The sequence below is a fragment of the Acidovorax sp. GW823-FHT01C06 genome, from assembly GCF_058798375.1.
Map to the genome: position 1 here is coordinate 113,140 of NZ_JBXAKN010000006.1, position 188,835 is coordinate 301,974.

Consider the following 188,835-nt stretch of genomic DNA (forward strand, 5'->3'; position numbering starts at 1 on the left):
GCCGTGATTGCTGCCTGCGTGCTGGCCACCGGCGGCGCCCTGGTTTTCTCCAGCGCATCGCGCGCCGCCGACGAGCCCAAGGCGGGCCAGCCCCGCCCCGCGCTCACGGTGAGCACGGCCCAGCCCCAGCGGACGTCGGTGCCCTTGCGCCTGGCGGCCAACGGCAACATCGCTGCCTGGCAGGAAGCCAGCATCGGCGCCGAAAGCAATGGACTGCGCCTGACCGATGTGCGGGTGAATGTGGGTGACGTGGTCAAGGCCGGCCAGGTGCTCGCCACCTTCTCGGCCGAAACGGTGCAGGCCGACGTGGCGCAGATGCGCGCCAGCCTGCTCGAAGCCCAGGCCAATGCGGCCGAAGCCGCCGCCAATGCCGACCGGGCCCGCTCGCTGCAGGCCACGGGCGCCCTGAGCCAGCAGCAGATCCAGCAGTACACCACCGCCGAGAAGACGGCGCAGGCCCGGGTGGAGGCCGCCAAGGCCACGCTGAACGCGCAGCAGCTGCGCCTGAAGTACACCCAGGTGGTGGCGCCCGACAGCGGCGTGATCTCGGCCCGCACGGCCACGGTGGGCGCGGTGGTGGGCGCGGGCACGGAGCTGTTCCGCATGGTGCGCAAGGGGCGCCTCGAATGGCGCGCCGAAGTCACGTCCACCGAGCTGCGCCGCATCGCGCCGGGCGCCAAGGTCAGCGTGACCGCGGCCAGCGGCGCGGCGGCCGAAGGCACCGTGCGCATGGTGGCCCCCACGGTGGACCCGCAAACCCGCAATGCGCTGGTGTATGTCGATTTGCCGGCGAACAGCGATTTCCGCGCCGGGATGTTCGCGCGCGGCGAGTTCGCGCTGGGGCAGAGCGATGCGCTCACGGTGCCGCAAGAGGCGCTGGTGGTGCGCGACGGGTTCTCGTACGTGTTCGTGGTGGGCGCCGAGCAGCGCGTGCAGCAGCGCAAGGTGCAGACGGGGCGCCGCGTGGCCGACCGGGTGGAAGTGCTCTCGGGCCTGGACGCGAATGCCTCCGTCGCCGTGCGCGGCGCGGGCTTCCTGAATGACGGGGACCTGGTGCGTGTGGTCGGCGCGCCGCCGGCGAGCGGCAGCACCTCCTCCCTGCAGGAATTCAAACAAAAAGTGCCTGTAGCGCAGGTTGATCAAGCGCTGGTAGCTATCAAATAAGGAGCGTTCTCCATGAATGTATCCACCTGGTCCATCAAGAACCCGATACCGGCGCTGATGCTGTTCGTGCTGCTGACCTTCGGCGGCCTGCTGTCGTTCAACGCGATGAAGGTGCAGAACTTTCCGGACATCGACCTGCCCACGATCTCCGTGACCGTGGCGCTGCCGGGCGCATCGCCCGCGCAGCTGGAAAACGACGTGGCGCGCAAGATCGAGAACAGCATCGCCACGCTGCAGGACTTGAAGCACATCTACACCAAGGTGCAGGACGGCGGCGCCACCATCACGGCCGAGTTCCGGCTGGAAAAGCCCACGCAGGAGGCGCTCGACGATGTGCGCTCGGCCGTGGCGCGGGTGCGCGGCGACCTGCCCGGCGACGTGCGCGACCCCATCGTGACCAAGATGGACCTGGCCGCGCAGCCCGTGCTGGCCTTCACCATCGCCTCGAGCCGCATGGACAGCGAGGCGCTGTCGTGGTTCGTGGACGATGCCGTGGCCAAGAAGCTGCTCACCGTGCGCGGCGTGGGCGCGGTCAACCGCGTGGGCGGTGTTCAGCGCGAGGTGCATGTGGCGCTGGACCCGGTGAAGCTGCAGGCGCTCAACGCCTCGGCGGCCGACGTGTCGCGCCAGCTGCGCCTGGTGCAGACCGAGAGCGCCGGCGGCCGCACCGACCTGGGCGGCAGCGAGCAGCCCGTGCGCACGCTGGCCACGGTGCAGTCGGCCCAGGAGCTTTCCAGCCTCACGCTGTCGCTGTCGGACGGCCGCCACGTGCGGCTCGATCAGGTCGCCACGGTGTCGGACACGATTGCCGAGCCGCGCGCGCTGGCCCTGCTCAACGGCAAGCCCGTGGTGGGCTTCGAGGTGGCGCGCAGCAAGGGCGCGAGCGAGATCGAGGTGGGCGGGGCCGTGCAGGCCGCGCTCAAGGAGATGCGCGCGCAGCACCCCGACCTGGAGATCACCGAGGCCTTCAACTTCGTGCAGCCCGTGCAGGAGGAATACGACGGCTCCATGCACCTGCTGTACGAAGGCGCGCTGCTGGCCGTGCTGGTGGTGTGGCTGTTCCTGCGCGACTGGCGCGCCACGTTCGTCTCGGCCGTGGCGCTGCCGCTGTCGGTGATCCCGGCGTTCATCGGCATGCACCTGCTGGGCTTTTCCATCAACGTGATCACGCTGCTGGCGATGTCGCTGGTGGTGGGCATCCTGGTGGACGATGCCATCGTGGAGGTGGAGAACATCGTGCGCCACCTGCGCATGGGCAAGACGCCCTACCAGGCGGCCATGGAGGCGGCCGACGAGATCGGTTTGGCGGTGGTGGCCACCACCTTCACGCTGATCGCGGTGTTCCTGCCCACGGCCTTCATGAGCGGCATCGCGGGCAAGTTCTTCAAGCAGTTCGGCTGGACCGCGTCGCTGGCCGTGTTCGCCAGCCTGGTGGTGGCCCGCGTGCTCACGCCCATGATGGCGGCCTACATCCTCAAGCCCATCGTGGACAAGCACCAGGACCCGCGCTGGATGACCGTGTACCTGCGCTGGGCGGCCTGGTGCATCAGGCACCGCTGGATCACCTTCATCGCCACGGCGGCGTTCTTCATCGGCTCGCTCGCGCTGATCCCGCTGCTGCCCACCGGCTTCATCCCGCCGGACGACAACTCGCAGACCCAGGTGTACCTGGAGCTGCCGCCCGGCGCCACGCTCGCGCAGACCCGCGCCGTGGCCGAGGATGCGCGCGAGCGCATCGCCAAGGTGGAGCACGTGCAGAGCGTGTACACCACCATCGGCGGTGGCTCCGCGGGAGCGGACCCCTTCATGGGCGGGGCCAATGCCGAGACCCGCAAGGCCACGCTGACCATCCTGCTGGCCGAGCGCGGCGAGCGGCCGCGCAAGCAGGGCATCGAGAACAAGATCCGCACGGCCCTCGAAACCCTGCCCGGCGTGCGCAGCAAGGTGGGCCTGGGCGGATCGGGCGAGAAGTACGTGCTGGTGCTCTCCGGCGACGATCCGCAGGCGCTGACCACGGCCGCGCTGGCGGTCGAGAAGGACCTGCGCACCATCCCGGGCCTGGGCAGCATCTCGTCCACCGCCAGCCTGGTGCGCTCCGAGATCGCGGTGCGTCCAGACTTCGCCCGGGCCGCCGACCTGGGGGTGACCAGCAGCGCCATCGCCGAGACCCTGCGCATCGCCACCGTGGGCGACTACGACGTGTCGCTGCCCAAGCTCAACCTCGCGTCGCGGCAGGTGCCCATCGTCGTGAAGCTGCAGGACGACGCCCGCAAGGACCTGTCGCTGCTGGAGCGCCTGGCGGTGCCGGGCGCCAAGGGCCCGGTGATGCTGGGCCAGGTGGCCACGCTCGAATTCAGCGGCGGCCCGGCCGTGGTGGACCGCTACGACCGCGCGCGCAACGTGAACTTCGAGATCGAGCTGTCGGGCCAGCCGCTGGGTGACGTGACCAAGGCCGTGGAGGCGCTGCCCTCCATCAAGAACCTGCCGCCGGGCGTGCGCCAGATCACCATCGGCGACGCGGAGATGATGGGCGAGCTGTTCGCCAGCTTCGGCCTGGCCATGCTCACGGGCGTGCTGTGCATCTACATCGTGCTGGTGCTGCTGTTCAAGGACTTCCTGCACCCGGTGACCATCCTGGCGGCGCTGCCGCTGTCGCTGGGCGGCGCGTTCGTGGGCCTGTTGATCGCGCAAAAGAGCTTCTCGATGCCCTCGCTCATCGGGCTCATCATGCTCATGGGCATCGCCACCAAGAATTCCATCCTGCTGGTCGAGTACGCCATCCTGGCGCGGCGCGAGCACGGCATGACGCGCTTCGAGGCGCTGATTGACGCGTGCCACAAGCGCGCGCGCCCCATCATCATGACCACGCTGGCCATGGGCGCGGGCATGCTGCCCATTGCCATCGGCATCGGCGCGGCCGACGCGAGCTTCCGCTCGCCGATGGCGGTGGCGGTGATCGGGGGGCTCATCACGTCCACGCTGCTGAGCCTGCTGGTCATCCCCGCCGTCTTCACCGGGGTGGATGATCTGGGCCAGCGGTTCGGGCGCCTGGTGCGCCGGCTGCGGGGTGCGCACCACGCGCCCGCCGCCCCGGCGCTGCCCCCGGTGCCCGCCTCGCCGCCCGCACCGTGATGGCCCGGTGGTGGTTGCCCGAACAACCGGGCAATCACCCGGGTTGACCAGGGTTTGGTGGCGCGCCAGTCGTTAGATAATGTAACGAGCACCATGAACCTCGTCAGCCTGAACATCGAATCCATTCAGCTTGGCCACCCGCTGCCCTTCGTGCTGCGGGGGGCCGATGGCGTGCTGCTGGCGCAAAAGGGCTATGTCATCCGCACCCGGGACGAGCTGGCCAAGATGGTGGCGCGGGGTCGCCAGCTGTGCGTGGACACCGATGAATCCGGCGACAGCCACCGCGCCTACCTGGCGCAGCTGCAGCGCATGCTGATCGCGGACACCAACCTGGGCGAGATCGCCGCCATGCAGATGACGGCGGCCGACGACCCGGCGGGGCGCGGGCGCGGAGGCCGGGCCCTGCCCGACTGGCCCGAGCTGCAGCTGCGCGCCACGCAACTGCTGCGCGCGCCGTCCCCGTCGGACTTTGGCGGGCGCTTCCAGGCGCTGCACGACGAACTCTCGCGCCACTGTGAGCAGACGCCCGATGTCACCCTGCTGGCCCTGATCTACCTGTCGGCCCAGGAAACCCGCATGTACAGCGCCACCCACTCCATGCTGGTGGCCTGCGTGTGCATGGTGGTCGCGCGCGAGATGCTGCGCTGGCCCGAGGGCCGGGTGCAGCAGCTCGGGCATGCGGCCCTGTCCATGAACATCGCCATGACCGAACTGCAGGACCAGCTGGCCCAGCAGACCCACCCCCTGACTGCCCAGCAGATCGCGGCCGTGGAAGACCACGCATCACGGTCCGAGGCGCTGCTGCGCTCGCTGGGCGTGGCCGACACCGCATGGCTGGAGGCCGTGCGCTGCCACCACCACCGCACGCCTGGCCCGCTGGCCAAGAAGACGGAAGCCCAGCAGATGGCCCGGCTGATCCAGCGCGCCGATATCTTTGGCGCCCGCATGGCGCCCCGCGCGGCCCGCTGGCCCATGCCGGTCACGGCCGCCATGCAGGCGAGCTACTACGATGAGGAGCACCAGGTGGACGAGGCCGGTGCAGCGCTCGTCAAGACGCTGGGCGTGTATCCGCCAGGGGCCTTTGTGCGGTTGGCCAGCCAGGAGGTGGGTGTCGTCATCCGCCGGGGTACGACGGCCACCACGCCCAAAGTAGCGGTTGTGACCAACCGGGACGGCATGCCCACGGGCGAGCCGATTCCCCGCGACACCGGCATGCCGCCCTGGAAAGTCACGGGCGTGGTGGCCTTCAAGGACGTGCGGGTCAAGCTCCCGCTCGACCGCCTGCTCAACCTGGGCTGATCTTTTCGGCCCCGCAGCGGGGCCGCACCCGATGCGGGTGAACGCCCCCTCGCCCGGTGTGGCCGCCATGGGCACTCCCTGGCCCGTTTTTCAACGCTCCCACGGGGCTGATGCCCGGCATCCGGCTTGCATCCGATGCCCGTCTGGCCGTGCGCCACGCAATACCCCCTTCCCGCTGCCGGGAATCTGAATCCAGTGGCCATCCATCGACGTATACCAATGAGTACAAATAAAAACTCATGTGGACAAAAAATGATGGAATGGTTAAATTGCCCACACCACTGCGCTATGAGTCCTATGAAAACCTCTTCCAGACGCCTTTTTCCGGCCACGGGCCTTCTTGTCCTCGCGATGGCCGCCGGGCTTGCCCCTCGCGCGTGGGCGGCGGACGCGGAAAGCTGCCCGGCCACCTTGCAGCACACCTTTGCACGGCTGCAGGACGAAAAGCCGCAGTCGCTGTGCCAGTACAGCGGAAAGGTCGTGCTGGTGGTCAATACCGCCAGCTTCTGCGGCTTCACCGGCCAGTACAAGGGGCTCGAGGAGCTGTATGCCCGGTACAAGGACAAGGGCCTCGTCGTGCTGGGCTTTCCGTCCAACGACTTTTCGCAGGAGAGCGGCAGCAACCAGCAGATCGCGGACTTCTGCGAGAACACCTTCGGCGTGAAATTCCCGATGTTCGCCAAGAGCAGCGTGAAGGGCGCGGACGCCTCGCCGCTGTTTCGCCAGCTGGCACAGCTGTCGGGCACCGCGCCGCGCTGGAACTTCCACAAATACCTGCTGGGCCGCGACGGCAAGCTGGTCGACCAGTACTCCAGCCTCACCGCCCCTGACAACAAGGGCCTGGTGCGCGCCATCGAACAGCAACTCGCTGTTGCCGCTCCACGGTGATTGCAATGTTTTCTTTACGTTTCTTTAAAAAAAACCGGCGCGGGGCCTGGAACTTCCGCGCGAGGGCCCCACTCTATTCCCTGCACGCTGCGATTGCGTGGCGTACAGTTTTAGTGTTGCGAAGCCTTTCGGGCCCCCGGGTTCCGACTGACCTCCTGGAGCGCTTCTCCTCCCTCCCTCTCTTATTCGTTTCGGGACGCTTCGCAACCTTTTTATTCCAGGCACCGGCCAGAGGGGGCCGGCCATGAAAATCGCCATCATCGGTTCCGGCATCTCCGGACTGGCAGCCGCGCACCGGCTGCGTGGCCAGGCGCACATCACCCTGTATGAGGCCGGCGACCACTTTGGCGGCCACACCCACACCGTGGATGTCACGCTGCGGGATGCCAGCGGCCGGCTGGTCACGCAGGGCGTGGACACCGGCTTTCTCGTCTTCAACGAACGCACCTATCCGCAGCTGATCCGCCTGCTGACCGAACTGGGCGTGCAGACGTGCCGGTCCGACATGTCGTTCTCGGTGCAGGTGCCCGGGGCCCGGGGCGGCCGGCCGCTGGAGTGGAGCGGCACGAACCTGGGCACCGTCTTCGCGCAGCGCGCCAACCTGGTCAGCCCGCGCTTTCTGGGCATGCTGGCGGACCTGTTGCGGTTCAACCGCCTGTGCACCAGCATCGCCGAGGCCGGGGCCGATGCGGCGCTCATGCAGCCCCTGGGCGACTTCCTGCGCGAGCACCGCTTTGGCGATGCCTTCCGCGACTGGTACTTCCTGCCCATGCTGGGCTGCATCTGGAGCTGCCCGACCGACCAGATGCTGCAGTTTCCGGTGGCCACCCTGATCCGGTTCTGCCACAACCATGGCCTCCTCCAGGTGAGCGACCGCCCGCAGTGGTGGACGGTCGCGGGGGGCGCGCGCCACTATGTGGACAAGATCGTGGCCGGTATCGCGGACACGCGCCTGTCGACCCCCGTGCGCCGCATCGAGCGCGATGCGGCCGGCGTGCGGGTGGTGACCGACGGCGGCACCGGGCATTTCGACCAGGTCGTCGTGGCCACGCATTCCGACCAGGCGCTGGCGCTGCTCGCGCGGCCCACGCCGCAGGAACGCGCCGTGCTGGGCGCCATCCGCTACCAGGCCAACCGCGCGGTGCTGCATACCGACACCGCGGTGCTGCCCGCGCGCCGCGCCGCCTGGGCCGCGTGGAACTATGAGCGCGCCGCGCAGCCCGGCCGCGAATCGGCGCGCGTGTGCCTGCACTACCTCATCAACCAGCTGCAGCCCGTGCCCTTCGCGCAGCCCGTGGTCGTCTCGCTCAACCCCGTGCGCGAGATCGCGCCCGACCAGGTGATCGGCAGCTACGACTACGCCCACCCGGTGTTCGACCTGGCCGCCATTCGCGCGCAGCGGCAGGTGGCCGAGATCCAGGGCCATGGGCACACCTGGTTTTGCGGGGCGTGGACGGGCTACGGGTTCCACGAAGACGGACTGAAGTCCGGGCTCGCCGTGGCCGAACAGGTGCTGGCCCGCCAGCCCGCTCCCCTGGCGGAGGCCGCATGAACATCGGCATGGGCACCGCTCCCGAGGCCCCGCAGCCGCTGATCGGCTTTGGCCAGGTGCGCCATGCGCGGCTGCGGCCCCGGCGGCATGCGTTTGCCTACCCCACGTTCTTTCTCCTGCTGCCCCTGCGCAGCATGGGCGCCGCAGCGCCGGGCCCGCTGGCCGTGAACCGGCGCGGCGCCATCAGCTTTCACGACACGGACCATGGCGACGGCCGCAGCGCCGCGCAGGGCGGGGCGCTGGCCTGGCTGGACGAGCTGCTGCGCGCCGAAGACATTGCCGACGCCACCGGCGAAGTCTGGCTGCACTGCTACCCGCGCGTGCTGGGCTACACCTTCAAACCCGTGAGCTTCTGGTACTGCCACCGCGCCGACGCCAGCCTGCGCGCCATCGTGGTGGAAGTGAACAACACCTTTGGCGAGCGGCACTGCTACCTGCTGGACGCGCCCCGCTACGGCGTGGAACTGCGGGCGCGCAAGGTGTTCCATGTCTCGCCCTTCTGCGAGGTGGGCGGGGGCTACCGCTTTCGCTTCCTGCGCACGGCGGGGGGGCCCGCCGATGCGGGCCGCACCGTGGCGCGCATCGACTACGACGACGACGCCGGACCGCTGATCGAGACCAGCGTGAGCGGCACCCTGCACCCCATCACGGGGCAGACGCTGCGCCGGGCCCTGTGGGGCTATCCGGCCATGACGCTGGCCGTCATCGCCCGCATCCACTGGCAGGCCTTGCGGCTGTGGCTCAAGCGTGTGCGCTTTCACCGCAAGCCCGAGGCCCCTGCCTCCATCGTGACCCGTTGACCCCACAGCCCGACGAGACCGCCATGAACACGACCACGACCACCGGCGCCGCCCTGCACGCCACCCTGCCCGCCGGCACGCCGGCTGCCGCGCGCACGGCCCTTCGGCTCCTGCAGGGGCTGCAGCATGGCAACCTCACGGTGCAACTGCCGGACGGCACGCTGCAGCACTTCGGCCAGGGGGGCGGCCTCTCGGCGGCCATCACGCTCAGGAACTGGAACGTGTGCAGCGCGGCGCTCAGGTCGGGGGACATCGGCTTCGCCGAGAGCTACATCGCGGGGGACTGGACCACGCCGCACCTCACCGACCTGATCAAGCTCTTCATCGCCAACCGCCAGCAGGTGGAAGGCGTGATCTATGGAAGCTGGGCCGGACGCCTGCTGTACCGCATCAAGCACCTGCTCAACCGCAACACGCGCGCCAACAGCCAGAAGAACATCCACGCGCACTACGACCTGGGCAATGCGTTCTACGCGCTGTGGCTGGACGACACGATGAATTACTCGTCCGCCTGGTTCGAAGGCGATGCGGGCGGCGACATGCGCAAGGCCCAGCATGCCAAGGTGCGCCGCGCCCTGAGCCAGGCGGGGGTGCGGCCGGGGCACCGCGTGCTCGAGATCGGCTGCGGCTGGGGGGCGCTCGCCGAGATGGCGGCCACCGAGTTCGGCGCATCGCTGACCGGTGTGACCCTGTCCACCGAGCAGCTGGCCTTCGCGCAAGGGCGCATGGCGGGGCAGGGGGTGGAGCACCAGGCCGATTTGCGGCTGCAGGACTACCGCGACATCCACGATGGCCCCTACGACGCCATCTGCTCCATCGAGATGGTCGAGGCCGTGGGCCGCGAGTACTGGCCCACCTACTTCCAGTCGGTGAACCGCCTGCTCAAGCCCGGTGGCAAGGCCTGCATCCAGAGCATCGTCATCGACGACAGCCTGTTCGAGCGCTACATCAGCTCCACGGACTTCATCCAGCAGTACATCTTCCCGGGCGGCTGCCTGCCGTGCCCGCGCGAGTTCCGCCGCGAGGCCGAGGCCGCGGGCCTGCGCGTGGTGGACGAGTTCGCCTTTGGCCAGGACTATGCCGAAACGCTCAGGCGCTGGCGTGACCGCTTCGTGGCCCAGCGCACGCAGATCCTGCAGCTGGGGTTCGACCAGCGCTTCCTGCACATCTGGGAGTTCTACCTGGCGTATTGCGAAGCGGCGTTTGCGATGAGCAACATCGACCTGGTGCAGTACACGCTGGCCAAGGATTGAGATTGCTATGAAAAATATAGCTGCCACCGCGTGTCTTATCTGCGCTGCAGCCGTTTTTCATTCCAGCATGGCTGTGGCGCAAGGGGCAGGGGCGGCCCAGGCCACGGCGGCGCCGCTGTCCGGCGTGCGCCTGGCGGGCCAGGGCGTTCTCCGGTTCCTGGGTTTCGAGGTCTACCGCGCACGCCTGTGGGTGCAGCCGGGCTTTGACGCCGAGAACTACGGCGCCCAGCCGCTGGCGCTGGAGCTGACCTACCACCGCGACTTCACGGCGGAGGCCATCGCCAGGCGCTCCATCGAGGAAATGCGCCGCGTGGGCAGCTTCACGCCCCAGCAGGCCGCGCGCTGGCAGCAGGCGCTGCAGGCGGCGTTGCCGGACGTGAAGGTGGGCGACCGCCTTCTGGGCATTCACCAGCCGGGCGTGGGGGCGGTGTTCAGGATGGCCGGGCGCGTGGTGGGCGAGGTGCCCGATGCCGAGTTCTCGCGCCTGTTCTTCGGCATCTGGCTCTCGCCCCAGACCTCCGAACCCAGGCTGCGCCAGGAACTGCTGGGCGCGACCCGCGCCATGGGGCAGCCATGACCCGCACCACCCAGCCCCTGCGCGCCCGTCACGGCCTGGCCTATGGGCTGCTGGGCCTGCCCCTGGCGTTTGTGGCGCTGCCGCTGTACGTGCTGCTGCCCAACCACTATGCCCGCGAGTTCGGCATGCCGCTGGCCACGCTGGGCTCGGTGCTGCTGGCGGCGCGGTTGTTCGATGCGGTGTCGGACCCGCTGCTGGGCCGCCTCTGCGACCACCTGTTCGGCCGCTCGGTGCGTGCCGTGCTGGCGGCGGGCGCGGTGTCGGCCATGGTGCTCGCACTGGGGCTGACCGGCCTGTTCTTTCCGCTGGTGCGCGGGGCCGATGGGCTGACCGCCTGGGCCCTGGTGGCGCTGCTCATCACCTACACGGCCTACAGCCAGCTGGGCATTGCGCACCAGGCGTGGGGCGCGCGCCTGGGCGGCGACGAACTGCAGCGCGGCCGCATCGTGGCATGGCGCGAAGGCGCCGCGCTGGCGGGCGTGGTGCTGGCCTCGGTGCTGCCCGCGCTGCTGGGGCTGCCGGTCATGCTCGGCGTGTTTGCCATGGCCTTGCTGCTGGGCTGGTGGGCCTGGACGCGCGCGCCGCGCCCCCCGGCGCATGCGGGTGGCGCCGTGGCGGGCGGGTATCGCCCGTCGCGGCGCGCCAGCCTGTGGCGGCCGTGGGGGCGCCCCGCGTTCCGCCGCCTGCTGGCGGTGTTCATGCTCAACGGCATTGCCAGCGCCATCCCGGCCACGCTGGTGCTGTTCTTCATCCAGGACCGCCTGCAGGCTCCACCCGCCCAGGAGCCCCTGTTCCTCGCGGCCTACTTCGTCTGCGCCGCGCTGTCGATCCCGTTGTGGCTGCGCGCCGTGGCGCGCTGGGGCCTGGCGCGCACCTGGCTGGCGGGCATGCTGCTGGCGGTCGCAGTGTTTGTGTGGGCCGCGTTCGTGGGGGTGGGCGATGTGCTGCCCTTCCTCGCGGTCTGCGCGCTGTCGGGCGTGGCGCTGGGCACCGACCTGGCGCTGCCCGGCGCCCTGCTGGCCGGCGTGATCGCGGCCGAGGGCGACAGCGGCCAGCACGAAGGCGCGTACTTCGGCTGGTGGAACTTCGCCACCAAGCTCAACCTGGCGCTGGCCGCGGGCCTGGCGCTGCCCCTGCTGGGCTGGCTGGGCTACACCCCCGGCACGCGCGGCGACGGCGGCTTGCAGACCCTGGGCATCGCCTATGCGGTGCTGCCCTGCGTGCTCAAGCTGATGGCGGCGGCGGCGCTCTACGCCCTGCTCCTGCGGCGTCCCCGCAGCGCAGCGATTGTTTGAATGAACCTGTCCGAACCGACCCCAGGGCCCACCCCATGATGCAACGACGCCTCCTCCTTTCCGCCATGGCGGCTGCGCCCGTGGCCCTGTCCGGCTGCGCCAGCCCGGGCATCGAAGGCTATGCCAGCGAGAAGCCCGTGCTGGACCTGGCCCGGTATTTCAACGGCAAGATCGACGCCTGGGGCATCTTCCAGGACCGCAGCGGCCAGATCGTCAAACGCTTCACCGTGGTCATGGATTGCCAGTGGCAGGGCAACGAGGGCGTGCTCGACGAGGCCTTCACCTATTCGGACGGCACCACCCAGCGCCGCATCTGGCGCCTGACCCAGCACGCCGACGGCCGTACCACCGGCACCGCCGACGACGTGGTGGGCACGGCCCACGGGCAGGCGCGGGGCAACGTCTTCCGCTGGAACTACACGCTGGCCCTGCCGGTGGATGGCACGGTCTACCACGTCGACCTGGACGACTGGATGGTTCTCATCGACGACCGCGTGATGCTCAACCGCGCCACCATGAGCAAGTTTGGCGTGCGCCTGGGCGAGATCACGCTGTCGTTCACCAGGCGCGCGCCATGAGCCTGAACCCACCGCTGCGCGACTGGCAGGGCCGCAGGGCCTGGGTGATCGGCGCGTCCAGCGGCATCGGGCGCGCCACGGCGTCGGCCCTGCATGCGCGCGGTGCGCAGGTCACGGTGTCGGCCCGCAGCGGCGATGCGCTCGATGCCTTTGCCGCCCAGCACCCCGGCAGCCTGGCCCTGCCCCTGGACATAGCGCAGCCCGAGCAGGTGCAGGCCGCCGCCGCACGGGTGCTGTCCGGGGGCGCGCCCGACCTGGTGTGCTACTGCGCCGGCACCTACCGCGACATGCGCGCCACCGACCTGGATCTGGCCGACATGCTGCGCCACGGGCAGATCAACTACAGCGGTGTGCTGCACGTGCTGGCGGCCGTGCTGCCCGCCATGCTGGCCGCGGCGCACGCGGGGCGCCCCGGGCATGTGAGCGTGGTCAGCAGCGTGGCGGGGTTCCGGGGGCTGCCCAGGAGCCTGGCCTACGGGCCGACCAAGGCTGCGCTCATCAACCTGGCCGAGTCGCTGTACCTGGATCTGCACGGCTTGGGGCTTGGCGTGAGCGTGATCAACCCCGGCTTCGTGGCCACGCCGCTCACGGCGGGCAACGACTTCACGATGCCCGCGCTGATCTCGCCCGAGGCGGCGGCGGCGGCCATCTTGCAGGGCTGGGAGCGGGGGCATTTCGACATCCACTTCCCCAAGCGCTTCACGCGGGTGATGAAACTGCTGCGCGTGTTGCCGTATCGGTGGTACTTTCCTGCGGTCCGCAAGTTCACGGGACTCTGAGCGCCATGCTGCAGCCACCTCGCACCACAACCTCCACCGAAGAAGCCGTCACCCGCGTGGTGGCCTTCTTCGAGACCCTGGCCCCGGCCGACGTGGCGGCACTGGGCCGCCTGTACGCGGCCGATGCGCGCTTCAAGGACCCGTTCAACGAAGTGCGGGGCCTGCCCGCCATCCAGGCCATCTTCGACCACATGTTCGAGGCGCTGGAGCAGCCGCGTTTCGTGGTCACCGGCCGCGTGGTGCAGGGCCCGCAGTGTTTCCTGACCTGGGATTTTCTGTTCGCCTTCAAGGGCTTTGACAAGGGCGTGACGCAGACCGTGCGCGGCGCCTCGCACCTGGTGTTCGATGGCCAGGACCTGGTGGCGCTACACCGCGACTACTGGGACGCCGCCGAAGAACTGTACGAAAAGCTGCCGGTGGTGGGCGCGCTGATGCGCTGGCTCAAGAAACGCGCCAACAGTTGATTGTTGGCCGTTGACGCATTGATCACGCCAGCGTTTTGATGCGCGGGTGCCCCGGCAGCGGCACCGCGCGCTGCAGCACGCCCTCGGCCAGCCACAGCGCACTGTTCCATGCGCGTTGTGCCACATAAGGCAGCGGCAGCTGCTGGTAGTCGTCGTTGAAGACCTCGAAGCTGTAGTCGCCCTGGTAGCCCATGCCATCGAGCGTGCGCACCAGTTCGGCCAGCGCCTGGCTGTGCACGCCCTCGCCCGGGAACACGCGGAAGTGCCGTGCCGTGTCGATGCGCTCCTGCACCGTGCGGGTCTCCTGCCACATGAAGTCCGAGAGCTGCACCAGATAGATCTTGGCGGGGTCCACGTCGGCCAGCGCCGTGAGCGGCGTGCTGGTGGCGAACTGGTGGTACGAGTCGATGGCGAGGCCGAGGTTGGGGCAATCCGCCTGCTCGACCGCGGCCCACGCCTGATGCACCTCGTTGATGTGCCGTCCCCAGGAGAGGCCTTCGAAGGCCACGCGGATGCCGTGCGGCAGCGCCAGCAGGGCGAGCTTGCGCAGGTCGCGGGCAATCGCGTCGGCATCGGCGGTGGCATGCGACGAGGTGGAGCTGCAGGCCAGCAGCACCGGCGCGCCCAGGTCGCGCGCCATCAGGATCATCTGCTTGGCGATGTCCACCTTGTAGCTGTGCAGGTGGCCCGACAGGCCCTCGAAGTCGCGCAGCACCTGGAAGCCCGTCACGCGCAGGCCGCTGCTGCGCACGGCGTGCACGGCCGCCTCGATGCCCTGCGGATGGCCCACGATGTCGCGGGCCGCCAGCATGATCTGGCCGAAACCCGCCGCCTTGACGGCGGCCAGCTTGGCCTCCAGCGGGCCGGCCAGGCTGATGGTGTCCATGCCGAAGTCGGCGACGTTGCGTTGCATGGTCGAAGTGCGCATCGAGGTCTCCGGGCGGTGGTCAGCGGGCGTCGAGAACCAGCTCGAAGCTGGGCGAGCCGGCATCGGCCCGCGTGAGCGCGCCGCGCGTGCCCGTGTGCACCCCCGTGGGGGATTCCACGAAGTCCACGCCCCGGGCGCGCAGCGCGTTCACCGTGGCCAGCACGTCCGGCGTGCCGAACGCCACGCGCTGCAGCAGTTCCTCGGGGTCGGCATCGAGCGCATCCACGAGCGGCTCGATCAGCTGCCAGTGCAGCGTGCCGCAGGGGCTGGCCAGGATGCGGCCATGCGTGAGCACGCCGAACGACTGGTCGGGCGCCAGCTCGGCGAAGCCGAACAGTTCGCCGTAGAAATGGATCCAGTCAGGCGCCCTGCCCAGGCCGATGTATTGCACCACGCCGAACAGATGCAGGCCCTGCAGCGCGGGCGGGCGCGGATTCACGGTGGGGATGGGGATGAAATCCACCTCGTAGATCGAGAATTCCTTCCAGCGGTCCACGAAGTAGATGCGGCTCGCGCCCACGCCGTGGATGGCGGGAATGTTCAGCTCCATTACCTGGACCTCGGTGTGCACGGCCCAGGCGCCCAGCTCCAGCACGCGGCGGTAGGCGGCGGCTGCGTTGCCCACACGGAAGGCGATGGCGGCGAGCACGGGGGTTTCCGCCAGGGCCGACGGCGCGTGCGGCCCGGTGCGCTCTTCGTCCTGGTGCGCGTTCACGATGATGTTCATGTCGCCCTGCCGGTACAGCAGGACCTCGCGCGAGCGGTGGCGCGCCACCGGCTGGAAGCCCATGCGCTCCAGCGCCTGCCCCAGGGCCTGCGGGCGGCTGGTGGCGTATTCGATGAACTCCACCCCCTGCAGTCCCAGGGGGTTGGGCAGGTCTCCGAGCGCCTCGCGGGCGGCCATCATCGGGGTGCTCATGCGTTGGACTCCTTGCGTGTGGTTGCGGTGGTGTCAGCGCGGGCTGACGAGCCGGCGAAAGTGGGCGTCCATCCGGTCCGCGTCGGGCGCCACGCCGGTGAACAGTTCAAAGGCACCCACCGCCTGGCCCACGGCCATGCCGCCCCCGTCCGAGACGCGGCAGCCCAGTGCGCGCGCGGCCTGGACCAGGGCGGTGTCGAGCGGGAAGTACACGACCTCGGACACCCACAGCGCGGGGCGCAGCAGGCCCGTATCGAGGGGCAGGCCGGGCAGCTTGTCCATGCCCGTGGGCGTGGCGTGGATCAGCCCGGTGGCCCGCGCCATGGCCGCGTGGATCTCGCCGGCCTCGGCCCGGGGGCCATAGAGCGCATTCACGTCGGCGGCCAGTTGCGCGGCCCGTTCGGGCTGCGCATCGACGATGGTCAGGTGCCGTGCACCCAGGCGCAGCACGGCATGCGCGATGGCGGCGCCCGCACCGCCCGCGCCCAGCAGCACGACGCGGCCGAGGTCGGCGCCCGGCAGCGCACGGGTGAAGCCCCGGGCCCAGCCTGACCCGTCCGTGTTGTGCCCCACGAGCTTGCCATCGTGGACCACGACCGTGTTCACGGCCCCCATGGCTTGCGCTTCTTCCGACAGGCTGTCGAGGTAGGGGATCACGGCCTGCTTGCACGGGTAGGTCACGTTGCAGCCGGCATAGCCCATGATGCGTGCAGCCGACAGCAGCGTGGGCAGCTGTGCGGGAGAAGACGCCGAGCGGTCCAGGTCGATCAGCTGGTAGTGCAGGCGCATGCCGTGGTGCCGCGCCTCCTCTTCGTGCAGGGCGGGAGACAGCGACTTCTGGATGCCGGCACCGATCAGCCCGATCAGCACCTTGCGGGGGCTTGTGGAAGACATGGCGGATGCGGTGGATGACACCGGGGGATCAAGGAGCTGGGTGCTCATGGGCGGGTTGCGTGGAGGACGCGCTGGCGTGTGGGCGTTGGTGCCCGCACCGCAGCGCGGGGGTGCTGCTGCGTTGCGATGGCCTACTTGCCGCCGCGCAGCTTGGCCAGCGTGGCGTAGACCTCTTGCACGGTCTCGGCGCCCACCTTGTCGCTGTGCTTTTCCACCACGGGCTTGACCTTGGCGCGCAGCTTGTCGACTTCCGCCGGCGAGAACTCGGTGACCTGCATGCCGGCCTTCTTGAGCTCTTCGAGCGCCACGTCGGCCTGCGAGCGCGAGACGCTGCGCTGGAACGCGGTGGCCTCGGCCATGGCTTCGGTCACGGCCTTCTGGTCGGCGGGGTTCAGGCTGTCCCAGAACTTCTTGCTCACGATGACCGCCTGCGGGTTGTACATGTGACGCGTGATGGTCAGGTGCTTTTGCACCTCGGCGAACTTGGACGACAGGATGGTGGAGAACGGGTTCTCCTGGCCGTCCACGGCCTTTTGCTCCATGGCCGTGTACAGCTCGGGGAACGGCATGGGCACGGCGTTGGCGCCCAGCGCGTTGAACATGTCGATGTAGATGGGCGACTGGATCACGCGGATCTTGAGGCCCGCGATGTCCTCGGCCTTGGTGATGGGGCGCTTGCTGTTGGTCAGGTTGCGAAAGCCCAGTTCCCAGTAGCCCAGGCCCACCAGGTTCTTGGCCGCGAGCTTGTCGAGCAGCTTCTTGCCGAAGGGGCCGTCGGTCACGGCATCGGCCTCCTGGGGCGAGGCGAACAGGAACGGGAAGTCGTAGATGCCGAATTCCTTGGCCTGTGCGGACAGGATGCCGGCGTTGAGCACCGTCATCTCCACGGTGCCGCCTTGCAGCGCCGAGACGGTCTGCAGGTCGCCGCCCAGCGTGCCGCCGGGAAAAAGCTTGACCGCGATGCGGCCGCTGGTCTTGGCCGCGACGAGGTCGGCGAATTTCTGCGCGCCCTGGGCCTGCGGGTGCTCCTTCTGGTTCTGGAACGCGAACTTGATGGTGCGTTCCTGAGCATGCGCACCGGGCAGCAGCGAAGCCGCGACGAGGGCGGTGGCGAGCAGGGTCTTCAAGAGTTTCATGGATGTCTCCTTGGGTTTTGGGCGGGGCAGAAACAGGAAGGAACGGAAGACGGGAGGGGCACGGGAATCAGCCGCCGAGCCAGCGCAGGGGCACGGTGACGAGCGAGGGGAACGCGACCAGCAGGAACATCACCACGAACTGCGCCAGCATGAAGGGCATCACGCCGCGCGTGACCTGGCCCATGGAGATGCGCCCGACGCCCGCCACCACGTTGAGCACGGTGCCCACGGGCGGCGTGATGAGGCCGATGGAGTTGTTGATGATGAACAGCACGCCGAAGTAGACGGGGTCGATGCCTGCGGCCTTCACCACCGGCATGAGCACGGGCGTCATGATGAGGATGGTGGGCGTCATGTCCATGGCCGTGCCGACCACCATGACCAGCACCATGATCGCCACCAGCAGCAGGGTGGGGTTGCCCATGAAGGGTTCGAGCATGCCGATGACCTTGGACGGCAGGTCGGCCACGGTGATGAGCCAGGCCGACACCATGGCGGCGGCCACCAGGAACATGATCACGGCGCTGGTTCGCGCGGCCGCCTGGAAGATGCCCACCAGCTGGCGCCACGAGAGCTCGCGGTACACCGCCATGGAGACGACGAGCGCATACATCGCGGCCACCACGGCGGCCTCGGTGGGCGTGAAGACACCCATGCGCAGGCCCACCAGGATGATGATGGGCAGGCCCAGCGCCCAGGCGGCCTCGCGCAGCGCCACCTTCAGTTCGGCGCGGGTGGCGCGCGGTGGAGGCATGACGTTTTCACGGCGGCCGAGCCACCACCACGTGACCGCCAGCGAGACGGCCAGCAGCAGACCGGGGAAGATGCCCGCGAGGAACAGCTTGCTGATGGACACATTGGCCGCCACGCCAAAGATCACGAAGCCGATGGACGGCGGAATGATGGGGCCGATGACGCCCGCCGAGGCGATGAGTCCGGCCGAGCGCTCCTTGCTGTGGCCCGCGACCACCATCATGGGCAGCAGCAGCGAGGTCAGCGCGGCCGCGTCCGCCACTGCAGAACCCGACACCGCCGACAGGATCACCGCCGCCATGATGACCACATAGCCCAGCCCGCCAGGGATGTGGCCGACCAGGGCCAGCGCCAGCTTGACGATGCGCCTGGACAGGCCGCCCACGTTCATGATCTCGCCCGCGAGCATGAAGAAGGGCACGGCCAGCAGCGGAAAGCTGTCCGCGCCGTTGATGACGTTCTGCGCCAGGATCTGCGCGTCGAACAGATCGAGGTGCCACATCAGCGCCACGCCGCTGAGCAGCAGCGCGTAGGCGATGGGAATGCCGATGGCCATGGCCAGCAGCAGGGAGCCGAGGAAGATCGCGACGGTCATGGGAGGTGTTCCGGGCTGGTTGTCTGTCGTCAGGGCCTGTTCGCGCCCGGGGTGTCGGCGGCCGCTTGCGCGTCCCGCTGGATCTGCTCCAGCGCGGCGGCCTCCTCGCTCTCCTGCACCATGATCAGCTCATGGTCGGCCAGGGGGACGAACAGGGTGCGCAGCAGGTCGCGCAGCAGGATGGCGATGGCCGAGGCGCCCATGAGCACGCCGCTGGCGTAGAAGATGCCCACGGAGGCGCCGGTCACGGGGGCTTCGGTTTCCCAGTTGATGACCGTCTGCGACCAGCTGCCCGTGAGCAGCAGCCACGACACATAGAGCATGGCCACCTGCGCCACCAGGAGGCAGATCTTCTTGCCCAGCGTGGGCAGGCGCGAGACCAGGGCGTCCACGCCCAGGTGGCCATGTTCGCGCAGCGCCACCACGGCACCCATGAAGGTCAGCCACACGAACAGCCAGCGCGACAGCTCTTCGGAGATGGTGATGCCGGAGTTGAGGGTGTAGCGCAGCACCACATTGCCAAAAACGAGCACCACCATGATGGCCAGGCACAGGCCCGCCAATGCATCCAGCACGCGGGCGTATCCCCGCAGCACGCGGTCGGCCAGTGCGAACATGGTGTCTCCAGTCGTTGTGGTTGAAAGGCTGGAAGAATTTTGTACGAACTGGTTAGTATTTGATCTAGGTGCAAACCCTGAACGCCGTTTTGCCGTATTGGCCGCAGCCGCGTGGGGACGCAATGCCGCCCGGGCGCGGTGCTGCATCGCGCTGCGGCCTGTTCAGGGAGAGGGCGTGGTGGCGCGCGCCGGCGCCGGTGGTTCAGGGGCGCAGGAAGCGCACGATCATCTCGATGATCGATTCCCGGCGTTGCGCCGTGGCGGCCGGGGTGTCGAGCGAGCGTTTGAAGATCGCGCCGAACGTATGGCGGTTGGCCACATTGAAGAAGCACAGCGCCGAGATCGACATGTGCAGGTCCACCGGGTCCACGTCGGGGCGGAAGACGCCGGCAGCCACGCCGCGCTGGTACACGTTGTGCACCGCGTGGATGACGGGAATGTTGAGTTCCTGGATGGTGGTGGAGCGGCTGATGAACTCGCCCCGGTGCATGTTTTCATTCATCACCAGGCGAATGAAATCGGGGTTGGCGAGCTGGTAGTCCACCGTGAACCCGACCAGCGTGCGCAGCGCCTGCTCGGGCGCCAGGTCTTCCAGGTGCAGTTCCGATTCGATGCGGCGGATGCGCCGGTAGGCATCCTCCAGCACAGCGACATACAAGCCTTCCTTGCTACCGAAGTAGTAGTAGATCATGCGCTTGCTGGTGCTGGTCAGCGCCGCGATCTCATCGATGCGCGCCCCCGCCAGGCCCTTGTCGGCAAACTCCGCCGTGGCCACCTGCAGGATGTTGGCCATGGTGCGGTCGGGGTCGTTGACGCGCACCCGGTCCGCGCCCGGCGTGGCGGCGGCGTCGCGCGCCGCGCGTTGCCGGCTGGCGCGCGCGCCAAGGGCCTTGGGGATGTTTTGAACCATTTCGTTCATAAGCTGCGTAGCATACGGCATGCCCGCCACGCCGTGCCGCAAGCCCGTGCGCGGCGTCCGGCCGTGCCGCCCCGCGCCGCTGGCGGGCGGCTCAGCTGGGCCTGGTGTCCGCGAAGCTCGGGCGCAGCATCAGCTTGTCCAGCAGCTTGCCCAGGTTGGGGTATTCATTGCGCCAGGCGATCTCCGGAAAGCGGAATTCCAGCCAGCCCAGCGCACAGCCCACGGCGATGTCGGACAGGCTCAGGTGGATGCCGCTGCAAAACGGCTTGTCGCCCAGGCCCTGGCTCATGGATTTGAGGCTGTCGTGCACCTTGCGCAGCTGGCGGTCGATCCAGGCCTGGCTGCGTTCGCTGTCCTTGCGGTGGGCCCAGGTGGCTTCCAGCCGCGCGAGGATGGCGGCGTCCACCACGCCATCGGCCAGGGCTTCCCAGGTCTTGACCTCGGCGCGTTCGCGGCCCTGGGTGGGGATGAGCTTGCCCACCGGGGACAGGGTGTCCAGGTATTCCACGATCACGCGCGAATCAAACACGGCTTCGCCGCCCTCCATCACCAGGCAGGGCACCTTGCCCAGCGGGTTGGAGGTGGAGATATGGGTGTCGTCCGCCCAGACGTTTTCCTGTACGAACTGGTAGTCGAGCTTTTTTTCAGCCATCACGATCCGCACCTTGCGGACGTAGGGACTGGCAGAGGCTCCGATCAATTTCATGGTTTGTCTTCCAGTGCGCGGGTAAGCAGAACAATTCGAGTTTGATTCTATCGGCAGCGGCCTGCGCGGGGCTGACTGATGCGCGGCGCCTACAATTGCGCGCCATGAGCCTGTCCACCATCACCGCCCTGTCGCCGCTTGACGGCCGTTACGCCAGCAAACTTGCCGCCCTGCGCCCGATCATGAGCGAACATGGCTACATGCACCGCCGCGTGCAGGTGGAAGTGGCCTGGTTCATCGCCCTCTCGGACGCTGGTTTTGCCGAATTCAAGCCTCTCACGACCGGCGCCCGCGCCTACCTGCTGGGCCTCATCAAGAACTTCTCCGAGGCTGACGCCGCGGCCATCAAGGAGATCGAAAAAACAACAAACCACGACGTGAAGGCCGTGGAGTACTGGATCAAGAGCAAGTTCGAAGCGCGCCCCGAGCTGGAAAAAGCCTCGGAGTTCGTCCACTTTGCCTGCACCAGCGAAGACATCAACAACACCAGCCACGCGCTGCAACTGCGCTCGGGCCGCGACCAGGTCGTGCTGCCGGGCCTGGACCGCATCGTGCTCAAGCTGCGCGAAATGGCGCACGCCTACGCCGACGTGCCCATGCTCAGCCGCACCCACGGCCAGACCGCCAGCCCGACCACCGTGGGCAAGGAGATGGCCAACGTGGTCATGCGCCTGCAGACGGCGTGCGAGCGCGTGGCCGCCGTCAAGATCATGGGCAAGATGAACGGCGCCGTGGGCAACTACAACGCCCACCTGTCCGCCTGGCCCGATTTCGACTGGGAAGCCTTCAGCAAGAAGGTCATCGAAACCCCCGAGCCGCTGGGCCTGGGCCTGACCTTCCAGCCTTACAGCATCCAGATCGAGCCGCACGACTACATGGCCGAGCTGTTCGACGCGGTGGCACGCGCTAACACCATCCTCATCGACCTGTCGCGCGACATCTGGGGCTATGTGAGCCTGGGCTACTTCAAGCAGCGCCTGAAGGCTGGCGAGATCGGTTCCAGCACCATGCCGCACAAGGTCAACCCGATCGACTTTGAAAACGCCGAGGGCAACCTGGGCCTTGCCAATGCGCTGCTCAAGCACCTGTCCGAAAAACTGCCGATCAGCCGCTGGCAGCGCGACCTGACCGACAGCACCGTGCTGCGCAACATGGGCGTGGCCCTGGGCTACGCGGCGCTGGCCTATGCCTCGCTGCTGACCGGCCTGAACAAGCTGGAGCTGAACGAAGAGGCCCTGGCCGAAGACCTGGACGCCTCGTGGGAAGTGCTGGCCGAGCCCATCCAGACGGTGATGCGCCGCTTTGGTGTGCAGGGCGCTTACGAAAAACTGAAGGAAGTCACGCGCGGCAAGACCGTGACGGCCGAGGCGCTGCACGGGCTGATCCATTCGCTGGAAATCCCCCAGGCCGAAAAGGACCGGCTGCTGGCGATGACGCCGGGCAGCTACGTCGGCAAGGCGGCCGAGCTGGCTCGCCGGGTCTGACCTCAGGTTTTTCAGCCTTTTTGGCCTCTGGCGCTTGCCTGTCAAGCGCTGGCAGCTATCTATTTAGTAGTGAGGCTGCATGGCCATCAAATCCACCATCTTCAAGGCGAATCTCCAGATCGCCGACATCGACCACGGCTACTACGCCGACCATGCGCTCACGCTCGCCCGCCATCCCAGCGAGACGGATGAGCGCATGATGGTCCGCTTGGCCGCCCTGGCCATTGCCGCGCACCAGCTCAACGACCTGTGCAATGGCGACGCCACGCTGGCGTTTGGCGCGGGCCTGTCGGACCCCGATGACCCGGATGCGTCGCTGACCGACTTCACGGGCCGCAAGCGCGTCTGGATCGAGGTGGGCCAGCCGGAAGACAAGCCGCTCACCAAGGCCTGCAGCAAGGCCGATTCCGTGATCGTCTACTGCTTCAACCACGCCGCCGAAATCTGGTGGAAGGGCATCGAGACCAAGCTCTCGCGGCTGGAAAAGCTGCAGGTGTGGCGCATTCCCACCGAAGCATCCCAGGCGCTGGCGCAGCTGGCCGAGCGCAGCATGCAGCTGCAGGCCACGGTGCAGGAGGGGGCGATCACCCTGAGCAGCACGCAGGGCAGCGTGCATGTGGAGCCCGTGCGCTGGAAGTGACTGAAATACTGGTAAAAAAAGCCTCTAGCGCCTGATAGGTAAGCGCTAGCAGCTATTAATTTAGTAGTTGCTGATTCAATCCCGTGGCATGAGCGTGCCACATTGCCAGCACTGCTCGAACCCGCCTTCGACCGTCTCCCCACACTGGCATGCCCAGCGGCGCTGCGGCAAATCCTGGAGCTCCTGCAGCAGAGTACGCGCACGGGCAGCGTGTTCGTCATAGTCCAGCCAGATTTCGGGCAGGCACTGGTCGGGCGGCAGGTGCCCCGCTGCAGCGCCCAGATACTGGCGCTGCACGGAGGCCGCCATGCCCGCTTCGCACAACAGGTCCGCCCACAGCGTGGCGATGGCGATGTTCGGGGCTTGTGTGAGGCGCAGCATGGGACCACCATAGCGGTTTGAACGCCTGGCGTACAGTCCCCGCGGGGCGCGGGCCCCAGCCGCTAAGGTGCCTCGGCCGGTGTCCGGGATGCGCCTTCGGCGGCACGCTCCGCATAGCGGTTGAACCGCCACGCGGAATGCTCCAGCGTGATGCGCCGCCACACCGTGCGTTTCTCGACAGGTGTCATCGCCGGCCAGAACTGCACCTCGTCAAAAGTCCGTCCGCAGCCCTTGCACAGGTCATCGCCCTGGCTGGTGGAGCAGATGGCGATACAGGGCGTGTCGGGGGTCGTGTCATACCAGGCCTGCCAGGCGGCCAGCGCATCGAGGGGGAAGCTGTCCTCGTCCACGGCATCCTCGCGCCGGTACACCATCAGCGCATACACCTCCCCCAGGGCGCGGATCTGCGGCGCCAGGGTGACTCCATCGGGCGACGGCGCGCGGCCGCGCCAGTGGTTGATGGCGGCTTCGATGTCGGTGATGTGAATGGCGGCCATGGGCGATTGCGCGAAGGGGGCTGGATCATAGCCGCGCGGGCAAGGCAATCCTGGCAAAGGTGTTATGCCCCGGTCACCCCGCCATCGCGTCGCATACGCAATAACCACAATCGCGCCGCACTTGCGCGTCCGTGCTGGCGATGTTCCAATCGACGCTTCGAAGGGGAGTAGCTCCCGACTTGCATTCCGGCACGGCCAGGCGCTGGCGATTGGGAAGCGAGGCATCGGAACCGTCGTCAATACGAAGCGAAACATCGCTTCCGGCGGTCCGGGTTCAGCGCGCACCACCAGGGCGCCGGACTGAGCAAGACCTTTGATGGGCCCGCCAGGGCTGATCAAGGCCGCCCTTCGCATTCACGCCCCAGCCCCGGGGCCGTCCTGATCCTCCTGCCGCAGGCCCTCTATCCCTTGGGCGGACTCGGCGCTACAGTGGCGGCGAGACCCTCCTTCGCGCACATTGATACTGAGGACTTTATGGACTTTTTGGCTTCGCCCGAATTCTGGCTCGCACTCGGCCAGATCATCATCATCGACATCCTGCTGGGCGGCGACAACGCGGTGGTCATCGCGCTGGCCTGCCGCAAGCTGCCTCCCGCACAGCGGACCAAGGGCATCATCTGGGGCACAGCCGGCGCCATCGTGCTGCGCGTGATCCTGATCGCCTTCGCGATGACCTTGCTGGCGCTGCCGTTCCTCAAGTTCGTGGGCGCGCTGCTGCTGGTGTGGATCGGCGTCAAGCTGCTGGCCCCCGATGAAGAAGGCCACGGCGACGTGCAGGGCAGCGACAAGCTGCTGGCCGCCATCAAGACCATCATCGTCGCCGACCTCGTGATGAGCGTGGACAACGTGATCGCCATCGCGGGCGCGGCACAGAATGCGGGCGACCACTCGTTCCTGCTGGTGGTGCTGGGCCTGCTGATCTCCATCCCGATCATCGTCTGGGGCAGCCAGCTGGTCATCAAGCTCATGGAGCGCTTCCCCATGATCATCACGCTCGGCGGCATGCTGCTGGGCTGGATCGCTGGCGGCATGCTGGTGACGGACCCCGCCTTCTCCAACCCCGACAAATGGCAATGGATGCTGAAGCTGCCGCAGACGGATGTGATCAAGTACGGCGCCAGCGTGGCCGGTGCCCTGCTCGTCTTGCTGGCGGGCAAGATCATCCTTGCACGCCGTGCGGCCGCGGCACCTGCCGAGCAGCAGGGCTGAGGAATAGAGGCAACAATCTGAACCGGCCAGGAGAAAAAGGGGGGGCGTTCAGCCCCCCTTTTGTTCTTGGCACCAACAGGAGAGGCGGTATGGACAGAGTCATCGTGTATGTGGACGACGCGGCATATGCGCAGCAGGTGCTGGCACCCTTGTTCGCCCGTGACGCGGCTGCCCAGACGCAGTGGGTGCTGGTGGCATGCGCGCCGCGAATGACCCACCGCATCAGCAAATGGGTGAGCCACAGCGCGCGGGAGAACTGGCGGCTCAAGTGGGCAGACAAGCTGTTCGCCCAGATTCTTCCCGTGCTGCGGGTGCCTGCGGGCAGGGTGACCACGGTGCTGGCCAAGGGGCCGCTGGCCGAACTCACGGACCAGCTCCAGGCTGCGGGGGCGTCTGTCGCCCAGGTGGTGGATGCCCGCCGGCCGAAGACCGACATGCCCCAGGAGCCCGCCCGTCCCGACAACAACAAGCGCTGGTCGCCGCTGCCCGGAACGCTGGGCAGCCTGCTCACGGGCTTCGGGGCGTTGTGGGTGCTCGCACTCGAGTAGACCGGCGGCGGGCGGCGGGCCTGCATGGGCGCCTTCTTCCCGGCGTCGGGGGGCCTGCTTCGCGCATTTCCTTTTCGCGCCGGGCCGGTGCTATTCTCCGGCCATGAAACTCCTTCTGAAATGGCTGCTCAGCGCCGCGTCGCTGCTGTTCGTGGCCTATGTCTACAGCGGCGTGGAAGTGCAAAGCTTCACGTCCGCGTTGATCGCGGCCTTTGTGATTGGCCTGTTCAACGTGGTGTTGCGGCCGGTGCTGGTGGTGCTGACACTGCCGGTCACGATCGTCACCGTGGGCCTCTTTCTCTTCGTCATCAATGCGCTGATGTTCTGGGCGGCGGCCAGCGTACTGGACGGTTTCCACGTCAATGGCTTCGGCGCCGCGTTGCTGGGATCGCTGATCTACTCCCTGCTCGGCGTGGTGATCGAATCAGCGCTCGGCGGCCTGTTCACGAAGAAGTGACTCCACGGCCCGCAGCCGCGTGTCGATGATGGATGCCTCGATGTGGTCCACCTGCGGCCCGCCACGCCGTGCGAGATCCTGGCCTGCCTTGAAACGGTCCACCGCCGCCGCGTAGTCATAGCGCGCGGCGTGCGCCTCCGCTTCCGCACGCACGGCCCGCAGCGGCTGGCCTTGGGCCTGCCAGGTCGATGCCAGGAGCTGCCACGCCGTGGCGTCCCTGGGGTTTGTGGCAACCCAGCTTTGCAGCGGCCCGCTGCCCTCGGCCGCACGCCCGGCACGCAGGAGGGCCTGTGAACGCAGAACCAGTTCAGGGCGGCGGTTGCCGCCGCCGCCCACATCGCTGGAAAGCATGTTCACAGCGGCGCCTGCCTCGCCAGCCGCCAGTTCAATTTCGGCCTCCAGCAGCCTTGCCAACCGGTGGGCCGGGGCGTCGTTGCGAACCAGATCTTCCAGTTTTTTTGCGGTCGCGCGCGCGCCTGTGGCATCCCGCAGTTGGCTGCTGCCCAGGGCTGCCGCGTACAGCACGGCGGCGCGCCGGGTGGCGGGCTGGGAGGTAAACCCCGTGCCCTGGGGCTCGGCGATCCACTGGCGCAGGGTGTCGACCCCCGGATTGGACAGCACCCTGGCACGCGCCGCGACCATCGCGTGTTCCAGCGTGGAAGGCGCTGCCGCCGTGGTGGTGGCACCCGGGGGAATGCGCGAGTGCATGTCCGCCATGCGCTCGGTGGTCAGCGGGTGGCTGCGCAGATAGGGCCAGGAGCCGTTGTCGTTGAGACGGTTGGCCTGCTGGAGCTTGTCGAACATGCTCACGAATCCTTGCGGCGCGAACCCCGCGGGCGCCATCAGGCCGTAGCCGATGCGGTCTGCCTCCCGCTCCATGTCGCGCGAGAAATTGAGCTGGTTCTGCATCGCCAGCGCCTGGCCACCCACCACCAGCGCCTGTGTGGCACCCGGGTTCTTGCTGGCCGCCAGGGCACCCAGAATCATCGCGCCCAGCAGCAGGGGCGTCTGTTTGCTTTGCTGGGTGACCAGGCGGGAGATATGGCGCTGGGTGACATGGCTGAGTTCATGGGCCAGCACAGAGGCCAGTTCGTCGCGGCTGGTCACGACGCCGACGAGCCCCAGGTGCAGGCCCAGATAGCCTCCAGGCAGCGCGAAGGCATTGACGGTGCGGTCCCGGCCCAGAAGGATTTCCCAGGCAAAGCGCTCATCCAGCTCGGAAGAGAGTTCCCCGCGTGCCTTGGCGGCAGCCATCAGCGGGCGCCATATGCCTTGTACATAGTCCGCGATCACAGGATCGTCGATGTAGTCGGGATCCCGGTAGAGTTCGCGGATGATGCGGTCACCCAGGCGGCGCTCGGCGCTGGTGGTGAGGTCGCCGGAGTCGCCGAGGGTGGGGAGGCCTGCTTGGGCCGTGACCAGGGTTGGAGTCAGAAGGCTTGCTATTGCTGTAAAAAGAGAAATTGACAGCGCTTGCCTTGCAAACGCTAGAGCCCTTTTTTTCCAAAAATTCAACACAGACAGCTCTCCGAAGCAAAGCAAAATCATGGTGTGCATGCCCGTATGATGCCTTGACCCTTCGAATGTTCTGCGCGCTGTTGTAAGCCAGTGTGCCTGCCTGACCTATGAGTACCTCCCCATTGACCCACTTTGATGCCCACGGACAGGCCCATATGGTGGACGTTGGCGGCAAGCCCGCAACGCACCGAGTGGCCATCGCCAGAGGCCGCATTGATATGCAGCCGCAGACACTGTCGCTGATTGAGTCAGGTACTGCCAAGAAAGGCGACGTGCTGGGCGTCGCTCGTCTGGCAGGCATCATGGCCGCAAAGAGGACCAGCGAGCTGATTCCTTTGTGCCACCCGCTGGCACTCACGCGGGTGGCGGTGGACTTTGAACTGCTACCTGCAGAGCATGCTGTTCAGTGCACGGCCACCGTTGAAACTGTGGGGCCGACGGGAGTGGAAATGGAGGCTCTGACGGCGGTGCAGGTGGCGTTGCTCACTGTCTATGACATGTGCAAGGCAGTGGACAGAGGAATGATAGTTACTGGCGTCAGGGTACTGGAAAAACACGGAGGGAAGTCGGGAAGCTTTATGGCTTGAACAGCACATTTCCCCAACGGGGATGGGAAGATGCGGCATGAAGTAGGCGGTCTGCAATGGTACGTTTACCTCGAAGTCGCTTATTCACGAGATTGGAGGATCGTCTCTCTTTGCTAATCTACGCGGAATCAATGCACTGCGAAACCATCTCCTGGGAGAAAACCTAGAATGCGAGCGGACTTGTCCAATACTACCACCCACTCTTGTTTATGAAGCACAGGTAGAAATAACGCATCGTCGACTGCCACATCGCCGTTGCGCAGCAATTTGAGTGCTGCATTCATCGAATCAGGAAAATGCTCAATAAACGCCTTCAGTGGTCTGGCGCGTTTTAGTACCTTATTTTTGTATTCGTCATTGTAAGAAGTATAAAATTCAGGCCGTTGGGAGTAGTCGCGTCCACCGAGAATTGATTCCAGCATGACATTTTTACGTTCTTCTGCATTCAAAGGATCACGAATGCCTACAACGCTTGGCCCACTATGCCAGTTTGGGCGGATTGAAGGGTCTAGCTTAGCTAGCTGTTGGCTTACATTGGCACCATTGAAATCTGGTAGGCCTATGACGCGAAACCGATCTACTTCATGAACCAAAAAAAGTGGCCGCGCTTGGTAGGCTATATGAATACCATAGACCAATGCCGTAAATTGCATTAATAATATCAGAGTCATATCAATAACAAGTTCTCGACTGGACTTTTTTGGTGTGAAGGCTATTAGTGTCAACAAGGGCCCGCAGGTCACGTCCACGCAGAATAAAATAAGAAAAAGGCTGAGCCCCCCCGATAGAAGGCCATATGGGTGCGGATACCAGATAAAAAATACCAATACCGCAGCTATTATGGCTATGCTGACTGAACCTAAGAAATGAAATAAGCTGGCCTTTGCTGCAGACCGGATGCGTGAAGCGAACAACATGAGAGAGTTTGGGGATTCGTCAACGGCACTCTGTCGGAAGATATTTGGCGGGCAGGGTACCCAGCGTGACGTTGGTCATGCCACGGGCTGTTGCCGTCATGGAGGTATTGCCGGCACACGCCCAGTCAATGGAGTGACTGGATGCGGCTGTTGGCGCAACATTGGCCGCATTGGGCGACAAGGTGAATGTCATGCCGTTCAGTCCTGCAGGAATGCCATTGCCCGCATTGGCTGAAATGGTCACGAAAATAGGCCAGGCCCCATCGGGGGAAAAGAGTGCGCAAGCAGTGCCTACCGCCCCCGCAGCACCTACGCAAATATTAGCCACGTATTTTGATTGTTTGTCCGTCACGGGGCTGAGGTTGATTGCCGTTGCGGCCGCATCCAAGCCGGTTGCCCGATTCTGCGTATAACCCTCACTAAGAAGGGTCTTGACAACAGAGGCGGACACGAGTGCCTCAGTGATTTTTGCGCGGATAGCATAGGCCTGATAGGCTGGCATAGCGACAGCCGCCAGAATGCCGATAATGGCTACCACGATCATCAACTCGATCAGGGTAAAGCCTTTGCTGGTGATGGCAACCATGATGGGATCCCCCACTACTGGCGAAAATTCACAAAAGCTTCAACTGAAATAAAGAGGGTGCCCTTTGGCACCCTCTTTGGAGACTCACTAAGTCAAAATCAGCAAAGTATTAAACCTCTACATCGCTGAATTAACGGCACTCAGCAGGGGCATATTTGGCGTCCAAGGCGGTTGCAGGTACCGTTGGTGCGTTGGCGGCGGTGAATCGAGCGGTCGCCGTTACGACCGTCGAACTACCACATGCCCAATCGACGGCACCCGCCGACGTCGCGGTAGGCGTGCCGATAGTACCACCATTGTTGACCAGAGGCCGGAACGAAAGGATACGACCGTTTAGGCCCGTGGGAATGCCATTGGCTGCAGTAGCTGCGATGGCAACGTTGATTTGCCATGGGCCCGTCGCACCACCTGCATGGGCTGTACAGTTGGCGCCACCAGCAGGAACTTGGTCAATGCAGAAGTTGGCCACGTACTTAGATTGCTTTTCTTGGAAGGACGTGGTATTAATACCAGCAGCAGCAGCATCCAAGGCAGTAACGCCGCCAGTCTGGAATGCTTCGCTCAGTACAGCCTTAGCGGAAGAGGCTGCAATTACCCCTTCCGAGACCTTCGCGCGAATGCTGTAATCTTGATACGCAGGCAGCGCTACAGCAGCCAAAATACCAATAATAGCCACCACGATCATCAATTCAATCAGGGTAAAACCCTTTTGCAGAGTGCGCGTCATAAGAAACTCCTTAGAGGTCAATTGCAATTTACAACCTGCAGAAGAATTCTTCAGGTCTGCAAGCTTCCAAGCATTTCCCGTGCCAATCTGCGTCTCAGCGATGAAATTCTCTGTAGAGAGACCGGCGTTCTGTAACGTCGCCACTATTCATTCTTCATCGTTCAGTCTGACAATTTTGTCCGATCAAGAGTGTCACCACCCACCAAAAAACAAATTTTGTAGACTCTATGTGCCACTGTTGTCAGCAAAATTCAAGAACATTTCTTTTAGAAGATAAAAACTGTTGTCATACAGCGAACGTCTGCCCTTCCTGCAGCCATTGGATGTTGACGAAATCGGAGGTAGCGGCATTCGCCAAATTTGCGGCGAACAGGCCACGAATTTCTTCCATGATGATTTCTGTTTCCGCCGGTTTGGTATGAGTGATGTACACCTTGCAATGATGCGTGGCGAAGGACTGCAGTTCAGCGAGCAAAGTGTGTGGTGACAGGTGCAAACTACGGCGAGCCAAAGCGCTTTCACGGTCGCTGAAAGCAGTCTCAATGACGAGCATCACCGCGGGTAGTTTGTTGATCCGCTCCCAGAACAAGGGGTTGCGCTCAGTGTCGCCGCTAAAGACCCACCAACCTTCGTTTCCTTGGATGGCATAGCCGACGGCGGGCACCGTGTGGACTGCGGGAAGTGCCTCCACTAGCCGCCCGGCTACGATGCGCTGTTCTCCTATCTGCAGCGGATAGAAACGCACAAACGGTCGGTCAGCCGTAGGGATTGATTCGAAGTCGGGCCAGATGATTTTGTTAAAAACGTGTTCGCGCAGTGCTTGGATGGTGGCTGGCAAGGCGTGGATCTGCACGGGCGTATCACGTAGGGATGCGACCGAATCTAGCATCAATGGCAACGCCGCGATGTGATCCAGATGGGAATGCGTCAGAAACACATGGTCGATCTGGCGCATCTCGTCCAACGTCAGGTCTCCCACCCCCGTGCCCGCATCGACCAGGATGTTGTTGTCGATGAGAAATGAGGTCGTCCGGCAATCTTTGGCGATGGCCCCGGAGCAGCCCAGCACGCGAACTTTCATGGGGCCACCCTATTCACTATTTGGTGTCGAAGTTTGTAGCGCCGTCCCAGGCGGGGTCGAAGGCCTGCGCTTGCCGGAGTTGTAGACGGGCCGTATACAAGTCATAGAGGGCAGATGGTGGGGCTGTTTGCTTCAAATGTGCGAGCAGTTTGCCGCATTGTGCCCAGTCCTGGTTGCGATAGGCTTCAAGGAAGTGTTGCCAAGTAGATATTTCTTCGATGATCTGGTGCCCTGGGATAGGCAGTGAGGTAACTGGCGAATAAATTGAAACTGTCTGGGCTTTGCCTTTCACGCGCACCAAGTCCAGCTCCCGCCACGCGAATTGGGACGCCTGGGCCTGGGTGGTGGCACTTGCTACAGTGCGCACACCATAGTGTTTGGACAGTCCTTCCAGGCGCGACCCGAGATTGACGGCGTCGCCAATCACGGTATAGCTGCGCCGGATGTCGGAGCCCATGTCTCCAACACACATGGTGCCAGTATTGAGGCCAATGCCCACGCCAATCTCCGGAAGGCCGCGCTCCCGGTGCGCATGGTTGATCTGTTCCACTGCCTGCTCCATGTCCAGCGCTGCCCGCACCGCCAGTTGCGCATGGTCTGGCGTAGCCACCGGCGCTCCCCAGAACGCCATCACGCAGTCCCCCATGTACTTGTCGATGGTGCCGCGATGACTGCGAATGATGTGGGTGAGCCGGCTGAACACCTCGTTGAGCAGGGCTTGGAGTTGCAGCGGTTCCATCTGTTCAGACATGGCCGTAAACCCCCGCATGTCGCAGAACATCACGGTCAGCTCCTGGTTGGTCGCCTGCATGCTGTACTTCTCGGGCTGCTTGACCATCTCGTCCACCAGTTCCGGCGGCACATACGTGCCAAACAGCGCAGCCAGTTCCCGCTTGGAGCGGCTTTCCACAAAGTAGCCGTAGACCATGTTCAGGGCGAATGCGAACACCGCCATCACCACCACGGTAGCCAGTGGCATGGCCAGGCCATGGGCGAGGTAGAGCCAGAGATTGAGCACGGCAAGGACTGAGACGGTCCCAAGGCTGAGCAAGACCGCGGAGGTCGCCGAAAGCGCTGGCAGCGCCACCGCCAGCAAAAGGCCTGCGATGAGCAGCTGCACGGCATCAAAGCCCACGGCGTAGTCTGGCCGCACGATGCTTTTCCCGTCCAGAAAGGCCGAGAGCATGTTGGCGTGCGTCTCCACGCCTGGGTAGGTGCGGCCCACCGGGGTCACGCGCAGGTCCAGCAAGCCGGGCGTGGTCGAGCCCACCAGCACCAGCTGGTTCTGAAGGCTATGGGAAGGGAGCTTGCCCTCCAGGACGTCGGACGCGGAGATGTACCGGAACGACCCACCGCCGACATCCCCGGGGCCGCGGAAGGGGATGAGGGTTGCGAGCTGGGCGTCCACGGGCAATGCCAGCGCGCGGCCATCCTGGCGCAGCACGACGCTCTGCAGCGTGTCGTATCCGCCTTCAGGAAGAGGGCTGGCAAAGCCGGGGTGCACTTCCGGCATGCCAAGCACCGTGCGAAACATCGCCAGCGCGAGGGATTCGTAGTACTTCCCCTGGTGCTCCGCAAGCAGGGGAAGGGAGCGGACGACGCCATCGTCATCGGTGATGGAGTTGAAAAAGCCTGCGGCGGGCACGGCGCTGGCGAGCTCTTCGATGTTGCTGCCATAACCGCCCCAGGAAGTGGCTTTCAGCGGCAGGCCGCGCAGCCGCTCCGGGGAGAGCGCTGGCGCGGGCAACACGCCTTTTGTCCTTCCGTCCCGGTCGCTGGTGAGGTAGTAGCCCAGAACCGCCGGCCGCCCCTGGAGCGACCGGGCGAAGAGCGCGTCATAGTCGAGCGCCGGGGCCAGGCGCGCGAGTTGTTCCTTGAACCCTGCCTGGGCCCGCAAGGGGCCCCGGGCCAGCTGCTCGAGGCTGGAGAGTCCCGAGCTTCCGTCGGCCTCCGCAAAGAGGACGTCGAAACCCACGACCGCCACCTGCTGGCGCTCGAACAATTCACGGCTCAGGGTGGCGAGCTTGTCCCGCCCCCAGGGCCAATGCCCCACCCGCTCCAGGCTTTTCTCGTCGATGTCGACGATGACGATGCGCTCGTCCAGTGTGCGCGGCATGGTGGCGCGCAGCCGGGTGTCGTAGATGATGTTTTCCAGCCGCTCCAGGACCTGGAGATGAAGAACGCCTGCAATGTGCAGCAGCGCAAATACCAGCGGAATCAACGTGACCGCCATGCGCCGCCCATGGCGCCAGAACAGGTGCAAGACGGGATTGCGCACGAATTCCAGGGGCAGTGGGCCGGAATGAGCCGCCTATGGGGCTGCTGCAGTCCGGCGGTGGCGGTCAGCTCTGTTCGAACTGCATTTCCGTGCCGGCCAGTTCGAGCCGGTCACCGTTCTTGAGCGGCACGGGCGATGTTCCGATGGAGGCGCCGTTGAGCAACGGCATGTCGGGACCTTCCACATGGGCCAGCACGAATCCTTGATGGCGCTTGGTGATGGATGCAACCGCCACGCCAGGCTTGCCAATGGTGGTGACCACCTTCTGCAGCGACACTTCACGCCCGGCGGCGGCTCCCGACATGACCCGGATGACCGCGGAAATGGGAACAGGAGCCGGCGCCGGAACTGCGGGGCGCGCGGCTGCGCCGACGGGCGGGACCATGCCGGGCTTGAAGATCATGGTCTTCTCGAAGTTCTGCCCCTCGGCCTCGTGCAGGAAGCGGATCTTGTACTTGCCCACCTCGACCGTGTCGCCGTTGCGCAGTTCCTGCCGCTTGACGGCCTTGGCATTGACGTAGGTGCCGTTGGTGCTGCCCAGGTCTTCAATCTCCACATCCTGGCCCGCCATATGGATGACGGCATGCTCGCCGCTCACCGCGAGGTTGTCGATCACGATGTCGTTGTAGGGGCGCCGGCCCAGCGTGGTCCGCTCCTTGGTCAGTTGCACTTCCTTGATGACAACCCCGTCGATTGAAACGATCATTCTGGGCATGATCCACTCCTGATGTGATGAGTAATTGTTGTGTAGTAGCGGCCACTCACGCGGCCCCTAGCAATCGGGACATAAGGCCGCGCTTCTTGCCTCCCGCGGCCGCTTGCACCAGCAGTACGCTCACGTTATCACGGCCACCATTCGCATTGGCGGTGTCGATGAGCAGTGTGGCTTTTTCCTCCAGGGGAACAGGTGCCCGCACCAGTTCCGCCAGGTCCGCGTCCGCGACCATGTCCGTGAGCCCGTCCGAACACATCAGGAACAGGTCATTCGGCGCGACCTGGAATTCGTTGACTTCCATCATGACGTTGGGCTCCACGCCCAGCGCGCGGGTGACCAGGTTGCGGTTGGACGACAGGGCCGCTTGCTGTGCGGTGAGCAAGCCGGCATCCACCTGTTCCTGAAGCCAGGAGTGGTCGCGCGTGATCTGCTGCAGGACGCCGTCCCGCACGCGGTAGCAGCGGGAGTCGCCGATGTGCCCGAGGATGAGGCGGCTGCCGTGGAAGACCCCCACCACCAGCGTGGTGCCCATCCCTGCGTACTGGGGGTTGGACAACGACGCTCCAAGGATCGCGTGGTTGGCGTTCTCCACGCAGATTTCCAGGGCGCGGCGTACGTCGGTGGATTGCGGCGTGCCGCCTGCCTGCCCCAGCCAGCGGGCCATCTCGGTGCGGATGAAGGTGGTGGCCATGCCGCTTGCCACTTCGCCGGCGTTGTATCCGCCCATGCCATCGGCCAGGATGGCGACCTGCGCATCCCGGTCGACCGCCACCGCGTCTTCATTGTTGGTGCGCACGCGGCCTTTGTCGGTCCGCGCGAAAAATTCGTAGGTCATGGATGTGGAGGCGTGCGTCATCGGGCGCCTGGAATCGGCGGGGATGCCGCACCCCGCCCGGCGGGTGGCTCCATCACGGTTTCCTGAAAATCCGCCATTTCATGCCCTGTTGCATCGCGGTCCGCATCATAGACGACTGCTTCCGGGCCCGGTAACACTTCCGGCGCCGAGGATGCTGCGCCTGCCTGGCGCAGGTCGGAAGCGAATTGCCGCCCCGTCTGGTAGCGCGCCTGCGGGCGCTTCTGGAGGGCCAGGGCCACCACGCGGGCCACCGCGGATGAAAGCTCCGGCCGCAGCTGGCGGATGTCGGGTGCGTCCACGCTGGCGATCTTGTGCATGAGCTCGGTCATCGACTCGCCGCGCAGCGGCAAGGACCCGGTCAGCAGCTGGAACAGCGTGACGCCCAAGGAATACAGGTCCGATCGGCCATCCACCTTCTTGCCCGCGAGCTGCTCGGGCGACATGAAGCTGGGGGTGCCCAGGACCATCCCCGTGCGCGTCTTGCTGGAGTCCGTGATGCGCGCGATGCCAAAGTCCGTCACCTTCACGGCGTCCGTGGCGGCGTCGAACATGATGTTGGCCGGCTTGATATCGCGGTGCACCACGTTGTGCGCATGGGCATAGTCCAGTGCCTCGGCGACGCGGGCCGCAATGGACAGCACGGTGTCCACGGGCAGGAGCTGCCCGGCCCGGCATGCCTGCGTCAGGTCGGAGCCCTTGAGGAATTCCATGGCGATGTAGGCGAGGTCGTGTTCTTCGCCGGCATCGAATATCGTCACGATGTAGGGATGCTGCAGGCGTCCCGCGGTTTCCGCCTCGCGGAAGAAGCGGGCCCTCGCGTCGATCAGCGCGTCCCCTTCGAATTCCTCTCCCAGGGCCAGCGTCTTGATGGCGACCACGCGCCCGATCTTCGGATCCCGTCCCAGGTAGACGACGCCCATCGCGCCTTTGCCGATCTCCTTGTCGATCCGGTAGCGACCGAGCATCGGGATACCGGCTGTGGCATCGCCCGGCAGGCGCGGCGAGGCCGGCGGGACCGACGCGGGCGTGCTGGAGGGCGGGCCATCCGCGTCCTTCTGCAGCTGGGCCCGCACGCGCTTGTAGCGGGCATATGCATCCTTGTAGGCGCGGTTGTGCTGCAGGATGTGCTTGTAGACGGACTTGGCCTTGGCAAAGTTGCGCTTGCGCTCGAAGTCCTGCGCCAGGTGGTACAGGTTGTCCATCAAGGCATCACTGGGAGGTACCTTGCGCAGGCGCTCGAATGCCATGTCGAGCTGCCCCTGCCCTTGCAGGGCCAGCCCCATCATGCGGTCGGTTTCGGCGGCTTCCCCAGACGATTCCTGGGGGCTGCCTCCCCCCATGCGCAGCGCGCTGAATGCCACCACCCCCACGAGCAAGGCCAGGGCGCCGGGTACCAACGATATCCACTGCCCGGCATGGCGCAGCAAGCCCCATTCGGTGCCTGCTAGGAGCAACAGCAGCACTGCGCTCAGCGCCCATCTCGCGGCGCGTGAAAGCCGGGGAAGAACCAAGGCCACGAAGAGCCAGGCCCCCAGCACCGCTCCCCATGCAGCCGCGGGCGCCCAGGAGGGCCTTTGCACACCGAGGCCCTGCCGCATGGCGGAGACGGTGTGCGCGAGCATCTCGACCGGGTACATCGTCCGTGCGCCCGGCTGAACCCAGAGGGCCGCCAGTGCCTCGCTGGTGTCCCCCACCAAGACGACCTTGTCCTTGAAGGTGTGAAGGGGCACCTTGCCGCTGAGCGCCTGGGCAAAGGACACCGTGGGAAACGGTGTCGCGCCATCCTGCGCGGCATGAAAGCGCGGGTGCATGGCGGCGACCTCGTCCGTGGCAATGTGCAGTCCGCCCACACGCACACCGCGCGGCTCGTCCTGGGTGCGGATCTCGTTCGGGCCCAGATGCAGGCTGTGCCGCGTTGCCAGCAATGCCAGCGAGGGCACCGCGACTCCGTCATACCGCAGCAGCAGTGGGATGCGGCGCACGCGGCCGTCGTCATCCGCTTCCATGGACAGGTGGCCGACGCCTGCCGCCACGGAGCCGAGTTCCGCGATGGGGTGCCGGGCCGACGTGGCGGGCGTGGCGAAGGACCCGGAGTCGGGCAGGACGCTGCGGTGCGCATAGGGGGGCAGCGGCGTCGCCTTTCCTCCGGCCAGGGCATAGCTTGAGGCCAGGAACACATTGCCGGCGCGCTGGATGCTGGCCGCGAGGCGGCCATCGGTGTCGAGCGCCTGCTCCGCCTCGGCGGTGGCACGGCCCAACTCGGCGGCCAGCGGAGATGTTTCTCCGGCACGCGCAAGCGTCTCCCGCACCGTGCGGACGTAGGCAAGGCCGCGGTCGGATTCAGGGGTGGCGAAGGAAGGGGTCAAGACAATGGTCTTGGCGCCCGCGGCCGCCAGCTGGTCGACGAGCCGGGCGTAGACATCGCGGGACCAGGGTGCGCTTCCCAGCGCTGCCAGGCTGGCATCGTCCATGCCGACGATAACAATTTCAGGCAAGGGGGGTGGCGTGGCGACACTGCTCGCTGCGTCATACACGCGGTATTCCAGGGACTGGAAGACACCAGCGGCCGCACACAGCGCAATGACCATCGCCGAGGCCACTGCGCCCCGAAACCCATCGGTCCGCCACATGCCCAGCCACCGACCCGAGGTTGTTCGTCCCACTTGCTATTGGTTCCACACTGTATTTGTGTGGGTAAAAGCAATATCTGCGCCCGGGCGGGCGGGGTGCGCGGCCGTCGCCGCTACCGCGGCGCCGCTTGGGCCCTGGAGGCGGGGATGCCCTTCTTGTCGTGGCGGAGCGGTCGCCACGCTGTCGGGGTGCCACTTTTGTCACATGATGCAACAATTTGTTGCATCATGTGATGGGGCGTAATCAGGCCGCCGATTCCCGCCGGGCCCTGTGGGGCCAGAATTTCCCGGCGCCCACCACCAGCAGCGCGCCAAGCGCCGCGGCCACATAGTGCAGCGAAGGATGCGCCACCACATAGCCATGCAGCGCTGCGTCATTGGCAATGGTTTCGCCCCCCACCCATCCGATCAAGGCGGCCCCCAGCAGCACGATGGCGGGGAAGCGCTCCATGAGCTTGATCATCAGCGTGCTGCCAAAGATCACGAGCGGAATGCTGATGGCCAGGCCGAGCACCAGCAGCAGCACGTTGCCGTGCGCCGCAGCGGCAACGGCGATCACGTTGTCCAGGCTCATCACGAGGTCCGCAATGAGAATGGTGCGCACCGCCGCCATGAGGCTGCCATAGGCCTTCGACTCGCCTTCCTCTTCCTCATCGTCACTGAGCAGCTGGAAGCCGATCCACAGCAGCAGGCAGCCGCCGACGATCTGCAGGAACGAGAGCTCCAGCAGCTTGGCTGCCACCACGGTGAGCAGGATGCGCAGCACCACTGCCGCGCCAGACCCCCAGAAAACGGCCTTGCGCTGCTGATGGGGAGGGAGGGACCGGGCCGCCAGGGCGATGACGACGGCGTTGTCGCCCGAAAGAATGATGTTGATCCAGACGATCTTCATCAGGCCGATCCAGAAATCGGCACTTTGAACAAACTCCATACTGAACTCCACTGTTATGAATGCAAGAAGCGCCGGGAACCAGGGTTCCGAGCGCTTCTCTTTTTATTGGAGCGGCCAGTTTATCGGGCCTTGCGGCTGCGGGCGTCCGTAATTGTGCTTACGAATGCCCGTGCCGGTGTAGGGCCGGCAGCTTACTTGAGCTGGGCCTTGAGCAGCTTGCCCAGCTCCGACGGGTTGCGGGTGATGATGAAGCCCGACTCTTCCATGATGGCGAGCTTGGCATCGGCCGTGTCGGCGCCGCCGGAGATCAGCGCGCCGGCATGGCCCATGCGCTTGCCGGGAGGCGCGGTCACGCCAGCGATGAAGCCCACGATAGGCTTCTTCATGTTGGCCTTGCACCACTGGGCGGCTTCGGCTTCGTCAGGGCCGCCGATTTCGCCGATCATGATCACGGCGTCGGTGTCCGGATCGTCGTTGAACGCCTTCATCACGTCGATGTGCTTCAAGCCATTGATGGGGTCGCCACCAATGCCCACGGCGCTCGACTGGCCCAGGCCCACTTCGGTCAACATGGCCACGGCTTCGTACGTCAGCGTGCCGGAGCGGCTCACGACGCCGATGCGGCCCTTGCGGTGGATGTGGCCGGGCATGATGCCGATCTTGATTTCGTCGGGCGTGATGAGGCCGGGGCAGTTCGGGCCCAGCAGCAGGGTCTTCTTGCCCCCGGCGGCTTCCTTGGCCTTCATCTTGTTGCGCACCATCAGCATGTCCTTGACCGGAATGCCCTCGGTGATGCAGATGGCCATGTCCAGGTCGGCTTCCACAGCTTCCCAGATCGCATCAGCAGCGCCTGCGGGCGGCACGTAGATCACCGACACGGTGGCGCCGGTCTGCGATGCGGCTTCCTTGACGGAGGCGTAGATCGGGATGTTGAAGATCGACTCGCCGGCCTTCTTGGGGTTCACGCCTGCCACGAAGCAGTTCTTGCCGTTCGCGTATTCCTGGCACTTTTCGGTGTGGAACTGGCCGGTCTTGCCCGTGATGCCCTGGGTGATGACCTTGGTGTCTTTGTTGATGTAGATCGACATGTGTGTTCTCCGGGCTTACTTGACGGCAGCAACGATCTTGGTCGCAGCTTCGGCCATGGTGTCTGCGGCGATGATGGGCAGGCCGGACTCGGCCAGCATCTTCTTGCCCAGCTCTTCGTTCGTGCCCTTCATGCGCACGACCAGCGGCACGTTCAGGTTCACGGCCTTGCAGGCGGTGATCACGCCGGTGGCGATGGTGTCGCACTTCATGATGCCGCCGAAGATGTTGACCAGGATGCCTTCGACCTTGGGGTTCTTGAGCATGATCTTGAAGGCTTCGGTGACCTTCTCGGGGGTGGCGCCGCCGCCCACGTCCAGGAAGTTGGCCGGCTCGCCGCCGAACAGCTTGATGGTGTCCATGGTCGCCATGGCCAGGCCGGCACCGTTCACCAGGCAGCCGATGTTGCCGTCCAGGCTGATGTAGGCCAGGTCGAACTTGGATGCTTCCACTTCGGCTGGATCTTCTTCGTCCAGATCGCGGAAAGCCACGATGTCAGGGTGGCGGAACAGCGCATTGGCGTCGAAGTTGAACTTCGCGTCCAGGGCCATCAGGTTGCCCTTGGAGTCGCAGTTCAGCGGGTTGATTTCCACCAGCGACGCATCGGTGTCCATGTAGCACTTGTAGATCTTGGCGAAGATGTCCACGGCCTGGTCGACGGAAGCGCCGGTCAGGCCGATGGCGGCTGCGACCTTCTTGCTCTGCTCGGTGGTGATACCGGCAATCGGATCGATCATCTCGGTGATGATCTTCTCGGGCGTGGAGTGCGCCACTTCCTCGATGTCCATGCCGCCTTCGCTCGAAGCGATCAGGGCCACCTTCTGCGTGGCGCGGTCGGTGACCAGCGAGACGTACAGTTCGTTCTTGATGTCGGCGCCGTCTTCGATGTACAGGCGGCGGACCTTCTGGCCTTCGGGGCCGGTCTGGTGCGTCTTGAGCTGCATGCCCAGGATCTCGCCAGCGATGCGCTTGACGTCGTCGATGGTCTTGGCAACCTTCACGCCGCCGCCCTTGCCACGGCCACCGGCGTGGATCTGGGCCTTGACGACCCACACGGGGCCGCCCAGTTTCTGGGCTGCTTCCACGGCTTCTTGCACCGTGAATGCGGGAATGCCGCGCGGAACGGGCACACCAAAATTGCGCAAGATTTCCTTGCCTTGGTATTCGTGAATCTTCATGAGGTCTCTCTCAGGGAAGGATGGTGGTTACCCGTTTGCCATGAACAACAAAATGTCTGGCCGCGGGCTGGGGACATGGCAACCAGCGACTGTATCATGTTGCAATGCACCATCCTTGTGCGTGGCTGACGGCTTCGCCGCGCCTGCCGGGTGGCAGTTTCTTGGCTTTTCTCGTGGTTTCTTGGCAGACTTTGCTGCCCATTTTTTGCAGGAGCACCCTTATGTCCAGAGTCTTTATCGATGGCGAAGCCGGCACCACGGGCCTGCAGATCCGTGAGCGCCTGCAGGCCATGCCGCAGATCGAGCTGGTCAGCATCGCGCCCGAGTTGCGCAAGGACCCTGCCGCGAAACGCGACCTGATTGCCGGCGTGGATCTGGTGATCCTGTGCCTGCACGACGATGCTGCGCGTGACACCGTGGCGATGGTGGACGAGATTGCCCGGAGCACGGGCCGCAAGGTCAAGGTGATCGACGCCAGCACGGCCCACCGCACGGCGCCCGGCTGGGTGTTCGGCTTTCCCGAGCTGGCCGTCGGCCAGCGCGAAGCGGTCGCGCAGGCGGACCGCGTGGCCAATCCCGGCTGCTATGCCACCGGTGCGATTGCGCTGCTGCGCCCGCTGGTGGATGCGGGCCTGGTGCCCCCGGACTTCCCGCTCGCCCTGCCCTCGGTCAGCGGCTACTCGGGCGGCGGCCGGACCATGATCGAGGCCTATGAGGCCGGCACGGCGCCGTTGTTCGAGGCCTATGCGCTCACGCTGCAGCACAAGCACCTGCCCGAAATCATGCGTTACACGGGCATCACCCGCCGGCCCATCTTCGTGCCGTCGGTAGGCAACTTCCGCCAGGGCATGCTGGTGCAGCTGCCGCTGCATCTGGACCTGCTGCCCGGCGCGCCCAAGGCGGCCGATTTGCACGACGCGCTGGCGGCGCATTACGCCAGGAGCAATACACCCGAGCAGTGGGTCAGCGTGCTGCCCGCCACGGCCGACGGCAAGCTGGATGCGACCGCGCTGAACGACACCAACAAGCTGGAGCTGCGCGTGTTCGCCAACGAAGAGTACCGGCACGCGGTGCTGATCGCGCGCCTGGACAACCTGGGCAAGGGCGCCAGCGGCGCGGCCGTGCAGAACCTGCAGCTGATGCTGGGCCTCTGACGGCGGAGATAGGTGTGGGGACAACAGGCGGCTCTGGAGCGTGGCCGCCTGTGCTGTCTTCTGGGTCCCGGGGCCTTGGGGCGCCGCCCCTGCCCGCGTGACCGGCCCTAGATCTCGCCCTGGATTTCCGGCGCTTCGCCACGCACGACGCGCCGGGTGATCTCGCCCGAAAACCCGCGTGCGGTCAGAAAGCGGACTTGCCGCGCACGTTGCTGCGCATCGTCCGCCACGGCGCCAAACTTGCGCAGCCACAGTGCATGGGCGCGTGCCCATTCGCTGCCTTTGAGTTGGTCGAGGGCGTGCTGAACCGCCTCGGGGCCGATGCCCTTGGCGTGCAGCTCCTGCCGTATGCGCTGGGAACCCAGGCGGCCCGCGCGCTGGTGCAGCACGGATTCCACCACCCGGGCCTCGCTGATGAAGTCGCGCGCCTGCAGGTCTTCCAGCAGGGCCTGCAGGTCGTCGCCCTCCTGCACATGCGGCGCGAGCTTGCGCCGCAGTTCAGCGAGCGAGTGCTCGCGCTGGCTCAGCAGCCGCAGCGCCCGCCCCTTGAGCGAGAGCGTGGTGAACCCCATGGCCTCTTCTTTGCTTTCAATTCAATAGCTGCCAGCGCTTGTCAATCAAGCGCTGGAAGGCAATCTGGCTTGAATTGTGGCGGTCATTCGGCCGCGGCGGCAGGGGCCTGCAGCGCGTCGGGCAGCAGCGCAATGCCCAGGCCCTCGCGCACCTTGTTCTCGATCTCGCGGGCAAGGTCGGGGTTCTCGCGCAGGAACTCGCGCGCGTTGTCGCGGCCCTGGCCGATCTTCTCGCCGTTGTAGGCGTACCAGGCGCCCGACTTCTCCACGATCTTGGCGGTCACGCCCATGTCGATGATCTCGCCCTCGCGGCTGATGCCCTCGCCGAACAGGATGTCGAACTCGGCCGTCTTGAACGGCGGCGACACCTTGTTCTTGACCACCTTGACCTTGGTTTCGTTGCCGATGGCCTCGTCGCCCTTCTTGATGGTGCCGGTGCGGCGGATGTCCAGGCGCACCGAGGCGTAGAACTTGAGCGCGTTGCCGCCGGTGGTGGTTTCGGGGCTGCCGAACATCACGCCGATCTTCATGCGGATCTGGTTGATGAAGATGACCATGCAATTGGTCTTCTTGATCGTGGCCGTGAGCTTGCGCAGCGCCTGGCTCATCAGGCGGGCCTGCAGGCCGGGCAGGGCGTCGCCCATCTCGCCTTCGATTTCGGCCTTGGGCGTGAGCGCGGCCACCGAGTCGATGACGATCAGGTCCACGGCGCCCGAGCGCACCAGGCTGTCCACGATCTCCAGCGCCTGCTCGCCGGTGTCGGGCTGGCTGATCAGCAGGTCGGACAGCTGCACCCCGAGCTTCTGGGCGTATTGCACATCCAGGGCATGTTCCGCGTCCACGAACGCGCAGGTGCCGCCCTGCTTTTGCATCTCGGCAATCACCTGCAGCGTGAGCGTGGTCTTGCCCGAGGATTCCGGGCCGTAGATCTCGACCACGCGGCCGCGCGGCAAGCCGCCCACGCCCAGGGCGATGTCCAGGCCCAGCGAGCCGGTGGAGACCACCTGGATGTCCTCGATCACTTCGCCTTCACCCAGGCGCATGATCGTGCCCTTGCCGAATTGCTTCTCGATCTGGGCGAGCGCGGCGGCCAGGGCCTTGGCCTTTTCGGTGTTCACGGGCAATGCGGGGTTGGTGCCTTTGACTGCGACGTCCATGAGAAAACTCCTTGAGAAACAATGGGTTGGGTGCCTGCACCGCTCTGCGGTTAATCACAGGCTGGATGCTTGAACAGTAGTTTATGCGAGTCGTCGCGGGGCATTCAAGCTCAATTTAGTCAGTTTGCCTGACAATGTGCGGATGCCTGATATGCCTCTTCCTTCACCCGCCGAAGAGGGCTGGCGCCAGACCCACCTGGGCCGCCTGTTCGGCCACGCCATGCGGCGCTTCGACGCGCGCGTGCTGCAACTCATGGCGCACAACGTGGAGGTGCCGCTGGCGCTGTCCAACCTCGCGGCGCGCGACCAGGTGAGCGCCGCCCACGTGCACATCACGCGCCACCTGGCGCTGCAGGGCGACCGGCTGACCGACCTGGCCCAGCGCGCGGGCATGACCAAGCAGGCGATGGCCAACCTGGTGGACCAGTGCGAGGCCTGGGGCCTGGTCACGCGCGAGGCCGATCCGCTGGATGCGCGTGCGCGCCGCGTGTGCTTCACGCCCACGGGCCTGGCCTGGCTGCAGGCGTTTCGCGATGCCGTCGCGCAGGCCGAGGCGGAGTTCCGGGCGGAGGTGGGCAACGACGTGGCCACCGTGGTGGCGATCGGGCTGGAGGCCTATGCGGGCGGCTAGGCTGCTGCACGGTCATCCAGGCGCCCCGGGGTGTGGGCCTGGCCTTCAGGCGCGCGGGGCGCTCTCCTGCCGCGCGGCGTGGCTCAGCGCGTGGGGGTCCAGCCGCAGCGCGCGCAATGCCCGCGCCGCCACGCCCTGCGGCGTGGCCGCGATGAGCGCCACCACGTGCGCACCCAGCAAGGGGCCGGGCTGGCCCTTGCGGGCCTCCGCCAGTGCCTGGATGAGGCCCTCGCCGGAGGGCTGCGCGCGGTAGATCCCGGCCTGCGGCGCACAGGGTGCGGCGGGCGGCATTTCGGCATCAATGCCGATCTGCGCCAGCGCATCGCGGTACTGCTGTTCGATCGCGGCGGGCAGGGCGTCCGGGTTCGCGCCAACGCGCGCGAAAGCGCGGCGCGCGGAGCCGTCGGGCAGCTCGATGGCGGCCAGCAGGAAGTGCTCCACGCCCGGTTGCGGCTGGCCCCGGGCGCGGGCGTGGTGCTCGGCGCGCGTGCACAGCCGGTGCAGGGTGCGCATGTCGTTCAGGCGCTGGCGGATGTGTTGCAGCATGGGTAGGAGTCCTTCCATCATCCAGGGTGGGCGGGGCGCGTGGCCTGGGGAGAGAGCCGCTTGTGCGCCGCCTGCTTGCTGACGCCCAGGGCCTGGGCAATCTGCGCCCACGACCACCCCCGCTCCAGGGCGGTGGCCACGGCCGCCGCCTCCAGCCGGTCGGCCATCAGGCGCAAGGCCACCACGGCGGCCAGCGCGGCTTCGGGGTCGTCGTGCGGGGGCAGCAGCAGGGGCGGTGGGCTCGGCATTCGTCAACTGTAGTTGACGGAACTCGTATCGTCAACAAGGGTTGACGACAGGGCCGGGAGCCTGGCCCGGGGGGGGCGGGCCCTCAGGGCGCCGGCCCGGTGCCAGCCGCGGCGCCCGTGGGCGGGGGCGCCGCGCCTGCGGGCTCCGCGCACGCCAGCAACCACTGCCGGAAGCACTGCAGCGCATGCAGCTGCGTGCGGCCTTCGGGGTAGCAGAGCCAGTAGCCCACCTCGCTCTGGTAGCCCCCGCGCTGGACGGCGGCGGCCAGCGGCTCGCGCACCAGGCCGGCGGTGATCTCGTCCTGCACCAGGCAGCGCGGCACCAGGGCCAGGCCCATGCCGGCCATCACCGCGCGGATCATGGTCTGGAACTGGTCGAACTGCGGGCCGGCCAGCGGGTCGAGCTGGCCCTGTACCCCGTGCGTCTCGCTCCAGCGCAGCCAGGCCTCGGGCACGGTCACATGGCGCAGCAGCGCGTAGCGCGCCACGTCGAGCGGGGTGTGGATGGGCCAGTCCGCCACCTTGGCGCGCGGGGCGATCAGGGCCACGTCGTTGCCCGTGATGTAGTGGGCGTGGGCGCCCGGCCAGTGGCCATCGCCGAACAGGATGGCGCAGTCGAGCTCGGGCCGTTCGAAGTTGTAGCTGTGCACGTACGGCACGAAGTGCAGCGTGACCTGCGGGTGCTGCTGCTGGAACTGCGGCAGGCGCGGAATGAGCCACTTGGCGGCGAAGGTGGGCAGGCTCGACAGGTGCAGCGCGCCGCCGCCGTCATCGCTGGTGATCAGCTCCAGGGTGGCGGCCTCCAGCTGCGCCAGCACGGCGCGCACGGCCTTCTCGTAGCGCTCGCCCGCGGGGGTCAGCGCCAGGCGCTTGCGGCTGCGCTCGAACAGCGGCACGCCCACCCAGGCCTCCAGTTCCTTCACCTGCTTGCTCACCGCGCTCTGCGTGAGGTGCAGGGCCTCGGCGGCCCGCGAGACGCTGCCGAAGCGCGTGACGGTGGAAAACGCCCGCAGCAGGTGCAAGGGGGGTGAAAGGCGGCGCAGGGAAGACATCGTAAGTTATCAAATCATTCCATATGGGAATGTTATCAGGCATATCCATTGCTTGGTAGGGCTCGTGGATTCCATTAATCTCAACCTACCCCATAGGAGAAATGTCCCATGCAACGCCGTCATCTGCTCTCAGCCCTGGCCACAGTATCTTTCGTTCCTGGAATAACTCTGGCGCAAGAAGGCAAGCCCCTGCGCATCATCGTGCCCTTTCCGCCCGGAGGCGCCACGGACATGACCGTGCGCAGCCTGCAGGAGTCGCTGGCCCGCATCCTCAAGCAGCCCGTGGTGCTGGAAAACCGCGGCGGCGCGGGGGGCTCCATCGGCATGGCCGAAGCCGCGCGCGCTCCGGCCGACGGCCTCACGCTGGGCGTGGCCACGCTGTCCACGCATGGCGTGAACCCCGCCGTCTACAGCAAGCTGCCCTACGACCCCATCAAGGACTTCGTGGGCGTGACCGAGATGGTGAAGGCCCCCGGCGTCGTGGTGGTGAACCCGGCCGTGCTGCCCGTCAAGGACTTTGCCGACCTCGTGAAGTACCTGAAGGCCCATCCCGGCAAGGTTTCGTATGCCACGCCCGGCAACGGCACCATCGGCCACATGTGGGGCGAGCTGTTCAAGAGCAGCACCGGCACGGCCATGGTGCACATTCCCTACCGCGGTGCGGGCCCGGCCGTCAACGACGTGCTGGCCGGCCAGGTGGCGGTGTACTTCGATCAGGTGGCTTCCTCGCTGCCGCACATCAAGTCCGGCAAGCTCAGGGCGCTGGCGGTGTCCTGGCCCGAGCGGCTTGACGTGCTGCCCGATGTCCCCACCTACGCACAGCTGGGTTTCGCCAACAACAACGACCCGTCCTGGTTCGGCCTGGTGGCTCCCGCGGGCACGCCCGCGGCCGCGGTGGACCGCATCCAGCAGGCCGTGGCCCAGGCGCTCAAGGAGCCCGCCGTGCGCGAGCGCCTGGCGGGGCAGGGGCTGTACCCGTCGGGCACCACGTCCCGGGACTTCACGGCGCAGATCGCCCGCGAGATCGACAAGATGAAACGGGTGGCGGCCTTTGCGAAGGTGGCGCTGGATTGACATGGGCCCCCGCTGAGGCGCCTCGCGCGATCCACCCCACGGGCGGTGGCGGGCCGGCGGCCAGGGGGAGCCCCATTTTCTTCGATACCGGGCCCCTGGGCCCGGCGGCCACAGCTGGAGGAGTCCGTCTCAGGGATAACCATGGTCTCCAACCGGTCCGGGCGGCTAGGCCGGCCGCCCCACTTTGCGCACACTCTGCCTATGCATGCCGCTTTGAAACTGATCAACCGACGATTCCAGCAGGCCCAGCCCGGTGCCACCGGTTCCCCCGGCACCCCGCTGGCGCCTGCGGCCTTCACCTACCTGCCCGGCACCACGGCGCTGGTGCTCGATTCGCCGCACAGCGGCACACAATACCCCGCCGACTTCGGCTCGGCCTGCGACCTGCCCACGCTGCGCCGCGCCGAGGACACGCACGTCGAGAAGATCTACGCCTTTGCCCCCGCGCTGGGCGTGGCCTGGGTCGAAGCCCACTTTCCCCGCATCTACCTCGATGCCAACCGCGACACGACCGAGCTCGACACCTCCCTGCTCGACGGCGAGTGGACCGGCCCCATCTCCACCGACCCCCAGGTGCTCAGCAAGGTGCGCCTGGGCAAGGGCCTGATCTGGAAGTTCACCGACGAGGGCGAGCCCATCTACAGCCGCCAGCTCACCGTGACCGAGGTGCGCGCGCGCATCGACCGCTGCTGGCGCCCCTACCATGCGGCCGTGGCCCAGGCCATCGACGCCGCCCATGCGCGCCACGGCTACAGCATCCACATCAACTGCCACTCCATGCCCGCCGTGGCGGGGCGCTTCGCCACCGAGTTCCCGGGGCTGGAGCACGCGGACTTCGTGGTGGGCGACCGCGACGGCACCACCGCCAGCCCGGCGCTGTCGGCGTTGGTGTGCGAGCACCTGCGCGGCTGTGGCTACAGCGTGGAATACAACCACCCCTACAAGGGCGTGGAGCTGGTGCGCCGCTACGGCAACCCCGCGCAGCACCGCCACAGCATCCAGGTCGAGATCAACCGCAAGCTCTACATGGACGAGGGCACGCTCGCCCAGCACCCCGAGGGCATGGCCCGGCTGCAGGCAGACCTGCAGAAACTGGTGCGCCTGCTGCTCGCACACGATCCGCGCTGACGCGGCGCGCAGGGGCGGGGCCATCCTAGAATCGAGGGCAGGCGCGGCGCCAGACCGCAGCCAACCCTCAAGGAGACACCGCATGCGCATCCTCATTGCCGAAGACGACCAGGTGCTGGCCGATGGCCTGCTGCGCACGCTGCGGGCGTCGGGCGCCGTCGTGGACCACGTGGCCAGCGGCAGCGAGGCCGACGCGGCCCTGCTGACCAACAACGAGTTCGACCTGCTGATCCTGGACCTGGGCCTGCCCCGGATGCACGGGCTGGAGGTGCTCAAGAAGCTGCGCAGCCGGGGCTCGGCGCTGCCCGTGCTCATCCTCACCGCGGCCGACAGCGTGGAAGAGCGCGTCAAGGGCCTGGACTTCGGTGCCGACGACTACATGGCCAAGCCTTTCAGCCTGCAGGAGCTGGAGGCGCGCGTGCGGGCCCTCACGCGCAGGGGCATGGGCGGCACCAGCAGCGCCATCAAGCACGGCCCGCTCGTGTACGACCAGGCCGGCCGCGTGGCCACCATCGACGGCAAGATGATCGAGCTGTCCGCCCGCGAACTGGGCCTGCTGGAAGTGCTGCTGCAGCGCGCGGGCCGCCTGGTGAGCAAGGAGCAGCTGGTGGAGCGCCTGTGCGAATGGGGCGAGGAGGTGAGCAACAACGCCATCGAGGTCTACATCCACCGCCTGCGCAAGAAGATCGAGGGCGGGCCCATCCGCATCGCCACCGTGCGCGGCCTGGGCTATTGCCTCGAAAAGATTCCAGGGTAGCTCCTGAAATGATAGCTGCTTGCGCTTTCTAGACGGGCGCCAGTGGCTCAAAGGGCTTGAAACCTTGAAAATCTTCCAGCGAGAGCAGCGCTCCCTCTTCGGCGAGATCCTTGACTGGATGCTCACGCCGCTGCTGCTGCTGTGGCCCGTGAGCCTGGCGCTCACCTGGCTCGTGGCCCAGGGTCTGGCCAACAAGCCGTTCGACCGGGCGCTGGAGTACAACGCCCATGCGCTGGCCCAGCTCGTGTCCGTGGTGGGCGGCAAGGTGCAGTTCAACCTGCCCCAGCCGGCCAGCGAAATCCTGCGCGCGGACGACTCCGACATCGTCTACTACCAGGTCATCGGCCCGGGGGGCGAATTCCTCTCCGGCGAACGGGAACTGCCCGAGCCCGCCAGCGACGAGGTGCCCCTGTCCGGCGAGGTGCGCCTGCGCGACGCCGAGATGCGCGGCATCGAGATCCGCGTGGCCTACATCTGGGTGCGCTTGCCGCTGGAGGGCACGCCCGTGGCGCTGGTGCAGGTGGCCGAGACGCGCGAAAAGCGCAGCGTGCTGGCCACCGAGATCATCAAGGGCGTGATGCTGCCGCAGTTCGTCATCCTGCCGCTGGCGGTGCTGCTGGTGTGGCTGGCGCTCGCGCGCGGCATCCAGCCGCTGAACCAGCTGGAGCAGCGCATCCGCGCGCGCAACCCCGACGACCTCTCGCCGCTGGACGACCGCACCGTGCCGCTCGAGGTCGCGCCGCTGGTCTCGTCGGTGAACGACCTGCTCACGCGCCTGAACGACTCGCTGGCTACGCAAAAGCGTTTCCTGGCCGACGCGGCGCACCAGCTCAAGACCCCGCTGGCGGGCCTGCGCATGCAGGCCGACCTGGCCCAGCGCGAAGGCACCAGCACCGAAGAGCTCAAGCGCTCGCTGCAGCAGATCGGCCGCTCCAGCATCCGCGCCACGCACACCGTGAACCAGCTGCTCGCATTGGCGCGCGCGGAAGGCAGCGGCGTGGGCATCGCGCGCCAGCCCTGCGACCTGGCGCGCCTCGTGATCGAGGTGGTGCGCGACTCGGTGCCGCGCGCGCTCGAAAAACACATCGACCTGGGCTACGACGGCGCCGAGCCCGGCTCACCCGGCGTGCTGCTGGACGGCAACCCCACGCTGCTCAAGGAACTGGTGCGCAACCTGCTCGACAACGCCATCAACTACACGCCTTCCACCCCCGCCAAGCCCGGCGTGGTCACGGCCCACGTGCTGGCCGATACCTTCGGCCACGTGCTGCTGCTGCAGGTGGAAGACTCCGGCCCCGGCGTGCCCGAGGCCGAGCGCGAGCTGGTGTTCCAGCCCTTTTACCGGGCGCTGGGCAGCGAGGCCGACGGCTCGGGCCTGGGCCTGCCCATCGTGCTGGAGATCGCACGCAAGCACGGGGCCGAGGTCACGCTGGAAGACGCGCGCCCTGGCCACCACCCGCCCGGTGCGCGTTTCAGCGTGCGGTTCGCGGCGCGGGATGTGGTGGCGGGGTCCTGAGCCAGGCCGGGTGCACCCCGCCGCACGGCCTTTCGCGCAGCGGCACATTCCGCGCCGGAATGGGATGAGTTCCAAACGTCGTTAGCCAGCCCGGCCATGCCTCTCCAGAATGGGCCGCACATGCCGCGAGGCGAGGAGAGGACCACGATGACGACGATGAAACGGCGCAAGCTGCTGATCTCCACCGCCGCTGCCTGCCTGGGAGGTGCTGCCCAGGCGCAATCCGCCCCGGTGTCCACGGGCAGCGCACGGCCCCTGCGGCTGCTGGTGCCCTTTGCCGCGGGCGGCGCCACCGACATCACGGCGCGCGCCCTCGCCGGCCCGCTATCGCAGTTGCTGGGTGCACCCGTGGCCGTGGAGAACCGCCCCGGCGCGGCCGGTGCCACCTGCATGGCCGAGGTCGCTGCCGCCGCGCCCGACGGCGCCACGCTGGGCGTGGCCACGCTGTCCACCCATGGCGTGAACCCAGCCGTCTACAAACACCTGCCCTACAACGCGCTGGACGGCTTCACCCCCGTCACCGAGATCGTCAAGGCCCCGGGCGTGCTGGTGGTGCACCCCGGCCTGCCGGTGCGCGATTTCGCGCAGTTCATGCAGCACCTGAAGGCGCGGCCGGGCCAGCTGGCCTATGCCTCGCCGGGCAACGGCACCATCGGCCACATGTGGGGCGAGCTGCTCAAGAGCAGTGCCAATGTGCGCATGGACCACCTGCCCCAGGCGGGCGCCACCGCAGCACTGGCCGAGGTGCTGGCGGGCCGGGTGCCGGTGTACTTCGACCAGGTGGCGTCGTCGCTGCCGCACATCCAGGCCGGCCGTTTGCGGGCCCTGGCCGTGTCGTGGAGCCGGCGCCTGGCCCTGCTGCCCGAGGTGCCCACCTACGCCGAGCTCAGCCTGTTCTCGAACAACGACCCGTCCTGGTTCGGCCTGGTGGCCCCTGCGCACACGCCGGCCGCCACGGCGCGGCGGCTGCGCGACGCGGTGGCCACGGTGTTGCGCGAGCCCGCGGTGCTGGCGCGCCTGGGAGAGCAGGGGCTGTTTGCCTCGGGCAGCCTGCCGGACGAGTTTGCCGCGCAGATCCGCAAGGAGGTCGAGAAGATGCGGCGCGTCAGCCGGTTTGCGCGCATCACGCTCGGCAAGGACGCAGCGTGACGGCTATGCCGCAGGCGCATGCGGCGGACGCAGCGCGCGAAGGGACATCAGCGCCATGAAGAGAAAGCCATTCTGGGTGGGCGCGCGGTACACCCCCAGCGCGCACAGCACCTGCGCCGCCACGCCCGCGAGTTCCCAGCCGTCGGTCTCGTCCGCTTCCCAGCGCGGCACCGTCAGGGGCGCAAAGCCGCGCTCGTCGCCCCACTCCCACACCGCGGGAATGCGGGCCACCACCTGGGGATCGTTGTGGAAATTGGCCCAGGCCCACAGCCAGGTGCCGCTGGTCCGGGAAATCGATCCGATGAATTCAATGTCCGCCACCAGCCGCGGCACGCCGGCGTGCGAGAAGGTGAGCGTGCCCTGCACCTGGTCATAGTCCCAGCGCTCGAAGCGCGAGATGCCGTGGTCCGTCTCCAGGGCATCCTGCTTGCCCACCAGGGCCTGGTGGCTTTCGGTGACCGCGTCCACCCAGGCGTCGTGCGGAGCATCCGCCATGGCGCCGACACTCTGCGCCATGGAGTCCTGGTAGCAGTGGTGGCAGATGATCTGCAGGTCCAGGCAGTCCTCGTTGCGCTCGTTCCACTCGCCGCCCTCCCGCTCCAGGGCTGCCTGGCAACTGGCGCACCAGGCGTCGGGAAAGGGGCAGTCCGGCGCCGGCATGTCGCAGAACCAGCGCTGCGCCGGCTGGCGGCACAGGTGCCCGCAGACGTAGGTGGCGGTGGCTTCGCCGTGGCGGTTGCAGTGGATGGCGGAGAGTTCTTCGGTCATGGCGCGGGGCTCGCGAAAGGAGGGGCGGAATCGAAGGAGGGGCGCGGAACGCCGGGCGCGACCGCCAGCGCGGCCACCACGGTTCAGCCGCAGGCGCGCATCGTCTTGCCGGCCATCGCCGTGCGCAGGGCGTCCAGCTGGGGGCGCAGCGATTCGGTCACGGCGGGCAGTCGCAGCGTGAAACCTGCCGTGTCCGGCCGCTCCTGCACCACGCGGGCCGTGCGCACGCCCTTGCCGCCCAGGGTGGCCAGCTCGCGCTCGGCGGCCTCCTTCGAGGCGAAGCGGCCCAGCGAAAGGCCGAATTCCAGGGTGCCGCCCGCGCGGTCGTGGTCGACCTTGCGGGCACGCAGTTCGGCCCGTTTCCTGTCCAGCGTTTCCAGGTCCTCGAAGCGGCCCATGTAGACCATCCAGCGGCCCGGCACGGGCGTGGGCTCGAGCAGCCAGCTGCCCTGGGGCAGGTTGGCGGCGGCGGCGCGCAGGGCGTCGGCCTGGCGTTCGTCGAACACGCCCGCCTGAAGGCATTCGCCGGTGTCGGGCGGGGTGGGGGCCTCGGCGGAAGCCGCAGCCGCTGCGCTGGGGGCGGCGGGCGACGCGGCGGCGGGAGCCTTGCCGGAGTTCACCCGCAGGATCTGCAGCGTCTCGGGCCGTATCTGCTGGTCCATGCGCTGGGGCTCGGCCTGCTCCTCGGGGGCGAAGCCCCAGTCCCGAAGCAGCCCTTGCGACCACGCGTAGTAGGCCGCGTTGGCCAGCAGCAGCGCGATCACGGCAAGTCGCAGCATGGGGGCCCTTCCTTGTTTTCCCGCCGGTTGTCCATGGGGTTGCGCGTCCTCGTCCCCGCCCGCGTGGCGGGCCCGCCCAGGGCCAGGGCCGCCCTGGAGCGGGCGTCGCCAGGCCACGACGGGCGGCCTCCGCCCCGATGGAGAGGCGCGGCGCGGCTCAGGGGGGGCTCCCCAGCTCTTGCACGGCGCTGGGCCGCACGCTGATCTCGGAACTGGTGATCGCCTGCATGCCGCCGGCCGTGTGCACCAGGAGCGCGCCGTCCTCGCCCACGCCGTGGGCCGTGCCCGCGGTGCCGTCGCTCAAGGCCACGGCACGGCCCTGCAGCACGTCGCGGGCCGCGAAACGTGGCTGCATGGGGCCAAAACCGTAGCCTTCGAACGAGCGCAGCATGCCGATCAGCGGCGGCACGATGCGCAGCAGGGCGGCGGGTGCGTCCAGGCCGGGCTCCACGTCCTGCAGGCTGCCCGGCGGCATGCTCATGCCTTCGCTGCCACGCGGCAGCACGTTGATGCCGATGCCCACGACCACGTAGCGCGCCGTGCCGGCTGGCCCCTGCGGGGACGGCGCGGCCCCCTGGAGCGCCACGAAACTGGCCGTCTCGACCAGGATGCCGCCCAGCTTGCGGTCGCCACCCGCGCCGCCCAGCCACAGGTCGTTGGGCCATTTCAGGCCCACGCGGGCGGCCTGGCCCGCACCCAGCGGCGGCAGCACGGGCTGCAGGCTCTCGGCCACGCTCACGCCCACGGCGAGCGACAGCCCCGACCAGTCGCGCGGCGCGAGCGGCAGGCCCAGGGACATCATCAGCGAAGACCCCACATCGCTCTGCCACGCCCGCCCCATGCGGCCCCGACCGGCGGTCTGCTGCTCGGCCACGAGCAGCGTGGGCTCGCACTGGCCGGCGCGGGCGCGGCGCATGAGTTCGGTGTTGGTCGAGTCGATGCTGGGCAGCACCTCGACGGTAAAACCGGGTAACAGCGGTGACACCGCCTCCCACACGGCCTCGGCGGGCCAGCGGATGGGGGCGGCGGTCACTGGCGGCGGCCTTTCCGGGCGCCGGGCTGGAGGTTCCCTGGGACTGGCTGGGTGGCCTTGGCGGTTTTGGTCGGTTTGGCGGGCAGGGCGGGCTTTGTGGCCGCCTTGGCGGGGCTGCGCGGCACCGGCGGCGCCCAGCCGCGCTTGGGCGCGAGCAGCGTGCCGCGGCAGTTGTCGCTGCCGCACCAGCAGGGGTATTCCGCCTTCAGCTTGGGCGTGTAGCGCTCTTCGATGATCAGCCCGTAGTCGTAGTTCAGCTCTTCGCCCGCCTTGATATTGCGCAGCGCCGTGATGAAAATGCGGCCGTCCCGTTCATCGGCGTAGCAGTTGGGGTTGCAGCTGTGGTTGATCCAGCGCGAGGAATTGCCGCCGAACTTTGCGTCGATCACGCGGTCTTCATCCACGTGGAAGTAGAACGTGTGGTTGGGCTGCAGGGGGTCGTGCGGGTGGCGGTCCTGCGCCTCCTGCCAGGTGATGACCTCGCCGGTGTACTCCACCAGCACCTCGCCCTCGGCGATGTCCTGGGCGGCGAACACGCCGTTGCCATGGACGCCCGAGCGCCGGGTCTGGATGCGGCGTCCCGGTGCGGCGGTGGGGGCGGCGGGCGAGGCAAAGCGGGGCATGGCAAAAACTCTGTTAACTTGATAGTGCACACATGTGTGCGTGCGCGTGTATGCGCGCGAAACCCGAATTGTAGGAGCGACCGGGCCGGAACCGGGCGCTCAGAACGAACGACGACGATGACAGGCAAGAGCCCCAAATGACCAAGACCCTGGTAATTGCAGAGAAACCCTCCGTGGCGCAGGACATCGTGCGCGCGCTCACCCCCGTGGCGGGCAAGTTCGACAAGCACGACGACCACTTCGAGAACGACCGCTACGTGGTCACCAGCGCCGTGGGCCACCTGGTGGAGATCCAGGCGCCCGAGGAATTCGACGTGAAGCGCGGCAAGTGGAGCTTTGCCCACTTGCCCGTGATCCCGCCGTACTTCGACCTGAAGCCCGTGGACAAGACCAAGACGCGCCTGAACGCGGTGGTCAAGCAGGCCAAGCGCAAGGACGTGACGCAACTCATCAACGCCTGTGACGCGGGCCGCGAGGGCGAGCTGATCTTCCGCCTGATCGAGCAGTACGCCGGCGGCGCCAAGCCCCTGGGCAAGCCCGTCAAGCGCCTGTGGCTGCAGTCCATGACGCCCCAGGCCATCCGCGACGGCTTCGACGCACTGCGCACCGAGCAGCAGATGGCGGGCCTGGCCAGCGCCGCCCGCAGCCGCAGCGAGGCCGACTGGCTGGTGGGCATCAACGGCACGCGCGCCATGACGGCGTTCAACTCGCGCGACGGCGGGTTCTTCCTGACCACCGTGGGCCGGGTGCAGACGCCCACGCTGTCGCTGGTGGTGGAGCGCGAGGAAAAGATCCGCAAGTTCGTGAGCCGCGACTACTGGGAAATCCACGCCACCTTCGGCGCGCAGGCCGGCGAGTACCCCGCCAAGTGGTTCGACCCCAAGTGGAAGAAGGGCGAGGACGTGGAGATGCGCGCGGACCGCGTGTGGTCCGCCGCCGAGGCCACGGCCATCGCCAACGCCGTGCGCGGCCAGCAGGCCACCGTCACCGAAGAGAGCAAGCCCACCACGCAGGCGTCGCCCCTGCTGTTCGACCTGACCAGCCTGCAGCGCGAGGCCAACGGCAAGTTCGGTTTCTCGGCCAAGACCACGCTGGCGCTGGCGCAAAGTCTGTACGAGCGCCACAAGGCCCTGACGTACCCGCGTACCGACTCGCGCGCGCTGCCCGAGGACTACCTGCCCGTGGCCAGGCAGACCTTCGAGATGCTGGCCGACAGCGGCATGCGCCACCTCGCGCCGCACGCCGCCACGGCGCTGAGCAACAACTACGTGCGCCCGTCCAAGCGCATCTTCGACAACAGCAAGGTGAGCGATCACTTTGCCATCATCCCCACGCTGCAGGCCCCCAGCGGCCTCTCCGACGCCGAGCAGAAGCTGTACGACCTGGTCGTGCGCCGCTTCATGGCGGTGTTCTTCCCGAGCGCCGAATACACCGTCACCACCCGTATTTCCACGGTGGCGCCCCACAGCTTCAAGACCGAAGGCAAGGTGCTGGTCAGGCCCGGCTGGCTGGCCATCTACGGCAAGGAAGCCGCCGATGAGGTGGAAGGTGGCAAGGACGGCGACAAGGGCCAGAACCTCGTGCCCGTGAAGCCCGGCGAAAGCGTGAGCACCCTGGCAGCCGACCCCAAGGGCCTCAAGACCAAGCCGCCCGCCCGCTACTCCGAAGCCACGCTGCTGGGCGCCATGGAAAGCGCCGGCAAGCAGATCGACGACGACGAGCTGCGCGAAGCCATGCAGGAAAAAGGCCTGGGCACGCCCGCCACGCGCGCGGCCATCATCGAAGGCCTGTTGACCGAAAAGTACATGCTGCGCGAAGGCCGCGAAATCATTCCCACGGCCAAGGCCTTCCAGCTCATGACGCTGCTGCGCGGGCTGGAGGTCGAGGAACTGTGCCGCGCCGACCTGACCGGCGAGTGGGAGTTCAAGCTCTCGCAGATGGAAAAGGGCCAGCTCAGCCGCGAATCCTTCATGGCCGACATCGCCGCCATGACCGAGCGCATGGTCAAGAAGGCCAAGGAATACGACCGCGACACCATCCCCGGCGACTACGCCACGCTCGAATCGCCTTGCCCCAACTGCGGTGGTGTGGTCAAGGAGAACTACCGCCGCTTTGCCTGCGTGGGCAAGCCTGGTGCCGAGGGTTGCGGCTTCAGCTTCGGCAAGTCGCCAGCCGGCCGCACCTTTGAGACAGCCGAGGCCAACGCCTTGCTGCGCGACAAGAAGATCGGGCCGCTGGAAGGTTTCCGCTCCAAGGCCGGCTGGCCCTTCACCTCCGAGATCGTCATCAAGTACGACGACGAGGCGCACAACTACAAGCTCGAATTCGACTTTGGCGACGACAAGAAGGGCGAGGAGTCTGGCGAGCTCGTGGAGTTTGAAGACGCCGCGCTCGGCCCCTGCCCCATCTGCGGATCGGAAGTGCACGAGCACGGCAGCAACTACGTGTGCAGCAAGGCCGTGCCCACCGCCGCGCAGCCCACGCCCAGCTGCACCTTCAAGAGCGGCAAGATCATCCTGCAGCAGCCCGTGGAGCGCGAGCAGATGCACAAGCTGCTGGAAACGGGCAAGACCGACCTGCTCGACAAGTTCGTGAGCATGCGCACGCGCCGCGCCTTCAAGGCCCACCTGGCGTGGGACAAGGAGGCGGGCAAGGTCAACTTCGAGTTTGCGCCCAGCAAGTTCCCGCCGCGCCCAGGTGCTGCTGCAAAAGCAATAGCAGCCAAAGCAGGCAAGCCAAGCGCTGCGGCCAAAAAAGCCGCCAAACCTGCCGCTGCCAAGAAAGCGCCGGCCACCAAGACCGCTGCCGCCAAGGCACCGCGCAAGGCCGCCGCAGGCAAGGCCCCCAGCGCCGCCCTGGCCGCCGTGATCGGCACCGAGCCCGTGGCCCGTCCCGAGGCGGTCAAGAAGATGTGGGAATACATCAAGGCCCACAACCTGCAAGACCCCAAGGACAAGCGCACCATCGTCGCCGACGACAAGCTGCGCGCCGTGTTTGGCAAAGACAGTGCGGGCATGTTCGAGCTGGCGGGCATTCTGGGCAACCACCTGGGTGGCGAAGGATGAAGCCACGCGCAGCATCCGCAGCATCGCCTGTGTGGGGCTTCTGGCGCACCGCGCTGGTGGCTCTCGCGGTCGTTGGCGCGCTGGGCGGCTGCAGCAGCACGACAGGTTCTGCGCGCTCCAGCGACCCCGCGAGCCCGCAGCAACCGCAGGGCGCCAGCGGCGTCACCGTGTTTGGCGATATCGATGTGGGCGTGACGCGGGAGCGCACGCGCTGACGCGTGGTGTGCTGCCTTGCAGGCCGTCCCCGCTGAACCTGCCGAACCTGCGCGGAGCCAGCCTTTCCGCCCCCACGGTCGATGATGGAACCTGAACCGCAGGGGAAAGAATGATGGGCGAACCCGCGCTGTCCTTGCAGATCGCCACCACGGTGCACCACCGCATCCACACCGTCACCGTGCGCATGGATTCGGTGGGCTGGGTGGTGTCGGGCACCAAGCACCTGGTCACGCCCGGCGGCGGGCACCGCTACCCCAGCGGCCGGGTGTTCGTGCTGCCGCGCGGCGCGCAGTGGGAGGTGGTCAACGACCCGGCGCCCCAAGGCCGCTATGTGGCGCGGCTGCTGTGTTTCGCGCCCGAGCTGGTGGCGCAGTTCCACCGCCAGTTCGGCCAGTTCGCGGCCATTCCACCAGTGCAAGGCTGCGCGGGCCTCGCGGCCGACGCCGCCTTTGAAGACAGCTACATGCGCGCCGTGGCCGCGCTGGAGAGCGACGCCAGCTCGCAGGCGCTGCGCGAACACCGCGCGCTCGAAGTGCTGCTGATGCTGGCTGAGGCGGGCATCGTCTTCGCCCCGCCCGGCGAGCTGGGCTGGGCCGAACGCGTGCGCCGCCTGGTGGGCCCCAGCCCGCAGGCCGACTGGACGGTGGAGCGCATCGCCAGCGCCTTTGCCACCAGCGCCAGCACCTTGCAGCGCCGCCTGGCGCAAGAGGGCGAGACCGTGAGCCAGTGCCTGCGCGACGTGCGGCTGGAGACGGCGCTGGTGCTGCTGCAAAGCTCCGCGCTGCAGGTGTCCGAGATCGCTGCGCGCTGCGGCTACGAGTCGCACAGCCGCTTCAGCGCGGCCTTCCGCGAACGCTTTGGCTTTCCGCCCTCGCAGCTGCGGCCCTGATTCCTGCGGCTGACGCGCAGCGCACAGCCATTGACGCCACCGGGCCAATGCGAAGGCGCGGCGCGCAGCACCATCAAGCCCTTGTTTCACACCGCTACTGCAAGGAGCTTTTCAGATGCCCCACCCACTTTCACGCCCCCTTCGCGTTGGCACCGCCATCGCGGCACTCGCCACGATCGGTTTGGCCCCAGCCGCCCACGCCCAGGCCTTCGCGCTCACCAGCCCCGACTTTGCCGAAGGCAGCACACTGCCCCAGCGCTTCGAGTTCAAGGGCTTTGGCTGTGCGGGCGACAACCAATCACCCGCCCTGCGCTGGAGCGGCGCGCCTGCTGGCACCCAGAGCTTCGCCGTCACCGCCTACGACCCCGATGCCCCCACCGGCTCGGGCTGGTGGCACTGGTCGGTGGTCAACATCCCCGCCAGCACCACCGAGCTGCGGTCCGACGCGGGTGCTGCTGGCGGCGCCAAGCTGCCCGCAGGCGCCAGCCATGTGCGCATTGACTATGGCGTGGCCGCCTGGGGCGGGGCCTGCCCGCCCGAAGGCGATGTGCCGCACCGCTACATCTTCACCGTGCACGCGCTCAAGGTGCCGCGCCTGGACCTGCCTGCCGACGCCACCGCTGCGCTGGCCGGCTACATGATCAACGCCCACAGCCTGGGCAAGGCCACGCTCACGGCGCGCTACGGGCGCCCTGCGGCCAAAGGCAAGCAGCAGCCGTGATAGGGCGCGGCCCGGTGGGCGATGCGATGTTTTAAGCTTGGTGGTCGCCCACCACCACGCCACAGGCCCACCCCATGCGCAGCACCCGCGAACGAGCCCTCTGGTCCCTCCTGGCCGCATTGCTGCTGGCCGCCGCGGCCGCCGCATGGTGGACGGCCGACCAGTGGCTGCCCCACGCCGGGCCGTGGACCGAGCAGGCCTGGAAGAAGATCACCCGCCCCGGCCCCGACACCTTGCCGCCCGGCAAGCAGCAGCCCGCCGCACAAGCCCGCGCTGCGCACGGCGGCGCGTCCGAGCCCGCGGCCCCGCAGCCGCGCAAGTGCGTGAAGGACGGCCGCACCACCTACACCGACCAGCCCTGCCCCAAGGGCACGCAGGAGCTGCCGGTGGATGGCGCCGTCACATCACTTCCACCCCCGCGCTGAACCTCAGTTCACCGTGGCGCCGGAGGTGCGAATGATGTCCTGCCACTTGTTGGTCTCGGCCTGCATGAAGCTTTCGAACTCTGCCGGCTTGTTGCCGACCACCTCGCCGCCCAGGTCGATCAGTTTTTTATGCATGTCCGGCTGCGCCACCACCGAGCGGATGTCCTTGCTGATCTGTTCCCGCAGCGGCTTGGGCATTGAGGCCGGGGCCAGCACGCCGAACCATGTGGCCGCTTCGAAGTTCTTCATGCCCGCCTCGGCGAAAGTGGGAATGTCGGGCACCTTCTCGACGCGGCTGCCGTTGGCCAGCGCAAGGGCCGTGAGCTGGCCCGTCGCGATGTGGGGCAGCACCACGGTCAGCGTGGCGAACATGGCGTCCACCGAACCGCCCATCAGGTCGGTGATGGCGGGGGCGTCACCGCGGTACGGCACGTGTGCCATCCGGGTCTGCGCCTTGGTGTTGAACATCTCGCCCGCCAGGTGCTGGGCCGTGCCATTGCCGGGCGAGGCGAACGAGGCCTTGTCCGGGTTGGTCTTGGCGTAGCGGATGAAATCTTCCAGCGTGCGCACGTTCAGGCCCGGTCGCACCACCAGCACCAGCGGCACCTTGGCGATCAGTGTGAGCGGCGCAAAGTCGGTCACGGGGTTGAAGTTCAGCTTTTTGTAGATGCTGCCGCTGATGGTGTGCGCCGACGTCGTCATGTACAGGTTGTAGCCGTCACCGAGCAGGCGGGACACTTGCGCTGCGGCCAGCGTGGTCCCTGCTCCGGGTTTGTTCTCGATGAAGACCGGCTTGCCCCAGAGCGTGGCCATTTTTTCGGACACCGAGCGCGCCACGATGTCGGTGGCGCCGCCGGCGGCGTAGGGAACGATGATCTTCACCGGGTTGGCGGGAAAGGGCGCGGCCTCGCCCTGCGCGTGCGCCAGACCGGCGGCGGCCGGACCCATGCAGACGATGGCAACGGCGCTCAGCAGGCGGCGGCGTGCGGGGGAACGGGGGGCTTGCAGTGGCATGTCTCTGTGTCTCCTTGATTTGTTGGGGTGCGTGCGCGGCAACTCACAGCCGGTAGAAGCCGGCAGCGGTGTCGCGGTAGAGCAGCCGCTTTTCGTCGGCTGACATGTCGGCGGTGATGCGCTTGAATGCGTTCCACAGTACCGGGTAGCTGCTGGTGCCCTTGTCCACCGGGAAGTTGCTCTCGAACATGCATCGGCCGGGGCCGAAGATGTCGATGCAGGTGCGGATGTAGGGCTTCCATGCCTGGGCCAATGCGACGGAGGTGGGCGGGTGCGGCTGCTCGTGGAATGGGAAGCCGAACACGCTCATCCCCATTCCGCCCAGCTTGAGGAACACATTGGGCAGCTCAGCGATGCGTTGCAGTTGCGTCTGCCACTCGGCGAACACGGCCTCGCGATGCCCGGCATAGGGCCCCACGCCCAGGGGCACGCCGATGTGGTCGATCACGATCGGCGTTTCTGGAAACGCACGGGCCAGGTCGGCCAGCTCTTGCAGCTGCGTGTGGTACGCCCACGAGTCAAAGCTCAGACCGAACCGTGCCAGCTGCGCGAAGCCTTCGCGGAACTGAGGGCTCTGGTAGAGGTGTAAGGGGGGCGATTGCATCACCCCGTACTTGAAGGCTTCGTGCGCAGCCGCGTGGCAGCGGATGCCGCGGAACCGGCCGTCACCGGCTTGCACCTGCGCGGCCAGGACCTCCTGGACGCCCGCGCCCAGGGAAAGCTCCGCAAAGCCGACGATGCCCGCACAGATCTGCGTCCCGCTTTGCTGGCAGTTGGCCTCGCGGGCGATGTGCACCACCCGCTCGGTCTCCCCTACGGGCCTCAGATGCTCGGGCCCATGGTCGCGGTAGGCGAAACCCACCTGGATGAACACGGTTGATTCGATGCGGTGGCCACTGTGCAGATCGGCCAGCAGATCGTCGGCAAGATAGCCTCCCCAGTGGTGGTCCGCCAGATGGTGGTGGGGGTCGATGATCGGAAGATCGGGCTCAAGCGCCTCTTCGGTGTCCTGGGCGAGCCAGGCCGGGCGCACTTCGGCGCGCGGGATGATGGGAATGGGATGTTCGTTGCGCATAAGTGGCTGGATGGGTGCGGTTTCAAATGCCGAGGAAGGCCTTTTGCACGAACGCGTCGTTCATCAGTGCCTGGCCCGATCCAGAGCGGGTCACAACCCCTTGCTCGAACACGTAGGCGTCGTCGGAAATCTTGAGCGCCAGACGCGCGTTCTGCTCCACCAGGACGACGGAGATGCCGGTCTCCCTGTTCAGGCGCTGGATGACCTGCGCGATCTCGGACACGATCTTGGGCGCAATGCCCAGCGATGGCTCGTCCAGCATCAGAATCTGCGGGCTGGACATCAATGCGCGGCCAATAGCCACCATCTGCTGCTCGCCGCCCGACAGGGAACCCGCCATTTGCTTGCTGCGCTCCTGAACGCGCGGAAAGAGCGCGTAAACCAGGTCCAGCGACTGTTTGCGCCGTGCAGCCGAGCCCACGGTGTGCGCGCCCACCATCAGGTTCTCCCAGACGGACATGCGGGGAAAGAGGCGACGGCCTTCCGGAGACAGCGCAATCCCCAAGCCCACGCGCTGTGCCGAATGGGTGCCGTCGATGCGTTGGCCGTCCAGCAGCAGCGCCCCGGACGTGAGCTTCTTGAGCCCCATCAGTGCCTTGAGCGTTGTGCTCTTGCCGGCGCCGTTGGAGCCGATCAGCGCCACGATCTTGCCCGCGTCAATCCTGAAGCTCACGCCGTGCAAGGCCTGAACCAGCCCGTAGTGGACAACGATGTCCTTGACCTCAAGCGTGTGCATCTTCATCCACTCCCAAATAGGCTTCGATCACAGCAGGGCTGTTGCGGATTTCCTCTGCGGATCCCTGGGCGATCTTTTGTCCCTGCACGAGGACGATGATCTTTTCGCAGGTGCCCATCACCAGCGCCATGTGGTGCTCGACGAACAGCAGCGAGATGCCATGCGCGTCGCGCAGCGTCTTGAGCAGACGCCCAAATTCGGCGCATTCCTCGGGGTTGAGCCCGGCAGCGGGTTCATCGAGCAGCAACAGGCGAGGGCTGGTGGCCAGTCCGATCGCCACCCCGATGCGCTTTTGGTGGCCATAGGCCAGCTCCCCGGCGATCTCGTGGCGGTAAGGCGCAAGCCCAGTGATCTCCAGCACCTTGTCGACGGTTTCGTGGATGCGGCGGCATGCGGCCTTGTACGCTGCGGTCTGCGCGATCTGTGCCCACACCGCAACGCCCAAATGGCACAGCGCACCACGGTAGACGTTTTCGTACACGGTCGCCTTCGGGTACACCGTGGCCGACTGGAAGGTGCGGGCCAGTCCGTGCCTGACAACCTGGCTCGGCGGGCTTGCGGTGATGTTGTTCCCGGCAAACACGATCTTGCCTGCGCTGGGTGGGAGAGCGCCGCTGATCATGTTGAACGCCGTGCTCTTGCCCGCGCCGTTGGGGCCGATCAGTCCGACGATCTCGCCCTCGTGCAGCTCGAAGCTCAGATCGCGCACGGCCGCCAGGCCGCCGAATGTTTTGGTGAGACCGTCAATTTTGAGCAGCGCAGTCATCGCACGCCTCCTTGGCCACGAAGCTTGGCGCCGACGCCGACCAGCCCCATCGGCAGAAACTTGAGCACCAGGATCAGCGTGATGCCGTACAGGATGTTCTGGGTTTCGATTGCGCTGCGAAACAGCTCCGGCAGCGATGTCATGATGACCGCGCCAAGAATCGGCCCCAACACGGAGCCGCGCCCGCCAATCACCAGCATGATGATGGCCGCCACGGAAACATGCTGGTTGAACGACTCGGGAGACACGAAGCCCACGTAGTGCGCCAGCAGTGCCCCGGCAAAGCCGGCAAAGGCGCTGCCCAGAACAAAAGCGAACATCTGCGAGCCCTGGATGCTGATGCCGCTGGCCTCGGCCAGCTCGGGGTTGTCGCCGACGGCATCCAGCGCATGGCCCTGGGGCGTCTTGAAGAGCGCGATTAGCAGCACGATCGAAGCGCAGGCGCACCCCGCCGCCAGGTAGTAGAACGACAGCTTGCTGTCGAAAGTAACGCCGAGCAGATGGGCTGGCGGAATGTTGGCAATGCCATTGGCGCCACCGGTCACGGCCCCGCCTTCGAGCAGTACGAGGCGGAACAGCTCGCCAAAGCAGAAGGTGACCAGCACGAAGTACACGCCCTGCAGGCGCAGGATGACTGCACCCAGCAGGTAGGCTGCCAACATCGAGGCCGCAACCCCCGCCAGTAGCGACAGGAGGAACGGTGCCTGGAGCCGTGTGGTGCAGATCACCGCAACGAAGGCACCCACGCCCATGAACGCCGCGTGGCAGAACGAAAGCTGCCCCGTGCGGCTGATGAGCGAAAGCCCGTTCACGAAGATGATGTTGATGCAGATGAGCACCGCCAGGTGCACATAGAACGGGTTGCCGGCCAGTAGCAGCGGCGCGGCAAAGAGAAGGAGCAGTGCCGGGGCCCATGCCTTCCAGGCGCCGCCGCCCGGTACGGGCGCGGACGCACGGGGGCGTGTTGTCTTGCTTTGGTGGTTTGTCATCGAGGAAACGTTCATGGGTTAGCGCCCCGCTTTTCCGAGCAGGCCCGAGGGCCGGAAGATCAGCATCAGGATCACGAAGCCGAACAGCAGCATGTCCGAGAAGCTGCTGGACATGAAGGTGTTGGCCACGCTCTCGAAGACCCCGAGCAGCAGCGCCGCGAGTGCGGCACCGGGAATGCTGCCCAGCCCCCCCAGGATCACGACGATGAAGGCCTTGAGCAGCGGCGTTGAGCCGATGTTGGGCGACACCGAGAACACCGGGGCCATCAAGGCGCCAGCGATGGCCGCCAGGGCCACGCCGATGCCAAAGCCGAGCGGGTACATGAACTGGGCGCGGATGCCCTGTGCGCTGGCGATCTCGATGTCTTGCACCACGGCACGCAGCGCACGGCCGCTTTTGCTGTGCATGAGAAACACATACAGCACCACCAGCACCGCGAGCGAGAAGACCACCACGTACAGGCGCGACATCGGCAGCATCACCGGACCGAGCGACACCACACCTTCCGCCACGGCGGGCATGGACTGCGGGTCGGGCCCGAAAACCATGAGCGCGCCGTTCTGCAGGATCATCGCCAGGCCGATGGTGGCGATCATCCCGTTGAGCTCGTCGCCCCGGAAGCCCTTCATCACCACCACCTCGATGATCCAGCCCAGGATCAGCGTGAGGACGAAGGTGGCGAGCACCGCCGCGAGAAAAGGCAGCTGCAGTCGCGTGACGCACACGTAGGCCGAGAAGGCGCCCAACATGTAGAACTCGCCATGCGCGAAGTTGACGACGCGCATCACACCGAACACCAGGGTGAAGCCAATGGCCATCAGCAGGTACAGCAGCCCGATGATGAGACCGTTGGTCAGCGCCTGGCCCATCAGAAAAGTAAAGTCCACGGCGGTATTCCCGAACAGTCAGTGCCGGATCACTTGCACTCGGTGAGCGAGCAGGTGGCCTCGATCACCTCCTGGCCGTCCTGCACGCGGGCGATGTAGAAGGGCGCGCTGATCTGGTGCGCCGTTCCATAGACTTCGGCGCCCGTCCAGTTGAGCGTGCCGAGAATGCCCTTGAAATCCTTGGTGTTCTCCAGCGCCACGCGCACCTTGTCGGTGTCTGCCGTCGTGCCTGCGGTTGTCATCGCCTGCAGCAGCATGTGCGTGCCGTCGTAGAACGCGGGGCTGAAGCCGTTCATGCGCTTCTTGTAGCGCGCGAAGTAGCGGTCCGCATAGGCCTTCACGGCGGCATTGGCCGGGTCGATGGGGGTGTTCACCAGCATGCCGTTGGCGGCACTGGTGCCTGCCACGTTCACGATCTCGGGGGTGGCCGGGCCGCCACTGCGGATGATCAAGCCCTTGAAGCCGAGTTCACGCGCCTGCTTGACGATCAGGCCGGCGGTGCCGGGTGCATTGCCGTCCAGCTCAATCGCATCAACGCCCTTGGCCATCAGCCGGGTGAGCAGCGGCATCATGTCCACGCGCTCGCGCTCGAAGAACTCCTTGGCGTTGAGCTGGGCGCCTGCCTTGGCGTAGGCCTTCTCCAGGTCCTGGGCGATCTGCTGGCCGGTCTCGTCGTTGGGGAACAAGCCGCCCACCTTCTTGATGCCCTTGGCCTTCACGATCCAGTTGATCTGGGGCTGCGATGTTTCCATCGTTGTCAGGTTGGGGCGAAAGTTGAACGGCTTGTCCTTGCCCAGCGCCTTGTCGGTGAAGCCCAACGTGAGCATCACCACCTTGTTCTTGTCCACGATGGGGGTTACCGCCAGGGCGCCCGCGGAGCCCACGGGCCCGATGATGTACTTCACCTTGTCTTCGAAGACCAGCCGGTTGGCGGCGGTCACGGCCTCGCCCGCCTGGTACTTGTCATCGTAGGGAATAACCTTGACCTTGTATTTCTTGCCGGCCACGTTCAGCCCGCCCTTGGCGTTCACATCATCGGCGGCGAGCTCGGTGGCGTGGAGCATCGCCTGCCCCCAGGCGGCCCCGGCACCGGACAGCGTGACGATGGCGCCGATCTTGACTTCTTCCTGGGCCGATGCCGTACCGGCAAGGCAAAGTGCCGTGATGGCGATGATCTTCTTCATGGGATGTCTCCTTGGTGGGTTGTTGTTTGGGCTAAGGGTGGTATGCCTAGCGCTGCGAAATCGCCTGCAAGACCGGTGCGATGTACTTTTTGAACTGATCCGGGTTTTCGCTCATGGGAAAGTGCCCCAGCTCTTTCATCACCACGGCCTGCGCTCCCGGGATGCCGCTGGCCGTGCGCACTGTGTCTTCGGGGCTGCACGAAAAGTCGTACTCACCTGTCAGCAGGAAGAGGGGCGTGCGGGCCGTGTCGATGCCGCCGAGCTTGCCGCGCAGGTCGGAATCGACGCGGTAGAAGTAGAGGTCGCCCCGGAAGATCCCCGGGCCGCTTTGCTTGTACTGCCACAGCGTCTCGTGGCGGTACTGGTCTGGGCTTTGCGGCGCGATCAGGCCTGACACCAGAGCAGCGCACACCTCTCCGCCATGCACGTCCGGGCGGTTCAGCCAACGGGTGTCATACCAGGGCGCTTGGTGGTCGGCCGCTTCCAAGCCGATCAGAGCGCGAAACTCCTCGCCGTGCGCATGCGCGAGTTGCAATACGATGCGCCCGCCTATGGAGCAGCCCATGACAACAGGCCGCTCCAGCCCCAGCGCCGCGACAAATGCGCGGATGGTTGCGACATAGCGCTCGGTGGTGAGCTCGTAGTCGTTGCCCTGGAATCCGAAAGGTGGGTAGGACTTGCCATGCCAGGGCATGTCGAACGCGATCACCCGGAATCGCGAGGTGATGTCTTCATCGCACAGCATGTGGCGAAACTGACGGCCGTCTGATCCGGCCGTGTGCAGGCACAACAGGGGAATCCCCTGGCCGCTTTCTTCAAAATACACGCGGCATGCGTCACCCAGGACGTTCATGTGCACATACCGGCCAACGATGGGCTCTATGAAGGCTGTCATTTGCGATTTTTCCTTTGCAAACGTCACTGGACGTGGGCATGCCGTGGGGTAGTGAGAACGTCCTTCAGGTACTGAAGGTGCGCGAAGAGCACGTGGGAGTCGCCCTCGACGCGCATGGCACCGCGCTTGGTCAGCGCAAAGATGTCGTGCCAACCGGGGCGTGGGTACGTCTCCCACAGCGCTGCCCATGCTTCCTCCGTCGCCTCGATCATGAGGTCGGCCGCCGCGAACAGGGGCGGCTGCTGGCTGATGCTCTGGATTTCGCCGCTGCGGATGTACAGCATGTAGGGCGAGGCTCCGACGAGCACCTTGATGTCGGCCGTCAAATAGCGGCCGCGGTGCACCAATGCGCGATCGCCATTCACCCGCTCGGGGATGGTCTCGAATCGTCGTTGTAATTGCTTATTCATGGAGGGCTCCTCGGTGTGCAGATGCATTGGTGGGTGAGCGGCGCGCGCAGGGGGGATTGGGACGCGGGGGTTACCGGGTCATCCGCCCGTTGCGGGCGCCATCAGGCGGCTGATGACCGGGTGGTACTGCTCGCCCAGGCCGGCGTCGATGGCTGCAGTGAACCACTGGTCCACCACGCGCGCGCCGCGCGCATCCACGCCGGTGTCCTCGGCCAGCTTCAGCGCGTACAGCAGGTCTTTGCGGGCGTAGCGCACCGAGAAGGCGCGCTCGGGGAACGCGCCCGGCAGCACCGCCTTCATGCCGTGGTTGCGCAGCGCGAAGCTATCGGCCGAGCCCTTGGAGAGCGTGTCGAACAGCACCTGCGGGTCCACCCCCGCGCGCTCGCCGATGGCCTTGGCCTCGCTGATGGCGACCACGGTCTCGAACAACACCATGTTGTTGAGGATCTTCAGCACCTGTCCGCAACCCACCGGGCCGCACAGTGCGATGTCGGAGGCGAAGGTGGCGATGAGCGGGCGAACGGCCTCGAACATCTCGGGCGATGCGCCGACCATGACGGCCAGCGTTCCCGCTTCGGCCGCAGCGCGGGTGCGGGCTACTGGCGCGTCGATGAAGTGCGCATGGCGCGCCGCGAACTCCTGCTCCAGCGCGCGCGTGGTGTTGACCGGCGAGGTGCTCAGGTCTACCACGATCTGCCCGGGCCGGGCCTGCGATAGCAGGCCACCGTCTTCTCGGCACAGCTGCGCCACCACCTCGCCCGAGGGTAGGGACAGAAACACCAAGTCGCACTGCGCCATGATGGCTGCGGCGGAGGCGGCGCTTGCCACGCCGTCGAGCGCCAGGCGCTGCAGCGGTGCCGTGTCCAGATCGAATGCGGAGACCTTGGCGTCGGCCTTGCGCGCCAGATTGCGGCAGATGGGCTCGCCCATGACGCCCAGGCCGATGAAGCCGATGTGTTGTAGTTGTTTGCTCATGTTCGTGACGTTGAGGTTGTGTGGTCAGGCCGCCGGGCCCATGCCGAAATAGATGCCTTTGGGCTGTTGGTACAGGCGCATGCCGCCGATGCCTTTTTCGCGCCCGATGCCGCTTTCCTTGAAGCCGCCGAAGGGCGTGGCAATCGACAGCTGCTTATAGGTATTGATCCAGACCGTGCCGGCTTCCAGCGCGCGCGCCACGCGCCAGGCGCGCTGGTAGTCGCCGGTCCAGATGCCGGACGCCAGACCGAAGGCCGAGTCGTTGGCCTGGGCGATCAGGTCGTCTTCGTCATCGAACGGGATCACGCAGAGCACGGGGCCGAAAATCTCTTGCTGCGCGATGGCCGCGCGGTTGTCGATGCCCGCGATGACGGTGGGCTGGTAGTAAGCGCCGCGCTCCAGCCGGGCGTCGCCGGGGCAGGCGCCCCCGGTGAGGATGTCGGCGCCCGCGCCGCGCGCGGCGTCCACCATGGCGGCCACGCGGTCACGGTGGGAAAAAGTGGCCAGCGGGCCCATCTCGGCGCCCGGGGCGTCGGGCAGGTCTACGCGCAATGCGCGGGCCGTGGCCACCAGCTTGTCCACCACCTGGGCGTAGACGCCGCGCTGCACGAACGCACGCGAGCCTGACACGCACGACTGGCCGCTGCCCTCGAAGATGCCGCCTGCCAGTGCCGCCACAGCGGCGTCCACCGAGGCGTCATCGAACACGATGTGTGGCGATTTGCCGCCCAGCTCCAGCGCCACGGGCATGAGCTTGCGCGCCGCCACTTCGGCAATGCGCCGACCGCTTTCCGTGCCCCCGGTGAAAGACACCAGCCGCACCAGGGGGTGGGCCACCAGTGCCGCGCCCACCTGCTGGCCGGTGCCTGGCAGCACGTTCAGGATGCCGGGTGGCAGGCCTGCCTCGTGTGCGATGCGGCCCAGCAGCAGGCCGGTGGACGGCGTGATCTCCGAGGGCTTGAGCACCACCGCGTTGCCCGCTGCCAGCGCGGGCGCCACCTTCTGCGCCTCCATCGTCATGGGCGAGTTCCAGGGGGTGATGGCCACCACCACGCCATAGGGCTCGTACACCGACATCGACAGGTAGTCGCCACGCGCGGGTGTCACCTCCGAGCCCGTGGTCTCGCACACCGCCGCGTAGTAGCGGAAGGTGGCGGCCGCGCTCTTGACCTGGGTCTGGCACTCGCGCCAGACCTTGCCGTTCTCCAGCATCTGCAGGCGTGCCAGTTCTTCGCCACGCGCCTCCATGCCGTCGGCAATGCGCGCCAGGATGCGTGCGCGCTGCGGCGGCTGCATGCCGCGCCAATCGCGCTGGCGCGCCGCGTCGTGCGCGTTGCGCACGGCGGCATCTGCGGCACTGGCGCCTGCGGCGGCCACGGTGTGATTGACTTCGCCCGTGGCCGGGTTCACCGACACCAGCGGCGCCACGCCCGCTTCGCCATCCACGCCTTCGCCGGCGATCCACATCTTTTGGGGGTTGCTGTCCATTGTCATTGTTTGCGCCTTCGTTCTGCTAAACAGAATGATTGTTCTGCCTGATGAAAGTCTAAGATGCGGTAGGACTGAGCGCATTGGGGTTTTCCTGGATAGAACGGTAGTTCTGTTTGGCAGAATATGGGGATGCCTCATGAACCCGACACCCCTTCCCGCACGCCTTCCGACGCCGATGCCGATTCCGACGCCGACCTTTCCGGCGTCTCCGCTGGCTATGCCGCCAACATGAACGGCGTGGCCGCGGTGGACCGCGCCATGGCCATCGCCCAGGCGCTGGAGGAGGCGCGCCGCCCCCTCACGCTGGCCGAGTTGGCCAAGGCCACCGGGCTGTACAAAAGCGCCATCCTGCGGCTGGCCGTGAGCCTGGAGCGCTGCGGCCTGGTCGTGCGACGGCCGGACCAGGCCTATGCCTTTGGCCCTTTCGCATTCCGGCTGGGCAAGGCTTACGACGCCAATGCGCCGCTGGAGGCAACGCTGCGCCCTCTCATGGAGCAACTGGTGCGCGACGGCATGGAAAGCCCGTCCTTCCATGTGCAGCACGACAGCAAAACCCGCCTGTGCCTGCTGCGCATGGATTCGCTGCACTCCACGCTGGACCGTGTGCGCGTCGGCGACCTGCTGCCGATGGCCGCCGGGGCGCCCGGCAAGGTGCTGCGCAATGCGCCACCCGACCCGCTGTTGGCCAGCATGAGCCCGCTGCTGCAGGTGTCCTTTGGTGAGCGCGACGCGCGCTGCGCCGCCGTGGCGGGCCCGGTGTACGGACCGGGCAACTTCCTGCTGGGAGCGCTGTCGCTGTCGGGGCCGCTGGATCGGTTCAACGAAGAATCCGTGCGCGTGCTGGGCCCGGCGCTGCTGGCCGTCTGCCAGCGGGCCACGGCGCAGCTTGGTGGGCAGTGGCCCGCATCGTTGCGCACAGAAACTGCTATTGCTATCAAATAAATAGCTGATTGCGCTTTATACACAAGCGCTACGGGCCATTTTCTTCGTAGATGGCGGCTGGGTGTGCTGGTGCCGGTGTGCCAAGCAGGTCGCACCCACCAACAAGAGGCCGCTGATCCTGCGGGGTGGGGCCACCGCAGCAGCGCACGCTGAAAGAAGTTGCCACGTTCACGCCAGGCGTGGGCGTGCCACCTGCGCACGGCCACCCAGGCCGGTGCACCCCGCTGCACATGTCGCTTTTTTCCTATCCGGCCAGGGGGCTCCACGCGTCCAATCGCTGCATGGATTCACTACAAGCAGCCGCTCCTGCGGGGCGGATCGAACCGATGCAAAAGCACCTGCGCGTCTTCTTCTTGCTGCTGGCCCTTCTGGGCCTGGCCGTCCCTTGGTACTTCAACGCCGTGTACTTTTTGGCGGGTGGCAGTGTGATGCCCGACGTTTTCTGGCGCGATGCCTTTGCCAATGCATTGACCACCGGCATCACCTGCGACGTGTACCTGGCCGCCGTGGTGTTCTCCGCCTGGGTGGCGGCAGACCGCAGCCTGGGCGCGTGGCGCTGGGCTTACATCGCCGCCTGCTTTGGCATTGGCCTCGCGTTTGTGATGCCGCTGTACCTGGCTCAGCGCTTGCGCGTGGGCTCCAAGGGTGAGGCCGGCTGATTCGGCAGGGTCTGTGCCCCAATCTGCAAGGGCCAGTGTGCGGTCAGCGGGCTGCGCGTGCCCTGCACCAGGGCCTGCAGCGGGTGGCCCGCCAGCCTGCGCACATCGCGCCCCATGTGCGACTGGTCGTAGTACCCCTGGCCGGCGGCCAGGTCCACCACCGGGCCGCCGGGCGCGGCGAGGGCGTTGCCCAGCGTGCGGTTCAGCCGCGCAATCACCTGAAACTGCTTGGGCGCCATGCCCCAGTGCGCCGCAAAGCGCCGCTCAAACTGCCGCTGGCCCAGGCCCAGGCCCATGCGCTGGTGGCCTGATTCCGCGCCCGTGGCGTCGGCGCTGGCCGCCTGCAGCAAGGCCAGGGCTTGCCGCCGCCGTGCATCACAAGGCGACGGCGGTGCGGCCAGCTGCCGGACGAACTGGTGCAGCACCGTAAGCCGTGTGGCATCGTCTGCCGCCGCCAGCACGCCATGCTCTACCTCTGCCCATTGCGGGCCCACCAGTTCCGCCAGCGGCCGTAGCGTGTTCACCAGCCCGCGTGCGCTGCCAAACAGCGCCGCGGCGGCCTCAGGCTGCAGCACCAGCCCCACGGCCCGCACCGGTCCGCCGTGTTCGTACACCGTGGCCGTGGTGCTGGCGCTGATCCAGGCCGACGGCGGCACCAGCGCGCCCCGGCACCGCACCTGCCCGGCCAGCCGCACCACCAGCATGCTCGACACCATCGCCGGGAAATGCGACTGCGCCAGTTCCGCAGGGGCATCGATCACCACCGCTGCCATCAACCAGGGCTGTAGATCGGAGGGGAGGGGCACAAGACGCTGCATGCCCGGATTCTGCACACCGGCGATGTGCTGGCAGGCACACCCGTCCAGCCACGCGCGCGACATGCGCCTGCCGCACCGCCCGGCTATCCTTTCCGCTTCACCAGCCCACCACCGCATCCCCCGCCACGCACCATGCAGTCAGCACCCACCCGCTCCCTTCCCCTGGCCGGGGCCACCAACTTCCGCGATCTGGGCGGCTACGCCGGCCATGGCGGGCGCACCGTCAAATGGCGGCGCATCTTCCGCTCGGACCACCTGGCGGGCCTCACCGCGCAGGACCGGGCCCTGCTGGCCGAGCTGGGCGTGGCCCGCGCGGTGGACTTTCGCGGCCAGGCCGAAAGCGCCGCGTATGCCTACGCGCTGCCGGGCATCAGCTACCACCCGCTGGCCATCGAGCCCACGGTGGTGCAGCGCGCGCTGGAACTGCAGCGCACCGGCCGCCAGCTCACCGCGCAAGACGCCGTGGCGCTGATGCAGGACACCTACCGGGGCTTTGTGCACGACAACGCGCATCGATTTGCCGAGCTGTTCCGCCTGCTGCTCGATGAAGGCAGCGCCACCCCGCTGGTGTTCCACTGCACCGCGGGCAAGGACCGCACAGGCTTTGCCGCCGCCCTCATCCTGCTGGCGCTGGGCGTGCCGCGCGAGGTGGTGATGCAGGACTACCTGCTCACCAACACCCTCTACCGCCGCCCCGAGGGGTTGGCCAGCCACGCGCCCGACGAAGTGCTGGCCGTGCTGTGGCGTGTGCAGGAGGAGTTTCTCAATGCAGCCCTGCACATGGTGGACACCGAGTTCCAGGGCGTCGATGCCTACCTGCGCGACGTGCTGGGCGTGAGCGCGGCGGCCCGGCAGGCGCTGGCCGCCCGCTACCTCGAACAGCCCTGACGCCGCCTTTCAGGCGCCCACCAGGGAATCGCCCCCCTTACGCCAGGTGCGCCAGCAGATGGCGCCAGAAGTTCAGGCGCGCCTCCAGGGTCGAGACGAGGATGTGTTCCTGCAGCGTGTGGGCGCCGTCGCCGTCGGCACCCAGCCCGTCGAGTGTGGGCACCCCCAGGGCCGAGGTGAAGTTGGCGTCGCTGCCGCCGCCGGTCATGGGCGCATCTTCGAGCGCGAAGCCCGCATGCCGGGCCGACGCCTTGGCGCGGTCCAGCAGGGCCACCACGGCCTCGCTCTTGACCATGGGCGGGCGGTTCACCTCGACCTCGATGTCGAGTTCCATGTCCGCGCCCACCGGGCGCAGCGCCTGCATCTTGTGCACCAGCTCGTCGGCGGCCTGCAGGTCGGGGAGGCGAAAGTCCACCACGCAGCGGCACTGCGCCGGCACCGTGTTGGTGGCGGTGCCACCTTCGATGGTGCCCACGCTCACCGTCACGCCGCGCGCGTAGTCGGTCATGGCCTCCAGCGCCAGGATCTGGTGCGCCATTTCGCGGATCGCGCTGCGGCCTTTTTCATGCGCCACGCCCGCATGGGCCGCATGGCCCTTCACGCCCAGGCGCAGCATGCCCGTGCCCTTGCGCGCGGTCACGCATCTGCCGCCATTGGCACGGGCAGGCTCGCAGACCAGGGCGTAGCGGGCATTGTGCGCAAAACGCTCGATGTGCACACGCGAAGCGTGGCTGCCGGTTTCTTCGTCGGGCACGACCACGAAGTCGATCGGCATCGCGCTGGCGTCGGCGGCCGCCAGGTCGCGCAGGGCCGTCATGGCCAGGTAGATGCCTGCCTTCATGTCGTAGCCGCCGGGGCCGTAGAAGCGGTCGCCCTCGATGCGGCAGGGGTTGTCGCTCAAGGTACCCACCGGGTGCACGGTGTCCGAGTGGCCCAGGACCAGCAGCCCGGGGCGCGTGTCGCCGGCTGCGCGGTTGGTCACGTGCAGCAGCGGCCCCACGCGCTCGCCCAGTGGCGTCACGGTGGCCTGCAGTCCGCCTTCCAGGGCATAGCGGGCCATGTCGGCCACCATGGCCGCCACGCCCGCGGGCGAGCTGGTGGGTGACTCGCATTGCATCCAGGCGGTGATGCCGTCAATGAGCGTCTGTGTCGTGGCGGAGGTGGTCATGGCGGTGCAAGGTGGGACAGGGTGGTTCGGGGGCTCCGCCTGCTTCCCGCAGGACGGAGGGCTGAGGCCGAGGAGGTGCAGGCGGCGGGCGTCAGGCCGTGTGCTCGCCGGCCAGCCGGGCCAGTTGCGCAGCGTCGGGGAGGTGGCCGTGGAACCACAGGTGCGCGCAGACGGCCGACATGGCCTTGCCATCGTGGCCAATGCCCGCCACGGTGTGCAGCTGCCAAGCCAGCGGCAGGCCGCGGCGCGCGGCCTCGGCCCGGGCGGTGGCGTAGTAGTTCAACGCGCGGGCATAGCGGTGCGGGCCCTGGCGCAGTGCCGCCGGTTCGGACGGCAAGTGCACGTCGGCCGTGGCGATGTCCTGGTCGCCCGCCAGGATGGTCAACGGGTAGGCGAACAGGCGCGCCAGGCTGCCGGTGTCGGCGGGAGTGCCGGCCAGGCCTTCGGGGAACGGCAGCTCCAGCAGCGGCAGCGTGTACCAGCCGGGGTTGCCCGCGGCCACACCGGCAAAGGTGCCGGGCGTGAGCACGCTCATCAGCCGGTGCACGAACTGCCCGCCGGCGGAGTGGCCGAACAGGTACAGCGGCTGCGTGGTCAACACGCCCGATGCCTTGAGCTCATCGACCAGCCGCGTCACGACGGTGTACGACCAGTCCCCGGGTGGGTTCGCCGGAGCCGTGTCGGCGTGGGCTTCGCGGTCGGCTGTGGCCAGCAGGTTGCCGTTGTTGTAGCTCACCACGTCGGGCCACTGCGCGTTCGAGAACGTGGGCGCGATGATGACCAGGCCATGCTCGTCGGCGGCGGGCATCCAGAAGTCGCGGTAGTCGTCGCCGTTGCGCATCACGCCGTGCTGCACCAGCACGATGGGGCTGTGGTCCGTGGCATGTGCGGGCCGGTAGGTGTTCAGCGTGATGGAGCGGCCACCGGGCAGGGGGCTGTTGCTGTAGTCCACCGCGTGGCGGCCCACCCGCTGCACGGCGTCGCGCAGCGATTGCAGATGAAGTTCTTTGGGCATAGGCAAGAAATGGGGCAGGGCAGCAGGCGGGGCGGCATTGCCGTTGTCAGGCCGCTGCGGTGTTCAGGTGGCAGGCCGACCAATGGCCGGGGGCGATGGCTTCGAGCGCCGGTGCTTCCTCGCGGCAGCGGGCCATGGCGTGCGGGCAGCGCGGGTGGAAGGTGCAGCCCGGTGGCGGTTTCAGTGGCGAGGGAATCTCCCCCTGGATCGGCACGAACACGCGCTTGCGCCGCTCCAGGTTCGGCACCTCGGCCATCAGCGCCTGGGTGTATGGATGGTTGGCGCGCGCAAAAATCTCGGCCGTGGTCGAGATCTCGACGATCTTGCCCAGGTACATGATGGCCACGCGGTCCGAGATGTGGCGCACCACACCGAGGTCATGGCTGATGAACAGGGAGGTCAGGCCGTGCTGGGCACGCAGGTCCATGAACAGGTTGATCACCTGCGCCTGGATCGACACGTCCAGCGCCGCGACCGGCTCATCGCAGACCAGGAAGCGGGGCGACACCATCAGCGCCCGGGCAATGCCCACGCGCTGGCGCTGCCCGCCCGAGAGCTGGTGCGGAAGGCGGGTGCGGTACTCGGCGGCCAGGCCCACTTCGGCCAGCGCCCTGTCGACCCGTGCCGGTATTTCGCCGGCGGGCGCGAGTTTGTGCACGTGCAGCGCCTCGCCCAGGATCTGGTGCAGCCGCTGGCGCGGATTGAGCGAGGCCTGGGGGTCCTGAAACACCATCTGCACGCCCAGTGTGTAGGCCAGTCTGGCGGCCCGGTCCAGGCCGTCCACGGCGGCGCCCTGGTACAGCAGTTCGCCTTCGGTCTGGCGGTGCAGGCCGGCGACGATGCGGCCAAGCGTGGACTTGCCGCAGCCGGACTCCCCCACGAGGCCCAGCACCTCGCCCTGCGCAATCGCCAGGCTCACGCCGTTGACGGCATGCACGGTGCGCGGCTCGGGCTTCTTGCCGGCCAGCTCGAACACGCGCCCGATCAGGTCCTGCCTTTTGGCAAAGCGCTTGTACACATTGCGCAATTCGATGACGGGAGGTGGTGCGGTGTGGATCATGCGGCAGGGTCCAGGGCAACGAGGGGGGCAAAGCAGCGGTAGGTACGCCCATTCACCGTGGTGTTCTCCGGTTCGCCCGTGGCGCATTGCGCCAGGGCGTGCGCGCAGCGCGGCGCAAAGGCGCAGCCGGCGGGGCGGTTGCCCAGCATCGGCGCCATGCCGCTGATCTGCCGCAGGCGTCCGCCGGGCAGGGCGGCGCCGGGCAGCGAATCGAGCAGGCCGCGGGTGTACGGGTGCACCGGGGCATCCAGCACCTCATCCACCGGGCCGGACTCGACGATCTTGCCCGCGTACATCACCGCGACCTTGTCGGCCAGCTCGGCGATCACGCCAAGGTCGTGGGTGATCCAGATGAGCGCCGTGCCGTGCGTGCGGCAGATCTCCTGCATGCGGTACAGGATCTGGCCCTGAATCGTCACATCGAGCGCCGTGGTGGGCTCGTCGCAGATGATCAGCTCGGGCTTGTTGAGCATGGCGATGGCGATCGCCACGCGCTGGCGCATGCCGCCCGAGAACTCGTGCGGGTAGTTGCGCAGGCGCGAAGCCGGGGCGGGGATGCCCACCATCTCCAGCGCCTCCACGCAGCGCTGGAGCACCTGGGTGCGCGGCACGCTGGCATGGGTCTGGATGGCCTCGAGCATCTGCTCCTCGATGCGCAGCACCGGGTTCAACGTCATCAGAGGGTCCTGGAAGATCATCGCGATGCGGTCGCCGCGCAGCTGGCGCATCTGCTCCTCGCTCAGGTCGCGCAGGTTCCGGCCCTTGAACAGCACCTCGCCGGCGATCACCTCGCCGGGAGGGTCGATCAGGCCGAAGATGGAAAAGCCGGTGACCGACTTGCCCGAGCCGGATTCGCCGACCAGGCCCAGGATCTCGCCAGGCCCGATGGACAGGTCGATCCCGCTGACGGCGGGCCAGGCGCCTTCCTCGGTGTGAAAAACGGTGTGCAGGCCACGCACTGCAAGCAAAGGGGTTGTCATGGGCTTCTCGGGTCCAGTGCGGCGCGCAGGCGGTCGGCGATCACGTTGATCGCCAGGATGAGGGCCAGCAGGGCCAGGCCGGGGAACATGCTGATCCAGTAGTCGCCAGACAGCAGGTACTGGAAGCCATTCGCGATGAGCAGGCCCAGGGATGGCTCGGTGATGGGCACGCCCACGCCCAGGAACGACAGCGTGGCTTCCAGCACGATGGCGTTGGCGATCTGGATGGTGGCAAACACCATCACCGGACCCAGGCAGTTGGGCAGCAGGTGGCGCAGCATGATGCGCCAGGCCGGAAAGCCCAGGTTCTGTGCCGCCTCGATGTATTCCTTGCGGCGCTCCTGCAGCGCGCGGCTGCGCATGATGCGCGCGTAGTGCGCCCACTGCACCATCACGATGGCGATCACGACCTTGTCCACGCCGCGCCCCAGCATCGCCAGCAGCACCAGCGCCACCAGGATGGTCGGAAAGCCCAGGATGAAGTCCACGATGCGCATCAGCACGGTGTCGACCAGGCCGCCCACGTAGGCCGCGAGCAGGCCGATCAGGCTGCCGATCACGGTGGCCAGCGCCACCGCGGCCAGGCCCACGGTCAGGCTGATGCGCAGGCCATACAGGATGGCGCTGAGCATGTCTCGGCCCTGGCTGTCGGTGCCCAGCCAGTAGTGGAAGCCGTCCATGCTGGCCGAGCCCGGCGGCAGGCGCCCGTCCATCAGGTCCAGGGCGGCCAGGTCATAGGGGTTCTGCGGCGCCAGGAACGGCGCCAGCATCACCACCAGCAGCAGCACGACCAGCGAAATTGCCGAGCCCCTGAGGGACGGGCGGCTGCGCAATTGCTTGAGGATGGCCCGGCGGCGCGGCGTTTCCGTCAACGGGGCGTGGGGAGTGGGGGGGGATTCTGGAGTTTGCATAAATCGCTTGTGCCCGCTTTCCTATTCGGACTCTTGCAGCTGCACGCGCGGGTCCAGCGCCGCATACAGCATGTCCACCAGCATGTTGATCATCACGAAGATGAAGGTCACCAGCATCACGTACGCCACGACCACGGGGCGGTCGAGCTGGTAGATGCTGTCGATCAGCAGCTTGCCCATGCCGGGCCAGGCAAACACGGTCTCGGTGATGGTGGAGTAGGCGATCAGCGAGCCAAACTCCATGCCGATCACCGTGACCACCGGGATCAGGATGTTGCGCAGGATGTGGCGCGTGAGGATGCGGCGCGGCGTCAGGCCCTTGGCGCGGGCGAATTTCACGTACTCCTGTGTCTTGGCGTCCGCCACGCCCGTCGCCGTCAGGCGCAACACCAGCGCGATATTGGCCAGCGCCAGGTTCACGGCCGGCAGCATCACATGCGACCAGCCATCCGCCGTCAGCAACGACAGCGGCACGCCGAACACCGCCACCGTGTCACCACGCCCCGCGGCGGGCAGCCACTGCAGCCACACGGCGAAACACAGGATCAGCACCATGCCCTGCCAGAAGTTGGGCAGCGAAAAACCCAGCACCGAGCCCGCCATCAGCCCCCGCCCCGTGGGCTTGTCATTCTTGAGGCCGGCGACCAGGCCCAGCGGAATGCCGACCACGATGGTCAGCGTGATGGCCACCAGCACCAGCTCCAGCGTGGCCGGAATGCGCTGCACGATCAGTTCGATGGCCGGAATCCCGTGCACGAACGAGGTGCCCAGGTCGCCCTTGAGCGCGCGAAACAGAAAGCTCGTGTACTGCTGCCAGATGGGCAGGTCGAGGCCCAGGCGCTTGATCATCGCCAGGCGGTCGGCCTCGCTGGCCTCGGCGTTGACCAGCAGTTCGATGGGGTCGCCCACGGCATACACCGCAAAGAACACCACCAGCGACACCGCCAGGAGGACAAGAAGGCTCTGCATGAACCTTCGCAGGATGAAGACGAGCACTCAGGCACCCCCTTGCAAAATGGATGGAAGCCGCGCCACGGTGGCGTTGCAAAGGCCAAGGCGTGGGGGCCTGGACATGGCGGGCCTGCGACAACTCGGCGTGGCAAATAAAAAATACGGAGTGCGCAAGCGCACCCCGTATCCGTCCACTGGCCGGCAGTGGCTTACTTGGCCTTGACCGAGGTGGCCAGCGTGTACTGGTCGCGGCGGCCTTCGTAGCTCAGGCCCTTCTTGAAGGCCCAGATGCTGCTCTCGAAGTGCAGCGGGATCAGCGCCACGTTGTCCAGGGCGAACTTGGTGGCGGCTTCCAGGCCGGCCTTGCGCTTGGCGGGGTCCACCGTGTCGGCGGCCGGCAGGTACAGCTTGTCGAACTCGGGGTTGTAGTTGGCGCCGTAGTTGCTGGTGCCCTGGCCCTTGGGCGCATCCAGCGATGCCACCCACAGCTGGAACAGCGCCGACGCCTCGCCCGTTTCCGCGGGCCAGCCGCCCATGGGCAGGCTGAATTCGCGCTTGGCGCGCTTGGGGAAGTAGATCGACGCGGTCATCGCATCCACGTTGGTCTTGATGCCGATGCGCGTGAAGTACTGCGCCACCGACTGGGCCACCTGGGCGTCGTTCACGTAGCGGTCGTTGGTGGATGACAGCGTCAGCTCGAAGCCGTTGGGGTAACCGGCTTCGGCCAGCAGCTTCTTGGCGCCTTCGGGATCGAACTTGATCTCGGGGGCCTGGGGCAGCGCGCCGAACATGCCGTCGGGCATGTACTGGTAGGCGGGCGTGGCCATGCCGTCCATGATGCGCTGCACGATGGCCTTGCGGTCGATGGCCATGTTCATGGCCCGGCGCACGCGCACATCCTGCAGCGGGTTCTTGCCGTCGGCGGCCTTCACCAGGGGGCTGGGGTTGCGGCCGATGTCGGGCTGCAGGAACACGAGGCGCGTCGATGGCGTGGCGACGAAGTCGAACTTGGCGTTGTCCTTCACACGCGTCAGGTCGCGCGCGGCGGGGTTCTCGATCACGTCGTAGTCACCGGACAGCAGTCCCGTCAGGCGCGGGCCGGCGCTGGGCACCGGCACCATCTTCACCGTCTTCCAGTGGGGCTTCTCGCCCCAGTAGGCTTCGTTGCGCTCCAGCTGGATGCCGGTGCCCTTGACGTAGGACTTCATCAGGAACGGGCCGGTGCCGATGGCGGTCTTGCCGGTATTGAAATCGGTCACGGTCGGCCAGGCGCCGGTCACGCCGCAGCCCGTCTTGGGTGCGAACGCGAGCTTGCCGCCCTGGGCAATACCGCTCCACAGAATCGGCAATGAACGCGCCATTTCGGCGGGCAGCAGCGGCAGCGGCGCCACGGTCTTGATGATCACGGTCAGGTCATCGGGCGTCTTCACGTCGGTGATGCGCTTGGTGGTGTCGGTGTACGACTCCGAGACGTTGGTCTCGTTGTTCAGCGTGCGGCAGATGGTGAACAGCACGTCCTTGGACGTGAACGGCTGGCCGTTCGAGAACTTGACGCCGGGGCGCAGCTTGAACTCCCAGGTCAGGTCGTCCAGGTTCTTCCACGACGTGGCCAGCGAAGGGATCAGCTCCATCTTGGCGTTGCGCGCCACCAGCGAGTCATAGACATGGGCCGAAAAAGCATCGTTGGCCGTCATCTTGTGATAGTGCGGATCGGCCGCGGTCGGCTCGGCCGCCAGCGCGATGGTGAGCGACTGCGCCTGCGCAACCCCTGCCCCACCTACCGACACCACCACGCCGCTCGCCACGGCCAGCACGGTCTTTCGAAAACCCATGTTCATTTCAGCTTCCTTGTTTCATCTACAACCGGGGGATACACGCAGCGAAGTCGAAAGGCAGCCGCCGCACGGCGCCGCTGCCGCAGCGCGCCGGGACTGCGGTTGACCGTGGCACGGCAGCGCAGCGGCTTCGCATTCGCTATGCATGCATATTATCTGGTCAAAGAACCGGAGCCACTAGGGTATTCCGCATGGACCGGATTCTCCGGGAGGCGGCGCCCACTGCCCTTCCTGCCGCGCTGTGGTGGCCACAGCGCCTTTCACACCACGACCGACGCCCCCGTCGCATAGAACTGCCCGCCCGCCACGTAGTGCAGCGTGCGCAGCGCCTGGGGGGCGGTGTCGAACTCCCAGTGCCCGTTGCGGAACACGCGCTCATCCGCCCAGGCGGCCACCACTTCGCCGATGAAGAGGTCGTAGGCCTGCTGGTTGTGCGGCTCGGGGATGGCGCGGCACAGCAGCCAGGCGGCGCAGCCGTGCACCAGCGGGGTATTGGCGTGGCCGGGGGCGTGGAACAGCTCCACGCCGTGCTGCCGCAGTTTGTCGGGGTGGGTCTTGGCGCTGTCGGTGCCAATGGCCACGGTCATCGCCGCCATGGGCACGGTGGGCAGCTGCAGCGCGAAGGCGCCGCTGGCCTCCACCAGTTCGCGCGTGCGCGTGGCCTTGTCGAGCACCACCGTCACCTTGGGCGGGGAAAAGTCCAGCGCGCAGGCCCAGGCGGCCGCCATCACGTTGTGCTGGCCGGCGTGCGCGGCCGACACCAGCACGGTGGGGCCGTGGTTGAGCAGGCGGTAGGCCTTGTCGAGGGGGACGGGGGTGAAGTGGGCGGTGGGTGGCATGGCGGGAGGGTGAGTGCTCTCTAATTGATAGCTGATGGCGGTGATTGAACGTGCGCTCCAGGGCATTTTGGCTTGAAAAATGCCAGGCTGCAGCATGTTCGCCGGCAGTGGTGCCCCCGCGCGCCGTGCAGGCCACTCACTCCACGCAGGCGCTGCCCGCGCCACGGTCTGCTGGGCGACAGCGCGCGGGTGCGCAGCCGGTAACATCCCTTCGCCCATCAACCGCCCCACCGGGGCCCAGCGGAGACAAAAAAGTATGTTCAGTCATGTGATGGTCGGTGTGAACGACCTGGAGGTATCCCGAAAGTTCTACGACGCGCTGCTCGGCACCATCGGTGTGCCCCCTGGCGTCGCCAACAAGAACCGCTACTTCTACCGGGGCCCCTCCGGCACCTTCTGCATCAGCACCCCCATCAATGGCGAGGCCGCCACCTTTGCCAACGGCGGCACCATCGGCTTTGCCATGCAGTCGCCCGAGCAGGCCGATGCGTTCCATGCGGCGGGTGTCGCCCACGGGGGCACCACCTGCGAAGACCCGCCCGGCTACCGCGAAGGCCCCGGCGGCAAGCTGTACCTGGCGTACCTGCGCGACCCGGACGGCAACAAGCTCTGCGCGCTGCACCGCCCCCCAAAGGCATAGTCAACGGACTGGGCGGCAGGCGCGGCGCTTGTGGCGCTGCAGCCAGCGTGTGGCCCCCCGCACGCCACGGCATGCGGCGGCGGCCATGGCGGCGCTGGCCGCCAGCATGGCCAGGGTGTGAACGCCCAGTGCGGCCAGCGCCAGCAGCAGGGGGGTGGATGCGGCACCGCCCCCTGCCGCGCCACCGCCCAGGCACAGCGGCGCCAGCGCGGGCACCAGCATCAGCCCCGCGCCGTGGGCGGTGGCCGTCCCAAAGGACCACAGGGCCAGGCCCGCGGGCCCGGCAGGCCCGCGGATGCCGGCCGGCGCAGTATGCCCACGCAGGTGGGCCAGCACCACCACCGCGCACAATCCGCCCGCGACCGCCAGCAGCACGGGCCGGGCCAGCGGCAGGCCCCACACCGCCGTGGCGGCCACCAGCGCCACCGAGGCCAGGTGCCCGGTGGCCAGGGGCAGCACGGCGCGCAGCGGGATGCCGTGGTCGTGCGTCCGCAGGCCCCAGGCCGCCGCCAGTCCCCAGCCCGTGGCAGGGTTCATCCCATGCAGGGCGCCCAGCGCGGCGGTGGCGAGCCAGGGCCAGAGGGTGTCCATGGCCGTGGGGCGGTGTTCAGCCCCGTGCGGCGCAGCACGCGCCCGGTGCCGGGTGGGCCTGGCTTGCCTGCGCAGCCGGAGCGGCCGGGGTGCGGGCGGCGTCGGCGGGCGCGTAGCGGTCGTGGTGGCGCACCCAGTCCATGGGGTAGGCCGGGTTGGTTTCGTGGCGCCCCAGCGGCGTCAGGTCCAGCAGCTGGTAGGTGCCCATCATGGCCTCGACGCCGCGCCCGAAGGTCGAGTAGGTGTGGAACACCTCGCCCGCATCGTTGCGCACAAACACGCTGATGCCCGGTGCCTCCTCGGCGGGGAACGGCTGCATGCCGTAGTTGTAGAAGACCTCGCCGTTCCCCCGTGCGCGCTGCTCGGGCGTGAAGCTCACGGCGAAGTCGTGGTTGAAGTCGCTGCCGTGCGACGACACCCAGCGGAACCGCCAGCCCATGCGCTCGCGAAAGCGCTCGATCTCGGCCAGCGGCGCGCGCGAGATGGCAAGCAACGACACGTCGCGGTGCTGCAGGTGCAGCTCCATGCCACCCAGGTGGTCGGCCATGAACGAGCAGCTGGGGCAGCCTTGCTCCCACCCCGGGCCGAACATGAAATGCTGCACCAGCAGCTGGCTGCGGCCGTCGAAAAGGTCGGCCAGGGCGCGCGGGCCCTGGGGCGTGTCGAAGGTGTAGCGCTTGTCCACGCGGGTCCAGGGCAGCGCGCGGCGCTCCTGGGCGATCTCGTCGCGCAGGCGGGTCAGTGCCTTCTCGCAGGCCAGCAGGGTGTGGCGCTGGGCCAGCCATTGGCGGGCGGAGACCACGGGATGTTGTTGTGTGGGGGCGTTCATGGAGGGCTCCTCGATGGGGTGGCGGGTGGGGTAGAAGAAGGATGGGCTCGCGGGCGGGCCAGGCGCACCTGTCCCCGGCCTGCGGCCCGCGCGGAAGGCGCGGCGCCGGTGCAGGGCCCGTGGGGTGCACGGCGATGGGCGCGGCGCGCGGCCGCCCCGTTCAGGCGCGGGGCGCCTCGGGCCGGCGCACGGCGCGCACCTTGCCGCTGCTGCCGCCGCCGGCGTAGAACAGGCCGGCCCCGTCGGACTCGAGCCCGCTCACGCCCATGCCCTGCGGCAGGTCCAGCTGCTGCAGCACGGCACCGCTGGCGGGGTCGATGTGGCGCAGCGTGCTTTCGTCGCCCTCCCAGGTGCCGTGCCACAGCTCGCCGTCCACCCAGGTCACGCCGGTCACGAAGCGGTCGGACTCGATGGTGCGGCGGATGGCCCCCGTGGCGGGGTCGATCTGGTGGATCTTGCGGTCGCGGTACTGGCCCACCCACAGGCTGCCTTCGGCCCAGGTCAGGCCCGAGTCGTTGCCGCCGCCCGGCGCGGGGATGGTGGCCAGGACGCGGCCGGTGGAAGGGTCGATCTTGTCGATGCGCGCCTCGGCGATCTGGTAGAGGTGCGTGCCGTCGAAGGCCGTGCCCGCGTCGCACGCCACGTCGAGCGTGCGGGCGGTGGTGCCGCTGGCGGGGTCGAAAGCCACCAGGTGCTCGCCCGTGGCGGCCCACACGCGCTGGCCGTCGTGCGTCACGCCATGGACCGCCCCGGCATCGCCGAACGGTCCGTACTCGCGCACCACCTGGGCGGGCTGGCGCGAGGCGATGGGCATCTGCCGGTGCGGCGGCGGGGTGTCGCCCACCTGGCTGCTGCAGGCTGCGTCGCGGGGGGCTTGTGGGGTGCGGGTGATGGCGGTCATGGCTGGGCTCCTTCAACGGTTGGTGATGCCACTTTAGGGAATCGGCTGGGTCGTGGGGAGTAACAAGATCGTCGTGAATCCGACGAGCGGCGCCGCCAGCCAGCGGCGGGCGCGGGCCTGGCCGATGGCGCGCACCTGGCCGCCGGCCTCCAGCTCGGCCAGCGCGCGCTGCACGGTGCGCTGGCTGTCGCCCAGCGCGAGCGCCAGGGCCGATGTGGACCATGCGGCGCCGTCGGACAGCAGCGCCAGCAGCGCGCCCTGCGCGCCATCGACCGGCGGCGCGAGCACGGCCACCCCGCGGCCCCCCTGGGGGCGCAGCACGAAGCCGCGTGCGGTGGCCTCCACGCCCGCCAGCGGTGCCATCAGCGCGCGCAGGCGCCCCATTTCCACGCGGAGGCGGGCGCGGTGGGTCTCGTCGGGGTGGCGCGTGCGGAACACGTCGGCGATCAGCGTATCGCGGTCCGCGTCGCCCGGCCACGCCTGGGCCAGCGCGCGCACGAGAGCGAACAGCACCGGCCGGCGCGCCAGCGGGTGCCACGCGCCGCCCGCCTGCACGCCGTGGCGGCAGGCGTCCACCACCAGCGTGTCGCCCGCTGCGCGCAGCGCCGCCACGTCCCGCAGCTGCAGCAGGTGCTCGGTGCCCGGCCCCAGGCGGCGGGCCGCGGGCTGCTGGAGCAGCGTGCGGGCGTGGGCCACCTCGGCCACCAGGGCGGGCACCCCGGCGTGGCCGGCCGCCTCGGCGGCACGCTGCAGCGCGGCGTCTGCGGCGTCGATGTGCAAGGCGCGCAGGGCCAGCTCTGCGGCCGTGAGCGCGGCCACGGCGGCCAGCGGCGCGGGCAGCTGGGCCGGCATGCCCGCCGCCTGGATAGCTGCGAGTGCGGCGGAGGCCTGCGCCAGCCGCCCCAGCAGAATCAGCCTGCGGGCCGCCACCAGCCGGGCCTGCAGGGCGTTGATCGCGTCGCCATGGGCCTGCAGCGTGTCGGCCGCCGCCAGCAGTGCCTGGCCCTGGCCGCCCAGGTCGCGCAGGGCCAGCGCCACCTCGGCCTCGGCCACCGCGCAGCGCGCGCGGGCCCGGGCCTCGTGGGCGCCAAACGCGCGGCCCGCCTGCCGCAGCAGGTCGCGCGCGCGGGCCAGCTCACCCAGCTGGGCCATGGCGATGCCGCGCAGGGCCAGCGCGGGCGGGTCGTCGCGCAGCGCCACGCGCTTGAGCGCGCCCAGCGGGTCCCCGGCGGCCAGCGCGCGTGCGGCGGCGGTGATCAGCGAATCCATGGCGACAGCCTACACGCAGCCGTGCGCCAGGGCCGTGCGCGGCCGGGTGGGGGATACTCGCCCGCTTCACACCCCCGGCCGCCGCGGGGGGCCCCCACGGCCTAGACACAAGGACCCCCATTGAAATCCGCCAGCGCCACCACCTTCGACGAGGCCTACTACCAGCGCTACTACTTCGACAAGAAGACCAGCGTGGTGGACCCGGACCATGTCGAGCGCCTGGGCACGTTCGTGTGCAGCTACCTCAAGTACCTGCGCGTGCCGGTGCAGCGCGTGCTGGACGTGGGCTGCGGCATCGGACTGTGGAAGGACATCGTGGCGCGGCATTTCCCGCTGGCCACCTACCAGGGCGTGGAGTTCAGCGCCTACCTGTGCGAGCGCTTCGGATGGCAGCAGGGCTCGGTGGTGGACTATGCGGCCGGCGAGCCGTTCGACCTCGTCATCTGCCAGGGCGTGCTGCCCTACCTGAGCCCGCCGGACCTGAAGGCCGCGCTGCACAACCTGGGGCGCCTGAGCCGCGGCGCGCTGTACGTGGAGGCCGTCTCGCGCGAGGACTACGAGCGCGACATCATCGACGAGGACCTGACCGATCCGCGCCTGTTCCGCCACCGCGCCGAGCTGTACCGGCGCGGCCTGCAGGAGGGCGCGATCGAACTGGGCGGCGGCGTGTGGCTGAGCCGCCAGGCCCAGGTACCGCTGTTTGCCCTGGAACAGGCGGGCGGGCAGTGACGCATTCCCCCGCGAACCCCGCCGCGCCGCACGCGGTGGCGCGCCTGCGCGCCGAGCGCCTGGCGCGCAGCGCCAAGCCCTTCCTGGCCCGGGGCGGCCCCAGGGGCGAGCGCTGCGCGGGCTGCCGCCTGGTGCCCAGCCACTGCATCTGCGCGCTGCGGCCCGTGCTGCCCACGCGCGCGGGCATGTGCCTGCTGATGGCCGACATCGAACCGCTCAAGCCCAGCAACACGGGCTGGCTGATCGCCGACGTGGTGCCCGACACATTTGCCTTTGGCTGGGCTCGCACCGAGGTGCACCCCGGCCTGCTGGCGCTGCTGTCCGACCCGCAGTGGCAGCCGTATGTGGTGTTCCCCGGCGAGTTCGTGGCGCCCGGGCGCGTGGTCACGCAGGTGGCCATGCCAGAAGGCAAGCGCCCGCTGTTCGTGCTGCTCGACGCCACTTGGCCCGAGGCCCGCAAGATGTTCCGCAAGAGCCCGTACCTCGACCTCCTGCCCGTGCTCAGCCTGCAGCCCGAGCAGCTCTCGCGCTACCACCTGCGCCGGTCCACCCGCAGGGACCATTTCTGCACGTCCGAGGTCGGCGCCCTGTGCCTGGAGCTGGCGGGCGAGGCGCATGCCGCGCAGGCGCTGGAGGCGTACCTGGACGTGTTCACCACCCACTACCTCGAGGCCAAGCACCAGCGGCCCGTGGATGCGGGCGACGCGGTGCACCAGCGGCTGGCCGCGCTTCGCGCCCGGGACGCGGGGGCGCTGTAGCCGCGCATCGCGTACCACGGGCCTAGCGTGCGGCCGCGTCCGCCGCCATGCGGCCTTGCACGGCCCGCGCGACACCCTCCGGCTCCAGGTACGGGCTGCACGACTGGTACAGCGCAAACTTCTTCTCCGCGGGCGCCCCCACCAGCTCGGCGGACACCTCGGGCGCGGATTGCCTGAGCGCTTCCAGGTGGAAGCCGCCCTCTCCGGGGTGCAGCTCCACGGCGGCCGCGATCATCGCCGCCGCTGCTGCGCGCATGCCTTCCTGCCGGGGTTTCGCCACGCCGAGCGACAGCCCGTTGAACACATGGCCGCAGCGGATGAGGTCCAGGGCCACCGCCTTGCGGGCGCCAGCCTGCGCGGGCGTGCCTTCGCTGCCGTGCATGCCGTCCAGGTAGGCCTCCACGTCCAGGGGCGGATGGCCGGGCGCGCACGCCCCCTGGTACCTGCCGGCAAAGGCCTTCTTCGTCATCATCATCGGCGGGCCCGCGGAAGCCGCCATGCTGCTGTCGATGACGAGCTGGTCGCCGTCGGCGTGCACCGTGAACCGGTAGCGGTGCGGGGCGCTGACGCCCAGGGCCGGGCCCGTGCAGCTGGCCGCCCAGGTTTCGTGGCCGGGCATCGGCCGGGCGGACTCGCTGAGCGTGCAGTCCACGCCGCGCTGCTGCAGGGCGAGTTTCCAGGCGGCGGCCGTGAGGCGGGCCATGTGCTCCGAGGTCACGCACACCACCGCCGGGCCGCCGAGCGCATCGGCGTACGCGCCCGGGCGGAACCCGGCCGCCGCCGCCGGCTGCGCGGCCCCGGCGCACCCACAGGCCAGCAGGCACCCGAGCAAGACGGCGCGCAGGGCAGGGGCTGGGGGCGCAATGGCGAAGGGCATGGGGAAGGTCTCCGGGGAGCTGGGCGCGGCGGGGAAGGGATGGTGTGCCCACGGGGGCGGGCAGCCGCCGGATTGTCGTTCAGCACGTGGCGCCCGCCGCGCCCGCCCCCACCCGCCAAGGCCGTGCACCGGCCATGCGGCGACAATGGTCCGCTTCCCCTCTAGCGCACAGGCCCGATGAAAGCACCCCCCAGACTCCAGTCCCTCATCGAGGAAGGCCTGATCGACACCGTGGTCCGGCAGCTCATGAGCGGCAAGGAGGCCATGGTCTACGTGGTGCGTTGCGGGGACGACACCCGCTGCGCCAAGATATACAAAGAGGCCAACAACCGCAGCTTCCGCCAGGCGGTGGACTACACCGAGAACCGCAAGGTCAAGAACTCGCGCTCGGCCCGCGCCATGGCCAAGGGCAGCAAGTTCGGCCGGCAGGAGCAGGAGGCCGCCTGGCAAAGCGCCGAGGTCGATGCGCTGTACCGCCTGGCCGCCGCGGGCGTGCGCGTGCCGCAGCCCTATAACTTTCACGACGGCGTGCTGCTGATGGAGCTGGTGACCGACGCCCACGGCGACGCGGCCCCGCGCCTGAATGACGTGAGCTTCACGCCCGAGGACGCGCGCACCCACCACGCCACGCTGGTGGCCGAGGTGGTGCGCATGCTGTGCGCAGGCGTCGTGCACGGCGACCTGTCGGAGTTCAACATCCTGCTGGCGCACCTGCCCGGCGCTGATGGCGAAGGCGGCGAAGGCGGCCACGATGGCCCCGTCATCATCGACCTGCCCCAGGCGGTGGACGCCGCCGGCAACAACCATGCCCAGCGCATGCTGCTGCGCGACGTGGCCAACCTGCGCGACTTCTTCGGCCAGTTCGCGCCCGAGCTGCGCAGCACCCAGTACGGCCCCGAGATCTGGAGCCTGTTCCAGAGCGGCCTGCTCGACAACGCCACGCCGCTCACGGGCCGCTACGCGCCGGACCATGCCGACGTGGACATGCAGGCGGTGCTGCGCGAGATCGACGACGCGCGGGCCGAGGACGCGGCGCGCAGGCTGCGCATGGCCGCGGGCTGAGGCGTCCTTTCAGCGGCGGCCGGGCCCGCCAGCGCGCGCCGGAGCGGCAAACGCGCGGCTCAGGTAGCGCGACCCGCGAAGCCCGAAGCGCCACGGCACATCGACCGCCTTGGAAATGCCGATGCGCGGGCCGGCCACCACGCCGACGGGGTGGCAGCCGGGGGCGCCGGCCGCATCGGGCTCCAGCAGCGCGAATGGCGGCAGGTGCAGTGGCCGTCCGTTGAAGCTGGCATCGATGCCCAGCGCCTGGGCCAGGCGCCCGGGGCCCGCGCACAGCAGATGCACGTCCTCCAGCCCGCGCCGCGCCTGCATGGTGCCGATGCCGTGGGTGGGCTCCAGCGCGCGCAGCAGCACGCCGGCGCCGTGCCCGGCCTCGCGGCACACGGTGTTGATGCACCAGTGCAGGCCGTACGAGCGGTACACGTACGCGCAGCCCGGTGGCCCGAACATGGCGGCGTTGCGCGCGGTGGGCCCGCCAAAGGTGTGCGATGCCGGGTCCGACTGGTCGTAGGCCTCGGTCTCCACGATGCGGCCGCCCACGCCGTCCACGAGCAGCGTCACGCCGATCAGGCGCCGCGCCACCTCGTGCGCGGGGGCCGCGAAATCGATGACGGCCCGCACGAGCGGCGGGCCGGGCGGGGGTGTTGCGGGCAGGTGCAGGGCGGGCGAAGGGGCGCGGGGCATGCGGGCAATGCTATCGGGGCGTCGGGGAGGGCGTCGCGGCGGGTGATCCCGGACTTCCGTGCGCCACGGCCTACGTCCCCGCAGCCCGAGGCAGCGCCGGTGCGTCCCGTCGGGCCGCAGCGCCCCCGGCGTGCGGCACAATCGCGCGCTTTTCCTGCCTCTGCCCCCCCGTGCGCGGCCACCCCGCGTGCCGCCCGCCGTCCTGTCCGCCTTCACGCCCATGCCCCTGCCCCTGCCCCTGCCCCTGCCCCTGCCCGAGATCCTCATCCGCGACTTTCGCCCCGGCGATGAAGCCCTGCTGCACGCCGTCTTCCACGCGTCGGTGCACGGCCTGGCCGCGAGGCACTACACCCCCGGGCAGCTCGCGGCCTGGGCACCTCCGCAGCACGACGCCGCGCAGTGGGCCGCGCGCATGCGGGCCAACCAGCCCTTCGTCGCCCAGGCCGCGGACGGCAACGCCATCGCGGGGTTTGCCGACCTGCAGCCCGCGGGGTACATCGACCAGTTCTTCGTCGCGCCCGGCTGGGCCGGCCAGGGCGTGGCCCGCGCGCTCATGGCGCACATCCACGCGCAGGCGGCGCGGCGCGGCATCGCGCGGCTGCATGCCGATGTGAGCCTGGCCGCCGAGTCCTTCTTCGCCGCCAGCGGCTTCGAGGTCCTGGCACGCCAGCACGCCGAGCGGCAGGGCGTGGTGCTGCGCAATGCGCGCATGGCCAAGCTGCTGGGGCCGCATTAAGCTCTTGTTTTGATAGCTTGCTGCGCCGGTCCATCCAGCGCCGGCGCGCTGCCGAGCCTGTGGCGGGGAGTGGTTCGGGCGCCGTGTTTCGCCCGGGCGTGCGCGGGTGGCTTACAGTAGCCGCCCCGCAGCATGCAATCCCACCCCGACACCACGGCCCCCAAGGCTGCCCCCCCATGACCAAAGACCTGGCGCGACAGAACGAACTCAAACCCATGGCGCTGTGCGAGCCCTGCCAGGGCATCCAGCGCAACTGGCGCAAGGCGCCGGGCCATGCCGAACTGGTGCAGCGGGGCAATCGCAAGGAAGACCGCGACCACGGCTCCGTCACCATCACCCGCTACGTGTGCGACCGCTGCGGAACCGCGTGGGAGTACGAGAACGACAAGACCAACCAGCAGGCCGGCTGGTCGGTGGTGGGGCGCTAGGCGCGCAGGGTGGCCCGTTCCCCGCGCGCCGTCGCCCGCTCCGGGGCGCCCCTGGCCGCCAGCACCATGGCCAGCAGCACGCAGGCCAGGCCCGCCCATTGCCAGGGGCGCACGGACTCGCCGAGCAGCAGCACCGACAGCACCAGGGCCGACACGGGCAGCCACACCGTGGCCAGCGAGGCGCGCACGCCGCTGGTGCGCGCGCTGCCGGCGTACCACAGCAGAAAGCCGCCCACCGTGGGCACCCACGCGTAGTACAGCACGCCCGCCAGCGCGGGCGCGCCGAAGGCCAGGGGGGTGGCGGCGCGCCACGCCAGCCAGGCGGCGGGCAGGGCCGACAGCAGCAGGCCGCCCGCCGACATGAGGGTGGACAGCGCCAGCGCGGGCACCGGCCGCGCCAGGCGCTTGTGGGCCAGGATGAAGACCGCCTCGCAGGCCACGGCGGCCAGCACCAGCGCGATGCCTGCCAGCCGCGCGGGGCTGGCCCCGCCGCCGCCGGGCGAGAAAGCCACGGCCATCACGCCCAGCGTGGCCAGCCCGATGGCCAGCACCAGGCGCAGCGCGGGCCGCTCAACCAGCACCACGGCCGAGAGCAGCGCGGCCGCGGCAGGCAGCGTGCCCGCCACGATGCCCGCGTCCGATGCGCTCGACAGCGTGACGCCCAGGATGAGCAGCACCGAGTACCCCACGCTCCCTGCGGCCGCCTGCACCGTGAGCAGCACCGCGTCGCGCCGGCCCACGCGCGGCAGCCGCTGGCCGCGCCAGCGCATCAGCGCAAAGAACACGGGCAGCGCCAGCGCGTGCCGCAGCACGGTGGCGAGAAAAGGTTCGATGTCCTGGCCGATGACCTTGCTGGCCACCACCGTGCTGCCCACGAGCACCATCGCCAGGCTGCACAGCAGCTGGCCCTTGAGTGAATCTGACATGACCGGAAACCCTGCCGAAGTGGTGAATCAGCGGCCAGTCTGCGGCGTCTGGCGCGGCGCGTCTTGAACGTTATTGCGCCGCCGGGCCGCGCCGGGCCTTCTGCCACGCGCCCGGCGTGAAGCCGAACTGCCGCGTGAACATGCGCGTCATGTGGCTCTGGTCGGCGAAGCCGCTGGCCGCCGCCGCATCGGCCAGGCCCACGCCCTGGCCGATCAGGTGGCGGCTGCGCTCGGCGCGCTGCTGCAGCAGCCAGGCGTGCGGCGGCAGCCCGTAGGTGCCGGCGAAACGCCGCAGCAGCTGGTAGCGGCTGAGCCCGGCGAAGGCGGCCATCTGCGCGAGCGTGGGGGGCGCCAGGGGCGCGTCGGCCAGCCAGTCGCGCACCTGCCCGAGCGCGGGCGCGGCGTGGGCGGTGCGCGGGGCAGTTGCCGGGGGCGTGCTGGCGTGGCGCTGCAGCAGCAGGGCGCAGGTCTGGGCCAGCGACTCCTCGCAGGCCAGGCGGTCCACGGCGCCGGCCATCGCTGCGGTGGGCGGCGCCGGCGGCTGCACCACATTCCACAGGGCGATGCGCGCGACCAGGGTGTGGAGCGCGCGGGCCAGGGCGGCGTCCTGGATCACGGGGCGCGTGAGCGCGATGCCGGCCTGCCCCGCCACGGCGCCCTCGTCGTCGGCCAGGGCCTGCAGCACCGCCGGTTCGATGTACACCATGCGCCAGCGGCGCGATGCGCTGCCCAGCGGCTGCCCGTCGTGCACCTCGCCCGGGTTGGTGGTGATGAGGTCGCCCGCATAGGCATCCACCGGCCCGCGCCCGCTGGCCGAGCTTTGCGCGCCGTCGTCCAGCAGGCCCAGCCCGTAGACTGCGTGCCAGTGCTTGCCGTAGCGGCGGGAACTTTCGGCGCGTGTGCAGTACACACCTTGCCAGGGAGAGGCAAAAACCTGGCAATGGTGCACGGGCGGGGGCGTCATGGCGCCGATTATTGCGGGCCCGCGCCGCCCGGGGCCGATCCCACCACCACCATCACCGCAGCAAAGGAGCGCACGCATGGTGCACCGCAGAAGATTCCTGGGCACCGCGCTGCGGGGCCTGGCGGGGGGGGCCTCCGCCCTGGCCGGGCTGCGCGCCGCCCGGGCCCAGCCCAGCTACACCGTGCCGCTCGGGCAGCTGCAGGAGGCCGTAGCGCAGAAGTTTCCGCGCAGCGTGCCGGTGCAGGGGCTGGTGGACCTGGCCGTGCAGGCGCCGCGCCTGCGCCTGCTGCCCGAGGCCAACCGGCTGGGAGCCACCATGGCCGTGGAGGTCGCGGGCCCGGCGCTGCGCCGCAGCCATGCGGGCACGTTCGATGTGGAATTTGCGCTGCGCTACGAGGCCGGTGACCGCACGGTGCGTGCCCACCAGATCCGGCTGGGGCGCCTGGATTTCCCGAGCCTCAAGCCGGCCGTGAACGAGATGCTCAACGCCTACGGCCCGGTGCTCGCCGAGCAGTCGCTGCGCGAGGTGGTGCTGCACCAGTTGCGCCCGCAGGAAACGGCCGTGTTCGACGGCCTGGGCCTGCAGCCGGGGCCCATCACCGTGACGGCCCGGGGACTGGTGGTGGCCTTCGTGAACAAGCCGCAGCCTTGAGCGCTGTCGTCCGCATTTGTCTACATTTGCTATTAAAAATATAGCTATTAGCGCTGAATGGATAGGCGCTGAAGGCCTTTTTTTCTGAAATTCCCTGGACGGCTTTCGCGGGTCAGCGCGGCGCGCCCTGCGCGCGCTGCTGGGCCGCCGCGAACGCCTGCGTGCGGATCCACTGCAGCGCATGGCCGCGCCGGTGGCTGTCCGGCGACACCGTGGAGGTGGTGGCCACCACCAGGTCCAGGGGTGGGTACACCCAGATGAACTGGCCGCCGTAGCCGCTGGCCAGGAAGGTCGGGCGCGGCGCTGGCGACGGCACCACCCACCACAGGTAGCCGTACGACAGGCCCACCGGCGGGCCGCCCGCGTTCTGCGCCTTCACCGAGGCATCGGCGAACGCCTCGGGCACCAGCGGCTGGCCGTTCCACCGTCCATGCCGCAGGTAGAGCTGGCCCAGCTTGGCTATGTCGAGCGTGCGCAGGTGCAGGCCCTGCCGGTAGGACGGCTCGGCGAAGCCCAGGGGGCCCACCAGCTGCTGGCGCGCGTAGTCGGCCAGGGGCATGCCCGTGGCTTTCTCCAGCACGGCGACGAGCAGCGGCACGACCGAGTTGTCGTAGGCGAAGGCCTGGCCTGGGGCGCTGGTCAGCGGGCGTGCCCAGGCATCGCGCGGGCGCAGCGGCGCGGCGGTGCCGATGGCGTCGCGGACCGCGAAGCCCGCCGTCAGCGTGAGCAGGTGCCGCAGCGTGATGGCGGCCGCGCGCGGGTCGCTGTGGGCTCCGGCCCACTCGGGCACCAGGTCCACCACGCGCTGGTCCACGCTGGCGATGCGGCCCTGCGCGAGGGCCGTGCCCAGCAGCACCGACAGCGCGCTTTTGGACGCGGACTGCGTGTCGCGCAGCTTCTCGGCGTCGCCGTCGCGGTAGAACGAGTACACCACGCGCCCGTCCAGCACCACCACGGCGCTCTGCACGTCGGTGAACTCGCGGGCCAGCGCGGCATCGGGCCCCTGGAAGGCGGCGGCATCCAGTGCCTGCTCGCCGGGGGCCGGGGCTTCGCGCCAGGCGCCGGCGGGTGCCGGCTGGGCCAGCGCGGCGCCAGCGGCCAGGCAGGCGGGCAGGGCCAGGGCGATGCAGGTCGAACGGCGGGTCCAGCGGGGGCGCATGCGGGCTCCTTCGGGCGAAGAACGGACGGTGCGCGCAGTGTAGGCGCCGCAACCTTTGCGCCGGCCAAAGAACAAAGGCGGCGCGGCGGGGGACAGTGCCGCGCGCCTGCGCTCAGGCCCTGCCGCCGCTGCCCACGGCCCTGCGCAGCGCCGCGCGCGCGAGCAGCCGCGTGGAGTCGAGCGTGGGCAGCGCGGAATTCGCGTCGCTGATGATGAGCGGAATCTCGGTGCAGCCCAGCACCACGGCATCGCAGCCCTCTTCGCGCTGCATGCGCGCGATCACGCGCTGGAACGTGGCCACCGCCTCGGGCCGCACCACGCCGGGCACCAGCTCGTCCATGATGATGCGGCCGATCTCGGTGCGCTCGGCCTCGGTGGGGCGCACGCAGGCCAGGCCCTGGGCGGCCAGCTTGTCGGGATAGACGCTGCTGTCCACCAGCCAGCGCGTGCCCGTCAGCGCCAGCCGCCGGTGGCCCCGCGCCGCCGCCTCGGCGGCCACCACCTCGGCGATGTGCAGCCAGGGCAGCGGCGAGTGGGGGGCCACGCGGTCGAAGGCCTGGTGGATGGTGTTGTCCGGGCAGACCAGGAAGTCCGCGCCCGCGCGTGCCAGCGTGCGGGCCGATGCCAGCATGAGGTCGGCCACGCCCTGCAGGTCGCCCCGCTCCAGGCAGTCGACATAGGCGGCCAGCGAGGGGGTATGCATCGACACCTCGGGGTGCGCATGGGCCTGGCCCAGGATCGCGGCACCTTCGGTGCAGATGGTGCGGTAGCACAGCGCCGCGCCCTCGGCGGAGCAGCCCACGATGCCGATGTGCAGCGGCGCGGCCCTGGAAGGCATGGAAGGGGCGGGGGTGATGGAAGCGGTCATGCGGTTGGGCGGGTGGCCGGAGGGCGCCGTGTCGGCGGACAGGCGCCATGATGCCAGCAGCGCTTCCCACGCGGCCATGCCCGGTGGGCCACGGCCTCCTGCGCGCGGGCGCTGCGGGTCAGTCTCCGCGCACCCGCTGCGCGAAGCCGCGCTGCGCGAACTGCTCCACCACGAAATCCACGAACACCCGGGTGCGCGCGGGCAGCAGCTTCTTGCTGGGGTAGTAGAGCGAGGTGGGGCCGGCGTCTGCCCACCAGCCGGGCAGCACGCGCACCAGGCCGCCGTTGGCCAGCCAGGGCTGCGCGAACGGCATGGGCAGCACGGCCAGGCCCAGGCCCATCAGCGCGGCCTGGCACATGGCTTCGGGGTCGTCGAACACGGCGCGCGGGCGGAACTCGGCCGCGGCGGCCTCGCCCGCCCTGTTGCGCAGCGTGATGACCGGGATGCGCCCCGTGCGGATGGCGCGGCGCGCGATGCCGTCCCACCGCGCCAGGTCCGCCGGGTGGCGCGGTGCCTTGCAGCCCTTGAGCAGCGCGGGCGAGCCCACCACCACCAGGTGGATCGGGCCCAGCGTGCGCGCCACCATGTCGGGGTTCAGGTTCAGGCCGCCGCCGATGCCCGCGTCAAAGCCCTCGCCGATCAGGTCGACCTGGCGGTTCTCGAAGCGCCAGTCGGGCTGGATGGCGGGGTAGCGCTGCAAGAACTCGGTGAGCAGCGGCACCAGGTAGGCCCGGCCAAAGGCCTGGCCCATGCTCACCTTGAGCGTGCCTGCGGGCTGCTGCTCGGCCTCGGCCGCGTGGTCCACCGCATCGGCCAGCGCCGTCAGCGGCGGGCCGATCTGCGCGAGCAGGCGCTGCCCGCCCTCGGTGAGCGTGAGGCGCCGCGTGCTGCGCTGGAACAGCCGCACGCCCAGGCTGGCCTCCAGGCGCGCCACGTTCTTGCTCACGGCGGCCGGCGTGAGGCCCATCTGCCGCGCGGCGGCCGAGAAGCTGCCGCACTCGGCGGAATGGACGAAGGACTCGAGATGGCTCAGGGGCTGCATGGCCCACATTTTCAACTGCTGGTTGAAATAGATCCAGCCCATTCATGGCTACCGCCCGTGCAATGGTTTTCCGACACTGCAGGTGTTCCCGGTTCTGCCACGAACCGCTTCCTCTTCACCATCACTTTTTCTGGAGAAACACCATGTCTTCCGTGCCCCACACCACACTCCCCGCCCCCGGGCCCGCCGCTGCTTCACGCGTGCTGGCCGGCAAGGCCGCCTTCGTCACCGGTGGCGCGCGCGGCATTGGCGCGGCCATCGTGCGGCGCCTGGCACGCGATGGCGCGGCCGTGGCCTTCACGTACAGCAGCTCCGAAGCCCCCGCCCAGGCGCTGGTGGCCGCCATCGAGGCGGACGGCGGCAAGGCCCTGGCGTTGCGGGCCGACAGCGCGGATGCGCAGGCGCTCGCGCAGGCCATCGACGGCGCGGCGCGCACGCTGGGCCGCCTGGACATCCTCGTCAACAACGCCGGCGTGGCGGTGGCGGGCGAGCTGGACAGCTTCGCGCTGGCGGACTTCGACCACACCCTCGACGTGAACGTGCGCGCCGTGTTCGTGGCCACGCAGGCCGCCGCGCGCCACATGGGCCAAGGCGGCGCCTACGGCCGCGTCATCACCATCGGCAGCACCAATTCCGACCGCGTGCCATGGGCCGGGTTCAGCGTCTATGCGATGAGCAAGGCCGCCATCGTGGGCCTCACGAAAGGGCTGGCGCGCGACCTGGGGCCGCGCGGCATCACCGTGAACAACGTGCAGCCCGGTCCCGTCAACACCGACATGAACCCCGCCGACGGCCCTCTGGCCGGCAGCATGCACGGCCTGATGGCGCTCGGCCGCCACGCGCACCCCGACGAGATCGCGGGCATGGTGGCCTACCTGGCCGGGCCCGAGTCGGGCATGGTGACCGGGGCCAGCCTGCTCATCGACGGCGGCTTCGCGGCCTGAGCCGCGGCGCGGGCGAGCCCGGGGCGGTTTCTCTTTCTCAGCCCTTGGCCCTGCGCGGCCGGGCCTTGCGGCCGGGGGATGCCGCCAGCTCCTGCGGCGTCAGCGCATGGGCGGGGTTGTTCGCCACCATCTCCACCGCCAGGTCGATGAAGGCGCGCGCGCGGGCGGGCAGCGCGGTGCGGCTGCCGTAGTACACGTACAGGCCCAGGTGCTCGGCCACGTGCTGCGTGAGCAGGGGCACCAGCTGCCCGCTGCGCACCAGCGGCGCGGCCGTGGGGCCCACCAGCTGGCCGATGGCGTGCCCGCCCAGCACGGCGCGGGTTTCCACCTCGATGTCGTTGGTGCAGAACGCGGCGGGGATGGCGTGCGAGACGATGTCGTCCCCCACCTTGAATTCCCACGGCATCGGCTTGCCCGTGGACGGGTGCCGAAAGCCGCTGCAGGTGTGGGCTGCCAGCGCGTCGATGCTGGCGGGCGCGCCGTGTCGTGCGATGTAGGACGGCGCGGCGCACACGATGAGCTGCAGCGCCAGCAGCCGCCGCGCCACCACGCCGCCCTCGGGCGGATAGCCCGAGCGAAAGCCCACGTCCACGCGGTCTTCCACCCAGTTGCCGATGCGGTCGTCGAGCTGCACGTCCGGCTCCACCCGGGGGTGGCGGCGGCAGAACGCGTCGAGCACCGGCCAGAGCACCTCCAGCAGGATGGAGCGCGGCGCCACGATGCGCAGCGGCCCCGCCATCTCTTCCCGGCCGCGCCGTGCGCCCTGCACGGCGTGCTGCAGCGTGGCCAGGCCGGGCTGCGCCGACGCGAGGAACTGGCGCCCCTCTTCGGTGAGGCTCAGGCTGCGGGTGGTGCGGTGAAACAGCCGCACGCCCAGGTGCGCCTCGAGCTGCACCAGCAGCTGGCTGGAGGCCTGGGGCGTGATGCCCTGCGTGGCGGCGGCCTGGCGCAGGCTGCCCAGTTCGGCCGCCTTCACGAAGTTGGCGATGGCGCGCAGTTCGTTGATGGCCATGGTGGGGTTGGGGAGTGGATTGGCAAGCGCCGCTTGTGAATGTATCCATGAATTATGGGCTAGTCCTATGTCAATGGGCTCCCTACAGTTCACCCCCGTGGGCCCGCCAAGGCGCCCACCCAGCCCATCCACCACCCCTGAACCCCCGAAGGATTCGCCATGGCTTTTGCCGACACGACCACCCCCACCACCGTTTCACCCTCCCGCGTCTGGATGATCACCGGCGCCTCGCGCGGCCTGGGCGCGCGCATCGCCGAAGCGGCCCTCGCCCAGGGCGATGCCGTGGTCGCCACCGCGCGCGATGTCGCAGCCGTCGGCCAGCGCCTGGGCGGCGGGGGCGCGCTGCTGCCCCTGGCGCTGGACGTGACCGACGAGGCCCAGGCGCAGCACGCCGTCCAGGCCGCGCTCGCGCGTTTCGGCCGCATCGACGTGCTGGTCAACAACGCGGGCTACGGCCTGATGGGGGCGGTGGAGGAGGCCACCGCCGACGAGGTGCGCCGCCTGTACGACACCAACGTGTTCGGCCTGCTGAACGTCACGCGCGCGGTGCTGCCGGCCATGCGGGCGCGCCGCGCGGGGCACGTGATCAACATTTCCTCCCTGGGGGGCGTGCGCTCGAGTGCCGGCTTTGGCCTGTACTGCTCCACCAAGTTCGCGGTGGAGGGCATCACCGAGGCGCTGCACGCCGAGCTCGCGCCGCTGGGCATCCATGCCACGGCGGTGCAGCCGGGGTACTTCCGCACCGAGTTCCTGGATGGCGCGTCGCTGGCGGTCTCGCCCCGCGTGCTGGAGGACTATGCGGCCAGCGCGGGCGTGGTGCGCCAGGCGGTGCCCGGCATCAACCTGCAGCAGCCCGGCGACCCGGCGCGGCTGGCCCGCGCCCTGCTGCAGCTGGTGGCCAGCCCCATGCCGCCGGTGCGCCTGCCCCTGGGCTCCGACACGCTGCGCACCATCGCCGAGCAGCATGCGCGGGTGGCCGCCGAGACCGCGCAGTGGAGCGCCGTGGCCGCGTCGACGGACTTTCCCCAGGCTGCCGGGACGGCCGTGGCGTGAAGGGGCGGCCACCGGCTGCGTTCGCTATTGAATGAATAGCATTGGGGCATTGCGGAGACAGCGCTGGATGCCATGGGGGCTCGGATCCGCCGGCCCGCCCGCCGCGGCCGGTGCTGTCCTGTCCGCAAGGCTTTCTGGCAGCCGTCCTACAGCGCCGGGCCGGCGGACGATCTACAACTGGCACAGGCTTGCCGCATTGCCGCCAGCCCGTGGGCCAGCCATTCCCCAGTCCTCCAGCAAGCGCTTTTCTTCTGCCATGGTGTCTTCCTCCCCCACTTCCCCCGCCGCGCTCCCGGGCGCTCCTTCGGCCGCGCCGGCCGATCCCGTTTCCCCGGCCGATGCCGCCACCGTGCCGCTGCCACCGCCACCGCCCCCGGCGCAGGTGGTGGTCATCACCGGCGCGTCCAGTGGCATCGGCCACGCCACCGCCCTCGCGTTCGCGCGGCGTGGCGCGTGCCTGGTGCTCGCCGCACGCAACCCCGACACGCTGGCCCCGGTGGCCATGGCCTGCCGCAACGCGGGCGCGGCGGCGGCGCTGGGCGTGCCCACCGATGTGACCGACGCCGATGCCGTGGCCCGGCTGGCCGATACGGCGCTGCGCCACCATGGCCACATCGACGTCTGGGTCAACGGCGTGGGCGTGGGCGCGGTGGGGCGGTTCGACCAGACGCCCCTGGCCGCGCACCGCCGCGTGCTGGAGGCCAACCTGCTCGGGCACCTGCATGGCGCGCATGCGGCGCTGCGGCACTTTCGCGAACGCGGGCAGGGCACGCTCATCAACATGATTTCGGTGGGCGGCTGGCTGCCGTCGCCATATGCGGCCGCGTACACGGCCAGCAAGTTCGGACTGCGCGGACTCTCCGAGGCGCTGCGCGCCGAGGTGTCGGACCTGCCGGGGGTCCATGTGTGCGACGTGGCGCCCACCTTCGTCGATTCGCCGGGCCTCTCGCACGGCGCCAACTACACGGGCCGCAGCATCCAGCCCCGCATTCCGCTGCTGGACCCGCGCCGGGTCGCCCAGGCGGTGGCCGCGCTGGCCGACCGGCCCAGGGCCGTGACCTGGCTGGGCGCCGGTGCGGCGCCGGGCCGCGTGGTCCATGCCCTGGCGCCGCAGCGCCTGGGCGCCGCGATGCGCTGGGTGACCGAGCGTGCGCTGCGCGGCGCCCGGCCCGCGCCCCGCAGCGACGGCAACCTGTTCGCACCGTCGCGCGGCACCGCCATCGATGGCGGCCAGCGCGATGCGCGGCGCCACGGCATGGGCCTGGTGGCCGTGCTGGGCGTGGTCGGCCTGGGCCTTGGCGTGTGGGCCGCCCGCCGCCGTTCATCGTGAGGAGCCCGGCATGCCTGTTTCCACCAACACCACCACCGCCTCGCCCTCCCCGGCGCCCGCGGGCGCGCGCTTCGTGCTGTATGCGCTGCAGGGCCGCGTGTACGCCAGCAACGTCAGGCACAAGCTCGTGGACCTGGGGCGCCTGTCGCAGGAGGGAGACGGCGGCACCTACGCCTACCTGCTCGACGGCGACCAGGCCACGGGCAGCGGGTTCGCCGGTGCGCGGGAGGCGCTGGCGCACATCGCGCGCACGACGAGCTTCCTCTTCCTGGACGGCCAGTTCACCGCGCTGGAAGACCTGGGCGGCACGGGCCGGCCCGATCTGGCGGATGCCCCGCGGCTGGCGGTGGCGCTCGATCCGCTGGGGCGGGGCGCGCCGGTGATCCACGCGCCGGCGTAGGTGCCGGGGCCCGCGCGGAGCGCGCCGTCACACCATGCCGCCGTTGGCGCGCAGGGTCTGCCCGTTGATCCACCCGCCGTCCGGCCCGGCCAGGAAGGCCACGGCGCTGGCGATGTCCTCGGGCGTGCCCAGGCGCTCCATGGGGTTGGCCTGGGCCAGGCGCCCGATCAGCTCGGGCGTCTTGCCGTCCAGGAACAGCGCGGTGGCCGTGGGGCCGGGCGCGATGGCGTTCACCGTGATGTTCCGGCCGCGCAGTTCCTTGGCGAGCACGCTGGTCAGGGTCTCCACCGCGCTCTTGGTGGCGGCGTACACGGCATAGCCCGGCAGGGCCGTGCCGACCAGGCTGGTCGAGAAGTTGACGATGCGCCCCCCGGGCTGCAGCCGGTGCGTGGCCTCGCGCAGGGTGTTGAACGTGCCCTTGAGGTTGATGGCGACCACGCGGTCGAAGGTGGCGTCGTCCGTCTGCGCCAGGTGCGGCAGGGTGGATGGCATCACGCCCGCGTTGTTGACCAGCACGTCCACGCGGCCGAAGGCCTGCTCGGCGGCGTCGAAAAGCTGGCGCGCGGCGCCGCTGTCGGCCACGTCGGCCTGCACCGCCATGGCCGCTCCGCCCGCTGCGGTGATCGCCTGCACCACGGCCTGGGCGTCTTCGGTGCGGCCGGCGTAGTTGACCACCACGCGGAAACCGTCGCGCGCGAGCCGGTGGGCAATGGCGGCGCCGATGCCGCGCGATGCGCCCGTGACGATCGCGGTGCGCGGGCCCGTGGGGGCGGACTCAGGGGAAGAGGAGGAGGAAGGGGCGTAGGAGGAAGGGGTGGTGGACAGCGGCTGCATGGCAAGGCTCCTGGTGCGGTGGGGAAGGGACGCCACCCGGTGGCGGCGTGTGGCAGCGGTATTGTTCTGTTGTTGCGAAAATTGATAAATACATAAAATTGACTTCACTGTTCAATACAGCACAACAATCAAGACCCACCGGGAGCCCTTCGCGATGGACCGCTTTCAATCCATGCAGCTTTTCACGCGCATCGTCGAACTGGGCAGCTTCACCCGCGCGGCCGAAGACCGGCAGCTGCCGCGCGCGAGCGTGACCCTGGCGGTGCAGGCGCTGGAAAAGCGCCTGGGCACGCGGCTCCTGCAGCGCACCACGCGCCACGTGAGCACCACGCCCGACGGGCAGGCGTACTACGAGCGCTGTCAGCGTCTGCTGGCCGACCTGGAGGAAACAGAGGCGGCATTCGGCCACGCCGCGAGCGCGCCGCGTGGCAAGCTGCGCGTGGACCTGCAGGGCACGCTGGCCCGGCATTTCGTGCTGCCGCGCATCGGCGAGTTCTGCACGCGCTACCCCGAGGTGGAACTGGAGATCGGCATGAGCGACCGGCTGGTGGACCTGGTGCGCGAGGGCGTGGACTGCGTGCTGCGCGGCGGCGAGCTGCGCGACTCCACCATGGTGGCGCGGCGCGTGGCACTGCTGCAGCAGGTGACCTGCGCGAGCCGCGGGTACCTGGCGCGCCACGGCACGCCCGCCACCGTGGAGGCGCTGCGCGGGCACCGGGCCGTCAACTTCCTCTCGCAGCGCACGGGCAAGCCCCTGCCTTTTGACTTCATCGTGGACGGCGTGGCCACAAGCGTGCAGCTCAAGGGCCCCGTGGCCGTGAGCGATGCCGATGCGTACCACGCCTGCTGCGCCGCGGGCCTGGGGCTGATCCAGGTGCCGCGATACCACATCGCGCCCCGGCTGGCCGATGGCAGCCTGTGCGAGGTGCTGGCGCCGTTTCGCCCCGCGCCCATGCCGGTGTCGGTGCTGTACCCGCACAGCCGCCAGCTGTCGCCGCGCGTGCGCGTCTTCGTGGACTGGCTGGCCGGGGTGATGTCGGCCGCGCGCTGAGAACGGCCGGAGCGCGCCTACACCGGGCGCGTGAACTCCATCACCCAGTTCACCTCCCAGGTGGCGCCGCCGTCCTCGGAAAACGCCTGCTGCCAGCGTGGCGCGCCGGTGTGCATCCGTGACCACTCGAAGCGCACCTGCACCGGGCGGCCCTCGAACAGCTCCTGGCCGTCAAAGATGCCGACACCGTCCTGGAAGCCGCCGACCACCGGGGGCTGCAGCATTCCCGTGGCCGGGTCCAGGCCGCCGGTGGCGTTGTCGAGCCAGTAGATGCTCCAGCGCTGCGTGGCGGGGCTGAACACGCGCAGGGTCATGCCCACGAAGCCCGGCTTCCAGGCCAGGGGCGTGAAGTCGTCGCAGTTGCCGATGCCGGCGGGCAGGGGGCGGGCGGTGCCGGTGGCGTCGAACACCTCCCAGTCGCTGCAGCCGGCCAGGCGCCGCACCAGGCGCGTGTTGCGGATGCGCCAGGGGCCCATGAGGAAGTCGAAGTCGCGCGCGGCGCTGGGCGCCACGGCGGGCGAGGGGATGGTGATGAGGTTCGGGGTGGCCATGGTGGGGTCTTTCATCGGTGAAGCGGGGGCGTCAGGCGTGCAGCGCGGAGCGGGCGGTGGGCTGCAGGCGCAGGGTCTCGGGTTCGCGGGCCAGCCAGGGGGCAAGGCCCGGCGCCACCCCCCGCGCCCAGGGGGTGCTGCCGGTGAACGCCTCCAGCGCGGCCTCGCGGCCGAACAGCGCCAGCCCCAGCAGCACATGTTCGCCCTCGCGCACGGGCAGGCGGGGAAAGGTGTTGGGGCTGGTCTCGGTGCAGTACCAGGCCACCTGGCGCGCCCCCCCGCGTTGCAGCGTGGGCGCCATGCGGTGGCGGCAGAAGTCCAGCAGCGCGGGCGTGGCGGCCTCGCGCAGGTGAAACACCGTGGCCGCCACCACGCCGGGGGCCGCGCCGCTGGCGCCCGGCGCCGCGCGCGGGTGCTGGGGCAGCGCGGCGGCCGCGCCGGGCCAGGCGGGGCGCAGCAGCAGCACGTTGTCGGAGTCGATCATGGTGGCGTTGGCGGCGTCGCGGTGCGCGGCCCAGGTGGGCCCGCCGTAGAAGGCTTCGAGCGCCTGGCGGCGCGCCTGCATGCTGCCGAAGCCGCGCAGCCACACGAACAGGTCGGACCGGTCCAGGTCGCGGAACTGGCCCAGCACGCGCAGGCCCTGCGCCTCCTGGGTCTCCACGAACTCGCGGTCGAACAGCTCGATCAGCACGTCGCGCTGCCCCGGGTGCAGCGTGTACTGGCGCAGCTCGACGATGGCGCATTCGTCGGCGGCGGGCGGGGCGCAGGGGTGGCGCGTGGCCATGGCGGTGTCGTGCATGCGGGCTCCTGCAGGGTGGGGGTCGATGAAAGTCATGCCCGCAGTCTGCGCCCCCATACATGACACCGCATGGCAGGTATTTCAGGTATCTTCGCCGCAGCTGTCTTCTTTTTTCTGGCCAGGGGCCCCGGGCCCGCGCCGCACCCTACCGGACCACTTCCTTTCCGCCATGCGCGCCAGCCGCCTGCTCTCGCTCCAGATGCTGCTCGAAACCCAGGGCCGCATGAGCGCGCCGGCGCTGGCCGAGGCGCTGGAGGTGTCGGTGCGCACGCTGTACCGCGACGTGGACCAGCTCAGCGCCGCGGGCGTGCCCATCTATGCCGAGCGCGGGCGCCATGGCGGGTTTGCGCTGCTGCCGGGCTGGAAGACCACGCTCACGGGCCTCACGCCGTCGGAGGCGCAGGCCGTGTTCCTCAGCGGCCTGCCCGGCCCCGCGCAGGACCTGGGCCTGGGCAGCGACGTGCAGGGCGCACGCCTGAAGCTGCTGGCCGCCCTGCCCGCCGCATGGCGCGAGGACGCGCAGCGCGTGAGCGCCCGCCTGCACCTGGACCCGGTGGACTGGTACCGCGAGAGCGACCCCACGCCGCACCTGTCCACGGTGGCCGCCGCCGTGTGGAGCGGGCACCAGATCGCGATGCGCTATGAAAGCTGGTCCGACACCGTGGAGCGCACCGTGAGCCCGCTGGGCCTGGTGCTCAAGGCGGGTGCCTGGTACCTGGTGGCGCTGCCGGCGGACAAGGCCACGGGCAAGGGCGGCGGTGATGGTGGCGATGGTGGCGACAGCGGGCCACGCACCTACCGCGTCTCGAACATCCTGGCGGCGCAGGCGCTCGCCACGCCGGTGCGCCGCCCCGCGCGGTTCGACCTGCCGGGCTACTGGGCGCGCTCGATCCGGCGCTTTGAATCCGGGCTCTACACCGGCGAGGCGGCGCTGCTGGCCACGCCCGCCGGGCTCAAGGGGCTGCGCGCGCTCAGCAGCGCGGTGGCCCGGGCCGTGGCGGCCGCGCCCACGGCCACCCCCCCGCGCCGGGCGGACGGGCGCGTGGCGGTGACCATTCCCATCGAGTCGGTGGAGCACGCCTGCGGCCAGCTCCTGCGCCTGTCCCCGCAGGTGGAGGTGCTGCGGCCCGCCGCCCTGCGCCGTGCGCTGGTGGCCCGGGTGCGGGCCACGGCGCGGATGTACGGGCTGGACGGTGGCTGAGCAGCAGAATGTGAATTTGCTATCAAATATGTAGCTTAAAGCGCTTGCTCTTCAAGCGCCAGCGCGTGGAATGGCTTCGGACATGCGGCGCTGCGCGCGCCGGGAAAGGGTGCCTAGAGGCCGCGCCGCACCATGTCCAGCAGGCGCAGGCCCAGCAGGTCCAGCATCTGCTGCGGCGTGCCGCGCAGCGGCCCGTCGATGGAGAGCAGCGCCATGCCGTGCACGGTGGACCAGGCCAGGTATTCGGCGCCCGGGCGGCGCTCGGGCGGCAGGGCGCCTGCCGTCACCAGGTCATCGAGTGCCGCGCTCAGGTGCTGGAACGGGTTGAGCCCCGTGGCGCCGCCCATGGCCGGGTCGGGGTCGTGCTGCACGGTGAAGCGCCCGCCGAAGGCGGTGCGGAACAGGCCTGTCTCGGCATGCGCGAAGCGCAGGTAGCCCGCGCCCACGGCGCGCACCTTGGCGTGGGCCTGCTCGGTGGCCGTGCCCGTGGCGGGCACCTGGGCCAGTTCGGCCTCCATGGCCTGGGCCACGGCCGCCACGGCGGCGGCACGCACCGCGTCCAGCAGGTCGTCGCGGTTGGCGAAATGGCGGTAGGCCGCATTGGGCGCGACCCCCGCGCGGCGCGTGGCCTCGCGCAGCACCACGGCGTCGGGGCCGCCCTGGCGCGCCAGCTCGATGCCCGCGTCCAGCAGGGCGCGGCGCAGGTCGCCATGGCGGTAGGTGCTGCGTGCGGCGGGGGTGTTGCGAGTGGTTACGGTCATGGGCGGTGAGATGTGGACACTGTCCATTATCTTTGGTATTGTTTGTGGACGGTGTTCACAATTGTGCGCCGAAATCCATGTTCCGAGACCTTCCCAAGGAGACCCCCATGAAAGTCGAGCCGTATCTGATGTTTGAAGGCCGCTGCGAAGAGGCCCTGGATTTCTACCGCCGCGCCCTGGGCGCGCAGGTCACCATGCTCATGCGCTACAAGGACAACCCCGAGCCCGCCGCCGGCCAGGGCTGCGCCGAGGGCGCCGGCCCCGGCCCCACGCCCGAGATGGTCATGCACGCCGCCTTCAACGTGGGCGAGACCCAGCTCATGGCGTCGGACGGCATGGGTTCGGGCCAGCTGAACTTCCAGGGCATCTCGCTGGCGCTGAGCCCCGCGAACGAGGCGGAGGCCAAGCGCTACTTCGACGCGCTGGCCGAGGGCGGGCAGGTGCAGATGCCGCTGGCCAAGACCTTCTTCTCGAAAGCCTTCGGCATGGTGGCCGACCGCTTTGGCGTGTCGTGGATGGTGGTGGCGCCGGAATGAGCGCGGCGGCCATGAAGTACCAGGGAAGCTGCCACTGCGGCAAGGTCGCCTTCGAAGTGGAAGGCACCGTCGACAGCGGCCTGGCCTGCAATTGCAGCATGTGCCACCGGCGCGGATCGCTGCTGTGGTTCGTGCCGCGCGGCGCGCTGCGGCTGACCACGCCCGAGGCCGACGCGGCCACCTACACCTTCCACAGGCACGTGATCCGGCACCGTTTCTGCCCGGCCTGCGGCATCCATCCTTTTGGCGAAGGCGTGGACCCCAAGGGCCAGCCCGTGGCGGCGGTCAATCTGCGCTGCGTGGAGGGCCTCGACCTGGGCAGCGTGCCCGTCCACCACTACGACGGCCGGGCGGCTTGACCCCCCCAACCCTCACACCCCCTCACATTCCCCTGCAAGGAGACTTCCATGATGAATCCCGAACCCCATGCCATGCACCGCTGGCTGCAGCAATTGCTGGGCCACTGGACCAGCACCTCCGACTGCGACCCGCCGCCGGGCGAACCGGCGCAGCAGTCCGTGGGCGCCGAACACGGCCGCGCCCTGGGCGACCTGTGGGTGATCCTCGAAGGCACCGGCACCATGCCCGGTGGCGGCGAGGCGCGCATGCAGATGACGCTGGGCTACGACCCCGAGAAGAACGTGTTCCTGGGCACCTGGGTGGGCTCGATGATGACCCACATGTGGGTCTATCGCGGCACGCTCGATGCCGACCAGAAGGTGCTCACGCTGGAGACCGAAGGCCCCAGCTTCAAGGGCGACGGCAAGACCGCCCGCTACCGTGACGTGATCACGCTGGTGAGCGCCAACGAGCGCACGCTGACGTCGTTCAGCCAGCAGCCGGACGGCAGCTGGAACCAGATCATGCAAGCAAAATACACGAGAACCCCCTGAGCCGCCGCGGTGCGCCCCCCTGGAGGGGCGCGCGCCGCACTGCGAATCCTTTTTTTCACTCCCGCCGCTCCATGACCCTCCGCATCGAAGGCCGCGCACGCTGGCCCGCCCTCATCCTGCTGTGCCTGGGCGAGCTCATGATCGTGCTCGACACCACCATCGTGAACGTCGCGCTGCCCAGCATCAAGGCCGACCTGGGCTTCACCGAAACGTCCCTGGTGTGGGTGGTCAACGCCTACATGCTCACCTTTGGCGGCTGCCTGCTGCTGGGCGGGCGGCTCGGGGACTTGTATGGCCACCGGCGGCTGTTCCTGGCGGGCATCACGCTGTTCACCCTCGCGTCGCTGGCCTGCGGGCTGGCCCATACGCAGGGGCTGCTGGTGGCGGCGCGCGCGGTGCAGGGCGTGGGCGGGGCCGTGGTGTCGGCCGTGGCGCTGTCGCTCATCATGAACCTGTTCACCGAGCCCGGCGAGCGCGCGCGGGCCATGGGGGTCTATGGTTTTGTCTGCGCCGGAGGCGGCAGCATTGGCGTGCTGCTGGGCGGCGTGCTCACCAGTGCGTTGAGCTGGCACTGGATCTTTCTGGTCAACATCCCCGTGGGCGCGGCCATCTACGCGGCCTGCCTGGTGCTGCTGCCGGGCGGCAAGGGGCATGCCCACGGCCAGCGGCTGGACGTGGCGGGCGCCGTCACCATCACCGCGTCGCTGATGCTGGCGGTGTATGCCATCGTCAATGGCAACGAGGCGGGCTGGGCCTCGCTGCAGTCGGTGGGGCTGCTGGGCGCCTCGGCCGCGCTGCTGGCGTTGTTCCTGTACATCGAATCGCACGTGGCCGCGCCCCTGGTGCCGCTGCCCTTGCTGCGCCAGCGTAACCTGGCCATCTCCAACGTGGTGGGCGTGCTGTGGGCCGCCGGGATGTTCGCGTGGTTCTTCTTGTCGGCGCTGTACATGCAGCTGGTGCTGGGCTACGACGCCATGCAGGTGGGCCTGGCCTTCCTGCCGTCCAATCTCATCATGGCGGGCTGTTCGCTGGGGCTGTCGGCCTGGGTGGTGATGCGCTACGGCATCCGCGGCACGCTGGGCTGGGGCCTGCTGCTGGCCGCCGTGGGCCTGGTGCTGTTCGCGCTGGCGCCCGTGGACGGCCGCTTCGTGCCGCATGTGCTGCCCGGCATGCTGCTGCTGGGCGTGGGGGCGGGCATCGCGCTCAATCCGCTGCTGCTGGCCGCCATGGGCGACGTGAAGCCCGAGGATTCGGGCCTGGCCTCGGGTGTGGTCAACACCGCGTTCATGATGGGCGGCGCGCTGGGCCTGGCGGTGCTGGCCAGCCTGGCCGATGCGCGCACCGGCGCGCTGCGCGAAGCGGGGGCATCGGCCCCGATGGCCCTGAACGGCGGCTACCAGCTGGCGTTCTGGGTGGCGGCCGCGGGCTCGCTGGCGGCGGCGCTGCTGGGTGGCCTGGTGCTGCGGCCCGCGCGGCCCCCGGCCGTGGGCGCGCAGGTGGTGGCTCACTAGGGGACAAAAAACGAACTGCTATCGAATAAATAGCTGTTGGCGCAATATCCATAAGCGCTGGCGCCCATTTCTTTCAAATTGCGAGCAAGGTGGGCCCGCCGGGATCGCCCCCACTGTCCTGCCTGGCGCACCGCACTGTTCCACCGGGCGCACTTCTGCTCAGGCACCATTGGCGCCATATTCCACTGGCATGCCGCCCGATCGTGGTGGTGCACAACACGAGGAGCCTTCGTATGTCGTCGTCCACACCTGCTGCAACCACCGCCCTGGTGCCCATCGTGCGCGCCCAGTTGCTGGGACCGCAGTGGCCCACGCTCGACCCGTTTCTTTTCTGCGCCCACCACGACGATGCCTATCCCGCGGGCAACGCCGCGTTCGGCCCGGCCGTGCCCATCGAAGACCGCCAGATCGGCAGCGACTTCAGCCGCAAGGACGGCTGGAGCATGTACCACGGCGACACCGTGCCCGGCTTTCCGGGCCACCCGCACCGGGGCTTCGAGACCGTGACGCTGGTGCGCAAGGGCCTGATCGACCATTCCGACTCGCTGGGCGCGGCCGCCCGGTTTGGCGGCGGCGACGTGCAGTGGGTCACGGCTGGCAAGGGCATCGTGCATTCCGAGATGTTCCCGCTGCTCAACGCCACCGAGCCCAACCCGCTGGAGCTGTTCCAGATCTGGCTGAACCTGCCCGCGCGCAACAAGATGGTGGAGCCGCACTTCACCATGCTGTGGAACGAGCGCATCCCGCGCCTGGTGCACCACGACGCCGCCGGCCGCGCCACCACGGTGACGGTGGTGGCGGGTGCCCTGCCCGGCGCGCCCGCGCCCCTGCCGCCACCCCCGGAATCCTGGGCCTCGCAGCACGAGGGCGACGTGGCCATTTGGACGCTGCGCCTGGAGCCGGGGGCCGAGTGGACCCTGCCTGCCGCCCAGGGCGAAGGCACGCAGCGCATGCTGTACTTCTTCGTGGGCGACAGCCTGCGCGTGGGCCCGCAGGACGTGGACCGCCACGCCGCGCTGCAGGTGCGCCCGCAAGAGGACTGGCTGCTGGCCAACACCGGCGCCACCACCGTGGAATGCCTGGTGCTGCAGGGCCGGCCGATTGGCGAACCCGTGGCGCAGTACGGCCCCTTCGTGATGAACACGCAGGCCGAGATCATGCAGGCCATGAACGACTACCGCCGCACCCAGTTCGGCGGCTGGCCCTGGGCCGAGCAGGACCCGGTGCACGGCACCGAGGCGCGGCGGTTTGCGCGCTACCCCGGCCAGGCCGAGGAAGAGCGCCCCGGCGAGGACGCGGCGGCGGCGCAGGCCTGAACACCTTCGCCCGGTGGGGTCGCGGGCGCGGCCGGGCGGGGTGCCTGGCCGCTCGTGGACAATCCAGGTTTTCGATGCGCGCAGCGCGGCCCGGGCGCCAGCCGGCGGGCAAGGCGCCGCGCCGCACCCCCTGACCCAAAGATGAAAGCGCAAGCCCAGCCATGAGCATCCCCATCACCAAAGACTCCGCCGTCACCCTCACCTACAAGGTCACCACGCCCCAGGGCAAGCCGCTGGATGCCGGCAACCTGTCGTACCTGCACGGCGGCTACGAAAACATCTTCCCCAAGGTCGAGTCCGCCCTCGAAGGCCAGTCCGTGGGCTTTGCCACCACGCTGGACCTCGCCGTGGAAGAGGCCTTCGGCGCGCGCGACGAAAGCCTGGTGCGCACCATCCCCAAGACCGAGTTTCCGCCCGGCGTGAAGGTCGGCGGCCAGCTGCAGGGCGTGGGCAGCGACGGCCAGCCCGCCGTGTTCAACGTGGTCAAGATCAAGGGCCCCGAAGTGCACCTGGACAGCAACCACCCGCTGGCGGGCCAGGCCCTGAAGTTCAGCTGCAAGGTGACCGATGTGCGCGCCGCCAGCGCCGAAGAAATTGCGCACCGCCATGTGCATGGCGCGCACGGGCACCAGCACTGACATGGAGGGTGGCGGCCGCCCACGCTGGCTGCGGCCTCGTGGGCCGGCCCCCGGGCAGGCCGAGGCCCGGCGTGGAGAGGGCTACAGCGCCTCCAGCACCGTCGCAATCCCCTGTCCGCCGCCAATGCACTGCGTGGCCAGTGCGTAGCGGCCCTTCTGGCGCTGCAGCAGCGCGGCCGCCTTGCCGGTGATGCGCGCGCCCGTGGCGCCCAGCGGGTGGCCGATGGCCAGGCCGCCGCCGTCGAGGTTGATCGTGTCCTCGCGCAGCCCGAGTTCGCGGATGCAGGCCAGCGCCTGCGAGCCGAAGGCTTCGTTGATCTCCACCACATCCATGTCGCTGGCCGAGAGCCCCGCGCGCGCCAGCGCCTTGCGCGTGGCGGGCACGGGGCCCATGCCCATGTAGGCCGGGTCCACGCCCGCCGTGGCCAGGGCGCGGATGCGCGCCAGGGGTGACAGTCCGTGCCGGGCGGCGTAGGCCTCGGTGGCCACGAGCACGGCCACGGCGCCGTCGGTCAGCGGCGACGAGGTGCCCGCCGTCACCACGCCGTCCTCGCGGAACGCGGGGCGCAGCGCGGCCAGCGCCCCGGGCGTGGTGCCGGGGCGGATGCAGCCGTCCTGCGCCACCACCTCGCCCGCGTCCAGCGCGATGGGCACGATCTCCGCCTGCAGCCGGCCGGCCTCGCGCGCGGCGGCGGCCTTGCGGTGCGATGACACGGCCATCGCCTCCTGGTCGGCGCGGGACACCGCGTACCGGCGTGCCACGTTCTCGGCCGTCTCGCCCATGCTGATGTAGGCGTCGCTGTGCTCATACAGCGCGGGGTGGGCCGAGAAGTTGAAGCCACCCTGCGGCACCATGCTCATCGACTCCACGCCGATGCACAGGTACGCCTCGCCCAGGCCCGCCTCGATCTGCGCGGCGGCGATGTGGATGGCCGACATGGACGAGCCGCAGAAACGGTTCACCGTCATGCCGCCCAGCGCGTGCGGCAGCCCCGCCAGCAGCGACACGATGCGCGCGATGTTGTTGCCCTGCGCGGCCTCGGGGTAGGCGCAGCCGGCGATCACGTCCTCTAGCGTGGCCGGGTCGATGCCGGTGCGCTGCAGCAGGCCCGTGACGACCTGCGCGGCCAGGGTGTCGGGCCGCACCCCCGCCAGCGCGCCCTTGCGCGCGAAGTGAAAGGGGGAACGGGCATAGGCGGAAATCAGTGCTTGCATGGCGGTGCCTTCCCTATTCCTGCGGATGGCGTGGCCGTGGGCGGAATCAGGCCGTGGCGGCGGCGGCGTGGCGCCGCGCCCGGCCAGGGGCGCGGGGAAGGGGACGTGGGGGTGGTCATGGGGGCTCCTGGAAGCGTGTTTTAGATGACGGTCATCACGTTTAAATTATATGACGACCATCATTTAAAATGTCAAGCTGGCGTTTTCGGGGCAACCGGCACAAAGGGGATCGGCGATGAAGGTGAGCAAGGAACAGATGGCGGAAAACCGCGAGCGCATCCTCGATGCGGCGGCGCGGTTGTTCCGCGAACGCGGGTTTGACGGCATCGGCGTGGCGGACCTCATGAAGAGCGCGGGGCTTACGCACGGCGGCTTCTACGGGCACTTCGCGTCCAAGGACGAGCTGATGGCGCAGGCCACGGCACGCGCGCTGGACGGGCTGCAATCGGCGTGGGCCGCGCTCGCGCGCGGCGCCGCGGCGCAGGGGCGGGATCCGCTCGCCGCGATCGAGTCGGCCTACCTGTCGCCGGGCCACCGCGATGCGCCGGGCCAGGGCTGCCTGCTCGCCGCGCTGGGCGGCGATGCGTCGCGCCAGGGGCCGGCCGTGCGCCGGGCCGTGACCGAAGGCATGCAGGCCCAGGTGGCGGGCCTGGCCACGCTGGTGCCCGGGCGCAGCAAGGCCGCCAGGCGCCAGCGCGCGCTGGCCGACTATGCCAGCCTCGTGGGCGCCCTGGTGCTGGCGCGGGCTGCGGACGACCCGCAGTTCTCCGACGAGATCCTGCAGGCCACGGCGGCGGCGCTGCGGCTGCCGGGGCATGCTGCGGACTGAGGGGCCGGAATGCTATTTATTTAATAGCTATTTCCGCCGGATGGACGGGCGTTGGCGGCCAAAATCATCGAGGTTGCCATGGTGGCCCGTCACCCCCGCCCGCCGCTGCGCCGCGCCAAGCCCCGCCCCTGCAGCACCGGCTCGGCCGCGAGCCGCCCGCGCGCGAATTCGACGAAGGCCCGCACCTTGGCGGGCGCGCGCCGTCCCGCGGGGTAGACGATGTGCACGGGCACCGGGTCGGGCTCGTGCTCGGCCAGCACCACGCGCAGGCGCCCGGCGCGCAGGCTGGCGGCGGCCTGGTAGGCCAGGCACCGGGTGAGCCCGAGGCCCGCCTCGGCGGCGGCGATGTCCACCTCGTTGCTGTTGCTGATCCAGGCCTGCTGCGGCATGCCCGTGGCGCCGCCCCGGAACTTCCAGGGCGCGGGCGCGCGCGCATCGAACGAAAAGGCGATCGCCCGGTGCTGCCCCAGTTCCTGCGGGTGGCGCGGCTCCCCATGCCGTGCGAGGTAGCCGGGCGACGCCACCACCATGCGCCGCAGCGCGCCCACCCGCAGCGCGGTCAGGCCCGAGTCCGGCAGGTGGGCGATGCGCACGGCCACGTCCATGTCCTCCTCCAGCAGGTGCACCAGCCGGTTCACGAACAGCGTGCGCGCCTGCACGCGGGGCTGGGCCTGCAGGAAGTCCAGCACGATGGGCGCCACGTGCTGGATGCCGAACATCTGCGGCGCGGTGATGGACAGCAGGCCCTGCGCCTCGGCCTGCGCGCCGCTGGCGGCCTGCTCGGCCTCCTGCAGGTCGTTCAGGATCGGGCGGCAGTCGGCCAGGAAGCGTTCGCCCGCCTCGGTCAGCCGCACCATGCGCGTGCTGCGCTGGAACAGCAGCACCGACAGGCGGGCCTCCAGCGCCGCGATGGCGCGGGTCACGGCCGTGGCCGAGCAGCCCAGGCGCCGCGCCGCCACGGCGAAGCCGCCCGCATCGGCCACGGCCACGAAGCAGCGCAGGGTGTCGAGATGGTCCATTGTTGCGGAAAATGCAATTTTGAAAGGCGAACTATGGCTATTCACGGCGGGATGCGCAATAGCTAACGTGGAGGCTTCTTTGTAGACCCCTCTCCAGGACCCACCGCCATGGCACCCACCTCCCCTTTGACGCTGTACCGCATGTCCATCTCGGGCCACTGCCACCGTGCCGAGCTGATGCTCTCGATGCTGGGCCTGCCCCACGCGCTGATCGACGTGAACCTGCTCGCCGGCGAACACCGGCAGGCCGCCCACCTGGCGCGCAACCCGCTGGGCCAGGTGCCCGTGCTGGTGGATGGCGACGTGGTGCTGTCCGACAGCAACGCCATCCTCGTGTACCTGGTGCAGCGTTACGCGCCCGGCAGCCACTGGCTGCCGCAGGACCCCGTGGGCCAGGCCGGCCTGCAGCGCTGGTTCAGCCTGGCGGCCGGCATGCTGGCCCCCGGGGCATCGAGCGCGCGTTTTGCCGCCCTCACGGGCCGCGAGCCCAGCGAGGCGGCGCTCGCCATCGGCCGCAGGCTCTTCGACTTCATGGAGCCCGCGCTTGACGGCCGCGACTGGCTGCTGGGCGGTGCCGCCCCCACGCTGGCCGACATCGCCATGGTGAGCTACACCTCGCAGGCGCCGATCGGCGGTTTGTCGCTCGCCACCTATCCGCGCATCGCGGCCTGGGTGGCGCGCATGGAAGCCCTGCCGGGCTATGTGCCGCTGGCGGACCGCCTGCCCGCCCCTGGCGCCATGGTGCCGGCATGAACGCCACGCCCGCCGCCGCCTTCCACGCGGGCGAGCAGGCCCTGCAGGAGCGCGTGGGCGTGCGCGAGCGCATGGCCGCCGTGGGGCCCCTGGTGCTGCGCGACCACATGCCCGACCAGCACCGCGAGCTGTTCGAAAAGCTGCCCACCTTGCTGCTGGGTACGCTCGACGACCAGGGCCAGCCCTGGGCCACCATGGTGGCCGGGCCGCCGGGCTTCGTGCACACGCCCGATGCCCGTGCCATGCACATGGCGGTGGTGCCCGATGCGGCCGACCCGGTGCTGGCCCAGTTGGTGCCCGGTGCGCCGGTGGGCGTGCTGGGCCTGGAGCCGCACACGCGCCGGCGCAACCGCATGAACGGGCGGGTGGCGTCGTTCGGCGCCCGCGGGCTGGAGGTGGACGTGGTGCAGAGCTTCGGCAACTGCCCCAAGTACATCCAGGCGCGTGCGCCCGGCCTGCGCGCGGTGGTCACGCCGCCGGCACCGGCCCAGGTGCTGGGTGCGGGGCTCGACGCCGCCGCGCGGGGCCTGATCGCGCGCAGCGACACGATGTTCATCGCCAGTGCTTCGGCGGCGCACCCGGGCGCAGGGCGCAATGAAGGCGTGGACGTGTCGCACCGTGGCGGCGAGCCGGGCTTCGTGCATGCCGAGCAAACGGCCGAGGGCCTGGTGCTCAGCCTTCCCGACTACCCTGGCAACCTGTTCTTCAACACCCTGGGCAATCTCGCGCTGCACCCGCAGGCCGGGCTGCTGTGGGTGGACTATGACGGCGGCGGCCTGCTGCACGTGGCCGCCCGCGCCGAGCTGCTCTGGGACGAGGCCCCGCGTGCGCGCTGGCCCGGCGCGCAGCGCGTGCTGCGGCTGCAGGTGCTGGGCGGCGTGTGGCGCGCACATGCGCTGCCCTGGCGCTGGACGGCCGCCGAGCCCGCGCCGCAGTTCAGCGCGATGCGTGCGCGTGCGACGGAGTGAGCGGCGCGATGGCCTTGCGCGGCGTGGTGGCCTCGGCCTGCACCATGCGCGCGCTGCGTTCGTGGGCGCCGCGCGCCAGCTCGGTGATCAGGGAGGCCTCGGGCAGGTTGTGCCAGTAGCGCTGCGGCATCTCCTTGCGCATCATGTCGGTCTTCAGGCGCGCGGGGTTGAAGATGTGGCGGTAGTAGGTGAGCCACAGCGCCTCGCCGGCGTCGGGCGGCGGCGCATCGCTGCGCTGGCCGCCCGGGCCGGTGTGCAGCGCCGTGCCATCCCAGCGCACGCTGGCATCGGGCGTGAGGATGGCCCAGCGCATCTGCGTGAAGCGCCGCACGAAGAAGCCCGCATTGGCCTCGGTGATGAAGTGGTCGGGCTCGAACCAGGCCACCTGCACGGTATGGCCTTCGGTGTCGGTCACGGGGCGAAAGCGCACGAAGGCGTGCATCTTGTGCATGTCGCGCGCCACGGCACGCACCATGTGGTGGGCCTGCAGGCGGTCGGCATCCAAGGGGTCGTGGCGCAGCCCGCGCTCGCGCACCAGGCGCCACAGCAGGCGGTACATGAGCGCGAAGCGCACCGGGTTGCGGTGCAGCACCAGGCGCTCGCACAGGCGCAGGAAATCCTCGGGCACCCGGGGCGCTGCGCCGCCCGCCGGGGACGGCAGCGGATCCACGGAGGATCCCGGTGGCGCGGGGCTGGCGAACAGGTCCTGCGCGGCCCCTTGCGCGGTGAACCACTGCACCTCCTGCGGCGGCACGCCGGCCTGCACCAGCGCGCGCGCGGCCCGGCGAAAGCCCGGCCAGTCGGTGGCATGTGCGAGGGTGATGGTGTGCAGGGCCATGGTGGCTTGCCTCAATCGAAAAGCTTGCGCTGCGCCGGCGGCGGGGCCATGCGCGCGGCCAGGTCGGCGGCGTCGAGCGCGCGGCCCGGCCGGTAGTCGGCGGCTTCCACGAAGGGCAGCACCTTCTGGAGCGGCACGTGCAGCCGCGCCAGGTCGGCGTGGCGCAGGCGGCGCACGCGGCGCGCGGCCAGCAGGCGGTCCACCGTCAACACGCCGAAGCCGGGCACGCGCAGCAGCAGCTCGCGCGGGGCGGTGTTCAGGTTCACGGGGAAACGCTCGCGGTGCGCGATGGCCCAGGCGAGCTTGGGGTCCATGTCCAGCGCCAGCATGCCGCCCTGGCCGGCGGGCACGATCTCGCCGTGCGCGAAGCCATAAAAGCGCATCAGCCAGTCGGCCTGGTACAGGCGGTGCTCGCGCACGGTGGGTGGCGCGACGAGCGGCAGCGCGCGCGCCGCGTCGGGGATGGGGCTGAAGGCCGAGTAGTACACGCGCCGCAGCCGGTGCACGCCGTACAGCCCGGCGCTGGTGGCCAGGATGGTGCGGTCGTCGGTGGCGTCGGCGCCGACGATCAGCTGCGTGCTCTGCCCGCCGGGCGCGAAGTGTGGTGCCGCCGCGCGCCGCGTGAGCGTGCGCCGGGTGGCGGACATCGACACCACCTGGGCGGCCTGCTGTTCCTTGCGCGCCTGCCGCGCGTCCTCGATGTGCACCGCCATGCGCGCCATGGAGCGCGCGATGGCCGCGCCGTCCTTCTGCGGCGCCAGGGCCGTGAGCCCTTCGGGCGTGGGCAGCTCCACGTTGATGCTCAGCCGGTCGGCATGGCGGCCCGCGCGCTCCATCAGCTCGGGCGAGGCATCGGGGATGGTCTTGAGGTGGATGTAGCCGCGAAAGTCGTGCTCCTCGCGCAGCACGCGCGCCACCTCCACCACCTGCTCCATGGTGTAGTCGGGGCTCTGGATGATGCCGCTGGACAGGAACAGCCCCTCGATGCAGTTGCGCCGGTAGAAGTCCAGCGTGAGCTGCACCACCTCCTGCACCGTGAAACGGGCGCGCGGCACGTTGCTGCTGACCCGGTTCACGCAGTACAGGCAGTCGTACTGGCAGAAGTTGGTGAGCAGGATCTTGAGCAGCGAGATGCAGCGGCCGTCCGGCGCGTAGCTGTGGCAGATGCCCATGCCCTCGGTGGAGCCCATGCCGCGCCCGCCCACCGAATCGCGCGGCGCCGCGCCGCTGGATGCGCACGAGGCGTCGTACTTGGCGGCGTCGGCCAGGATGGCGAGTTTGGACTGTAAATTCACTGTATGAATTTACAGTATTTTCCGATGCCCGACCAGCCTGCAGGGTGTCTTTGCTATTAAAAAAGTAGCTGTTCGCGCAGATGGATCAAGCGCTGGGCGCCAAAAAGGCTTGAAGCCTGTGGCTGCGCGGCCTCCCGTGCCAGCACCGCCGGGGTTCGCGGGCGGCGCGGGGTCCGCGAACCCCGGCGACCTGGGGAGCCGCTGGGCGGTGTAAGGTGGCCCACCGGCGCACTTCGGCCCGGCAGGAGGAACCCATGCCATCGCTCATCGCCTCAAGCCGGGCCATCCCCGGCCCCGGCTTGCCGGGGCTGCCCGCCGCCGCCTGCGCGATGTGGGGGTTCGAGGAATACCTGCCGCACACGGTGCGCCGCCTGGAGGTCGCGCACGCGGGCATCAAGCTGATCATCGGCTGGCACGCGGCTTACGGCGTCGGGCAGCCCGGCGGCGCCATGCAGCGGTACCAATCCCTGGTGGCGGGGCTCGGTGGCGGGCCGATGGTGACCGAGCACCTGGGAGCGCAGTCCTGCGTGGAAGTGACGCTGGCACCCTGGCTGGGCTTTCAGCTGTTCCATGGCAGTCCGGATGTGCTCTCGTGCCCGGTGGCCGAGCTGGCCGATGTGTGGGGCGGCACGGCCACGCGGCTGTCCGAGCAGTTGCACCACGCGCCGGATTGGCCCGCGCGGTTTGCCCTGGTGCAGCGGTGTCTACAGGGGGTGCTGGGCCGGTCGCGCCACACGGCGCAGGCCCCGGTGCGGCAGGCCTGGGCATTGCTCAGCGCGCAGCGCGGCAACCTGTCCATGTCTGCCCTGTGCCGCGCCGTGGGCTGGAGCGAGCGGCATCTGGCGCTGCAGTCCCGCAACCAGCTGGGGGATACACCCAAGCGCCTGGCGCGGCGGCTGCGCTTTGGCGCGGCCCAGCAGGCCCTGGGAGAGGTCACCGGGCCCGCGGGGATGGCGGACCTGGCGGATCTGGCCGCCCGCTGCGGATATGCCGACCAGAGCCACCTGAGCCGGGAGTTCCGGCACTTTGCCGGTTGCTCGCCAGCGGCCTATCAGCGCGCAGGCTGGGCCGATGTCCCGGGCAAGCCTGCCAGCCTGGTGGAGACGGCGTAGCCGGGGGGAGAGGACGGGGCCGCGGTCCGAGGCACCGGAACCCCCCAGGTCATTTTTCTTCAAGACGGACAGGCGCAAGCAGCCCAGACTGGCGAACCTGACCTGTTTTTTTCAGATGGAGCTTCCGATGCACGCCAACGTCTCATTCCTTGAAATTGGAGCCGAAAACGCCCTGGTTTCGCAGCAGTTTTTCAGCCACCTCTTTCAATGGGCCTTCGAGCCCACGGAGAAGGAGGGCGAGGGCTGGTTTCGCAATGGGAACATGAACGTCGGCCTGCATGGCGCAGACCCTGCGCGGGCCATCACCCCCTTCTTTGAAGTGGCCGATGCGACGCAGGCGGCCCAGCGTGTGCTGGCGCTGGGAGGGACCGTGCAGCCTCCGGGGCCGCAGGAGCCCGGCTTTGGCGTGTTTCTCATGTGCACGGACCCCGGCGGGGTCCGCTTTGGCCTGCACCAGCCGGCAGGGCGTTGAAGGCGGCGGCCAGCGTTCCTTGGAACCTGTTCGAGGTCTTGGTGGCGCCGCGCGCCTTCCTTGCCTGGATGGGATGCCAGTCGCGGTGGTCGGCCGCTAGCCCGCGCATCCAGAACCCCTGGGCAGGTTCTGGGCGCCTGGGCTGCCGTCCACCGTGCTACGCCGCCTCCAGCGCCATGACAGCGGTGGCGGTGTTCGAGATCGGGATGTGGTAGTTGCTGTGCACGCGGCGCACGCCCGGCGCGGCGGCGCTGAGCGCGCCGCGCATCGCCAGCCACATCAGCAGCTCCACGCCCTGGGTGCCCGTCTTCTCCACCAGCTCGTGCACGCTGAACTGCGTGGCCCATTCAGGGTTGGTGGTCAGGCTCTCGATGAACTGCAGGTCGAACGCCTTGTTGATGAAGCCCGCGCGCTCGCCGTCGAGCTGGTGGCTCAGGCCGCCGGAGGCCATCACCGCCACCTTCTTGTCGCTGTCCCAGCTCTGGATGGCCCGGCCCACGGCCTTGCCCAGCGCATAGCAGCGCTTGGCCGACGGCAGCGGGAACTGCACGGTGTTGATGCACACCGGCACCACCGTCACGGGGCAGTCGCCCTCGGGCCAGAAGAGCTTGAGCGGCAGCGTGCAGGCGTGGTCCACCAGCATCTCCTGGCAGGTGGTCACGTCGAACTCCTGGTCGATCAGCGTGTTGATGAGATGCCACGACAGGTCCACCTCGCCCGCGAACGGCGGCAGCGTGGGAATGCCCCAGCCCTCGTCGGCGTTGTGGTACTCGGCGGCGGCGCCCACGGCGAAGGTGGGCATCTTGTCCAGGAAGAAGTTCAGGCCGTGGTCGTTGTAGAACATCACGACCACATCGGGCTTGCGGGCCTGCAGCCACTGGCGGATGGGCGGAAAGCCGTCGAAGAAGGGTTTCCAGTAGGGCTCGTTCTGCAGGCCCTTGTGGATGGCGCCGCCAATGGCGGGGATGTGCGAGGTGCCGAGGCCGCCGATGAGTTGTGCCATGTGATGTCTCCTTATTGGCCTGCGGCCACGAGCATGGCCTTGAATTCGTCCTTGGTCATGCCCGTCTGCTGCGCGCCGATGTCCTGCATGTCGAGCTTGAAGATGCCCGCGAACTTGGCCAGGTAGTAGGCGTTGCCGCCCGCCGCGATGAGCTGCAGCACGTTCCTGGCGCGGATGGCGGCGGCCTGCTGCGCGTTCAGGCCGTACTGCTTCATGTAGGCCTCCTCGTCCTCGGCGAAGGCCTTGCGGTTGGCCTCGTCGTTGAACGAGAAGCACATCTTGTTGAGCGCATAGCCCTTGCGGGCCTGGGCGCCGTCGAACGGCGTGGTGCCCGGGATGGGGTGCGGCGGGGTGGGTTTCGTGGTCACGATGTCTCCGTGGCTTGATGTAGGTCAGGCCGCAGTGTCGGGCGTGCATTGCCAAAGATGAAGGGGGCAAAGATCATCGAACGCATGAGCAGAATCGATGATTGGTCCGGCCTGGACGCCCACCTGCTGCAACTGCTGGTGGCGGTGCTGGAAACCGGCAGCATCACCGCCGCCGCCGCCCGCCTGGGCGTCACGCAGTCGGCGGTGAGCCACCTGCTGGGCAAGCTGCGCGCCATCACGGGCGACCCGCTGTTCGTCAAGCGGGGGCGGGGTATCGTGCCCACCGCGCGGGCCGAAAGCCTGGCGGCGCCGGCGCGCGAGCTGCTGCGCCAGATGCAGCAGTTCGCGCAGGGCTGCGCGTTCGACCCTGCCCGCTGGCGGGCCGACCTGACCCTGGCCGCCAACGATTTCCAGCGCGACCTGCTGCTGCCGCCCCTGGCCGCCCGCCTGCGCGAGGCCGCGCCCGATGTCACGCTGCGCATCGTGCCCAGCGGCGCGCCCGGCGCGGACCTGCTGCGCTCGGATGCATGCCAGCTGGCCGTCACCCCGCGCCCGCCGGACGGCACCGACATCCTGCAAAAGCGCCTGTTCGAGGACCAGTACCGGGTGTTTTACGACCCTGCCGTGCGCGAGGCGCCGCGCGACGCGCAGGACTATCTCGCGGCGGCGCATGTGACGGTGGCCTATGAGGCGCACCGCGGCCTGGCGCTGGACCGCCAGCTCGCGGCCCGCGGCCTGCACCGCCGCTTCGCGGTGCGCGTGCCGGGCTTCGGGGCGCTGCCCGCGTTCGTGCGCGGCACGCCGCTGCTCACCACCGCCCCCTCGCTGCTGGGCCGCACGGCGCTCTCGGCGCTGGCCAGCGCGCCCGTGCCGGTGCCTTGCCCGCGCCTGCCGATGTACTTGGTCTGGCACGCGCGCTACCAGCAGGATGCGGCGCACCGCTGGCTGCGGGCGCAGATGGAGGATGTGGTGGGGGCGGCCCTGGCCGGCGGCCCGGGCGCCGAGGTCAAGGCCGGGCAAGCCGTGCGGGCGCAGCCCGCCTGAGGCGCCGCGCCCGGGCGCGGCGTGCGCTCACTCCCGGGTCCTGTGCAGCGCCTGCCGCAGCATCCGCGTCGCCCGGTCGCGGATGCGCAGGGGGCCGCGGTGCGGCGGGGGGTTGGCCTTGGCCAGCGCACAGGCGGACAGGAAGTCGTCGAGGATGGCGGTGTCGTCCAAGGTGTCCGCGCCCACCTTGTGAAATTCCGGATGCCACTGCGTGGCGGCGATGTAGCCGCGCCCTGGCGCGGGCTTCAGGCGGATCGCTTCGGGCACGCCGTCGGGTTCGCTCAGGGCCTCGACGACAAAATCCGGCGCCACCCGCTTGATGCCCTGGTGGTGGATGCTGTTGACGCGGGCGCGGGGCGTGTCGGGATACAGCTTGGCCAGGTGCGAGTCCGGCACGATATGGATGTCGTGGAAATGCTGGTCGTACGTGGTCGCGTTGCGGTGCTCCAGCGCCCCGGGGTGCTGGGTCTGCAGGTCCTGGTAGAGCGCACCGCCAAACGCCACGTTGATCAGCTGCAGGCCCCGGCAGACGCCGAAGATGGGCTTGCGCACCTCGGCGAACGCTTTCACCACGGCCAGGTCGTACAGGTCGCGCACCCGGTCGCCCAGCCACTCCTCGCGCAGCGGTTCCTCGCCGTAGTTGCCCGGCCAGACGTCGGCGCCGCCGTGCATGACCACGCCGTCGAGCCAGTCGGCGTAGTGCGCGAGCGTCACGTCGCCGCGCGCCGTCTCGCCCGTGGGACAGGGCACCATCACGACCATCGCGCCGGCGGACATGAGCCAGTGCGCGATGGACTGCTCGACATACTGCAGCGTCTTGCCGGTGAAAAGCGGGCGGGTGGGGTCGGCATGCTGGAAACAGGCGGACAGACCAATCTTGAGGCGGCGGGAAGCGGGCATGGTGGAAGGCTCCGGGCGGTACGCAAATGGTGTGCACCCGGTGCGATGCAAGGGGTATGCCAATTTGTAGCACCGACCCCGCACGGCGTCTGTAGGAAGGGGCCGTGCGGGGTGGTGCGCGATCCCCGGGCCGTGACTTGATGCTGCGAAATGTGGCTTTCTTCATGAAAATGCAAGCGCATGCAGCGTGAAGGCGGGGGGCTGCGGGGCCGGGGCTCGTGATAATTTCTGCACGCCGGGCGCCAGGGAGGTTGCGCCCGGCGGGTGCCATTCCAGCCTTCCCCGAAAGTCCACGACATGCCCCACAAGAAGAATTGCCTGCCCGCCCTCACGGCGCTGGCCGCGTTGACCGCCCTGGCCTGGCCGCTCTCCGGCCACGCGGCCGTGCCCGCGGGCGCGGCCGCGGAGATCATCAGCCTGCAGGGTACGGGCGACCAGCGCGCCGCGGCCGCCGCCGACTGGCAGCCCGCCCGCCCCGCCCAGGCCCTGGCCACGGGCGACTTCGTGCGCACGCGCCAGGCCGCCAAGATGGCCCTGCTGTTCGCCGACGACACGCAGCTGCGCCTGCACCAGAACACCGTGCTGCAGGTCAAGGGCGTGGCCACGCCGGCCCAGCCCGTGACCACCCTGCTGCTCAACGCCGGGCGCGCGTGGACGCAGACGCGCCGGGCCGATGGCAGCCGGCTGAACCTGGAGACGCCGGCCGCCACCGCCGCGATCCGCGGCACGGACTGGGACCTCGCCGTGGAGGACGATGGCCGCACGCTGCTCACCGTGCTGTCGGGCACGGTGGAGTTCTCCAATGCGCAGGGCCAGGTCTCGGTGGGCGCCAACGAGGCCGCCATCGCCGAAGTGGGCAAGGCCCCCGTCAAGCTCGTGCTGAGCCAGCCGCGCGACCGCATCCAGTGGGTGAACGCCCTGCGCGCCGACCCCGTGCCGCACCTCGCCGCCGAGCCCGTGCCGCCGCCGCTCGCGCCGGTGCGCGCCGCGCTGGCCGCCCGGGATCTGGCCACCGCCCGCGCCGCGCTGGCGCAGGCGCGGGGCCAGGCGCCCGCACCGTGGGCGGCGGTGATGGACGCCGCCATCGCGCTGCAGTCCGGCGAGGTGCTGGCCGCTCGCGAACTGCTGGCGCGCCAGCTCGCCGCCGCCGCGCCGGCCGCCGCCCCGCTGCCCGCGTGGCTGATGCAGTCGGACCTGCAGCTCATGGACGGCGATGGTGCCGCCGCCGCGCAGACCCTGCGCACGGCGTTGCAGCACTGGCCCGCGCACCCCGCGCTGGTGGCCCAGCTGGCCCGGGCGCAGATGCTGAGCGACCGCGTGGAGGACGCCACGGCCACGCTGGCCCCGGCGCAGGGCACCGCGCACGCGGAGATCGCCCTGGTGCGCGCCGAGCTGGCCCGCCGCCGGGGCGATGCGCCCGCCACGCTGGCGGCCTACACCGAGGCCACGCGGCTGGCCGGGGGCGACGCGCGCGGCTGGCAGGGCCTGGGCAGCGCGCACACGGAGCGCGAGGACTCCGGCCCGGCCCGCGCCAGCCTGAAGCAGGCCCTGGCGCTCGCGCCGCAGAGCCCGGGCGCCTGGGGCGAACTGGGCACGCTGGAGACCTTCGCCAACCAGTTCACGGAGGCGGGCCAGGCATTCAACACGGCGCTCGGCGAGAACCCGGCGGACTATGTGGCGCTCACGGGGCAGGGGCTGCTGCACCTCAAGCAGGGCCAGCCGCAGGCCGCGCTCGACGTGTTCCTGCGCGCCGGGGTGATGGAGCCCCGCTACGCGCGCGCCAAGACCTGGACGGCCGTGGCGTACTACCAGCTCGGCCGCCACCAGGATGCCCTGGCCACGCTGCACCAGGCCAGCGCCCTGGACGACAAGGACCCCGTCCCGTACATGCTGCTCGCGCAGATCCACACCGACCTGTTCCAGCCTGGCGAGGCCGTGGAGGCGGCCCGCGCCGCCGTCGAACGCATGCCCTATCTCAAGTCCCTCAACCAGGTGGCCAATGACCAGAAGGGCAGCGCCAACCTGGGCGCCTCGCTCGCGTTCTTCGGCATGGAGGACTGGGCGCTGGAGCTGGCGCAGCAGAGCTTCTACCCGTACTGGGGCGGCAGCCACCTGTTCCTGGCGGACCGCTACCCGGGCGAGTTCAACAAGAACTCGGCGCTGTTCCAGGGCTTCCTCACGGACCCGATGGCGTTTGGCGCGAGCCAGCGGTATTCGTCGCTGCTGCAGCAGCCGGGCGCGCACGGGGCCGTGGGGGTGACGCTGGACAAGGACCTGTACCGCATGCGGGCGCCCGCGGTCACCCTCAACGGCATGGACAACACCCACGTGCCCGTGTCGTGGTTCTTCAAGGCGCAGTCGGCCAATGCCAGCGAGTTTCCGTTCGATCTGCAGGTCAACGATGCCCCGGCCGTGCGGGGCGGCTATGGCGACGTGCGCGCACGCGCGGTCACGGTGGGCGCAGGCATGCAGCCCACCGAGCGCATCAACCTGTTTGCCTATGTGAACCAGTTCGACATGCGCCTGCGCAGCCAGAACCTGTTCGAGACCTCCATGGACAACAAGAGCACCCAGGGCGCCCTGGGCATGTCCTACCGCTGGGGGCCGACCGAGCAGACCTGGATCAAGCTGGGGCGCAGCGTGGAGGACATCCTGCTGCTGCGCTACCCCACGCTGTATCTGCAGCCGCCCTTCGTGAGCCTGATGGGCGTGAGCAGCGAACCCAAGAAACAGTTCACCGACCTGCAACTGCGCCATACGGTGGACACCGCGCCCGGCAGCCGCTGGAGCGTGGCGCTGGAGCACGTGCGCGAACGCCAGAACAACCTGATCGGGGGCGAGGCGGCCGTGGGCGCCAACATCCCGGGCGTGGGCGAGTACCGCGACTACCTGCTGGTGGGCGGGTACAACCGCGTGGACCGGCGCTACACCGCCCTGACCCTGGCCACGACCCAGCGCCTGGACCCCGCGCTGAACCTGGATGCGGCGCTGGGCCTGCAGCAGATACGCCACCGCGTCGATGGCCTGACGCAGAGCTACCTGGTGAATCTGGACCACTTCAGCGAGGAGGAGGCGCGCCGCGCCGAGATGGAACGCGTGGTCACGCCGCGCGTCGGCCTCGTCTGGCAGCCAGCGCAGGGCACCACGGTGCGCATGGCTTATCAGGATTGGCTGCGCCCGCTCAGCGTATCGACGCTCACCAGCGTGGAAACGGCGGGGATTCCCGTCGAGGACCGTCTGGTCGAGGCCGGCGGCCGCCACAAGCGCACCGTGGCGCAGGTGGGCCTGGAGCTGGGTGCGAGCACCTTCCTGAACCTGCGCGCGGACCACCTGCGCGTGCGCAACCCCGGCACCGTGGGCGTGGACCTGCGCACGCCCAGCCTGCCGTTCCTCGAAGAAATGCGCAACGCGCAGCTCGTCAACCTCTCGACCACCGACCTGCTGGAAGACACGCCCAGCTTCGACTCCGGCACGCTCAAGACCCTGGGCGCGGGCCTCAACCACATGTTCAGCCGGCGCTGGTCGGGCTATGCCAAGTACCTCTACCAGGGCAGCGAAAGCCGCAGCCACGACGCGGACGTGCCCGTGGGCCGCATCCCCTACATCCCGCGCCACACGCTGGCGGTGGGCGCCACCTGGGCCAGCCCGCAGCGGCTGTACCTGAGCGGCCGCGCGGTGTACCGGTCGGAGCGCTTCGAGGACAAGGAGAACCTCACGCGCATCGCGCCGGGCTGGGGCGTGGACCTCATGGGATTCTGGGAATCGCAGGACAAGCACTGGGTCGTGGGTGTGGCCGCCATGAACCTGTGGGCGCCGAAGTCGGACCGCAGGAAGACCCGCTATGTCCTGGACGCGCGCTACCGCTTCTGAGCCTGCCGCGCCCACCGCGCGGCGCCGGCAGCGGCTGCTGTCGCTGGGGGCCTGCGCGCTGGCGCTGCTGCTGGTGGGCGCCGCCACGCTCAGCCGCCCGTGGCACGCGCTGGAGTTCAAGACCTTCGACGTGCTCACGGCCCTGGCCGCGCCGCAGCGTCCGGGCCTGCCCGTGGTGATCCTGGCGATCGACGAACCCACCTTCCAGGAACTGCAGCAGACCTGGCCGTTCCCGCGCGGCACGCATGCGGCCCTGCTGCGGCGCCTGCACGCGGAGGGCGCCGCCGCCGTGGGCCTGGACATCGTGTTCGCCGACCCGTCCACCGAGGCGCAAGACGCCGCCCTGGCGCGCAGCATCGCCGAGACCGGCCCCGTGGTCCTGGCCGCCACCCGCGAGAAGATCGACAGCGCCAACGCCGCGCTGTGGATGGACGTTCTGCCGCTGCAGCGTTTTCTGGACGCCGGTGCCGATGCGGGCGATGCCGGCGTGGAGCCGGACGACGACTTCGTGGTGCGCCGCGCCCCGGTGGCGCGCGAGAGTTTTGCGCTGCGCCTGGCGCAGCGCGCGGCCGAGGCGCGCGGCCAGATGCCGGTGCTGCGCCACTTCGACTGGATTGGCTACCGGGGTCCGCGTGGCACCTTTGACACGCGCTCGTACTACCAGGCGCTGGAGCCGGGCCTGCTGCCCGCGGGCTTCTTCAAAGGCAAGATCGTGCTGGTGGGGCGCTCGGCGCGCACGGCCACCGAGCTCACGCGCTCGCAGGCCGATCTCTTCAATTCGCCGTTTGGCACGGCGGGGGGCGAGCGGCTGTTCCCGGGGGTGGAGCTGCAGGCCACGCTGGTGGACAACTTCCTGTCCGGCGGCGGGCTGCGCAGCGTTTCGGAGGGCTGGACGCTCGCGCTCACCGCCTTGCTGGTGCCCGTGCTGCTGTGGGGCAGCCGCCGCCTGCACCCGGCGGGCGCGGCGGCGCTCACGGGGGCGCTGGTGGTGGCGATGGGGGCGGTGTCGTGGTGGCTGTTCGCCGGTTTTCGCCTCTGGTGGCCGCCGCTGCTGCCCGCCGCGGCCGCGGTGGCCGTCTACGGCGCGGCCGCGCTCGTGGGCTTTGCCATCGTGCGCCAGCGGGCCCGCCAGACGCGGGCGATGTTCGCGCAGTACGTGCCCCCCGCCGTGGTCTCGCGCCTCATCGCGCAGCCCGGGCTGATGCGCCTGGGCGGCGAGGCGCGCGAGGTGACGCTGATGTTCACCGACCTGGCCAACTTCACCACCTTGTCCGAGCAGCTGAGCGCGGAGCAGACCGTGGAGGTCCTCACCGGCTATTTCAACGCGATGACGCCCATCGTGCATGCCAGCGGCGGCACGGTGGACAAGTTCATCGGCGATGCCGTGATGGCGTTCTGGGGCGCGCCGCTGGACGACCCGCAGCATGCCTTGCATGCGGTGCAGGCGGCCATCGCCATGCAGCAGGCGATGCAGGCGCTGGTGGCCGACCTCGTGGCGCGGGGGCTGCCGCCCATCCACATGCGCATCGGCCTGCACACGGGGCGGGTGGTCGTGGGCAACGTCGGGTCGGAACAGCGCTTTTCGTACACCGCGATCGGCGACGCGGTGAACCTCGCGGCCCGGCTGGAGGGCGCCAACAAGGCGTTTGGCACGGGCATCCTGCTGTCGGCCGCCACGGCCGCGCAGTTGCCCGCCTCGGTGGCGCTGCGCGCGCTGGACGATGTGATCGTCAAGGGCAAGACCGAGCCGGTGCGCGTGTTCACGCCCTGCGACGATGCCGTGGTGCGCGATGCCAGCCTGGCGGCGCTGGACGCCTTCCATGCGCGCGACTGGGAGCGCGCCAATGGCCATCTGGCGCAGGTGCTGGCGCGCGTGCCCGGTGATGCGGCGGCGCTGCGCCTGCAGGAGCGCGTGGCCCTGGCGCGCGCCTTGCCCGCTGGCGGCGACTGGTCGCCCGCCGTGGCGCTGGACAAGTTGTGAGGATGTTTTGACATGTATTCACCGGGGACATGGCCCGCGGTGCCATCATGGGGTCAGGAGCCTGTCTGACCTGGAGCGTCGAAGCGAAGATTGGCCCAGCGAGGATGGTTTTGCTGGATTTGCAGCCCCATGGCCGAGCCATGGGGCCAAAGACGGTAAAAAAATGGACCGCTGCGGCCAATCCGCAGCCGACGATTCCCAGTCAGACAGGTTTCTCAAGCAACGTCATCTGAAAGGAACCCCGATGCAAGTACACGTCAACACAGACGACCACATCCACGGCGGCGAGTCGCTCGCGCAGTGGATCACGGATGAATCCAGAAGCCGCCTGTCGCGCTTTCAGGATCACGTCACGCGGCTGGAGGTGTTTCTGTCGGACCTGGATGCGGGCAAGTCCGGCGCCAACGACAAGCGCTGCCGCATCGAAGCGCGCGTGACGGGTCGCCAGCCCATCACCGTGACCGACGAAGCCGACAAGATGGCCAACGCCTTCATCGGTGCCGCCGACAAGCTGGGCCGCGCCCTCGATACCGACCTGGGCCGGGCCAAGGACCGCCACGGCCGCGACACCATCCGGACGGCGGTGGAAGAGTAGTTTTGAATGAAATTGGCTGCCAGCGCTTGATGGATAAGCGCTGGCAGCTATAAATTCAGGAGCTTTTCCAGGAGCCTGGTGTTTGTCCTGGAGCGGGTGCATGAGCTGGGCGTGCCCCCCGCGAGGCCCGCCAAGCAACAACCGCCCCGCTTCGGGGGCTCCGTCCCCCTTCAGGAGGACGGCGCCACGGGCGACTCAGGGGGAGGTCAATTTCACAGATCCAGCACCAGCAGCTTGCTGCGCGCGCGCGAGCAACAGGGCATGAACTGCTCGTTGCCCGCTTTTTCTTCGTCGGTGAGGTACATGTCCCGGTGGTCCACCTCGCCCTCCAGCACGCGCGTGAGGCAGGTGCCGCACACGCCCTGCTCGCACGAGGTCAGGATGTCGATGCCTTCGCTGCGCAGGGCCTCCACCACCGACACATCGCAGGCAATGCGGTAGACCTTGCCGGTGCTGGCAATGCGCACGTCGAAGTCCTGATCGCCCGAGGTGTCCTGCGCGGGGGCGCCAAAGTATTCGAGGTGGATATGGTCCTGCGGCCAGCCCAGGGCCTTGGCGGTGCTCACCACGTGGTCGATGAAGCCCGGGGGGCCGCACACATACAGGCGCTTGTCGGGCCCGGGTCCGGCCAGCGCCGCGGGCAGGTCGAGCTTCTGGCCGGGAGCGCCCGCATCGAAGTGGAACTGCGTGTGCGGCGCCATGGCCGAGGCGGCGATCTCGCCGGCGAACGCCGTGCGTTCGGCCGAGCGGGTGCAGTAGTGCAGCGTGAAGTCGGCGCCCGTGTGCGCCAGCCGGTCGGCCATGCACAGCAGCGGCGTCACGCCGATGCCGCCCGCCAGGAGCAGCGTGCGCTGCGCCGGATGCAGCGCGAAGTGGTTGCGCGGCGTGCTGATGGTGATCACGTCGCCCTCGTGCACGCTGTCGTGCATGGCAACCGAGCCGCCGCGCGAAGCGGGGTCGCGCAGCACCGCGATGCGGTAGCGGTGCGATTCGTGCGAGGCGTTGCACAGCGAGTACTGCCGGGTCAGCCCCCCGGGCAGGTGCACGTCGATGTGCGAGCCCGCGCTGAAAGGGGGCAGTGCCGCGCCGTCCACGCGCGCCAGCTCGAAGCTGGCGATGCCTTCGGCCTCGGCCCGCTTGCTGGCCACGCGGACCTGCAGGGTCTCCTGCGCGGTCATGCCGGCTGCTCCGCGGGCGCGCGTTCGGCCGCCAGGGCGCGGTCCAGCACCTTGCGCGATTGCACGCCGCCCGCGTCGATGTTGAGCATGAGCAGCTTGCGCTCGGGGTAGCGCAGCAGGTTCTGCTGCTGCAGCTCCAGCATTTGCTGGTCTTCGGCAAAGATCTTGCCCTGGCCCTCGCGGATCTGCGTGGTGAGCGACGGGTCCTGCGGCTTGAAGTTGCGCGCCATGCCCCAGAAGTAGTGGATGGAGGTCTCGGTCTCGGGCGTGATGAAGTCCACCACGATGCTCGACGCCTTCTTGTCGGCCGGCGCGTCGTAGCCACCGTGGCCTGCCAGCGCCACGCCCACTTCGATCAGCACGTGGCTCGGTGGCGTGAAGTGGCAGATCTGCCAGCGGTCCACGGGCTGGTCGTCGGGCAGGCCGTTCATGCGCAGCGCCATCTTCCAGAACGGCGGGGCTTCGATGCCTTCCATGAAGCGGCTGGTGATGACCTCGTCGCCCTCCACGCGGGTCTTGCAGGGCACCTCGTCGATTTCCTTTTGCCCGATGCTGGTGGCATGCACGTAGGTCTCGTGCGTGAGGTCCATCAGGTTGTCGATCATCAGGCGGTAGTCGCAGGCGATGTGGTACAGCCCGCCGCCATAGGCCCATTCGGGGTTGTCGGCCCAGGGCAGGTGGTGGATGGTGGCCGGGTCCGCCTGGGCCGCGTCGCCGGGCCACACCCAGATGAAGCCGTAGCGCTCCACCACCGGAAAGCTGCGCGCCTTGGGAAACCCCTGCACGCGCTGGCCGGGCATGGACACCGACTTGCCCGTGCATTCCACCCGCAGGCCGTGGTAGCCGCATTGCAGGTGGCCGTCGCACACGGTGCCCAGCGACAGCGGTGCGCCCCGGTGGGGGCAGAAGTCGTCGAGCGCGGCGACCTGGTCGGGCGCGGGGCGGTAGAACACGATCTTCTCGCCGCAGATGGTGCGGCCCAGGGGCTTGTCCGCGATTTCGTCGGGTGTGCAGGCGACGTACCAGGCGTTCTTGGGATACATGGCGGTTTGTCTCTTTCTGTGGGGGTCGTGGGGCCCGGGGCGGCACGGCCGCAAAGCCTGGGCGCTGGTCCGAATTGTGCGAAATGCCGGCGGCGCTGTATACATAAAAATCAGCGAAATCAGCTATCGCACATTGGCATGGCCTATAAGTTGTTGTTTTGATTGATTTTGCTGGGCGTGTTGTGAATCCAGGGGGGAATTTCTGTATACATTGAGGGGTGCCACATGGCGCCTCTGTCTGTGTATTTCTTCGCCGGCCTGCGCAAGGCCGGGCGTGGAGTTCCCCCATGAATCTGAACGACGACCCCTTGACCGCTTCCGGTCCTTCCCCCGTGGCTGACGCGGGCGCCTCCCAGGCCGTGAAGGCGCAGTTGCGGCTGCGCGAGATGATCCTGGCGGGCGAGCTGCCGGGCGGTGCGCGCATCGCCGAACTGACGCTCGTGGAAAAACTGGGGGTGTCGCGCACGCCCATCCGCGCGGCGCTGATGCGGCTGGAGCAGGAAGGGCTTTTGCACCGGCTGCCCGGGGGCGGGTATGCGGTGCGCACCTTCTCCGAGACGGATGTCGCCGATGCCATCGAATTGCGCGGCACCATGGAAGGGCTGGCCGCGCGCCTGGCCGCCGAGCGCGGCGTGGAGGCCACCGTGCTGGCCCAGGCCCACGCCTGCCTGGACGACATCGATGCCGCCCTGGTCCCGCGCACGCTGGACGACGAGGGCTTCGCGCGCTACGTGGAGCTCAACGCGCGTTTTCACCTGCTGCTCAGCCGCATGGTGGGCAGCGATGTCATTGCGCGCGAGCTGGACCGCGTCAAGGGCCTGCCCTTCGCGTCGCCCTCGGCCTTCGTGGTGGTCCAGACGCATTCGCACGCGGCGCGCGACATGCTGGTGGTGGCGCAGGACCAGCACCGCCAGGCCCTGGATGCCATCGAACGCCGCGAGGGCGCGCGGGCGGAGGCCATCATGCGCGAACACTCGCGCATCACCCGGCGCAACCTGCTGGCGGCCGTGCAGGCGGCGCAGGTGCAGGGGCTGCCGGGGGTGGGGCTCATCCGCGAGCGCGGGTGATTCTTGGGCGGAAAAATGGGGTTCGGGGCATATGTGGAAAGCGCCAGCAGCTATCTTTTTGATACTGCGGCGATGTGGACTTTTGCCGGCCCTCCAGGGTGCCGCGCATGAAGCAGGCGGGCGCGGCCCCGGCGAGTCCGGGTGGGCCCAGCCCGTGGCTGCCCTCTGCGCCCGAAGGACAGGGTGCCGCCCCAGGGCACCCGGCGGAAGGCTTAGTTATCCCATTTGGCGATATCTAAAAGTCGGAAATCCCACTTGTGAAATGACGCCCCACGCTCCAAACTCCGGCCAGCAGTTGCTGTATACAACGACATTCCACAGGAGACAACGATGCAAAAACGCCACCTTCTTCGCGCCTCGGCCGCTGCCGCCCTGGCTTTGTCCGCAGGCCTCCTGGCCGCCGTGCCCGCGTCGGCGCAGGACAACGTCTTCAAGATCGGCCTCATCCTGCCCATGACAGGCCAGCAGGCCACCACGGGGCGCCAGATCGAGGCCGCCGCCAAGCTCTACATGGCGCAGAACGGCGACACCGTGGCCGGCAAGAAGGTGCAGCTCATCATCAAGGACGACACCAGCCTGCCCGACGTGACGCGCCGCCTGGCCCAGGAACTGGTGGTGAACGAGAAGGTGAACGTGCTCGCCGGCATGGGCATCACGCCGTCGGCCATGGCCACGGCGCCGCTGGCCACGCAGTCCAAGACCCCGCTGGTGGTGATGGCGGCCGCCACGTCGAGCATCACCGAGGCATCGCCCTACGTGGTGCGCAGCAGCTTCACGCTGCCCCAGGTGTCGGTCGCCCTGGCCGACTGGGCGCCCAAGAACGGCATCAAGAAGGTGGTGACGCTGGTGAGCGACTATGGCCCCGGCATCGACGCCGAGAAGTACTTCAACCAGCGCCTCACGTTCAACGGCGGCCAGGTGACCGAGGCCCTGCGCGTGCCGCTGCGCAACCCCGACTTCGCGCCCTTCCTGCAGAAGGTGCGCGACGCCAAGCCCGACGCGCTGTTCGTGTTCGTGCCCTCGGGCGCGGGCGCCGCGGTGATGAAGCAGTTCCTGGAACGCGGCATGGACAAGGCCGGCATCAAGCTCATCGCCACTGGCGACGTGACCGATGACGACCAGCTCAACGACATGGGCGACGGCGCCCTGGGCGTGGTCACCTCGCACCACTACTCGGCCGCGCACCCCTCGCCGCTGAACAAGAAGTTCGTGGATGCCTTCGAGAAGGCCAACAAGGGCCTGCGCCCCAACTTCATGGCCGTGGGCGGCTACGACGGCATGCGCGTGATCTACGAAGCGCTGCGCACCACCAAGGGCGCGGGCGGCGGCGACGCGCTGCTGGCCGCCATGAAGGGCCAGGTTTTTGAAAGCCCGCGCGGCCCGGTGTTCATCGACGCGCAGACCCGCGACATCGTGCAGAACGTGTACCTGCGCAAGGTGGAGCGGGTCAACGGCCAGCTCTACAACGTGGAGTTCGATGTGATCAAGGATGTGAAGGACCCCGGAAAAACCAAGTAACCCCGGGATAGGAAGCCCCCCTGAGTCGCTTCGCGCCTTCCCCCGGAGGGGGACGCCACCCGTGGCCTGGCGAAGCCAGTTCCACGGTGGCACTGGCCTGGGGCGCGCCGGTTGTTGCGGGCGGGGGCGGTTTTCCATCCGGTGTGGGGCGTGCCAGTTTTTGGGGTCGGTGGCCCTCTTTCCTCCACCCGTTCGGGCTGAGCATGTCGAAGCCAGGGCGTCACCGTTCAGGCTGAGCTTGTGGAGTGGCACCACCCGTTCAGGCTGAGCCTGCCGAAGCCAGGGCGCCGTGCACGAGCCCATGACTCTTGTTCGTCTTCATTGAAGTGATTTCATGCTGACCATTCTTTTCGACGGCGTTGCCTACGGCATGCTGCTGTTCATCCTGGCGGTGGGTCTGGCCGTGACCATGGGGTTGATGAACTTCATCAACCTGGCGCACGGGGCCTTTGCCATGGCGGGCGGGTATATCACGGTGCTGCTGATGCAGCGGCTGGGCGTGCCGTTTCTGGTGTGCCTGCCTCTGGCCTTTGTCGGCACGGCGTTGCTGGGGGCGGTGCTGGAGCGCACGCTGTACCGGCCGCTCTACAACAAGGCGCATCTGGACCAGGTGCTGTTCTCCATCGGGCTGGTCTTCATGGCCGTGGCCAGCGTGGACTACTTCGTGGGCTCCACCCAGCAGATCATGCAGCTGCCCGAATGGCTCAAGGGCCGCACCGAGATCGGCAGCGGCGCCTTCATGCTGGGCATGGGGCACTACCGGCTGTTCATCATCGCGGTGTGCGCGGCGCTCACGGTAGGGCTGCAGTACGTGTTGGCCAGGACCCGCTTCGGCAGCCGCCTGCGCGCCAGCGTGGACGACCAGCGCGTGGCCGCCGGCATGGGCATCAACGTGAACATCGTGTTTTTGTCCACCTTCGCGTTTGGCTCGGGCCTGGCGGGGCTGGGCGGAGCGCTGGGCGCCGAGGTGCTGGGCCTGGACCCGAGCTTTCCGCTCAAGTTCATGATCTACTTTTTGATCGTGGTGGCGGTGGGCGGCACCTCGTCCATCACCGGCCCGCTGCTGGCCGCGCTGCTGCTGGGCATCGCCGACGTGGCGGGCAAGTACTACATCCCCAAGCTGGGTGCCTTCATCGTGTACAGCCTCATGATCGTGATTTTGATCTGGCGGCCCCAGGGCCTGTTTGTCCGCAAGGGAGGGAAATGAGATGAACGCTCAGACCTCCATCCTCTTGAAGGCCCGGCGCTTTCGCTGGTGGGAACCCATCTTCTGGATTCTGGCCTTCGTGGCGCCGCTGGCGCTGCCCAGCCATGCGCTCATCATCAACGAGATCGCCATCGTGGCGCTGTTCGCCCTGTCGCTGGACCTGATCCTGGGCTACACCGGCATCGTGTCGTTGGGCCATGCGGCCTTCTTCGGCCTGGGCGGCTATGCGGCGGCGCTGTTCGCCAAGCACGTGATGCCCGACCCGCTGGTGGGCTTGGCGGTGGGCATCGCGGCGGCCACGGTGCTGGGGGTGGTGGCCTCGCTCACCATCATGCGCGGCACCGACCTCACGCGGCTCATGGTCACGCTGGGCGTGGGCCTCATCATGCTGGAGCTGGCCAACAAGCTCGACTGGCTGACGGGCGGCGCCGACGGCCTGCAGGGCGTGGTGATGGGCCCGGTGCTCGGCCAGTTCGAGTTCGACCTGTACGGGCGCACGGCGGCGTGGTATTCGCTCACCGTGCTGCTGGTGTTCTTTCTCATCGCGCGGCGCATCGTGCAGTCGCCGTTCGGCGCCACGCTCAAGGCCATCCGCGACAACCGGCTGCGCGCCATGGCCATCGGCATCCCCGTCACGGCCAAGCTGGCGCAGGTGTACACGCTGGCCGCCGCGCTGGCGGGCGCCGCGGGCGCGCTGCTCACGCAGACCACGGGCTTTGCGTCGCTGGACCTGTTCGAGTTCCACCGCTCGGCAGACGTGATGCTGATCCTCGTGATCGGCGGCGTGGGCTGGCTCTACGGCGGCATCCTGGGCGCCGTGGGCTTCAAGCTGCTGCAGGACGTGATCTCCTCCGTCACGCCGCAGTACTGGACGTTCTGGATCGGCCTGTTCCTCGTGGTGCTGGTGCTGGTCGGGCGCGACCGCCTGTTCCGCCCCTGGACATGGTTCCGCGCCGGGCGCAAGCCCGGCGCCAGCTCCAGCGCGGGAGGCCATTGATATGAACACGACAACCTCCACCACCGTGCTGTCGGCGCAGGGACTGGTCAAGCGCTTCGGCGGCATCACGGCCACGAACAACGTCACGCTCGATCTGAAAAAGGGTGCACGCCATGCGCTCATCGGCCCCAACGGCGCGGGCAAGACCACGCTGATCAACCTGCTGACCGGCGTGCTGGAGCCCACCGAAGGCTCCATCGTGCTCGAAGGGCAGGACATCACGCGCCTGGCGCCGCACCAGCGCGTGGCGCGCGGCATGGTGCGCACCTTCCAGATCAACCAGCTGTTCGACAGCCTCACGCCGCTGGAAACCCTGGCGCTCACCGTGTCGCAGCACCAGGGCCTGGGCGGCAAATGGTGGCAGCCGCTGGGCGCGCGCCGTGCGGTCACCGAGCGCTGCGAGCAACTGCTCGAGCAGTTCCACCTGACCTCCGTGATGGCCGAGGAAACGCGCGTGCTGGCCTACGGCAAGCGCCGCCTGCTGGAGATCGCGATCGCCCTGGCCTGCGAACCGCGCGTGCTGCTGCTGGATGAACCCGTGGCCGGCGTGCCTGCGGGCGAACGCGAAGAACTGCTGCAGACCGTGGCGGCACTGCCCGCCGATGTCTCGGTACTGTTGATCGAACACGATATGGACCTGGTTTTCAGCTTTGCCAACCGCATGACGGTGCTGGTCAACGGCACGGTGCTCACCGAGGGTGACCCGGACACGATTGCCAACGACCCGCAGGTGAAGGCCGTGTACCTGGGGCATGGGGAGGATGCGCATGCCTGAGCTGTTGAAGATCGAAGGCCTCAGCGCGGGCTACGGCGAGGCCGTGGTGCTGCAAGGCATCTCCCTCTCGCTGGCCGAGGGCGACACCCTGGCGCTGCTGGGCCGCAACGGCACCGGCAAGACCACGCTCATCAACACCCTGGCGGGGGCCACGCGCCAGCATGGCGGCAGCGTGTCGCTGGGCGGTGCCGTGCTGCACAGGCTGCCCTCGCACGAGCGCGCGGCGGCGGGCATCGGCTGGGTGCCGCAAGAGCGCAACATCTTCAAGTCGCTCACGGTGCACGAGAACCTCACGGCCGTGGCGCGCCCCGGCCGCAAGGGTTCCAGTGCCCGGCCCTGGACCCCAGAGCGCGTGTACGAAATGTTTCCGCGCCTGGCCGAACGCAAGACCAACCTGGGCACGCAGCTGTCGGGCGGCGAGCAGCAGATGCTGGCCGTGGGCCGCGCGCTGGTGCTCAACCCGCGCCTGCTGCTGCTCGACGAGCCGCTCGAAGGCCTGGCGCCCATCATCGTGGAAGAGCTGCTGCGCGCCATCCGCCGCATCACGCGCGAAGAAGGCCTGTCGGCCATCATCGTGGAGCAACACCCGCAGGCCATCCTGGCGATCTCCGACCAGGCCGCCGTGCTGGACCGGGGGACCGTGGTGCACACCGGCACGGCCGCCGAGCTGCAGGCGCAGCCCGAGCTGCTCGGCCGCCTGCTGGGCGTGGCGCGGTAGATCCGCCATGGCCTTCCTGCACCGCAGAACCCTGCTGGCGTTGTGCGCCGTGCCTTTCGCGGCCGGGAGCCAGGCGCAGCAGCCGGCGTTCCCCTCGCGCCCCCTCCGCATCGTGGTGCCCAACGCCGCGGGCGGCGCGGCCGACATCACGGCGCGCACGGTGGGCCAGAAAATCGCGGGCCCCCTGGGGCAGAGCGTGGTGATCGAGAACAAGCCCAGCGCCGGCGGCGTGGTGGCGGGCGAAATGGTGGCGCGTGCCGAGCCCGACGGCCACACGCTGCTGCTCATCAGCAGCGGCACGGCGGTGAGCGCCGCGCTGTTCCATTCGCTGCCTTTCGACACCCTCAAGGACTTCGCGCCGGTGTCCCTGCTGGCCACCTTCGACCTCGCGATCGTCGTGCGCGAAGGCGGGCGCTTTTCCACCCTGGCGGACCTGCTGGCCTACGGCCGCGCCCACCCGGGCAAGCTCAACATCGGCACGCCGCAGATCGGCACCACGCAGAACCTGGCGGCCGAACTCTTCAAGGTGACCGCCGGCATCGACGCCCAGGTGGTGCCCTTCAACGGCACGCCGCCGGTCATCACGGCCGTGCGCGGCGGCGAGGTGGACGCCATGGTGGACATCCTCGGCGCTCTGATGCCGCAGGTCGCCGCCAAGGCCCTGCGCCCGCTGGCCGTGCTGGGCGCCCGGCGCGCGCCGCAGCTGCCCGGTGTGCCCACGGTGCGCGAAAGCGGCGGCCCGCTGGAGGGCTTCAACGTCACGTCCTGGAACGGCCTGGCCGTGCCCGCGCGCACACCGCCCGCCGTGGTGGAGCGGCTCTCGCGCGAAGTGCAGGCGGCCCTGGCCCAGCCCGACGTGAAAAAACGCCTGCTGGAGCTGAACCTGCAGGCCCAGGGCAGCACGCCCGCGCAGGCCAGCGAACACCTGGCGGCCGACGCGCGGCGCTGGGCCGATGTGATCGCCCGGGCCAAGATCGCGCGGCAGTAGGGCGCTCCGCAAGGCGCATGGTGCGCCCGGGGGCTGCGTCGACACGGAGGCAAAAGATGAACCTGCAGATTGAACACATCGGCCTCATTGGCTACGGCGAGGTGGGCAAGATTTTCGGCACGGGCCTCAAGGGCCGGCCGGGCGTGGCGAGCATCGCTGCCTGGGACCTGAAGTTCGGGGACGATCGCACAGCGTCCGCAGAGCGCGCGCACGCAGACCGGGCGGGCGTCGTGGCCACGGCCTCGGTGCGCGAGCTGTGCGGGCGCTCGGACCTTGTCATCTCGGCCGTCACTGCCTCCAGCACGCTGGCCGTGGCCGCAGCGGCCGCACCGCACCTGCGCGCGGGCACGGTGTTCCTCGACCTGAATTCCGCATCGCCCGGCACCAAGCAGCAGGCGGCCGCGCTGGTGGATGCGCGCGGCGCGCACTACGTGGAGGCGGGCGTGATGACCTCGGTGCCGCCCTATGGCATCCGCGTTCCCATGCTGCTGGGCGGCGCACAGGCCGCCGCGCTGGCGGAGGTGCTGGGCCGCTGGGGCATGGATGCCAAGCCGGTGAGCGCGCAACTGGGCATCGCCAGCGCCATCAAGATGTGCCGCAGCATCATGATCAAGGGCCTGGAGGCGCTGGTGGCCGAGAGCTACGCCACGGCCCGCCACTACGGTGTGGAAGACCAGGTGCTGCCCACGCTGCAGGAGACCTTTCCCGGCATCGACTGGAGCGCGCAGGGCGCGTACTTCCTGAGCCGCGTGGCGCAGCACGGCCAACGCCGCGCGGAGGAAATGCGCGAGTCCGCCCACACCGTGCGCGAAGCAGGCATGGAGCCCGTGATGGCATCGGCCATTGCCGCCAAGCAGCAGTGGGTGGCCGACCTGGCCGCCACGGGCGCGTTTGCGGACGTGGCCCAAGGCGCGCGCTGGCAGGACTACGCGGATGCCTTGCTTGCGGCCCGAACCCCCTCGGGGGACCGTTCTAGGTAGGCTCGAAAACCAGCGGCACGGTGCGTTGGATCAGGTCCAGCGCCGCCTTTTGCACCTGCGTGGCCGGCCGCTGCAGGCTGGTGGCCAGCGACAGCGCGATGCGCAGCGGTGGCTTGCCAGGCGTGCCGATGACCTGGGCGGTGTAGGCCGAAGGCCGGGGCGAGTTGAGCAGCGCATTGCGCGACAGCACCGCGCAGCCCGCGCCGTCGGCCACCAGGTCCAGGATGGCGGAGACGCCGTCGATCTCCAGCGCCACCTCGGGGCGGCAGCCGATGCTGGCCATTTCCGATTCCACATGCATGCGGATGGCGTTCGGGCGCGACGGGATGATCAGCGGCAGCCGCGCCACCTCGGCCAGCGGGATGGGGCCGGGCGGCGGGTCTTCGGCCAGGCCGGGCGGGCGCACGCGCACCAGCACCAGGTCTTCGTCGATGAGGTGCGACACGTCGATGTCGCGCGAGGGCTGGGCGTTGTAGAGCACCACGATGTCCAGGCGCCCGCTGACCAGCCCCTCCAGGATGGCGCCCGAGAGCCCCTCGCTGATGGACAGGCGCGCCTCGGGCAGCTCCTGGCGGAACGCGCGGGTCAGCGGCACCGTCATCACCCGCGCCACGCTGTTGGGCAGGCCGATGGCCACGCGGCCCGAAAGCCCGCCGCGCATGCGGTCCATGTCTTCGCGCGCCCGCGCCATCTGGTGCAGGATGCCGCGCCCGTGCTCCACCAGCAGCTTGCCCGCCTCGGTGGGCGTGGCACCCCGGCCGTTGCGCACCAGCAGGTTCTGGCGCAGCTCCACCTCCAGCAGGCGGATCTGGCGGCTCAGTGCCGACTGCGCCACGTCCAGCGCGGCGGCCGCGCGGGTGAAGCTGCCCAGCTCGGCCACGCGCACAAAGTATTCCAGCTGCTTGAGGTCCATGGGGGTCGACAGAGGGGAGTGTTTCCTATCGGTAAATGATATACCTGATAGATAGTGTGCCTACTTTTTGTATAGCTTGCCTTCACCCAGAATCGGCCTACACAGCGGCACCGCCGCCTGTGCCGCAGCCTTGTTGTCCCCTTTCCAATCGACGCCCGCCATGCCCCAACACCTTCGCGGAATCTCGTCCATGGCCACCCGCCAGGTGCTGGCCGAGCTGACCTCCGGCTATGAGCAGGCGACCGGTCACCGCGCCAGCATCGAGGCCGTGGGCGGCGTGGACGCCGCCCAGCGCGTGCTGGCCGGCGAGGCCTTCGATGTGGTCGTGCTCGCCTCCGACGCCATCGCCAGGCTGCTGGCGGCCGGCTGCATCGTGCCCGGCAGCGTGGTGGACCTGGTGCAGTCGGGCGTGGCGGTGGCCGTGCCCGCAGGCGCGCCGCTGCCGGACATCGGCTCCGAAGACGCCGTGCGCCAGGCCGTGCTGGCGGCGCGCAGCATCAGCTATTCCACCGGCCCGAGCGGCGTGGCGCTGGCAAAACTGTTCGAGCGCTGGGGCATCGCTGATGAGATCGCCGGCCGCATGGTGCAGGCCCCGCCCGGCGTGCCCGTGGGCTCGCTGGTGGCCAAGGGCGAGGTGGAACTCGGTTTTCAGCAATTGAGCGAGCTGCTGCACGTGCAGGGCATCACCATCGTCGGGCCGCTGCCGCCCGCCATCCAGGTCACGACCACGTTTTCCGCCGGGATCGGCGCGAAGTCGCAGCAGGCCGACGCGGCCCGCGAACTGCTGGCCTACATGGCGTCGCCACAGGCTGCAGATGCCAAGCGCAAGCAGGGCATGGAGCCTGTATGAGGAACAACCCCCCGAGGCGCTTCGCGCCTTCCCCCTTCTCTCGCACCGCTGCGCGCTGCGGGAAGGGGGACGACGCCCTCGCTGCGGGGCGGCCCTTGCTTGGCGTCCCTCGCGATGGCGTCGTGCCAGCGGCAAGGCTTGCGGGCTTTGCGGGCCGGTGCGAAGAACTGACATAGACATAAGGAGAACCGAGACATGAGCCTCATCATCGACTGCCACGGCCACTACACCACGGCCCCCAAGGCGCTGGAGAACTGGCGCAACGCGCAGATCGCCGGCATCAAGGACCCCGCCCAGATGCCCAAGGTGGCGGACCTGAAGATCAGCGACGACGAGCTGCGCGAGTCCATCGAGACCAACCAGCTCAGGCTGATGAAGGACCGCGGCAGCGACATCACGCTGTTCAGCCCGCGCGCCAGCTTCATGGCCCACCACATCGGCGACTTCGAGGTGTCGAGCACCTGGGCCGCTATCTGCAACGAGCTGTGCTACCGCGTCTCCACGCTGTTCCCCGACCACTTCGTGCCCGTGGCCATGCTGCCGCAAAGCCCTGGTGTCGATCCCGCCACCTGCATCCCCGAGCTGGAAAAGTGCGTCAAGGAATACGGCGCCGTGGGCATCAACCTGAACCCCGACCCCTCGGGCGGCCACTGGACCAGCCCGCCGCTGACCGACAAGCACTGGTACCCCATCTACGAAAAGATGGTGGAGTACGACCTGCCCGCCATGATCCACGTGAGCACCAGCTGCAACGCGTGCTTCCACACCACGGGCGCGCACTACCTGAACGCCGACACCACGGCCTTCATGCAGCTGATTCAGGGCGATTTGTTCAAGGACTTCCCCACGCTCAAGTTCCTGATCCCGCACGGCGGCGGCGCGGTGCCCTACCACTGGGGCCGTTTCCGGGGGCTGGCGCAAGAGATGAAGAAGCCGCTGCTCGACGAGCACCTGATGAACAACGTGTTCTTCGACACCTGCGTGTACCACCAGCCCGGCATCGACCTGCTGAACACGGTGATCCCGGTGAAGAACGTGCTGTTCGCCAGCGAAATGATCGGCGCGGTGCGCGGCATCGACCCGACCACCGGCAACTACTACGACGACACCAAGCGCTACATCGAGGCGTCCACGATCCTCAGTGCCGAAGACAAGCACCAGATCTACGAAGCCAACACGCGCCGCGTGTTCTCCCGACTCGATGCACGCCTGAAGGCAAAGGGGCTCTGACATGTACGAACTAGGCGTTGTCTACCGCAACATCACCCGCGCCGACCGCGCGGCCGCCGACGGCCTGGCCGCTTTGGGCTCGGCCACCGTGCACGAGGCCATGGGCCGCGTGGGCCTGCTCAAGCCGTACATGCGGCCCATCTACGGCGGCCAGCAGGTCAGCGGCACGGCCGTGACCGTGCTGCTGCAGCCCGGCGACAACTGGATGATGCATGTGGCGGCCGAGCAGATCCAGCCCGGCGACGTGGTGGTGGCGGCCGTCACCTCGGAGTGCACCGATGGCTACTTCGGCGACCTGCTGGCCACGTCCTTCCAGGCCCGTGGCGCCCGCGCGCTCATCATCGACGCCGGCGTGCGCGACGTGAAGACGCTGCAGGAGATGAACTTCCCCGTGTGGAGCCGCGCCATCAGCAGCAAGGGCACGATCAAGGCCACGCTGGGCTCGGTGAACATCCCCGTGGTGTGCGCCGGTGCGCTCGTCACGCCGGGCGACGTGATCGTGGCCGATGACGACGGCGTGGTCTGCGTGCCCGCCGCACGTGCCGCCGCCACGCTGGAAGCCGCGCAAAAGCGCGAGAGCTTCGAAGGCGAAAAGCGCGCCAAGCTCGCTTCGGGCGTGCTGGGCCTGGATATGTACAACATGCGCCCCGGCCTGGAGAAGGCGGGCCTCAGGTACATCGACTGACACGCCAGTTTTGAATCTTTCAGGCCTCTAGCGATTTACTGGAAAGCGCTGGAAGCTATTGAATTTATAGCATTCTATTTTTTCTGCATCCCATGACCTTTCGCACCTTGTCCCCCCTGCGTCGCAGTCTTGCCTTGGCCCTGGGCCTGGCCGCCACCCTGGGCCTCGCATCCCACGGCGCACACGCCCAGGCCTTCCCCACCAAGCCCGTGCGCATCATCACGCCCTTCCCCGTGGGCGGTGGTCCCGACGGCGTGGCGCGCATCGTGGCCGAGAAGCTGGGCCGCATCTGGAACCAGCCCGTGGTGGTCGAGAACCGCCCCGGCGGCAACGGCTTCATCGCCATCGATGCCTTCAAGCGCGGTGCCAAGGACGGCCACGACCTGATCGTGCTGGACAACGTGCACCTGGCCGCCTACCCCAGCCTGTTCAAGAAGCTGCCCTACGACGTGGCCAAGGACTTCGACACGCTGCTGCCGCTGTTCAAGACCCACTTCTTCTTCACCGTGGGCACGGGCAGCAAGTACAAGACCGTGGGTGACATCGTGGCCGACGCCAAGGCCCGCCCGGGCAAGCTCAACTACGGCTCCTGGTCGGTGGGCAACCCCGTGCACCTGGGCTCCGAGCTGTTCGAGAGCGCCACCGGCACGCAGATGGAGCACGTGATCTTCAAGGAGACCACGCAGCTGTACACCTCGGTCGCCACCGGCGACATCGACTTCGCCCTGGGCAGCGCCGCCACCGCCGGGCCGCTGTACCGCGCGGGCAAGCTGCGCCTGCTGGCGTTCGCCGGCCCCCAGCGGTCGGCCGAGTTCCCCGATGTGCCCACCGTGGCCGAAGCCGGTGGCCCCAAGGACTTCGCCGTGACCGGCTGGAACGCCATCGCCGTGCCGCCCGGCCTGCCCGCGGCCGTCACCGACAAGATCAAGCGCGACATCGAGCAGGCCCTGACGGGGGCCGACGTGGCCGAGAAGTTCAAGACCTTCGGCTACGAGCAGTTCCCCACCACGCGTGCGCAGTTCGCCCAGTTCGTGAAGGACGAGAGCCAGCGCTTTGGCGACGTGATCAGGAAGGCCAATGTGTCGCTGGATTGATCGGAGCGAAACGCAAGGAGCACGCACATGAGTGAATTCACCAAGACCCCTGGCTGGCTCGACTGGTACGCCGGCCCGAGCAAGCCGCGTTTTCAGGTGCCCGCGGGCGCCGTGGACGCGCACTGCCACGTGTTCGGCCCCGGCGCCGAATTTCCCTACGCGCCCGAGCGCAAGTACACGCCCTGCGACGCCAGCAAGCAGCAGCTCTATGCGCTGCGCGACCACCTGGGCTTCGCGCGCAACGTGGTGGTGCAGGCCACCTGCCATGGCGCGGACAACCGCGCCATGGTCGATGCGCTCGTGCACTCGGGCGGCAAGGCGCGTGGCGTGGCCACGGTGCGCCGCTCGGTGAGCGACGAGGAGCTGCAGGCCATGCACGACGCCGGCGTGCGCGGCGTGCGCTTCAATTTCGTCAAGCGCCTGGTGGACTTCACGCCCAAGGACGAGCTCATGGAGATCGCGGCGCGCATCGCCAAGCTCGGCTGGCACGTGGTGATCTACTTCGAGGCGGTGGACCTGCCCGAGCTGTGGGATTTCTTCACCGCACTGCCCACCACGGTGGTGGTGGACCACATGGGCCGCCCTGACGTGACCAAGCCCGTGGACGGGCCCGAGTTCGAGCTGTTCCTGAAATTCATGCGCCAGCACCCCAATGTGTGGAGCAAGGTCAGCTGCCCCGAGCGCCTGAGCGTGGCCGGGCCCAAGGCGCTCGATGGCGAGCAGGCCGCCTACCGCGACGTGGTGCCCTTCGCGCGCCGCGTGGTCGAGGAGTTCCCGGACCGCGTGCTCTGGGGCACCGACTGGCCGCACCCCAACCTCAAGGACCACATGCCCGACGACGGCCTGCTGGTGGACTTCATCCCGCACATCGCCACCACGGCCGGGCTGCAGCAAAAACTGCTGGTGGACAATCCCATGCGGCTGTACTGGCCGGAAGAAGAAAAGGGCTGACGCCATGTCCCTCGACAAACCCTACCTGGACGTGCCCGGCACGACCATCTTCGACGCCGAGCAAAGCCGCAAGGGCTACTGGCTCAACCAGTTCTGCATGAGCCTCATGAAGGCCGACAACCGCGCCCGCTTCAAGGCCGACGAGCGCGCCTACCTCGACGGGTGGGCGATGACCGAGGAACAGAAGCAGGCCGTGCTCGCGCGCGACCTCAACTGGTGCATCCGCCTGGGCGGCAACATCTACTTCCTGGCCAAGATCGGTGCCACCGACGGCAAGAGCTTCCAGCAGATGGCCGGCTCCATGACCGGAATGACCGAGGACGAGTACCGCGCCATGATGGTCGGTGGCGGCCGGTCGGCGCAGGGCAACCGCGTCATCGGCGAAGACGGCGATGCCCAGGCGCACCGCCAGCCGCAGGGTGCTGCGGGAAAGAAAGGAAACTGAACATGGCGCGTATCACCGCCTCCGTCTTCACCTCGCACGTGCCCGCCATCGGCGCCGCGCTCGATCTGGGCAAGACGCAAGAGGACTACTGGAAGCCGCTGTTCGCGGGCTATGACTTCTCCAAGCAGTGGATGAAGGACAACAAGCCCGACGTCATCTTCCTCGTCTACAACGACCATGCCACGGCCTTCAGCCTGGAGATGATCCCCACCTTCGCCATCGGCACCGCCGCCGAGTACCAGCCCGCCGACGAGGGCTGGGGCCCGCGCCCCGTGCCCAAGGTCATCGGCCACCCGGACCTGGCCTCGCACATCGCGCAGTCGGTCATCCAGCAGGATTTCGACCTCACCATCGTCAACCGCATGGACGTGGACCACGGCCTCACGGTGCCGCTGTCGCTCATGTGCGGCCCGCAGGATCCGGTGGACGGAGCCTGGCCCTGCCCGGTGATCCCGTTCGCGGTCAACGTGGTGCAGTACCCCGTGCCCAGCGGCCGCCGTTGCTACAACCTGGGCCAGGCGATCCGCAAGGCCGTGGAGAGCTACGACGAAGACGTCAACGTGCACATCTGGGGCACGGGCGGCATGAGCCACCAGCTGCAGGGCCCGCGCGCGGGCCTGATCAACAAGGACTTCGACAACGCCTTCCTCGACAAGCTCATCAGCGACCCCGAGGCCGCCGCCAGCATCCCGCACATCGACTACGTGCGCGAGGCGGGCAGCGAGGGCATCGAACTCGTGATGTGGCTCATCGCGCGCGGCGCCATGGCCGACGTGGCCGGCGGCAAGCCCCCGAAGCTGGTGCACCGCTTCTACCATGTGCCCGCATCCAACACGGCCGTGGGCCACCTGATCCTGGAGAACACCTGACATGACCAAGACCATCAAAGTAGCGCTTGCGGGCGCGGGTGCCTTCGGCATCAAGCACCTGGACGGCATCCAGAACATCGACGGCGTGGAAGTCGTTTCGCTGATCAGCCGCGACCTCGACAAAACGAAGGAAGTCGCCGCCAAGTACGGCATCGGCCATGTCACCACCGACCTGGCCGACAGCCTGGCCCTGCCCGAGGTGGACGCGGTGATCCTGTGCACGCCCACGCAGATGCACGCCGAGCAGAGCATCGCATGCCTGAAGGCCGGCAAGCACGTGCAGGTGGAGATCCCGCTGGCCGACAGCCTGAAGGGCGCGCAGCAGGTCGTCGCCGCGCAAAAGGAAAAGGGCCTGGTGGCCATGTGCGGCCACACGCGCCGCTTCAACCCCAGCCACCAGTACGTGCACCGGAAGATCCAGGCCGGCGAGTTCAACATCCAGCAGATGGATGTGCAGACCTACTTCTTTCGCCGCACCAACACCAACGCGCTGGGCCAGGCCCGCAGCTGGACGGACCACCTGCTGTGGCACCACGCCGCCCACACCGTGGACCTGTTCGCGTACCAGGCGGGCAGCCCCATCGTGAAGGCCAACGCCATCCAGGGCCCGATCCACCCGGTGCTGGGCATCGCAATGGACATGAGCATCCAGCTCAAGGCCGCCAATGGCGCCATCTGCACGCTGAGCTTGAGCTTCAACAACGACGGCCCGCTGGGCACGTACTTCCGCTACATCGGCGACACCGCCACCTACCTGGCGCGCTACGACGACCTGTACAACGGCAAGGACGAGAAGATCGACGTGAGCCATGTCGACGTGTCGATGAACGGCATCGAGCTGCAGGACCGCGAGTTCTTCGCCGCCATCCGCGAAGGCCGCGAGCCCAACTCCAGCGTGGGCCGCGTGCTCGCCTGCTACGAGGTGCTGCACGACCTGGAGCAGCAGCTCAACGCGGGCTGAAGTTGGGTTTATGGGGCTGGATAGGCCCCCTGCGCTCATCAGGAGCGCGCGGGCAGCTATCGAATCGATAGCTGCTTTTTTTCTTGCCCGGGCGTCCTGCACACGCAGTGCCCCTGGCTGAAGCCGGCGGTCAGATCGGCGCGTAGCTGCCCGTGCCGCCCGGCCAGGCCGTGAGCACCTCGTATCCGTCGGGCGTCACCGCCACCATGTGCTCCCACTGCGCGGACAGCGAGCGGTCCTTGGTCACCACGGTCCATCCGTCCGCCAGCTCCCTGGTCTCGCGGCCGCCCGCGTTGAGCATGGGCTCGATGGTGAAGACCATGCCGGCCTCCAGCGTGAGCCCGGTGCCGCGCTGGCCGTAGTGCAGCACGTTGGGCACGTCGTGGTAGACCTGCCCGATGCCGTGCCCGCAGTACTCGCGCACCACGCTGAAGCGCTCGCGCTGCGCCACCGTCTGGATTGCGTGGCCGACGTCGCCCAGCGTGGCGCCGGGCCGCACCTGCCGGATGCCCGCGCACAGGGCTTCGTACGTTGTTTCCACCAGGCGCCGGGCGAGCGTGCTGGGCGCACCGACGAAGTACATGCGGCTGGTGTCGCCGTACCAGCCGTCCTTGATCACCGCCACGTCGATGTTGACGATGTCGCCCTTCTTCAGGATCTTGTCGTGCGACGGAATGCCGTGGCAGACCACCTGGTTGACCGAGGTGAGGATGGTCTTGGGGTACCCCAGGTAGCCCACGTTGGCCGGCACCGCGCCCTGCACGTTCACGATGTGGTCGTGGCAGATGCGGTCCAGTTCCTCGGTGCTCACGCCGGGCACCACGTGGGGCTCGATCATGTGCAGCACCTCGGCGGCCAGCTGCGCGGCGCGCCGCGACAGGGCCAGCTCGTCCGCCGACTTGATGGGAACGCCGCGCGCCATCAGTGCTTCCCGTTGGCCACGGCGCGGGGTTTGGCCGGCAGGCCGTCCACCGCCATGGCGATATCGAAGCCGCCCGCCAGTTCGGCCCGCACCAGCAACTGGCAGATCTCGCGGTGGTCGAGTTCGGGGTGCATCTCGATCAGCATGCCCACCCGCATCCAGTGCTCGGCCTGCGCGTTGATGGAGCGGCTCAGCGCGGTGCCTGCGACACGCAGGTTTTCGTGCATCTGGTCTGAAATCTTGACGATACCCATGGATGATCTCTATACAAAACGTATACGAATTATATATAGAACGTGTGGCTGCGTCTTAAGGTGGCACACAGGGTGCGCTGGCCACAATGCCAGGCTTGCCATGCCCTCACACCCCGGACACACCGCCCCAGGAGCCCATCCCGATGCAACCACCGCAGCACGTGACATTCCGCGCTTTTGCCGGGGCCTCGGATTTTCCGGCCATGGTCGCCTGTGCGAACGCCAGCTTTGCCGCCGACCAGACCCGGTTCTTTCGCACCGTGGAGGACGTGGCGCGGGACTACGCCGCGTTCACCCAGTGCGTGCCGCAGCAGGACGTGTGGATCGCGCAGGCGGGCGATGAGATCGCTGGCTATGTGCGTGCCTGGCATTGGGCACAGGCCGATGGGCTGCAGCTCTACGGGCAGTTTGCGGTCGTTGCGCCGCGGTGGCGCCGGCAGGGCATCGGCGCACGGCTGCACGCGTGGCTGGAGGCGCGCCAGCGCGAGATGGCGGCGGCCCTGGGCCAGGCCGGCCCGCATGCGCACCACGCCTTCGTCACAGAGGGCGAAACCGCACGTGCGGCGCTGCTGGAAAAAGCGGGCTACCGGCCCGAGCGCTATTTCTTCACCATGGGCCGCCCCACGCTGCAGGCCATTGCCGACTTTGCGCTGCCTGCCGGCCTGGAAGTGCGTGCGGTGCAGCCCGGCCACTACCGCGCCATCTGGGATGCGCATGCCCGCGCTTTCCATGCGCACTGGGGCTATGCACCGCCCGACGAGGCGGACTACCAGCGCTGGCTGGCCAGCCCGGTCTTCCAGCCGCACCTGTGGCAGGTGGCCTGGGACGTGCGGATGAACGAGGTGGCGGGCCAGGTGCGCACCTACATCGACACCACATGGAACGCGGGCAATGGCCGCCAGCGCGGATGGACGGAATTCATCAGCGTGGGCGAGCGCTGGCGGCGCCGCGGCCTGGCGCGGGCCCTGATTGCGCGCAGCCTGCGCGCCCAGGCCGATGCAGGCATGCAGGAGTCCGGGCTGGGGGTGGACAGTGAGAATGCGAGCGGCGCGCTGCGCGTCTATACGGACTGCGGCTTCGTTGTGGAACAGCGCAACTGCGTGTTCCGCAAGCCGCTGGTGCTGGGCACCCCCGGCCGCGGGGCCTGACGCCACCGGCACCACGCGGCCGACAGGCGCGGGCTGTCACAGGGACCGGGACAGCGCGATGAGCCCCCAGACAAGCACCACCAGCTGGGCAAGATTGACGAGCAGCGCGGTGGCATGCACCCGGCGGAACCGCTGCACCGCCCCGCCGTTCCTGGCTTCTATCTGGCTGCCCAGTTGCTGCATGGCGGGCACCAGGCGCTTGCGCAAGGCCGTGGAAACCGCTGCCATGGCCGCCGCGCCAGCGGCATAGGCCCACTGTCCCCACAGCGCGTAGCTGGCCGACGCGCACAGGGCCACCCAAAATGCAGCCTTGTAGTAGACATTGAAGAAACCGCGCACGAACCGCGCGTCGAGCGGCTCGTCGTGCTGGAGGATCAGCAGCGGCAGGCCGCCCAGCAGGAAGTAGGCGGTGGTGACGAGCATGGCGACAGTGAAGAAGAAGGCTGCGTAGATGGCGGAAGGCATGGCGCTTCTCCTGGGCGGGATGGGCCGCTGCGGTGCGCGCGGCTTCGCGTAATGTATCGCGCCGACCCGGCGCAGCAAACCACCGCGGCCCCCGTGGCCGGCGCGCCATGGCCGGCTATCCGTGCGCGCGGATGTTGGCAACAATGGCACCCCATGACCCCGCCTGCCTTCTTTGCCACCTCCGCTGCCTTCCGCCAGTGGCTGCAAGCCCATGCGGCACACGCGCCCGAACTGCTCGTGGGCTTCCACAAGGTCGGCTCGGGCCGCCCGTGCATGACTTGGTCCGAGTCGGTGGACGAGGCGCTGTGTTTTGGCTGGATCGACGGCGTGCGCCGGCGCATCGACGAGCACACCTATTCCATCCGCTTCACGCCGCGCAAGCCATCGTCCGTCTGGAGCGCGGTGAACATCGCCAAGATGGAGCAGCTGCAGGCCGCCGGCCGCATGACGCCCGCGGGCCTGGCGGCCTTCAGCCACCGCAAGGCCGACAAGTCCGCGATCTACTCGCACGAACAGGCCGCAGTGGCCGAGCTGCCCGCCGCGCAGTTGCGCGAGTTCAAACGCCACAAGAAGGCATGGCAGTTCTTCGAGGCCGCCCCCGCGGGCTACCGCAAGTCCATGCTGCACTGGGTGACGTCGGCCAAGCGGCCTGAAACCCGCGCGGCGCGGTTTGCGCAGCTGCTGGCGGCCTCGGTGGCCGGCGAGCGGATCGACCTGTGGACCCGGCGCCCCCGCGCGGGCGATGCTGCTGCACCTTCGGCCTGAAAGGACCTCGCCCACCATGGCCCCGCCCGCGCCCTCCCAACCCACCACCATCGCGGACTACATCGCGGCCGCCCCCAAGGCGGGCCAGCCGCTGCTGCATGCGCTGTACGCCATCCTGAAGCGCGCCGCGCCGCAGGCCGAGGAAGCCATCAAGTGGAACACGCCGTTCTTCATCGAGCCGCGCTTCGTGTACGCCTTTTCGGCGCACAAGGCGCATGCGAGCTTTGCGCCGCCCGCTGCGGCGCTCGCGCATTTCGGGCAGGCGCTGCAGGCCGTCAGGACGACCAAGGGCACCATCGTGCTGCCCTACGACCAGCCGCTGCCGGCAGAGCTGATCGAACAGATCGCGCGGTACAGCGTGCAGCGCGTGCGCGCGCGCACCACGGGCAGCTTCTGGGAGTGAGCACGCCGCGTAGCGGCCGTGCGGCGCGGGGTGCATGCATGCCGTAAGCTTGCGCCATGCAACAAAGAAACCTTGGACCTTTCTCCGTCTCGGCCATCGGCCTGGGCTGCATGAACCTTTCGCACGCCTACGGCGCGCCCGTGTCGGCCGAGCAGGGCGAGCGCGTGCTGCTGGCCGCGCTCGATGCGGGCGTGACGCTGTTCGACACCGCCACGCTGTACGGCTTCGGCGCCAACGAAACGCTGGTGGGCCGCGTGATGAAAAGCCACCGCAGCCGCTTCACCCTGGCCAGCAAATGCGGCATGCAGGGCGTGGACGTGAACGGCGACGGCAAGCTGGTGCGCGTGATCGATGGCCGCCCCGCCACGCTGCGCCAGACCTGCGAGGACAGCCTGCGCCGCCTGCAGACCGACGTGATCGACCTGTACTACCTGCACCGCTGGGACAAGAAGGTGCCCATCGAGGACAGCGTGGGCGCATTGGCCGACCTGGTGCGCGCGGGCAAGATCCGCAGCATCGGCCTGTCCGAAGTGTCGGCCGCCACCCTGCGCCGCGCGCACGCGGTGCACCCCGTCGCGGCGGTGCAGACCGAGTATTCGCTGTGGACACGCAACCCCGAGATCGCCGTGCTCGACGCCTGCCGCGACCTGGGCGCGGCCTTCGTGGCCTTCAGCCCCGTGGCGCGGGGCTTTCTGTGCGGCGAACTCAGGGACGTCTCCGCCCTCGACCCCAAGGACATCCGCCGCGCCATGCCCCGCTTCGCCCCCGATGCCTACGCCGCCAACCTGCAGCTGCTGGACGGCTACCAGGCCATCGCGCGCGAAGTGGGCTGCACGCCGGCGCAGCTGGCGCTGGCCTGGCTGCTGCACCAGGGCGGGCACATCATTCCCATCCCCGGGACGACCAGCGTGGAGCACCTGCGGGACGATGTGGGCGCGGCCGGTGTGCGGCTCGATGCCACGGTGCTCGCGCGGCTGGATGCACTGATCAACGAGCGCACCGTGGTGGGCCCGCGCTACAGCGCGCAGAGCGCGAGCGAGGTGGACACCGAGACGTTCGAAAGCCACGCGGTGTAAGTCGTCCTGCGGCCCCGGACTGCCTGGCGGGCGCCACGGACGACGCCCGGCCGCCCTGGGCCGCCCAGCCGCACCTGAAAAAATGTCTCTGCGCTCCATCCTCTCGACATTCGGCCGCAAGCCTGCACCGGCGCGGCCGGACACGCCATCCGTGCACGCCACTTCCCGGTGCAAGCTGTACGGCCATCCCGAGTTCCAGATCCGGGTGTCGAACAGCGCGGTGCCGGTGGAGGACATCTCCTTCCTGCTGCAGTTCTTCGAGCAACGGGTCGCCCGGGGCGAGAAGTTCCGCGGTGGCGAGAGCCTGCAGGTCGGCTGGATGTTCACGATGCTGGAAGAGGGGCCCGCAGGATTCCTGCGGGTGCTGGAGCCCGACATGCAGGTGGTGCCCGTGAGGTTCGTCGATTCGGTCGACAACACGCTCATGCAGCTGCGCAACCAGAAAGACGTTGTGGAGAGCCTCTCCCCGTCCATCGCGCCGGACTTTCCGTCGCTTCGCCAAAGCGCCGTCGTGCACGTGAACTACCAGGAAGCCCGTCGAATCCTGCTGACCCGAAACGACCCCGTCAACGCGGCGGATTCCGGCTGGTGGCTCTCGGACCTGGACGACGAGGCACGCCTTGAGGATCCGGCACGCTTCATGAAGACCTCCCTGTACCAGCTGGGCGTGCACCGCCCGGACCTGATCCAGTTCCTTGCGGTGCCGGCGGGATTGCAGGTGGCCGTGGACGGCGCGCGCATCAGCGTGCTCGGACCCGTGCAGGAGGTGCAGCAGATTCCGGGCTCGTACCTGAGCGAATTGAACAAGGCGCGGCAGAGCGCCGTCTCGGCCGGTCGGTCCTCGGCAGGCTAAGCCAGGCACAGGCACGAGGGCTCTCGCCCATCTCACCAGGCGGGCTGCGGCATTCCGCGGTCACAAACACCTCGCAGACCTCCGCTCGCGCCCACGTTCAAAGGCTGCGCTTTCTGAAAGGAAAAAGCCCTGGAGCATCACTGCTCCAGGGCTTGTTCGTTCGGCACGCTGGCGGGATCTGGTGACCTTGCCGTCCCCCGGCCTGTCCGCCGAGGGATCGGGCGCCCCAGGGGCTCAACGGCCGCGCAGGGTGCCCTTGTCGTCGGCGATCACGATCTCCACGCGGCGGTTCATGGCGCGGCCTTCCGGCGATGCGTTGTCGGCCACGGGGTGTGCCTTGCCGTAGCCGCGCGCGGTGATGCGGCTGCTGTCCACGCCGCGCTGCACCAGCGCGTCGCGCACGGACTGGGCGCGGCGGTCCGACAGGTCCTGGTTGTAGCCGTCGGAGCCCACGCTGTCGGTGTAGCCCTCGATGAGCAGCTTGCGGTCCGGGAACTGCTTGAGGAAGCTGGCCAGCTTGTCCAGGCGGGGGCCGGCCTGGGCCGACAGCTCCGCCTTGTTGAAGGCAAACAGCACGTCCCCCAGCGTCACGAGCAGCCCGCGCTCGGTCTGCTGGGCTTCCATGTCGCGCAGCTGGGCTTCCAGTGCGCGCACGCGGTCCTGTGCGGCGCTGGCCTGGGCCATCGCGACGCTGGCATTGGCCTGCTGCTGGGCGGCGCGCTGCTCGGCGTTCAGGGCCTGGGCCTGGGCCTGCTGGGCGCGCAGGCGGGCCTGGTCGGCCTCCTGGGTGCGGGCCTGCAGGAGGATGCGGTCGGCGTCGCCGCTGGCTTGCTGGATGCTGGCGTCCAGCTGGCGCGAGCGTGCCGCGTTCGTGGCGATCTCGGCGCGCTGGCGTGCGATGTAGGCCAGGTGGTTGGTTTCCGATTCGTCGTGGTCGTCGGCCCATTCGCGGTCGGCGCGGGCCAGAGCGTCGGTCGCTTCCTTCAGTTCCACGGGGGCGTACTGGTTCACGATGGGGTCGCCGGCGACGGCGCTCACGGCGGAGCGGGCCTGCTCCAGCGCCGGGAACGGCGCGGTGCTGGCACAGGCCGCGAGCAGCCCCACGGCGATGAGGCTGGTGCACAGGGCAGTGGTACGTTGGATCAATCGGTGCATGGTGTGGTGTCCTTCAAAGGTCAAGAGCGGCCCGCGGTGCGGGCGGCGTGGTCAGGAGCGCTCGGCCCTCAGCGGGGGGACCGGCGGTTGATTTCTTCCTGCAGCGCGCGGATGCTGTCCTGGACCTGGGCAAGGTTGGTCGCATTGCGTGCCGCGTCGGCACGGGTCTCGGCCACGCGGGCGTCGACCTCGGCCTCGGCCGCCAGGCGCCGGGCGTTCTTGTAGTCCTGCTGGGCCATGGCCTTCTCGGCGAGGATGAGTTTTTCCTGCGCACGCTGCAGGTCCACGGGGGCGCTGGTGGCCGTCGCCGGCGCCGCCGCCACGCGGTTCACCGTGGTGCGGGTGACGGCCATCTGTTCAGTGGGCGGGGGCGTGGACGAGCACGCTGCCAGGGCGCCCAGCGCGAGGGCTGCGGCCGTGAGACGGAGAGGGGTGGATGGGTGCATGGTGTGGAGACCTCCTGAGCGGGTGGATTGTTGGTGGGCAGGCCCCGGCGCGTTGCGCGCCTCACTGGGCGGGGTGCGCGGCGCCAGGCAATGCATGCCAGCTTTTTGATGAATGCATTGTTCGCCGCGCGGCCCGCCGCCCGCGTAGGCACTGCCTCTGTATTCCTGTGGGCCATGTCTTACGAACGCTTGCAATTTGCCTGGGGCGTGGCCGGGCCTGTGCCGGGCGTCGTCCATCGCCTCACCCGTCCCTCGCTCAGTTGCTGGCGGCCTTGCCGTGCAAGGGTGCGGGAACTCTGCGCGGCGATGGCTGTCGATCAATCAGTCCACCGCGCGCCACCGCCATCGGCCATCGGCGGCCGCACCCGCGCCCACGCAGGCCTGCAAGCAGCCACGCGCCGCAGCCCGGCTCGCGTGCCGCGCCCGCCGCCCCACCAAGGAGAAACAACCATGCCGCCATCGACCTTCTCAACCTGGATCCGCGAGACGACCTTCGTGGGCGTTCCGCTGTGGAGCCTGATGGTGGCGCTGGCCGCCGCCGCCACGACCTATGTGGGCATCCTGCTGGTGCTGCATCTGCTCACGGGCCGTGCCAGGGTGTGGGCCACGCAGTCCGGCAGCGCGGCGGCGCACACCGTGGTGGAGGTGCTGGAGGGCACGAGCCGCCTGCTCATGGTGGTCGTGGCCCTGCTGGTGGGCGCGAGCCTGCTGGAGCTGCCGGGCCGCTGGGAAAGCCGGCTCAGCCAGCTGTGGTTTGTCGCCCTTGCGCTGCAGATGGGCCTGTGGGGCATGCGGGCCATCGGCATGGGCGTGCGGCGGTATGTGGAACGCCATTCGTCCACGGGCATGACCCAGGTCAGCGCCTCCGCCACGCTGTTGTCCTGGGGGCTGCGCACGCTGCTGTGGAGCGTGGTGCTGCTGGCCATCCTGTCCAACGTGGGCGTGAACATCACGGCCTTCATCGCCAGCCTGGGGGTGGGGGGCATCGCCGTGGCGCTGGCGGTGCAGAACATCCTGGGCGACCTGTTCGCCTCGCTCGCGATCGCGGTGGACAAGCCCTTCGAGGTGGGCGATTTCATCGTGGTCGGCAGCGTCTCGGGCACGGTGCAGGTGATCGGGCTGAAGACCACGCGCATCCGCAGCCTGCAGGGCGAGCAGATCGTGATGTCCAACACCGACCTGCTCAAGCAGACCATCAGCAACTACCGCATGCTGGAGAAGCGGCGCATCGTGTTCGGCTTCGGTGTGTCGTACAACACCACGCCCGAGCAGGCCGAGGCGATCCCGGGCGTGGTGCGCAAGCTCATCGACGCCCATCCGGAGCTGTGCTTCGACCGCGCGCACTTCAAGGCGTTTGGCGCGAGTTCGCTGGACTACGAGGTGGTCTACATCGTCCAGGACCCGGCGTTCAACCTCTACATGGACCTGCAGCAGTCCATCAACCTGGGTCTCATGCGCGAGTTCAAGGCCATGGGGGTGGAGTTTGCCTTTCCCACCAGCACGGTGCACATCGCCAGCGCGCCTGCGCAGTCCCAGGGCCCGGCGCCGCTGGCTGGTGCTGCGGCGGCCGCCGCCGCGTCCGTGGCCGCGCGTTGAGGCGGCGGCCTGCCGCGCACCGCGGGGCGGGCGGGGGGCAAAAAAAAGCCGGCAGCCTTTGCAGGCGGCCGGCTTGAACAGGGTAGTTGCTTCTAATGCTTCTTCATTCTCAAGGGTAACGCTTACTTGGAAACAACGCGCACCATTTCCAGGCACTTGTTCGAGTAGCCCCATTCGTTGTCGTACCAGCTCACGACCTTCACGAAGGTGCCGTCCAGCGCGATGCCGGCGTCGGCGTCGAAGATGGACGTGCGGGTGTCGCCACGGAAGTCGGTGGCCACCACCTTGTCCTCGGTGTAGCCCAGCACGCCCTTGAGCGCGCCTTCGGACTGGGCCTTCATCTCGGCCTTGATTTCCTCATAGGTGGCAGCCTTGTCCAGCTCCACCGTCAGGTCGACCACCGACACGTCGCTGGTGGGCACGCGGAAGGACATGCCGGTCAGCTTCTTGTTCAGCGCCGGGATCACCACGCCCACGGCCTTGGCGGCGCCGGTGCTCGAGGGGATGATGTTTTCCAGGATGCCGCGGCCGCCGCGCCAGTCCTTGTTGGACGGGCCGTCCACGGTCTTTTGCGTGGCGGTGGCGGCGTGCACCGTGGTCATCAGGCCGCGCTTGATGCCCCACTTGTCGTTCAGCACCTTGGCCACGGGGGCCAGGCAGTTGGTGGTGCACGAGGCGTTGGACACGATGGCCTGGCCGGCGTAGGTGTCGTGGTTCACGCCGAACACGAACATGGGCGTGTCGTCCTTGGACGGGGCCGACAGGATGACCTTCCTGGCTCCGGCATCGATGTGCTTTTGCGCGGTGACCTTGTCCAGGAACAGGCCGGTGGATTCGATCACCACGTCGGCGCCGACTTCGTTCCACTTCAGGTTGGCGGGGTCGCGCTCTTGCGTCAGGCGGATCTTCTTGCCATTGACGACCAGGGTGTTGCCGTCCACCGAGACTTCGCCCTTGAAGCGACCGTGCACCGAGTCGTACTGCAGCATGTACGCGAGGTACTCCGGCTCCAGCAGGTCGTTGATGCCCACGACTTCGATGTCGCTGAAGTTCTGGATGGCCGAGCGCAGCACGTTGCGGCCGATGCGGCCAAAGCCGTTGATACCAATCTTGATCGTCATAGGGTGTCTCTCCAAGGTTGCAAAGTCGAAATCAGGAATCTGCCGGGGCGCGCCCGCTGCAGCAGTGGGCACGCAGCGGGCGGGGAGGAGTCTCAGCGGGCCTTGGCCTTCTTGGCGGGCTTGAGCCGTGCGGCGCCAATGGCGACCAGCACCGCGTCGGCCACGTTCTCTTCGGTGAAGCCGAAGTGCTTGAACAGCACGGGCGCCGGGGCCGATTCGCCGTAGGTGTCGATGCCCACCACGGCGGCGCAGCCGTACTTCCACCAGCCGTCGGTCACGCCCATTTCCACGGCCACGCGGGGCACGCCGGCGGGCAGCACGCTGCCCTTGTACTTGGCGTCTTCGCGGTCGAACGTGGTCGTGCTGGGCATGGAGACCACGCGCACAGCGATCTTCTTGTCGGCCAGCAGGCGCTGGGCCTTGAGCGCCAGCTGCACTTCGGAGCCGGTGGCGATGATCACGGCCACGGCCTTCTTCTTGATGCCGACATCCGCGGGTTCGGAGAGCACGTAGGCGCCGCGCGAGATGTCGCCCAGGTCGCGCTTGGGCGCGTAGGGCAGGTTCTGGCGCGACAGCAGCAGCGCGGTGGGCTTGTCCTTGTTGGACAGGGCCACGCTCCAGGCCACGGCGGTTTCGGCCGTGTCACCGGGGCGCCACACATCCAGGTTGGGGATCAAACGCAGGCTGGCGGCGTGCTCGATGGACTGGTGGGTGGGGCCGTCTTCGCCCAGGCCGATGGAGTCGTGCGTGAACACGTGGATCACGCGCTGCTTCATCAGCGCGGCCATGCGGATGGCGTTGCGGCTGTAGTCGCTGAACGTGAGGAAGGTGCCGCCGTACGGGATGAAGCCGCCGTGCAGCGCGATGCCGTTCATGATCGCGGCCATGCCGAACTCGCGCACGCCGTAGTTGATGTGGCGCCCGCCGATCTTCTGGCCGTTTTCCAGCGTGGTCTGTACCACGTGGCCCTGCATGTCAAAACGCAGGTTGGGGGTGCTCTTGGTGTTGGTGAGGTTGGAGCCCGTCAGGTCGGCGCTGCCACCCAGCAGTTCGGGCAGCGCGGCGGTGAAGGCTTCCAGCGCCAGCTGGCTGGCCTTGCGGCTGGCCACGGTCTCGCCCTTGGTGTGGGCCGCCACCACGGCGTCCACGGCCACTTGCGCGAAGTTGGCGGGCAGGTTGCCCTCCATGCGGCGCGTGAGTTCGGCGGCCAGCTCGGGGAAGGCGGCGCTGTAGGCGGCAAAGCGCTCGTTCCACGCGGCCTCTGCAGCCTGGCCGTTGGCCTTGGCATCCCAGCCGGCGTACACGTCGTCCGGGACCACGAAGGGCTCGCTGGTCCAGCCCAGGGCTTCGCGCGTGAGCTTGATTTCTTCCGCGCCCAGCGGCTCGCCGTGGGCCTTGGCGGTGTTGGCGCGGTTCGGGCTGCCCTTGCCGATGTGCGTCTTGCACACGATGAGGGTGGGGCGCTCGGTCTGCTTCTTGGCTTCCACGATGGCGGCGGCCACCTTGTCGGCGTCGTGGCCGTCGATGGGGCCGATCACGTTCCAGCCGCTGGCCACGAAGCGCAGGGGGGTGTTGTCGGCGAACCAGGGGGCGACCTGGCCGTCGATGCTGATGCCGTTGTCGTCATACAGCGCGATCAGCTTGTTGAGCTTCCAGGCGCCAGCCAGCGACACGGCCTCGTGGCTGATGCCTTCCATCAGGCAGCCGTCGCCCAGGAACACGTAGGTGTTGTGGTCCACCACCGCGTGGCCTTCGCGGTTGAACTCGGAGGCCAGCAGCTTTTCGGCCAGCGCGAAGCCCACGGCATTGGTGATGCCCTGGCCCAGCGGGCCGGTGGTGGTTTCCACGCCAGCGGTGTAGCCCACTTCGGGGTGTCCTGGCGTCTTGCTGTGCAGCTGGCGGAAGTTCTTGAGTTCGCCAATGGGCAGGTCGTAGCCGGTGAGGTGCAGCAGCGCGTACAGCAGCATCGAGCCGTGGCCGTTGGAGAGCACGAAGCGGTCGCGGTCGAACCACTGGGGATTCGTGGGGTTGTGCTTGAGGTGGCGGCTCCACAGCGCCACGGCCATGTCGGCCATGCCCATCGGGGCGCCGGGGTGGCCGGAGTTGGCTTGTTGAACGGCGTCCATGGCCAATGCGCGGATCGCATTTGCCATCTGTTGGGATTGCTGGGTGTTGGCCATGGGGGAGGGTTCAGGGTGGGAGGTTCAGGGGAAACCCGGCATTTTACCGGGGCGGCCTGGAGCCCGGAGCGCGGTCCCCCGCGCTGGCGGCTTTTGCCCCGGCGGAAGCCGCACGGCCCGCGGCACATCTGTGCTCCGTGATCGGCCGTCGCACCGCGGCCTGCCGGACCTTCAATTTTGAATAAAACAGGTCACCAGCGCTTGTCTATAAAGCGCTGGCAGCTATCAAATCAGGAGCTTCTTTGGGCTCAGTCGGGCGCCAGCAGGCCCAGCCGCCGGGCCATGCGCACGGCCTGCACGCGGTTGCTGACCTCCAGGCTGCGGAAGATGGCACCCGTGTGCGCCTTCACGGTCGCCTCGCTCATGCCGAGCTGGCGCGCGATCACCTTGTTGGCATGCCCGTTCGCCAGGCCGTGCAACACCTCGACCTGCCGGGGGGTCAGGGCGGCACAGGCGGACGCTCGGGCCGCCGTGCCCAGGAGCATGGGCGGCAGGTAGATGCCGCCGGCCAGCACCAGATGCAGGGCGTTGAGCATCACGGCGGCGCGTTCGCGCTTGGAGATGAACCCCATGGCGCCCGCGTCCAGCACGTCGCGGACCACGGCGGGGTCTTCGCGGGCGGAGAGCACCACCACCGGCACGCCGGGCGCCAGCGCCAGCAGGCGTTCCAGGCCGCCGCCACCCGGCGCGCTGGCGTCGCGGCCCGGCATGTCCAGGTCCACCAGGGCGAGGGCGGCATCGGGATGCTCCACCACCAGCGACGCCGCGCTGGCGTAGTCGTTCGCCTCCAGCACCTGGGCCTGAGGGTCCAGTGCCGACAGCAGGTGCTGCAGTCCTTCGCGGAACAGCGTGTGGTCGTCGGCAAGGATGATCTTCATGGTGGCGACACTATGGGGGGTGTCGGTGCCCGCGAAACGGCGGCCCACGATCGCGCGCAGGCGTGATCCGGTAATAGTTGGCACAAGCGGCTTCGGGTGGCCGGGCCGGGGTTGCGGGGCAGGGGCTGTCATGGGCCGCGCAGGCTACCCGAGCGCCCGGCGCATCGCCCTACCCCGGCGGGATAGTCCGTGGCGCCGCGCGCGCGACCACCGCCTGGGCGCTGGACCGCCGGGACCGGCCGGGGTGGCGCCAGCCCGGCCGCGATGCGGGCCCGAAAGCCCGGCGCCGCCCGCCCCCGTGATGCACTACAGTGCGGGCCATGCAAGGACTGCACCTCACCGCCGATCTCCATGGCTGCCGCTGCGCCCCCGTGTGGCTGCTCGATGCCGCCGCCCTGGGCCAGGCCTGCGGCGACGCCGTGCGCGCCGCCGGGCTGCAGCCCGTGGGCCAGCTGTTCCACGGATTTCCCGCCACCGCCCACGGACCTGGCGGGGTGACCGCCACCGTGCTGCTGGCCGAGTCGCACCTGTGCGTGCACACCTGGCCCGAACAGCAGGCCGTCACGCTCGACGTCTATGTGTGCAACTTCGGTGCGGACCATTCGGGCAAGGCACGCGCGCTCCTGGAGGCGCTCGTGGCCCTGTTCGCACCCACGGCCGTGCAGCGCCACGCGCTGCAGCGGGGCGCCCTGCAGGAGGCCGTGGCGTGAGCGCAGGTGCCGCGGCGCCGGCCGCCGCCACCGGGGGGCAGGTCCCCGCCATGCTGCTGGCCGCAGGCCGTGGCGAGCGCATGCGCCCGCTGACCGACACCATCCCCAAACCCCTGCTGCAGGTGCAGGGCCAGCCGCTGCTGCAGTGGCACCTGGCGGCGCTGCAGGAAGCGGGTGTGGAGCAGGTGGTGATCAACACCGCATGGCTGGGTGGACAGATCAGCCACCACTTTTCCGATGTTTTTGGCCTCCAGCGCCGGGTGGACAAGCGCAAGCAGCTATCCATTTCATACTCGCACGAAGGCGTGGACTTTGGTGGCGCACTGGAAACCGCCGGCGGCATCGCCCGCGCCCTGCCCCGGTTGGGCCCCGTGTTCTGGCTGGCGGCGGGCGATGTGTTTGCGCCCGACTTCGTGTTCGGCAGCGCCGCCGTGTCGGCCTTCGAGGCCAGCGGCCACCTGGCCCACCTGTGGCTGGTGCCCAATCCGGCGCACAACCTGCGCGGCGACTTCGGGCTGTCGGCGGACGGGCTGGCACTGAACCTGCCCGCCGACGACCCCGCGCCGCGCTACACCTACAGCACCATCGCCCTGCTGCGCGCCGGGCTGTTCGCGGCGCCCTGGTGCGACATTCCGGCCGGCAACCCGGACGGCATCAAAGCCCCGCTGGCGCCGCTGCTTCGCCGCGCGATGGACAATGGCCGGGTCAGCGCACAGCTCTACACCGGACGCTGGACCGATGTGGGGACCCCCGAGCGCCTGACTGAACTCAATTCTCTCTCTGCTGCCCGTCCATGAACACCACCGTGCCTGCCTCCATCTACGCCCAACGCCGCGCGCGGCTTGCTGCCCAGCTGGGCGCGGGGGGCATCGCCATCATCCCCACGGCGCCGGAGCGCCCGCGCAACCGGGACACCGACTTCCTGTTCCGCCACGACAGCTACTTCTACTACCTGACCGGCTTCATCGAGCCGGGGGCATGCCTTGTGGTCGCGCAGGACGGGTGCAGCACCCTGTTCTGCCAGCCCAAGGACCTGGAGCGCGAGATCTGGGACGGCTACCGGCTGGGCCCCGCTGCGGCGCCCGGGGCGCTGGGCGTGCAAGCCGCCCATTCCATCGCCGAGCTGGACGCCAAGCTGCCCCGCCTGCTGGAGAACCGCCACCGCGTGTGGTACCCGTTTGCCATCCACAGCGGCCTGGCGGCGCGGGTGGAAGGGTGGCTGAACGCGGTGCGCGCGCGCGTGCGCTACGGCGCGCTGTGCCCGGCGGAGCAGAACGATGTGTGCACGCTGCTCGACGAGATGCGGCTCATCAAGGACGCGCACGAGCAGGACATCATGCGCCGCGCCAGCGACATCAGCGCCAGGGCGCACATCCGCGCCATGCAGCGCTCGGCCCGCATGCTGCGCGCCGGCCAGGACGTGCGCGAGTACCACCTGGATGCCGAGCTGCTGCACGCGTTTCGCGACGAGGGCTCGCAGTACCCGGCCTACAGCTCCATCGTGGCGGCCGGGGCCAACGCCTGCGTGCTGCACTACCGCGCGGACGCCGCCCCGGTGCGCGACGGCGAGCTGGTGCTCATCGACGCCGGCTGCGAGCTTGACGGCTACGCCAGCGACATCACCCGCACCTTCCCGGCCAACGGCCGCTTCACCGGGCCGCAGCGCGCGCTGTACGACCTGGTGCTGGCCAGCCAGGACGCGGCGGTGGCGGCCACCAAGGCCGGCGCGCGCTTCAACGACCCGCACGACGCCACCGTGGCCGTGCTGGCGCAGGGCATGCTGGACCTGGGCCTGCTCGACAGGAACAAGGTGGGCACCGCGCAGGACGTGATCGACACGCGCGCCTACTTCCAGTTCTACATGCACCGCACGGGCCACTGGCTGGGCATGGACGTGCATGACTGCGGCAGCTACGTGGAACCCGATGAGGTCGGGGCGGTGAGCGAGCGCAAGGACCCGCTGTCGGGCGAGACCATCACCAACCGCCCCAGCCGCGTGCTGCGCCCGGGCATGGTGCTCACCATCGAGCCCGGCATCTACGTGCGGCCGGCCGACGGGGTGCCCGAGCAGTTCCACCACATCGGCATCCGCATCGAGGACGACGCCATCGTCACCGAGACGGGCTGCGAGCTGATCACGCGCGGCGTGCCGGTGAAGGCCGACGAGATCGAAGCGCTGATGCGCGGCTGAGGCCGAGGGATGGCCAGGGTCCATGATGGCTTCTGATACCGCCGTGCCCGCGCACCTTGCCACGCGCTCCCCCCGCGCGCAGAAGTGGCGCCTGGGTGCCGCGCTGTGGCTGCTGGGCCTGCCGGGCGTCGTGGCCGTGGTGTGGGCGCTGGTCCCGCCCCTGGCCGCCCACCAGGCCTTGCTGCCGCTGCCGCTGTGGGCCATGGTGCTGCTCAGCGGCCTGCAGACCGCGGTCCTGCTGGCCCTGTGCGTGGCACTGGGTGTGGCGCTGGCGCCCCGCGTGGGGCTGGCGGCGCCGGCCGTGTCGGCCTGGCTGCAGGGCCAGCCGGTGGCCGGGCCCTTCCGGCGCCAGTGGGCGCCGGGGCTTGTGGGCGGGCTCGCGGGCGCACTGTGGCTGTGGGGCCTCTCGCTGGTGGCGCCGCAGGCGCTCAGGCCCTCCGACCCGGCCGGTGCCGCATCCCTGGGGGTCAAGCTGCTCTATGGCGGGATTTCCGAGGAACTGCTGGTGCGCTGGGGCGTGATGAGCCTGCTGCTGTGGCTGGGCTGGCGCTTCGTGCAGCGCGGCCAGGGCACGCCGGGCCGTGGCATCGTGGCGGCCGCCGTGGTGGCCAGCGCCCTGCTGTTTGCGCTGGGGCATCTGCCGGCCGCGCAGGCCATGGCCGGGGTGCTCACCCCCTCCGTGGTGGCGTTCGTGCTGGTGGGCAACACCGCCTTCGGGCTGGTGGCGGGATGGCTCTATGCCCGGCATGGGCTGGAGGCCGCCATCCTGGCCCATGTGCTGGCGCACGCCCTGTCGCATCCCTTCGTCTGACCGCTGCGTGCGGCCGTGCGGGGGCGCGCGTCAGCGAAGCTCGGCGCACACCTCCCGGACCAGCCCGCGCAGCCACTGGTGCGCGGGATCGGCTTGCAGCCGGGGGTGCCACAGCAGCGACACCGTGATCTGCGGCACCGGGACGGGCAGTGCAAAGCTGGACATGCCGGCGCGCAGGTTGCCGGTGTGGTGTTCGGGAACCGTGGCAACCAGGTCGGAGCCGCGCGCCAGTGCCAGCGCGGTGGAAAAGCCCCCCACCACGGTGGCGATCTGCCGCGCCAGGCCCAGGGGCGCGAGGGCATCGTCCACGGGCCCCCGGTCCCGCCCCTTCCGCGACACGAGCACATGCCTGCCGGCCGCATAGCGGGCCGGCGTGATCTCGCCCGCGCACAGCGGGTGCCCCGCGCGCACGACCCCCACGAAGCGGTCGCGGAACAGGGCCTGCGCCCGCACCTCGGGGCCCATGGCGTCGCTCACCACGCCGGTCTCCAGGTCGACGGTTCCATCGCGCAGCGGGGCGCTGTGCCTGTCGGTCTTCTGCACGAAGCGCAGCCGCACCCCGGGGGCGGCCTCGCCCACGCGGGCGAGGAGGCCGGGGCCAAAGTTCTCCGCAAAGCCGTCGCTGCAGCGCAGCGTGAAAGACCGGGCCCATTGGGCGGGGTCGGACGCCGATGCGGGGCGCAGGACGGCCTCGGTGTCCTGCACGAGCTGGCTGACCTTGTCGCGCAGCTCCAGTGCGCGTGGCGTCGGCACCAGTCCGCGCCCGGCCCTGACGAGCAGCGGGTCGCCGGTGGTGTCGCGCAGCCGGGCGAGCGCCCGGCTCATCGCGGAAGGACTCAGGTGCAGGCGCTCGGCGGCCCGCGCCACGTTGCCCTCCGCAAGTAGCACATCCAGGGTGACCAGCAGGTTGAGATCAGGCCGCGGCATGGCGGGACCATAGCACGCCGGTCCGTGGCATGGCGTCTTGTGCATGTATGGAATGCAAATGCTGCGCCTTCCGCCGGGCCACGTGCTTGGCTACGCTGGAGTGGCTGGTTTTCCAGGGGCGCAGACCGGGCACCCGCGAACCATCGCCTCCCGAGGAGACCCCCGCCATGACACCCCCCACCCGCACCGGCATTCCCCCGCAAGCGACTTTTTCCCTGCCGCCCCAGCCTGCCGCGGGCGGGCCGCAGGCCACCGGCCCCTCGGACAGCCGGTGGGCGCTGGCGAGCCTTGCGCTGTCCATGCTGCTGTCCTCGCTGGGCACCAGCATCGTCAACGTCGGCTTGCCCACGCTGGCGCAGGCGCTGGACGTGCCCTTTCAGGAAGTGCAATGGGTGGTGCTGGCCTACCTGCTGGCCATCACCACGGCCGTGGTCGGCGTGGGCCGGCTGGGCGACGTGGTGGGCCGCCGGCGGTTGCTGCTGGCGGGGCTGGCCCTGTTCACGGGGGCCTCGGCCCTGTGCGCCGCGGCCCCCACGCTGGGGCTCCTGGTCGCCGCCCGGGCGCTGCAGGGGCTGGGCGCGGCCGCGATGATGGCGCTCACGATGGCCTTCGTGGGCGAGACCGTCTCCAAGGACCGGGCGGGCAGCGCCATGGGCCTGCTGGGCACCATGTCCGCCGTGGGCACGGCCCTGGGGCCGACGCTGGGCGGTGTGCTGATCGCCCAGGCCGGCTGGCCGATGATCTTTCTCATCAACCTGCCGCTGGGCGCCCTGGGCCTGCTGCTGGTGCGCCGCCACCTGCCGGCGGACCGCCAGGCCGCAGGGGAGAGGCCCGGGTTCGACCCCCTGGGCACGGTGCTGCTGGCCCTCGCGCTGGCGGCCTACGCGCTGGCCATGACGATGGGGCGGGGCGGCTGGGGCCTGCTGAACGGGGCGCTGCTGTGCCTTGCGGTGCTGGGGGCATGCCTGTTCGTGTGGGCCCAGGCGCGCGTGGCCGCGCCCCTGGTCCGGCTGTCGGTGTTGCGCCTCCCCGGCTTGGGCGCGGGCCTGGCCACCACCACTCTCGTGACCACGGTGGTGATGGCGACGCTGGTGGTGGGGCCGTTCTATCTGTCGGGGGCGCTGGGGCTCGGTGCCGCGCAGGTCGGGCTCGCCATGTCGTGTGGCCCGCTGGTGTCCGCGCTGGTGGGCCTTCCCGCGGGCAGGGCCGTGGACAGGCTGGGCGCGCATTCCATGGGGCTGGCCGGGCTCGCCGCCATGCTGGCCGGGTGCGCCGGCCTGGCGCTGGCGCCGCTCGCATGGGGCGTGCCGGGCTATGTCGTCCCGCTGGCGGTCTTGACGGCGGGCTATGCCCTGTTCCAGGCGGCCAACAACACCGCGGTCATGGCCCACGCAGAACCGGGCGCGCGGGGTGTCGTGGCGGGGTTGCTCAACCTGTCGCGCAACCTGGGGCTCATCACGGGAGCTTCCGCCATGGGGGCCGTGTTCGCGATGGGCGCGGCGCTGGCGCATGCCGTGGGGGCTTCAGGGATGCCCATGGTGGCGGGCATGCGGGCCACGTTCACGGCCGCCGCGCTGCTGATGGTGGGGGCCATGGCCCTCATGCTGGGCAGCCGTGCGCGCAGGCGCCAAGGATGCCCTTCGGGCATCGGCTGAGGGCGGCTGGTAATCGGCATGTAACCGCTTCGTGTGAGAATTGAAATTCGATTACATACCCACAGAAAGAGACAAGCCCATGCCTACCCGCCGCGCCACCAAGATTGTTGCCACCCTGGGCCCCGCATCGAGCGACCCGGCACTGCTGGAGGCCATGATCCGCGCGGGGGTGAACGTGGTGCGGCTGAACTTCAGCCACGGCAAGGCGCAGGACCACATCGACCGCGCCGCGACGGTGCGCGCCGCGGCCCAGCGCGCGGGCCGCGAAGTGGCCATCATGGCCGACCTGCAGGGCCCCAAGATCCGCGTGGGCAAGTTCGCGGAGGGCAAGGTGCAACTGGAATCGGGCGCCAAGTTCGTGCTCGACGCCTCGCGCACGGAGCTGGGCGACATCGACGGCGTGGGGCTGGACTACAAGGAACTGCCGCGCGACGTGAAGGCGGGCGATCTGCTGCTGCTCAACGACGGGCTGATCGTGCTCACCGTGGATGCGGTGCGCGGCGAAGAGGTGCACACCACCGTCAAGGTGGGCGGCGAGCTGTCCAACAACAAGGGCATCAACAAGAAGGGCGGGGGCCTCACGGCACCGGCCCTCACCGCCAAGGACATGGAAGACATCCGCACGGCCATGAGCTTCCAGGCCGACTATGTGGCGGTGAGCTTTCCCAAGAACGCGACCGACATGGAAATGGCGCGCCAGCTGTGCAACGTGGCCGCGTCCGAGTACCGCTACAAGCCGGGCCTGATCGCCAAGATCGAACGCGCCGAGGCCATCCCGCACCTGGAAGCCATCCTGCGCGTGAGCGACGGCATCATGGTGGCGCGCGGCGACCTGGCCGTGGAAGTGGGCAACGCGGCCGTGCCCGCCTTGCAAAAGAAGATGATCCGCATGGCGCGCGAACAGGACAAGGTCGTGATCACCGCCACGCAGATGATGGAAAGCATGATCACCAACCCCGTGCCCACGCGCGCCGAGGTGAGCGACGTGGCCAACGCCGTGCTGGACGGCACCGACGCCGTGATGCTGAGCGCCGAGACAGCCGCCGGCCGCTACCCGCTCGAGACGGTGGAAGAAATGGCCACCATCTGCGCGGCGGCCGAGGCGGCCGAAGACCACCAGCTCGACGCCGACTTCACCGGCCAGACCTTCGGCCGGATCGACCAGTCCATCGCCATGGGCGCGCTGTTCACGGCCCACCACCTGGGCGCCAAGGCCATCGTGGCCATGACCGACAGCGGCGCGACGGCACTGTGGATGAGCCGGCACAGCATCGACATTCCGATCTATGCGCTCACGCCCAAGGTCGCCACGCAGCGCAAGATGGCCATGTACCGCAACGTGCGCCCCTTGCTCATGGACACCAGCGCAGACCGCGACACGGCGCTGGAGCAGGCCGAGCGCCACCTCAAGAGCCGCAACATCGTGCAAAAGGGCGATGTCTACGCCATCACCTGCGGCGAGCCCATGGGCGCCCCCGGCGGCACCAACATGCTGAAGATCTGCGTGGCGAGTTGAGCGCGGCCGCCGGAGCGGCGACGCCGCCTCACCCTGCACCCGGCTTCACTGGGACGGGGCGCCGTGCCCTGGCAGGCCCTGCTCCCCGGCATCGGCCGGGCGGGGCCGCGCCAGTTTCTGAAACCCCAGGTCGCACAGCCAGCCCGACACCCAGCACAGCCAGCCTGTCCAGAGCGTGTGGCTCATGAAGTGCGCGCCGCGCACCTGCTGGGCGCCGCCCAGGACCAGGCCCGCCGCCACGGCCGCGGCCAGCCACCAGCGCGCCGCCGCGGGTTCCTTGCGGCGCAGCGCGAAGTAGCCGCCGATGAAGGCGAACCCGGCCGAGGCATGGCCCGCCGGAAAGCAGCGCCCGCCGCCGCCGTCGGCCACGCCCAGCGCCCAGTGGGACGCATAGCGCGCCACGCCGCCGAACTCCGCGAGGTCCCAGGGGCAGCTCGTGTCGCTCAGGTTCTTGGCGATGCTCACCACCGCGAGCGCCAGCAGCGCGCTCAGGGCCATCTGCAGGCGCTCGCCGGTATCGATGCGCCGCAGCACCCCGCGCGGCGGCCACCACACGCCCACCACGAGCAGCAGCACCAGCAGCCACGCCAGGCGGCGTGCGCCTTCATGGAGCACGTGCACGAAGAACCACTGCTCCCGCAGGGGGAATCCCGTGGCCGAGCCAAATGCACGGGCGAGCGGAATGTCTTGCCCCCCCGCGTCCCAGGCCACCACGGCGGCCAGCAGGCCGAGTGTCCACAGGAGCAGGAATCGATGGCGGGCCGGGAAGGGATGGGGATGGGAAGGCGAAGATGGCATGCCCGGACCATAGAAGGCCGCACTTAACACCGCCTTAATGGCGGGCAGCGGCTGGTCCGGGGGCGCCGGGCCCGGCGACAATCGCCGCATGCGAATACTCGTTGTCGAAGACGATGCCGGCATCGCCAGCGGGCTGCGTGCCAACCTGCACCAGCGCGGCTACGCGGTGGACGTGTGCGATGGCGTGGCCAGTGCGTGGAGCGCGCTGCGCGCCGAGCGCTTTGATGCCGTGCTGCTGGACCTGGGGCTGGCCGACGGAGACGGCGGCGAATTGCTCCGGCGGCTGCGGCTGAGCCCGGCCCCGGGCGCTGCCGCCGCGGCTCCGGGGCTGCCCGATCCGTCCACCCCCGTGCTCATCGTCACCGCCCGTGACCAGGTGCACCAGCGCATCGCGGGGCTGGACCAGGGCGCCGACGACTACCTGGCCAAGCCCTTCGATATCGATGAGCTGGACGCGCGCCTGCGGGCCCTGCTGCGCCGGGCCGCCGGCCGGGCGTCCCCCACCATCCGCTACGCAGACATCGAAATGGACCCCGCTGCGCGGACTGTCCACCAGGGCGGCAAGGCGGTGGAGATGTCGCCGCGGGAGTTTTCGGTGCTGCTGGTGCTGCTGGAAGCGCGGGGGCGCGTGCTCTCGCGCCAGCAGATCGAAGAGCGCCTGTACAGCTGGGACGCGGCCATCGAGAGCAACGCGGTGGAGGTCCACATCCACCACCTGCGCCGCAAGCTGGGCAGCGCGTGCATCCAGACCATGCGCGGCGTGGGCTATTTCATGCCCCAGGAGCCCGCGGAATGAGTGATTCTCCTGCGGCCTCTGCGGCCTCTGCGGCCTCTGCGGCCTCTGCGGCCCGTGTTCGCCGGCCGTCCCTGACGCGCCAGCTGCTGCTGTGGTGCCTTGGAGCGCTGGCGCTGGTGTGGGGCAGCTTCGTGTTCATCGGCTACCAGACGGGGGTGCACGAGGCGGACGAACTGACCGACGGGCACCTGGCCAGCGTGGCCGCCCTGCTGCTGAACCTGCGTGCGACCGAGGCCGCCGAGGGGCCGCAGGTCACCCAGCGCGCCCCCACGCCCTGGCTCAAGTCGCACGACTACCAGCAGTCCCTCAGCGTCGTGCAGTGGGACGCGCAGGGCCGCATGCTCCATCACAGCGGCACCGCGCCGGCGCCGGCCTTTGGCGAGGTCGAGGGATTCGCCAACATGGCGCTCGGGCCGGACGGGACGGTGTGGCGCAGCTTCTCGCAATGGGACGCCGCGCGGATGCGCAAGATCATGGTGCTGCTGGAGCTGCGCGAGCGCGATGAACTCGCGCAGGACATCGCCGAGCAGATGATCGAGCCCGGCCTCTGGCTGCTTCCCGTGGTGTCGCTCGCGCTGGGCCTGGCCCTGTGGCGGGGTTTGCGGCCGCTGTATGCCCTGTCGGCCGACGTGGCCGCCCTCGACCCCGCCAGCGCGCCGCGCCTGGCCTCGCGCCATGCGTGGAGCGAATTCGAGTCGGTGGTCGCCTCCATCAACACCTTGCTGGACCGCCAGCAGGCGGCGCTGGTGCGCGAGCGGCGGCTGGCCAACGAAGTCGCCCACGAGCTGCGCACGCCGCTGTCCTCCATCGCGCTGCAGGCCAGCGCCCTGGCCGGAGACCTGGAGGCCGGTGCCAGGGCGCAGGCCATCGCGCGCATCGGCCAGGATGCCCTGCGGGCCGGCCATGTGCTCAACCAGCTGCTGGCCCTGGCCCGCGCGAGCCGGGCTGAGCTGCACGAGGCCAAGGCGCCGGTGGACCTGTGCGCCGTGGCCCGCCAGGTCTGCGCCGACTACGCGCAGGCGGCGTGGCAGCGGGGCGACGACATGGCGCTGTCGGCCCCGCCGGAGCTCTGGGTGTCCGGGCATGTGCTGCTGCTGGACATCGCCGCGCGCAATCTGGTGGAAAACGCGCTCAAGCACACGCCGCAAGGCACGCACATCGCGGTGCAGGTGGGGGCGTCTGACGGGGCGGGTGCATGGCTGCAGGTGTGCGACGACGGCGCCCGGCGCCCTGGCGATGCTCCCGCCTCCGGGGGAGCGAGGGGCACCTCCGACAGCCTGCACCTGGGCCACGAGATACTGCGGCGGGTGGCGGACATCCACGGCGGCCAGTTCGGCGCGGCACCGGCCTCCGCGCCCTTTACCACCTGTTTCCGGTTGGATTTGCCCCTGCCGCCGTCCGCGCCCCCCGGTTAAAATCACGGGTTACCAAGCGGTTACCACCGCACTGCCAGGCTGACAGCGCCTTCCTCCAACCTTCAACGGACCCTACGACCATGCCCCTCGTTTCGATGCGCGAACTGCTCGACCATGCCGCCGCCCACAGCTACGGCATCCCTGCCTTCAACGTCAACAACCTGGAACAGGTCCAGGCCGTGATGGCCGCCGCCGACGAAGTGGGCGCGCCGGTCATCCTGCAGGCCAGCGCTGGCGCGCGCAAGTACGCGGGCGAGCCTTTCATCAAGCACCTGATCCAGGCCGCCGTCGAGGCCTTCCCGCACATCCCCCTGGTGATGCACCAGGACCACGGCACCTCGCCCAAGGTGTGCGCCGGCGCCATCGACCTGGGCTTTGGCTCGGTCATGATGGACGGATCCCTGATGGAAGACGGCAAGACGCCGGCATCGTTCGAGTACAACGTCGACGTGACGCGCAAGGTCGTGGAGATGGCCCACAAGGTGGGTGTCACGGTCGAAGGCGAGCTGGGCTGCCTGGGCAACCTGGAAACCGGCGAGGCTGGCGAGGAAGACGGCATCGGCGCCGAAGGCAAGCTGGACCACAGCCAGATGCTGACCGACCCCGAGGAAGCCGCCGTGTTCGTCAAGGCCACCCAGCTCGACGCGCTGGCCATCGCCATCGGCACCAGCCATGGCGCGTACAAGTTCAGCCGCAAGCCCACCGGCGACATCCTGGCCATCAGCCGGGTCAAGGAAATCCACAAGCGCATTCCCAACACCCACCTGGTGATGCATGGCTCCTCGTCGGTGCCCGCCGAACTGCTGGCCATCATCAACCAGTACGGCGGCAAGATGAAGGAAACCTACGGGGTGCCGGTCGAGGAGATCCAGGAAGCCATCAAGTTCGGCGTGCGCAAGATCAACATCGACACCGACATCCGCCTGGCCATGACCGGCGCGGTGCGCAAGTTCCTGGCCGAGAACCCCGACAAGTTCGATGCCCGCGAATGGCTCAAGCCCGCCCGCGAGGCCGCCAAGCAGGTGTGCAAGCAGCGTTACCTGGAGTTCGGCTGCGAAGGCCAGGGCAGCAAGATCAAGGGCCTGAGCCTGCAGGCCGTGGCGGCCCAGTACGCCGCGGGTACGCTGGCGCAAGTGGTGAACTGATCGTTGGCACGAGGCCCTGCGGGGCCGCTGCCCAGCCTGGTTGCGTTGTGCTGCCAGGCTTTTTTTTGCCTGTCTGCATGCAGAGACTGGGGAGTTCCCTCTACAGCAGACAAAGGTGACAGCGACAAGATCTTCTTCATGTAAGCTCGCGGTCAGCTTGCCCACCGGCAGCGCCGCAAGAAGTGTCCGATACCAGGGCGCGTTCAACACATTTCTCACCAGCTACACCGAGCTGGTTGTTGCATGGCAGAAGCCGTCGATGGACGGACTCGGGTGCCGTGGGATGATTGAAGGCGAATTCGTATGAACCTTTCTCTATGACTCTGACAATTTCAAAGTTCCGGCGGCTGTTGCCTGTGTTGGCTGTGACGGTGTTCACGGTGGCGTGCGCGCCCCTGACCGTTCCCCCCAAGTCCGAATATCCCGTCGGCCGGGCCCGTCTGGTGTTGCCGCCGGGGGCGTGGCAAGACCTGGGCACTTCCGAAGAAGCCATGTCCGGTCCCGCAGGCCGTACCCCGCTCCAGACCCGTGCGGTGGGGCTGCGGGGTGCGCAAGGTGAATGGCTGGCCGCGCTGCGGGTGCAGACCAACCGCACGGGCGACCTGCGTGGGTCTCCGCAAGGGGTGGGGTACTGCCCGCCGCAACAGGACGTCGTGGTCAAGGATCCCGCGGACGGCAGCCCCGTGCGCGCCGATTGCCTGCGCTTCAAGCTTTGGGCCAGCAGTCCCAGGTGGCTCGAAAAGAACCGGCCCGATCTGGTCCAGTGGATGGCCAGCCGCCAGATCGCGCTGAGCACTCCCTACGCGCATGTGGGCTACCGCTACGTCACCGAAGCGGGTGTCTGGGTGGCGGTGGATGCCCTGGTGGACCAGCGGCTGCTCAGCGTCCGGCCGCGCAGCAACGAAGAATTCCTGACCGCGGGCCTGCCCCTCCAGCAGTGGGCCCATGACCTGGCCCAGGCCGTGCGCCTGAGCGCCGGCATGATGGATGGCCACCTGGCCATTCCGCCGTTCCCGTTTCCCGCGCCCCCTTCCAGACGCTAGCGCGCCAGCCCTCCCCTGCCTGGCGGCCTTGCATAACGATTACGAAACTCGAGGAGACCTCTGATGCAGACAAGCCCCGTCCCGCAGCCGCAGCGCATTGGCGTGCCAAGGGAAACTTTCCCTGGCGAAAAGCGCGTGGCCACCGTGCCCGATGTGGTGGAGAAGCTGATCAAGCTGGGCTTCGCGGTTGCCGTGGAGTCGGGGGCAGGGGAGGCCGCCAACTTCAGCGACGACGCCTACCGTGCCGCCGGGGCCCAGATCGTGGGCGACGCTGCCGCGCTGTGGGCTGCATCGGACATCGTCTTCAAGGTGCGCCCGCCCAGCAGCGAGGAAGTGGCGCTGATGCGCGAGGGCACGACGCTCATCGACTTCATCTGGCCCGCCCAGAACCCCGAGCTCATGCAGCAGCTGGCGGCACGCAAGGCCACGGTGCTGGCCATCGACTGCCTGCCGCGCACGCTCTCGCGCGCCCAGAAGATGGATGCGCTGACCTCCACCGCAGGCGTCAGTGGCTACCGCGCCGTCATCGAGGCGGCCAACGCCTTTGGCCGTTTCTTCAATGGCCAGATCACGGCGGCAGGCAAGGTGCCGCCGGCCAAGGTGTTCATCGCGGGCGCTGGCGTGGCGGGTCTTGCGGCCATTGGCACGGCGGCCAACCTGGGCGCCATCGTGCGCGCCAACGACACACGTGCCGAGGTGGCGGACCAGGTCAAGTCGCTGGGCGGTGAGTTCGTCAAGGTGGACTACGAGGAAGAAGGCTCGGGCGGCGGCGGTTACGCCAAGGTCATGAGCGAGGGCTTCCAGGCTGCGCAGCGCAAGATGTACGCCGACCAGGCCAAGGATGCGGACATCATCATCACCACCGCGCTGATCCCCGGCAAGCCCGCGCCCAAGCTCATCACGGCCGAGATGGTGCAGAGCATGAAGCCCGGCAGCGTGATCGTGGACATGGCCGCCGAGCAGGGCGGCAACTGCGAACTGACCGTGCCCGGCCAGGCAGTGGTGCGCCATGGCGTGACCATCGTCGGCTACACCGACCTGGCCTCGCGCCTGGCCAAGCAGTCGTCCACGCTGTACGCCACCAACCTGCTGCGCCTGACGGAAGAGCTGTGCAAGGCCAAGGACGGCGTGGCCGTGGTCAACATGGAGGACGACGCGATCCGCGGCCTCACCGTGGTCAAGGATGGGGCGATCACCTGGCCTGCGCCACCGCTCAAGCAGGCCCCTGTGCCGGCACCCAAGGCCGCAGCGGCTCCTGTGGCCGCCAAGAAATCCAGCCATGGCCCGGGCGCACCGATGTCCGCCAAGACGCTGACCATCGTTTTTGCCGTGCTGGCCGTGCTGTTCTGGGCCATCGGCGCCTATGCGCCCGTGGCCTTCCTGGGGCACTTCACGGTGTTCGTGCTGGCCTGCTTCATCGGCTACATGGTGGTGTGGAATGTCACGCCCGCGCTGCACACGCCACTGATGAGCGTGACCAACGCCATCTCCAGCATCATCGCCATCGGCGCGCTGGTGCAGATCGCGCCGCCCGATGCGGGTGTCAACGGGCGCCCGGACGGGCTCATCCTGTGGCTGGCGTTTGCCGCGCTGGTGCTCACGGCCGTCAACATGTTCGGCGGCTTTGCGGTGACGCGCCGCATGCTGGCCATGTTCCGCAAGTAACTCCATCACAACAAGAACACGAGGAGCACAGAACATGTCCCCAAGTCTCGCCACCGTTGCCTACCTGGGTGCGGCCATTTTGTTCATCCTGAGCCTGGGCGGGCTCTCCAACCCCGAAACCTCACGCCGGGGCAACCTGTTCGGCATGGTCGGCATGGCGCTGGCCGTGCTGGCCACGGTGTTCGGCCCGCGCGTCAGCCCCGCAGGGGTGGCCTGGATCGTCGGCGCGCTGGTCGTTGGCGGCGGCATCGGCCTGTATGCCGCCAAGGTCGTCAAGATGACCCAGATGCCCGAGCTCGTCGCGCTCATGCACAGCCTGGTGGGCCTGGCGGCCTGTCTGGTGGGGTTTGCGAGTTACGTCGATACCTCGATCCAGCTGCAGGGCGCGGAGAAGATCATTCATGAGGTGGAGATCTATGTCGGCATCCTGATCGGCGCGGTCACGTTCAGCGGATCGCTGATCGCCTTTGGCAAGCTCAACGGCAAGATCGGTGGCAAGCCGCTGCTGCTGCCCGGCCGCCACTGGATGAACCTGGCCGCGCTGCTGGTCGTGATCTGGTTTGGCCGTGAGTTCCTGCGCGCCGAGACCATCGAACAGGGCATGGTGCCGCTGATGGTGATGACGGCGATCGCGCTGCTGTTCGGCATCCACATGGTGATGGCCATCGGCGGCGCGGACATGCCGGTGGTGGTGTCCATGCTCAACAGCTACTCGGGCTGGGCAGCGGCGGCCACGGGCTTCATGCTCTCCAACGACCTGCTCATCGTCACGGGCGCGCTGGTGGGCTCTTCGGGTGCCATCCTGTCCTACATCATGTGCAACGCGATGAACCGCAACTTCATCAGCGTGATCGCGGGCGGCTTTGGCTCGGGCGCTGGCACGCCCGCCAAGAAGGGCGAGGCTGCCGAGCCGCAAGGCGAGGCCGTGCCCGTCAGCTCCGCCGAGACGGCCGAGCTGCTGCGCGATGCCAAGAGCGTCATCATCGTGCCCGGCTACGGCATGGCCGTGGCCCAGGCCCAGCACACGGTGTACGAGATCACCAAGACCCTGCGCGAAAAAGGCGTGGATGTGCGCTTTGCAATCCACCCCGTGGCGGGCCGCATGCCCGGCCACATGAACGTGCTGCTGGCCGAGGCCAAGGTGCCCTACGACATCGTGATGGAGATGGACGAGATCAACGAGGACTTTCCCAATGCCGACGTGGCCATGGTCATCGGCGCCAACGACATCGTGAACCCGAGCGCGCTGGACGACCCGTCCAGCCCCATCGCCGGCATGCCGGTGCTGGAAGTGTGGAAGGCCAAGACCTCGATCGTGATGAAACGCTCCATGGCCTCGGGCTATGCGGGCGTGGACAACCCCCTGTTCTACAAGGACAACAACCGCATGCTGTTTGGCGACGCCAAGAAAATGCTCGACGAAGTTCTTTCCGCGCTCAAGGGGTGACGGGCATAATTCCACCGCGAAAAAAGCACGACCGTGCTGAAAAAATCAGCACGGTCTCACGGCCTCAATAAAACTTATCAGGAGACAAAAAATGACGAATCGCCCCTGGCTGGCTGCCTATCCGCAAGGCGTCCCCGCAGACATCGACACCGCGCAATACCCGTCGCTGGTGGCCCTCATGGACGAGGCGTTCACCAAGTACGCGGGCCGCGTGGCCTACAGCTTCATGGGCAAGGAAGTGACCTATGCCCAGACCGACTCCCTGAGCAGTGCGTTCGCGGCCTACCTGCAGGGCCTGGGCCTGGTCAAGGGCGACCGCGTGGCCATCATGATGCCCAACGTGCCGCAGTACCCCGTGACGGTGGCGGCCATCCTGCGCGCGGGCTTCGTGGTGGTCAACGTGAACCCGCTGTACACCCCGCGCGAGCTGGAGCACCAGCTCAAGGATTCGGGCGCCAAGGCCATCGTCATCATCGAGAACTTCGCCACCACGCTGCAAAGCTGCATTGCCAACACGCCCGTCAAGCATGTGGTGCTGTGCGCCATGGGCGACCAGCTGGGCCTGCTCAAGGGCGCGCTCGTCAACTACGTGGTGCGCAACGTCAAGAAGATGGTGCCCGCCTACAACCTGCCGGGCGCCGTGCGCTTCAATGACGCCGTGGCCCAGGGCACGCGCGGCACCCTCAAGAAGCCCGACATCCGGCCCGACGACATCGCGCTGCTGCAATACACCGGCGGCACCACCGGCGTGAGCAAGGGCGCGGTGCTGCTGCACCGCAATGTGATCGCCAACGTGCTGCAGTCCGAGGCATGGAACGACCCGGTGATGAAGAAGGTGCCCGCGGGCGAGCAGCAGACCAGCATCTGCGCGCTGCCGCTGTACCACATCTTCGCGTTCACCGTGAACATGATGCTGAGCATGCGCACGGGCGGCAAGACCATCCTGATCCCCAATCCGCGCGACCTGCCTGCCGTGCTCAAGGAGCTGTCCAAGCACACCTTCCACAGCTTCCCGGCCGTGAACACGCTGTTCAACGGCCTGGCCAACCATCCCGACTTCAACACCGTCAACTGGAAGAACCTCAAGGTCTCGGTGGGCGGCGGCATGGCCGTGCAGGGCGCCGTGGCCAAGCTGTGGCTGGAGAAGACCGGCTGCCCCATCTGCGAGGGCTATGGCCTGTCGGAGACCAGCCCCTCGGTCAGCTGCAACCCCGTGACCGCCAAGGAGTTCACCGGCACCATTGGCGTGCCGCTCCCTGGCACCCTGATGAAGCTGCTCGACGACGACGGCCGCGAGGTGACCACCCTCGGCCAGCCCGGCGAAATCGCGATCAAGGGCCCGCAGGTGATGGCCGGCTACTGGCAGCGCCCCGATGAAACCGCCAAGGTCATGACCGACGACGGCTTCTTCAAGTCCGGCGACATCGGCGTCATGGACGAGCGCGGCTTCTTCAAGATCGTGGACCGCAAGAAGGACATGGTGCTCGTCAGCGGCTTCAACGTCTACCCCAACGAGGTCGAAGAAGTCGTGGCCAACTGCCCCGGCGTGCTCGAATGCGCCGTGGTGGGCGTGCCCGACGAGAAGACCGGCGAGGCCGTCAAGCTCGTGATCGTCAAGAAGGACCCCGCGCTCACCGAAGCGCAGGTCAAGGAGTTCTGCCGCGCCGAACTCACCGGCTACAAGCAGCCCAAGGTCATCGAGTTCCGCACCGAGCTGCCCAAGACCCCCGTGGGCAAGATCCTGCGCCGCGAGCTGCGCGACAAGAAATGACCATCCCCCTGAGCCGCTTCGCGGCTTCCCCCTTCTCTCGGCTCGCGCCGGGAAGGGGGACGACGCCAGCGGCCTGGCGAAGCCAGTTCCACGGCGTCCGCTGGTATGGGACGTGTCGGTTTCGTAGGCCATGACCACCGCCATCCTCAGCGCCTTGCCCGAAGAGCAAAGCTCGCTGGTCCAGCACCTGTCGCACCCCCAGCGCCTGGTGCATGCCGGCCGTTTCTTCTGGCGCGGCGACCTGTGCGGCCGGCCGGTGGTGCTGGCGCTCTCGGGCATCGGCAAGGTGGCGGCGGCCACCACGGCCACGGCGCTCATCGAGCGCTTCGGCGTGGCGCGCATCGTCTTCACCGGCGTGGCGGGCGGTGTGGGCGATGGCGTGAACGTGGGCGACGTGGTGGTGGCGCAGGACTACCTCCAGCACGACATGGACGCCTCGCCCCTGTTCCCCCGCTGGGAGATCCCGGGTTACACGCGCAGCCGCCTGGCATGCGACACCGTATTGTCTGCTCTGCTTCTGGAAGCGGCCAGCGCTTGTGTATCAAGCACCAGCGGCCAATTTGGCTTGAAAACTGACGCAACAGATGCGTTGGAAGGTGTCTTGCACCGCGCACACCACGGCCTGGTGGCCAGCGGGGACCGCTTTGTTTCCGCAGCCGATGAAGCCCACCGCCTGCGCACCACGTTGCGCGACGCCGGCCACGACGTGCTGGCCGTGGAAATGGAAGGCGCCGCCGTCGCCCAGGTGTGCCACGACTACGGCATCCCCTTCGCCGCCGTGCGCACCATCTCCGACCGTGCCGACGACACCGCCCACGCGGACTTCCCCCTCTTCGTCACGACCGTGGCCAGCCGCTACGCCGAACACATGGTGCTGGCGTTTTTGCAAAAACTATGAAATTGATAGCTACTAGCGCTTGATGGATAAGCGTTAGAGGCCAATTTGAATCATATTCTGCGCTGCAGTGACCGCCAGTCCCGTCATCTGCCTGGCCCAGGTGTCGACAAGCTCAGCCCGAATGGGCAGGGGCTCGGATTCATGGGATCTGCTGCAGCGCCCGCAGCTACAAGTTCGACAGCTGCGCCGTGAAACCGGCGCACCCCAAATACCAGCGCCACCGTGGATCCGGCTTCGCCGGTCCACCGGAGGCGTCCCCCCTCGGGGGGGAAGGCGCGCAGCGCCACAGGGGGGCTACTTCAACCAGCCCCGCTTGCGGAAGTACCACATCGGCCCTACCGCGCTGGCGATCATCAGCAGGATGCCGTAGGCATACCCGTAGCTCCACTCCAGCTCGGGCATGAACTTGAAGTTCATGCCGTACACGCTGGCGATCAGCGTGGGTGGCAGCAGCGCCACGCTGGCCACCGAGAAGATCTTGATGATCTTGTTCTGGTTGATGTTGATGAAACCGACCGTGGCGTCCATCAGGAAGTTGATCTTGTCGAACAAAAACGCCGTGTGGTTGTCCAGCGACTCGATGTCGCGCAGGATCTGGCGGGCTTCCTCGAACTGCTCGGAGTTGAGCATCTTGCTGCGCATCATGAAGCTCACGGCGCGGCGGGTGTCCATCACGTTGCGGCGGATGCGGCCGTTCAAGTCTTCCTGGCGCGCGATGGCGGCCAGCACCTCGCCCGCGCGGGCGTCGGTCACGTCGCCGGCCAGCACCTGGGTGCTCACCTTTTCCAGCTCGTCGTAGATGCCTTCGAGCGTGTCGGCCGAGTATTCGGCGTCGGCGTCGAACAGCTTGAGCAGCACTTCCTTGGCGTCCTCGATGAGGCCAGGGGCCCGGCGCGCGCGCATGCGCAGCAGGCGGAACACCGGCACGTCCTCGTCGTGGATGGAGAACAGCACGCCCCGGCTCTTGAGGTTGGCGTTGTGCTGGTTCAGGATGAAGGCCACCCGCACCGAGCGCGGGTCTTCGTCGTCGTCGATCAGAAAGTCGCTGCGGATGTGCAGCTCGCCGTTGTCTTCTTCGTAGAAGCGGGCGGATTCCTCGATGTCCTCGTCCATCGCATCCTCGGGGATGGACAGGCCGTAATGCTGCTTGATCCAGCGCTTTTCTTCGAGGGTGGGGGCTTCCAGGTCCACCCAGATCGGCTGGAAGCGGGTCAGCTCTTCCAGGGACTCGATTTCTTCCTGGAACAGCCGGCCATTGGCGAGCGTGAAGATGTTGAGCATGGGCTCACTCCCTTGTTGTGTGGCATCTGCGGTGTGGGGGATCGGGTGCTTTCAACCCCACAGCAGGCAGGCCGGGGAGCTGAAAGCTACCAACTCGGGTAGGTTTCCAAGGAGCTTTCTCCGTAAAAAATGGACAGGCGGCGGATTATGGCACTGCCGCCGCGGCGGGCCCGTGGCAAAAGCCCGCGCCCGCCGTGGTCAGGTGGATGAAGCCTGGCGCACGATGGCCAGTGCCCGGCACAGGTCGGCCCAGGCGGCGGCCTTGGTCTCCTGCGAGCGCAGCAGGAAGGCGGGGTCGTAGGTCACCACGGCGGGGCACCCGCCCAGCGCGTGTGGCCCCGCGCGCAGGCGGCCCAGCGGTTCGGTGCGGCCCAGCGCCACGCGCGCCGCGACATGGCCCAGCACCAGCACCAGGGCGGGCTGCAGCGATGCCACGGTCTCGGCCAGCGTGGCCTGGATGTCCGCGCTCGCCTGCGTGCCGGGGGCGGGGCGCTCCAGCGCGGCCAGGAACACGCGGGGATGCCGGTGCAGTTGCATGGCGCGCAGCATGTTGTCGAGCAGGCGGCCTGCGTCGCCGCCCAGCGGGTCGTCGGGGGTGAGGCATTCGGCCACGATCAGCCAGCCCGGGCCCAGCCCGGCGGGCGCCTGCGCCGGATCGGCCAGGGGGTACAGCGGCTGGGGCGCGTGCAGCCTCAGGGCCGGGGCGACGGGGGCCGTCGCGGTGGAGAGGGTGGAGGGCGGCGTGTCCTGCGCTGGCGCCGGTGCCGCGCGCGCGGGCACCCGGGGCGGGGTGGGGGGCGCCGCGCGGTCGGGGGCGGCGGCCAGGGCTGTCGTGGCGGCCACCAGGGCGGGCCGCGCCGGTGGGCGATCGGTGCCGGGGGCCGCTGTGGCGCCCGCTGCTTGCGCGGCTGGCGCCGCCACCGCCACGGCCTGTGGCGGGCCCCACACGGTGACGCCCATTTCTTGCAGCATGGCGCGCTGTCGCGCATCGAGGTGGAGGCTCATACGGGCGGGGTGGGTGGTTCTTGCGGGTTACAGGGGCAGGCTCATGACCACGGCGTCTTCGCGCTGGCCCTCGGCCGCGGGGTAGTAGCGCTTGCGTTCGCCCACGCGGCGAAATCCGTGCGCCTGGTAGATGTGCTGAGCGCGCACGTTGCTCACGCGCACCTCCAGCCACAGCCACTGCGCACCCCGTCCGCGTGCCCACAGGGCCAGCGCATCGAGCAGCACCCGCGCCCAGCCCTGGCGCTGGAATTCGGGCGTGACGGTGATGTTGAGCAGGTGCACTTCGTCCACGCCCAGCATCGCCACGAAGTAGCCCAGCAGATGGTCGCCGGCCATGAGCAGCTGGGCCTGGTAGCCCGAGGCCAGCGCATCGGTGAAGTTGCCGCGCGTCCAGGGGTGCGAATAGGCGCGTTGCTCCACCGCCAGCACGGCGTCGAGCCGCGCGAGCGTGAGGGTTTCAAAGCGCGCTTCCAGGGCGCGGGCGGGCGGGGTGGGCAGGGCGCTCATGCGGTGGTGGCCAGGACAAGGTTCACTGGGACGCGCCAACCCCGGGTTCCTGCGGGTTGGCTGCCGCCTGGGCGGCGCGCAGGGCGGCACGTTCGGCGGTGGTTTGCGCCACTTTATCGCGGATATAGCGCGGCAGCGCATCGCGGGCTGGCACGCCGTGGCCGGCGGCCAGCAGCGCAGGGGCCAGGCGCAGCAGCGCGCCGGCCGTGGGCAGCGCGGCCACATGGGGGGCATCGGGCGCGAGCCGGTCGCCGTAGGGGGCCTGCGCATTGCCCGCCACCGTCCAGCCCGGGGGCGGCAGCACGGATTCCGGCGCGCCCAGTCCAAAGTCGGCGTCGGCCTGCCAGCGTGCCTCGGGGGCCCGCCATTCGCAGCGCGCGTGGTAGACCTCGTCCATGCGCGCGTCCAGCACCGCCACCACGCGCGTGCAGCCCTGCGCGTGGCGCGCCTCCTCGGCCACCGCGAGCAGGGTGTCCACGGGCAGCACCGGCACGCCGTGGCCCCCGCGCGCGCCAAACGCCAGCCCCTGGGCCACGGCGCAGGCGGTGCGCAGGCCGGTGAAGGACCCCGGCCCCCGGCCAAACACGATGGCCTCGAGCGTGTCGAACGACACGCCGGCCTGCGCCATCAGGCTGCGCACCGCCGGGATCAGGGTGGCCGATGCCTGCGCGCCCCCGGGGCCCGTGTGATGCCACACGGCATCGCCCTGCTGTACCGCGATGGAGAGGGTGTCGGTGCTGGTGTCGAAGGCAAGCAGATTCATGGGGCCTGGGGGTTTGCGCGGCAAAAGGAGGTCAGGAGGCGGTGTGGCCAGGGGCGGGCGTGGCGGTGGCGGCCGGGCCCGCCGGGCTCCTGCGCAGCACGCCCAGCAGGATACCGGCAGTCACCAGCAGCAGGCCGGCGACGAGGTTCCAGTACATCGGCTCGTCCAGGAACACCACGGCACCGATGGCCGAGAGGCCAGGCACCAGCGCCGTGATCATGGTGGAGCGCACGGGCCCATAGTGCTGGATCATGCGCGTGAAGCCGATGCCCGAGATCACCACCGAGCCGCCGCCCTGGAACACCATGTGAAAGACGATCTCGCTCCAGGGCGCCAGCGCCAGGTGGCTGGTGACGGCGCCCAGCGTGGTCAGCAGGGCATAGCCGGGCACATAGACCAGGCAGGCAAACGCCGTGATCGCGATGGTGGCCTGCACGGCGTCCACCGCGTGGCGCCGGGCCAGCACGCTGTAGGTGGCCCAGCTCGCGGCCGCCATCATGAAGAGCAGGTCGCCCTTCCACACGTCGCCCCCCGAGAAGGCCGCCAGCAGGCTGCGGCCGCCCACCAGCAGGTCGCCCGCCACGATGAAGGCCAGGCCCGCGGCACGCAGCGGGGTGATGTGGTCGCGCAGCAGCGCGGCGGCCAGCAGCGCCGTCCACAGCGGCAGGCTGCCCGGCATCAGCACGGCCGCGTGGGTGGCGGGCGCATGGAAGAACCCCGCGTAGGCCAGCATGGCGTACAGCAGCCCGCCGAAGATGCCCAGCAGGGCCGTGGTGCGCAGCGGCAGGGGCGAGATGCCCGCCAGGCTGGAGGGCGGGGCGGACGCGCCCTGCGCCGCCGTGCGCCGCCGCACCATCCACCAGCCCCAGGGCAGCAGCACCAGGCTGGCGCCGGTGATGCGCAGCAGCGCGATGTCGAACGGGGTGAGCGTGCGCTGGGCCGAGGCGCGGGCAATGACGATGAAGCCTGTCCAGATGGTGACGGTCACGACCGCCGCCAGCAGGCCCATGGCACGAGGAGAAAAGCGCATCGGGGGATTATCGGTGCCTGCCGCCGCCAGCGCTGGCGCGCGGCTTGCCGGCGGGGCCGGGGCAGAGGCCGCCCCTGGCGCCGGGCGATAGACTTCCGCCATGTTTTCTCTTCCTGTTGCCTGGCGCTGGAATGCGCTGCGGGATGCCGTGCGCTGCTGCGCGGCATCGCTTGTCCTGGCGGGGGCCGCCGGCGCCGCCGGGGCGCAGTCCGCCACCCCCGCACCCATTTCGTTGCCCCCGGAAGTCGAGGCGGCCCTGCAGCGCGCCAGGCTGCCGCGCGAGGCGCTGTCGGTGGTGGTCGTGGATGCCCAGGGCGGGCGCGCTGCGGCGCGCCTTTCGCACCGCGCGCAGGCCCAGGTCAACCCGGCGTCGGTGATGAAGCTGGTAACCACTTACGCGGCGCTGGAGCAGCTGGGCCCCGCCTATGTGTGGAACACCCCGGTCTACGTGCAGGGCACGGTGCAGGAGGGCAGCCTGCGCGGCAATGTCTACATCCAGGGCCAGGGCGACCCCAAGCTCGTCATGGAGCGCCTGTGGCTGCTGATGCGGCGCCTGCAGGGCCAGGGCATCCAGGTCATCGTGGGCGACATCGTGCTCGACCGCACCGCCTTCGATGTGCCCGACCACGACCCGGCGCGCTTTGACGGCGAGCCCCTGCGCCCGTACAACGCCGCGCCCGACGCGCTGCTGCTCAACTACAAGTCCTCGGTGATGACCTTCGTGCCCGACGCCGCCGGCGGGCTGGCCCGCATCCAGTACGACCCGCCCCTGGCGGGCGTGTCGCGCCAGCCCACCGTGGCGCTGGCGGCGCCGGGCACCGAGTGCGGAGACTGGCGTGGCGCCCTGCGCGCGGAGCTGGCCGACCCCGCCAAGGTGGTCTTCCAGGGGGTGTACCCGGCCGCCTGCGGCGAACGCGTGTGGCCCGTGGCGGCGGCCGACCCGCGCGGCTTTGCGGCGCGCGCGGTGGAAGGCATGTGGCGCGAACTGGGCGGCAAGCTCACGGGCAGCGTGCGCGAGGGCAAGGTGCCGGCCGGCCTGAAGCCCGCCTTCGTGGCCACCTCGCCCCCCCTGGCCGAGGTGGTGCGCGATGTGAACAAATACAGCAACAACGTGATGGCGCAGCATGTCTTCCTCACGCTGGCATTGCAAAGGAACGGTGTGGCCACCTTCGACGGTGCCCGCGAGGCCCTGCGCCAGTGGTGGCTCGCGCGCATGGGCGATGCGGAACTGCCCCTGGCCGACAACGGCGCGGGCCTGAGCCGGGACGCCCGCCTGACCGCGCAGGCGCTGGCGCGCATGCTGCAGGTGGCCTGGGCCTCGCCCGTGATGCCGGAGCTCGTGGCCTCGCTGCCCATCTCCGGCGTGGACGGCACGCTGCGCCGCAGCCAGAGCCGCGCGGGCGTGGCCCACCTCAAGACGGGCAGCCTGCGCGACGTGATGGCCGTGGCGGGCTACGTGCACGCGGCCAGCGGCCGGCGCTATGTGCTGGTGGCGGTCGTCAACCATGCCAATGCCGGCGCAGCGCGGCCCGTGCTGGACAGCCTGGTCGACTGGGCGGCGCGTGACCAGTGAATAATCCGGCGTTGCCCCGGCCCCGCGCGCCCGGGCCTTCGCTTCGAACAGGTTTCCGGAACCACCGCCCCATGCCCACGACCGAGCTCATCGGCTACCTTGCCGCCGCCATGACCACCTGCAGCTTCGTGCCGCAGGCGCTGCACACCTTCCGCACGCGGGATGTCCGCGGCATTTCGCTGGGCATGTACAGCGTGTTCACGGCGGGCGTGGCGCTGTGGCTGGTCTATGGGCTGACCCTGGCGGCCTGGCCCATCGTGGTGGCCAATGCCATCACGCTCGCGCTGGCGGGGACGATCCTGGGAATGAAGGTGGCCTACGGGGCAGGCGGGCACTGACCGCCGGCCCGTGGCGGCACGCTGTCGCCTAGCTGTTGATTCTCAGGAGGTTGTTCATGGCCGGAATGCGGCTCATGGGCGGCTGATGGCTGAGAGCGGAGTGTG

The 188,835-nt window shown here is 68.9% G+C and carries 191 protein-coding genes (1 of these 191 only partly in view); 99 read left to right on the forward strand and 92 right to left on the reverse strand.

Annotated elements, in window-relative coordinates; genetic code table 11:
* The 12 genes from AC1RCS_RS14225 to AC1RCS_RS14280 form a co-directional block, all read left to right on the forward strand.
* Window positions 1-1,164: the 3' portion of an efflux RND transporter periplasmic adaptor subunit gene (locus AC1RCS_RS14225; protein ID WP_492245171.1), read on the forward strand. Its footprint begins 42 nt before the window's first position; 1,164 of the gene's 1,206 nt are visible here — the last part of the coding sequence; its start codon lies beyond the left edge, outside the window; it ends in the stop codon at window positions 1,162-1,164.
* 12 nt (window positions 1,165-1,176) lie between these two features.
* On the forward strand, window positions 1,177-4,296 hold the full coding sequence (locus tag AC1RCS_RS14230) for an efflux RND transporter permease subunit (RefSeq protein ID WP_492245172.1): 3,120 nt from the start codon (window positions 1,177-1,179) through the stop codon (window positions 4,294-4,296).
* 93 nt (window positions 4,297-4,389) lie between these two features.
* Window positions 4,390-5,595 (forward strand): HD-GYP domain-containing protein, encoded by a 1,206-nt coding sequence (locus AC1RCS_RS14235; RefSeq protein WP_218297139.1) that lies wholly within the window; start codon window positions 4,390-4,392, stop codon window positions 5,593-5,595.
* Window positions 5,596-5,892: 297 nt separating this feature from the next.
* The gene (locus tag AC1RCS_RS14240) at window positions 5,893-6,483 is read left to right on the forward strand and encodes a glutathione peroxidase (RefSeq protein ID WP_492245173.1); all 591 of its coding nucleotides are present in this window, start codon (window positions 5,893-5,895) and stop codon (window positions 6,481-6,483) included.
* A gap of 244 nt (window positions 6,484-6,727) precedes the next feature.
* Window positions 6,728-8,035 carry an NAD(P)/FAD-dependent oxidoreductase gene (locus AC1RCS_RS14245; RefSeq protein ID WP_492245174.1) on the forward strand — a complete coding sequence of 436 codons (1,308 nt, stop codon included), beginning with the start codon at window positions 6,728-6,730 and terminating at the stop codon, window positions 8,033-8,035.
* Window positions 8,036-8,043: 8 nt separating this feature from the next.
* Window positions 8,044-8,835 (forward strand): DUF1365 domain-containing protein, encoded by a 792-nt coding sequence (locus AC1RCS_RS14250; protein ID WP_492245272.1) that lies wholly within the window; start codon window positions 8,044-8,046, stop codon window positions 8,833-8,835.
* Window positions 8,836-8,858: 23 nt separating this feature from the next.
* Complete coding sequence (locus tag AC1RCS_RS14255) at window positions 8,859-10,088, forward strand: SAM-dependent methyltransferase (protein ID WP_218339435.1); 1,230 nt, start codon at window positions 8,859-8,861, stop codon at window positions 10,086-10,088.
* A gap of 67 nt (window positions 10,089-10,155) precedes the next feature.
* Window positions 10,156-10,665 (forward strand): chalcone isomerase family protein, encoded by a 510-nt coding sequence (locus AC1RCS_RS14260; protein WP_492245175.1) that lies wholly within the window; start codon window positions 10,156-10,158, stop codon window positions 10,663-10,665.
* Window positions 10,662-11,960 (forward strand): MFS transporter, encoded by a 1,299-nt coding sequence (locus AC1RCS_RS14265; protein ID WP_492245176.1) that lies wholly within the window; start codon window positions 10,662-10,664, stop codon window positions 11,958-11,960. The genes AC1RCS_RS14260 and AC1RCS_RS14265 overlap by 4 nt, the downstream gene beginning before the upstream one ends.
* Window positions 11,961-11,995: 35 nt before the next feature.
* On the forward strand, window positions 11,996-12,538 hold the full coding sequence (locus AC1RCS_RS14270; RefSeq protein ID WP_492245177.1) for a DUF3833 domain-containing protein: 543 nt from the start codon (window positions 11,996-11,998) through the stop codon (window positions 12,536-12,538).
* A complete protein-coding gene (locus AC1RCS_RS14275) occupies window positions 12,535-13,317 on the forward strand; it encodes an SDR family NAD(P)-dependent oxidoreductase (RefSeq protein ID WP_218339438.1) in 783 nt (260 codons plus the stop codon). Before AC1RCS_RS14270 ends, AC1RCS_RS14275 begins: the two co-directional genes overlap by 4 nt.
* 5 nt (window positions 13,318-13,322) lie before the next feature.
* On the forward strand, window positions 13,323-13,781 hold the full coding sequence (locus AC1RCS_RS14280) for a nuclear transport factor 2 family protein (RefSeq protein WP_492245178.1): 459 nt from the start codon (window positions 13,323-13,325) through the stop codon (window positions 13,779-13,781).
* 22 nt (window positions 13,782-13,803) lie between these two features.
* On the opposite strand, the gene AC1RCS_RS14285 is transcribed toward AC1RCS_RS14280, so the two are convergent.
* The 8 genes from AC1RCS_RS14285 to AC1RCS_RS14320 all read right to left on the reverse strand — a co-directional run bounded on the left by AC1RCS_RS14285 (window position 13,804) and on the right by AC1RCS_RS14320 (window position 21,248).
* Window positions 13,804-14,709: a sugar phosphate isomerase/epimerase family protein gene (locus AC1RCS_RS14285; RefSeq protein WP_369643722.1), complete on the reverse strand. Its 906-nt coding sequence runs from the start codon at window positions 14,707-14,709 to the stop codon at window positions 13,804-13,806.
* Between the two features lie 19 nt (window positions 14,710-14,728).
* Complete coding sequence (locus AC1RCS_RS14290; protein ID WP_218297147.1) at window positions 14,729-15,628, reverse strand: VOC family protein; 900 nt, start codon at window positions 15,626-15,628, stop codon at window positions 14,729-14,731.
* A 33-nt stretch (window positions 15,629-15,661) separates the two neighbouring features.
* Complete coding sequence (locus AC1RCS_RS14295) at window positions 15,662-16,522, reverse strand: shikimate dehydrogenase (protein WP_218297148.1); 861 nt, start codon at window positions 16,520-16,522, stop codon at window positions 15,662-15,664.
* 131 nt (window positions 16,523-16,653) lie between these two features.
* The gene (locus tag AC1RCS_RS14300; protein WP_218297149.1) at window positions 16,654-17,658 is read right to left on the reverse strand and encodes a TRAP transporter substrate-binding protein; all 1,005 of its coding nucleotides are present in this window, start codon (window positions 17,656-17,658) and stop codon (window positions 16,654-16,656) included.
* A 67-nt stretch (window positions 17,659-17,725) separates the two neighbouring features.
* Window positions 17,726-19,006: a TRAP transporter large permease gene (locus AC1RCS_RS14305; RefSeq protein WP_218297150.1), complete on the reverse strand. Its 1,281-nt coding sequence runs from the start codon at window positions 19,004-19,006 to the stop codon at window positions 17,726-17,728.
* A 29-nt stretch (window positions 19,007-19,035) separates the two neighbouring features.
* On the reverse strand, window positions 19,036-19,623 hold the full coding sequence (locus AC1RCS_RS14310) for a TRAP transporter small permease (protein ID WP_492245179.1): 588 nt from the start codon (window positions 19,621-19,623) through the stop codon (window positions 19,036-19,038).
* Between the two features lie 202 nt (window positions 19,624-19,825).
* Entirely contained in the window at window positions 19,826-20,542 is a 717-nt protein-coding gene (locus AC1RCS_RS14315; RefSeq protein ID WP_218297152.1) for a TetR/AcrR family transcriptional regulator, read from the reverse strand.
* A 91-nt stretch (window positions 20,543-20,633) separates the two neighbouring features.
* The gene (locus AC1RCS_RS14320) at window positions 20,634-21,248 is read right to left on the reverse strand and encodes a glutathione S-transferase N-terminal domain-containing protein (RefSeq protein WP_218339443.1); all 615 of its coding nucleotides are present in this window, start codon (window positions 21,246-21,248) and stop codon (window positions 20,634-20,636) included.
* A 104-nt stretch (window positions 21,249-21,352) separates the two neighbouring features.
* On the opposite strand from AC1RCS_RS14320, the gene purB reads away from it, so the two are divergent.
* A complete protein-coding gene (gene purB, locus AC1RCS_RS14325; protein ID WP_057271328.1) occupies window positions 21,353-22,732 on the forward strand; it encodes an adenylosuccinate lyase in 1,380 nt (459 codons plus the stop codon).
* Window positions 22,733-22,811: 79 nt separating this feature from the next.
* Window positions 22,812-23,372, forward strand: coding sequence for a YaeQ family protein (locus AC1RCS_RS14330; RefSeq protein ID WP_010464548.1), 561 nt, complete (start codon window positions 22,812-22,814; stop codon window positions 23,370-23,372).
* A gap of 75 nt (window positions 23,373-23,447) precedes the next feature.
* Here AC1RCS_RS14330 and AC1RCS_RS14335 read toward each other — a convergent pair whose 3' ends face one another.
* Both AC1RCS_RS14335 and AC1RCS_RS14340 read right to left on the reverse strand, forming a co-directional pair.
* The gene (locus tag AC1RCS_RS14335) at window positions 23,448-23,753 is read right to left on the reverse strand and encodes a putative signal transducing protein (RefSeq protein ID WP_010464546.1); all 306 of its coding nucleotides are present in this window, start codon (window positions 23,751-23,753) and stop codon (window positions 23,448-23,450) included.
* Between the two features lie 62 nt (window positions 23,754-23,815).
* Entirely contained in the window at window positions 23,816-24,250 is a 435-nt protein-coding gene (locus tag AC1RCS_RS14340) for a DUF3717 domain-containing protein (protein WP_218297155.1), read from the reverse strand.
* A 474-nt stretch (window positions 24,251-24,724) separates the two neighbouring features.
* Between AC1RCS_RS14340 and AC1RCS_RS14345 the strand changes: the two genes are divergently transcribed.
* The 3 genes from AC1RCS_RS14345 to AC1RCS_RS14355 all read left to right on the forward strand — a co-directional run bounded on the left by AC1RCS_RS14345 (window position 24,725) and on the right by AC1RCS_RS14355 (window position 26,464).
* Window positions 24,725-25,459, forward strand: a complete 735-nt coding sequence (locus AC1RCS_RS14345; RefSeq protein ID WP_218297156.1) for a TerC family protein — start codon at window positions 24,725-24,727, stop codon at window positions 25,457-25,459.
* A gap of 89 nt (window positions 25,460-25,548) precedes the next feature.
* A complete protein-coding gene (locus AC1RCS_RS14350; protein WP_218339445.1) occupies window positions 25,549-26,007 on the forward strand; it encodes a hypothetical protein in 459 nt (152 codons plus the stop codon).
* Window positions 26,008-26,110: 103 nt separating this feature from the next.
* On the forward strand, window positions 26,111-26,464 hold the full coding sequence (locus AC1RCS_RS14355) for a phage holin family protein (protein ID WP_218297158.1): 354 nt from the start codon (window positions 26,111-26,113) through the stop codon (window positions 26,462-26,464).
* Here the strand turns inward: AC1RCS_RS14355 and AC1RCS_RS14360 are convergent.
* The gene (locus tag AC1RCS_RS14360) at window positions 26,432-27,934 is read right to left on the reverse strand and encodes a M48 family metalloprotease (protein ID WP_492245273.1); all 1,503 of its coding nucleotides are present in this window, start codon (window positions 27,932-27,934) and stop codon (window positions 26,432-26,434) included. The genes AC1RCS_RS14355 and AC1RCS_RS14360 overlap by 33 nt on opposite strands.
* A gap of 155 nt (window positions 27,935-28,089) precedes the next feature.
* On the opposite strand from AC1RCS_RS14360, the gene moaC reads away from it, so the two are divergent.
* The gene (gene moaC, locus AC1RCS_RS14365; RefSeq protein WP_492245180.1) at window positions 28,090-28,569 is read left to right on the forward strand and encodes a cyclic pyranopterin monophosphate synthase MoaC; all 480 of its coding nucleotides are present in this window, start codon (window positions 28,090-28,092) and stop codon (window positions 28,567-28,569) included.
* A 128-nt stretch (window positions 28,570-28,697) separates the two neighbouring features.
* Here the strand turns inward: moaC and AC1RCS_RS14370 are convergent, their stop codons facing one another.
* From AC1RCS_RS14370 to sucC, 11 genes are all read right to left on the reverse strand, one after another.
* Window positions 28,698-29,486 (reverse strand): pilus assembly protein, encoded by a 789-nt coding sequence (locus tag AC1RCS_RS14370; protein WP_492245181.1) that lies wholly within the window; start codon window positions 29,484-29,486, stop codon window positions 28,698-28,700.
* A 19-nt stretch (window positions 29,487-29,505) separates the two neighbouring features.
* On the reverse strand, window positions 29,506-30,072 hold the full coding sequence (locus AC1RCS_RS14375; protein WP_492245182.1) for a pilin: 567 nt from the start codon (window positions 30,070-30,072) through the stop codon (window positions 29,506-29,508).
* Window positions 30,073-30,202: 130 nt separating this feature from the next.
* Window positions 30,203-30,799, reverse strand: coding sequence for a pilin (locus tag AC1RCS_RS14380; RefSeq protein WP_492255476.1), 597 nt, complete (start codon window positions 30,797-30,799; stop codon window positions 30,203-30,205).
* A gap of 286 nt (window positions 30,800-31,085) precedes the next feature.
* Entirely contained in the window at window positions 31,086-31,880 is a 795-nt protein-coding gene (locus tag AC1RCS_RS14385; RefSeq protein ID WP_492245184.1) for a 3',5'-cyclic-nucleotide phosphodiesterase, read from the reverse strand.
* 16 nt (window positions 31,881-31,896) lie between these two features.
* Entirely contained in the window at window positions 31,897-34,113 is a 2,217-nt protein-coding gene (locus AC1RCS_RS14390; RefSeq protein ID WP_492245274.1) for a CHASE2 domain-containing protein, read from the reverse strand.
* Window positions 34,114-34,222: 109 nt separating this feature from the next.
* Window positions 34,223-34,873: an FHA domain-containing protein gene (locus tag AC1RCS_RS14395; protein WP_218297165.1), complete on the reverse strand. Its 651-nt coding sequence runs from the start codon at window positions 34,871-34,873 to the stop codon at window positions 34,223-34,225.
* A 46-nt stretch (window positions 34,874-34,919) separates the two neighbouring features.
* The gene (locus tag AC1RCS_RS14400; RefSeq protein WP_218297166.1) at window positions 34,920-35,708 is read right to left on the reverse strand and encodes a Stp1/IreP family PP2C-type Ser/Thr phosphatase; all 789 of its coding nucleotides are present in this window, start codon (window positions 35,706-35,708) and stop codon (window positions 34,920-34,922) included.
* 17 nt (window positions 35,709-35,725) lie between these two features.
* Window positions 35,726-38,359 (reverse strand): CHASE2 domain-containing serine/threonine-protein kinase, encoded by a 2,634-nt coding sequence (locus AC1RCS_RS14405; protein ID WP_492245185.1) that lies wholly within the window; start codon window positions 38,357-38,359, stop codon window positions 35,726-35,728.
* Window positions 38,360-38,603: 244 nt separating this feature from the next.
* Window positions 38,604-39,290: a TerC family protein gene (locus AC1RCS_RS14410; RefSeq protein WP_218297168.1), complete on the reverse strand. Its 687-nt coding sequence runs from the start codon at window positions 39,288-39,290 to the stop codon at window positions 38,604-38,606.
* A gap of 152 nt (window positions 39,291-39,442) precedes the next feature.
* Entirely contained in the window at window positions 39,443-40,339 is an 897-nt protein-coding gene (sucD, locus tag AC1RCS_RS14415; protein ID WP_218297169.1) for a succinate--CoA ligase subunit alpha, read from the reverse strand.
* 15 nt (window positions 40,340-40,354) lie between these two features.
* Window positions 40,355-41,515 (reverse strand): ADP-forming succinate--CoA ligase subunit beta, encoded by a 1,161-nt coding sequence (gene sucC / locus AC1RCS_RS14420; RefSeq protein WP_218297170.1) that lies wholly within the window; start codon window positions 41,513-41,515, stop codon window positions 40,355-40,357.
* A gap of 221 nt (window positions 41,516-41,736) precedes the next feature.
* Between sucC and argC the strand changes: the two genes are divergently transcribed.
* The gene (gene argC, locus AC1RCS_RS14425; protein ID WP_492245186.1) at window positions 41,737-42,669 is read left to right on the forward strand and encodes an N-acetyl-gamma-glutamyl-phosphate reductase; all 933 of its coding nucleotides are present in this window, start codon (window positions 41,737-41,739) and stop codon (window positions 42,667-42,669) included.
* Between the two features lie 107 nt (window positions 42,670-42,776).
* Here argC and recX read toward each other — a convergent pair whose 3' ends face one another.
* On the reverse strand, window positions 42,777-43,241 hold the full coding sequence (recX, locus tag AC1RCS_RS14430; protein WP_218297172.1) for a recombination regulator RecX: 465 nt from the start codon (window positions 43,239-43,241) through the stop codon (window positions 42,777-42,779).
* Window positions 43,242-43,324: 83 nt separating this feature from the next.
* A complete protein-coding gene (recA, locus tag AC1RCS_RS14435; RefSeq protein WP_218297173.1) occupies window positions 43,325-44,398 on the reverse strand; it encodes a recombinase RecA in 1,074 nt (357 codons plus the stop codon).
* 142 nt (window positions 44,399-44,540) lie between these two features.
* Here recA and AC1RCS_RS14440 point away from each other — a divergent pair, with 142 nt between their 5' ends.
* Window positions 44,541-45,029, forward strand: coding sequence for a MarR family winged helix-turn-helix transcriptional regulator (locus AC1RCS_RS14440; protein WP_492245187.1), 489 nt, complete (start codon window positions 44,541-44,543; stop codon window positions 45,027-45,029).
* A 45-nt stretch (window positions 45,030-45,074) separates the two neighbouring features.
* On the opposite strand, the gene AC1RCS_RS14445 is transcribed toward AC1RCS_RS14440, so the two are convergent.
* The 3 genes from AC1RCS_RS14445 to AC1RCS_RS14455 form a co-directional block, all read right to left on the reverse strand.
* Window positions 45,075-45,575: a Clp protease N-terminal domain-containing protein gene (locus AC1RCS_RS14445; protein WP_492245188.1), complete on the reverse strand. Its 501-nt coding sequence runs from the start codon at window positions 45,573-45,575 to the stop codon at window positions 45,075-45,077.
* A gap of 17 nt (window positions 45,576-45,592) precedes the next feature.
* Window positions 45,593-45,823 carry a helix-turn-helix domain-containing protein gene (locus AC1RCS_RS14450; RefSeq protein WP_492245189.1) on the reverse strand — a complete coding sequence of 77 codons (231 nt, stop codon included), beginning with the start codon at window positions 45,821-45,823 and terminating at the stop codon, window positions 45,593-45,595.
* Between the two features lie 83 nt (window positions 45,824-45,906).
* Complete coding sequence (locus AC1RCS_RS14455; RefSeq protein WP_492245190.1) at window positions 45,907-46,875, reverse strand: LysR substrate-binding domain-containing protein; 969 nt, start codon at window positions 46,873-46,875, stop codon at window positions 45,907-45,909.
* A 108-nt stretch (window positions 46,876-46,983) separates the two neighbouring features.
* Between AC1RCS_RS14455 and AC1RCS_RS14460 the strand changes: the two genes are divergently transcribed.
* From AC1RCS_RS14460 to AC1RCS_RS14480, 5 genes are all read left to right on the forward strand, one after another.
* The gene (locus tag AC1RCS_RS14460) at window positions 46,984-47,949 is read left to right on the forward strand and encodes a tripartite tricarboxylate transporter substrate binding protein BugE (RefSeq protein WP_218297178.1); all 966 of its coding nucleotides are present in this window, start codon (window positions 46,984-46,986) and stop codon (window positions 47,947-47,949) included.
* Between the two features lie 201 nt (window positions 47,950-48,150).
* Entirely contained in the window at window positions 48,151-49,077 is a 927-nt protein-coding gene (locus tag AC1RCS_RS14465) for an N-formylglutamate amidohydrolase (RefSeq protein ID WP_492245191.1), read from the forward strand.
* Window positions 49,078-49,159: 82 nt separating this feature from the next.
* Complete coding sequence (locus AC1RCS_RS14470) at window positions 49,160-49,834, forward strand: response regulator (protein ID WP_218297180.1); 675 nt, start codon at window positions 49,160-49,162, stop codon at window positions 49,832-49,834.
* A 64-nt stretch (window positions 49,835-49,898) separates the two neighbouring features.
* Window positions 49,899-51,350, forward strand: coding sequence for a sensor histidine kinase (locus AC1RCS_RS14475; RefSeq protein ID WP_218297181.1), 1,452 nt, complete (start codon window positions 49,899-49,901; stop codon window positions 51,348-51,350).
* 156 nt (window positions 51,351-51,506) lie between these two features.
* Window positions 51,507-52,499: a tripartite tricarboxylate transporter substrate-binding protein gene (locus tag AC1RCS_RS14480; protein ID WP_218339509.1), complete on the forward strand. Its 993-nt coding sequence runs from the start codon at window positions 51,507-51,509 to the stop codon at window positions 52,497-52,499.
* A gap of 3 nt (window positions 52,500-52,502) precedes the next feature.
* On the opposite strand, the gene AC1RCS_RS14485 is transcribed toward AC1RCS_RS14480, so the two are convergent.
* The 4 genes from AC1RCS_RS14485 to AC1RCS_RS14500 form a co-directional block, all read right to left on the reverse strand.
* Entirely contained in the window at window positions 52,503-53,267 is a 765-nt protein-coding gene (locus AC1RCS_RS14485) for a DUF6882 domain-containing protein (protein WP_492245192.1), read from the reverse strand.
* Window positions 53,268-53,350: 83 nt separating this feature from the next.
* On the reverse strand, window positions 53,351-54,046 hold the full coding sequence (locus AC1RCS_RS14490) for an SPOR domain-containing protein (protein ID WP_492245193.1): 696 nt from the start codon (window positions 54,044-54,046) through the stop codon (window positions 53,351-53,353).
* Window positions 54,047-54,203: 157 nt separating this feature from the next.
* Window positions 54,204-55,079, reverse strand: a complete 876-nt coding sequence (locus AC1RCS_RS14495; protein WP_218339462.1) for a biotin--[acetyl-CoA-carboxylase] ligase — start codon at window positions 55,077-55,079, stop codon at window positions 54,204-54,206.
* Window positions 55,076-55,702 (reverse strand): SET domain-containing protein, encoded by a 627-nt coding sequence (locus tag AC1RCS_RS14500; protein WP_218297185.1) that lies wholly within the window; start codon window positions 55,700-55,702, stop codon window positions 55,076-55,078. The genes AC1RCS_RS14495 and AC1RCS_RS14500 overlap by 4 nt, the downstream gene beginning before the upstream one ends.
* 137 nt (window positions 55,703-55,839) lie before the next feature.
* On the opposite strand from AC1RCS_RS14500, the gene AC1RCS_RS14505 reads away from it, so the two are divergent.
* From AC1RCS_RS14505 to AC1RCS_RS14525, 5 genes are all read left to right on the forward strand, one after another.
* The gene (locus tag AC1RCS_RS14505) at window positions 55,840-58,767 is read left to right on the forward strand and encodes a DNA topoisomerase III (RefSeq protein ID WP_492245194.1); all 2,928 of its coding nucleotides are present in this window, start codon (window positions 55,840-55,842) and stop codon (window positions 58,765-58,767) included.
* The gene (locus AC1RCS_RS14510) at window positions 58,764-58,982 is read left to right on the forward strand and encodes a hypothetical protein (RefSeq protein WP_492245195.1); all 219 of its coding nucleotides are present in this window, start codon (window positions 58,764-58,766) and stop codon (window positions 58,980-58,982) included. Before AC1RCS_RS14505 ends, AC1RCS_RS14510 begins: the two co-directional genes overlap by 4 nt.
* A 110-nt stretch (window positions 58,983-59,092) precedes the next feature.
* Window positions 59,093-59,872, forward strand: coding sequence for a helix-turn-helix transcriptional regulator (locus tag AC1RCS_RS14515; RefSeq protein WP_492245196.1), 780 nt, complete (start codon window positions 59,093-59,095; stop codon window positions 59,870-59,872).
* Between the two features lie 115 nt (window positions 59,873-59,987).
* Window positions 59,988-60,593 (forward strand): YbhB/YbcL family Raf kinase inhibitor-like protein, encoded by a 606-nt coding sequence (locus tag AC1RCS_RS14520; protein WP_369643703.1) that lies wholly within the window; start codon window positions 59,988-59,990, stop codon window positions 60,591-60,593.
* A gap of 74 nt (window positions 60,594-60,667) precedes the next feature.
* Window positions 60,668-61,018, forward strand: coding sequence for a DUF4124 domain-containing protein (locus AC1RCS_RS14525; protein ID WP_492245197.1), 351 nt, complete (start codon window positions 60,668-60,670; stop codon window positions 61,016-61,018).
* A 3-nt stretch (window positions 61,019-61,021) separates the two neighbouring features.
* On the opposite strand, the gene AC1RCS_RS14530 is transcribed toward AC1RCS_RS14525, so the two are convergent.
* From AC1RCS_RS14530 to AC1RCS_RS14580, 11 genes are all read right to left on the reverse strand, one after another.
* Window positions 61,022-62,032, reverse strand: a complete 1,011-nt coding sequence (locus AC1RCS_RS14530; protein ID WP_492245198.1) for a Bug family tripartite tricarboxylate transporter substrate binding protein — start codon at window positions 62,030-62,032, stop codon at window positions 61,022-61,024.
* 43 nt (window positions 62,033-62,075) lie between these two features.
* Window positions 62,076-63,107: an amidohydrolase family protein gene (locus AC1RCS_RS14535; protein WP_492245199.1), complete on the reverse strand. Its 1,032-nt coding sequence runs from the start codon at window positions 63,105-63,107 to the stop codon at window positions 62,076-62,078.
* Window positions 63,108-63,129: 22 nt separating this feature from the next.
* On the reverse strand, window positions 63,130-63,843 hold the full coding sequence (locus AC1RCS_RS14540) for an ABC transporter ATP-binding protein (protein WP_492245200.1): 714 nt from the start codon (window positions 63,841-63,843) through the stop codon (window positions 63,130-63,132).
* Window positions 63,830-64,609 (reverse strand): ABC transporter ATP-binding protein, encoded by a 780-nt coding sequence (locus tag AC1RCS_RS14545; RefSeq protein ID WP_492245201.1) that lies wholly within the window; start codon window positions 64,607-64,609, stop codon window positions 63,830-63,832. The genes AC1RCS_RS14540 and AC1RCS_RS14545 overlap by 14 nt, the downstream gene beginning before the upstream one ends.
* Entirely contained in the window at window positions 64,606-65,598 is a 993-nt protein-coding gene (locus AC1RCS_RS14550) for a branched-chain amino acid ABC transporter permease (RefSeq protein ID WP_492245202.1), read from the reverse strand. The genes AC1RCS_RS14545 and AC1RCS_RS14550 overlap by 4 nt, the downstream gene beginning before the upstream one ends.
* Before the next feature lie 18 nt (window positions 65,599-65,616).
* Window positions 65,617-66,486: a branched-chain amino acid ABC transporter permease gene (locus tag AC1RCS_RS14555; protein WP_492245203.1), complete on the reverse strand. Its 870-nt coding sequence runs from the start codon at window positions 66,484-66,486 to the stop codon at window positions 65,617-65,619.
* Between the two features lie 29 nt (window positions 66,487-66,515).
* The gene (locus tag AC1RCS_RS14560) at window positions 66,516-67,670 is read right to left on the reverse strand and encodes an ABC transporter substrate-binding protein (RefSeq protein WP_492245204.1); all 1,155 of its coding nucleotides are present in this window, start codon (window positions 67,668-67,670) and stop codon (window positions 66,516-66,518) included.
* Window positions 67,671-67,716: 46 nt separating this feature from the next.
* The gene (locus tag AC1RCS_RS14565; protein ID WP_492245205.1) at window positions 67,717-68,565 is read right to left on the reverse strand and encodes an alpha/beta fold hydrolase; all 849 of its coding nucleotides are present in this window, start codon (window positions 68,563-68,565) and stop codon (window positions 67,717-67,719) included.
* A 23-nt stretch (window positions 68,566-68,588) separates the two neighbouring features.
* Window positions 68,589-68,975, reverse strand: coding sequence for a hypothetical protein (locus AC1RCS_RS14570; protein WP_492245206.1), 387 nt, complete (start codon window positions 68,973-68,975; stop codon window positions 68,589-68,591).
* A gap of 78 nt (window positions 68,976-69,053) precedes the next feature.
* A complete protein-coding gene (locus AC1RCS_RS14575; protein WP_492245207.1) occupies window positions 69,054-69,950 on the reverse strand; it encodes an NAD(P)-dependent oxidoreductase in 897 nt (298 codons plus the stop codon).
* Between the two features lie 24 nt (window positions 69,951-69,974).
* Window positions 69,975-71,438, reverse strand: a complete 1,464-nt coding sequence (locus tag AC1RCS_RS14580; RefSeq protein WP_492245208.1) for an aldehyde dehydrogenase — start codon at window positions 71,436-71,438, stop codon at window positions 69,975-69,977.
* A 132-nt stretch (window positions 71,439-71,570) separates the two neighbouring features.
* On the opposite strand from AC1RCS_RS14580, the gene AC1RCS_RS14585 reads away from it, so the two are divergent.
* On the forward strand, window positions 71,571-72,383 hold the full coding sequence (locus AC1RCS_RS14585; RefSeq protein ID WP_492245209.1) for an IclR family transcriptional regulator: 813 nt from the start codon (window positions 71,571-71,573) through the stop codon (window positions 72,381-72,383).
* Window positions 72,384-72,709: 326 nt separating this feature from the next.
* Window positions 72,710-73,042, forward strand: a complete 333-nt coding sequence (locus tag AC1RCS_RS14590) for a DUF2834 domain-containing protein (RefSeq protein WP_492245210.1) — start codon at window positions 72,710-72,712, stop codon at window positions 73,040-73,042.
* Here AC1RCS_RS14590 and AC1RCS_RS14595 read toward each other — a convergent pair.
* The gene (locus AC1RCS_RS14595) at window positions 73,003-73,860 is read right to left on the reverse strand and encodes a helix-turn-helix domain-containing protein (RefSeq protein WP_492245211.1); all 858 of its coding nucleotides are present in this window, start codon (window positions 73,858-73,860) and stop codon (window positions 73,003-73,005) included. The two genes, AC1RCS_RS14590 and AC1RCS_RS14595, sit on opposite strands and share 40 nt — an antisense overlap.
* A gap of 132 nt (window positions 73,861-73,992) precedes the next feature.
* Between AC1RCS_RS14595 and AC1RCS_RS14600 the strand changes: the two genes are divergently transcribed.
* A complete protein-coding gene (locus AC1RCS_RS14600) occupies window positions 73,993-74,748 on the forward strand; it encodes a tyrosine-protein phosphatase (protein ID WP_218339468.1) in 756 nt (251 codons plus the stop codon).
* Window positions 74,749-74,785: 37 nt separating this feature from the next.
* Here AC1RCS_RS14600 and AC1RCS_RS14605 read toward each other — a convergent pair whose 3' ends face one another.
* From AC1RCS_RS14605 to AC1RCS_RS14640, 8 genes are all read right to left on the reverse strand, one after another.
* Window positions 74,786-75,916: a M20 family metallopeptidase gene (locus AC1RCS_RS14605; RefSeq protein WP_492245212.1), complete on the reverse strand. Its 1,131-nt coding sequence runs from the start codon at window positions 75,914-75,916 to the stop codon at window positions 74,786-74,788.
* Between the two features lie 91 nt (window positions 75,917-76,007).
* Window positions 76,008-76,931 (reverse strand): alpha/beta hydrolase family protein, encoded by a 924-nt coding sequence (locus AC1RCS_RS14610; RefSeq protein ID WP_492245213.1) that lies wholly within the window; start codon window positions 76,929-76,931, stop codon window positions 76,008-76,010.
* A gap of 46 nt (window positions 76,932-76,977) precedes the next feature.
* On the reverse strand, window positions 76,978-77,991 hold the full coding sequence (locus AC1RCS_RS14615; RefSeq protein WP_218297195.1) for an ABC transporter ATP-binding protein: 1,014 nt from the start codon (window positions 77,989-77,991) through the stop codon (window positions 76,978-76,980).
* Window positions 77,988-78,971 carry an ABC transporter ATP-binding protein gene (locus AC1RCS_RS14620; protein WP_492245214.1) on the reverse strand — a complete coding sequence of 328 codons (984 nt, stop codon included), beginning with the start codon at window positions 78,969-78,971 and terminating at the stop codon, window positions 77,988-77,990. Before AC1RCS_RS14620 ends, AC1RCS_RS14615 begins: the two co-directional genes overlap by 4 nt.
* Window positions 78,968-79,882 (reverse strand): ABC transporter permease, encoded by a 915-nt coding sequence (locus tag AC1RCS_RS14625; protein ID WP_218297197.1) that lies wholly within the window; start codon window positions 79,880-79,882, stop codon window positions 78,968-78,970. The genes AC1RCS_RS14620 and AC1RCS_RS14625 overlap by 4 nt, the downstream gene beginning before the upstream one ends.
* Before the next feature lie 21 nt (window positions 79,883-79,903).
* Entirely contained in the window at window positions 79,904-80,878 is a 975-nt protein-coding gene (locus tag AC1RCS_RS14630) for an ABC transporter permease (protein WP_492245215.1), read from the reverse strand.
* Between the two features lie 164 nt (window positions 80,879-81,042).
* Complete coding sequence (locus AC1RCS_RS14635) at window positions 81,043-82,665, reverse strand: ABC transporter substrate-binding protein (RefSeq protein ID WP_218339511.1); 1,623 nt, start codon at window positions 82,663-82,665, stop codon at window positions 81,043-81,045.
* Window positions 82,666-82,928: 263 nt separating this feature from the next.
* Window positions 82,929-83,507, reverse strand: a complete 579-nt coding sequence (locus AC1RCS_RS14640; RefSeq protein ID WP_218339474.1) for a flavin reductase family protein — start codon at window positions 83,505-83,507, stop codon at window positions 82,929-82,931.
* A 256-nt stretch (window positions 83,508-83,763) separates the two neighbouring features.
* On the opposite strand from AC1RCS_RS14640, the gene AC1RCS_RS14645 reads away from it, so the two are divergent.
* Window positions 83,764-84,147, forward strand: coding sequence for a VOC family protein (locus tag AC1RCS_RS14645; RefSeq protein ID WP_218297200.1), 384 nt, complete (start codon window positions 83,764-83,766; stop codon window positions 84,145-84,147).
* Here AC1RCS_RS14645 and AC1RCS_RS14650 read toward each other — a convergent pair whose 3' ends face one another.
* From AC1RCS_RS14650 to AC1RCS_RS14665, 4 genes are all read right to left on the reverse strand, one after another.
* Entirely contained in the window at window positions 84,148-84,738 is a 591-nt protein-coding gene (locus AC1RCS_RS14650; protein WP_492245216.1) for a hypothetical protein, read from the reverse strand.
* A 16-nt stretch (window positions 84,739-84,754) separates the two neighbouring features.
* A complete protein-coding gene (locus AC1RCS_RS14655) occupies window positions 84,755-85,567 on the reverse strand; it encodes a DUF899 domain-containing protein (RefSeq protein ID WP_492245217.1) in 813 nt (270 codons plus the stop codon).
* A 160-nt stretch (window positions 85,568-85,727) separates the two neighbouring features.
* Window positions 85,728-86,381, reverse strand: coding sequence for a Vgb family protein (locus AC1RCS_RS14660; protein ID WP_218297230.1), 654 nt, complete (start codon window positions 86,379-86,381; stop codon window positions 85,728-85,730).
* Between the two features lie 120 nt (window positions 86,382-86,501).
* Complete coding sequence (locus AC1RCS_RS14665) at window positions 86,502-87,737, reverse strand: helix-turn-helix domain-containing protein (RefSeq protein ID WP_492245218.1); 1,236 nt, start codon at window positions 87,735-87,737, stop codon at window positions 86,502-86,504.
* A 120-nt stretch (window positions 87,738-87,857) separates the two neighbouring features.
* Between AC1RCS_RS14665 and AC1RCS_RS14670 the strand changes: the two genes are divergently transcribed.
* Together AC1RCS_RS14670 and AC1RCS_RS14675 are read left to right on the forward strand one after the other, a co-directional pair.
* The gene (locus tag AC1RCS_RS14670) at window positions 87,858-88,466 is read left to right on the forward strand and encodes a class I SAM-dependent methyltransferase (RefSeq protein ID WP_218298088.1); all 609 of its coding nucleotides are present in this window, start codon (window positions 87,858-87,860) and stop codon (window positions 88,464-88,466) included.
* Window positions 88,463-89,224 (forward strand): tRNA-uridine aminocarboxypropyltransferase, encoded by a 762-nt coding sequence (locus tag AC1RCS_RS14675; protein ID WP_218298087.1) that lies wholly within the window; start codon window positions 88,463-88,465, stop codon window positions 89,222-89,224. Before AC1RCS_RS14670 ends, AC1RCS_RS14675 begins: the two co-directional genes overlap by 4 nt.
* Before the next feature lie 22 nt (window positions 89,225-89,246).
* Here the strand turns inward: AC1RCS_RS14675 and AC1RCS_RS14680 are convergent, their stop codons facing one another.
* The gene (locus AC1RCS_RS14680) at window positions 89,247-90,101 is read right to left on the reverse strand and encodes a DUF3617 domain-containing protein (protein WP_492245219.1); all 855 of its coding nucleotides are present in this window, start codon (window positions 90,099-90,101) and stop codon (window positions 89,247-89,249) included.
* 177 nt (window positions 90,102-90,278) lie between these two features.
* Between AC1RCS_RS14680 and AC1RCS_RS14685 the strand changes: the two genes are divergently transcribed.
* On the forward strand, window positions 90,279-91,163 hold the full coding sequence (locus AC1RCS_RS14685) for a PA4780 family RIO1-like protein kinase (protein ID WP_218298085.1): 885 nt from the start codon (window positions 90,279-90,281) through the stop codon (window positions 91,161-91,163).
* Between the two features lie 9 nt (window positions 91,164-91,172).
* Here the strand turns inward: AC1RCS_RS14685 and AC1RCS_RS14690 are convergent, their stop codons facing one another.
* On the reverse strand, window positions 91,173-91,847 hold the full coding sequence (locus tag AC1RCS_RS14690; protein WP_492245220.1) for a DNA-3-methyladenine glycosylase: 675 nt from the start codon (window positions 91,845-91,847) through the stop codon (window positions 91,173-91,175).
* A 220-nt stretch (window positions 91,848-92,067) separates the two neighbouring features.
* On the opposite strand from AC1RCS_RS14690, the gene AC1RCS_RS14695 reads away from it, so the two are divergent.
* Together AC1RCS_RS14695 and AC1RCS_RS14700 are read left to right on the forward strand one after the other, a co-directional pair.
* A complete protein-coding gene (locus tag AC1RCS_RS14695; RefSeq protein ID WP_492245221.1) occupies window positions 92,068-92,583 on the forward strand; it encodes a GNAT family N-acetyltransferase in 516 nt (171 codons plus the stop codon).
* Window positions 92,584-92,759: 176 nt separating this feature from the next.
* Window positions 92,760-93,011, forward strand: a complete 252-nt coding sequence (locus AC1RCS_RS14700; RefSeq protein WP_218298083.1) for a hypothetical protein — start codon at window positions 92,760-92,762, stop codon at window positions 93,009-93,011.
* Here the strand turns inward: AC1RCS_RS14700 and AC1RCS_RS14705 are convergent.
* A complete protein-coding gene (locus AC1RCS_RS14705) occupies window positions 93,008-93,937 on the reverse strand; it encodes a DMT family transporter (RefSeq protein ID WP_492245222.1) in 930 nt (309 codons plus the stop codon). The two genes, AC1RCS_RS14700 and AC1RCS_RS14705, sit on opposite strands and share 4 nt — an antisense overlap.
* A gap of 70 nt (window positions 93,938-94,007) precedes the next feature.
* Complete coding sequence (locus AC1RCS_RS14710; RefSeq protein ID WP_369643688.1) at window positions 94,008-94,901, reverse strand: AraC family transcriptional regulator; 894 nt, start codon at window positions 94,899-94,901, stop codon at window positions 94,008-94,010.
* Window positions 94,902-94,977: 76 nt separating this feature from the next.
* Here AC1RCS_RS14710 and AC1RCS_RS14715 point away from each other — a divergent pair, with 76 nt between their 5' ends.
* Window positions 94,978-95,553 carry a DUF1439 domain-containing protein gene (locus AC1RCS_RS14715; RefSeq protein WP_492245223.1) on the forward strand — a complete coding sequence of 192 codons (576 nt, stop codon included), beginning with the start codon at window positions 94,978-94,980 and terminating at the stop codon, window positions 95,551-95,553.
* A gap of 112 nt (window positions 95,554-95,665) precedes the next feature.
* On the opposite strand, the gene AC1RCS_RS14720 is transcribed toward AC1RCS_RS14715, so the two are convergent.
* The 3 genes from AC1RCS_RS14720 to AC1RCS_RS14730 form a co-directional block, all read right to left on the reverse strand.
* Entirely contained in the window at window positions 95,666-96,712 is a 1,047-nt protein-coding gene (locus AC1RCS_RS14720; RefSeq protein ID WP_492245224.1) for a serine hydrolase domain-containing protein, read from the reverse strand.
* Between the two features lie 112 nt (window positions 96,713-96,824).
* Window positions 96,825-97,580 carry an aspartate/glutamate racemase family protein gene (locus AC1RCS_RS14725; protein WP_492245225.1) on the reverse strand — a complete coding sequence of 252 codons (756 nt, stop codon included), beginning with the start codon at window positions 97,578-97,580 and terminating at the stop codon, window positions 96,825-96,827.
* Between the two features lie 118 nt (window positions 97,581-97,698).
* Entirely contained in the window at window positions 97,699-98,622 is a 924-nt protein-coding gene (locus tag AC1RCS_RS14730; protein WP_218298093.1) for a LysR family transcriptional regulator, read from the reverse strand.
* A 143-nt stretch (window positions 98,623-98,765) separates the two neighbouring features.
* Here AC1RCS_RS14730 and AC1RCS_RS14735 point away from each other — a divergent pair, with 143 nt between their 5' ends.
* Window positions 98,766-99,566, forward strand: coding sequence for an SDR family oxidoreductase (locus tag AC1RCS_RS14735; protein WP_218298078.1), 801 nt, complete (start codon window positions 98,766-98,768; stop codon window positions 99,564-99,566).
* Between the two features lie 37 nt (window positions 99,567-99,603).
* On the opposite strand, the gene AC1RCS_RS14740 is transcribed toward AC1RCS_RS14735, so the two are convergent.
* The gene (locus AC1RCS_RS14740) at window positions 99,604-100,578 is read right to left on the reverse strand and encodes a LysR family transcriptional regulator (RefSeq protein WP_218298077.1); all 975 of its coding nucleotides are present in this window, start codon (window positions 100,576-100,578) and stop codon (window positions 99,604-99,606) included.
* 159 nt (window positions 100,579-100,737) lie between these two features.
* On the opposite strand from AC1RCS_RS14740, the gene AC1RCS_RS14745 reads away from it, so the two are divergent.
* The 3 genes from AC1RCS_RS14745 (at window position 100,738) to AC1RCS_RS14755 (ending at window position 103,361) form a co-directional block, all read left to right on the forward strand.
* Window positions 100,738-101,631 (forward strand): oxidoreductase, encoded by an 894-nt coding sequence (locus AC1RCS_RS14745; protein ID WP_255594965.1) that lies wholly within the window; start codon window positions 100,738-100,740, stop codon window positions 101,629-101,631.
* Between the two features lie 256 nt (window positions 101,632-101,887).
* A complete protein-coding gene (locus tag AC1RCS_RS14750; RefSeq protein WP_218298076.1) occupies window positions 101,888-102,961 on the forward strand; it encodes an SDR family oxidoreductase in 1,074 nt (357 codons plus the stop codon).
* A 10-nt stretch (window positions 102,962-102,971) separates the two neighbouring features.
* The gene (locus AC1RCS_RS14755; protein WP_218298075.1) at window positions 102,972-103,361 is read left to right on the forward strand and encodes a hypothetical protein; all 390 of its coding nucleotides are present in this window, start codon (window positions 102,972-102,974) and stop codon (window positions 103,359-103,361) included.
* 27 nt (window positions 103,362-103,388) lie between these two features.
* On the opposite strand, the gene AC1RCS_RS14760 is transcribed toward AC1RCS_RS14755, so the two are convergent.
* Entirely contained in the window at window positions 103,389-104,195 is an 807-nt protein-coding gene (locus AC1RCS_RS14760) for an SDR family oxidoreductase (protein WP_492245226.1), read from the reverse strand.
* A 154-nt stretch (window positions 104,196-104,349) separates the two neighbouring features.
* Here AC1RCS_RS14760 and AC1RCS_RS14765 point away from each other — a divergent pair, with 154 nt between their 5' ends.
* On the forward strand, window positions 104,350-105,246 hold the full coding sequence (locus AC1RCS_RS14765) for a LysR family transcriptional regulator (RefSeq protein ID WP_492245227.1): 897 nt from the start codon (window positions 104,350-104,352) through the stop codon (window positions 105,244-105,246).
* Between the two features lie 17 nt (window positions 105,247-105,263).
* Here AC1RCS_RS14765 and AC1RCS_RS14770 read toward each other — a convergent pair whose 3' ends face one another.
* Both AC1RCS_RS14770 and AC1RCS_RS14775 read right to left on the reverse strand, forming a co-directional pair.
* On the reverse strand, window positions 105,264-105,797 hold the full coding sequence (locus AC1RCS_RS14770) for a hypothetical protein (RefSeq protein ID WP_492245228.1): 534 nt from the start codon (window positions 105,795-105,797) through the stop codon (window positions 105,264-105,266).
* A gap of 31 nt (window positions 105,798-105,828) precedes the next feature.
* Window positions 105,829-106,596 carry an NIPSNAP family protein gene (locus AC1RCS_RS14775; RefSeq protein WP_492255475.1) on the reverse strand — a complete coding sequence of 256 codons (768 nt, stop codon included), beginning with the start codon at window positions 106,594-106,596 and terminating at the stop codon, window positions 105,829-105,831.
* 169 nt (window positions 106,597-106,765) lie between these two features.
* Between AC1RCS_RS14775 and AC1RCS_RS14780 the strand changes: the two genes are divergently transcribed.
* Window positions 106,766-107,797 (forward strand): helix-turn-helix transcriptional regulator, encoded by a 1,032-nt coding sequence (locus tag AC1RCS_RS14780; protein ID WP_492245230.1) that lies wholly within the window; start codon window positions 106,766-106,768, stop codon window positions 107,795-107,797.
* 113 nt (window positions 107,798-107,910) lie between these two features.
* Here AC1RCS_RS14780 and AC1RCS_RS14785 read toward each other — a convergent pair whose 3' ends face one another.
* On the reverse strand, window positions 107,911-108,558 hold the full coding sequence (locus AC1RCS_RS14785) for a TetR/AcrR family transcriptional regulator (RefSeq protein WP_255591880.1): 648 nt from the start codon (window positions 108,556-108,558) through the stop codon (window positions 107,911-107,913).
* Between the two features lie 107 nt (window positions 108,559-108,665).
* Between AC1RCS_RS14785 and AC1RCS_RS14790 the strand changes: the two genes are divergently transcribed.
* The 6 genes from AC1RCS_RS14790 (at window position 108,666) to AC1RCS_RS14815 (ending at window position 113,452) form a co-directional block, all read left to right on the forward strand.
* Entirely contained in the window at window positions 108,666-109,094 is a 429-nt protein-coding gene (locus tag AC1RCS_RS14790) for a VOC family protein (RefSeq protein ID WP_218298070.1), read from the forward strand.
* An 11-nt stretch (window positions 109,095-109,105) separates the two neighbouring features.
* Window positions 109,106-109,453 (forward strand): GFA family protein, encoded by a 348-nt coding sequence (locus tag AC1RCS_RS14795; RefSeq protein WP_218298069.1) that lies wholly within the window; start codon window positions 109,106-109,108, stop codon window positions 109,451-109,453.
* A 48-nt stretch (window positions 109,454-109,501) separates the two neighbouring features.
* Window positions 109,502-109,987, forward strand: coding sequence for a DUF1579 domain-containing protein (locus AC1RCS_RS14800; protein WP_218298068.1), 486 nt, complete (start codon window positions 109,502-109,504; stop codon window positions 109,985-109,987).
* 71 nt (window positions 109,988-110,058) lie between these two features.
* Entirely contained in the window at window positions 110,059-111,498 is a 1,440-nt protein-coding gene (locus AC1RCS_RS14805; RefSeq protein WP_492245231.1) for an MFS transporter, read from the forward strand.
* A 233-nt stretch (window positions 111,499-111,731) separates the two neighbouring features.
* Window positions 111,732-112,814, forward strand: a complete 1,083-nt coding sequence (locus tag AC1RCS_RS14810) for a pirin family protein (RefSeq protein ID WP_218341744.1) — start codon at window positions 111,732-111,734, stop codon at window positions 112,812-112,814.
* 161 nt (window positions 112,815-112,975) lie between these two features.
* A complete protein-coding gene (locus AC1RCS_RS14815; RefSeq protein WP_492245232.1) occupies window positions 112,976-113,452 on the forward strand; it encodes an FKBP-type peptidyl-prolyl cis-trans isomerase in 477 nt (158 codons plus the stop codon).
* A gap of 81 nt (window positions 113,453-113,533) precedes the next feature.
* On the opposite strand, the gene AC1RCS_RS14820 is transcribed toward AC1RCS_RS14815, so the two are convergent.
* Window positions 113,534-114,667, reverse strand: coding sequence for a thiolase family protein (locus AC1RCS_RS14820; RefSeq protein ID WP_218341746.1), 1,134 nt, complete (start codon window positions 114,665-114,667; stop codon window positions 113,534-113,536).
* 235 nt (window positions 114,668-114,902) lie between these two features.
* Here AC1RCS_RS14820 and AC1RCS_RS14825 point away from each other — a divergent pair, with 235 nt between their 5' ends.
* The gene (locus AC1RCS_RS14825) at window positions 114,903-115,496 is read left to right on the forward strand and encodes a TetR/AcrR family transcriptional regulator (protein ID WP_218341747.1); all 594 of its coding nucleotides are present in this window, start codon (window positions 114,903-114,905) and stop codon (window positions 115,494-115,496) included.
* 89 nt (window positions 115,497-115,585) lie between these two features.
* On the opposite strand, the gene AC1RCS_RS14830 is transcribed toward AC1RCS_RS14825, so the two are convergent.
* On the reverse strand, window positions 115,586-116,515 hold the full coding sequence (locus AC1RCS_RS14830; protein ID WP_218298062.1) for a LysR family transcriptional regulator: 930 nt from the start codon (window positions 116,513-116,515) through the stop codon (window positions 115,586-115,588).
* Window positions 116,516-116,623: 108 nt separating this feature from the next.
* Here AC1RCS_RS14830 and AC1RCS_RS14835 point away from each other — a divergent pair, with 108 nt between their 5' ends.
* Window positions 116,624-117,268, forward strand: a complete 645-nt coding sequence (locus AC1RCS_RS14835) for a glutathione S-transferase family protein (RefSeq protein WP_218298061.1) — start codon at window positions 116,624-116,626, stop codon at window positions 117,266-117,268.
* The gene (locus AC1RCS_RS14840) at window positions 117,265-118,236 is read left to right on the forward strand and encodes a flavin-nucleotide-binding protein (protein WP_492245233.1); all 972 of its coding nucleotides are present in this window, start codon (window positions 117,265-117,267) and stop codon (window positions 118,234-118,236) included. The genes AC1RCS_RS14835 and AC1RCS_RS14840 overlap by 4 nt, the downstream gene beginning before the upstream one ends.
* Here the strand turns inward: AC1RCS_RS14840 and AC1RCS_RS14845 are convergent.
* Window positions 118,205-119,074: a TIGR03915 family putative DNA repair protein gene (locus tag AC1RCS_RS14845; protein WP_492245234.1), complete on the reverse strand. Its 870-nt coding sequence runs from the start codon at window positions 119,072-119,074 to the stop codon at window positions 118,205-118,207. The genes AC1RCS_RS14840 and AC1RCS_RS14845 overlap by 32 nt on opposite strands.
* 11 nt (window positions 119,075-119,085) lie before the next feature.
* On the reverse strand, window positions 119,086-120,369 hold the full coding sequence (locus AC1RCS_RS14850) for a putative DNA modification/repair radical SAM protein (protein WP_492245235.1): 1,284 nt from the start codon (window positions 120,367-120,369) through the stop codon (window positions 119,086-119,088).
* 254 nt (window positions 120,370-120,623) lie between these two features.
* On the opposite strand from AC1RCS_RS14850, the gene AC1RCS_RS14855 reads away from it, so the two are divergent.
* Window positions 120,624-121,481: a helix-turn-helix domain-containing protein gene (locus AC1RCS_RS14855; RefSeq protein WP_492245236.1), complete on the forward strand. Its 858-nt coding sequence runs from the start codon at window positions 120,624-120,626 to the stop codon at window positions 121,479-121,481.
* Window positions 121,482-121,608: 127 nt separating this feature from the next.
* Entirely contained in the window at window positions 121,609-121,953 is a 345-nt protein-coding gene (locus AC1RCS_RS14860) for a VOC family protein (RefSeq protein WP_218298057.1), read from the forward strand.
* A gap of 157 nt (window positions 121,954-122,110) precedes the next feature.
* On the opposite strand, the gene AC1RCS_RS14865 is transcribed toward AC1RCS_RS14860, so the two are convergent.
* On the reverse strand, window positions 122,111-122,956 hold the full coding sequence (locus AC1RCS_RS14865) for a class III extradiol dioxygenase family protein (RefSeq protein WP_492245237.1): 846 nt from the start codon (window positions 122,954-122,956) through the stop codon (window positions 122,111-122,113).
* Window positions 122,957-122,967: 11 nt separating this feature from the next.
* On the reverse strand, window positions 122,968-123,327 hold the full coding sequence (locus AC1RCS_RS14870) for a protocatechuate 4,5-dioxygenase subunit alpha (RefSeq protein WP_492245275.1): 360 nt from the start codon (window positions 123,325-123,327) through the stop codon (window positions 122,968-122,970).
* Between the two features lie 72 nt (window positions 123,328-123,399).
* Between AC1RCS_RS14870 and AC1RCS_RS14875 the strand changes: the two genes are divergently transcribed.
* Entirely contained in the window at window positions 123,400-124,368 is a 969-nt protein-coding gene (locus tag AC1RCS_RS14875; RefSeq protein WP_492245276.1) for a LysR family transcriptional regulator, read from the forward strand.
* A 27-nt stretch (window positions 124,369-124,395) separates the two neighbouring features.
* On the opposite strand, the gene AC1RCS_RS14880 is transcribed toward AC1RCS_RS14875, so the two are convergent.
* Window positions 124,396-125,268 (reverse strand): gamma-glutamyl-gamma-aminobutyrate hydrolase family protein, encoded by an 873-nt coding sequence (locus AC1RCS_RS14880; protein WP_218298053.1) that lies wholly within the window; start codon window positions 125,266-125,268, stop codon window positions 124,396-124,398.
* A gap of 297 nt (window positions 125,269-125,565) precedes the next feature.
* Here AC1RCS_RS14880 and AC1RCS_RS14885 point away from each other — a divergent pair, with 297 nt between their 5' ends.
* The 3 genes from AC1RCS_RS14885 (at window position 125,566) to AC1RCS_RS14895 (ending at window position 131,714) form a co-directional block, all read left to right on the forward strand.
* Window positions 125,566-129,138, forward strand: a complete 3,573-nt coding sequence (locus tag AC1RCS_RS14885; protein ID WP_492245238.1) for a TonB-dependent receptor domain-containing protein — start codon at window positions 125,566-125,568, stop codon at window positions 129,136-129,138.
* Window positions 129,110-131,119 (forward strand): CHASE2 domain-containing protein, encoded by a 2,010-nt coding sequence (locus tag AC1RCS_RS14890; RefSeq protein ID WP_492245239.1) that lies wholly within the window; start codon window positions 129,110-129,112, stop codon window positions 131,117-131,119. The genes AC1RCS_RS14885 and AC1RCS_RS14890 overlap by 29 nt, the downstream gene beginning before the upstream one ends.
* 244 nt (window positions 131,120-131,363) lie before the next feature.
* Window positions 131,364-131,714, forward strand: a complete 351-nt coding sequence (locus AC1RCS_RS14895; RefSeq protein WP_218297921.1) for an HPF/RaiA family ribosome-associated protein — start codon at window positions 131,364-131,366, stop codon at window positions 131,712-131,714.
* A 212-nt stretch (window positions 131,715-131,926) separates the two neighbouring features.
* Here AC1RCS_RS14895 and AC1RCS_RS14900 read toward each other — a convergent pair whose 3' ends face one another.
* Together AC1RCS_RS14900 and AC1RCS_RS14905 are read right to left on the reverse strand one after the other, a co-directional pair.
* Entirely contained in the window at window positions 131,927-132,892 is a 966-nt protein-coding gene (locus AC1RCS_RS14900; RefSeq protein WP_218341756.1) for a PDR/VanB family oxidoreductase, read from the reverse strand.
* Window positions 132,889-133,935 (reverse strand): aromatic ring-hydroxylating dioxygenase subunit alpha, encoded by a 1,047-nt coding sequence (locus tag AC1RCS_RS14905; protein WP_369643666.1) that lies wholly within the window; start codon window positions 133,933-133,935, stop codon window positions 132,889-132,891. The genes AC1RCS_RS14900 and AC1RCS_RS14905 overlap by 4 nt, the downstream gene beginning before the upstream one ends.
* A gap of 287 nt (window positions 133,936-134,222) precedes the next feature.
* On the opposite strand from AC1RCS_RS14905, the gene AC1RCS_RS14910 reads away from it, so the two are divergent.
* From AC1RCS_RS14910 to AC1RCS_RS14945, 8 genes are all read left to right on the forward strand, one after another.
* The gene (locus AC1RCS_RS14910) at window positions 134,223-135,002 is read left to right on the forward strand and encodes a GntR family transcriptional regulator (RefSeq protein WP_492245240.1); all 780 of its coding nucleotides are present in this window, start codon (window positions 134,223-134,225) and stop codon (window positions 135,000-135,002) included.
* A 330-nt stretch (window positions 135,003-135,332) separates the two neighbouring features.
* Window positions 135,333-136,520, forward strand: coding sequence for an ABC transporter substrate-binding protein (locus AC1RCS_RS14915; RefSeq protein WP_218297918.1), 1,188 nt, complete (start codon window positions 135,333-135,335; stop codon window positions 136,518-136,520).
* Between the two features lie 334 nt (window positions 136,521-136,854).
* On the forward strand, window positions 136,855-137,727 hold the full coding sequence (locus tag AC1RCS_RS14920; RefSeq protein ID WP_218297917.1) for a branched-chain amino acid ABC transporter permease: 873 nt from the start codon (window positions 136,855-136,857) through the stop codon (window positions 137,725-137,727).
* 1 nt (window position 137,728) lies between these two features.
* A complete protein-coding gene (locus AC1RCS_RS14925; RefSeq protein ID WP_492245241.1) occupies window positions 137,729-138,724 on the forward strand; it encodes a branched-chain amino acid ABC transporter permease in 996 nt (331 codons plus the stop codon).
* Window position 138,725: 1 nt separating this feature from the next.
* Window positions 138,726-139,499: an ABC transporter ATP-binding protein gene (locus tag AC1RCS_RS14930; RefSeq protein WP_218297915.1), complete on the forward strand. Its 774-nt coding sequence runs from the start codon at window positions 138,726-138,728 to the stop codon at window positions 139,497-139,499.
* A complete protein-coding gene (locus AC1RCS_RS14935) occupies window positions 139,492-140,217 on the forward strand; it encodes an ABC transporter ATP-binding protein (RefSeq protein ID WP_218297914.1) in 726 nt (241 codons plus the stop codon). Before AC1RCS_RS14930 ends, AC1RCS_RS14935 begins: the two co-directional genes overlap by 8 nt.
* Before the next feature lie 7 nt (window positions 140,218-140,224).
* Entirely contained in the window at window positions 140,225-141,205 is a 981-nt protein-coding gene (locus tag AC1RCS_RS14940) for a Bug family tripartite tricarboxylate transporter substrate binding protein (RefSeq protein WP_492245242.1), read from the forward strand.
* 62 nt (window positions 141,206-141,267) lie between these two features.
* Entirely contained in the window at window positions 141,268-142,185 is a 918-nt protein-coding gene (locus tag AC1RCS_RS14945; RefSeq protein ID WP_492245277.1) for a DUF1932 domain-containing protein, read from the forward strand.
* Here AC1RCS_RS14945 and AC1RCS_RS14950 read toward each other — a convergent pair.
* Window positions 142,178-143,098, reverse strand: a complete 921-nt coding sequence (locus AC1RCS_RS14950; RefSeq protein WP_218297912.1) for a LysR substrate-binding domain-containing protein — start codon at window positions 143,096-143,098, stop codon at window positions 142,178-142,180. The two genes, AC1RCS_RS14945 and AC1RCS_RS14950, sit on opposite strands and share 8 nt — an antisense overlap.
* 160 nt (window positions 143,099-143,258) lie before the next feature.
* Here AC1RCS_RS14950 and AC1RCS_RS14955 point away from each other — a divergent pair, with 160 nt between their 5' ends.
* The 8 genes from AC1RCS_RS14955 to AC1RCS_RS14990 all read left to right on the forward strand — a co-directional run bounded on the left by AC1RCS_RS14955 (window position 143,259) and on the right by AC1RCS_RS14990 (window position 150,183).
* On the forward strand, window positions 143,259-143,948 hold the full coding sequence (locus tag AC1RCS_RS14955) for a substrate-binding domain-containing protein (protein WP_492245243.1): 690 nt from the start codon (window positions 143,259-143,261) through the stop codon (window positions 143,946-143,948).
* A gap of 195 nt (window positions 143,949-144,143) precedes the next feature.
* Window positions 144,144-145,178 (forward strand): amidohydrolase family protein, encoded by a 1,035-nt coding sequence (locus AC1RCS_RS14960; RefSeq protein ID WP_492245244.1) that lies wholly within the window; start codon window positions 144,144-144,146, stop codon window positions 145,176-145,178.
* Between the two features lies 1 nt (window position 145,179).
* A complete protein-coding gene (ligK, locus tag AC1RCS_RS14965) occupies window positions 145,180-145,863 on the forward strand; it encodes a 4-carboxy-4-hydroxy-2-oxoadipate aldolase/oxaloacetate decarboxylase (protein ID WP_492245245.1) in 684 nt (227 codons plus the stop codon).
* Window positions 145,864-145,955: 92 nt separating this feature from the next.
* On the forward strand, window positions 145,956-146,957 hold the full coding sequence (locus AC1RCS_RS14970) for a Bug family tripartite tricarboxylate transporter substrate binding protein (RefSeq protein ID WP_218297908.1): 1,002 nt from the start codon (window positions 145,956-145,958) through the stop codon (window positions 146,955-146,957).
* 27 nt (window positions 146,958-146,984) lie between these two features.
* Window positions 146,985-147,908, forward strand: a complete 924-nt coding sequence (locus AC1RCS_RS14975) for an amidohydrolase family protein (RefSeq protein ID WP_218297907.1) — start codon at window positions 146,985-146,987, stop codon at window positions 147,906-147,908.
* A gap of 4 nt (window positions 147,909-147,912) precedes the next feature.
* The gene (ligA, locus tag AC1RCS_RS14980) at window positions 147,913-148,353 is read left to right on the forward strand and encodes a protocatechuate 4,5-dioxygenase subunit alpha (RefSeq protein WP_492245246.1); all 441 of its coding nucleotides are present in this window, start codon (window positions 147,913-147,915) and stop codon (window positions 148,351-148,353) included.
* A 2-nt stretch (window positions 148,354-148,355) separates the two neighbouring features.
* Complete coding sequence (locus AC1RCS_RS14985; protein ID WP_218297905.1) at window positions 148,356-149,222, forward strand: class III extradiol dioxygenase subunit beta; 867 nt, start codon at window positions 148,356-148,358, stop codon at window positions 149,220-149,222.
* Between the two features lies 1 nt (window position 149,223).
* Complete coding sequence (locus AC1RCS_RS14990) at window positions 149,224-150,183, forward strand: Gfo/Idh/MocA family oxidoreductase (RefSeq protein WP_369643658.1); 960 nt, start codon at window positions 149,224-149,226, stop codon at window positions 150,181-150,183.
* 130 nt (window positions 150,184-150,313) lie between these two features.
* On the opposite strand, the gene map is transcribed toward AC1RCS_RS14990, so the two are convergent.
* Both map and AC1RCS_RS15000 read right to left on the reverse strand, forming a co-directional pair.
* On the reverse strand, window positions 150,314-151,105 hold the full coding sequence (gene map, locus AC1RCS_RS14995; RefSeq protein WP_492245247.1) for a type I methionyl aminopeptidase: 792 nt from the start codon (window positions 151,103-151,105) through the stop codon (window positions 150,314-150,316).
* Window positions 151,105-151,359, reverse strand: a complete 255-nt coding sequence (locus tag AC1RCS_RS15000) for a ParD-like family protein (protein WP_492245248.1) — start codon at window positions 151,357-151,359, stop codon at window positions 151,105-151,107. Before AC1RCS_RS15000 ends, map begins: the two co-directional genes overlap by 1 nt.
* A gap of 143 nt (window positions 151,360-151,502) precedes the next feature.
* On the opposite strand from AC1RCS_RS15000, the gene AC1RCS_RS15005 reads away from it, so the two are divergent.
* A complete protein-coding gene (locus AC1RCS_RS15005; RefSeq protein ID WP_492245249.1) occupies window positions 151,503-152,507 on the forward strand; it encodes a GNAT family N-acetyltransferase in 1,005 nt (334 codons plus the stop codon).
* Between the two features lie 36 nt (window positions 152,508-152,543).
* Here the strand turns inward: AC1RCS_RS15005 and AC1RCS_RS15010 are convergent, their stop codons facing one another.
* Window positions 152,544-152,972, reverse strand: a complete 429-nt coding sequence (locus AC1RCS_RS15010; protein WP_218297901.1) for a hypothetical protein — start codon at window positions 152,970-152,972, stop codon at window positions 152,544-152,546.
* Between the two features lie 153 nt (window positions 152,973-153,125).
* On the opposite strand from AC1RCS_RS15010, the gene AC1RCS_RS15015 reads away from it, so the two are divergent.
* From AC1RCS_RS15015 to AC1RCS_RS15030, 4 genes are all read left to right on the forward strand, one after another.
* The gene (locus AC1RCS_RS15015; RefSeq protein ID WP_492245250.1) at window positions 153,126-153,737 is read left to right on the forward strand and encodes a YdeI/OmpD-associated family protein; all 612 of its coding nucleotides are present in this window, start codon (window positions 153,126-153,128) and stop codon (window positions 153,735-153,737) included.
* A 16-nt stretch (window positions 153,738-153,753) separates the two neighbouring features.
* Window positions 153,754-154,140 carry an iron chaperone gene (locus AC1RCS_RS15020; protein WP_369643652.1) on the forward strand — a complete coding sequence of 129 codons (387 nt, stop codon included), beginning with the start codon at window positions 153,754-153,756 and terminating at the stop codon, window positions 154,138-154,140.
* A gap of 56 nt (window positions 154,141-154,196) precedes the next feature.
* A complete protein-coding gene (locus AC1RCS_RS15025) occupies window positions 154,197-155,216 on the forward strand; it encodes an aldo/keto reductase (RefSeq protein WP_492245251.1) in 1,020 nt (339 codons plus the stop codon).
* A gap of 82 nt (window positions 155,217-155,298) precedes the next feature.
* A complete protein-coding gene (locus tag AC1RCS_RS15030) occupies window positions 155,299-156,069 on the forward strand; it encodes an immunity protein Imm33 domain-containing protein (protein WP_218297897.1) in 771 nt (256 codons plus the stop codon).
* 234 nt (window positions 156,070-156,303) lie between these two features.
* Here the strand turns inward: AC1RCS_RS15030 and AC1RCS_RS15035 are convergent, their stop codons facing one another.
* Together AC1RCS_RS15035 and AC1RCS_RS15040 are read right to left on the reverse strand one after the other, a co-directional pair.
* Window positions 156,304-157,224 carry an OmpA family protein gene (locus AC1RCS_RS15035; RefSeq protein ID WP_492245252.1) on the reverse strand — a complete coding sequence of 307 codons (921 nt, stop codon included), beginning with the start codon at window positions 157,222-157,224 and terminating at the stop codon, window positions 156,304-156,306.
* Between the two features lie 68 nt (window positions 157,225-157,292).
* Complete coding sequence (locus AC1RCS_RS15040; protein WP_218341771.1) at window positions 157,293-157,670, reverse strand: DUF4398 domain-containing protein; 378 nt, start codon at window positions 157,668-157,670, stop codon at window positions 157,293-157,295.
* Between the two features lie 450 nt (window positions 157,671-158,120).
* On the opposite strand from AC1RCS_RS15040, the gene AC1RCS_RS15045 reads away from it, so the two are divergent.
* Window positions 158,121-159,266 carry a mechanosensitive ion channel family protein gene (locus AC1RCS_RS15045; protein WP_492245253.1) on the forward strand — a complete coding sequence of 382 codons (1,146 nt, stop codon included), beginning with the start codon at window positions 158,121-158,123 and terminating at the stop codon, window positions 159,264-159,266.
* Between the two features lie 122 nt (window positions 159,267-159,388).
* On the opposite strand, the gene gap is transcribed toward AC1RCS_RS15045, so the two are convergent.
* The 3 genes from gap to AC1RCS_RS15060 form a co-directional block, all read right to left on the reverse strand.
* Window positions 159,389-160,387 (reverse strand): type I glyceraldehyde-3-phosphate dehydrogenase, encoded by a 999-nt coding sequence (gene gap / locus AC1RCS_RS15050; RefSeq protein WP_218297892.1) that lies wholly within the window; start codon window positions 160,385-160,387, stop codon window positions 159,389-159,391.
* A 92-nt stretch (window positions 160,388-160,479) separates the two neighbouring features.
* Window positions 160,480-162,567 carry a transketolase gene (gene tkt, locus AC1RCS_RS15055; protein ID WP_369643647.1) on the reverse strand — a complete coding sequence of 696 codons (2,088 nt, stop codon included), beginning with the start codon at window positions 162,565-162,567 and terminating at the stop codon, window positions 160,480-160,482.
* 248 nt (window positions 162,568-162,815) lie between these two features.
* The gene (locus AC1RCS_RS15060; RefSeq protein WP_218297890.1) at window positions 162,816-163,445 is read right to left on the reverse strand and encodes a response regulator transcription factor; all 630 of its coding nucleotides are present in this window, start codon (window positions 163,443-163,445) and stop codon (window positions 162,816-162,818) included.
* A 320-nt stretch (window positions 163,446-163,765) separates the two neighbouring features.
* Here AC1RCS_RS15060 and AC1RCS_RS15065 point away from each other — a divergent pair, with 320 nt between their 5' ends.
* From AC1RCS_RS15065 to AC1RCS_RS15080, 4 genes are read left to right on the forward strand one after another with little or no spacing between them, the layout of a single operon-like run.
* Window positions 163,766-164,155 (forward strand): S-adenosylmethionine decarboxylase family protein, encoded by a 390-nt coding sequence (locus AC1RCS_RS15065; RefSeq protein WP_218297889.1) that lies wholly within the window; start codon window positions 163,766-163,768, stop codon window positions 164,153-164,155.
* Between the two features lie 50 nt (window positions 164,156-164,205).
* Window positions 164,206-164,952, forward strand: a complete 747-nt coding sequence (locus tag AC1RCS_RS15070; RefSeq protein WP_492245278.1) for a nucleotidyltransferase family protein — start codon at window positions 164,206-164,208, stop codon at window positions 164,950-164,952.
* Window positions 164,949-166,346 carry an aminopeptidase P N-terminal domain-containing protein gene (locus AC1RCS_RS15075; protein ID WP_218297888.1) on the forward strand — a complete coding sequence of 466 codons (1,398 nt, stop codon included), beginning with the start codon at window positions 164,949-164,951 and terminating at the stop codon, window positions 166,344-166,346. The genes AC1RCS_RS15070 and AC1RCS_RS15075 overlap by 4 nt, the downstream gene beginning before the upstream one ends.
* 22 nt (window positions 166,347-166,368) lie before the next feature.
* The gene (locus AC1RCS_RS15080) at window positions 166,369-167,157 is read left to right on the forward strand and encodes a CPBP family glutamic-type intramembrane protease (RefSeq protein ID WP_255594946.1); all 789 of its coding nucleotides are present in this window, start codon (window positions 166,369-166,371) and stop codon (window positions 167,155-167,157) included.
* Window positions 167,158-167,187: 30 nt separating this feature from the next.
* Here the strand turns inward: AC1RCS_RS15080 and AC1RCS_RS15085 are convergent, their stop codons facing one another.
* Window positions 167,188-168,084, reverse strand: a complete 897-nt coding sequence (locus tag AC1RCS_RS15085; RefSeq protein WP_492245254.1) for a LysR family transcriptional regulator — start codon at window positions 168,082-168,084, stop codon at window positions 167,188-167,190.
* 167 nt (window positions 168,085-168,251) lie between these two features.
* On the opposite strand from AC1RCS_RS15085, the gene AC1RCS_RS15090 reads away from it, so the two are divergent.
* Together AC1RCS_RS15090 and pyk are read left to right on the forward strand one after the other, a co-directional pair.
* Complete coding sequence (locus AC1RCS_RS15090) at window positions 168,252-169,739, forward strand: MFS transporter (protein WP_492245255.1); 1,488 nt, start codon at window positions 168,252-168,254, stop codon at window positions 169,737-169,739.
* A 79-nt stretch (window positions 169,740-169,818) separates the two neighbouring features.
* The gene (pyk, locus tag AC1RCS_RS15095; RefSeq protein ID WP_492245256.1) at window positions 169,819-171,255 is read left to right on the forward strand and encodes a pyruvate kinase; all 1,437 of its coding nucleotides are present in this window, start codon (window positions 169,819-169,821) and stop codon (window positions 171,253-171,255) included.
* Window positions 171,256-171,300: 45 nt separating this feature from the next.
* On the opposite strand, the gene AC1RCS_RS15100 is transcribed toward pyk, so the two are convergent.
* Entirely contained in the window at window positions 171,301-172,053 is a 753-nt protein-coding gene (locus tag AC1RCS_RS15100; RefSeq protein ID WP_369643644.1) for a phosphatase PAP2 family protein, read from the reverse strand.
* Between the two features lie 88 nt (window positions 172,054-172,141).
* Here AC1RCS_RS15100 and AC1RCS_RS15105 point away from each other — a divergent pair, with 88 nt between their 5' ends.
* From AC1RCS_RS15105 to AC1RCS_RS15140, 8 genes are all read left to right on the forward strand, one after another.
* Complete coding sequence (locus AC1RCS_RS15105; RefSeq protein ID WP_218297884.1) at window positions 172,142-172,849, forward strand: response regulator transcription factor; 708 nt, start codon at window positions 172,142-172,144, stop codon at window positions 172,847-172,849.
* Window positions 172,846-174,264 carry a histidine kinase dimerization/phospho-acceptor domain-containing protein gene (locus AC1RCS_RS15110; RefSeq protein WP_492245257.1) on the forward strand — a complete coding sequence of 473 codons (1,419 nt, stop codon included), beginning with the start codon at window positions 172,846-172,848 and terminating at the stop codon, window positions 174,262-174,264. Before AC1RCS_RS15105 ends, AC1RCS_RS15110 begins: the two co-directional genes overlap by 4 nt.
* Before the next feature lie 80 nt (window positions 174,265-174,344).
* Entirely contained in the window at window positions 174,345-175,409 is a 1,065-nt protein-coding gene (fba, locus tag AC1RCS_RS15115; RefSeq protein ID WP_218341778.1) for a class II fructose-bisphosphate aldolase, read from the forward strand.
* A 491-nt stretch (window positions 175,410-175,900) separates the two neighbouring features.
* The gene (locus AC1RCS_RS15120; protein ID WP_255591903.1) at window positions 175,901-176,452 is read left to right on the forward strand and encodes a hypothetical protein; all 552 of its coding nucleotides are present in this window, start codon (window positions 175,901-175,903) and stop codon (window positions 176,450-176,452) included.
* A 63-nt stretch (window positions 176,453-176,515) separates the two neighbouring features.
* Window positions 176,516-178,117 (forward strand): Re/Si-specific NAD(P)(+) transhydrogenase subunit alpha, encoded by a 1,602-nt coding sequence (locus AC1RCS_RS15125; RefSeq protein WP_492245258.1) that lies wholly within the window; start codon window positions 176,516-176,518, stop codon window positions 178,115-178,117.
* Window positions 178,118-178,151: 34 nt separating this feature from the next.
* A complete protein-coding gene (pntB, locus tag AC1RCS_RS15130; RefSeq protein WP_492245259.1) occupies window positions 178,152-179,564 on the forward strand; it encodes a Re/Si-specific NAD(P)(+) transhydrogenase subunit beta in 1,413 nt (470 codons plus the stop codon).
* Window positions 179,565-179,655: 91 nt separating this feature from the next.
* Window positions 179,656-181,335, forward strand: coding sequence for a long-chain-fatty-acid--CoA ligase (locus AC1RCS_RS15135; protein ID WP_218297878.1), 1,680 nt, complete (start codon window positions 179,656-179,658; stop codon window positions 181,333-181,335).
* 130 nt (window positions 181,336-181,465) lie between these two features.
* Window positions 181,466-182,233 (forward strand): 5'-methylthioadenosine/adenosylhomocysteine nucleosidase, encoded by a 768-nt coding sequence (locus tag AC1RCS_RS15140; RefSeq protein ID WP_492245260.1) that lies wholly within the window; start codon window positions 181,466-181,468, stop codon window positions 182,231-182,233.
* A 294-nt stretch (window positions 182,234-182,527) separates the two neighbouring features.
* Here the strand turns inward: AC1RCS_RS15140 and corA are convergent, their stop codons facing one another.
* From corA to AC1RCS_RS15165, 5 genes are all read right to left on the reverse strand, one after another.
* Window positions 182,528-183,514 carry a magnesium/cobalt transporter CorA gene (corA, locus tag AC1RCS_RS15145; RefSeq protein WP_218297876.1) on the reverse strand — a complete coding sequence of 329 codons (987 nt, stop codon included), beginning with the start codon at window positions 183,512-183,514 and terminating at the stop codon, window positions 182,528-182,530.
* Window positions 183,515-183,712: 198 nt separating this feature from the next.
* Window positions 183,713-184,519 (reverse strand): uracil-DNA glycosylase family protein, encoded by an 807-nt coding sequence (locus AC1RCS_RS15150; RefSeq protein WP_218297875.1) that lies wholly within the window; start codon window positions 184,517-184,519, stop codon window positions 183,713-183,715.
* 27 nt (window positions 184,520-184,546) lie between these two features.
* Window positions 184,547-185,026 (reverse strand): ribosomal protein S18-alanine N-acetyltransferase, encoded by a 480-nt coding sequence (rimI, locus tag AC1RCS_RS15155; protein WP_492245261.1) that lies wholly within the window; start codon window positions 185,024-185,026, stop codon window positions 184,547-184,549.
* A gap of 22 nt (window positions 185,027-185,048) precedes the next feature.
* The gene (tsaB, locus tag AC1RCS_RS15160) at window positions 185,049-185,789 is read right to left on the reverse strand and encodes a tRNA (adenosine(37)-N6)-threonylcarbamoyltransferase complex dimerization subunit type 1 TsaB (protein WP_218297873.1); all 741 of its coding nucleotides are present in this window, start codon (window positions 185,787-185,789) and stop codon (window positions 185,049-185,051) included.
* Between the two features lie 31 nt (window positions 185,790-185,820).
* The gene (locus AC1RCS_RS15165; RefSeq protein WP_492245262.1) at window positions 185,821-186,819 is read right to left on the reverse strand and encodes a DMT family transporter; all 999 of its coding nucleotides are present in this window, start codon (window positions 186,817-186,819) and stop codon (window positions 185,821-185,823) included.
* Window positions 186,820-186,919: 100 nt separating this feature from the next.
* On the opposite strand from AC1RCS_RS15165, the gene dacB reads away from it, so the two are divergent.
* Complete coding sequence (gene dacB, locus AC1RCS_RS15170; RefSeq protein WP_492245263.1) at window positions 186,920-188,392, forward strand: D-alanyl-D-alanine carboxypeptidase/D-alanyl-D-alanine endopeptidase; 1,473 nt, start codon at window positions 186,920-186,922, stop codon at window positions 188,390-188,392.
* A 71-nt stretch (window positions 188,393-188,463) separates the two neighbouring features.
* Window positions 188,464-188,730: a SemiSWEET transporter gene (locus AC1RCS_RS15175; protein ID WP_492245264.1), complete on the forward strand. Its 267-nt coding sequence runs from the start codon at window positions 188,464-188,466 to the stop codon at window positions 188,728-188,730.
* Window positions 188,731-188,835: the final 105 nt, after the last annotated feature.

Coding starts and splice junctions, on each gene's coding strand:
- AC1RCS_RS14230 (WP_492245172.1), top strand. CDS start 1,177: ATGAATGTATCCACCTGGTCCATCAAGAACCCGATACCGGCGCTGATG.
- AC1RCS_RS14235 (WP_218297139.1), top strand. CDS start 4,390: ATGAACCTCGTCAGCCTGAACATCGAATCCATTCAGCTTGGCCACCCG.
- AC1RCS_RS14240 (WP_492245173.1), top strand. CDS start 5,893: ATGAAAACCTCTTCCAGACGCCTTTTTCCGGCCACGGGCCTTCTTGTC.
- AC1RCS_RS14245 (WP_492245174.1), top strand. CDS start 6,728: ATGAAAATCGCCATCATCGGTTCCGGCATCTCCGGACTGGCAGCCGCG.
- AC1RCS_RS14250 (WP_492245272.1), top strand. CDS start 8,044: ATGGGCACCGCTCCCGAGGCCCCGCAGCCGCTGATCGGCTTTGGCCAG.
- AC1RCS_RS14255 (WP_218339435.1), top strand. CDS start 8,859: ATGAACACGACCACGACCACCGGCGCCGCCCTGCACGCCACCCTGCCC.
- AC1RCS_RS14260 (WP_492245175.1), top strand. CDS start 10,156: ATGGCTGTGGCGCAAGGGGCAGGGGCGGCCCAGGCCACGGCGGCGCCG.
- AC1RCS_RS14265 (WP_492245176.1), top strand. CDS start 10,662: ATGACCCGCACCACCCAGCCCCTGCGCGCCCGTCACGGCCTGGCCTAT.
- AC1RCS_RS14270 (WP_492245177.1), top strand. CDS start 11,996: ATGATGCAACGACGCCTCCTCCTTTCCGCCATGGCGGCTGCGCCCGTG.
- AC1RCS_RS14275 (WP_218339438.1), top strand. CDS start 12,535: ATGAGCCTGAACCCACCGCTGCGCGACTGGCAGGGCCGCAGGGCCTGG.
- AC1RCS_RS14280 (WP_492245178.1), top strand. CDS start 13,323: ATGCTGCAGCCACCTCGCACCACAACCTCCACCGAAGAAGCCGTCACC.
- AC1RCS_RS14285 (WP_369643722.1), bottom strand. CDS start 14,709: ATGCGCACTTCGACCATGCAACGCAACGTCGCCGACTTCGGCATGGAC.
- AC1RCS_RS14290 (WP_218297147.1), bottom strand. CDS start 15,628: ATGAGCACCCCGATGATGGCCGCCCGCGAGGCGCTCGGAGACCTGCCC.
- AC1RCS_RS14295 (WP_218297148.1), bottom strand. CDS start 16,522: ATGTCTTCCACAAGCCCCCGCAAGGTGCTGATCGGGCTGATCGGTGCC.
- AC1RCS_RS14300 (WP_218297149.1), bottom strand. CDS start 17,658: ATGAAACTCTTGAAGACCCTGCTCGCCACCGCCCTCGTCGCGGCTTCG.
- AC1RCS_RS14305 (WP_218297150.1), bottom strand. CDS start 19,006: ATGACCGTCGCGATCTTCCTCGGCTCCCTGCTGCTGGCCATGGCCATC.
- AC1RCS_RS14310 (WP_492245179.1), bottom strand. CDS start 19,623: ATGTTCGCACTGGCCGACCGCGTGCTGCGGGGATACGCCCGCGTGCTG.
- AC1RCS_RS14315 (WP_218297152.1), bottom strand. CDS start 20,542: ATGAACGAAATGGTTCAAAACATCCCCAAGGCCCTTGGCGCGCGCGCC.
- AC1RCS_RS14320 (WP_218339443.1), bottom strand. CDS start 21,248: ATGAAATTGATCGGAGCCTCTGCCAGTCCCTACGTCCGCAAGGTGCGG.
- purB (WP_057271328.1), top strand. CDS start 21,353: ATGAGCCTGTCCACCATCACCGCCCTGTCGCCGCTTGACGGCCGTTAC.
- AC1RCS_RS14330 (WP_010464548.1), top strand. CDS start 22,812: ATGGCCATCAAATCCACCATCTTCAAGGCGAATCTCCAGATCGCCGAC.
- AC1RCS_RS14335 (WP_010464546.1), bottom strand. CDS start 23,753: ATGCTGCGCCTCACACAAGCCCCGAACATCGCCATCGCCACGCTGTGG.
- AC1RCS_RS14340 (WP_218297155.1), bottom strand. CDS start 24,250: ATGGCCGCCATTCACATCACCGACATCGAAGCCGCCATCAACCACTGG.
- AC1RCS_RS14345 (WP_218297156.1), top strand. CDS start 24,725: ATGGACTTTTTGGCTTCGCCCGAATTCTGGCTCGCACTCGGCCAGATC.
- AC1RCS_RS14350 (WP_218339445.1), top strand. CDS start 25,549: ATGGACAGAGTCATCGTGTATGTGGACGACGCGGCATATGCGCAGCAG.
- AC1RCS_RS14355 (WP_218297158.1), top strand. CDS start 26,111: ATGAAACTCCTTCTGAAATGGCTGCTCAGCGCCGCGTCGCTGCTGTTC.
- moaC (WP_492245180.1), top strand. CDS start 28,090: ATGAGTACCTCCCCATTGACCCACTTTGATGCCCACGGACAGGCCCAT.
- AC1RCS_RS14370 (WP_492245181.1), bottom strand. CDS start 29,486: ATGTTGTTCGCTTCACGCATCCGGTCTGCAGCAAAGGCCAGCTTATTT.
- AC1RCS_RS14375 (WP_492245182.1), bottom strand. CDS start 30,072: ATGGTTGCCATCACCAGCAAAGGCTTTACCCTGATCGAGTTGATGATC.
- AC1RCS_RS14380 (WP_492255476.1), bottom strand. CDS start 30,799: ATGACGCGCACTCTGCAAAAGGGTTTTACCCTGATTGAATTGATGATC.
- AC1RCS_RS14385 (WP_492245184.1), bottom strand. CDS start 31,880: ATGAAAGTTCGCGTGCTGGGCTGCTCCGGGGCCATCGCCAAAGATTGC.
- AC1RCS_RS14390 (WP_492245274.1), bottom strand. CDS start 34,113: ATGGCGGTCACGTTGATTCCGCTGGTATTTGCGCTGCTGCACATTGCA.
- AC1RCS_RS14395 (WP_218297165.1), bottom strand. CDS start 34,873: ATGCCCAGAATGATCGTTTCAATCGACGGGGTTGTCATCAAGGAAGTG.
- AC1RCS_RS14400 (WP_218297166.1), bottom strand. CDS start 35,708: ATGACCTACGAATTTTTCGCGCGGACCGACAAAGGCCGCGTGCGCACC.
- AC1RCS_RS14405 (WP_492245185.1), bottom strand. CDS start 38,359: ATGTGGCGGACCGATGGGTTTCGGGGCGCAGTGGCCTCGGCGATGGTC.
- AC1RCS_RS14410 (WP_218297168.1), bottom strand. CDS start 39,290: ATGGAGTTTGTTCAAAGTGCCGATTTCTGGATCGGCCTGATGAAGATC.
- sucD (WP_218297169.1), bottom strand. CDS start 40,339: ATGTCGATCTACATCAACAAAGACACCAAGGTCATCACCCAGGGCATC.
- sucC (WP_218297170.1), bottom strand. CDS start 41,515: ATGAAGATTCACGAATACCAAGGCAAGGAAATCTTGCGCAATTTTGGT.
- argC (WP_492245186.1), top strand. CDS start 41,737: ATGTCCAGAGTCTTTATCGATGGCGAAGCCGGCACCACGGGCCTGCAG.
- recX (WP_218297172.1), bottom strand. CDS start 43,241: ATGGGGTTCACCACGCTCTCGCTCAAGGGGCGGGCGCTGCGGCTGCTG.
- recA (WP_218297173.1), bottom strand. CDS start 44,398: ATGGACGTCGCAGTCAAAGGCACCAACCCCGCATTGCCCGTGAACACC.
- AC1RCS_RS14440 (WP_492245187.1), top strand. CDS start 44,541: ATGCCTGATATGCCTCTTCCTTCACCCGCCGAAGAGGGCTGGCGCCAG.
- AC1RCS_RS14445 (WP_492245188.1), bottom strand. CDS start 45,575: ATGCTGCAACACATCCGCCAGCGCCTGAACGACATGCGCACCCTGCAC.
- AC1RCS_RS14450 (WP_492245189.1), bottom strand. CDS start 45,823: ATGCCGAGCCCACCGCCCCTGCTGCTGCCCCCGCACGACGACCCCGAA.
- AC1RCS_RS14455 (WP_492245190.1), bottom strand. CDS start 46,875: ATGTCTTCCCTGCGCCGCCTTTCACCCCCCTTGCACCTGCTGCGGGCG.
- AC1RCS_RS14460 (WP_218297178.1), top strand. CDS start 46,984: ATGCAACGCCGTCATCTGCTCTCAGCCCTGGCCACAGTATCTTTCGTT.
- AC1RCS_RS14465 (WP_492245191.1), top strand. CDS start 48,151: ATGCATGCCGCTTTGAAACTGATCAACCGACGATTCCAGCAGGCCCAG.
- AC1RCS_RS14470 (WP_218297180.1), top strand. CDS start 49,160: ATGCGCATCCTCATTGCCGAAGACGACCAGGTGCTGGCCGATGGCCTG.
- AC1RCS_RS14480 (WP_218339509.1), top strand. CDS start 51,507: ATGAAACGGCGCAAGCTGCTGATCTCCACCGCCGCTGCCTGCCTGGGA.
- AC1RCS_RS14485 (WP_492245192.1), bottom strand. CDS start 53,267: ATGACCGAAGAACTCTCCGCCATCCACTGCAACCGCCACGGCGAAGCC.
- AC1RCS_RS14490 (WP_492245193.1), bottom strand. CDS start 54,046: ATGCTGCGACTTGCCGTGATCGCGCTGCTGCTGGCCAACGCGGCCTAC.
- AC1RCS_RS14500 (WP_218297185.1), bottom strand. CDS start 55,702: ATGCCCCGCTTTGCCTCGCCCGCCGCCCCCACCGCCGCACCGGGACGC.
- AC1RCS_RS14505 (WP_492245194.1), top strand. CDS start 55,840: ATGACCAAGACCCTGGTAATTGCAGAGAAACCCTCCGTGGCGCAGGAC.
- AC1RCS_RS14510 (WP_492245195.1), top strand. CDS start 58,764: ATGAAGCCACGCGCAGCATCCGCAGCATCGCCTGTGTGGGGCTTCTGG.
- AC1RCS_RS14515 (WP_492245196.1), top strand. CDS start 59,093: ATGATGGGCGAACCCGCGCTGTCCTTGCAGATCGCCACCACGGTGCAC.
- AC1RCS_RS14520 (WP_369643703.1), top strand. CDS start 59,988: ATGCCCCACCCACTTTCACGCCCCCTTCGCGTTGGCACCGCCATCGCG.
- AC1RCS_RS14525 (WP_492245197.1), top strand. CDS start 60,668: ATGCGCAGCACCCGCGAACGAGCCCTCTGGTCCCTCCTGGCCGCATTG.
- AC1RCS_RS14530 (WP_492245198.1), bottom strand. CDS start 62,032: ATGCCACTGCAAGCCCCCCGTTCCCCCGCACGCCGCCGCCTGCTGAGC.
- AC1RCS_RS14535 (WP_492245199.1), bottom strand. CDS start 63,107: ATGCGCAACGAACATCCCATTCCCATCATCCCGCGCGCCGAAGTGCGC.
- AC1RCS_RS14540 (WP_492245200.1), bottom strand. CDS start 63,843: ATGCACACGCTTGAGGTCAAGGACATCGTTGTCCACTACGGGCTGGTT.
- AC1RCS_RS14545 (WP_492245201.1), bottom strand. CDS start 64,609: ATGACTGCGCTGCTCAAAATTGACGGTCTCACCAAAACATTCGGCGGC.
- AC1RCS_RS14550 (WP_492245202.1), bottom strand. CDS start 65,598: ATGACAAACCACCAAAGCAAGACAACACGCCCCCGTGCGTCCGCGCCC.
- AC1RCS_RS14560 (WP_492245204.1), bottom strand. CDS start 67,670: ATGAAGAAGATCATCGCCATCACGGCACTTTGCCTTGCCGGTACGGCA.
- AC1RCS_RS14565 (WP_492245205.1), bottom strand. CDS start 68,565: ATGACAGCCTTCATAGAGCCCATCGTTGGCCGGTATGTGCACATGAAC.
- AC1RCS_RS14570 (WP_492245206.1), bottom strand. CDS start 68,975: ATGAATAAGCAATTACAACGACGATTCGAGACCATCCCCGAGCGGGTG.
- AC1RCS_RS14575 (WP_492245207.1), bottom strand. CDS start 69,950: ATGAGCAAACAACTACAACACATCGGCTTCATCGGCCTGGGCGTCATG.
- AC1RCS_RS14580 (WP_492245208.1), bottom strand. CDS start 71,438: ATGGACAGCAACCCCCAAAAGATGTGGATCGCCGGCGAAGGCGTGGAT.
- AC1RCS_RS14585 (WP_492245209.1), top strand. CDS start 71,571: ATGCCTCATGAACCCGACACCCCTTCCCGCACGCCTTCCGACGCCGAT.
- AC1RCS_RS14590 (WP_492245210.1), top strand. CDS start 72,710: ATGCAAAAGCACCTGCGCGTCTTCTTCTTGCTGCTGGCCCTTCTGGGC.
- AC1RCS_RS14595 (WP_492245211.1), bottom strand. CDS start 73,860: ATGCAGCGTCTTGTGCCCCTCCCCTCCGATCTACAGCCCTGGTTGATG.
- AC1RCS_RS14600 (WP_218339468.1), top strand. CDS start 73,993: ATGCAGTCAGCACCCACCCGCTCCCTTCCCCTGGCCGGGGCCACCAAC.
- AC1RCS_RS14605 (WP_492245212.1), bottom strand. CDS start 75,916: ATGACCACCTCCGCCACGACACAGACGCTCATTGACGGCATCACCGCC.
- AC1RCS_RS14610 (WP_492245213.1), bottom strand. CDS start 76,931: ATGCCCAAAGAACTTCATCTGCAATCGCTGCGCGACGCCGTGCAGCGG.
- AC1RCS_RS14615 (WP_218297195.1), bottom strand. CDS start 77,991: ATGATCCACACCGCACCACCTCCCGTCATCGAATTGCGCAATGTGTAC.
- AC1RCS_RS14620 (WP_492245214.1), bottom strand. CDS start 78,971: ATGACAACCCCTTTGCTTGCAGTGCGTGGCCTGCACACCGTTTTTCAC.
- AC1RCS_RS14625 (WP_218297197.1), bottom strand. CDS start 79,882: ATGCAAACTCCAGAATCCCCCCCCACTCCCCACGCCCCGTTGACGGAA.
- AC1RCS_RS14635 (WP_218339511.1), bottom strand. CDS start 82,665: ATGGGTTTTCGAAAGACCGTGCTGGCCGTGGCGAGCGGCGTGGTGGTG.
- AC1RCS_RS14640 (WP_218339474.1), bottom strand. CDS start 83,507: ATGCCACCCACCGCCCACTTCACCCCCGTCCCCCTCGACAAGGCCTAC.
- AC1RCS_RS14645 (WP_218297200.1), top strand. CDS start 83,764: ATGTTCAGTCATGTGATGGTCGGTGTGAACGACCTGGAGGTATCCCGA.
- AC1RCS_RS14650 (WP_492245216.1), bottom strand. CDS start 84,738: ATGGACACCCTCTGGCCCTGGCTCGCCACCGCCGCGCTGGGCGCCCTG.
- AC1RCS_RS14655 (WP_492245217.1), bottom strand. CDS start 85,567: ATGAACGCCCCCACACAACAACATCCCGTGGTCTCCGCCCGCCAATGG.
- AC1RCS_RS14660 (WP_218297230.1), bottom strand. CDS start 86,381: ATGCCCATCGCCTCGCGCCAGCCCGCCCAGGTGGTGCGCGAGTACGGA.
- AC1RCS_RS14665 (WP_492245218.1), bottom strand. CDS start 87,737: ATGGATTCGCTGATCACCGCCGCCGCACGCGCGCTGGCCGCCGGGGAC.
- AC1RCS_RS14680 (WP_492245219.1), bottom strand. CDS start 90,101: ATGCCCTTCGCCATTGCGCCCCCAGCCCCTGCCCTGCGCGCCGTCTTG.
- AC1RCS_RS14685 (WP_218298085.1), top strand. CDS start 90,279: ATGAAAGCACCCCCCAGACTCCAGTCCCTCATCGAGGAAGGCCTGATC.
- AC1RCS_RS14690 (WP_492245220.1), bottom strand. CDS start 91,847: ATGCCCCGCGCCCCTTCGCCCGCCCTGCACCTGCCCGCAACACCCCCG.
- AC1RCS_RS14695 (WP_492245221.1), top strand. CDS start 92,068: ATGCCCCTGCCCCTGCCCCTGCCCCTGCCCCTGCCCGAGATCCTCATC.
- AC1RCS_RS14700 (WP_218298083.1), top strand. CDS start 92,760: ATGACCAAAGACCTGGCGCGACAGAACGAACTCAAACCCATGGCGCTG.
- AC1RCS_RS14705 (WP_492245222.1), bottom strand. CDS start 93,937: ATGTCAGATTCACTCAAGGGCCAGCTGCTGTGCAGCCTGGCGATGGTG.
- AC1RCS_RS14710 (WP_369643688.1), bottom strand. CDS start 94,901: ATGACGCCCCCGCCCGTGCACCATTGCCAGGTTTTTGCCTCTCCCTGG.
- AC1RCS_RS14715 (WP_492245223.1), top strand. CDS start 94,978: ATGGTGCACCGCAGAAGATTCCTGGGCACCGCGCTGCGGGGCCTGGCG.
- AC1RCS_RS14720 (WP_492245224.1), bottom strand. CDS start 96,712: ATGCGCCCCCGCTGGACCCGCCGTTCGACCTGCATCGCCCTGGCCCTG.
- AC1RCS_RS14725 (WP_492245225.1), bottom strand. CDS start 97,580: ATGACCGCTTCCATCACCCCCGCCCCTTCCATGCCTTCCAGGGCCGCG.
- AC1RCS_RS14730 (WP_218298093.1), bottom strand. CDS start 98,622: ATGCAGCCCCTGAGCCATCTCGAGTCCTTCGTCCATTCCGCCGAGTGC.
- AC1RCS_RS14735 (WP_218298078.1), top strand. CDS start 98,766: ATGTCTTCCGTGCCCCACACCACACTCCCCGCCCCCGGGCCCGCCGCT.
- AC1RCS_RS14740 (WP_218298077.1), bottom strand. CDS start 100,578: ATGGCCATCAACGAACTGCGCGCCATCGCCAACTTCGTGAAGGCGGCC.
- AC1RCS_RS14745 (WP_255594965.1), top strand. CDS start 100,738: ATGGCTTTTGCCGACACGACCACCCCCACCACCGTTTCACCCTCCCGC.
- AC1RCS_RS14750 (WP_218298076.1), top strand. CDS start 101,888: ATGGTGTCTTCCTCCCCCACTTCCCCCGCCGCGCTCCCGGGCGCTCCT.
- AC1RCS_RS14755 (WP_218298075.1), top strand. CDS start 102,972: ATGCCTGTTTCCACCAACACCACCACCGCCTCGCCCTCCCCGGCGCCC.
- AC1RCS_RS14760 (WP_492245226.1), bottom strand. CDS start 104,195: ATGCAGCCGCTGTCCACCACCCCTTCCTCCTACGCCCCTTCCTCCTCC.
- AC1RCS_RS14765 (WP_492245227.1), top strand. CDS start 104,350: ATGGACCGCTTTCAATCCATGCAGCTTTTCACGCGCATCGTCGAACTG.
- AC1RCS_RS14770 (WP_492245228.1), bottom strand. CDS start 105,797: ATGGCCACCCCGAACCTCATCACCATCCCCTCGCCCGCCGTGGCGCCC.
- AC1RCS_RS14775 (WP_492255475.1), bottom strand. CDS start 106,596: ATGCACGACACCGCCATGGCCACGCGCCACCCCTGCGCCCCGCCCGCC.
- AC1RCS_RS14780 (WP_492245230.1), top strand. CDS start 106,766: ATGCGCGCCAGCCGCCTGCTCTCGCTCCAGATGCTGCTCGAAACCCAG.
- AC1RCS_RS14785 (WP_255591880.1), bottom strand. CDS start 108,558: ATGACCGTAACCACTCGCAACACCCCCGCCGCACGCAGCACCTACCGC.
- AC1RCS_RS14790 (WP_218298070.1), top strand. CDS start 108,666: ATGAAAGTCGAGCCGTATCTGATGTTTGAAGGCCGCTGCGAAGAGGCC.
- AC1RCS_RS14795 (WP_218298069.1), top strand. CDS start 109,106: ATGAAGTACCAGGGAAGCTGCCACTGCGGCAAGGTCGCCTTCGAAGTG.
- AC1RCS_RS14800 (WP_218298068.1), top strand. CDS start 109,502: ATGATGAATCCCGAACCCCATGCCATGCACCGCTGGCTGCAGCAATTG.
- AC1RCS_RS14805 (WP_492245231.1), top strand. CDS start 110,059: ATGACCCTCCGCATCGAAGGCCGCGCACGCTGGCCCGCCCTCATCCTG.
- AC1RCS_RS14810 (WP_218341744.1), top strand. CDS start 111,732: ATGTCGTCGTCCACACCTGCTGCAACCACCGCCCTGGTGCCCATCGTG.
- AC1RCS_RS14815 (WP_492245232.1), top strand. CDS start 112,976: ATGAGCATCCCCATCACCAAAGACTCCGCCGTCACCCTCACCTACAAG.
- AC1RCS_RS14820 (WP_218341746.1), bottom strand. CDS start 114,667: ATGCAAGCACTGATTTCCGCCTATGCCCGTTCCCCCTTTCACTTCGCG.
- AC1RCS_RS14825 (WP_218341747.1), top strand. CDS start 114,903: ATGAAGGTGAGCAAGGAACAGATGGCGGAAAACCGCGAGCGCATCCTC.
- AC1RCS_RS14830 (WP_218298062.1), bottom strand. CDS start 116,515: ATGGACCATCTCGACACCCTGCGCTGCTTCGTGGCCGTGGCCGATGCG.
- AC1RCS_RS14835 (WP_218298061.1), top strand. CDS start 116,624: ATGGCACCCACCTCCCCTTTGACGCTGTACCGCATGTCCATCTCGGGC.
- AC1RCS_RS14840 (WP_492245233.1), top strand. CDS start 117,265: ATGAACGCCACGCCCGCCGCCGCCTTCCACGCGGGCGAGCAGGCCCTG.
- AC1RCS_RS14845 (WP_492245234.1), bottom strand. CDS start 119,074: ATGGCCCTGCACACCATCACCCTCGCACATGCCACCGACTGGCCGGGC.
- AC1RCS_RS14855 (WP_492245236.1), top strand. CDS start 120,624: ATGCCATCGCTCATCGCCTCAAGCCGGGCCATCCCCGGCCCCGGCTTG.
- AC1RCS_RS14860 (WP_218298057.1), top strand. CDS start 121,609: ATGCACGCCAACGTCTCATTCCTTGAAATTGGAGCCGAAAACGCCCTG.
- AC1RCS_RS14865 (WP_492245237.1), bottom strand. CDS start 122,956: ATGGCACAACTCATCGGCGGCCTCGGCACCTCGCACATCCCCGCCATT.
- AC1RCS_RS14880 (WP_218298053.1), bottom strand. CDS start 125,268: ATGCCCGCTTCCCGCCGCCTCAAGATTGGTCTGTCCGCCTGTTTCCAG.
- AC1RCS_RS14885 (WP_492245238.1), top strand. CDS start 125,566: ATGCCCCACAAGAAGAATTGCCTGCCCGCCCTCACGGCGCTGGCCGCG.
- AC1RCS_RS14890 (WP_492245239.1), top strand. CDS start 129,110: ATGTCCTGGACGCGCGCTACCGCTTCTGAGCCTGCCGCGCCCACCGCG.
- AC1RCS_RS14895 (WP_218297921.1), top strand. CDS start 131,364: ATGCAAGTACACGTCAACACAGACGACCACATCCACGGCGGCGAGTCG.
- AC1RCS_RS14900 (WP_218341756.1), bottom strand. CDS start 132,892: ATGACCGCGCAGGAGACCCTGCAGGTCCGCGTGGCCAGCAAGCGGGCC.
- AC1RCS_RS14905 (WP_369643666.1), bottom strand. CDS start 133,935: ATGTATCCCAAGAACGCCTGGTACGTCGCCTGCACACCCGACGAAATC.
- AC1RCS_RS14910 (WP_492245240.1), top strand. CDS start 134,223: ATGAATCTGAACGACGACCCCTTGACCGCTTCCGGTCCTTCCCCCGTG.
- AC1RCS_RS14915 (WP_218297918.1), top strand. CDS start 135,333: ATGCAAAAACGCCACCTTCTTCGCGCCTCGGCCGCTGCCGCCCTGGCT.
- AC1RCS_RS14920 (WP_218297917.1), top strand. CDS start 136,855: ATGCTGACCATTCTTTTCGACGGCGTTGCCTACGGCATGCTGCTGTTC.
- AC1RCS_RS14925 (WP_492245241.1), top strand. CDS start 137,729: ATGAACGCTCAGACCTCCATCCTCTTGAAGGCCCGGCGCTTTCGCTGG.
- AC1RCS_RS14930 (WP_218297915.1), top strand. CDS start 138,726: ATGAACACGACAACCTCCACCACCGTGCTGTCGGCGCAGGGACTGGTC.
- AC1RCS_RS14935 (WP_218297914.1), top strand. CDS start 139,492: ATGCCTGAGCTGTTGAAGATCGAAGGCCTCAGCGCGGGCTACGGCGAG.
- AC1RCS_RS14940 (WP_492245242.1), top strand. CDS start 140,225: ATGGCCTTCCTGCACCGCAGAACCCTGCTGGCGTTGTGCGCCGTGCCT.
- AC1RCS_RS14950 (WP_218297912.1), bottom strand. CDS start 143,098: ATGGACCTCAAGCAGCTGGAATACTTTGTGCGCGTGGCCGAGCTGGGC.
- AC1RCS_RS14955 (WP_492245243.1), top strand. CDS start 143,259: ATGCCCCAACACCTTCGCGGAATCTCGTCCATGGCCACCCGCCAGGTG.
- AC1RCS_RS14960 (WP_492245244.1), top strand. CDS start 144,144: ATGAGCCTCATCATCGACTGCCACGGCCACTACACCACGGCCCCCAAG.
- ligK (WP_492245245.1), top strand. CDS start 145,180: ATGTACGAACTAGGCGTTGTCTACCGCAACATCACCCGCGCCGACCGC.
- AC1RCS_RS14970 (WP_218297908.1), top strand. CDS start 145,956: ATGACCTTTCGCACCTTGTCCCCCCTGCGTCGCAGTCTTGCCTTGGCC.
- AC1RCS_RS14975 (WP_218297907.1), top strand. CDS start 146,985: ATGAGTGAATTCACCAAGACCCCTGGCTGGCTCGACTGGTACGCCGGC.
- ligA (WP_492245246.1), top strand. CDS start 147,913: ATGTCCCTCGACAAACCCTACCTGGACGTGCCCGGCACGACCATCTTC.
- AC1RCS_RS14985 (WP_218297905.1), top strand. CDS start 148,356: ATGGCGCGTATCACCGCCTCCGTCTTCACCTCGCACGTGCCCGCCATC.
- AC1RCS_RS14990 (WP_369643658.1), top strand. CDS start 149,224: ATGACCAAGACCATCAAAGTAGCGCTTGCGGGCGCGGGTGCCTTCGGC.
- map (WP_492245247.1), bottom strand. CDS start 151,105: ATGGCGCGCGGCGTTCCCATCAAGTCGGCGGACGAGCTGGCCCTGTCG.
- AC1RCS_RS15000 (WP_492245248.1), bottom strand. CDS start 151,359: ATGGGTATCGTCAAGATTTCAGACCAGATGCACGAAAACCTGCGTGTC.
- AC1RCS_RS15005 (WP_492245249.1), top strand. CDS start 151,503: ATGCAACCACCGCAGCACGTGACATTCCGCGCTTTTGCCGGGGCCTCG.
- AC1RCS_RS15010 (WP_218297901.1), bottom strand. CDS start 152,972: ATGCCTTCCGCCATCTACGCAGCCTTCTTCTTCACTGTCGCCATGCTC.
- AC1RCS_RS15015 (WP_492245250.1), top strand. CDS start 153,126: ATGACCCCGCCTGCCTTCTTTGCCACCTCCGCTGCCTTCCGCCAGTGG.
- AC1RCS_RS15020 (WP_369643652.1), top strand. CDS start 153,754: ATGGCCCCGCCCGCGCCCTCCCAACCCACCACCATCGCGGACTACATC.
- AC1RCS_RS15025 (WP_492245251.1), top strand. CDS start 154,197: ATGCAACAAAGAAACCTTGGACCTTTCTCCGTCTCGGCCATCGGCCTG.
- AC1RCS_RS15030 (WP_218297897.1), top strand. CDS start 155,299: ATGTCTCTGCGCTCCATCCTCTCGACATTCGGCCGCAAGCCTGCACCG.
- AC1RCS_RS15035 (WP_492245252.1), bottom strand. CDS start 157,224: ATGCACCGATTGATCCAACGTACCACTGCCCTGTGCACCAGCCTCATC.
- AC1RCS_RS15040 (WP_218341771.1), bottom strand. CDS start 157,670: ATGCACCCATCCACCCCTCTCCGTCTCACGGCCGCAGCCCTCGCGCTG.
- AC1RCS_RS15045 (WP_492245253.1), top strand. CDS start 158,121: ATGCCGCCATCGACCTTCTCAACCTGGATCCGCGAGACGACCTTCGTG.
- gap (WP_218297892.1), bottom strand. CDS start 160,387: ATGACGATCAAGATTGGTATCAACGGCTTTGGCCGCATCGGCCGCAAC.
- tkt (WP_369643647.1), bottom strand. CDS start 162,567: ATGGCCAACACCCAGCAATCCCAACAGATGGCAAATGCGATCCGCGCA.
- AC1RCS_RS15060 (WP_218297890.1), bottom strand. CDS start 163,445: ATGAAGATCATCCTTGCCGACGACCACACGCTGTTCCGCGAAGGACTG.
- AC1RCS_RS15065 (WP_218297889.1), top strand. CDS start 163,766: ATGCAAGGACTGCACCTCACCGCCGATCTCCATGGCTGCCGCTGCGCC.
- AC1RCS_RS15070 (WP_492245278.1), top strand. CDS start 164,206: ATGCTGCTGGCCGCAGGCCGTGGCGAGCGCATGCGCCCGCTGACCGAC.
- AC1RCS_RS15075 (WP_218297888.1), top strand. CDS start 164,949: ATGAACACCACCGTGCCTGCCTCCATCTACGCCCAACGCCGCGCGCGG.
- AC1RCS_RS15080 (WP_255594946.1), top strand. CDS start 166,369: ATGATGGCTTCTGATACCGCCGTGCCCGCGCACCTTGCCACGCGCTCC.
- AC1RCS_RS15085 (WP_492245254.1), bottom strand. CDS start 168,084: ATGCCGCGGCCTGATCTCAACCTGCTGGTCACCCTGGATGTGCTACTT.
- AC1RCS_RS15090 (WP_492245255.1), top strand. CDS start 168,252: ATGACACCCCCCACCCGCACCGGCATTCCCCCGCAAGCGACTTTTTCC.
- pyk (WP_492245256.1), top strand. CDS start 169,819: ATGCCTACCCGCCGCGCCACCAAGATTGTTGCCACCCTGGGCCCCGCA.
- AC1RCS_RS15100 (WP_369643644.1), bottom strand. CDS start 172,053: ATGCCATCTTCGCCTTCCCATCCCCATCCCTTCCCGGCCCGCCATCGA.
- AC1RCS_RS15105 (WP_218297884.1), top strand. CDS start 172,142: ATGCGAATACTCGTTGTCGAAGACGATGCCGGCATCGCCAGCGGGCTG.
- AC1RCS_RS15110 (WP_492245257.1), top strand. CDS start 172,846: ATGAGTGATTCTCCTGCGGCCTCTGCGGCCTCTGCGGCCTCTGCGGCC.
- fba (WP_218341778.1), top strand. CDS start 174,345: ATGCCCCTCGTTTCGATGCGCGAACTGCTCGACCATGCCGCCGCCCAC.
- AC1RCS_RS15120 (WP_255591903.1), top strand. CDS start 175,901: ATGTCCGGTCCCGCAGGCCGTACCCCGCTCCAGACCCGTGCGGTGGGG.
- AC1RCS_RS15125 (WP_492245258.1), top strand. CDS start 176,516: ATGCAGACAAGCCCCGTCCCGCAGCCGCAGCGCATTGGCGTGCCAAGG.
- pntB (WP_492245259.1), top strand. CDS start 178,152: ATGTCCCCAAGTCTCGCCACCGTTGCCTACCTGGGTGCGGCCATTTTG.
- AC1RCS_RS15135 (WP_218297878.1), top strand. CDS start 179,656: ATGACGAATCGCCCCTGGCTGGCTGCCTATCCGCAAGGCGTCCCCGCA.
- AC1RCS_RS15140 (WP_492245260.1), top strand. CDS start 181,466: ATGACCACCGCCATCCTCAGCGCCTTGCCCGAAGAGCAAAGCTCGCTG.
- corA (WP_218297876.1), bottom strand. CDS start 183,514: ATGCTCAACATCTTCACGCTCGCCAATGGCCGGCTGTTCCAGGAAGAA.
- AC1RCS_RS15150 (WP_218297875.1), bottom strand. CDS start 184,519: ATGAGCCTCCACCTCGATGCGCGACAGCGCGCCATGCTGCAAGAAATG.
- rimI (WP_492245261.1), bottom strand. CDS start 185,026: ATGAGCGCCCTGCCCACCCCGCCCGCCCGCGCCCTGGAAGCGCGCTTT.
- tsaB (WP_218297873.1), bottom strand. CDS start 185,789: ATGAATCTGCTTGCCTTCGACACCAGCACCGACACCCTCTCCATCGCG.
- AC1RCS_RS15165 (WP_492245262.1), bottom strand. CDS start 186,819: ATGCGCTTTTCTCCTCGTGCCATGGGCCTGCTGGCGGCGGTCGTGACC.
- dacB (WP_492245263.1), top strand. CDS start 186,920: ATGTTTTCTCTTCCTGTTGCCTGGCGCTGGAATGCGCTGCGGGATGCC.
- AC1RCS_RS15175 (WP_492245264.1), top strand. CDS start 188,464: ATGCCCACGACCGAGCTCATCGGCTACCTTGCCGCCGCCATGACCACC.